Raw genomic sequence first — 225562 nt, forward strand, 5'->3', positions numbered from 1 at the left:
CGCCATGTGACGGATGTCGGTCTGTTCGACACTGACCGGGGTCAGCACTCGAAAGAAGGCCAGGGAGAAGGATACGTTCGGGAAGAGGTTGAGGTTGAACCCCGCCCCGCCGACCGCGCGCACGATGCGCTTGACCTGATCCTCGGGATAGCCTTCGTCGCGCAGCCCCTGCGCCAGCTCTTCGAAGCGGGCTGGGATCGGATCGTCCAGGTTGGCTTCCAGGTCTTCCAGTTCGGGGATCATCATCATCACCGAATGGCCGTTGCCCAGATCTTCGACCCAGCCCTTGCCCTTGTCGAGGAAGTCGAACATCTCGTTCGTGGCCCCGTCGAGAGATTGCAGGAAGCTCTTGTGCACGACCGGGAAGTGATAGGCGTCGGTGGTGTTTTCCAGCTGCACCTTCCAGTTCATCGGCACAGTGAACTGATGTTCGCCCAGCACCTTCACCGGGAAGCCGCCGCCCTGTTTCATGAACAGGTCGATGTAGCGGCAGACCTCGGAGCCGAGGAAATCCACCAGCGGCTCGATATCCTCGTTGAAGGTCGCAAAGACCATGCCGTTGTAGGATTCGGTCCGCAGTTTCAGCAGGCCGTGCTGGTCCTTGTTGAAGTCGTCGCCATATTGTTCCGGATAGGGCAGCCCACGCAGCGATCCATCAAGGCCGTAACCCCAGCCGTGATAGGGACACTGGAAGGACGCGGTCTTGCCCTTCTTGACCTCGCAGACGGTTGCGGCGCGGTGACGGCAGCGGTTGACCATCACGTGGATGACGCCCTTGCGGTCGCGGACCACGATCACCGGCTCAAGCCCGACATTCGACAGTTTGAACGACCCCTTGTCGGGGAATTCGCTTTCGTGGACCACGAAGACCCAGGTACGTTTGAAGATCCGCTCCATCTCTTCTGCGAAGAGTTCAGGGTCTTCGTACATTTCAGTCGCGACCTTGGCGTTCTCTTCGTCGTAGAGCGCATCCAGATCGCTGAATTTCGGCATATCGAGAGACATGGTTCAGCTCCTGTGCTGTGCGGGAATTTCCAAGGCCCGGCCCATGCGCGCCTCGACGGTCATGTATTTCCAAAGCCGGTCGTTACCCTCGCCCACCTGAATGGTGCGCAGCAGGTTGCAGGCGGCCTGGACCGTGGCGCGATCCGGGAAATCGGCCATGATGTACCAGGTGAAGGGGAAGCCCTGCGTCGCCCCCACCATGGTCTGGTCGTCATCGAAGGTTCCGACGATCTCGACCCCTTCAAGATCGGCAATGCCGCGCATCAGCGCCTGGGTTGCCGTCCAGACCGGTCCGATCTGGTCGAAGGGCAGCGAAAAGAACGTCGGGTGATTGTTGAAGCACAAAAGCGTGCGGATCGGTTGAGTCTCAGACATCGGGGCCTCCTTACGGGTAGCCGGGCATGGTGGGTTCGTCGAACATCGCAGCGCCCGCTGCGGTGATCGTGCCCTCGGACAGAAAGGCGTGCTGCGCGACCGAGGCCGCGTCGATCATGTTGCGGATCAGCGGATGGCCCTTTTCGATCGCGGTGGACCCGCCAAGCGCAAAGGCCATGCGTGCGGCTTCGGCGCCGTCCTTGGCCGCTTTGGATGCAACCATACGCAAGCGAATGTGAAGGTCGCGGCTGACGGCCTCGTCATGCTCAAGCGCGTCCCAGGCCTCTTCCAGCGTGTCGTAGAACAGTGCCTGCGCGCCCAGATAGACGCCGCGCGCCTTGGCATATTCGGTCTGCAGATAGGGGCGTGCGCCCGGCTTGGGCGCCCCGGTGACCGAGGCACGGCTGCCGCCCTCGTGGATATAGTCCAGCGCCGCGCGGGCCGCGCCCAGGGCAACCACGGCCAGAACCTGGCTGGCCAGCGCCATCGACGGATAGCGGAACTGCCGGTCGTCCATCGTCGGCTTCGACCCGCGGATGAAGGTCCATTCGGGGGGCACCACGACACCATCGACCTTGATGTCATGGCTGCCGGTGGCGGCCAGGCCCACGGTGTTCCAGGTATCGACCACCTCGACCTTGTCGCGCGGCATGATCGCGATCAGCGGCAACTTGGTGTCGTTGCCTTCGACCTTAATCCCGGCGCCGGCAAGGTCGGCCCCCATGATCCCCGATCCCCAGGGCCACTGGCCACGGACCTCGTAGCCGCCCGGAACGGTCTTGGCGGGCTGCGGCGGGAACATGGCACCGGCAAAGACGGCGTCGGGATTTTCGCTGAAGATCTTGGTGTAGGTCTCTTGCGGCAGGGTCGCCAGATAGGTGGCCGAGACGCCGAAACTGGCGACCCAGCCGGCCGAGGCATCCGCCGCCGAGATATCCTCGATCAGGCGGCAGAACTGCGCCGGGGACTTTGCATCGCCGCCGAAGCGTTCGGGCACGAAGGCCCGGTAGACGCCCAGGCTTTTGAACTGGTCCACGACGTCTTGCGGAATATGGCGCAGCGCCTGGAATTCGGTGGCACGCGCGCGGATGTCGGACAGGATCCGATCCTTTGCATCCGGGGTTTGCGCCACTTTGGCTGGGGCGTTCATAGGACTTCCTCCTTTCGGAATAGCGGACAGGTGTCGACCATCCATTCGGCGACCGCACAAAGCTGCGCGTCTTCGCCCTTGCGGCCGATAATCTGAAGACCAAGCGGCAGATCACCCAGCACGGGCAGGGCAATCGCCGGATGACCGGTGAGGTTGAAGGGACGCAGGAACCGCGTCAGCGGAAGAACCCGGCTGGGATCTTCGGCCTCGGCCAGCGTCGGGGGAATCGTCGGAAGGGCTGGCGTGATCAGCACATCGACATCCGCCAGCGCGGCGTCGACTTCGGCGGTGAAACGGGTGCGTACCTCTTCGGCCTGCGCGACCTGTTCGGGCGTGATGGCTCCCGCGGCGGCGATGCGCGCGCGCACATCCTTGCCCAGCCGGGGATCGTCCAGAAGGGTCCGGCAGGCGGCATGGGTTTCAGCGCCAATGATCACCATGGCGGCGTCGAAGGCCTCGGCCATTCCGGGCAACGCGACATAGCCGGCTTCGGGCAGGCCCTCCATCAGGCCATAGACCAGCGGCTCGCCCACGCCGGGTTCCAGGTTCTCGGCCTTGACGCGCGCGATGCGCGGCGCGTACTCAAGCTTCATCGGCGTGAAGCCGGGGTCGATCATCGCCATGGCCTGCGTCATCGTCGCGGCCGACCGGGCAAAGACACCGACGCAATCCAGCGAACTTTGCGCCGGATGGCATCCCTTGCGGCTGATCCGGCCAAAGGTCGGCTTGATCCCGTAAACGCCGCAGCAGATCGCGGGCTGGCGGACCGATCCGCCGGTGTCGGTGCCAAGCGCCGCATCGCATAGCACCGACGCAACCGCCGAGGCCGAACCTGAGGAGGACCCGCCGGGGATCCGGTCGGGCCAGCGGGGATTGACCGGCGTGCCATAGACGGCGTTGACCCCGGTCATGCCGAAGGCCAATTCGTGCATCTTCGCCTTGCCGATGATGTGCCCGCCTGCGGCGAGAAGATCCTCGATCACCTGCGCATGGGATTTGGCCCGCGGACGATCCGCCAGGGCCGCCGACCCCGAGGCCGTCACCTCGCCCTCAATGTCGATGCAGTCCTTTACCGCAAAGCTCAGCCCGCCTTGAGATCCAAGGTCAAGGGGTTGAACGAGCGCAGCAGAGTGGTCCGTCGTGACGGTCATTAAATCATCCCCGTTGAAGAACCCCGTCTTGTTATGCGGGAATTACAGTAAAATTACCGTTCCTTTAATCGACGTCAAGAATATTCATGTGAATTTTGAATTTTCCTGTCCCTTTGACCACTTATCGGCTATTTTACATGAATATTACCATAAAGGAGACGCCGATGTCAGAGAATCAGATCGAACAGCTGCAACAGCGCATCGCCATACTGGAGGCCGAAGCCGAGGTGCGCCGCGTGCAGGCGCGCTACATGTTCCTGTGCGACACGCCGAACCCGGAGTTCGGATCCAACGACGACGCCGACCGGATCGACCGGATCATGGAGCTCTTCGCCCCTGAGGCGGTCTGGGAAGGCGTGGGCGAATATTACGACAACCAGTTCGGCCGAGCCGAAGGTTGGGATGCCGTGAAAAAGCACTTTCAGGGTTTCTGGGGCGGCAAGACCGATCCCGCCCTGATCCTGAACTGTCACTACCTGACGTCCGAACAGATCCGCGTGTCCGACGATGCGGTGACAGCCGAAGGCAACTGGGTGCATATGCAGCCCTGGCTCTTTTCCGACGGCAAGGCGCTGCTGCGGTCGTCGCGTCTGTGGAACAGCTATCGCAAATGCGAGGACGGCAAATGGCGCTACACGCGCAACCGGACGGAAAACGTCTTTGTCGCGCCGCTGCCCGCGACCTGGGCCTCCGACTACCCCTCGGCCTCGGTTCTGATGCGGCCCTAAGCGGAAGCCCGACCCGTTGACCCGACGACAGCTGTCCGGCCCCGTGCCGGGCGGCTTTTTCGTCGCTTGCATCCCGACCCCAAAAAACCCGGCCAAGCGTGAACCTGGCCGGGTCAGACGTCCAACGTCGGGAAAACGTCAGGAGTAGGCCACGCAGACCGATTTGGTTTCGAGGAAATTATCGAGAGCCCCGGACCCATGTTCACGTCCGATGCCCGATTGCTTGAACCCGCCGAACGGCATGTTTTGGTCGGGGATATTGTGGCTGTTCACCCAGACGGTGCCCGCATCGATCCTGGGAACAAGCCGCATCACGCGGTTGATGTCACGGCTCCAGATCGACGCGCCAAGGCCGTAGCGGACATCGTTCGCCATCGCCATGACCTGGTCTTCCGTATCGAAGGGCGTGATCGTGGCGACCGGGCCAAAGACCTCGTCCTGCATCAGGGCTGACTGTGCCCCTGCCCCTTCGAACAGCTGCGGCGCCACGAAATAGCCTGCGTCCGGCGCGGCCCCGTCCAGCAGCGGCGTCGCGCCCTCGGAGATCCCCCTCTCGATCGCGCCCAGCACATGGGCCTGATGTTTCGCGCTGACCAGCGGGTTGATCTGGTTGGCGGGGTCCATGCCGCTGCCCAGGGGCAGCGAGGACACGATGCCTTTCAGCGTCGCGACGGCCTCGTCATAGATGCTGCGCTGGATGAACAACCGCGCGCCCGCGCAGCAGGTCTGCCCTGTGTTGAGGAAGATGCCGATGCCCGCTGCCGGCCCCAGAAGCGACAAGTCCATGTCGTCGAACATGACCATCGGGGCCTTGCCGCCCAGTTCCAGCGTGACGGGTTTGACATCGCTCATCGCCTGGATGCCGATCTTCTTGCCGGTCTCGGTCGACCCGGTGAAGGTGATCTTGTTCACGCCCGGATGACGGACCAGCGCCGCCCCGACCGCGCCGCTACCCGTGACGACGTTGACCACGCCATCGGGGAAGCCCGCCTCGCGCACCAGTTCGGCAAGACGCAGCGAGGTGAGCGGCGTTTCCTCGGCCGGTTTCAGAACCACGGTACAGCCCGCCGCCAGCGCCGGGGCGATTTTCCACACCGCCATGTTCAGCGGAAAGTTCCACGGCGTGATCGCGGCGACGACACCGACCGGCTCCTTGCGGGTGAAGGCGGTGTATTTCGTGCCCGGCGGGATCGCGATGGACACGTCCAGCGTCTCGCCCCGGATCTTGGTCGCCCAGCCCGCCATGTAGCGGAGGTATTCGGCAGACGAGGCGACCTCGATCAGCCGGCTCATCATGATGGACTTGCCGTTTTCCAGCGTTTCCAGCTGCGCCAGTTCCTCGCCATTCTCTTCGATCAGGTCGGCGAGCTTCAGCATCAGCGCGGTACGCGCGGCACCGGGCATCTGTCCCCAGGTCCCTTCCATCGCCGCGCGGGCGGCGGCGACAGCGCGGTCGACATCGGCCTCACTGGCCTCGGGGACCGTTGCCAGGCGGGTGCCGTCAGCGGGGTTGAAAACCTCGAAACTGCCGTCCTCACCGTCGAGGCTCGCCCCGCCGATCACCATCTTCGGGGCCTTAAGAAAATCGGTCACCGCGGCGGCGATGCCGTCGGGGGCCTGATCGGGTGCGCCAATACGCATGGGGGTCTCCTTCGTGGTTCAGCGGCCCGGTTGGTCCGCAGGTGTAGGATCGGCGGTGTCCCAGTCACGGATCGTGCTGCGGACCGCCTGGATGATGATGAAGAGGATGGCGATGGCGATGATCGCCGCGATCGGCCGGTTCACCATGTCGAAAGGGCTGTCGATCCGGGCCGCCGCCGCGCGCAGCTTCACCTCCATGATATTGCCCAGCACCATGCCAAGGATAATCGGCACCACCGGCAGGTTTAGCCGTTTTAGGATGACGCCGAACACCCCGAAACCCGCCGCGATCAGGCAGTCCACCGGCGAATTGCGCAGCGAATAGATGCCTACGAAGCTCATGATCAGGATCGTCATGCCCAGAAAGCGGGTGGGCACGCGGATCAGGTGGATCAGCAGGTTGGACGAGACCAGCATCCACAGGATGACGATCACGTTCAGCACAATCAGCGCGAGGTAGAGCGCATAGACGAAATCCAGCTGGTTCTGGAACAGCCCTGGCCCGGGCACGACGTTGTGCACGTAAAAAACCGACAGCATCATGGCGGTCAGTGCCTCTCCGGGGATGCCAAGCGCTAGAAGCGGGATCATCGCGGCGGCGGGCACCGCATTGTTGGCGCTTTCCGAGGCGACGAGACCTTCGGGGCTGCCCTCGCCAAACTCTTCGGGCATTTTCGAGGTGCGGCGCGCGGTCGTATAGCTGAGGAACTGCGCGGTGAATTCCCCGACACCGGGGATCATCCCCATCAGCACGCCATAGCTGGACCCGGTCAGCGCCACGCGCTTGAAGCCCAGAACCTCGCGGATGGCCTTGAACATCGACCCGCGCACCGGTGCGGTATCGGGGGCGCTTTCAGGTTCGACCATCAGCACGAAAGCCTGGCTGATCGCAAAAAGCCCCAGCACGACGACGATCAGATCCAGCCCCGAGGTCAGCCAGCCCATCTCGAAGGTGAAGCGCATGGTGTAATTGACGGGCTCCATCCCCACGGATTGCAGCAGGATGCCCAGACCCGCCATCATGCCCGCGGCGGCCATCTGGCCCTTGTGCGCCACGATGACCAGAACGATCCCCAGAAGCGCGGCCAGAAAGATCTCTCGCGATCCGAACATCGGCGCGATCTTGGCCAGAACCGGCGACAGCAGGATCAGCACCAGGATGGAAAAGATCGCCGAAAAGAAGCTGGCCCCATAGGCCAGGCCCAGGGCGCGCAGCCCCTGCCCCTTCTGCGTCATCGGATAGCCGTCATAGGTCGTCAGCGCGTTGACCGCCGTGCCCGGCGTGTTGATCAGGATCGCCGGCAGCGACCCGCCGTACATGCTCGATCCGTAGACGCCCAAAAGCAGGGTCAAACCGACCAGTGGATCCATGGAAAAGGTCGCGGGCAGTAGGATCGCGATGGCGACGGCGGGGCCGACACCGGGGATGGCCCCGATCATCACGCCCCCGATCGATCCGATCAGAAGGGCGACGATGACCTGCCATTCCAGCAGGTGATCTACGGCAAGAAGGAATGTATCGACCATGATCACAGTTCAGAGGTTGATGATGGCAAAGGAACGGATCGGCGCGGGAAGATAGTCGTAGAGCGCCCCCGCAGGGATGCGCACGCCCAGACCCGTGCGGAAGACAAGCACGACAACCACCGCAAACAACGCTGCCGCCACAAGCGACCTTGGGCTGCGATAGCCCAGCCGCATCCCCAGCCCTAGCGCCAGGATCAGCGTGGCGGGCAGGTAGCCCACGACCGGCACGATCAGTACATAGGCCACGAACCACGCCACGAATTCCAGCGCGCGGGCCCAGACAAGCACCTCGCGCAGCCGGCCCGGCAGGCGCGGCGCGTTCCAGGTCGACAGAAGATGCGCCGCCCCGAAGGTGACCATCATGCCAACGCCGATGGCGGGCCAGAAGCCAGGCTGGCTGACCAGCGCTTTTCCCGGCAGGAACTTGGCCTGCTGCGGCAGCACGACTGCGGCCGCCACGGCGATCAGAAAGAACCCGATCGCAAAGACCATATCCCCCGGCCGCCGTTCCCGACGGAACAGGGCAAGAAAGTTGAAGACGCGGTTCATGCGTTCACCTGTTTGCAAGACGGGGGTCACGGTTCCGCGACCCCACCCGGATCACTCGCCCAGGAAGGTCGAGATGCGGGCCATCGTATCCGCATCCTTGGCCATCTGAGCATCGGATTGCGTGGCATCCAGCCAGTAGACCTCGGCGCCGGTGTCCTTGGACAGCTGCATCGCCGCGTCCGAAGCCATGACCTCCTGCGCGACCTTTGCAATAGCGTCGCGCGCCTCCTGCGGGGTGTCCTTGTGCACGAACAGCCCGTTCCAGGTCGAGAAATCCAACTCGGGCACGATTTCACCGGCGGTCGGCACATCGGGCAGCACCGGGATGCGGTTGTTGGTGTCGGCCATCAGGATCGTCAGATCGTCCAGGCACGGGCGGATCAGCTGCAGCGTCGTGTTGATGACATCCGCATCGCCCGAGGCCAGCGTGTTGCAGTCCAGCGCGTCAAAGGCTGCGTCCGAGGAGAATTCGAACTCCAGCGCCTTGGCCATGGCCAGCGAATGCCGCGCCGGGCTTGTGACCTCGCCGAAATGGCCAAGCGTCACCGGGTTTTCCCGGGCATAGGCGGCCAGCTCTTCCATGGTCTTGTAGGGCGCGTCGCCCGCAGCGGCCAGGATGAAGGGATAGGTCACGAAGATGCCGATCGGATCGAACGGGTTCCCTTCCAGCGGCGGGATGCCGATATAGGGACCGACCATCGGCACGTCGATCACGAAGGACCCGATGGTATAGCCATCGGCGGGGGCCATCGCGACCTCGACCGCACCGGGGAAGGGCCCGCCGCCGCCGCCGGGCTTGTTCACGACAGCCGCGGGCACGCCATAGGTTTCCTGAAAGCGGTCGGCGATCATCCGGGTCAGGATGTCTTCCAGATCGCCGGGAGGCCACGGCACGACGAATTCGACGGGTTTCTCGGGATACTCCGCCCGTGCGGCCAGCGGCAGGGCCGCCAGCAGGGCAATGACACTGGTCGTCAGTAGGTTCTTCATGGTTTTGCTCCCTGTTCGTGTTCTGAGCTTATGTGATTTGCGTGATTATTCACGTCATTCTTCAGATTTTTAACGCCGTTCCGAATCTCTGCCCGTTTATTGGCGTTTTGGTTGCACCCGGTTCGGCGCAGTCTCGTCACGTGCTTGGTGGCAGGACGAAATCATAGGCGGCCCGCCAGCGCGGCCCGTCCTGGGTTGTATCGAGCGCTTCGAAATCGACGATCAGTGGGGCCTTCACCCCAAAGACAGCGTCGCTTTCCAGATAGCTGTCGCCCGCGACGAAGGTATGTGTGATCAGACGATGATAGCCTGGCGCGCTGACCAGGAAATGCATATGCGCGGGCCGGAAGGGATGGCGGCCCAGATGGCACAGCATCTGCCCGACCGGGCCATCGTCGGGGATCGGATAGCTGACCGGCTTGATCCCGGTGAACCAGTAGCGACCATCCGCACCCGTCCGGAAGATGCCGCGATTGTTGTGCTGCGGCTGGATGTCAGGCTGCTGCACGTCATAAAAGCCGTCTGCATTGTCGCTCCAGACATCGACAATGGCATCCTTGATCGGATGTCCGTCCATATCGACCACCTGGCCCTCGAAGAGGCAGGCCTCGCCGACACCATCGAGCGAAATGTTGCTCCCCATCTCGCGTTCTGGCACGCCATCGACATGGAACGGTCCGAACACCGTCGAGGGGGTAGACCCCGCAGGTTTGCGGTTGTTCACCGCGTCCACCAGCATCGACACACCCAGCACGTCCGACAGCAGGATAAACTCCTGCCGCGTGTCCGAACAGATCTGGCCGGTGTGGGTCAGGAAATCGATGGCGATCCCCCATTCCGCCTCGGTCAGGGTCACATCCTTGACGAAGGCATGCAGATGCCGGACGAGCGAGGACATTACCTGCGCCAGCCGGGGATCGGCATCGGGCGCGACGCGCGCGTTCACTGTCTCGACCGAATCCGCTTCCGAGAAATACCGGGTCATGTCTTGTCCTTTCTGATGGGGGCTTCGCCGACCCAGGCGCGGGCCAAGGTGGCGCGGATCGCGTCTCGCTCCAGCGGCCGGGGATTGGGATAGCGGGCCTGCAGGGCCAGATCGGTTGCGTGGTCGATACTCTCTGCGGGCAGGCCCAGCGCGTTCAGGCTGATCGGCGCACCCAGTTCGCGGGCCAGATCATGAAGACCAAGCGCCGGATCCTGCCCCAGGATCGGGGTCAGCGCCGCGACCACGTCGGGAACGGCGGGGGCGTTGTAGGCCAGCGCATGGGGCAGGACGACCGTGTGGGTTTCCGCATGCGGCAGCCCGAAGGTGCCGCCAAGCGTGTGGCACAGCTTGTGATGCAGGGCCATTCCGACATTGCCCAAGCAGGTCCCGCACAGCCACGCCCCGTAAAGCGCCGACTGCCGGGCCGGGGCATTGCCCGGGTCCGCCACGATTTCGGGCAGCGCGCCCACAAGCGCCCGGATGCCTTCCAGCGCCAGCGCATCCATGACCGGGTTGCCGTTCGGGGCATAAAGCGCCTCGATCGCATGGGCGATGGCGTTGATCCCCGAAGTGACGCTCATCCCGACCGGCAGGCTGCGGGTCAGATCGACATCGTAAATCACCACTTCGGGCTGAATTTCCGGTCCGGACCGCGTGGTCTTCAGCCCGTTTTCTGTCTCGCCCAGGATCGGGGTCATCTCAGACCCGGCATAGGTCGTGGGCAGAACCACCTGCGTCAGATCCGTCCGTGCGGCCAGCGCCTTGCCCAGCCCGATGGTCGATCCGCCACCGACCGAAACCAGTCCGTCCGCGCCCAAGGTCTTCAGCGCCGAAAGCGCCGTCTCGGTCACATCCGTAGGTGTATGCATGGCCGCCCCGTCGAACAGCCCGGCCGCCAGATCGCCCAGCCCGGCGGCGACCTCTTTGCCCAGCTCGCGCTGATGCGGTGTCGTCAGCACCAGGGCACGAGTGATCCCGGCCCCGCGCACCTCGTCGCCAAGTGAGGCCCGAGTGCCGGCGCCGAACAGCACCCGCGTCGGCAGCGGCTTGAACAGGAATGTCTCGCGCGGCAGGGTTCCGATCACCTTATTGCTCCGCCTCAAACCGCGCGCAGGCTTTGGTCAGCGCGTTCACGATGATGTCGATCTCGGCCTCCTGGATCACCAGCGGCGGCGATAGAATGATGACCGACCCGGCGGGACGCACGATGGCCCCTTCTTCGCGGGCATAGGCCGCGAGGCGTTCCACGATGCCATTGCCGGGATCCATCTGCTCTCGGGTTTCCTTGTCCGACACGAAGTCGAGGCCGACCATCAGGCCCTTGCCGCGCACCTCGCCGACGATGGAACAACTTTCGGCCAGCGGCTTCAGCCCGTCCAGCAGGCGCTGACCCATGCGGGCCGCGTTGTCGGGCAGGTCCTCGCTTTCGACAATGTCGAGGCAGACCAGCGCAGCCGCACACCCAACCGGATGCCCGGTCGAGGTATAGCCATGCATGATGATGCCTTCGGGGCTGAACCCCTGATACCAGGCATCCGCCACACGCTTGTTCAGCGCGGTCGCGCCAAGCGGGATGTAGCCCGAGGAAATGCCCTTGGCGAAGCACATGATGTCGGGCTTCACGCCCCAGCCCCGCGCACCGAACATCGAGCCCGAGCGGCCAAAGCCGGTCACGACTTCGTCCGAGATCAGCAGCACCTCGTACTTGTCGAGCACCGCGCGCAGTTTCGGCCAGAAGCTGGCCGGCGGCACGATGACCCCGCCCGCACCCTGCACCGGCTCGGCGATGAAGGCCGCGACGGTCTGCGGGCCCTGCGCCAGAATCGTGCGTTCTATCTGGGTGATGACCGCATCGGCCAACTCCTCAGGATCTTCGGAATAGGGGTTACGATAGGTCCAGGGGCTGTCGATCTGGAAGCAGCCGCCCAGCAGCGGTTCGTAGACATTGCGGTAGTAGGGCGCGCCGTTCACCGACAGTCCGCCGAAATGCACGCCGTGATAGCCCTGCTTCAGCGACAGAAACTTGGTCCGCGTCGGCTGGCCCACCAGGTGCCAGTACTGGCGTGACAATTTCAACGCGGTCTCCACAGCGTCCGACCCGTTGGCCGAGAACATCACCTTGCTGATCTCTTCCTCGGCCGCCATCTCGCAAATCTTGGCCGACAGTTCGATCGAAGGTGCGGTGGCAGTCCCGGCGAAGGACGAATAATAGCTGATGCGGTCCATCTGCTCGATGATCGCCTTCTTCACCTCGGGACGGTTGTGCCCGACATTGACGTTCCACAGACCGCCCAAGCCGTCGACCAGCCGGTTGCCGTCGATATCCATCACATAACAGCCATCCGATCCGGTTATGATCTGCGGCGGATGGTCCGAACTGATGACCGGGTGGATCATCGGGTGAAACTGATGGAGCGCGTTATGAGCGCGCAGAAAGTTGTCGCGGTCGAGCATTCGGATCTCCCTGTGTTGGCGCGAGGGGTGCCGTCGCCCCCTTTCTGAGCCTTTTGATGAGAGTGCGGCCCATTGCCCTGTGATTTCCATTGCGCAATGCGTCATAAATCCGATAAATGACGACGTAATGGTAAAGTTACCGCAAAAATACACCGCAAGGGGCGCCCCGCGAGAGGCGGCACTCACCTCGGTCCGGGCCTCTTTCCTCATGGCCCTGATCGAGCGATTCGAGGCCCAGGGCCGGTCTGCGCAGCCGCTTCTGAACCGGATCGGCATCAGTGCCGCGCAGCTGACCGACCCCTATGGCGCGATCCCCCTGCCCCTGTTCGTCGCCTTCCTCGAAGCGGCCTCGGACATGGCGCGCGATCCCTTCCTAGGCGCGCGGTTCGGGTCCGGGCTGACGGCGCCGGATATGGGGCCCGTGGGGATCGTCCTGTCCCTGTCGGCCAACATCGACCGCGGCATGACCCGGATCGCCCGCTATGCCGACGCGCTTCAGGGCGGCACGCAAAGCCAGTGGGTCGAGGATCAGGACCAGTTCGTCTTTTCCTACCGGATTTCCGACGGGTCCATCTGGCCGCGCAGACAGGATGCGGAATTTTCGCTGGCCTCGGTCACAAGCGTGATCCGCGACAATTTCTGGGCCCGCTTTGCGCCGCTTGAAGTCCATCTGGAGCATCCCGCCCCCTCAGATCCGCAACCGATGAAACGGCTGTTTCGCGCGCCTGTACTCTATTCCCAGCCGATCAATCGCATGATCATTGCTCGAGCCGATGCCACCCGTGTCATGCGGCAAGAAGATCAGGGCCTGCTCGCGACGCTCGAACGCCATGTTCGCGACCTGATCGGAGAGGTGACGCCGATTCAGGACACAAGCTCTGCCGCCCGCGCGGTAATCGAAACCAATCTCGGGATCTCGGCCATAACGCTCAATCGCGTCGCCGCCGCGCTTCATCTCGGCGCCCGCACACTGCAACGCCGTCTTGTCGCCGAAGGCACTAGCCTGCGTAAGCTTCTTCAAGAGGTGCGCTATGATCGCGCCGCTCGCCTTCTGGCGCAGCCCGGTGCCCGCGTTGGTCAGGTTGCGCAGGCGCTCGGCTATGCGGATCCCACAGCATTCTGGCGGGCCTGGCGTGACTGGACAGGGGAATCGCCCTCGGTCCGGCGCGTCGCCAGATCATAAACATTCAAATTCACGTTCCATCCCCGCCGACTTGGCGTTACCCTTCCCTGAAATAAATCAGACCGGCCTTATGAAATTGATCATAGACGACCCCAAACACCTCAAGGCCGACTGGCCTTTCTACTGGATCAGCCAGATCAACGCCGCTTATGCCGATGCGCTCGACCGGCGCATCCGCCTGATCGGGCTGGACATCCCGCGCTGGCGCGCGCTCGTAAGCCTTTACGAAGATCAGCACCTCTCCGTGTCTGAAATCGCCGACTATTCCGCACAGAAACTGAACACGACGACCAAGGTCATTCAGCGGATGATCAAGGATGAACTGGTCGCCACTCGCGTCCGGCCCACCGATGGCCGCGTCACCGAAGTCTGCCTGACCGACAAGGGCGACCGCCTGCGCAAGGTGGCGCTGGTCGAGGCCCGCGCGATCTACGACCAGGCCTTTGCCGGGATCGACCCGGCCCGCGTACGGGAAATGAACAAGCTGATGTCCGAACTGCTTGAGACGTTGAAGAAACTCTAAGCGCGGCCCGCCTTCAGCTCAGGACACGCGCCAACCCGGCCTGTGTCCGCCGCAGCGGTTCCAGAAACCTGTCTTCCATTGTCTCCAGCGGCTCCTGCCCCGCAGACACGCCGGTATTCAGCGCCGCAACTACCTGCCCGCGGCTGTTCTCCAGCGGCACCGCAAGCGATCGCAACCCGATCTCCACCTCCTGGTCGATGACAGCATGGCCCCGGGCGCGCACCTTCGCAATCTCGGACATGATCTCTGCGGGGTTCGTCAGGCTGCGGGCAGTGCGCGGCGTCAGGTCGGACCGCTCCACAAGTGCCCGTGCCTCTGCCTCGGGCAGCGCGGCCAGCAACACGCGCCCCATCGACGTGCAATGCGCCGGAAGGCGCGATCCGGGCATCAGGCCGATGGACATGACCCGCCTTTGCGCCGCGCGGGCGATATAGACGATCTCCGTCTCGTCAAGGATAGCGACAGAGCAGCTCTGCCCGATCTGGTCCGACAGCTGGTCCAGCCACGGCTGCACGATCTGCGGCAAGGGCAGCGCGGCCAGCGCCGCAAGACCCAACCGCAGCACGCGCGGCGTCAGGCTGAAATACTTGCCGTCGTAAGACGCATAGGCAAGGTGATACAGCGTCAGAAGGCTGCGTCGTGCCGAGGCCCGATCATAGCCCGTCCGGTCCGCGACGTCGGCGACTGCCAGCCGCGATGATTCGGCGCCGAAGCATTCCAGCACCCGCAACCCCTTGGCAAAAGCACCGACGATATCTTTTTCGTTCGCCATGCGAACCAAAATCGGCGCTATGCGAACAAATGTCAAGATGCGCACAAAATGCCTTGATCGAGTGCGGCCCGATGCCCGAAGCACGGTCAAAAGGAGAATGACATGCCCAACGTTAAGATCCAAGTGGAAGAGGCGACCTTGGCCGAGCAAAGACACAAGGTGTTGGAGGTGCTTGACCCCCTGCGCCAGTTGATCTGCGAGAAGATGGGCGTGCCCGCTTCGGCCTGTCAGATCGTGGTGATCCCGGTGATGGGTCTGCCCGATCAGCCGGTCGCGAATATGGATATGTTCTATATCTCGCGCGAAGGACGGACGCGCGACATGGTGGAAGGTGCCTGCGTGGCTTTTCGGGCGCTCCTTGAATCAGCTCTCGACAACAAGGTGGCGGTCCGGGCCATCGGGTTCGACCAACAGACATACCTTTCACTCAAGGACTGACCATGGACAAGACCATCGCAACCCTGTCTAAAGCCGTCAGCGCCATTCCCGATGGGGCCACCGTCATGATCGGCGGGTTCGGTGGATCGGGCGCCCCGATCGAGATGATCCACGCGCTGATCGACCATGGCGCCAAGAACCTGACCGTCATCAACAATAATGCGGGCAACGGCCATGTGGGTCTAGCCGCACTGATCGAGCAGGGGCAGGTGGCCAGGTTGATCTGCTCTTTCCCGCGCTCGGCGGACCCGAAGGTGTTCACAGACCTCTACTTGGCGGGCGGGATCGAACTGGAGATCGTGCCGCAGGGAACGCTGGCCGAACGCATGCGTGCGGGCGGGGCAGGCATTCCTGCCTTCTACACGCCGACAACCTACGGAACTGACCTAGCCAAGGGCAAACCCGTCGAAGAATTCGATGGCAAGATGTATGTGCAGGAGCGTTGGTTGAAGGCCGATTTCGCGCTGATCAAAGCCGAGCTGGGTGACCGGCTGGGAAATCTGAGCTACCGGATGGCGGCGCGCAACTTCAACCCGCTGATGGCCATGGCGGCGAGCACGACAATCGCGCAGGTGTCCAGGGTCGTTGCCCCGGGCGAGATCGACCCGGAGGGGGTCGTGACACCCGGCATCTTTGTCGACGGGCTGGTCGAGGTTAAGACGCCCGCCCAAGAGGAAACTCTCAACCGGCAGGAGGCCGTTTACCCATGAGCCTGAACCTGACTAACATCAAGTTGAGCAATGCTCAGATCGCCTGGCGCGCGGCTCAGGACATCGAGGATGGTGCCTATGTGAATCTTGGCATCGGCTTTCCGGAGATGATCGCCAAGTTCCAGCCCGAGGGCCGCGATGTAACCTATCACACGGAAAACGGTGTGCTGGGCTTCGGCCGGGCACCGGAGCCGGGCGAAGAAGATTGGGACCTTATCAATGCGGGCAAGAAGGCGATCACGCTGAAGCCCGGCGCGTCCTTCTTTCACCATGCGGACAGCTTTGCCATGGTGCGCGGCGGACATCTGGACCTGGCCGTCCTGGGGGCCTACGAGGTTGCACAAAATGGCGATCTTGCAAACTGGTCGACGGGCAAGGGTAGCGTTCCGGCCGTGGGCGGGGCGATGGACCTTGTTCATGGGGCCAAGCGCGTCGCCGTTGTCACCGACCACGTCACCAAGACAGGCGTACCAAAGCTGCTGGAACGCTGCACCCTGCCGTTAACCGGCGTTGGCTGCGTGACGCGGGTCTACACGTCGCTTGCGGTCGTGGATGTCAAAGACGGGCGCTTTGTCTTGCGGGAAAAACTGGCGGCAATCTCAATGAGTGACTTGCAAGCGGTTACGGGCGCGGAGTTGGCAACCGAGGGTGCCGTTGCCGACCTGATTGTGCCGGAGGTGTGAAAATGACCGACGTATATATCTGCGACTACATCCGTACGCCGATTGGGCGTTATGGCGGTGCGCTATCAGCGGTTCGGGTTGATGACCTTGGCGCGGTGCCCTTGAGGGCGCTGTTGGAACGCAATCCGGGGCTGGACCCCGCAGCGATTGACGAGGTTATCTTTGGCTGTGCCAACCAGGCGGGCGAAGACAACCGCAACGTCGCACGTATGTCCCTGCTGCTGGCGGGCTATCCCGACAGCGTTCCTGGAACGACGATCAACCGGCTGTGCGGGTCGGGGATGGATGCCATCCTGACCGCAGCGAGGGCGATCAAGGCGGGTGAGATTGGCCTTGCCATCGCGGGCGGTGTCGAAAGCATGTCACGCGCGCCTTTCGTCATGCCCAAGGCGGCAACGGCCTTTTCCCGCGCAAACGAGGTCCATGACACGACTATCGGCTGGCGCTTCGTCAATCCGCTGATGGAGGCACAATATGGCGTCGACTCCATGCCGGAAACGGCCGAGAACGTGGCCAACGACTTTGCTATCAGCCGCGCCGATCAGGACGCCTTTGCCCTGCGCTCGCAGGACAAGGCAGCAGCGGCCCAGGCTTCGGGGCGGTTCGCCCGCGAAACCACCCCGGTGACGATCAGGACCCGCAAGGGCGACACCGTGGTCGAGACCGACGAACACCCCCGCGCCACCTCCGCCGGCAAGCTCGCGGCGCTCAAACCCATCGTGCGCGCCGACGGCACGATCACGGCGGGCAATGCCTCGGGCGTGAACGACGGCGCGGCGGCACTGATCCTCGCCTCCGAAGCGGCGGTGAAACAACACGGCCTGACCCCCCTCGCCCGCGTGCTGGGCGGCGCGACCGCCGGGGTCCCGCCGCGCATCATGGGTTTCGGCCCCGCGCCCGCCTCGCGAAAGCTGATGGAACGGCTCGGGCTGACCCCGGACGACTTTGCCGTGATCGAGTTGAACGAGGCCTTCGCCTCTCAGGGCCTGGCCACCCTGCGCGATCTCGGCATCCCCGACGACGACCCCCGCGTGAACCCTAACGGCGGCGCGATCGCCCTGGGTCATCCGCTGGGCATGTCCGGCGCACGGATCACCGGCTCGGCGATGCTCGACCTGAAACCGGGCGAGAAAAGCCTGTCCACCATGTGTATCGGGGTCGGTCAGGGGATCGCCGTCGCGCTGGAAAAACTCTGACGGGCCACCGCGCCTAGTGCCGGTCCGGCAGGGTCTGCGACGGATATTCGCCAAAGACCTGCCGATAGGCCTGAGAAAACCGCCCGACGTTGCCAAAGGCATAGCGCAGCGCAACCTCGGTCACGCTGGTGTCTCCGCGCTCCAGATCCCGCCGCGCCTCGGCCAGCCGCTGATCCAACAGCCAGCGCCCCGGCGATGTGCCGCAGGCCTCGGCGAAATGCGCCCGCAGGGTCCGCTGCGACACCCCCGCCGCCTGCGCCACGGCCTCGGTCGCGATGGGTTCCTTGAGATGGGCGCGCATATGGCGCTGCGCGATGCGCACCGATCGGGGCACCACCCGCTGCGGCTCGGCCCCCGGCTCCAGCGTGGCTTGCAGGAACAGGTGCAGGAACGATGCCTCAAGCGCTCCGGCCAACTGCGCCGCCATGCCCCCGGTCTGCATCTGCTCCAGCTCGCCGCACAGGAAATCCGTGAACCGCATCAACACCGCGCCCGCGCCGTCAATCGCCTGCGCGCCATGCGAAAACGCCAGCCGCCCCGGACTGCCGATGCCCAGCCCCCCGTCCCCGCGCGCCGCCAGGGCACGCTTCAGCGTCTCGGTAGGGATCGCCACGGTCAGGTTGCTCTGCCCGGCATCCAGATGCAGGTCGAACTGCTCGCGCGGGTCGATGATCACGAAATCGCCAAGCGACACCTCGCTGCGCCGGCCGCCCTGGAAGATCTCGGCCTGACCCGCCAGCGGTACCATCATCAGGAAATAGGGCCGCCCGGTCCAATCCACCTGCGCATCCACATCCGCGCCATAGGTCAGGGTGTTGAACGACACATCCCCAAGCCGCGCATGGCGATGCGCAAACCGCAGATCCGCACTCCGCGTGGACTTGGAAATCTGGTGCTGACCGAAATGCTGCGTGACATGACCATGCGCCGCGGCCAGATCGCGGGCACGCACCTGCGGAAACCCGGCAAGCAGTGTGCTGCCGGCGGGACGTCCCGGCGCTCCATGCAACATGTCTGACTGTCCTGGCAGCATCCTTGCAGCTCCAATTCTCGCGGAAACGATAGGCGCATCGCCCTGAAACTCGGCAGGTCACCCGTTCGCGCAGGCGTCAATTTGTGTGAATATTACCTTTTCTGCCGGATATGTCCATCCATTGCCGAATCCGGCTTTCGGGCACCGGGACCGCTGCCAAGATCGTCATCGAACACAACAGGACAAATCCGGCAAAGGCCCCACCAGACGGACCGCCGGTAGGATGAACGATGACACAAGCTACGGCTCAGGCTCCGTCCGTGGACGGGGCAACCTTCGACTACGTCATATGCGGCGCGGGCAGCGCGGGCTGCGTGCTCGCCGCGCGGCTGAGCGAGGATCCGAATGTCTCGGTCCTCCTGCTCGAAGCCGGTCACGGCGACACCTCGGGCATGGTCGAAACCCCGCTCCGCACGATCGAGATCTGGCATTCCGACTACGATTGGCAATATGAAACCACGCCCCAGACCCACGCCGCCGGGCGCCGGATCTACTGGCCGCGCGGCAAGGTTCTGGGCGGCTCCTCGGCCATGAACGGCATGATCTATGTGCGCGGCGTGCGGCAGGATTACGATGGCTGGGCGATGGCAGGATGCCACGGCTGGGACTGGGACAGCTTGCGCCCCTTCTTCCTCATGTCCGAGGATTTCGATGGCGGCGCGGATGAGCACCACGCCACCGGCGGGCCGCTGCATGTGACCACCGATCACGACCGCCACCCGCTTCATCCCGCGCTGATAAATGCGGCGGGTCAGGCCGGTATCCCCTTCAACCCCGACTACAACGGCGATGCCCCCGATGGCATCAGCTACATCCAGTTCAACACGCGGTGTGACGTAGCAGTTAATTGTAAGAATGCGGCGGTTTTCGCAAAGTGTAGCATTCTTACAATTAACTGCTACGTCACAACGTCTGCGCTTGTCACGGTCTTGGTGGATTGCCTCGGTCGAATGGCGGTTCTGACCAGCACATAGAGGACGGGCGTGAACAGCAACCCGAAGACGGTGACGCCGATCATGCCGGTGAACACGGCGCTGCCCATCGCCTGACGCATTTCCGCGCCGGCGCCGGTCGCCAGTACCAGCGGCAGGACGCCGGCGATGAAGGAGATCGAGGTCATTAGGATCGGCCGCAGCCGCAGCCGGCAGGCTTCGAGCGCCGCTTCGACCGGCGACTGTCCTTCATCCTCCCGAGCCCGCGCGAACTCGACGATCAGGATCGCGTTCTTGGCCGCGAGGCCGACCAGAACGACCAATCCGATCTGGGTAAAGATGTTGTTGTCGCCGCCCGTCAGCCATGCGGGCAGGATCGCGCCGAGCAGACTGAGCGGAACCGTGAGAATGACCGCCGCCGGCAGGCCCCAACTGTTGTAAAGCGCGGCCAGGATCAGGAACGCCAGCAGCACGGCCAAGGGAAAGACCATCCACCCGGTATCGCCCGCCAATTGCTGTTGATAGGCGAGTTCCGTCCACTCGAAGGTCATGCCGGGCGGCAGGACCTCGCCGGCCAGACGCTGCATCGCCGCCAGCGCCTCGCCGGAACTGTATCCCGGCGCGGCGGCGCCGGTGATGTCGGCGGCGAGGAACCCGTTATAGCGCATGATCCGGTCCGGCCCGACCGTATCGGAAACCGCGACCAGCGAGGCGAGCGGCGTCATCTCGCCGTCGGCGTTGCGGGTTCGAAGCCGGTCGATGGCGCTCGCGTCCATGCGGAACGGCGCGTCGGCCTGGGCGATGACGCGGTAGCTGCGCCCGAACAGGTTGAAGTCGTTCACATAGAGCGAGCCGAGATAGACTTGCAGGGTTTCGTTGAGATCGCTCAGCGCGACGCCGCGCGAACGAACCATGGCGTGATCGATCTCAACGCCGATCTGCGGCGCGCCGACCTGAAAGCTCGTCAAGAGCCCCGTCACCTCGGGCGCTTGCGCGGCGCGTGCGATCAGGGCGCCGGTCGCCTCGTGCAGAGCTTCCGGCCCGAGCCCGGCGCGGTCCTGCACCATCAGCTTGAACCCGCCCATCGAACCGAGGCCGGTCACCGGCGGCGGCGGAAACACCGCGGCGAAACCATCATCGAGCGCCGCATAGTGCTGATTGAGCCGCATGGCCACGGCGCCCGCCGCGAGATCCGGCGTGCGGCGATCCTCGAACGGCGCGAGCACGGCAAAGACGACGGCGGCGTTGCTGCTGTTGACGAGCCCGTTGATGGAGACGCCGGGAAACGCCACCACATTGGCGACGCCCGGATCGGCGAGCGCAATGTCGGTCATGCGCTGAACCATTCCTTCGGTGCGGTCGAGCGAGGCGGCGTCGGGAAGCTGGGCGATGCCGACCAGATAGGACTTGTCCTGGGCCGGGACGAAGCCGAGGGGCACGCGGCCGAGGCCGACCGCTGTCAGCGCCAGCAACCCGGCATAGAGGACGAGAACGACGCCGCGAAAGCGGATTGCTTCTGCGACGCCACGGACATAACCGACTGCGCTCCAGGAAAAGACGCCGGAAAGCGCGCCGGCGAGCCGTCCAAATCCGCGTCGCGGGCGTGTCTCCGCAGCGCCTTTATCAGGACGTAGCAACGCCGCCGCCAGCGCCGGGCTAAGGATCAGCGAGTTCACCATTGACAGAACGGTCGAGATCGCGATCACCAACGCGAATTGCCGGTAAAACTGTCCGGTCAACTCACCCAGAAAAACCGTCGGCGCCAAGACCGCCACGAGGACCGCCGTGCTCGCCACGATCGGACTGGTGACCTCCGTCATAGCGGTGCGCGCGGCGTCCTTCGGGCCGAGGCCGCGGGCGATGTGACGTTGGACGTTTTCGACCACGACGATGGCGTTATCGACCACGATGCCAATGGACAGGACCAGTCCGAACAGCGACAGCGTGTTCAGCGTGAAGCCGAGCAGATGCATCACCGCGAGCGCGCCGATGATCGACACGGGCACGTCGGCGAGCGGAATGATGGCCGCGCGCCAGTTCCTCAGAAACAGGACCACCACAAGCGCGACCAGCGCCATGGCCTGAAACAAGGTGACGACGACGCCGTTGATCGAGGCGCGCACGAACACGGTCGGATCGTAGGCGATCTCGTAGTCGACGCCTTCGGGAAAGCTTGCCGAGAGGTCGGCCATGGCGCGGCGCACGTCGGCGGAGACTTCGAGGGCGCTGCTGCCCGGCGTCTGGATGATCTGCATGGCGACGGCCGCCCGGTTGTCGAGCAGGCTGCCGCGCGCATAGCCGTCGGCGGCGAGTTCGATGCGGGCGATGTCGCGCAGCCGCGTCGTCTGCCCTGCGTCGCCGACCCGCACGATGATGTCGCCGAACGCCTCGGCGTCAGCCAGACGTCCCGGCGCATTGACCGTCATCTGAAAGGCGCTGTCGGATTGCGGTCGCTGGCCGAGCGCACCCGCCGCCACCTGGACATTCTGCACCCGGATCACCGCGACGATGTCTCCGGCGGTCAGTCCGCGCGCCGCCGCCCGATCCGGATCGAGCCAGATGCGCATGGCGTATTCCCCGGCGCCCCAGGCGTTGACTTGGCCGACGCCGTCGAGGCGAAGCAAGGCGTCGCGCACCTGCAACAGCGCAAAGTTCGAGACGAACAATGGATCGTAGGCGCCGCTTTCGGAAAGCATGTGCACGACCATGAGGACGTCGGGCGAGGTCTTTTCCGTCACGACGCCCAGCGCCTGCGTTTCCGGCGGCAACCGCGGCAGCGCGCGGGCGACCCGGTTCTGCACCTGCACTTCAGCCCGGTCCGGATCGATCCCTTGCGCGAATGTCAGCGTCAGCGTCATGCGACCGTCGGCGGTCGATTGCGAGGACATGTAGATAAGACCCTCGACGCCGGTGATTTCCTGTTCCAGCGGCGCGGCGACGGTTTCGGCGATGATCTCGGGGCTGGCGCCGGGATAGCTCGCGGTCACCACCACGGTCGGCGGCGCGACCTGCGGATACTCCGTCAGAGGCAGCCGCAGGAGGCTCAGCGCACCGGCGACGACGATCAGCACCGCGATCACGATGGCAAAGATCGGGCGGTCGATAAAGTACTGAGGAATACCCACCGGTCAGCCTCCCACATCGTCGTCGGGGGTGGCGCCGGTCACGCCTACGTCGACGCTCACCGGGGCCACCGCTTGGCCCGGCCGGATGCGGTGCAACGCGCCGACGACGACGCGGTCGTCCGCCGCCAGCCCTTCTCGGACAGTCCGAAGTCCCTTGATACGCGGGCCGAGGATGACGGGTCGGTATTCGACGATGTTGTCGCCGTTCAGCACCAGGACGAAGTGTCGGCCCTGATCGGCGCCGATGGCGCGCTCGGCCACCAGCAAGGTCTCGCGCGGCGCGCTCAGATCGAGCCGCACGCGGGCGAACAGGCCCGGTGTCAGGCGGCCGTCGGGATTGGGCAGCACGGCGCGCACTCGCACCGTGCCAGTGCCCGACTGGACCTGATTGTCGATGAAATCCAGGCGCCCGCGATGGGGGAAGCCATCTTCGCCCATGAGCTGCACCGAAACACTGACGCCGTCCGGCGCTGTTGCGGTCCCGCGCGCGGTGTTGAGCGCGCGCAGATAGACCCGTTCGTCCACATCGAACAACACATGCATCGGATCGACAGAGACGAGCGTCGTCAGGAGCGACGCGCCGCCGGTCTCTCTCGTGACGAGGTTGCCTTTCGTGATGAGGGCGCGGCCGACGCGCCCCGCGACCGGCGCGGTAACCTGCGTATAGGCGAGGTCAAGTTCGGCGGCGCGCACCGCGGCCTGCCTGTTCCGGGCTTCCGCCTCCAGCGTGCGGCGACGCGATGCGGCTTCGTCGTAGCTGCGGCGTGAAACGGCGTTGCGCGCCACCAGTGTCCGCGCCCGCTCATATTGAATTTCGGCCAGGGCGAGCTGTTCGCGCGTCTGCGCCAGATCGGCGCGGGCCTGCGCGGCGGCGATTTCATAGGGGCGCGGATCGATCTGAAACAACAGCGCGCCCGCCTCGACAATGGCGCCCTCGGTGAAATGGATGGAGTCGATATGGCCGCTGATCCGGGGACGGATCTCCACATGTTCCACGGCTTGCAGGTAGCCGATGAACTCGGCGGTCTCGGCCATACGGCGGACGACGACCGTCGCAATGGGCGCTTCCATCGCAGCGGGCGGCGCACCGTCTTGAGCAGTCGTTACGTTCGGAACGATCATCGACCAAAGCATCGCCGCGCCGGCGAGCAGCGCCAGATGACCGGTCACGACCCCTTGCCATTGCGCCCGCTCCATAAAAAACCTCGTCAATCTCGCCATCCTCTATGGCGGTTTACCCGCAGACTGCGGCTTCCCATCGTGACAAGGTCAAGGGGGTTGGAAGGCGCGTCTCCGTCAGAAAACGTCCATCTCCGGCGATCGCTGCTGTCACATTTTGACCGGCAGTTAGGGGCGGTCCGTGTTCCGTTGCCTGGCGGCGTCGCCAATGGCCTGCGCTTAACGGCGGCGCGTGCGGTTGATGCAGGCTTGGCGGTCCGGGCAAGATCGTCGAGGATCGGGCAGTCGGGCCGGTCGTCGCCGTGGCAGTGTTTCGCCAGATGCTTTAGCGTCTCGGCCATGGCTTCCAGTTCGACGATCTTCGCATAAAGCGCGTCGACATGCGCGAGCGCGAGCGCCTTTACATCGGCGCTGGCGCGGTCTTGATCCTGCCACAAAGCAAGAAGCTGAGCGATGGTCTTGACCGAGAAGCCGAGATCGCGCGATCGCCTGATGAACTGCAGCGTATGAACCTCGCTGTCGCGATAGACGCGGTAGCCGGCTTCCGTTCGTATGGCCTTTGATATGAGACCAATGCTCTCATAATATCGAATCATTTTCGCCGAGACGCCCGAAGATTTCGCGGCCTCTCCGATGTTCATTTTATGTCTCCAGTCTTTATTTACATCCTATGTTCCTCAACCTCATGCGAGCTCAGGCACCTCCGGGTGATTTCCTCACATGACCTAAACAGCGCGCGCCGTTTCCCTGTCCACCGGCCAGCGCGTGTGCAAATCATCGATCACGTAAGCGTGGCTGTGGCGAGACCCCTCGGCGATGTGCGGATGATCAGTTGGCAGATCATCATGGTGGTGAGCGATTTCGACTGCGTCATGACGCGGCCAGAGCAGCATACCGGCCACCAGTCCGACGGCGCTGAGTGCGGCAAGCGTCAGCATCGCCGTCACGCTGCCATGGGCCGCTTGAAGCCAGCCGGCCAGCGGATAGGTGATCAGGAAACAGGCATGGGACAGGGCGAACTGTGCGGCGAACAGCGCGGGGCGATCCTCTGCATGGCCCGAGCGGCGCAAGAGCCGTCCGGATGGCGTGATCGCCGCCGAATAGCCCACGCCGGCGAGGAACCAGGCTGCCAAGAGCCAGCCCCACCGCAACCCATAGAGCGCGCCTGCTGCGCCCATGGCGGCCATCGCCAGCGTCATGCCTGCCGTGCCGATCACCATGACGCGCCGGTCGCTCTGCTTCTCCAGAAGGCGCGGCAGACCGAGCGCTGCGACCATCGAGCCCGCGCCGAAGGCGGCAAGCGTTAGCGCCAGCGCCTCATCGGTCAGCCCAAGGTCCTGGCGCACCAGAACCACCGTGTTGACGATCACCATGGCGCCAGCCGCGGCGGCGGAGAAGGACAGCGCAAGCAGCGCCCTCAGCCGCGGCGTCGCCAAATAGATGCGGGTGCCGCGGGTGATGCGTGTCCAAAAATCGTGCTCCTTGTCGGGCTTTGGCCAGGGCAGCGCCACCGACAGCACCAGCAGCGCCGAGGCGACAAAACCGATCACGGTGCCGCCGAACAGCACGGGAAAGCTCACCACCGTCAAAAGCGCTGCCGCCAACATGGGAGACAGGAGGCTTTCCAGATCATAGGCGAGCCGCGACAGCGACAGCGCCTTGGTGTAGTCTTCCTCGTCCGGCAGCACGTCCGGAATGGTCGCCTGAAAGGCCGGGGTGAAGCCCGCCGATGCCGCCTGAAGCAGAAAGATCAGCCCGTAAATCTGCCAGATTTCGGTGACGAAGGGCAGCGCCGCAGCGACGCCCGCCCGGATCAGGTTGAGCGTCACGAGCAGGATGCGCCGGGGAACCCGGTCGGCGAAGGCCTGCGCCACCGGCGACAGCGTCACATAAGCGATCATTTTGATCGCCAGCGCCGTGCCCAGCACCTGACCGGCGTCGCCGCCGGCCAGTTCCCAGGCCAAAAGCCCCAGCGCCACGGTCGCGAGGCCGGTGCCGACAAGCGCGACAACCTGCGCGGCAAACAGATGGCGATAAGTGCGGTTTTTCAGAACACTGAGCATGGCGACTATAGCAATTTGGCCAGCGCCTTCATGTCGGCGAGATCGGCCTCGCCGTCGGCGTTGATGCAATGGTCGATGTGGTCGTGAATGAGCGTGCGCTTGGCGGCGGTCACCGCTTTCTCCACGGCCTGAAGCTGCACCGCAATGTCGGTGCAAGCTTCGTCTTCCTCAATCATGGCGATGACATGCCGCAGATGGCCGTCCGCGCGTTTTAATCGCTTGACGACACCGGGATGTGTTGCGTGCAGAGGTGATTTTGTCATAGATACTACATATCCCCCCTAGGGGGATATGGCAAGATGAATAGAAGACAGCGGAGTACCAATTGACTTTTTCGCCGGCCGCGCCAAGCGGACGAACGTTGGACGTGCAACGTGTCGAGATCAGACTTGTGATGCGGGAGCTGACCGGAGCTCTCAAGGTCGTTCTCAACAGCAACCACGGTCGGTTCTGGCACAAGCGCGACGATACTTTTGTGCCCTTTAACCTGAGACCCTGCGGAAACTACTCACGGATCACCGAACCTTAAGAGACCTTACAGCTTCGATTTTGCTGAGAATCAATGCCCACGACAGCAAAGACCCAAGCATTTCTCATACAAGGCCGCCGAGCCGCGCGGGCTCTGCTAATAATCATACTGTGTTTGGCGACACTCATTTCGACGCCGGTTCACGAGTTGGTGACGACTTCGACCGCGGACGCGCGGGCAGCGACGACCGTGACTTCGCAGCATCGCACGTTGACGCACCATCATGAACGCGGCGGCGCACACGCCCAAGATCACGTCCATCACGCGCTTTTGCTGAAGCAATTTGTACTAAGCCAACAAGAAGGCCAAAGCACCAAGTTCATTTCAAACGCTGATCAACTATCCGACCGCATTCCACCTGCACCTTTTCGCCCTCCCATAGCGAGCTGAAGTCCAAGGCCGCTCCGCGGCATCTCGACTGACGCGCTTCGCCGCGCTGTCTGACTCATCGCTTTGGAGATATCCATCATGTTCAAAAAAGCTGCCCATGCGCGGCGCGAAATCGCGCGCACCTTCGAATCCCTTTCCATTGTTCCGGGGCCGGAAACAAAGCGGGCTATCCGACTTTCCGTCAAACGCGATCTTCAGGCCCAAAAACTCCGCCCCAACGTCCCGGTTCCACCACGCCGAAAGCTGTTTGCCTATCTCCGGACAATGCATCTGGAGACAGGCTCCTGGTATCGCGCCCTAACTTCCCTTCTCCATAGCGGCTCATGGACTTCGAGCGGTGGATCATTTCGCCTAGCGGATTTGCTCGGTGTCAGCATGATAGAATTGACTGAGGAAGTACTTCGACAGCAGGGGCATTTGGTTTTTCTGGAGATTGGCGCTGGTTGGGCGGGTTTTGGCAATGATACCGCTGCAGCCAAACCGCAGGGCTTAGCGGCACTGGCTAATCACTACAGCGAACATCTCGCCAAGAGCGTCACACTTCACTTCACCAATGTGACCCGCTGGCATGACCCGCATTGCCTTCCCGAAGGTGTGCGCGAACACCCCTACATTACGGCTGCAACGCTTGTGGCATTGGAACCGAGAGAACTATCCGCGAGAAGCGTCGACGTCATCTATTCGCAAGCGGCCGCATATTTCGAACCGGATCAAAAACGCTTCCTTGAGGGGGCAGCACAGCTGCTCAAGAGCGAGGGCATACTTATCTACAACTACGACGAAGCATTGAATGAGGCTGTGGCACAAGCCGCGCGAACCCTGAACATGGCGATCGAGAAACGCAGGCATCTCGGCGGAATGAATGGTACCATTGTGGCCTTCCGCAAGATGGACGTCGCCGGTGGTTGAGAAGACTTGCGGAAAACCATGGCCTGAAAATCGTGGGATAGCCGACGGCCACCAGTAAGTCGGTGGTTGGGATATCGGGCTGCAAAGCTCGAACTCTGCTTTATTTTCGGGCTTTAGGAGCTATCGAAATGAACAGACGTCAATTTCTTGGGGCGGGGTGTGCAATGGTTATCGGCTCCGTTGCACGGCCGTCCAACGCGCAAAATGGCACGCGCGCCATTGTCCAGCGGATCGCTTCCGGCATGGCGGGCCGCCGTTCGGCAAATCTGCCCGTCCCGGTTGACTGGGTTGTATCACAGCTTGCCGACCTTGATCCTGAGGTACAACGGATTATAGCCTTTCATCTCGTCCAAAGTGCTCCATACCGGCTTCTCCCCTGGACGGGAGATCCGGACAGTTTATTCACAGTCGGACGGGGTGACTGTCGGCACAAGACCTACGCACAGATGCGGCTCTTTGCCGGGATCGGCATCCGCGTGCGGCATGTGAAGATCGGTTTCGACTGGGCTGACTTACCGATTCCACTGGAAATCCTCAACATCCTGGCAGAAACCAGAGGGGTCCACGATACCGTCGAGCTCATACTGGAGGATCGCGCCGCTATCGTTGATGCGACCTGGGACTCTGCTCTTTCGGCAGCTGGGTTTCCCGTTTCCGCAAGGTGGGACGGGTTCTCACCAACGCAACCAGTTACACGCGGGAACATTAGAATTGTGTACAAAGAAGCACTGCCATCAGGGATAAGTGCTTATGACCTACTTGGAGTTCCTTGGCCTGACCGGGCTCGCACGCGAGCATTCAACCTCGCCCTCAATGCTTGGCTCGATGATCTGCGAACATGAACCAGGCGGCATTTCACGGATCTTGCCGCCAACGAGCGTCGCAAGAAACAAGCCTGCATAGACCAATAAGTCAATCATGCTACGCGCGCACTGTCACTGAAGAACTCTTTTTCAACGCAACGCCTGCTGCCACTGGAAGTAATGCTCAATCGACCGTGCAATGGCACTCGTTAGGAGGCGACGGTGCGGTTTCGAGCGCAGGCGCTTTTCATCGTCGGGGTTGGAGAGAAACCCGATTTCGACAAGCACCGAAGGGACATCGTGCGCCTTGAGGACAACAAAGCCCGCGGATCGGTGTGGATTCCTTAGCAACTTTGTTTCCTTGCCCAGACTCTCGACCAACATCGATGCATAGCGAACGGAGAGGTTTTGGGTCTCTCGCCTTGTGAGGTCCAACAGGATATTCGAGACGTCGTCGCTGTGCTGCGATAGATCCACACCAGCAACCAGATCCGCTTTGTTCGCACTTTCGGCCAATGCGGCGGCGACTTCGTCCGATGCCTCGCTTGACAAGGTGAAAACAGACGCCCCGCGAATGTTGCGACTGTGATGGGAGTCGGCATGCAAGGACAGAAAGAGACCGGCGCCAGCCTCCCGTGCGAAGCGCCAGCGGTCATCTAGCTTGACGAAGACATCGCTGTCACGCGTCAGGAGGACTCGATACCTTCCCGTTGCCTCGAGCCGATGTTTCAACGCCTGAGCGTAAGTCAGCGTGATTTTCTTCTCATAGACCCGTGAGGCTCCGATCGCTCCAGGGTCAATCCCGCCGTGACCCGCATCGACAACTACGGTAATGCGCTCGTCCGTCTTGGTCGGAGCCCGCTTAGCGGTGCTCGCTTTCGGAAGAGGGCGTTTCGACTCCATGACCTGGCGGCCGACGTTTGCATAGGCTTGTCGGGAAACTTCTTTGATGTCGACGACCAACCGATACGCGTGGCCATCGACCGGCGGCAGCACGAAGACCCCAGAAAGACGAACCGGCGCATCTGCGTCGAGGACGACTCTGCTCCTGCCCGGTGCAAAGAGACCGAACCGTAAGTCTCTGATGACGCCTGTTGGCACCTTCGGCGCTGCTGAAGGCCGCCAGTCGAGGTCCGGGAGATCGATCACCACGCGGTAAGGGTCCGGCAGTGTGAACACGCGATAGGTCGGCTCCTCGGATAACTCAAGGACAAGGCGCATTTTATCAGGATGCTGGCCGATCCGCAGTTCCGAGACAATCGGCGTCGCCGCTGCGGAACCGGCGATAAGAACCAGGAAGATAGTTGGCACAAGAACTTGCAACAACGTGCATACCAAGTTCAGGTGATCCCGGTCTAAGTAATAGAAGCTATCAAGTGCTCGGTCTGCTCTCTCTACCCTGACAAGTGTCTCGGCTTCTGGTTGCGCTGCGGGCGTGCCTGACATTGAGTTCCGATTCACCGGGACAAGCGCTCTACCCCAAGAAATCCCATTCACCTTTGGCCAACTCCTTGGTGAAGACATCGCACTCCCGTGCATAATCCTCCCGGTCTGTCTCATGTATCTCAAAGAAAGCTTCTTCGGCCCTGAAATGCATACGCTCGAATATGTCGCGGGCCTTGATGGCTTGATCCGTGTAAGGTCCAGACTTCAGCCATTGAAGAGTCTCTCGGATCGCCGTGTTGCGCTCCCACCATTCGTCGTAAGCCTGGATCAGATGGCCAGATATCTCCGGTGCATCGTCCCGGCATGCAACCGTGACCGCCTGAACCCATGCACCATGTACCAATATGGCGTAGAATCCAGACTCATCTGGGTAGTCCCATTCGCCTTCCGCCAGTTCCACGGCGAACATACCGCATTCCCACGCAAACTCTTCCGGATAGTTCTCGCGTATTTCAAAAAAGCTCACTTCAGTTCTGGATTTCAGGCGTTCGAAGATACCGCGGGCTTTGGCAACTTGTTCCGTGTCAGGACCAGACTCCAACCGTTGTACGGTCTCCCGGATCGCTTTGTTGCGCTCCCACCAGTCATCGTAAGCCTGAATTAGATCGTCAGACTCTGACGCATCGCCCCGACATGCTGCCATAACCGCCTGCACCCATGCCCCGTTTGCGATGGTAACAGAGAGACGAGGGTCACCAGGAAGACGGGCGCCGTCCTCGCCCCGCGCAGGTGCCAGGGACACCGACAACAAAACCACGATCAGGGGCGCTATGCGAACTGCTAGTTTTGACATATGCCTCGCGGTCATGACTCGATCCGATCCCTTACGGCTACGCTGGATCGTGTAAGTCGATAAAGTAAGCGTGTCTGTGTTTATCCGGCGCATGCCAGTGCCTATGCCGATGCAGCTCCGACCCCTCCCAGTCCTCGCGCTCATGTCGATGGCGCTCATCGTGGACAAGACGATGCCCGCAAGAGCGATAACTTGACCAAGAAACCAGGCGCCATAGGTCCGGTTTGTGAGTACGGAGAGCATGTCCGTCTCCTTGAACGATTCAAAGATATTTGGCGATAGCTTTGAACTCCTTGAGCGAGCGTCGCCGCTCTCGCGAAAGGCCATCAGCGGCATCTTCCAGGCAGTTGACGATATGGTCCTGAATCAGCGTCCTTTTCGCCTGTACCAGCGCCTTTTCAACCGCATGAATCTGCTGGGCAATGTCCATGCACGGCCGTTCGTCCTCGATCATCTCGATTATGCGGCGCAGATGACCCCCGGCACGTCTGAGCCGCTTAACGATATCCAGGTGCCTTGGGTGAACACGGGTGTCCAGCATCATGTAAGGCTCCCATCCCCTAGGGGGGATATTAAATACCACTGAATGATAAGACTCAAGCTTTTCGCGTTTTCGCTGCCAGCGCGATGACAATTGCGATGACGCTCACCTACCGGCCGGCTAGGCTGCGCGCGCTCTTCTCGTTCGGTGCATGCGCCCGCCGCGACGAAAAACCACCGACTGTGCGATATGAACACACTATTGTTGCGACCAGACGTGCCCCTTTGATGGTGACGCTTTTGGCCTGACAAGAGAACTGCCTAGACTATCACATCGTTTCAGCACGCCTTTACACCATGCCCCATAAAAGCCGATCATGTCGGCAAGTCGTTAAACAGTTGCGGCGCCATTTGCGCAGCGAACTCCTTAAAGACACGTACGACCCGCGGCACATGTCGGTTACCCATGTGAACGAGATTGAGGTCCATCGTCTGGAACCGCCATTTGGGCATCACTTCGACGAGCTGTCCGTCTCTCACCAGATGAGGCAGGACGATTGGCGGCAAGTCCCCAATCCCTGAACCAGCGACAAGCGCCGCCGCCAACCCTGCAAAATCGTTCATCGACAAGGACGGCTCGAACGTGATTGTCTCGTTCTTGCCGCCATTCACAAACGTCCAAGAGTGTTGTGGTCGCCAAAACGAAAACGCGAACAGCTTATGTTCCAACAGGTCTTTCGGCTTCCTGATCGGGTTGCAATTGGCGATATAGTCGGGGCTGGCGACAAGTCGGTGGCGGTATTGCAGAACGCGCCGTGAGATCAACGCCGAATCCTTTTGCTCACCGATTCGGAAGACGACATCCACGCCTTCCGACAGATGGTCGACCCGCCTGTCTGTAACCAGAATCTGCGCTCGTACATTCGGATAGGACGCCTGGAAGGCGGTGACGATCGGCGTCAAAACGGAGTCGGAAATGCTTGGCGGCGCCGACAGGCGTAATAATCCGTAGACGTCTGAAAGTTGGTTGGAAACGATGCTCTTCACGGCATCGCTGACCTCTACGCTACGCTGCGCCTGTTCGAGCACTTCCGAACCGACATCGGTCAGGCGAAGACTGCGCGTCGACCGTTCCAAAAGCCGGACGCCGAGCTGATCCTCCAACTCCGCGATGCGCCGACTGACGGTTGAAATCGGCATGGCAATCCGGCGCGCCGCCTCAGAGAAACTGCCCGCCTCGACGACTTTGGCGAAGATCACCAGGGCGTTGAGATCGGACATTGCAGTACCTTCCCATATTTGGAAATTAAATTTCCGACTTTATCACCTAATCAAGAAATGCACGACTCGATATCAAGATCAAATTGGATTGAGAGGGAGGAAAGGCAGGCTGATGACATTGAGTTTAATACGGAAAACCGCCGCGCTGGCGGGATTTGGCGTTGCGCTCGTCGCGTGCGCGAGCGGACCGGCCCCTGATGCACGCGCCGCAATCGAGCAGGTGTTGTCAAACTACGAAACAGCCCTGAACGCTTCCGATGTCGATGGTGTCATGAGGCTTTACGCTCAGGACGGCGTATTCATGCCTCAACACAGCCCCTCCAGCATCGGCGCCGGAGAAGTGCGAGCGGCTTACCAAGCCGTTTTCGAAGCGATCACGCTCAGCATCACATTTGACATCGCCGAGATCGAGCCGATCGCTTCGAATTGGGCGTTCGCCCGGACGAACTCAGCCGGCACGGTCAGAATTGCAGCCACCGGCGCCGAGAGCCCGGAGGCTAACCAGAAGCTCTTCATATTCCAGAAGATCGATGGCGACTGGAAAATCGCCCGCTATAGCTTCTCCACCACAAATCCGACGCGTCAGTAGGGTCGCCCGCAAATGTTCGACACTCTCCTCAAATATGCGGATGCGCCGGCGCGTGCGCTAATGGCGCTGATTTTTATACTGTCGGGATATAGCAAGATCGGCGCCTTCGAAGCGACGCAAGGCTACATGACAGCATTTGGCTTACCCGCCGCGCTCCTTATACCAACAATTGCGTTCGAAATCGGTGCGGGCCTTCTGCTGCTCATCGGTTTTGGCGCCCGCTATGTCGCGCTTGCCCTTTCCGGGTTTTGTCTGCTGACCGCCCTAATCTTCCATCGCGCCTTCGATGATCAAATCCAGATGGTGATGTTTCTGAAGAACCTCGCAATGACGGGCGGCTTCCTGCTGCTCGCCAAAACGGGCGCGCCCGGCCTCAGCCTTGACGGCTGGCGTGCTGCCTGCAAGGGAGTCTGACGGAAATGACGAATACAATGCAGGCGGCGGTGATTTACGAAGCGGGGGGTCCGGAGGTTCTCAAGATCGAGGAACGTCCGATACCCGAAGCGAAGAGCGGAGAGGTTCTCATTCGCGTCAAAGCGTTCGGCCTGAACCGGTCCGAACTCTTCACCCGGCAAGGACATTCGCCAAATGTCAGCTTTCCGCGAATCCTTGGGATCGAAGCCGTCGGACGTGTCGAAAGCGCTCCCGGCGGCGAATTCGAAGTGGGCGCCACGGTAGCCACCGCCATGGGCGGCATGGGCCGCACCTTCGACGGCGGCTATGCCGAGTTTACATGCGTTCCGGCCTGTCAGGTTCAGGCGCTTCAAACCGATCTCGATTGGAAGACGCTCGGCGCCATTCCCGAAATGCTGCAAACGGCGTGGGGGTCCCTTTTCAAGTCTCTAAGACTTGAAGCCGGCGAACGCCTCCTAATCCGCGGTGGGACGACATCTGTGGGACTCGCGGCGGCGGCCATCGCCAAGAAGCACGGCGCCACAGTCGCGTCGACGACTCGAAAGCCGGCGCGCGAGAAGCTCCTACGCGAGGCCGGCGCCGATCAAGTCTTCATTGATGTCGGCGAGATAGCCGATCAGGTGCGCAAAGTCTGTCCAGGCGGCGCTGACAAGGTTCTGGAACTGATTGGCGCAATGACGTTCAAGGATTCGCTGAGATGCGCGAAGCCAAAAGGTATCGTCTGCATGACCGGTATGGTTGGCGACAAATGGTCGTTCGACAGTTTCAGCCCCATGGAAGCCATCCCGACCGCGGTGTCGCTCACCACCTATGCCGGCGAGTCGGAAGATTTCATAGCCACCCCGCTGCAAGAACTCGCCGATCAGATAACCGACGGCGCGCTCCATATACAGATTGGAGAGGTCTTCACCCTTGAGGACATCGCTCTCGCCCATCGCTGCATGGAAGAGAACCGCGCCGGGGGAAAAATCGTGGTTCTGACTTAGGACAAGCAGCTTCTGCGTCGGTGACTTCAATCCTCAATAGGCCGAATAAAGTCACACATTCACATCAAGGACAGCGCAAGCAGCGCCGGTGCAGGTATGAGCGACAAAAGACTGTCCAGATCATAGACGAGTCGCAACAGCGTCACATAGGCGGCCATCTTGATTGCCAGCGCCGTCCCCAAGCACTTGGCTGCCGTCAGCGCCAGCCAGTTCCCAGGCCAGCAGCCCCAGCGCCCATAAGACGGCAGATCAAGACGACGGTCTTTAAATCAGGCTATTCGCGCGTTTCGGCCGCTCAAAAACACCGTGATGGGTTGCGTGCCGCTGTGATTCTGTCATAAAGACTAATGATCCCCCTAGGGTATATGGCAACCGGAAGAGAAGGCAGCATGGGCGAGACGTCGCGCCATCGCAGGATCTGGCATGCGGCGCGCAATCTCATCGTGCTGACGACCACCTTTGCGCTGATCGTTGCGCCGCTTATCGTCATCCTAGCCCATGGTCCCGGTGCGCATGCGGCCGCCGCCGCGATATCAATGGAGATCGCCAAGCACGGTCATGACCACGGACACACCGACGAAGATACCGAGCGCGACGTCCACGACGATCCGTTTGACGGACACAACCCGGCGGACCACGACCACCCGCTTCACGCATTGGTCTACCAACCGGAGAATCCGTCCAAACCGCCTCCCGAAAAAAGCGAATACGCATTGAGCGACGTCTTCCGACATCTCACGCTCGAAGGGCTGATGCGCCCGCCGCGATTCGTCTGAACAGGCATCGAAAACGCGCCTGACAGGCGCATCATCAGACTGTTCAGACAAGGACTATCACATGATACTTCTACCGACCGCGCCGCGCGGTCAAAGGTCCGGCGCGCGCCGGGCATCCATACTTCTGCTCGCTGTCGCCCTTTCTCTCGTTTGGGTCGAGACAGCCTTCGCCCATGCCGTCACGCTTGGCGACAAAGGCTATATACAAGAGGTTTCGGGCGTTCATTTCATCGCGTTCCTCTACCTCGGCGCCAAGCACATGGTGACGGGATACGATCACCTTTTGTTTCTCTTCGGCGTGATCTTCTTCCTCTATGGATACAAGCAGATCGCCACTTACGTCTCGTTGTTCGCCATCGGCCATTCGACCACGATGCTGCTCGGCGTCGCGTTCGACTTCGGCATTTCGAGCTACATCATCGACGCCATCATCGGATTTTCCGTCGTCTACAAGGCGTTGGATAATCTAGGCGCGTTCCGCCTCTGGTTCGGCTTTCAGCCCTCGACCAAGGCCGCCACACTGGTCTTCGGCTTCCTGCACGGCTTCGGGCTCGCCTCCAGGATCATCAACTACAACATCTCGCCAGACGGACTTTGGCCAAACCTTATCGCCTTCAATGTGGGGGTCGAGGTGGGCCAGCTTGTCGCGCTCGCGGCGATCCTCGTCGTGATGACCTACTGGCGCGCCACCGCTTCCTTCGTTCGTCAGGCCTACGCCGTGAACGTCCTCATGATGACCGCCGGGTTCGCCCTCATGGGCCTTCAGATCACCGGCTATTTTGTAGCTGCGTGAGCGGCGGGAGATTCAATACATGACCAACCAAACTTTTGAAAACAGAGATGCGGCCGGCCACATCCTTGGCGTCAAAGCGACATCTCGCGGACTCATACGCGCAACGCTTGGCTCCATAGCCGCCGCCTTGGCGATCCTGGTGCTGTTCTGGCTGCCGTCAGAGTATGGCGTGGACTCGACGGGGCTAGGCCGTGTGATGGGGCTGACCCAGATGGGGGAGATCAAGCAACAACTGTATACCGAAGCCGCCGATGAAGACGCCGTTCTCGCGGCCCAGGCGGCTGCCGAACGGGTCTCCGCCGACCCGGCGCTTCTTGCACGCCTCGATGCGCTGCAAGGTCAGGTCGCCGCCATCGCTGCGGCGCTCGGCGCGGCGCCTCAAACCTCCGCACCCGAAGCGCTGACGCCGCCTGCCGCGGCTGCCATCGCGTCCCCAACGCCGGAACAGACGACGCCGGTGTGGCGCGACGAGGTCAGCTACACATTGGCGCCTACCGAGGGCATCGAGGTCAAACTGGTGATGAGCGAAGGCGGACGCGCCGCGTTCGAATGGACGGCCAACGGCGCGGTCCTCAACTTCGACACCCATGGAGACGGCGGCGGACAAAGCGTCACTTACGAACAGGGACGCGGCGTGCCGGATCAATCAGGAGAGCTTGTCGCGGCTTTCGACGGCAATCACGGCTGGTTCTGGCGCAACCGCACGGATGCACCGGTGACCTTCACCTTGCGCACGCGCGGCGCCTATGACCGCATGATCGCACCCTAGCAAACGGCGCCGCGCCAGCCGATAATCGGCTGGCGCGGCGTACGTGAGGAAATCTTGTGTGGGCTTGCCTCAAGCCGCTCACCCAGTAAAGCTGGAAACACCACCTTCTCGCGCGAACAGAACCTCTCCAACTTCTTCCAGCACCAGCGGGAAAGCACTATCTGGAGCCTGACATAGGGTTCGATAGGTGTTCACGAAGGGGAGCCGCCGTGGACGCATATCGAACTTGAATGTGTCAATTTGCATGACCATTCGGACTACAGGTACATCCGAGTGCGGCCACCTTTGTCTCCTTTCAGCAAAGTCCACAGCTCACAGTTGGCTATAGTTGGAAGGCGGAGAATTTTATTTTCGCCACACGAGGCGCAGTCTTGAGGCGATTGACGCCGAAAGAAAGCGTTCGCGATGCCACAACCTCCTCGTCACCCGAATCGAGCGTCGAAATCGGAGCCAGCCGGAAAAAGCGCAATACGCCGGACGATCCGGCGAGCCCAACTTCGCCAAATTGTTCCGCTCTCGGATACGACAATTTACGAGCTGGAGCAGCGCGGCGAGTTTCCACGACGATTTTACCTGACGCCGCGATACGTTGTTTGGGATTTAGCCGAGGTAGAAGCCTGGATCGCGGCGCGCCGTAAAGCGTCGGACGCTGACTTATTGAAGCGCGCCCCCTCACCCGACGTTCGTCTTCGCAAAAGCCGTCCTGTCAAAGACGGGCGTCAGGCGCGATGAGCTGCATCGAAGACGGGAACAGCGTCGGCGCGCGACTGCGACCATCGACCCAAGCGTCAATCATGTCGGCCCACTCTTGCAGCATATGGCGGCGTTGCACTTCGTATTCCGCCTTGTTGTAGACGCCGCGCGAGGAGCGGCTGTCCTCATGCGCAAGGCACTTCTCAATCCAGTCGCGATTGAAGCCAAGCTCGTTGAGCAAGGTTGACCCGGTCCGCCGCAGGTCATGAACCGTAAACGGCTCCAGAGGAAGCTCCTCCTTCCGCGCCCGCTCTACGACGGCGTAGGTGATCCTATTGAATGTGGCTCGCGACATGGGCGCATCGGAATCGTAACGGGACGGCAGCAGATAGCGAGAGTCGCCGGAGCAGGTTTTCAAGGCGATCAGGATGTCGAGCGCCTGTTGGGAGAGATAGACATTGTGAGCCTTGGAACGCTTCATCCGTTCTTTCGGAATGGTCCAGACGGCATTTTCGAAATCGACCTCGTCCCAGATCGCATCCTGCAACTCGCTTTTGCGCACCATGGTCAGGAGAAACAGCCGCATGCCCAGGCGGATGGTCGGCAGTGTCGGTACATGCTCCAGCATCTTCAGCATGACCCGTATCTCGGTCGGCGACAGGGATCGGTCCTTGGGCTTGAATATGGCGATCGAAGATGGTCCGACTTCATCGGCCGGGTTCGCGATTTTCTCACCGTGCAGGATCGCAAACCCATAGATCTGTTTGATGATGTCCCGGACATGGATGGCCGTCGCCGGCGCACCGCGATCCTTCACCGTCTTGCAGAGCTGACGCAGATCGTCCGGCCCCACCTCGACTAACAATCGCTTTCCAAGCGCCGGCAGAATGTCGCGGTCAAAAATAGACTTCCGCATCGCCCGCGTGCTGTCGGCCATTGGGGCTCCATCGAGCCACCGCTTGCCGAACTCGCCAATGCTTTGGGCCTCCCGGATCCGCTGCTTCCGCCGCTGTTTCTCTTGCGCTGGTGAAATACCGTCAGCGACGAGGCGGCGCGCTTCGAGGCACTTCTCCCGCGCGCCGGCGAGCGTAAGCCCGGAACGCCCGTATTTTCCTATGACCAGCGTTTCACGCCGCTTGTTGAGACGGTAATCATACCGGAAGGTGACCGTCCCTGATTTGGCGACATGCACATACATTCCATCTCGGTCAGCGACTTTGTACGCTTTTTCTTTTGGCTTCAGTTGTTTAAGCGCAGTGTCCGTCAGCATGGCGGCGTCTCCGGTAGACAAAAATACCGTCACCCCGGTTTTGAACTCTGCTGCAGCATTTTTCCATTTTAACTCAGTGCCTTATTCAAAGAAAAATACCGTCACCGGGGTGATTTCCCATGACGGTACTCACGATCAGCTTCAGGAACAAGCTCTAATGATACCGACAAACATACCGTCAGAACGAACCGCTAGCCCGCGATGGATTACGATACATGATGAGGGAAAAGTATTTTTTATCAGAGAGTTATATGGATTTACCGATAGCTCGCGATAGGCTTGGAAACAATGTGGATCATTCCCACTCAATCGTCCCTGGCGGCTTCGAGGTGACGTCGTAGACCACCCGGTTGATGCCGCGCACCTCGTTGATGATGCGGGTCGCAACGGCGGCCAGGAACTCGTGGTCGAAGGGATAACTCTCCGCCGTCATGCCGTCGGTCGAGGTGACGGCGCGGAGGGCGCAGACGTAGTCGTAGGAGCGGGCGTCGCCCATCACCCCCACGGTTTTCACCGGCAGCAGCACGGCGAAGGCCTGCCAGATGGCGTCGTAGAGGCCGGCCTTGCGGATGGCGTCCAGGTAGACCGCATCGGCCTTGCGCAGGATATCCGCCTGCGCGCTGGTGACCGCGCCTGGAATGCGGATCGCGAGGCCCGGCCCGGGAAACGGGTGGCGGCCGACCAGGGTCTCGGGCAGGCCCAGTTCTCGGCCCAGGTCACGCACCTCGTCCTTGAAGAGTTCGCGCAGGGGCTCCACCAGTTGCATGTCCATGCGCTCCGGCAGGCCGCCGACGTTGTGGTGCGACTTGATGGTCACGCTGGGCCCGCCGGTGAAGGAGACGGACTCGATGACGTCGGGATAGAGCGTGCCCTGGGCCAGGAAGTCGGCGCCGCCGATCTTGGCCGCCTCCTCCTCGAAGACGTCGATGAAGGTGCCGCCGATGATCTTGCGCTTCTGCTCCGGATCCTCGACCCCGGCCAGTTTGCCGAGGAAGAGGTCGCTGGCGTCACGGTGCACCAGGGGAATGTTGTAGTGGTTGCGGAAGACCTCGACCACCTGTTCGGCCTCGTTCAGCCGCAGCAGGCCGTGATCGACGAAGATGCAGGTGAGCTGGGCGCCGATGGCCTCGTGGATCAGTACCGCGGCGACGGAGGAATCGACGCCGCCGGAAAGGCCGCAGATCACCCGGGCATCGCCGACCTGCTGGCGGATCGCCTCGATCGCCTGCTGGCGGAAAGCCGCCATGGTCCAGTCGCCGCTGCAGCCCGCCACCTTGTGGGTGAAGTTCGCCAGCAGCTTGGCGCCGTCGGGCGTATGCATGACCTCGGGATGGAACTGAACCGCGTAGATCTTGCGTGCTTCGTCTGCGACCACCGCAAAGGGCGCCCCCTCGGAGGTGCCATAGACCTCGAAACCCTCGGGCAGGCGGACAACCCGGTCGCCGTGGCTCATCCAGACCTGATGGCGCTCGCCCGTCGCCCAAATGCCCTCGGTCAGGCTGCAGTCGGCCCGCATCTCGACAAAGGCCTTGCCGAATTCCTGATGGTCGGAGCTTTCGACCTCGCCGCCCAACTGGGCGCAGAGAGTCTGCTGACCATAGCAGATACCGAGGATCGGCACGCCGAGATCGAAGACCTGCTGCGGCGCGCGCGGCGTGTCGCTGCCGGTGACCGAGGCCGGGCCGCCGGAGAGGATGATCGCCCGGGGTGCGAAGTCGGTGACCCGCTGCGGGTCGGTGTTGAAGGGAAAGATTTCGCAGTAGACCCCGCTCTCCCGCACCCGGCGGGCGATGAGCTGGGTCACCTGGGATCCGAAATCGAGAATAAGGATACGGTCGGTCATGCGGTCGCTTCCAATCTATGCGGGCGCTTCCCGGCCCGCGAAAGTAAAGACGTCAACAAGCCAGCGGGTGCGGACTAGGAGCCACTCTGCGCCAGCCAGGATTCCAGGTCGGGCCATCCATAGGCCCGTTCTTCCAAATCGACACCGGCGAACTTCTCCATCCGCTCACCGGCCGGTTCGCCGCCCATGGCCTGATAGAAAAAACGCGAGGGGTTTTCCGCCAGCACCCAGACGAAGGCGCCGCGGTGTTTCTCGTTCGCCAGGGCTTCGAAAGCCGTCGCCAGAAGACGGCGGCCGAGGCCCTGGCCCTGCCAATCCACGGTGATGTAGAGGGCAAAGACCTCGCCGCTGTAGGGCAGGTGCTTGCTGCGCGACGGCCCGAAGGAGACGAAGCCGACGACCTCCTCGTCGATCTCGGCCACCACCAGGTCGCTGCCCTTGGTCGCCTGGGCGGCAGCGCGGTGCCACTGGGCAGAGGAACGGCCGACGGTCATGCGCGCCAGATAGTCGTTCGGCACCAGGCCGGCATAGGCGCTCTGCCAGGTCTCGACATGCACCCGGGCGATCCCGTCGGCGTCGCGGGTCAAGGCGGGGCGGATAACGGCGATCTCGGTCATGCGGCCTCCCTGCGGTCGAGGACGGCGACGAAGAACCCGTCGGTCCCGTGCCGGGCCGGTGTAAGGGCCAAAAACGGCGAAGCAACCGGGCAGCTCTGACCGATCACCGATGCCCAAACCTCCGCCACGGGATGCGCGGTAAAGTCTGGCCGCTGTTGAAGGAACATCTGCACCTGGTCCTCATTTTCTTCCGGCAGCAGGGAGCAGGTAACGTAGACCAAGCGGCCGCCGGGCCGAACCAGGGCCGCCGCTGCCGACAAGGCCTCCTGCTGGGCAGCCCGATAGCGCGCCAGGTCCGCCTCGGTCAAGCGCCAGCGCGCATCGGGCTGGCGCCGCCAGGCCCCGCTGCCCGAACAGGGGGCGTCCACCAGCACCCGGTCGCAGCCTTTGGTCAGGTCTTCCGCCTGCAGCAGATCGGCCAGCGGCAGACGCTCCACGAAGTCAGCGCCGGCCCGCCGCAACCGTCCTGCGGCGCGGTCGAGGCGGCGCGGGTCGACGTCGGCAGCCAGCAACCTGCCCTTGCCCTCCATGGCCGCCGCCAGCGCCAGGGTCTTGCCGCCGCCGCCGGCACAGACATCGGCCACGATCATGCCGGGCCGGGCATCGCAAAGCAGGGCGGCGAGCTGGGAGCCCTCGTCCTGAATCTCCACCAGCCCATTGGTGTAGCTTCGGGTCGCGCGGACCGCCCGCCTCTCGGCAAGGCGCAGGCCGAGCGGCGAAAGGTCCGTGGGCTCCGCCGCAATCCCCTCCCCCGCCAGGGCGACCTGAGCCTCGGCACGGTTGGTCTTCAGCGTGTTGCAACGCAAATCCAGCGGCGCCTCCAGGAGAAGCGCATCCAGCTCGTCGGTCAGATCGGCCCCAAAGGCCCGCTCGAAACTCGGCAGTAGCCAGGCGGGCATTTCCCGGCGCACCGCCGTGGGTTGGCTTTCCTCCGACAGTTCTCGGCCCTCAAGGTTTCGAAGAACCGACACCTCAGCCGCCGCCAACTCGCCGGGGCCGTAGCTGCCTTCAGCACAAAGGCCTTCGAGGGACGGCAAGGACTCGCGCCCGGAAAGCAGCAGGAAAGCCAGAGTCTCCAGACGGCCCCAGGGTGGCGTGAGGCCGGCGTGTTCGAGGTGCCAGCAGAGCCGTGCGCGATGACGGATGACATCGTAGGTCAAGGCGCTGACGGCCCGGCGGTCCTTGGACCCGATATAGCGGCGCTTGCGGTAGTGGTCCGCAAGCATCTGCTCGGCCAGCCGTGCGGAGGTATACACATCAGCCAGAATTTCGATGACCGCCTGGATGCGTGCCGCCGGCGTCATCGGGCGTCTGCCTTCACCGTCTCAGGGCGCAATCCGGGTCTTGCGGAGGGGCGGAATGAAGAGCGGCCGGCGATCACATCTCGTTGCGGTAGTTGGGTGCCTCACGCGTGACGGTCACGTCATGCACATGGCTTTCCCGCAAGCCCGCATTGGTAATGCGCAGGAAGCGCGCGTTGCGTCGGAGGTCGGCGAGCGTGGCGCTGCCGGTGTAGCCCATGGCAGCCCGCAAGCCGCCGACCAATTGGTGGATCACGGCGCCGACCGGACCCTTGTAAGGGACGCGCCCCTCCACACCCTCGGGCACCAGCTTCAGGTTGTCGGCCACTTCCTGCTGGAAGTAGCGATCCGCCGAGCCGCGTGCCATGGCGCCGACCGAGCCCATGCCGCGATAGGATTTGTAGGAACGCCCCTGATAAAGGAAGACTTCCCCCGGGCTTTCCTCGGTGCCGGCGAAGAGCGAACCGATCATCGCGGCGGAGGCGCCCGCCGCCATGGCCTTGGCCAGATCGCCGGAGAACTTGATGCCGCCGTCGGCAATTACCGGAACGTCCTTCTTCTGGCAGGCCTCGACCGTATCGATCAGCGCCGTCAACTGCGGCACCCCGACGCCGGCGACCATGCGGGTGGTGCAGATCGACCCCGGGCCGATCCCGACCTTGATCGCATCGGCACCGGCATCCACCAACGCGCGGGCGCCTTCGGCAGTTGCAACATTGCCGGCAATCACCTGGGCCGAATTCGACAGCCGCTTGATCTCGCTGATCGCGCCCATCACCCCCTGGGAGTGTCCATGGGCGGTATCGACCACGATCACATCGACCCCGGCATCCAGCAGCGCCTCGGCCCGCGCCAAACCGTCCGTTCCGACACCGGTGGCGGCGGCGGCCCGCAGGCGGCCCTGGTCATCCTTGCAGGCGTTGGGATAGGCCTGGGCCTTTTCCATATCCTTCACGGTGATGAGGCCGATACAGCGGTAACTTTCGTCGACGACCAGAAGCTTCTCGATCCGGTGCTGATGCAGCAGACGCTGCGCCTCTTCCTTGCTGACCCCCTCCTTGACGGTGATCAGGTTTTCCTTGGTCATCAGGGCAGAAACCGGCTCATTCGGGTTCTCGGCAAAGCGCACGTCGCGGTTGGTCAGCACACCGACCAGCTTCTTGCTCTTGCGCTCGACCACCGGGATTCCCGAGATGCGGTAGCTCTGCATCAGCGCCAGGGCGTTTGCGAGGGGCTCATCGGGATGAATGGTCACCGGATTGACCACCATGCCGCTCTCGAACTTTTTCACCCGGCGGACCTCGTCGGCCTGCTCGGCAACCTCCAGGTTCTTGTGGATGACCCCGATGCCGCCAGCCTGGGCCAGGGCAATTGCCAGGCGGCCCTCGGTGACCGTATCCATGGCCGAAGACAACAGCGGGATGCCCAGCTCGATGGAGCGGGTCAGTCTCGTGCGCGTGTCTGTCTGGCTGGGAAGAACTGCGGATTCCGCCGGCTCTAGAAGAACATCATCGAAAGTAAGAGCCTGACGAATTTCCATGCCGATCCCCTTGGCGGTGATTGGCGCCGCATCATACACAGGCGCCCGGCATTGCCAAGCGGTTTGCACCGCAACACTGGCGCGCGCTGAGGTCATACCTGCGCCCAAAAGCCGCGGCAGCTTGACCTGCATCATCGCCGCGGCGCGGCCAATCCGTCAGGCTGAGCAGTCCCATCAAGGAATTCCGGGAAGATTCACCATGAAATCTGTCCGTAGCTGGATTGTCGTTGCCGATGGCGCCCATGCCCGCATTCTTGAAAACAATGGGCCCGGCAAGGGTTTGACGCCTCTAACGGCGGAAGAGGCGAATCGGAAGCCCAAGCCGAATCGCGAAATCGATGCCGACCGGCCGGGACGATCTCACGACCGTATGGGCCCCGGGCGTCATGCCATGGAGCCGCCCAGCGACGCCCATCGAACCGAGAAGCGACGCTTTGCCGAGAACCTGGCGCAGCGCCTCAACACCGCAGTCCTGCAAAAGCGCTACGATCGCCTGATTCTGGTGGCTCCGGCCAAAACCCTGGGGGATCTGCGCCAGGCCCTCAGTAAGGAAGCGGCAGCCTGTGTCCAGGGTGAACTGGCGAAGGACCTGACCCCCATCGCCGACCGGGATCTGGCGGCCCACCTCAACGACGTGATCGCTCTCTAAGGCTGCGCCGGATCCTCGGGTCGACGGCGAAAACCGGTCGCCACGAGATACATCTCCGACGAGTCGGCGCGGCTGGCCGCCGGCTTCACATGGTGCACCTTGGCGAAGTCCCGCTTCAGGGCGGCCAGCAGTTCCCGCTCAGTGCCGCCCTGCAGCACCTTGGCGACGAAAGCGCCGCCGGGTGCCAGGACCTCCTGGGCAAAGAGATGAGCAGCTTCAACCAGCGCCATGACCTTCAGGTGATCGGTCTTTGCATGGCCGGTGGAAGAAGCGGCCATATCCGAGAGCACGACATCCGCCGGCCCGCCCAAGGCGGTCTTCAGGCGGTCCGGGGCGTCGTCATCCAAAAAATCCCCAATCAGAAGATCGGCGCCGGTGACGGGCTCCACCTCCAGCAGGTCGATGCCGACGATGCGTGCGGCACGTCCGCAACGCTCCGCCACCACCTGCACCCATCCCCCGGGCGCACAACCCAAATCGACAACCCGGGCGCCGGTTTTCAGGAAATGCAGCCGATCATCCAGCTGCGCCAACTTGAAGGCCGCACGAGAACGGTAGCCGCGCTTGCGCGCCTCGGCGACATAGGGGTCGTTCAACTGTCGCTCCAACCAGCGCGCCGAAGAAGCCGAGCGCCGCTTGGCCGTCTTGACCCGGACCTTCAGGTTGCGGCCGGAGAGATCACGCCCGCCGCCGCCGGGGTTGCCGGAGCGCGAACCGCCTCTCCCACGCCCGCCTGACCGCCCGCCCGAGCGTCCGCCTGGTGATCGTGCCAACTTGCCGTTCCCTTGATTTTAAGTGTCGCCCGCGGCCGGGGCAGCCAGTGCGGCGCCCGAGCGGACGCCTTGCGGATCAGCCGCCGCCTGAATAGGCGCGCCCTGAATCATCGTGTAGAGCATGCCCTCGCGCAAGCCCCGGTCGGCAACCCGCAGACGCTCGGCCGGCCAGAGCCTGCAGAGCGCCGTCAGAATCGCGCAACCGGCCACGACGAGATCGGCCCGTTCCTCGCCGATACAGGCGTGTCCCGCCCGTTCGCCATAGCTCATCCCCGCGATCCGACCGCAAATCTTATGAACCGTATCCATTTCCAGATAGCGCCCGTCGACGCGCGACCGGTCGTAGCGAGGCAGGTTCAGGTGCACCCCCGCCAGCGTGGTTACAGTGCCGGAAGTCCCCAGCATCTGGACTTTGCTGTCCGCCACCGCGGCGCGTACATCGTGGTTCTGCGCGAATTCGGCAATGGAGTCCTCCATCAGGGCGATCATCGCCTCATAGTCCGCCGGCGAAAGGTCGACTCCGCCGAAGCGCTCGGCCATGGAAATCACGCCGATGGGCACCGAAGCCCAGGCAAAAAGGGAAAGGTCCTGTGCCTCCAGGCGCCGGTCCCCGCTGCTGCCGGTGGCCTTCAGCCAGCAGACCTCCGTGCTGCCCCCGCCGATGTCGAAAAGCAGGATGTCCGGAACCCCCGGATCAATCAGCGGCGCGCAGCCGCAAATGGCCAGCCTCGCCTCCTCATCCTGCGAGATGATCTCCAACTCGATTCCGGTTTCCTGCCGCACCCGCGAGAGGAAGGAATCGCAATTCTCGGCCTGGCGGCAGGCCTCGGTCGCGACCGCCCGCACCTGGGTGACGCCGCGGCGGCGGATCTTCGTCGCGCAAACCTTCAGCGCTTCAAGGGTCCGCGCCATCGCCGGGTCCGACAGCCGTCCGGAGACGGACAGGCCCTCGCCGAGGCGCACAATACGCGAAAAGGCATCGACCACACGAAACCCCTCGCGGGTCGGCCGGGCCACGAGCAGCCTGCAGTTATTGGTCCCCAGGTCCAGGGCCGCGTAAACGCCGCCGGTTCCGCCAGCCTGGTCCCGGCGCCCGGAACCACCGGCCCGCCTGGCCCGGCGCCGCCCATTTCCGAAGGCTGCCACGTGAAACACAACTCCTGTTCTTGCCGGCCGGGCATTGGTCGCCGGCCGTTGACCCTTCAGCATAACGTGAAGGCCCCCGGCGGCGCCAGCCTGCCCATCCGGGCAACGGCAGAAGGCCTCGGGGCCCCCCCGGCCGGGCCTTCCGAGCCGCGTCCGAGAAAGCCGAGGAAATCGGTTGAAAAGCTCCCCTCGGTAGGACTATGTAAAGCACTCTCTTGCTATCGAGAGCCGCAACCGACCTCTTGGGGGATAGTTTAGCGGTAGAACTCACGGCTCTGACCCGTGCAGCCCTGGTTCGAATCCAGGTCCCCCAGCCAAATCCGGCAAAACCTTCGAAAACCCAGAATTTCTCGCCCGGGCTCTAGCTTTGCGGCAGGTCCAGACCGGCCAGCTTGGCGTAGACCCGCACCACCGAAGAATCGTTGTCCCCAGCCATCCCGGCGGCCTCGGCCATGAGATAGGCCTGCAGGGCGTTACCGGCGAGGGGTGCCGGGAAACCCTCTGCCCGGGCCGTGTCCAACACGATCCCAAGGTCTTTGGTAAAGATGCTGACCGCCGACTTGGGGCTGTAGTCGCCGCTCAGGATGCTCGGCACCCGGTCGCAGAAAGCCCAGGACGCACCGGCGGAGTTGCTGATCACCTCGTAGACTTCCTCCAGGTCCAAGCCCAGCTTGGCGGCCATGGCCATCGCCTCCCCCGCTGCGGCGATATGGACGCCCACCAGGAGCTGATTGATCAGCTTCATCGACGATCCCCGACCGGCGGCATCGCCAAGGCGGTAGATTTTTTCGCCCATTGCCTGGAGGGCCGGCTCGGCCCGCTCGAAAGCGTCGGGGCTGCCGGACGCCATGAACGTCAGGGCGCCGGCATTCGCCCCCGTTGTGCCGCCGCTCATCGGCGCATCGAGGTAATGCCGCCCGCCAGCTTCCAAGCGCGCCGCCATTTCGGCGGCGCGCTTTGGTGCCATGGTGGCGCAGGAGATGAAAACTGCACCCTCCGGCATGGTCTCGGCCACGCCCTGGTCACCGAAAAGCACGGCCTCGGTTTGTGCGGCGTTGACGACGACGGAAACAACGATGTCGGCCTCTTCGACCAGTAGGGGTAGCGACTCGGCCACTTGGCCTCCCGCACCGGCCAAAGCTTTCCGGCGCTCCGCCGAGAGGTCAAAGCCGGTTACCGCCAGCCCCGCCTTCAAAGCCGAGACCGCCATGCCGAGCCCCATTGAACCAAGACCGATCACGCCGACACGGATTACCGTCATATGAGATCCCCTGAAACTGATTGTCCTGCCATGTGATTGAACAGGCTAGCACGCCCGTCTGCCGCCGGGCGGCAGTTTCGAACAAAGAGACTCAGGAAAAATAGACTCAGGCGAGACGCGTTTGCCCGACGATGTCTTCAAGTTCGGTCAAGGCGGTATCGATCTGACCGCCATCGAGACCAACCTGGGCCAGATAGCGGGACATCTCCTCCCGACGGCTGGCCATCAATGTCTTGAATGCCAACTGCTCATCTGCATCAGGCTGCTCATTCAGGCAGCCGAAGACCTCAGCCTCGTGATCGCGCCGGTTCTGAAGACCGGGATGCCGCTTGCGGTTTGACCCGAAGCGGATCTCGTACCAGACCTTCTGTCGCTCGCCGGCCTTCATGGCCGCGGTCAGCCCCGGACCGATCAAAGCGGGGCTGTTGTAGGCCAGGGAAAACAGCGCCATCAATTCCTGCGATCCGGCAAGCCGCTCAATCAACACGCTTCCGAGATTCTTGGCGAGAACAGCCTCGAAGTCCGGCCGGACGCGTTGAAAGAGTACCCGCGCCTGTTCCTTGTGGATCAGAAAGCTGAAAGCGTTGCGCACCGCGGGCGCCTCCCCAGGTCGCCAGGGGGCCACCAGGTTGATCGCCTCCCCGGTCCTGCCAAGCACAAGAGCACGGCTGACGGAGTTCAGAAGAGTTTCGTCCTGATCACTGAGCGTGACACCGATTGCGGCGAAATCATCCCTCAGGCCTTCTCGTCGCGGCCAGCCCGCTGCGTCCACCAGCAGGGCGTAACCGAGGCCGAGCGTGGGAATGCCCCGATGATCGCTGTAGACCCGCGGCACGAAGCCTTCGCTGCCCAGGATGAAGTCGAAAAGCGCGCTGTCGTAGGACCCCTCAACCGGGCGCGGCACAATCGCCATGGCTCTCTCCCTTCACCACCTGCGAAGGCAAGCCTCGGTCAACGCCCCTCTTCGGTCAACGGCGCATTGGGAGCAAAGGCAGAGAGCTGGGCGGTTTAGAGGCGCTAGAAGAGACGAGTCATGCGAAAACAGCAGAGGAACCAAACAAAGAAGCCCGAGGCAACCAGATCGATCACAAGGGCGAGCTGCCAACCGAAAGGTCCGGTAACTTCAGCCTGCCTGACATGGGCTCCCCAAGCCGAAGCGAGCAACCAGCCACACCAGAGCAAGACCACTAAAGAGGTCCAGTCCGCGTCAAGACTCCCCATACGCCCGTTGGCCAAACCCACGAGCATGAGGCAAAGCACCACAACCGGTGCCAGACGCAGCAGAAAGGAACGATGGCTCTGAGCTATTGATGAGGTCTCTGTGGCGGATGGAACAGCCAAAATGAAGCCCAGGAGAACCGCAACGGAAGAACAGACAAGGACAGATCCCGACAAGCGCCCCAAAGTCTGATGAAGGCTTTGCCAAAGCTCACCTGGGACGGCCGCATCAGCTTTCCGGTACATCAGCCAGTGGGCCAGGGACAGCGACCAACTTGCGGCTGCTCCGAAAAAACCGACAGCGTAAGCCGAGTAGGACAGCTTGGTCAGGGTGAGGGAAAACACGCGTCAACGGCCCTTTGGGTTCAAACGGGCTTTCAGGGCTTCCATTGCATGCGCGGACGGCCAACACTTTACGGCAACGACCAGATCCGTCTCCGCCCAGAAGCCCGAGTTCCGGAACGCCGTTGCCACCAGACCGTAGCCGCCCAGGTCGGCACTCAGCGGCATCGCGAGGGCGCCGTCACCATCCCGGCTGCTTGCTTCAACCGCTTCGTTGGCCGCCATACAGGCCCTTTCCACACGATTGTGAAAGTCTCCGTAGAATCCGACCCAGGTGAGATCCAGCGGCATGACCAGGGTGAAGGCGCGCCGGAAATAGGCTTCGCCCTTCGCTGTTACTGCCTTCTGTGGCGCTTCAAACTCAATGAGGTTACTGCTTCCGGCAGCCGAAAAACCAGCAGGGCAAAAAGCATCACCGCCGCAATCCTCGGTCAGGGGGCTGCCTTTCGGCCGCACGGTGAAATAACCATCTTCCAGCCCCGCCGCCTGACCGCCCCCCACTTCGACCGCAAGGCGCCACTGCATGGCTTCGGTGACGTAGCCAGCGAGAGAGCCGTCGTCCTTCATCAGTACATGCAACAGTCCGTCAACCTGCTCACTGCTGAACTCTTCGACTTCTTCATCAACACTGGCCGGATAAAGGGTGAAGTTGGCCTCGGCGTCCGGCTGCGACCCATCGGCCCAGACATCGCTGATCAGCGTGGCGAGGAGCAGCACGGTCGCCGTCAGGGTCACGAGCGCACGCAGTGCGACGATGCGGACGATCAGAAATTCGGCCATCTTGGGGTCTCCGGCGACAGAACCGGCACGGTGAGCAGTGTCTCACCGCACGAGGCGCATCCATCATTTCCGCTGTTGGTCGTGAAAGCGGCTCCGAAGGTTCAAAGACGAACGGCAGCAGACGGCGGTTAACGCACGGTGACCTCGACCCGCCGGTTGCGGGGCTCCGGCACCTCATCCTCGGTCGCGACCAAAGGATTGTTCTCGCCGTGAGAATCGACCGTGATCAACCCAGCATCCAATCCCTCCGCAATCAGCAGGTCGCGAATGGCTTCAGCGCGTTGCAGCGCAAGCCGTGCGTTGCGTTGTTCCGAACCGACGCGGTCGGTGTGGCCGACGACGGAGACCTCGGCCGCCGGATATTCTCTTATGGCCCCCAGAATCGCCGGTAGTTGTGCCTCTGAGTCTGCCGTCAGCCGGTTGGATCCGACGACGAAATTCAGGATGAAGGTCCTGGGTTTAAGGGGGCTGGCGTCGAGCGTTGCTCCCCAGGTCTCCTCGATTTCCGCCTGGCTGATCACCTCTGGCGCAGAAGGCGCCGAAGTCGCGCTGCCGACCCGGGTTGCTTCTCTCGGCTTATCCACGATCTGGGAGCCACCCTCGTTCGCGATCACGATGGTGCCGACGCTGCCGTCTTCCTCCTCTAAGAGAACAAAGCGGTTTCCCCCGGCACAAGCGGCGAGGCCAACAACGAGCAGCAGGCTGAACAGATGACGTAGCATGGCTCTAGTCTCCCTCGATCTCGGCCAGGAACCGCGTGCCGCGGACGGCCACCGTCGCCACAGGTGTCTTCACCTTCACCGCATCCGGCGAAAGCTTTGCGATGACGCCCGAAACATAAAGCATGGTTCCGCGGAAGAACTCGATCAGGAAGGAGAGCTTTCCTTCTGCCGGTGCAAACTGAAACTCCGTGAACTGAACACGGGAATTCGGGCCGATCGAAATGCGCGACCCGTCTGTGAAGGTCAACCCGATCGAACCTTCGGCGGTCTCGACGATGTCCTTGGCGAAAATCGCCTCGCCAACGCCGAGTTCAGCGCGCTGGTCCGCCCGTAACGCATAAGCCTCCCCCGCCACAACCTTGACCAGGGCGACCTGCTCTTGCTGGGCCTCTGCCGGAGCCGCCAGCAGGAGAGAGAGACCAAACGTAAAAAGCATCCCTCTCAAAACGGGACAGATCTCACGCAGACTCTTCATAGCGCTTCTCCCTTTCGTGCTTTTTGTCACCCAAGCCGCGGACTCGGTCCGCCGGAAAAACCAGGGTCGCAGTGGTCCCGTGGTTCGTAACACTGGAAACCTCCAGTCTGCCGCCATGCATCTCGATCATCGCCTTGGTCAAGGGAAGCCCCAGACCGATACCTTCAAGATTCGATGCCAGCGCATGATCGACCCGCCGGAAAGGCTCAAAGGCTTCGACAATCTCCTGATCCGACATTCCGATCCCGGTGTCGGAAATGGAAAGACGATAGCTGCCATTATCCCCCAGCACAGCGGTCACCCGGACTTCGCCGCCGCTGGGCGTATACTTCACGGCATTGGAAAGCAGGTTCAGCACCATCTGCGTGAACATCCGCTGGTCCCCGAAAAGGACGGGTACAACAGACTTGTAGTTTGCAATGATTTTCGTCGCCCGATAACGATATGCGGTGCTCACGGTGCGGACACACTCATCGAGGATATCACGAACAGGGAACTCCGACTCAGAGAGCTGACTCTCACCCGCCTCGACCTTCGACATCTCCAGGATGTCATTCACCAGGGACAGCAGATGCCCGCCCATATGGTGTATGTCGTTTACATACTCGCGATAGCGCGGTGGAGAAACGGGGCCCAGAATCTCGCGCTTCATCATCTCAGAGAACCCCAGAATGGCATTCAGGGGCGTTCTCAGTTCATGACTCATATTGGCCAGGAAACTGGTCTTCGATCGATTTGCCGCCTCGGCCAGGACGAGGGCCATTTCTCTCTCTTCCTCACTGCGCCGGCGCTGACGCTGCGCCTCCACCATGCCGAGGCCGAGCATCACGGCGCAACCGAGGACGAGCACCAGTGACGCGTAGCTGGGATCCAGCAGCACTGCATGCTGATCGAAGCCATAGAGAGCACCGCCAAACAGCAACAGCAATCCGCCGAGCACGGCGGCCAGACTGAGATAGCCGGAGAGCCGTGCCGCGAATGCGGCGATCAGCGCAAAGACTACGCCGGCGGCGACACCCTCCCAGATCGCGGCAAAATGCGGCCGCATCAGATAGCTGCCGGTCATGAGGTTCTCGATCATCAAGGCTTGAACTTCCAGGTTTGCGCGCAGATCACCGTTCGGTGTGACAAACTGCTTGCCGAAGCCGACGGCGCTTGACCCCAGCAGCACAACCCGACCCGCCAACTGGGAGAGAGGCACCTCACCCGACAGCAGGGAGGAGGCAGAGAGGTGCAGTAGCGACTCTGTGTCCCGGTCACGCAGCCAGACATGACCGGGATAGGCCGTTTCGATCACCTTGTCCGCCAAGGTCACACTGGTTACGCCGGGACCGTCTATCTCCACGGAAATGGCCTCAGCGCCCCTTGCAATGCGAAGCACCTCGACCGCGAAGCTCGGCAGGATGGCGTCGCCAACAAGCATCACCACCGGCAGCTTTCGCACAACGCCGTCACCTGAGAGCTCCAGGCTGGCAACGCCGATACCGCTGCTTGCCTCCTCAAGCGATTTCAGGTTTCGAAGAAGGGCCGGATGGCGCCGCAGATCAGAGCCCGTCTGCCGGCCCAGACGCAGCAAGACCGGTGGCTGCACACCGGCCTCTATCCCCTCCTCCATGGGTTTTTCGATAACGGCGCTGGCCAGGACACTTGGAAGCTGCCGTAGTTTCGCCGCCAGCATGGCGTCGTTGGACGGCAAAGCCGCCAGGCTTTCGCGCAGCGGCGCATCCAGCGGAAACCGCCGCAAGAGATTCTCCGGCGAGTGGCGGTCGCTTTCGGCAAAGATGATATCCACGCCCAGAACTGATGGCCTGCCCGCGGCGATCTGGCCGATCAAATCAGCCAGGAGATCCCGAGGCCACGGCCATTGACCGTGGTCTGCAAGGCTTCTCTCGTCGATGTCCACCAAAACCACACCGGCACGCTGCGCCTCACTCCCCGGGGGCAAGAGCCTTTGCGCAAAGTCGAAGAAAGCATTGCGAAAGGTCGGCAGCGGTTCAGGGTCGGCAAAGCGCAGTCCGGCAATCAGAACAATCGACAACCAGAACAGAGCCGTTCTGGCCCAGCCGCCAAGGCTGTTGAGGAAACCGCCCGGCTTCACAGCCACCTGCTCATGGTCAAGTCAACACTGCCGGTCGATCCGGCAGGCCTTTTGCTTGCATTGGCTTAAGACACTCAACCATTGCGCCATCCCACTGGTCGGAATGGCGCCGTGCAAGTTTCCCTCCCGACACGGTCACCCCGGCTCGGTCTTTCAGCCTGTCTCCTTGGACCATCAGTTGATTCGCCGCCCCACGATTCCTCCCGGAATGGAGGATAGCACGGAGACCCGGCAATCAATCAACAAGTTGATTAGTCATAATGTTGGGGGATTTGGGGTGACCGCAGAAGCCCCACACGCAGGCCGCGCAACCTGAAAGGCTCCCAGAGAAGACTCCGGGCTCCGTTTACCATTGTGGTCGCTTCTCGGCCTGCGCTAGTCAGCCAGCGCGCGGACCTCTGCTGCAATCGCCGGTGGAAGCAGCAAGCCGTCTCTTGCGGCGGCCTCTCGGGCCGCCAAACCGCGATTGCCGGCAGCCGCGCGCCGGGTTGAACTTCCAGAGCGTCGATCAAGACCTCAAGACGGTCGGAGAAACTGCCACCCGACAGCGGGGCCGGGTCAATGGCCATCAGCAGTTGACCAACACCGGGCGGTGGCCCCTCGGCGGCAAAGAACGAAGAGGCCTCAAAACCATGGTTGGCACCGACCAGCGTCGCTGAGAGCACCTCCACGAGCAGAGCCAGGGCGGCGCCCTTGGCTTCCCCCATGGGGATCATAGTGCCGGCAAGGGCCGCTTCCGGATCGCGGGTCGGCCGCCCCTCGGCATCCAGGGCCCAACCCTCCGGGATTTCCTCCCCCGACTTTGCCGCGGCCATTACCTTGCCGCGCGCCACCTTGGCCAGGGAGAGGTCGATGACCAGAGGGGCCCCGCTCCGCCGCGGTGCCGCCAAGGCGATGGGATTGGTTCCGAAGAGCCCTTGCTTCCCGCCCCAGGGGGCGATGGCCTGGGGCGAATTGCCGAGCATCAACCCGATCAGGCCCTGTTCGGCGAGGCGTTCCACATGATATCCGCCCTGACCGAAGTGATGGGAATTGTAGACCGCCGCCAGGGCAACGACCTGACTGCCGGCCATGGAGACCAAGGCCTCTCGCGCCCGCTCCAGGGCCGGAAAGGCAAAGCCCGCCGCGGCATCGATGCGCACCGCGGAACCCGAGAGCTTTTCCACCCGCGGTTCGGCATCGCCCCTTACCTTGCCGGTGCGAACCTGGCCCGCGTAGCTGGAAAGCCTCGACAGACCATGCCCCTTCTGACCGTCAGCCTCGGCAGCGACCAGGGCGGTGGCGACCGACAGGGCATTAGCCTCTGTCGTGCCCGCCGCCACCAGGGCCCTGACCGCCAAGTCACGCGCTTCGGCCAGCGTAAAGCGTTCACCTTCGCTCACGCTGTCTCCCCCTTCGGCTTCTTTGCGCCTCTGTCGTCGCCTGAAGCAATCAGGCGCTACGATAGAGCTTGGTCATGACGAACTCACGATGCTTCAGCGCTTCTGCGGCGGTGAGACGCCCATTGCAGGTGCGCAGGGTGATGTCGATCAGCGCATCGCCCGCTTCGTCCATGTTCATCTCGCCGCGCAGGATACCCGACACATCCAGATCGACGTGCTCGCCCATCTCGCGCGCCGTCTTCGGGTTGGCGGTGAGCTTGATGACCGGCTCGATCGGGTTGCCGATGATGTTGCCCTGACCAGTGGGGAAGAGGTGGACCACGAAGCCGGCCGCAGCCTGCAGCGTCACGCATTCCGCCGCGGCGGAGCTGGTGTCCATGAAGTAAAGACCCGGTCCGCTGGCGGGCTGTTCCGCCGGTTGAAGGACGTCGATGAACTTCGTCTTCTTGCCGATCTTCTGAAGGTTGCCGAAGGCCTTTTCCTCGATGGTCGTCAGGCCGCCGGCGATGTTGCCCTTGGTCGGCTGGCTGTCGGAAAGGTCACTGGTCTTATGCGGCTCGATGACCTCGTCCATATAGGCCTGCCAGGTCTTCAGGAACTTCTCAGCCGCTTCGGGGGTCGCCGCGCGGGTCGCACAGACCTGCTCGGCGCCGGTCAGCTCGGAGGTTTCGCCGAAACAGGTCGTCGCACCCAACTCGTCGAACTTATCGATGAAGTTACCGACGGTCGGATTGGATGCCAGACCGGATGTGGTGTCTGACTCGCCGCACTTGGTGGAAACCCAGAGCTCACCCAGGTCGCAGGGCTCACGCTGCAGTTCCGTCGCCCATTGCACGAATTCCTTGGCCTTGCGCGATGCATCGGCGACGACTTTGATCTCGCCATGGCCCTCGATGGCGAAACCTTCGACCCGCTTGCCGGTCTTGGCAATGCCATCGACCACGCGGCCGGTCCAGCCGGGCTCGATGCCGATCACGATAACCGCCGCCACATTGGGGTTGCTGCCGGTGCCAATCAGGGTGCGGAAGTGCAGCTCCAGGTCTTCGCCGAACTGCAGCCGGCCATAATGGTGCGGCAGAGCCAGACAGCCGTCGATGTTGTTGGCCACCTTCTCGCAGGCGGCGTTGGAAAGGTCGTCCAGCGGCAGAATGACGACGTGGTTGCGGACGCCGACGCGCCCGTTTTCCCGGCGATAGCCGTGGATTTTCTGTGCGCTCATCTTACCACCTCTTGGTCTTGACGTTCTGGGTATGGACATGACCGCCCTTGGCGATACCCGCCACGGCTTTACCGATGTCATGGCCGTATTTGAGGATCGTATCCCCCTCGGCAATTTCTCCCAGGGCGATTTTGTGTCCCAGCGGAATGTCGTCGATACACGCCATTTCAAAGCGCGAATCGTCTTCCAGAACCCAGCCGGTGAGCGTGGAGTTGGCGCTGATGCCTTCTTTCACGATCACCCCGACCGTGTCCGCAGCATCATGAACGATGAAATCTGGCGCAGACATCTTCGGATGTTCTCCCTCATGTAATTGCATTGAAATGCAGGATGCGACCCTTTGCCTGAACCCGCAGGGCTTCAGGAGGGGCGATCTCTTGTTCGACAAAAGAAATTATATGTTATATCTTATATAAGACAAGGGATTTTCGAAGATACATATTCACCGCTAAGGAATTTCCGATCTTGGCAAGCCAGGCACCTGCGATTCCAGGGTTCCGCCCGCTCTACAAACAAGTGAAGCAGCTGCTCCTAGAGCGGCTGATTGGCGGCTTCTGGAAACCCGGCGATCTTCTGCCCAGTGAATTCCAGCTGGCGGCGGAGCTTGGCGTTAGTCAGGGCACGGTCCGCAAAGCCCTGGATGAGATGACCGCGGAAAATATGCTGGTCAGGCGCCAGGGGCGCGGCACTTTCGTTGCCGAACACGATCAGGAACATGCCCTGTTCCACTTTTTCAAGATGACGGACCGTCAGGGACAACCGCTGGTGCCCGAAAGCCGGGTCCTGCGCCGCAGCCTGGGCACGGCCCGCAAAGAGGAAGCCACCAGGCTTCAGATCGAGGCGGAGGCCGCGGTGATCCGCATCACCCGTATCCGCTCGATCGCCGGCAAGCCGGTGATCTTCGAGCGCCTGACCCTGCCGCACCAGATCTTTCCCGGGCTCAACGACGGCCGCGAGTTGCCCAATACCCTTTATACGCTGTTCGCCCGCGACTACGGCATTACGGTGGGAAAGGCGGTGGAGAAGCTGCGCGCGGTTCCGGCCAGCGCGGAAGTGGCCCGCCATCTCGATCTCGAACGGCATCATCCGCTGCTGGAGATCGACCGGGTGGCGCTGGCGCTGGACGGCCAACCGGTCGAGTGGCGGATCTCGTTGTGCAATACCGCCGACACCGCCTACAGCGTGACGCTGGCCTAGCGAAGCTCACTCAAGCTGCCGGAGCCAGTTTGCCGGCAATGAAGCGAAACTCCTGCGTTTTCCCGCCAAAGCCCCAGGACGCCGCGGCCACTTCGTGGACGACGACGTAGCTCTCCTCGCGAACACCGTCGAGCAAGCCGGCCATGGCGGCGAAGACGGCGTCCACATAAGCGGCGATCTGCGGTTTGGTATTCGTGCCTTCCGTGACCTTGATGTCGAGGGAGAAGCTGTCGGCGTTCCGCCGGCTCATGGCCTCACCCCCGATAAACCAATGATCAGGATCGAGGTAGCGGATTGCGACCGCGGTGAGCGCCGGGTCTTTGCCGAGATGCTTCTGCGTAAGCTCGGTTAAAATCGCGGCCGTGGCCGCCGAACGGCGGGCGTCGACACTGCCGGTGAGGGTGACGGTCAGGAGGGGCATGAACATTCCTTTCTGCTGGATCGGTCATGTCCAAGACTGAGCTCAAAATTAAGTTCACAAAATCGAATTGTTTTTGATATTTAGTTCGATATTATTGAATTAATAAGATCCTTCGATCCGGACCTTTTGCAGACACTGGTGGCCTTCGCCGAAACCGGCACGCTGGCGCGTACGGCTGAGGTCGTCGGACGCACGCCTTCGGCGGTCACGGCACAGATGCAGCGCCTCGAAGCGCTGGCCGGCATTTCTTTGCTTGAAGCTGCCGGCCGCCGCCGGGTGCTGACCGAAGCCGGAGAGAGACTCGTCGGCCACGCACGGCGCATCCTGGCCGCCAACCGCGAGGCCTGGCTCAGCCTTGCCGGCACCGCCGCCGACGGCCGGATCGGCCTTGGCTTGACCCAGGACTTCGCCGGCGGGGCTCTGCCGCCGCTTCTCAACGCCTTTGCCCGCACCCATCCGCGGGTACGCCTCGACCTGCGGGTCGGTCGCTCCCTGGAACTCTCGAAGGATTTCGCGGCGGGACGCATCACCGTTCTGCTCGCTGCCAGAAGCAAGGTCGAGAGCGACGAAGCCGCTGTGCTGCAGGAACCGATGCGCTGGCTTTGCGCCAAGGACGGCCTCGCCGGCAAGCCTGACGGTACGTTGCCGCTGGCGGTCCTCGATGCCCCCTGCAGCTTCCGTGAGGCCGCGTTGGGGGCGCTCGAAGCCGAGGCGATCCCTTACCGGATCGCTTCTACCGGCCCCAGCCTCGCGGGCCTTTATGCGGCGGTCTGCGCGGGCATCGCCGTTACCGTCCGCACCGCCCGCTCGATCGACGGCAATGTCGTCGCGGCGCCCAGGAAACTGTCGCTGCCCAGGCTACCCCGCGCCGAATTCTCCCTCCGCGTTCGCCGGGATGCGGAAGAACCGGCGCATCGCCTTGCCGAGCTTCTCAGCAGCGGACTGAGACTTGACGCCACATCGCCGGCGCGGGGAACCGGCATTCACCGGTAAAGCCAACAGGCTAACCCGCCCCCGGGCTCACGGCGTCACCGCACGTTGGCGGTGCCGACAACCTGGTCGAGCGCGTTTTTCAGATTGGCCACCGAGCGGTCGACATTGTGCAGCTTGTCGAGGCCGAAAAGACCGATGCGAAAGGTCTGGAAATCGTCGCCCTCGTCGCACATGAGCGGCACCCCGGCGGCGATCTGCAGGCCCTGGGCGGCAAACTTCTTGCCGGTCTTGATCTCCGGATCGTCGGTGTAGCAGACCACCACGCCGGGCGCGCCGAAACCTTCCGCCGCGACGGACTTGAAGCCCTTGGCAGCCAGCAGCGCGCGCACCTTGTCGCCCAGTTCCTGCTGTTCGGCCTTCACCTTGTCGAAACCGTAGGCTTCGGTCTCCTTCATGGTGTCGCGGAAGCCGGCCAGAGCGTCTGTCGGCATGGTGGCGTGATAGGCGTGACCGCCGGCCTCGTAGGCCTCCATGATCTCCAGCCACTTCTTCAGATCGCAGGCGAAGCTGGAAGACGCGGTGCCATGGATGCGTTTCTGCGCCTCGGCGCTCAGCATCACCAGGCCGCTGCAGGGCGAGGCGCTCCAGCCCTTCTGCGGCGCGGAGATCAACAGATCGACCCCGATGGCCTGCATATCCACCCAGATGGTGCCGGAGGCGATGCAGTCCAGCACGAAGAGGCCACCGACGGCGTGCACGGTCTCGGCCAGGGTCTTCATGTAGTCGTCCGGCAGGATCATGCCCGCGGAGGTCTCCACATGCGGCGCGAAGACCACGTCCGGCCGCTCGGCCAGGATCGCCGCCACGGCTTCCTCGATGGGCACCGGGGTAAACGGCGCCTGAGACCCCTCGCCGTTCCGCCAGGCCTTCAGCACCCGGCTCTCGGCGGGGATGTTTCCGGCCTCGAAGATCTGGGTCCAGCGGTAGGAGAACCAGCCGTTGCGGATCACCATCACCTTCTTGTCCCCGGCGAACTGGCGGGCCACCGCCTCCATGGCATAGGTGCCGCCGCCCGGCACCACCGCCACCGCCTCGGCGTTGTAGACCTGCTTCAGGGTTGCGGAGATGTCGCGCATCACCCCCTGAAAGCTCTGGGACATGTGGTTCAGGGCGCGGTCGGTGAAGACCACGGAGTATTCGAGCAGCCCGTCGGGATCGACGTTCTTCAGCAGGCCGGACATAACTTTCTCCAGATGGCAAAACCTGCGGACCGCAGGCAACAAACCGCAGGCCGGGGGGCCGAGAGGTGTTGAGTCTCAACATACCCCAAAATCGCCGGGACGGAAGGGTCCTCAAGCAGGACCGGCTTTGACGATTTCGCGCAGGCCATCCCGCAAAACCAGCAGGGCTCTCTAATCATTCAACGTGGAGCGGATTGACCCCGGGACCTGTAAAGCGCAAGCTAATGGACAGAAGAAGGGGGCCTCCACAGAAAGTCGGGAAGGTGGAAAGCCTCCACAGCGCAGACAAGGCCAAACCCGGGGGGGAAGCGCCATGGGGGAGCGGGTTACGCATGTCACCATTGTCGGGGGCGGTACGGCGGGCTGGCTGACGGCCCTTTTGCTGGGCACCTTCTGGAAAGATCAGGGGAAGGAGCGCGACGGCAAGCGCATCACCCTGATCGAGTCGCCGAACGTGTCCACCGTCGGCGTCGGCGAGGCAACGGTGCCGGCCATGCCCCGGCTGCTGAAGCAGGCCGGCATTTCGGAGCGGGTTTTCTTCAAAAACTGTAATGCCTCCTTCAAGCTGGGGGTGCTGTTCGGCGACTGGAACCGCGACGCGAACGGCCGGCGCATCGACTACATCAACTCCTTCAACGAGGGGCCGGTCATCGGCGGCGTGGAGACGGCGCAGCAGTTCCTGCAGTTCGGTGCCGGCGGGCGCGACTTCTCCGACGTCATCACCCCGGCGCTCGATCTGGGGCGCGCCTGCAAGGGCCCCCGGCCACTGAACGCCAAACCCTTCGAACAGGGTGTCGGCTTCGCCTATCACCTGGATGCCGGGCGCTTCGCCGGCATGCTGCGAGATGTCTGCCTCGCCCGCGGGGTCGAGCATGTGCGCGACGACGTGGTCGACGTGGAAAAGGACGAGCGCGGCTTTATCACCGCCCTCACCCTGAAGGAAAAAGACCGCCTGCCGGTGGAGCTGGTCATCGATTGCACCGGCTTTCGCGGCGTGCTGATCAACGGCGCACTGGACGAACCCTTCATCGACTATTCAAAGTATCTCGCCAACGACCGCGCGGCGGCAGTGCAGATCCCCCACCCGGACCCGGACAGGATCGAGCCCATGACCCGCTCCACCGCGCTGGGGGCCGGCTGGGTCTGGCGGGTGCCGCTCTACAACCGCGTCGGCACCGGCTATGTCTTCTCCAGCGCCTACCGCAGCGATGAAGAGGCCTGCGACGAACTGCGCGCCCATCTCTGCGCGACGGCGGGCCCGGAACACAAAGATGCCGAGCCGCGGGTCATCCCCATGCGGGTCGGGCGCACGCGCAACCCCTGGGCCAAAAACTGCGTTGCCATCGGCCTGTCGAGCGGCTTCATCGAACCGCTGGAATCCACCGCCATCTTCATGATCGAGATGAGCATCCGCTGGCTGCTGGCCTATTTCCCCGACAAGGACTTCGCCGAGCCGCAGCGCGCCCGCTACAACAAGGTCGCCACCGAACTCTATGACGAGGTGCGCGACTTCATCTGCCTGCACTACGCGCTGGGCAACCGAACCGACAGCCAGTACTGGATCGACGCGCGGGAGGAACTGGCGGTGCCGGACTCCCTGGCCGCCAACCTGGAGCTCTGGAAGAACAAGCTGCCGACCCGCTACGACCTGGAGTCAGCGCAACTGTTCTCGCACCAGGTCTATCACGCCGTGCTGCTGGGCAAGAAGGTCTATGAAACCGGTTTCGCCGCCCCGCCCGAGAGCAGCGTGACCCTGAAACGCAACCAGTGGCGCGACTACGTGAAACAGGTCCGCCGCGGCATCGACCAAGCCGTCCGAAGCCTGCCCGACCACAAGACCCTGCTCACCAACATCCGCGGCGAGGACCAGACTGCACCCGCCGCAGCGGGACCGAAGCTCCCGGCCAAACCCAAGCTCGGCAAACCCATCATCCCCCCGGCGACGGTGCCCCTCCCCGGACAAGCGGCACCGATGAAGCCGGTGATCGTGAACAAGCGGGAGCGGGGGTGAGTGTGCGATCATGAATCCGCACTGAAAAACGGGCTTAAACACCAAGCAAAAACAAGAGAATGACCGCCGTTCCCGCGGCCGCCAGGACAGCGCCCGCAAAGGCCTGCGGTCTCGGCGCCTGTCCTTCCTTCACCCAGAGTATCGGGAGGACCAGCACCGGTGAAAGCGAGCCCAGCACCGCCGCAATGCCCGCATCGATGTTGGCGAAAGCATAGAGCAGCAAGGAGGAGGCGATCCCGTATCCGATAAAGCCCGGCAGGATGGTTCGGCCCAACAGAGCCGGTGTCATCTGCGCCTGCGACCGGAAAACCCGCGCGGGCCAGAGCGCAACCAGCGAGATTACAAAGGCAGCCCCAAGCAGACGGATGGCCGAGGCCGCCAACGGCTCGGTCCCGGCGAGCATGGCGGGCTTCATGATCAGAAAGCCGAAGCCCTGAAACCCGGTCGCCGCGACCCCAAGCAGTACAATGCTTGTCATCGACCCCCTCACTTCATCGCTCTCCGAGGCCGCATTTCCGCCGAAGACGATCGCGAGACCAACGCCGAAGAGCGCAACCCCTGCCCCGATCAGATCCAGGACCGACGGCGCCTCGCCAAGCCAGACAAACGCCAGGACCGCGACAATCGGCGCCTTTAATGACAGCAACAGTTCCGTGCGTCGGGGGCCACCGCGGCGCAGGCATTCGATCATCGCCAAATTGCCGAGAAGGATGCCAAAACAGATACTGAGACCGAAGGCAGGCCAGTGGCTCCAGGCCACCGTCTGCCAGTATCCAAAGAACGAGCAGATCACGACCAGAATGGCGGCGCAGGCGATCAACTGAATGCGGGTGAACTCGAAAGCACCGATCATCCGCGCGGGCCGCTGGGCCAGCACGATACCCGTCGCCCAGCCGAGCGAGGCTGCGAGGGCTGCAAAGGCAGGCAGAATGAGCATGACAGCTTCCCAAAAAAACGCTACGTAAAGAGTAGCAGTAATATGCTACGTAAAAAGTAGCAACAGGAGATCTCTGGTGCCGTCCTCTATTCCCCGTCCCGGCGCGCCCGTACGCGGTTCCGCTAGCGGAAAACCCATCATGGCCCTGTTCGACCTGCTCGGCCGCAGCTGGGCGCTCGGCGTCATCTGGCAGTTGTCGAACGGCCCTATGACCTTTCGCCAGCTTCAGGAAAGCTGTGAAAGCGTGTCGCCAACAGTGCTGAACAATCGGCTGAAGGAACTGAGAGAAACCGGCGTCGTCGCACGCGGTGACGGAGGCTACGCGCTTACGCCAACAGGCAGGGAACTCTTCATCCTGCTCGAACCTTTCGGCGCCTGGTCGGTCCGCTGGGCCGAGAGGTTTTCAGGAGACGAACCGAGCGCGTAATCTACCGCCACCGGCTGAAAAGCTGACCTATGCCTTATCGTCGGATGATGTCTGCTGATGACCGATTCTGTTGAAAAAGTCTGATGTTGCGGCGGGCCGGTATCGTTGATTCATTGCAGCATTCGAAGCTGGAGTGAATGCGATGATGGGTTCGCGGCAAATTGACCAGGGTGCATTGTTCTACGAGTTCTCGCTCGAGGATCACGTGCCGGCGGACCACATGTTGCGATCGATCGACCGCTTCGTGGATCTCAGCATGGTGCGGCAGCATCTGGCCCCCTTCTACAGCCCGACCGGTCGGATCCCGAGCTGCTGATCCGAATGCTGATCGTTGGCTATTGCCAGGGCATCCGCTCGGAACGCCGGCTGTGCGAGGAGGTTCATCTGAACCTGGCTTACCGGTGGTTCTGTCGGCTCGGTCTTGAGGGCGAGGTACCCGATCATTCGACCTTCTCAAAGAACCGTCATGGCCGGTTCCGCGACAGCGACCTCCTGCGTCACGTCTTTGAGACGGTGGTGCAGCGCTGCCTCGACGAGGGGCTGGTGGGCGGCGAGGGTTTCGCGGTCGATGCCAGTCTGATCAAGGCCGATGCCAGTCGCCAGGAGGGCATCGAAGGCGCCAAGGGCCTGCCGCCGAAGAAATCGAGCCGGGCAATCGATGAATATCTGGCCGTGCTGGACGACGCGGCGTTCGGGGCCGCGACCAAGGTGACGCCAAAGTTCCTCTCGCCGGCCGATCCAGCCGCGCGCTGGACCGGCGCACACGGCGGCCAAGCCTTCTTTGCCTACTGCAGCAACTACCTGATCGATCTCGATCACGGTGTCATCGTCGATGTGGAGGCCTCGACCGCGGTTCGTCAGGCCGAGGTCAAGGCAGCCAAGACCATGATCGAGCGGACCGAAGCGCGTTTCGATCTCTACCCGCAAAGGCTCGCCGGCGATACGGGCTATGGCTCCGCCGAGATGCTCGGCTGGCTGGTGCATGAGCGCGGCATCGAGCCGCACGTGCCGGTGTTCGACAAGTCCAAACGCCGCGACGGAAGCTTCTCACGCGAGGACTTCACCTACGATCACCAGGGTGATGTCTATTTCTGCCCGACCGGCAAGATGCTGACCAGCAAGGGCACGATCGTGAACGACAACCAGCTCATGTACCGCGCCAGCAAATACGACTGCGAGGTCTGCAGCCTCAAGCCGCGCTGCTGCCCTAAGGAACCGGCACGAAAAGTGCCACGCTCCATCCACGAAGGCGCTCGCGACATGGCCCGAGACATCGCCTTAACCGACGCCTATCGAACCTCGCGGCGGCAGCGCAAGAAAGTCGAGATGTTGTTTGCCCACCTCAAGCGCATCTTGGGTCTCGGCCGCCTGCGATTACGGGGCCCCTGTGGGGCTCACGATGAATTCCTCCTCGCAGCCACCGCTCAGAACCTCAGGAAGCTAGCAAAGCTGATCCAAATGCCGCAGCCAGACCCAGCCGCTTAACAGGCAAACCCGGCAGAAAGATCAAACGGTCTCAGCTCGACAGGCACGCCCACCAGTTTTTCAACAGAATCGACCCAAAGCGGAATTGCTCTCGGCGTCGGCGACGGTCAAGCGCATTCGTAGTCACTCCAAGCGGCAGCCGCCCGTAGGCTGTGAGAAACCCGACGTTTTCGTGTCGATCTTGACCATCGGCGGGGCCTTTCTTTAGGAAAGTAGTTCGCGTGCGGCATGGTTTGCACCGCTTGGCTCATCGACTTTCTGGGTGGGCAAGAATCAATTCTGAAGACGCCTCGTGTCTGAGGCATATGCCTCAAGCCAGCAGAGTTCGGGGCGCGAACATCGTTCTGATCAAAAGCTCGGCGATCAGCAGGTTCAGCCCCCAGGAAAAAACCATCATGCCATCTCGGAGGAGGCCCAGTGGTTCTGTCCCGACAACAACCACCCACCCGATCCCAAGGACAGTTTGCGTGGATGCGCCCTGGCCAATTGCGTAGGCGCGGAGCATTGCAGCGCTGTGTCCCAAGACGTTTCGCGACCTGATTGCAATTACGGCCCACGCGATCAGGCCAACCATCCACAGGCTCAGCACAATCCGCGTCCAGTACAGCAGAAAACCCTGAAGCTCATCCGAAAACGCGAAGAAATGGGTCATCCAGAAACCTGTCAAAGCGCTTACGCACCCAGCCGCGGCGATCATGCGGCCGGCCGCGCGATGCATCGCCGGGTAATGGCGCCTCACGCTCGGCAGGAATTGCAGTGCACCGACGGTACAGAACAAGAAACTGCTCAGTATGTGCAATACGATAGGCAGGGGATCGGCTAAGGCGCGCGGGTTTTCAGGCACGATCGCCGGGCCACCCCCCAGTTCGATGACGCGGAGCAAGCCACCAAAGGTCGGCAGAAAGGAATAGACCAGAATGATCGCGAGCAGTGCCCACTCGCGCCTGCCAACCGTTTTCATGGGAGCTCCCTCGCTTGATTGCATCTCTCCAAGTCAGGGGCGGTATATCCATACGCTGGCAAGCAGTGGATTGCCGAAATTCGTCCAGCTGCTATACGTCAATGTATGAACTGGCAGGCGATTTCCTTTGACTGGAATCAGGTGCGGGCGTTCCTTGCGGCCACCGAGGAGGGGTCGTTTAGCGGCGCGGCGCGAGCGCTGAAATCTACTCAGCCGACGATTGGCCGTCAGATTTCGGCGCTGGAAGGCTCACTTGGGGTCACGCTTCTCGAGCGCAGTATTAGGGGCCTGACCCTCACTCAGGAGGGCCGCGAGCTTCTGGATCACGTTCGGGCCATGGGCGAGGCAGCGACACTGATCTCGATGGTTGCCGACGGGCAGTCGCAGGACGTGACGGGCGAGGTCACAGTCACGGCGACGGACCTGATGTCTGCCGCGATGCTACCCGCCATCCTCGCGCCGCTGCGGCAGACCGCCCCGGGGATCAGGGTGCGCATTGTCGCCACGGGCGACATCCAGAATCTGATGCAGCGTGAGGCTGACATTGCGATCCGGCATGCCCGTCCCGACCAGCCGGAGCTGATTGCGCGCCATGTCGGTGACTTCCGGGCAAGCCTGTATGCTGCAAGTGTCTATCTCGACCGGGTCGGCCGGCCGTGCAAGCCACGCGACGTGGCCGATCACGCCTTTGTCGGCACCCCGGACCCGGAGCGCCTGATTGCCCCACTTCACGATCAGGGCATTCCCGTCCGGGCCGAGAGCTTCGTCATGTCCAGCGACAGCAACGTGGTGGAGTGGGAGATGGTGAAAGCCGGCTACGGCGTGTCGATGCAACCCGAGGCGCTGGGCGAGGCCGAGCCGCGTATGGAGAAAGTGCTTCCAAGCCTGCCCTCGCTGGAGTTTCCGATCTGGCTTGTCACCCATCGCGAGCTCCGGACCAATCGGCGGATCAGGGTAGTCTTCGACACGCTCGCGCGAGGGCTGGCGGAGGTGACCGCAAGGGCGTCATGAAGCATCTCATTGTCGAGAGTAAGTTGGGTCGCAGCGCCACGAGCTAGGACAAATGACCGCCTATGGCACCTCGCGGAAGTCCATAACCTGTCATAGGCGGGTCGGCGTCTGGATGAGGGTCGGCCAAGGGGGCTTAACGTTTCGGTCTTGTCCCCTACCCCCGCACCCTCTCACTCTTCGGATCGTACATCGGCTTCAAACTGGCCAGCGCCGGGAACCTTTCGCCGGCCACTTCGATCTCGTAGGTCGAGCCCAAGACGTCGTCGGGTTTCTCTGAGACATCGCAGTCGACGTAGCCGAGGCCGATGGCGGCGCCGAGGTGGTGGCCGTAGTTGCCTGACGTGAGATAGCCGGCGATGGTGCCGTCGCGCCAGATCGGTTCGTTGTGGTAGAGCAGCGGTTCGGCGTCCTGCAGCTTGAACTGCAGCAGACGCTTCGAGAGACCGAGCTGCTTCTTGCGCAGCACCGCCTCGCGGCCGAGGAAGTCGCCGAAGCGGCCCGCCGCCTTGTCGGGCTTCACGGCGAAGCCCAGGCCTGCCTCAAGCACATGGTCCTCGTCGGTGATGTCGTGGCCGAAGTGGCGGAAGGCCTTTTCCATGCGGCAGGAGTCCAGCACGTGCATGCCGCAGAGTCTGAGACCGTGGGCGTCGCCAGCCTCGGCGATGCGGTCGAAGACGTGGCGGGCCATGTCGGCGGAGACGTAGAGCTCCCAGCCCAGTTCCCCGACATAGGTGATGCGGTGGGCGCGGGCAAGCGCCGAGCCGATCTCGATCTGCTGCATGGTGGCGAAGGGAAAGGCCGGGCCGGAGAGGTCCGCCGAGGTCAAAGGCTGCAGCAGCTCGCGGGACTTCGGCCCCATGACGCAGAGCACGGCTTCGGAGGGCGTCACGTCGGTGGCGACGCAGTGAGCCTCCTCGGGGATGTGGCGCTTCAGCCAGGTGAGATCGCGCACGCCGACCGCCGCGCCGGTGATCACCAGAAAGGCGGTCTCCGACAAGCGCGTGACGGTGAGGTCGGCCTCGATCCCGCCGCGCCCGTTCAGCCACTGGGTATAGACGATCTTGCCGACGGGCACCGAGACATCGTTGGCGCAGACCCGCTGCAGCACCGCCTCGGCATCGCGGCCCTCGACCCGGATCTTGGCGAAGGAGGACATGTCGAAGAGGCCGACACCCTCCCGCACCGCCTTGTGTTCCTCAGCGGCGTAGTCGAACCAGTTCTGGCGCTTCCAGGTATAGCGGTAGTCCGCCGCCTCCCCTGCTTGTTGAGCTTCCTTGGGTAGGAACCAATTGGCGCGCTCCCAGCCCGCGACCTCGCCGAAGCAGGCGCCGCGCTCGGCCAGGCGCTCGTGCAGCGGCGACTGGCGCACGCCGCGCGCCGTGGCGAACTGCCGGTAGGGAAAGTGGTCGGCATAGAGCAGGCCGAGGCTCTCCGTCGCCCGCTGATAGAGATAACTGCGGTTGTTCTGAAAGGGCTGCATGCGGCGGATATCGACGTCCCAGAGATCGAAGGGCGGTTCGCCGCCCTCCATCCACTCGGCCAGCGCCTTGCCGGCGCCGCCGGCGGACTGGATGCCGACGGAGTTGAACCCGGCGGCGACGTAGAAGTTCTTCAGCTCCGGCGCCTCGCCCAGCAGATAGCGGTCGTCGGGGGTGAAGCTCTCCGGCCCGTTGAAGAAGGTGTGAATGCCCGCGGTCTCCAGGATCGGCAGGCGCGCCACCGCGGCCTCCAGGATCGGCGCGAAGTGGTCGAAGTCCTCCGGCAACTGGTCGAAGCAGAAGTCCTCGGCGATGCCGTCCATGCCCCAGGGCTTGGCCACCGGCTCAAAAGCGCCGAGCAGGATCTTGCCGGCGTCTTCCTTGTAATAGGCGCATTCGTCGGGAATACGCAGCACTGGCATGTCGCGCGGCAGGTCGGGAATGTTCTCGGTGACGATGTAGAAATGCTCGCAGGCGTGCAGCGGTACCTTCACACCGGCCATCAGGCCCACTTCCCGCCCCCACATGCCGGCGCAGTTCACCACATAGTCGGCGGTGATGGTGCCCTTGTCGGTCTCGACGCCGGTCACCCGGCCGCCTTCCTGAAGGATGCCCGTCACCTTGGTCTGCTCGAAGATCTTCGCGCCCTTCTGGCGCGCGCCCTTGGCCAGGGCATGGGCGATGTTGGCGGGGTCGGCCTGGCCGTCCTTGGGCAGGAAGACGCCGCCGGTGACGTCCTGCATGGCCAGTTGCGGATAGGCCTCGGCGACCTCCGAAGGAGTCAGCACCTCGACCTCCAGGCCGAAGGTCTTGGCCATGGAGGCACCGCGCTTCAGCTCTTCCAAGCGTTCCTCGGTAATGGCGACGGAGAGCGAGCCGTTCTGCTTGAAGCCGGTGGCCACACCGGTCTCGGCTTCCAGGGTGCCGTAGAGCTCGGCGGAATACTTGGCGAGCTTGGTCATGTTGGAGGTGGCGCGGAGCTGGCCGATCAGCCCCGCGGCGTGCCAGGTGGTGCCGCAGGTGAGCTGCTTGCGCTCCAGCAGCACCACGTCGCTCCAGCCCAGCTTGGCCAGATGATAGGCCAGGGAACAGCCGATCACCCCGCCGCCGATGATGACCGCGCGGGCCTGTGTCGGAAAATCACTCATCGCATTGGCCCTCCCTCAGGCCCCCAGATCAAACCTCTCGGTCAAGCCCGCAGACGCTCGTTCTTCGGATCGAAAAGCGGCGAAACCGCAACCTTCGCCGGGCAGCGTTCGCCCAGGATCTCCACCTCCAGGTCCTCGCCATCCTGGGCCAGGTCGGTCTCGACATAGGCCAGTGCGATGGACTTGTTGATGCGGTGGCCGTAGCCGCCGGAGGTCACCAGCCCGACCTGGCGGTCACCCTTCCAGACGATGGAACAGAAGGGCGCGTCCGCCGTCTTCGCCTCCACCACCAGGGGCACGAAACGCTCGACGGAGCCGGCCTGCTTTTCCTTCAACAGCGCCTCCCGCCCGATGAAAGCTTCCTTGTCGAGGCGGATGAAGCGGTCGAGGGAGGAACGCAGCGGCGAGTACTCGCTGGCCAGATCCTGTTTCCAGGCCATGTAGCCCTTTTCCAGGCGCAGCGAATCCATGGCGTACATGCCGAAGTCGCGGATGCCGTGTTCTTCGCCGGCCTGCCACAGCAGGTCATAGACCGGCGCGACGGCCTCGACCGGCAGGTGCAGTTCCCAGCCCAGTTCGCCAACATAGTTCACGCGGATGGCATAACCGCGGGCCTGGGCAACCTCGATGGGCTGCACCGACAGCCAGGGGAAAGCCGCATTGGAAAGGTCGCTTTCAGTGACCTGACTCAGCACCTCGCGGGACTTGGGACCCGCCAGCACCAGCGTCGACCAGCGCGGCGTGACGTTGGTCAGGGTGAAGGCCGCATCGGCAGGCAGATGGGCCCGCAGCCAGTCTTCGTCATGCCACTCCCCGGCCGCGGCGGAAATCAGCCAGAAGCGGTCCTCGCCGAAACGGGTCAGGGTCATCTCCGTCACCACGCCGCCGCGCTCCGAACAGAAGTAGCCGAGCGAAACCCGCCCGACCTTCGGCAGCGGACCGGCGATGAGGCCGTTCAGCCAATCGGCGGCGCCGGGGCCGGTCACCTCGAACTTGGTGAAGCCGGGCATGTCGAGAATGCCGACGGCTTCCGACACCGCCTTGCATTCGGCGGCGACGGCGGGATACCAGGCTCCCTCGCGGTGATAGGTCAACGCCACCTCCGGCTGCGTGCCGGCGTCGGCGAACCAGACCGCCCGCTCCCAGCCGCCGCGGCCGCCGAACTGCGCGCCCTTGGCCGCCAGCTTTTCATAGAGCGGCGAGACCTTGGCGGGGCGCCCGGCAGGCCGCTCTTCGTGCGGAAAGCCGATGGCGTATTCGTTCTGGTAAAGCTCCACCGCCTTGTCGACGACATAGCGCTTGGTGGCGAAGTCCGTGTAGCGGCGCGGATCGATGACCCAGAGATCCCACTCCGGCTCGCCCTCGACGATCCACTCCGCCATGGTCTTGCCGGCGCCACCGGACTGCGCGATGCCGAAGGAGAACACGCAGGCTTCATAGAAGTTCGTCAGACCCGGCGCCGGCCCGACCAGCGGATTGCCGTCGGGCGTATAGGGGATCGGTCCGTTGATCACCTTCTGCACGCCGACGGAGCCGAGGATCGGCACCCGGGCGCAGGATTGCTCAATGTACCATTCCAGGCGGTCGAGATCGTCGGGATAGAGCTGGAAGGAGAAATCATCCGGCATCTTGTCGAGCCAATGGGGCGTCGCCTGCCACTCATAGGGGCCGAGGATCAGGCCGTTGCCCTCCTGACGCAGGTAGTAGCTGTCGTCGGGATCGCGCAGCAGCGGGATCTTGTCGCCCAGCGCCGCCAACTCCGGAATCTCCTCGGTCACCAGATACTGGTGGGACATGGCGACGGAGGGCACGTCGCGGCCAACCATGCGGCCGATCTCCGCCGCGCGGTAGCCACCGGCGTTCACCACCTTTTCGGCGATGATCGTGCCCTTCTCGCTTTCCACCTTCCATTCGCCCGAGGGAAGCTGCGAGATCGCCGTGACAGCGCAGAAGCGCACGATCTTCGCGCCCATGTCGCGGGCGCCCTTTGCATAGGCCTGGGTCAGCTGCGAGGGATCGATGTCGCCATCGTCCGGGTCCCAGAGGCCGCCCTCCAGGCCATGCAGTTCCAGGAAGGGATAGCGGTCCTTCAACTCGTTCGGCCCCAGCATCTCGTAATCGAGGCCCTGGTAGCGCGCCATTGCCGAGACGTGGCGGAACTCCTCCATCCGCGCCGTGTTCTGGGCCAGGCGGACGGAACCGGTGCGGTGATAGTTCATCGGATAGTCGACCTCTTCGGCCAGACGCCCGAAAAGCTCCGACGAATACTTCTGCAGCTTCATCATGTTCCAGCTGCCGGAAAAGGTCGGGCAGTTGCCCGCCGCATGCCAGGTAGAGCCGGAGGTCAGTTCGTTCTTTTCCAGCAGCACCGTATCGGTGCAGCCCATCTTGGCGAGATGGTAGAGGGTCGAGGCGCCGACCGCGCCGCCGCCGATGATGACAACTCTTGCATGGCTCGGAAGATCTGCCATGACGCACTCCCCTGTTCCTTGGCCCTTGGCCTTTGTTCGGCGGCCTTCAGGCCGTATCGGTTCTTAGTAGATCGGTGGTGCAACCACCCAGATGACTTCAGCGCGGACCCGGCCCGGATTACGCCAACGGTAAGGTTCGTGATCGATCCGGAAACTGTCACCGGCGGCAACGCGGACCCATTGCTCTCCGATCCAGAGATCCAGCTCACCAGCGACGACATAGCCGGTTTCCTCGGTGTCCCGTTCCTCCGCCTCGGCCATTTCGGCGCCGGCCTCAAAGAGGCTGCGGATCACCTCAAAGGCGCCGCCGAGATCCGGCGACAGCAGTTCCTCGGTCAGGCCGTCGGCCACGGAGCCCAAGGTGCGCCGGGAGGCGGCGCGCACCACAACACCGCGCTCCTCCGGCGGCACGCCCTCGTGGACGAAGAACCACGACAGCGGTGCATCCAGCGCCTCCGCCAGCTTGCGCAGGTCGGCGATGGACAGCTCGGAGAGGCCGCGTTCGATCTGGCTCAAATAGCCGACCGAACGGCCGACCTTCAGGGCCAGTTCGCTGAGGGTCAGCCCCTTGGACTTGCGCAGGGCGCGCAGATCACCGCCCAAGCTGGCGGAACTCGGCGGGACCGCCTGCTGGCTCAGACCCGGCTGGACGGCCCCATTTCTGCTGTTGCTGGTCCTGCTACTGCTTGTCGCCACCCTCTGCGCCTCTTGTATCCCGTTCAGCCTGGAAACCTGACTCCTTCGTCATGAAATTTCTAGTCATTTTTTCACAAGAACCTGAATATCCGTTTTCTTGAGGGCATTCCCTCAAATCACCGGTGGGCCACCATGACGGTTCAAACTGAGGGCGCTTGGCTTTAAAGTGCCCGCCTTCCCTCAAGCTTTCCAACGCGCCACCTGCCAAGAGCGCCATCAGAGAGACCTGTCCAAGATGAACCTTTCCCCCGACGTCATCCTTCCTGACGATCAAACCGCTGGGCTGCTGATCGGCCGCGCCTGGCTGCCCGATACCCCGGCGGGACCGAGCCCGGTGGTGCTGGCGGATGACGCCGTCTACGACCTTTCCACGCTTGCCCCCACCGTCTCCGCGCTGCTCGATCTGGAGGAGTTGTCGGAACGTATCCGCGCCACACTTCAGGGTGGCAAGCTGCCGGCGGTCGGCATGCTCGACGCCATCCTGGCGAATTCTGCCTGGGATGCGCAGCACGAGGGGACGGCCTTCTTTCTCGCGCCCTGCGATCTGCAAGCACTGCGGGCCAGCGGCGTCACCTTCGTCGATTCGATGCTGGAGCGCGTGATCGAGGAACAGGCCAAGGGCGACCCGGCCCAGGCCGAGGCGATCCGCGACGGCCTGGCGGCAGAGGTCGGCGCCAAGCTGGCCGACCTCAGGCCCGGATCGCCGGAGGCCGCCAAGCTGAAGGAAAGCCTGATCGAACGGGGGCTCTGGTCGCAGTATCTGGAGGTCGGGATCGGCCCGGACGCGGAGATCTTCACCAAGTCCCAGCCGATGTCTGCCGTCGGCTGCGGTGCGGAAATCGGCATTCTGGCATCCTCGGTCTGGAACAACCCGGAGCCGGAAGTCGCCCTGGTCCTGAACAGCCGCGGCAAGATCGTCGGCGCCACCCTGGGCAACGACGTGAACCTGCGCGATGTCGAGGGACGCTCCGCCCTGCTGCTGGGCCGCGCCAAAGACAACAACGCCTCCTGCGCCCTCGGTCCTTTCATCCGCCTGCTCGACGAAACCTTCGACATGGAACGGCTGCGCAACACCGTGATCGAGGTGGAGATCGCCGGCAAGGATGGTTTCAGTATCTCCGACACCTATCCCCTCTCCGCCATCAGCCGCAGCCTGGAGGATCTGGCCGGTCAGGCCCACAACGCCGATCACCAATACCCCGACGGCCTGGTACTCTTCCTCGGCACCATGTTCGCGCCGATCCAGGACCGCGGCGTAGCCGGCGAGGGTTTCACCCACAAACTGGGCGACACCGTCACCATCCGTTCGAAAGAGCTGGGCGCACTGATCAACCGGGTTAATCACTGCGACAAGGTCGCGCCCTGGACCTTCGGCAGCACCGCCCTGATGCAGAACCTTGCAGCCCGCGGGCTGCTCTAAAATCTATCTGCCGCCTTGACCGGGCGGCCCGCCAAACGCTACAGCAGTCACGCAATCAACCCCCACTTCCGTCAGGAGACGTCACCCGTGCAGAAGAATCTGATCGCCGGCGCCTGGGTCGAAGGCCCCGATGCCGTTGAAAACATCAATCCCTCCGACACCAACGACGTCATCGCCAGCTTCGCCCGCGCCGATGTGGCCCAGGTGAACGAAGCCGTGGCCGCCGCCAAGGCCGCCTTCCCGGCATGGTCCACCGGCTCGATCCAGGCCCGCGCCACCATGCTGGCTGCCATCGCGGCCGAGATCATGGCCCGCAAGGAAGAGCTGGGCGAGTTGCTGGCCCGCGAAGAGGGCAAGACACGACCCGAAGGCATCGGCGAGGTCATGCGCGCCGGTCAGATTTTCGAGTTCTTCGCCGGCGAGGTTGTGCGCCAGAGCGGCGAGAAGATCGCCTCGGTCCGGCCGGGCATCGATGTGGAAATGACCCGGGAACCCATGGGCATCGTCGGCCTGATCACGCCCTGGAACTTCCCGATCGCGATCCCCGCCTGGAAGATCGCCCCGGCGCTGGCCTACGGCAACTGCGTGGTGATCAAACCGGCGGAACTGGTACCCGGCTCGACCCACGCCCTGGCCGAGATCATCCAGCGCGCCGGCGTCCCCGAGGGCGTCTTCAATCTCGTCATGGGCAAAGGCTCGGTCGTCGGTGAGACCCTGGTGAACCATCCCGACGTGGCCGCCATTTCCTTCACCGGCTCCGTCGATACCGGCAAGCGTATCGCCGCCGGCTGCGCCGCGCGTCTCGCCAAGGTGCAGTTGGAAATGGGCGGCAAGAATCCACTGGTGGTCCTCGACGACGCCGACCTCGACACCGCCGTCGACTGTGCCCTCAACGGCGCTTTCTTTTCGACGGGGCAGCGCTGCACGGCTTCTTCGCGCCTTGTGGTGCAGAAGGGCATTCACGACAGCTTCGTCGATGCCCTGACACAGAAGATGCAGGCGCTGAAGGTCGACAACGCCCTGGCCGAAGGCAGCCAGATGGGCCCGGTGGTCGATCAAAGCCAGCTCGACCAGGACCAAAAGTACATCGAGATCGGCCGCGACGAAGGGGCCAAGCTGGCCTGGGGCGGCGAGCTGCTGAACCGGGCGACCCCGGGCTTTTATCTGCAGCCCGCGCTCTTCACCGAGACCGACAACAAGATGCGCATCAATCAGGAAGAGATCTTCGGCCCCGTCGCTTCGGTCATCGCCGTGGACGACTACGACCAGGCCCTTGAAGTTGCCAACGACACGGTCTTCGGCCTGTCGTCGGGCATTTGTACCGCCAGCCTGAAACACGCCAGCCACTTCAAGCGTCACGCCCAGGCCGGCATGGTGATGGTCAACCTGCCAACCGCCGGCGTCGACTATCATGTCCCCTTCGGCGGCCGCAAAGGGTCTTCTTACGGCTCGCGCGAACAGGGCCGCTACGCCGCCGAGTTCTATACCACGGTGAAGACTGGCTACACTCTGCCCGTGTAGGCGCCAGCCCGTTACGACCTGGGGCAAAGGAGGTTGAGGCCATTCACTTGGCGCGGCGGGTCGATCTGACCTATGCTGGCTGATCCTGTGCAAGCCGCGCTTGAGACGTGATCTATGACCTTGGATCCACGGCAGAAAGAGATCTACGATGCCTGGTGCCGCGAACAGGCGGCAGAGGGGGAGGTCCCGCCGCGTGCGGCCTTCGATCCGGTCGCCTTTCCCCGCGCGCTTTCCACGCTCGTGCTGGTCGAGCGGATCGAGAACGACGAGCTGTGTTTCCGGTTGGTGGGCACCGATATGGTGGAGGCCTGGGGCGGTGACTTCACCGGCCGGCGCCTGCATGAAATCATGAAGGGCGAATACCACGACTTTATCCGTGGGCTGTTCGACGAGTGCATCGCGCGCCGTGGCCCGATCTTCTCGCACAGTCGTTTTCAATGGGACAAAGGGCGCGCCCTCGATACCCGGCGCCTGATGCTGCCGTTTCGCCGGGATACGGGGTCGGATGACATTGCATTCATCCTTGTCAGTCAGGTTTTCGACCATGGCAAGCAGGGCCCATCAAAACCTATCGTACAGGCCGGCGACACCTTCGAGATCGTAGAGCTGGAACGCCAGCACCTTTTGGCAACGCCGCCCAACTGATCATTGACTCATCCAACGCCGAGGCCGGATGCCTCGATCCCAATGAGGAGGCATGCCATGTCCGAAGCCGTTCACAGGGCCACCCTCTCCCCGGCATCAAGAACGCAGATCGCAAAGATCGGCGATACCGTGTTGGCGCAGAGCGAGCGGGCCCTGATCCTGCAGGAGGTCTCGCCGCGAAAAACCTATCCGCCGGTGGTTTACTTTCCCTTGGAGGACGTGGACCAGGACCGCCTCCTTCCCAGCGACCACAGCAGCTTCTGCCCGATCAAGGGGGAAGCCGGCTACTATTCAGTCAAGAACGGAGAAGAGGTCGTGGAGAACGCGGCCTGGTTCTACCGCGACCCGCTGGCCGGCGTCGCCGCTGTCAAAGGCCATGTCGCCTTCTATGGTAACAAAGTGACGGTGGAAGAGGTCTGAAAGTCGTTTCTGCAGTCCATCCTTCGAGACGGCGCCCCCTTTAAACACGAGGGACGCCTCCTCAGGATGAGGAAGCACAAACCTCATCCTGAGGAGCTTGCGGAGCAAGCGTCTCGAAGGATGGGAAGCCTCCACCTAAATCAGCCGCTTGCGCAGTTGGGCGGAGAGGATGTCGATGATGGAAACGACAACCACCACGACGATGATCACCGCCGAAGCGCGGTCGTATTGGAACGAGCGGAAGGACTCGTAAAAGGTGAAGCCGATCCCGCCGGCGCCGACGATACCCAGGACCGTGGCGGAACGCACCAGCGTTTCGAAGCGGTAGAGCGAGTAGCTGCTCCACAGCGGCATGACCTGGGGAATGACACCGTAAATCACCTGCTGCAGGCGGCTGGCGCCGGTGGCGCGGATGCCTTCCACAGGGCGCGGGTCGATGGCTTCGACCGCCTCCGAGAACAGCTTGGAAATGACACCCAGGTTGTGAATGAACAGCGCCATAACCCCGGCAAAGGGTCCAAGGCCGACGGCGGCAACGAAGAGAATGGCGAAGACCAGTTCGTTGATCGCCCGGGCCGCATCCATCAAACGGCGCATAGGCTGCACGATCCACGGCGGCGCGATATTGTTGGACGACAGCAGTGCGCAGGGAATGCCAACAAGGATCGAGAGCACCGTGCCCCAGAGGGCGATCTGAACCGTCTCGATCATCTTGATGACGAAAAAACCAAGATCGGTGAAATCCGGCTTTAGGAAATCGGCTATGAAGATCGCCATATTGCCGGCGTCGGTGATAAGATAGGTCCAGCGGTCGACCTCCGCCGGATAGTATGAAAGGCCGAGCAGCACCGCGATGACTAACGCAATACCGGCCTTGTTCATAAAGCCGGACCAGCGCGGCGCCAGAGCATCACGCACCTCCGGCGAAAGTCTTGCCGGATCGCTTGAAGACAGGTTGGCGCTGGCGATAGTCATTTTGGTTTTCTCGAAAAGGCCGTAGAGGTCCGGATAGGCAGGGAATGAAGGGGATGGACGCAACGCCCACCCCCGTCACCCGCGGCTAAGTCTTAGTAACCGGCCGTGCCGATGGCGCCGGAAAACTCCTGCAGCTTCGCAAGCTCTGCTTCAGCGGCCTTGACGGCCTCTTCATCGCCGGCGTTTTGTGCCTTCACCTTGTCCTTGAAAGCCTCGATCTGACGAACCTCCAGCAGCTGCGCGTTGGAAGACGCCAGGAAGGGCCCCCAGCCGTCGGAAACACTGGCGAGAATGGCACGCTCAGTCTTCACCTTCTCCATGTCACCGAAACGGCCGTACTGCATGAAGAAATAGTAGATCTTCTGCTTGGCTTCGTCCGACAGCTCCTTGCGCCACACCATCGGGTCCGAGGGGATCATCGGCGAACGCCAGATCTCCTTGATGTTTGCAGCCGCTTCCGGGTTGGTCTTGGCAAGGCGGGCATAGATGGACTCGGTGTTGTTGGTTGCGACATCGACCTTGCCGTTGGCGACAGCCATGGCGTTGCCTTCATGATTGGAGTTGGTGACCCGCGCGAAGCAGTCTTCCGGCTCCTTGTTGTTCAATGCCCAGACGTAGTAACCGGGAATCGCGAAGCCAGAGGTCGAATTCGGATCGCCGTTGCCGAAGCTCAGGGTCTGATCGCAAGCCAGAACGTCCTCAAGGGAATTCAGCTTTGAATCCTTGTGGGTGATGAGCAGGGAGTAGTAGCCTTTGGAGCCATCGTCCTTGATCGTCTGGGCGAAGACCTCACCGCCGGCGCGGTCAACCGCCTCGATCGCCGACTTGTTGCCGAACCAGGCAACGTCAACCTTGCCGAAGCGCATGCCCTCAATAACACCGGCATAGTCGGAAGCGAAGAAGGTATTCACCTTCACGCCCAAGGACTCGCTCATGTCGTTGAGGAAAGGCCCGAAGGAGGATTCCAGGGCCGAGGTGGATTCAGTAGAGATGATGCCGAAGTTGATCTCATCGGGCATGTCCGCATGCGCCAGCGTGGCGCTCAGCGCCAAAACGGCAGCGGCGCCCGTCGCGGCTGTTGTAAGTGTCTTGAACATTGGATGCTCCTGTTTCCCTGATACGAAAGCGAAGTGAAATTCAGACGCCGACCGCGACTCGCGCGGCAAGGTCGTCCTGGTGATCAAGGCCGTTGCCGGGACGCAGCGGAACGGCTTCCGGCCTGGCCGGCTTGGCCTTGATGAGGTCGAGGCTCCCCGCCTCGACGCCATAGAGGTCGGCAATGTCGTCGGGCGTGATCCCCCCGGTCGGGCCATTGTGGATAACCCGCCCCGCCTTCAGCGCAATGATGCGGTCGCAGTGTTCGAAGGCATGGTCAATCTGGTGCAGGGAGACGATTACCGTCGTCCTGTCCTGTCGGTTGATCTGGCGCAGCGTCGACATGACGAGCTTGGCCGAAGCCGGGTCGAGCGAGGCAATCGGCTCATCGGCGAGAATGAGCCGGGCTTCCTGTGTCAGCACCCGCGCGATGGCGCCGCGTTGCTGTTGGCCGCCGGAAAGCGTGGAAGCGCGCTGATGCGCCTGCTCAATCAGGCCGACGCGCTCCAAAGCCTGCAACGCCTTCACTCTGTCCGTTTTCGGGAACAGGCCCGCGGTCCCGCGCCAGCGTGGAATGCGGCCAAGTCGCCCAGCCAGCACGTTGGTCAACAACGAGAGGCGGGAAATCAAGTTGAACTGCTGAAAGATCACGCCCACGTCGCGGCGCAGCGCTTCGCTGTGAGAAGTGAAGCGGCCGTCTTTTTGGGTCTCTCTGCCGAAGAGCGCGATGCGGCCGTCTTTCCCGCGGTCCATGTTCTCCAGCCCGCAGATCAGGCGGATCAAGGTCGACTTCCCGGAGCCGGAAGCACCGATGAGGCCGACCATCTCCCCTTCGCCGACCTCAAGGTCGACATCATGCAAGACCGTCTTCTCGCCGAAAGACTTGTTGGTACGCGACAACGCGATGATGGACATAAGAAGGGCCCCCTGAGCCGAACGACGTCAGTCGTAACGGCCCAAGCTCTACAGCCCGCCCATGACGGTATGATGACAGGAATGCTTCGGTTTGTTTGCGCGGCCGCGACAAGAGGTCAGATCGGAGCCCACCTCTCCTTAAGCTTGTAGCCCGGCGCGATAATCGCCTTGTCGGAGGGCTCGAGAACCGGCCCCTAAAGGCATTCAGGTACGGATTCGCCGGAACAGACTACCGCCTCAGCGTTTCAACTCGGCGCCGACGATATCCTCCATCACCCGGGTGACGATCCAGTTGTCGCCGTCCGGGTGCTTGGTCTTTCCGGCCTGGAAAAGCTGCATCGCCGCACTGGCGGTGAACAGCGGCACCCCCAGGTCACGTGCCAGATCCAGGCTGATGGTCAGGTCCTTGTACATTGTCGCGATATGGCTGCCCGTGCCGACGAATTCGCGGTCGATGATTTTCTCCAGCGCCGTATTGGCCGCCGTGCAGCCGGCGCTGGAGGTGGAGACCACGTCGTAAAGCACTTGTCCGCTGACCCCGGCCTTGGCCGCCAGCGCCGCCGCTTCGAAAGTCGCCGAGAAAATACCGCCGATCAACGACTGAAGGCAGGCCTTTACGGTCTGTCCCATGCCCGGTGCATCGCCGACCCGGTGAATGGTCTTGCTGACCGCCTCCATCGCCGGGCGCGCCTTTTCCATGGCGGCATCGCTGCCGGCCGCCATCATCGTCAGCGTGCCACCCTGCGCGCCGGGGAAACCGCCGCTGACGGGCGAGTCGATCAGATCGATCTCGCTCCCGGCAAGACCCTCGCCGATCTCCCGCGCCTCGGCGGCATGAATGGTCGCGCTGAGGACGATCACCGAACCGGCGCTCATGGCCGCGGCAAGTCCGTCGTCGCCCAGGATCACCGCCTTGGCCTGGGCACCGGTCATGACCATCACGAAAACGACATCCGCCGCACGTCCGACGTCGGCCAGGCCTGACGCTGCCGTTCCGCCCAAAGCCACGAAGGCGTCCGTACGTTCTTTCGAGAGGTCGAAGCCGCTGGTCGCAAAGCCCTGGGCAATCAAATTCTTCGCCAAGCCGCTTCCCATATCGCCAAGCCCGACAACGCCGCAATTCAGCATCTCGCTTCCCCACTTCTGTTTTTGAATTGGCGGCGTTTTGCCACCTCAAGAAACTCAGGTTTCTTAAGAGTGCCATATCTCGTCAAAGGCTGGGAGTGTTAGCGCCCGCCGGTCTGTAACAATTTGCCAACCACCCTGCCTGGCGATCTATAGGCGCAGGCCAGAAGGCCGTCGGCGCGCTTGAGGCTCCGCTGCAGGAAGGCCTTGGTCCGAACCTGTCCTTCCGAGCGGTCGCGGCACCATCGCGCAAGGGTGGAGAGAAAGATCAACGTCATGCCGATCTCTTCGACCGAACGGCGTTGTCCCTCACCGTCGAGCAGCGCAGCCTCGCGCCACCACTGCACCGTGCGCGACGTCCAGGTAACGAGTTTGAGGTTATGGTGCACATGCACCGGCCAGAGCTTGGCCCCAAACATTTCCGCCGTCACCTTGCGATGCGGCGCCAGAGCATCCAGCCAGGCCTCCAGGCTGATCTGCAGGCGCTCTTCCGCTGGCAGCGCGGCGAACCCCCTCGCAGGCTGGGCGAGCATCGCGTCATCGGCCCGTGCGATCCAAGCATCGGCAATGGCATCGCCATCGCGAAACTCCGAACGGATGACCGTCAGCGGCACCTTTAACCGTTCGGCCACGTGGTGCAGGCGGATGTCGTACCAGCCCCAGTCCTCGGCGATGTCCAGCGCTGTCTCGATGATCCGGAGCCGTAGCGCGGTCCGCTCCTGGTCCGCGGCGGCCTTGGGAGCTTGCGTCCTACGCGGCGCGCCCTTGCCGGCGCCAGCGTGCTTCTTTTCAGACCCTGGCTTTGCAGCGGCCAAAAGGTGTCTCCTGTGGACGTTGCATCTCAGTTGGATGCTACGACCTGAGGAGGGAGGCTGTCCACAGCTTCCGGGGATACCCCTGGACGCTATGCCCAGGCTCAGCCGAGCAACCTGCTTGCCATCCACTGGTGGAAGCAATGGGTCGGGCCGTCCATAACAGGCGAAAAAACGCCGCCTTCAAAAGCCGGCGAGGCGCGCCCGGCCTGCATACCCTCGACCACGCCGCGATCCTCTTCGAAGATACCGCGCCATTGATGGGTGTTGGCGACACGCAGGTCTGCGAGGTCGTCACCCAAGGCTGCTTTGTCGAAGTAATAGATCTCGAAGTGTTCCCGCGTACGGTCCGGCCCCAAGGGTTCCAGCACGACGGCGTAAAAGTGGTCAGCATGAACACCGAACAGCACATTGGGAAACAGCGCCAGGTATTCGGCCGCGCCCTGCCACTGTTCCGGCAGATCCGGGTGCTCGGGAAAGGCACGGCCATCGTCGCTGAGGGTTGGGCGATAGGCCGTGGAGCCCTGCCCCGCCATGTGACTGTCGACCGCCACGTTGTAATGGTCTTCCAGGCGGGAATACTGATTGAGGCCCGGGTGTATCCACGGCAGGTGGTAAGCCTCGCAGTAGTTCTCGACCGCCAGTTTCCAGTTGCAGTTCAGCTCGATAGTGAAGCGCGAGTCCGGACCGCCGTGATGCAGGCGCGCAGCGTCAAAGGCGCGCCAGCGTTCGGCAAGCGGCGCGATGAAGCTTTCGAAGTCCTCAGCCTCGCCGGAAAGGTCGACGAAGACGGAATCGCACCAGACGGCTGCACGCACCGGCTTCAGGCCGTGCTTCGCCTTGTCGAAGCCCGCACAGTCGCGGGTGCCGGGACCGCCGATGAAGGGCGTCGCCTTCAAGGTCCCGTCCAGGCCGTAGCTCCAGGAATGATAGGGACAGCGGATCAGCCCCTTGGAGCGGCAGGGTTGAGACACCAGTTCCAACCCCCGGTGACTGCAGACGTTGTGGAAGACCTTCACCGCGCCGGCGCGGTCACGCAGCATCAGCAGGGGCAGGCCGAGCAGCTTCACCGGCCGGAGGTCGCCGGGCTCCGGCACCCAGGCGCCGACCCCGATACAGGCCCAGCCGCGAGCGAGAACCAGATCCCGTTCCAGGGCCGCGAATCCATCGGCGGTATAGGCCTCGTTCGGCAGGCCGCTGGCCTCTTCTATAGGCTTTAAAACCCGCTGCAGGGCGTCACGTCGTGCCTCGATCTCCCGCGGCAACCAGGTGCTCATGCCAGCCTCCTCGGTTCAGAGGCAACAGTCTGGCGCGCGAAGCGCGGGCTTCGCGTCCCTGTAAACGACAGTCCTATTTCAGCAGCGACGCTTGCCAGGCTGCCGGCACATTCAACACATATGCTTGATATGGCCCTCAGCACGCCGCGTCAAAAAAGACTCTATTTCAAAGAGTTGAGGCCGAAGGTATTGCCTTCAGTGTCCCGACAAAGGGTGACCCAGCCAAATTCTCCGATTGAGAACTTTGATCTGACAACTTTGCCGCCTGCGTCGGCGACGCGGCCTTCCTCAACCGCACAGTCTTCAGCCATAAAGTACACAACGGTGCCACCCGGTCCGGCGGCGGCATGAGGTGACTTCGTCAAAGCGCCCCCTGCCCCGTATACGCCCATGTCGGCAGGAAAGCTCATCATCTGGGATTCACCAGTGGGGTCGCCCATTGGCTCAAGCTTGGTACCCAGCACGGTTTCATAGAAGGCCACTGCCCGGCTCAAGTCACCCACATAGATGTCAAACCACCCGACTACGTTCATCCTGGTCATGGTCGACTCCGTTTGTTGTCTCCATGCCAGTCACCTAACAAGGCGCAGTTGCTGTGTATTGTAGATTTCAGACATCGAACTTTCGAGAATACCTGCCGGGTGTGTAGCCTGTCGCCTTGCGAAAGGAATGGATGAAATGCGACTGGTCGGCGTAGGACCATGTGTCCTTGCCGTTCAAGGCCTCTTGCAGGCGCAGCACCTTAAGGAAATCGTGGGGCGCGAAACCCGTCGTTCGTTTGAGCCTGCGCTGTAGCTGGCGTGGCGACAGATCTGAAACAGCCGCCATGTCTGCAACGGAATGAATCTCGTCAAGGCTCTGAAGTATCTTCTCGGTCATTGGATTCGCGGCGACCAACCCGCTCTCCATCAGCTCTTCCACGAGTCCTGACAGAATTGGCTGCTGCTCCGCAAAGCTGCGACCGGAAAGGTCGTGGTTTATATCGACCAGCGGTAGATCACCCGCATAGGGCATGTCCACCATGCCATGGGAAACCGGCTCGCGGCTCAGCTGCCAGACGCCCGGCAAGAATCGGATGTTCACATAGTGGAACGACCTGCCCAGGTTGAACTCCACAGACTCGGCCCGCAGCTTGGAGACGCCTGTAACGTTTCTACTGCGCTGGTCAAAAACGATGTAGACGCAGGCGTCCGGCAAGGCGTGAAACCGATAGTCCTCTGACAGCGCGCCGTCTGTCCTAAGCTCCAGAAAGCGATGTACGATGCCGCGTAAATGACTTGGCGGCTCTGCCTCGACAAACTGCACAGCCTGAACTGCTCTCTGTCTGCCGTTTCCTTTTGGGTCGTACATGCCCGAACTGCTTCACATGTTCAAAGTTTCCGCGCCGCCGGCATACTTTAACTGCGCCAAATGCAACGGCAAAGCGCCTAGGATCGCGCCGATTGTCGGGCGCGCCCCAGTGACATCTGACATGCGCGGCTTCGCCGGACTTCAGTAAGTAAAGCTCGCAACAGAGGCCGACGTCAGGACCAGGCGCCAGGGACGGACGTCACGACGCATGCCGCGCGAAGGCTTCAACGATTGTCGTAGCCATCGCTCTGCCGGCAGCGGAGCGGGCCCCGGGCCCTTTCTCCAAAACCAATAGGGATTCCGGCATGCGCGGGAAACCCTCCGCCGGTGACAAGGGCTGCAAGCCGTCGCGCAAAGAACTCTCTCCCAGTAAGCCCACGGCGACACCGGCCTCGATTGCGGCCACAACCCCAGTCACGCTTTCGCTTGTATAGACTACACAGTAGCGGCGGCCGGCTGCTTCCAGCGTTTGCAAGGCCCTGTCGCGCCACCAGCACGCCCGATCGAAAAGCGCGACGGGAAGCGGGTCCTGCTCGTGCACCGAATGAAGCCGCGATCCGACCCAATAGGTCTTCTCTCTTGCGAGGATCTGCGAAGCAGGTGGCGTTGTCTCAACGGCATGCACCGCCAAATCGAGTTCACCTTGCGAAAGTGCGGAGGGGAAGTCAGCGCTGAAGGCACAGCGTACGACCAATTCCACACGTGGATGATGGCGGGCAAAGCGGGCGACGATCCTGGGCAGGACAGCCTCACCAAATTCGTCCGGAACGCCGATACGCAGAGATCCTTCGAGGCCGTCTGACCTCAGATCGCCGATTGCAGTATCCAGCAGGTCGGCGACCTGCTGCGCCAGGGGCTGCAGTTTCTCGCCGGTTGCGGTGAGTGAAACACCGCGCGCATGCCGCTCGAAGACCGGCGTGCCCAAGAGACCCTCCAGCCGCTTGATCTGCAGGCTGGCCGCTGACTGCGACCGCAGTATCCGTTCGGCCCCGCCGGAGACGCTACCGGCCTCCGCAACGGCCAGAAAGGTGCGCAACAATTCGCTGTCCAGTCTCTCGGGGGACATCGACCTATCGTTTGGACTCATAGCTCCTGCCTATATTATTCATTTTTCAGAAGCATAGGCGCAGGCTAGCGTTTGGCGCAATTGGGTTTCCTGACGGAAAATGACAATGAGCGAGATCACGCGGGAGTCGAAACCAGCGACCAGCAAAGCAAAGGTCTGGGGCCTGCTCGCTCTGGCTTTTGTTTTAGGTCTCTACCTTTGGAGCCCGCAACAGGCCACAGCGACCCTGTCATTCGTGATCGGCGGTATGCTGGACATCGCCCCGCTCGTCATTCCCGGCGTCCTCGCATCGGCCTGGGTGAATGCCAGCGGCGCCGGCGGACAAATCGCACGGGTGTTCGAAGGCAACCGCGCCCTCGCAATCCTGGCCGCGGCGGCGGTCGGCGCCATCACACCGGTCTGCGGCGTCGCCATCCTTCCCCTGATGGCAGGCCTGCTGGCCTCCGGTGTGCCTCTGGCCCCGATCATGGCATTCTGGCTTTCGTCGCCCGTCACCGACCCGGCGATGTTCGCGGTCACAGCAGCGACGCTTGGTTTCGACTTCGCCATCGGTAAAACCCTGGCGGCTTTCGGCATTGGACTGCTCGGCGGCGCGGTCACCGCCGCGTTGTCCGCCTTCGCCTGGACCCGGGCGCCGTTGCGGCAGAGCGGCCTTGCCGCGGCCCTCGGCGGCGGATGCTGTGCGGACGCTCCTTTCCGGCTTGCCATCTGGAAGGAACAAGAACGGCGTGCCCAATTCAGCAGAGAGATATGGGCGATGACGAAGCTGCTTCTGGTTTGCCTCGGCTTCGCCTTTGCAGCGGAACACCTGATGCACGAACTGCTGGCACCCCAGGCGCTGGCTGCTTATGTCGGCAGCCAATCCAAATGGGCTGTCCCGCTGGCCGTATTCGTCGGTGCGCCGGCCTACCTCGACGGCTACGCCGCCCTGCCGCTCACCCGGGGCCTGATCGACCACGGCATGTCGCCGGGCGCGGCAATGGCTTTCCTGGTGTCTGGTGGCGTGGTCAGCATCTGGGGCGCTCTGGCCATCGTTCCGGTTCTCAGGACAAAGCCCTTCCTGCTGTACCTGACTCTCGCAGTTGCCGGCTCGCTCGCGGCGGGCTGGCTTTTCGATCTCGCCGCCTGAGCGTCTTCAGGGCACGGCCCTGAGATAGCGAATCGGGCGGCCGGCGGTTGCGGCGTTTGCGGCGGCGACAACGGCATCGGTGTCGATCCGGTGATGGCCGTAGAGATCCTGAACCGTACCGGTCTGGCCGAAGTGTTCGACACCCAGGGCCTGCACCCGGTGACCCTGCACGCCGCCGAGCCAGGACAGTGTCGTCGGGTGCCCGTCGAGGAGCGTGACCAGACCGGCGTCGCGGTCGATGGGCGCCAGCAGCTCCTCGATGTGCGAGCGGGCCTGGTGCCGGCCTTCCTGGCGCGCCCGCTCCGCCGCATGCCAACCGGCGGAGAGGCGGTCGGCGGAGGTCACGGCCAACACGCCGACGTCGCGGCGGTCTTCGGCGATCAGCCCGGCAGCGGCGACGGCTTCCGCCGCCACCACACCCTGATAGGCGATAACCACTTGGCAATTCGGCCCCGGCGCGCGCAGCCAATAGGCGCCTTTGATGATGTCTTCGGCCAGGGTTTCTGTCATGGCACGTTTCGGCTGTTCCAGCGGCCGGGTCGAAAGGCGCAGATAGACCGAACCACCCTTCTCGTCGCGCAGCCAGGGACCGGCGGGCGCGCCCTCGCCGTCGCGTTGCATGTAATCGAAGGACCAAGCCATGATGATGGAGAGCTCATCGACGAAGGCCGGTTCGAAAGACGCCAGGCCGTCCTGCGCCAGGCCGATCAGCGGCGTAGAGACTGACTGATGGGCACCACCCTCCGGCGCCAGCGTGATGCCAGAGGGCGTCGCCACCAGCATGAAGCGCGCGTCCTGATAACAGGCATAGTTCAGCGCATCGAGACCGCGCTGGATGAAGGGATCATAAAGCGTGCCAATGGGCAGCAGGCGCTCGCCGAACAAGTGATGGGACAGGCCCAGGGCGGAGAGCAACAGGAAGAGGTTCATCTCGGCGATACCCAGTTCCATGTGCTGGCCTTCCGGACCCATGATCCATTTCTGCGCCGAGGGCACCTTCTCGTCGCGGAAGGTGTCGCCCAGCGGCGTCCGGCTGAAGAGGCCGCGGCGGTTCACCCAGGCGCCCAGATTGGTCGACACCGTCACGTCCGGTGAGGTGGTGACGATGCGCTGGGCAAGGGGCGAGTCTTCCCGCGCCACTTCGTTCAGGATCTTGCCGAAGCCCTCCTGCGTCGACATCACTTCACCCGAGGGTGTCGGCAGTGCGGTGGGCAGCGGCACCCGCGCCGCCTCATAGCGGCGGCGGCCTCTACTGTTAAAGGGCGCGGCTTTCAGAAAACGCTCGATCTCGGCCGGCGGCGCTTCCATCGCTTCAAAAGGTTCCCACTCGTACCCGGGGCGGATGCCCAGTCCGGCGCGGTAGGTTTCCATCTGATCCGGTGTCATCAGGCCGGCATGGTTGTCCTTATGGCCGGCCAACGGCAGGCCGTAACCCTTCACCGTGTAGGCGATGAAGCAGACCGGGCGGTCGTGGTCGATGGCGGCAAAGGCCTCCAGGATCGCCGGCAGGTCATGGCCGCCCAGGTTGGTCATCAGACGCGCAAGCTCTTCATCGCTTCGGGCCTCAATCAACGCCGTTACTGGGCCTTGGTCTCCGAGATCGTCGAGCAACCGCTTTCGCCAGGCGGCCCCGCCCTGAAAGGTCAGTGCCGAATAAAGCTGATTGGGACAATTGTCGATCCAATCGCGGATCGCTTCGCCCCCCGGTTCCTTGAAAGCGGCTTGCAGCAGGTGACCGTATTTGATGGTCACCACCTCCCAGCCCATCGAACTGAACAGCTTGTCGAACTGGCCGTAAAGTCCTTCCCGCGCCACCGCATCCAGGCTCTGGCGGTTATAGTCGATCACCCACCAGGCATTGCGCAGGTCGTGTTTCCAGCCCTCCATCAGCGCTTCATAAATGTTGCCTTCATCCAGCTCCGCATCGCCGACCAGGGCAATCATGCGGCCCTCGGGCACCGTCTGCGACCAGCCCTTCAGGCGGACATAGTCCTGCACCAGACTGGCGAAGGACGTGATCGCGACGCCCAGGCCGACGGAGCCAGTGGAGAAGTCCACGTCGTCCACGTCCTTGGTGCGCGAGGGATAGGACTGAGCGCCGCCGAAGCCGCGGAAGTTCTCCAGCTTCTCCCGGCTCTGATTGCCGAAGAGGTATTGGATGGCATGGAACACCGGGCTGGCATGGGGCTTCACCGCGACCCGGTCGTCGGGCCTCAGCACGTGGAAATAGAGCGCCGTCATCAGGGTCGCGAGAGAGGCGCTGGAGGCCTGATGCCCGCCGACCTTTACCCCATCGACCTTGGGGCGCAGATGGTTGGCGTTGTGGATCATCCAGGACGACAGCCAGAGAATTTTCTTCTCCAGCGCCTCCAGCATTTTCAGGTCTTGGGTCTCGATCATCGCTTCTATCGGAACTCTCTGCTGAAAGGATGCGGCGCCAGGGCCGCAGATTACGCCAATCAGCCCTGGCAGGACATGCCAAAGACACCAGGAATTTTCTCAATATTGGCACATAGCGATAGAAAATCACTTCTGAGCAGCATAACCATGCCAGGCATGGAGCTTGATGGGATCGACCGGAAGATTCTGGCGGCGCTTCAGGCCGACGGCCGCCTTAGCAACGTCGAGCTGGCCGATCGGGTTGGCCTCTCGCCTTCACCCTGCCTGCGCCGCGTACGGCTGCTGGAGGAAGCCGGCATCATCGACCGCTATGTGGCGCTGGTCGACCAGCGCAGCGTGGGCCTGCCGGTCTCGGTCTTCATCTCGATCAAGCTGGAGCGCCAGCAGGAAGAGGACCTGGACCGCTTCGAGGCAGAGGTCAGCGCCTATCCTGAGGTGCTGGAGTGCTATTTGATGACCGGCACCCAGGACTACCTGTTGCGGGTCGTGGTGGCCGATCTTGCGGCTTACGAGCGTTTCCTCAAAACCAAACTGACCCGGGTCGGCAATGTCGCCGACATTGAGTCCAGCTTCGCCCTGAAGCAGGTGAAGTATACCAACGTGCTGCCGCTCTCGGTCACAGATCCCTGAGGCGAAACGGTGGCGCCCAGAAACCGCTAACCCTCGTGGCCCGACCATTGACGCTCCAGCGACTGCCGGATAGCGTGCCCGCCGAACACGATTCCCAAGAAAACAAAGACTCTGCGCTTCCGGGGAGGAATTTCGACTATGCAAAAGTCTCGGCGCCGCTGCCTCTCAGCCACCTTACTGACTCTCGGTCTCTCTTTGGGCCTCTGGGCCACGGCCCTGCCCGTCCAGGCGGCGGAGAAGATCACCATCTCCGCCCTCACCTTCGTCTCTTCCTCGCCGCTCTTTATCGCCCAGGACAGGGGCTACTACGCCGACGAAGGCCTGGAGGTCGAGTTCAAGTTCTTCCGTGCCGCACAGCCGGTCGCCGTCTCCATTGCCTCCGGCGATGCCGACTTCGGCGTTACCGCCTTCACCGGCGGTTTCTACAATCTGGCCGGCAAGGGCGCCCTCAAGGTCATCGGCGCCCAGAGCCGGGAGGAGCCGGGTTACAACTTCTCTGCCTACATCGCCTCCAACCAGGCCTATGACGCCGGTTTCGACAGCCCGGAGAAGTTCCCCGGCAAATCCCTCGGCATGACGCAGAAAGGTTCCTCCTTCCACCTGATGATCGGCATGCTGGCGGAGAAGCTGGGCATCGACCTGGATGAGATTCAGCTTAAGTCGCTGGAGAAGGTGCCGAACATGATCGGCGCGATCAAATCCGGCCAGGTCGACTCGATCATCCTGCCGGCCCATATCGCAACGAAGCTGGAACGCGACGGCTCCGCCCGGATCATCGGCTGGGTGCAGCAGTACACGCCTTATCAATTGGGCGGGCTCTTTACGTCGACCCGAAACGTCGAAGAACGCCGCGATGTGGTGGAACGCTTCGTGCGCGCCTACCAACGCGCCGCGGCCGACTATGCCGCGGCTTTCATGCAGGTCGATGCCAGCGGCGAACGGGTTTTCGGGGAAAAAGCCGAAGCGCTGATTCCCATAATCGAGAAGTACACCAAAACCAAGCCCGCCTCGATCAAAGCCGGAGCGCCGTTCATCGATCCCCAGGGCCGCCTGAAGGTTCAGTCGATCCATGATCAGGTGGCCTGGATGCAGGCGCAGGGCCTCGTTGCCAAAGACGTCGATCCGGCAGGCTTTGTGGACCTCAGCTTCATCGAGGGACACCTGGACGTTCCGACGAACTAGGCGCCGCCGCGGGCCGCGACCATGGAACTGCGTCTCGAAGGGATCAGCCATCGCTACGATGCGCTGACGGTGCTGGAAGACATTTCGCTGACCGTGGAGGAAGGCGAGACCCTCGCCCTCATCGGCCCCTCGGGCTGTGGCAAGTCGACTCTGCTCGGTATCCTCGGCGGCCTGTTGCAGCCCAGCGCCGGCAGGGTGGTCGCAGAGGGCGCGGTGCCGGCGAGTTGCCTCAACCCCCTCACCTATGTGTTTCAGGACTTCGCCCTGCTGCCCTGGCGCAGCGTGGCGGACAATGTTTCCCTCGCCCTGGAGCATCACCAGCTTTCGGCCAATGAACGAAGAGAGCGCATTGCCGAGGTGCTGCAACGCACGGGCCTGAGCGACTTTGCCGCCGCCTTCCCCGGCCAGCTCTCCGGCGGCATGCGCCAGCGTGTGGGCATCGCGCGCGCCCTGGCGGTGATGCCCGCGGTTCTGCTGATGGACGAACCGCTCTCCGCGCTGGACGCCCAGACCCGCGATCTGCTGATGGAGGATTTCCTCGACCTCTGGGTCCGCGAGCGCACCACGGCGGTCTACGTCACCCACAACCTGAACGAGGCGCTGCGCCTGGCGGACAAGGTCGCCGTCCTTTCCCGCCGCCCAGGGCGCTTGCGCGAGATCGTGCCGCTCACCATTCCTCAGTCCGAACGCGGCAGCAGCGCAGCCCTGGCCGAACTGGCCCGGTTGCACGACCACCTTTGGGGCCTGATCAAGGACGAAGCCCGCACGGCGGAGCGGGAGGTGGCCGATGTCTGAGACGGGACAAAGAGGCGGCGCTATCCGCTTTCGCGGCGGCGGCTTCGCACCGGGTCAACGGCGTGGTCCGGCCATCGTCGTCTTCGCCGCCCTGATCGCGGTCTGGCAGGGCGGCAGCAGCCTGGGCTGGATCAACCCGCTTTTCCTGCCCAGCCCGATGAACATTGGCGAGGCGCTCTATGCCGTCGCCGTGAGCGGCGAGCTCTGGCGCCACGTTACCGCCTCGTTGGGCCGTATCCTCGGCGGCTGGGCGCTGGGAACCTTCGCCGGTCTGGCGCTGGGCACCGCCATGGGGCTCTTCACCCTGGCCCGCTCCATCGGCCTGCCGCTGGTCTCGGCGATCTTCCCGGTCCCCAAAATCGCGCTGCTGCCGCTCTTCATTCTCTGGTTCGGGATCGGGGAGCCGTCGAAACTTGCGACCATCGCGCTCGGCGTTTTTTTCCCCACCGCCATCAACTGTTACAGCGGGATCGACGGAGTCGCCCGCAACCTGATCCGCATGGCCCAGTCCTTCGACCTGCCGCCGCGGGATATCGTCCGCAAGGTGGTGCTGCCGGGCGCCATGCCGACGATCATCGCGGGCTTTCGCATCTCCTCCTCTGTCGCGCTGATCCTGGTGGTTGCTGCGGAGATGATCGGCGCCGAGTACGGCCTCGGCGCCTTCGTATTGCAGGCCGGGCATCTCATGGCCACCGACCAGTTGCTGGCCGGCGTGGTTTGCCTTTCCATTCTGGGGCTGTTGTTCGGCGCGGCGATCAGCGCGGTGGAGAAAAGCCTCCTGCGCTGGCGCTGAATTTTCTCGCCGCTCCGGGAAACGTTTTCCCGAATCTCATCGTAACTCCTCTTGAACACCGGGGGCCAAGAAACGGAATTGCTCAACGAGTGAACCGCGCCTTGGCTTTCCGCGACCCAGTCAGGATGATCTGTTTACCAAGAGGAGGCGCAAAGATGTGGCGCAGGCTTTTCAGCGGTTCGACGCGCAGGGGCACAAAAGGACTCGATAAAGGGGATCTACTGCGCCTGGCGATGGCTGTTGCGGTGGTTTTTGCCGGCGGGATCACCTGGCGCTACAGCCAGACCGAGACGGTGGTACAGGTGGAAACGACCCTGTGGTCGCAGCAGGCTCTTCAGATCCTAGGCCCGCTCGCCCTTTAAACCCGACCTCTCGCACAGTTGGGAAATTGCAGGGAATCGATTTGGCGAGGTGGTCTAAAACCCCTCGCAGTGCTTGGGGCCGATCAGGCTAGAAGTTGATCAGACCGAAAAGATAGGTCACGCCGACCACAACGACGACGGCGACCACGATCCCTTCGATCCAGCGCCAAACCCGACGGCGTTCACTTCCCTCTTGTTCGCTTTCGATGACAGACCGATACATCACGCCTCTCCCCTCTGCCTTCTGCTGGCAGTTGCCTTGACCCGGCAACCTTTTTTGCGAGACCCGGGGCTCCAAAAGAAACCTCCACGGCACCACCGCAGACTATTAGAGTATCAGACTACGGCCTCAGCGCCAAACCGCTGCAAACCTGAAACAGTCAGCTCTCGGCCCTGCATGGTTATGGCCCCTGGGGATGCAGGTTTTTTATCCTATACCGAGAATTCCCAGCTCACCGGCCCGCCGTCTCGCAGCCCGGCCAGCGAGCGCTCCGGCCCCACTTCGGCACCGAAAACATGAGCGACATGCCGGCCCTTCCCGGCACATCAACCAAGGCGGCAGTATCTAGCCAAAACGATTAATTTAAGAAATCCAGGCTATGCGGGACCTGCAGGTCAGTCTTGCGCAAATCTGCCGCCGCACTGCAACATTTTTGTTGCATTAGAAACAGGGTAACGGTATCAACCCGCGCATGAGCAATTCTACAAAAAATTCGAAGCCTAAGTCCGACCGCTCATACGAGAAGAAGCGCCGTCCCTGCCTCATGTGCCGGACCGACTTCGTGAGCACTTGGCCGGGCGAGCGCATCTGCCAGTCCTGCAAGTCGACCAGCGCTTGGCGCGAAGGGATCGCCGCCTAGCGAGCCTCTGGCCTTTCGGCCAACAGCACGCTCAGGGGAAAAACGAAGCCCGCCTCCCTGGAAGAGGTGAAGGTCTCGCCGTTTTCTTGGCTGTTTCCTCCCGTCCACGTCTGCGCTGACCGATTGTATTGTTCGGCCTAAATGGCGGCAAACTGGCGCGCGCCTTTGGCACCTCGTCCCGGTCGGCGACTACCGCAAAGACTCTTCGGAACTGCCGTAGGTTACGCGACCGGCCTTCACCCGGTGCGCAGTTGCTGGAGAAACTCGTCCAGTTTGGAGCGAAGGACCTGGGACCCTTTCGAAAGCTGGTCCGAAGCCTCCAGCACATCGCCGGCTGATTTGCCGGAATTCGATGCTGCCTCGGCAATACCGGAGACATTGCTGGTTACCTCCTGGGTACCCCGCGCCACCTCTTGGGCGTTTCGCGAGATTTCCCGTGTCGCGGCATCCTGTTCCTCGACCGCAGCGGCGATGGCCGCCGTCGTGCTGCCAATATCCTCAATGATGCCGCGCACCGCCTCGATAGCCGACACGGTGTTACCGGTAGCCGACTGCATGTCGCCGATCTGGGTCCCGATCTCCTCGGTCGCCTTAGCGGTCTGATTGGCAAGCGACTTCACCTCGTTGGCGACCACGGCGAAGCCCTTGCCCGCTTCGCCGGCCCTTGCGGCCTCGATGGTCGCATTGAGCGCCAGCAGATTGGTCTGCTCGGCGATATCCTGGATCAGGTTCACCACGTCACCAATCTTCTGGGCGGCTTCGGCCAGGCTGTTCACCGTCGCGCCGGCTGTTTCCGCCTCCGTCATCGCCTTGCCGGAGATCTCCCGGGACTGGGAAACCTGGCGCGAGATTTCACCGATGGAACTGGAAAGTTCTTCCGAGGCCGAGGCGACGGTCTGCACATTGCCGGCCGCGTTGTCCACCGCAGAACTGGCGTTGCCGGCACGCTCGCTGGCCTGACCGGCCGCTTCGGAGAGACCTTCGGCTGTCGACCGCAACCGCCCGGAAGCGGCGGAGACCTCGTTCACCACCGGATCAAGGCTCGTTTCGACGTCTGCCGCAAGGGCGATCAGTGCTTCGCGCTTCTCGCGCTCGCCGCGCTCCCGCTCCCCTTTCTGCGCTTCATCAAGGCGGCGGGCCTCCTTGCCCTGATCCTTGAAGACCAGGACAGCGCGCGCCATCTCGCCGAGTTCGTCGCCACGGTCGGTCCCGTCAATCTCGACGGAAAGATCTCCGGAAGCCAGAACACTCATCTGATCGGTTATCGAGGCGACCGGGCCGGTGACGCTACGCACGGCAACGAAGACGACGCCCGCTGTGGCAATCATCAAAACGACAAAGCCGATCACCGCGGCCATAAACATCTGCCAGGCCTGCCCTTCCAACGCGAACACCTGCGCCTGCAGGTCGCTGGCGAGCCGGTCTTCGACCTGCTTCAGGAGATTGATCTTCTGGGTGATGGCATCGAACCAGTGGGCGCCTGTAACGCCACCGAGCGAACCGCCGTAGGCGCTCTCGCGTGCCACGTTGCGAAGGCCCGCCACTTCATCGACAACAGGACCCTTTAACGTCTCCTCGTAATACGCCTTCTGTGCCGGTGAGGCGTAGGCGAAGAAGTTACTGAGGAACGCCTGTTGCTGGGCAATCAGCGAGACGAAGCGCTGATGTATCGCGGGGGCGAAGTCCCCTTTGCCAAAACCGTTCGCGCCCATGGCACGCTCGATGCCGGTGCGCTCCTTGGCTTGCAAGAGGTTGATGTAGGCAACAATGGAGTTGGTGACCTCCACATTGCTGCTGAGCACCGCCATCTCTCCCACAGTATCCAGCAGTAAGGAGATGGTCTTGGTGTAGTATTTCGCCATCTCGCCAACGGTCAGGGAAAGGCCGCTGACAGCGGTCCGCTGCTCATTCAACTGGGCAACCATATCCAAGGCAGCCTGGAACTTGCCCTCGAAAACAGTGCCGAAACTATCGATGTGGGACACTTCAGCGACTTCATAAAAGTGTTTGAGCTGCTGATCCGTCAGTTCGCGCTGCTTGGTCAGCTTTTCCGCGAAAGCCCCCTCGCCCTTCTTGCCGATGAAGCCGGCGGAAATGCCCCGCTCCTTCTGCAGTTCATGGACCAGCGCAGAGACGTCCGGCGCCAGGACCGAAAGATCGTGAAGGCGCTGCATGTCGCGCGAGATCTGTACCTGCTCGCTGATCAAGATACCCGACGTCACCAATACCCCAAACAACGGCAAAGCCAGTGCAATGCCGATCCGGGTGCGAATTTTGAGACTGCTGAGAAGAGTTTTCATAATCTGAATGCCTACACACAGAGCGCCGGGTGAACGCCAACATGTAGACAAAAAATGATTACTTCATCGTTTACACTCTCTCTTTCCAGCTGCGAAGACCAAGCGGAAGCGTCATCTCCTCGGCCGTAGATTTGCCGGCAAGTAGAAAGCCTGTATTAAAGCGCCCGCTACTATGCCGGCGGCTCGCGCCCGCTGAGTCTCAGTTTTTCAAACTTGAGAAAGACAAGTCCGCGGTCGCCAAACCAGCGCCCGTCGAGAAAGAACGCGGAGAGGGGATTCTGCGGCGGCTTAGGACTTTATATCCAGCAGGGTGTCAGTCACTTCGTCCTGCGTCCGGATGGCGGCCGCATTAGCTTCATAGGCGCGCTGCGCCTGAATCTGGGTCACCAGTTCCTCGGCCAGATTGACGTTCGGCCGATTGACCAGCCCCTCTGAATCGGCATCAGGGCTGCCCGGCTCATAGGTTTCGACAGAGGCGGGCGACACCGGCCGCACCTCACCCCTGACTCCGCCGCCGCTGGTGGTCACATCCTGAACCCTTTTGGGCTGGAAGGCGCCGGGCTGCTGCTGAGGGCCATCGGGATCGACGCCTCGGCTGCGCATATCTGCCACATTGTCAGCCGAAACGGCCAAGCGCTTACTCTGCGCCATAAGCCCGGAAACCGAAATCGCGAAACCCTGAATCATCCTGGCACCGATCGCCATTATCGAATCACCTTAGCCTACACGAATCGGAATTCTTATTCAAATATTTGATATTATTGGATTTTTTCATAAAACTTTAGACAAAGCCGAGCCTTGCAATCCCTGCATAGGCGCCATACCTATACTTTCCAGATATATCTCGACCCGATATATGATGATATACCTGAGGTCGATTGTTGTCGGACCCTGATTTTTGCATTCACCGGAGACCTAGCGGCCATGGACGTCAAAATTCTTTGCCTGGGCGTGCTCTCACGCGGCGAAGCCAGCGGCTACGAGATCAAAAAGGCTTTCGAGGAAGGGCCCTTCAGCCACTTCCATCAAGCCAGCTTCGGTTCGATCTATCCGGCACTGAATGCTTTGAGTTCGGAAGGCCTGGTTGAATGCCGGGCCCAGGCCCAGGAGAAACGGCCGGACAAGAAGATCTATTCCCTCACCGCCAAGGGCCAACAGACCTTGACCAACGCCCTGCTCACCGAACCGGACCATGACCGTGTGCGCTCGGATTTCCTCTTTATTCTGTCCTTCGCACAGTTTTTGCCGCCGGCGCGTGTCGCAGCGCTGATTGACCAGCGCATCGCCTGGTATCGAGAATCCCTGGAGCGGATGGAGGGCTGCGCCGCAGCCAACACAGCGCCGCCCGGTGCGGCCTTCGTGCGCAACATGGGCATCGCCGTTTACCGCACCGCCGCCGAGTACCTTGAAAACAACCGCGACGCCTTGATCGCAGAAGTATCAGCGCCCGAGGTGCTGGTCGCAGAGTAATTCGCCCGAGGAGGTAAACGCATTGCCGCATTGCTGCGTACAACTCCTTGAAATCGCAAACACAGGAAAAATGAGCGCCCCCCCAAGATGAAACGCTCCTTTATCTTCGCAGTTCTTCTGGCCATCGCGGCAACGGCCTGGATTGTCTCGGGCCAGTTCGGCGACAGCGACGCCCAACCCGAGGCACAGAAACCGCCGGCGGACCTGACCGCCCTCGATAATCCGCCGGAGGTGCGTGTACGCCTGTCCAAGGCGCAGAACCACGCCGTGGTCGATTTGCTGCGCGGAAGGACAGAGGCCAACCGCTTGGTTGAGATCAAGACGGAAACCTCCGGCCGGGTAGCGAAGCTGATCGTGGAAAACGGTACCAGGGTTGCCGCCGGCGAAGTCATCGCGGAACTCGACCCCGGCGACCGGCAGGCCCGGCTCGCAGAGGCCAAGGCGCTGCGCGCCCAGCGCAAGATCGAATATGAAGCCGACCGGAAACTCTCCCAGAAAGGTTTCCGCGCGGAAACCCAGATGGCCGCAACGAAAGCATCTCTCGAGGCTGCCGAAGCCGCCGTGAAGATTGCCGAGGTTGAGCTCTCCTACACCGTCATCCGCGCGCCCTTCGACGGCGTGGTGGACGACCATATGGTTGAGATCGGCGACTTCACCGACAAGGGCGACTCCTTGGCGCGGTTGGTCGAGCTTGATCCGATGCTGATCGTCGCTCAGGTCAATGAGCGCGAAGTCCAGCGTCTCTCCGTCGGCAACCCGGGTCAGGCCCGTCTGATGACCGGTGCGGTGGTCGACGGCACCATCCGTCATATCTCTTCGGTGGCCGATCCGGCGACAAGAACCTTCCGTGTCGAGCTTGAAGTGCCCAATCCCGACGGCACTATTGCAGACGGCATGACGGCGGAGATTGCCCTTCCGCTTGAGGAAGGCGAAGCGCATCTGGTTTCTCCGGCGATCCTTACCCTGGCGGACACAGGCGTGATCGGCGTGAAGTCCGTCGACGCAAACGACACCGTCATCTTTCACCCCATCCGCATCGTCGACACCAACCAGGAAGGGGTTTGGATCGTCGGGCCACCGGCTGAGACGACGCTGATCACCGTCGGCCAGGAGTACGTTAACGCCGGTGACGTCGTCCGCCCGGTCGAGGAACAGGCGATCAGCGCGCGCATGCGGGAGCTTGGCTCTTGAACGCGATCATCGACGCAGCCATCGGTCATGCCCGGACCGTCATCCTCGCCCTGCTGCTGATCCTGGTGGCCGGCAGCTTCGCCTATGTGTCCATCCCCAAGGAAGACTCGCCGGACATCAACATCCCGACGCTTTACATCGTGCTGGCCCACGAAGGCATTTCGCCGGAGGATTCCGAGCGCCTGTTGATCAGGCCGATGGAAAAAGAGCTGCGCAGCATCGAAGGGGTGAAGGAGATGACTTCCACCGCCTACCTCGGCGGCGGCAATGTCATTCTTGAGTTCGACGCCGGATTCGATCCGGACATCGCCATGGCCGACGTCCGCGAAAAGGTCGACCTCGCCAAACCGGAACTGCCCCAGGACGCCGAAGAACCGACGGTTCACGAGATCAACCTCAGCCTTTTCCCGGTTCTGACCGTTACCCTTTCGGGCAGCGCGCCGGAACGCACCCTGCTGCGTATGGCCCGCGACCTGCAGGACAAGATCGAAGAAGTCTCCTCCGTCTTGGAAGCCGATATCGGCGGCGACCGCGACGAGCTTCTGGAGATCATCGTCGATCCCCTGGCGTTGGAGAGTTACAACCTCAACGCGGCCGACATCCTGGACATCGTCGCCAAGTCCAACATCGTCGTGGCCGCCGGTTCCCTCGACACCGGCCTCGGCCGGTTCCCGGTAAAGGTTCCAGGCCTCTTCGAAACCGTAGACGACATTTTCAACACACCGGTGAAGGTGAATGGGGACGCGGTGGTGCGCTTCCGCGACATCGCCAGCCTGCGCCGGACCTTCAAGGACTCCAGCGGCTTTGCCCGCATCACCGGTCAGCCGGCAATTGTCTTGGAGGTCTCGAAGCGGACCGGTGAGAACATCATCGAAACCATCGAGCAGGTGCGTGCCGTCGTCGAGGCAGAGCGTGAGAACTGGCCGGAAAGCATTGTCGTCTCCTACAGCCAGGATAAGTCGACGGACATCCGCAACAACCTGCTGGACCTCCAAAACAATGTGTTGAGCGCCATCCTGCTGGTCATGGTGGTGGTGGTAGCCGCGCTCGGCCTGCGCTCCGCCGGGCTCGTCGGTATCGCCATCCCCGGATCCTTCCTGACCGGCATTCTGGTGCTTTCCATCGCCGGGCTGACCGTCAACATCGTGGTGCTCTTCGCCCTGATCCTGGCGGTGGGCATGCTGGTCGACGGCGCGATCGTGGTGACCGAGTACGCCGACCGCAAGATGAGCGAGGGCCAGGACAAGAAAGCCGCCTACGGCCTTGCGGCAAAGCGCATGGCCTGGCCGATCATCGCCGCCACCGCGACGACCCTGGCCGCCTTCCTGCCGCTGATGTTCTGGCCGGGGGTGGTCGGTGAGTTCATGAAGTACCTGCCGCTGACCCTCATCGCCACTCTCAGCGCCTCCCTGCTGATGGCCCTGATCTTCGTACCGACACTGGGTTCGGTCTTCGGCAAGCCCGGCGGGGCCGTGGATGCCAAGACCATGAAGACCCTGGCCGCCGGCGAATCCGGCGACCTGAACGCGGTGGGGGGATTCACCGGTTTCTATCTGAAGACGCTGGGCGCCGCTCTTCGTCATCCGGCAAAGGTCCTTTCCGTTGCATTTCTTTTGTTGGTCGGCGTCTGGGTCGGCTATGGCACTTTCGGCAAGGGGGTCGAGTTCTTCCCCGATGTGGAGCCGCAGAACGCCATCATTCAGGTTCATGCCCGCGGCAACCTCTCCATCGAGGAACGCGACACGCTGCTGCGCGAGGTGGAACAGGAAATCCTGGACCTGCAGCGCGAAAAGGGCGAGTTCCACGCCATCTATGCCCGTTCCATGGCGTCTTCCGGCACCCAGGGCGGCGATGAGGCCGAAGACGTCGTTGGGATAGTCACGCTGGAGTTCACCGACTGGTTCCTGCGCCGGCCGGCGGACGAGATCCTGAGCGAAATCCGCGAGCGCAGTGCACTTCTGGCCGGTATCTTCATCGAGCCGCGCAAGGAGGAATCCGGACCGCCGGTCGGCAAGCCAGTACAGATCGAAGTCTCGTCAGCCAACCCGGCGCTGATTGAGCCGGTGGTTCGACAGATCGGCGCGGCAATGAGCGAGATCGGCGGCTTCGTGGACGTAGAAGACGGCACCCAGATCCCGGGCATCGAGTGGGAACTGGTCGTCGACCGTGCCCAGGCCGCCAAGTTCGGTGCTGACATCAGCCTGATCGGCAGCTATGTGCGGATGATCACCAACGGCATGAAGCTGGGCGACTACCGGCCCGACGACAGCAAGGAAGAGATCGATATCGTCGTGCGCCTGCCTGAGCAGTACCGCACGATCGAGCAACTCGACCTCATACGGATGCAGACCGAGTCGGGCCTGATCCCGATATCGAACTTCGTCACCCGGGTCCCCAAGCAGAAGGTCGGCCTGCTGCGCCGCACCGACAGCCGCCGCGCCATGACCATCAAAGCCGACGTTGCGCCCGGTTTGCTTGTCGACGACAGGGTGCAGGAAGTGCGCGGCTGGCTCGCGAACCAGCGTTTCGACCCGCGGGTGATCATCAACTTCAAAGGCGAGGATGAAGAGCAGAAGGCAGCCCAGGATTTCCTCGGCAAAGCCTTTGCCGTCGCCCTCTTCCTGATGGCGATCATCCTGGTGACCCAGTTCAACAGCTTTTACAGCGCCTTCCTGATCCTCTCCGCCGTCATCATGTCGACGGTCGGCGTGATGATCGGCTTGCTGGTGACCAATCAGCCCTTTGGCATTGTCATGTCGGGTATCGGCGTCATCGCCTTGGCCGGCATCGTGGTGAACAACAATATTGTGCTGATCGACACTTTCGACAGGCTGCGGGAGACCACCTCTTCCACCCGCGAGGCGATCCTGCGGACAGGTGCCCAGCGCCTGCGCCCGGTTTTGCTGACCACGATCACCACCATCCTCGGCCTCATGCCGATGGTGCTGGCGATGAACATCGACTTCTTCTCTCGGACGGTACAGATCGGCGCCCCCTCCACCCAGTGGTGGCGTCAGCTTTCCACCGCCATTGTCTTCGGGCTTTCCTTCGCCACTCTGCTTACGCTGGTGGTGACGCCGAGCGCCCTGATGCTGCGTCACAACATCGCGGAGGCCTTCGCACGGCGGCGCAGAAAGAAGACGTTGCCCGAAGGCTGGCCGTCGGGTGACGACAGCGGCAAGGAACGTCCCTCTACCGGCGGACCCGGCGTGCCGGAGGCAGCGGAGTAGACGCGGGAAAACCGGGTCAGTCGTCGTCCCTGCGGTCAGCGTCCGCCAACGACTCGTCTGGCGGCTCCTCTGACGGCTCAAGGCCACCTGCCTTAACCTCGCGCCGATACTGCATGAGCGCTGCGGGAATGCTCAGCAGGTAAGCGAGCCCCGCCACCGTCAGGGTGATCCAGGGCTCCGATATCAGAAACGCGGCAAAGATCACCAAGCCAACCATGGCCATGCGGCGATGGGGCACCCGCAGCTTGATCCGCTTGGCGGAGAAGGTCGGCACCTTGCTGACCATGAGGACCGCCACCCCCAACAGAACCAGCAGGTTGATGACGTCGCTGCGCAGCACCATATCGCCGAACACGAAACTCATGGTCAGCGGCAGCAGCGCCAGCCCGGCCGCCGCCGGCGCCGGCACCCCGACGAAATAGCGCGAAGCAAGCGGTGCCGGATTTTCCTCGCCCAGGGCGGTATTGAAGCGGGCGAGCCGGAGCGCACAGCAGGCGGCATAGACCAGGCAGATCGCCCAGCCGAGACCGCCGGCATCCGAGAGGGTCCAGAGGAAGATCACCAGCGCCGGCGTCACACCGAAGGAGATGACATCGGAAAGCGAGTCCAGCTGGGCGCCGAATTCGCTTGTCGCCCCCATGAGGCGGGCAATACGGCCGTCCAGCCCGTCCAGCAGCATGGCGACGACGACCGCGGTGACGGCCAGCTCCCAACGCTCCTGCATCGCCATGCGCACAGCGGTCAGCCCTGCGCAGAGCGCCAGAAGCGTCAGCGCATTAGGAATCATCCGGTTGATCGAGAGGACCGAAACCCTGCGTCGTCGCAAACGGGCCACGCTAGCGTTCCTCGCCCTGGCGGGCCGGTTCCTGCGACAGCAAGTCGGCAATCACGGTTTCGCCTGCAATGGTCGTCTGGTAGGGCACCACCAGCGGCGAGACGCCCTCTGGAAGATAGACATCCATGCGGCTGCCGAAACGGATCAGGCCGAAGACCTGCCCCGCTTTGACAGGCTGGCCAAGCGACACATCGCAGATGATCCGTCGCGCCACCAAGCCGGCGATCTGAATGAAGGCAAGATCCACACCGTCATAGCTGGTGACCTTCAGGGACATGCGTTCGTTGTCGACCGACGCCTTATCCAGGGCGGCGTTCAGGAACTTGCCGGGCCGGTAGGAAAGCCCAGAGATCTTGCCGTCCAGCGGCACCCGATTCACATGAACGTTGAAGACATTGAGAAAGATCGAAATCCGCGTCAGCGGGGCGTCGCCCATCTCCAACTCGGGCGGCGGCGGCGCGCGTTCGATCATCTGCACCATGCCGTCTGCGGGGGCGATGACCAGCCCGGGGCGGCTCGGAGTCACCCGCGGCGGATCTCTGAAGAAATAGGTACAAAATCCGGCCAGCAACAGTCCAAGCCAGAAAAGCGGCGACCACAGCAGGCCGAGCAGAACTGCCAGGGCCAGGGCCGCTGCAATGAAGGGCCACCCGGCCCGGTTGATTGGCACTAGAACAGATCTAAACACGCGATGGTCTCGCCCTGTGGCTTGCTTGTGATCTGCAGTAATAGACCAGGGACCCCCCTTTCAAACAGCCGAAAATCAAGGCCGGCAACGCTTTACCGATCCTTAAAGGCTCCCATGCTACTCAAAAAGGCTGATGCAATGGGAGTATGTGCCTTGGACGCCTCGGGGAACGAGCCAAGCGAATCCGGAGCTGGAAAGAGCGCGGGACCGTCGACGGTCAAGAAGGTTGCGGAGGCCGCTCTGCCTCTGGAAGTGGGAAGTCTCGCCTTGGGGGAGGACGGCCACATCCAGCATGGCCGCGAAGACAGCCCTCTGCATTTTCGCTTTACCGCCTGTGGGTTGGATTTTGAGGCAGATCTGGCCGGCAAGGACGCGCCCCTGCGTCTGACCGCCCATCTCGGCAAGCTCCCCTACACCGCCCAGTCGCCTGACGGACGCCGGCTGGCACGGAGCGTCCTGGCAGCAACCGATCGTCTGCGCCGCGGCCAGATCCTGCTCACCGAAAATCAGGACATGATTTTGCAGGGCGAACTGACTCCGCCGAGCCCGAGAACCGCGGTGAACGTTATCGCCACGGCGACTGCGCTGATCCTCGACTTCAAGCCCTACATCGACCTTATGGCTGAAGCGCTCAACCTGCACCCGCCACGGCCAAGCGAACCCAAAAACGCCGAAGGGGAAGAGGCTGAGAGTGAAGATGTCGCTGCAACAGTTTCCTCTGACGAAGGCGCCACGATAGCCGAGACGGCGGATGACGAAGTAGCCGGTGACGAAGCAGCCGATGACGAAGCGGCCGATAACGAGGCAGCCAGCAAAGAGACGGGCGAAGATGGTGACGCAGCCGCCAAGGCCGCAGCCGTCGGCGAGACCTGAACCGCCCCATCCTTCAACGCGGACCTACCGACAAGGCACCATCAAGCGGAGCCTCTTCAGTCAACGCGCTTCAGTTCACTCTGGGTAAGGTGAAGACCTGACCGGGATAAATCAGATCCGGATCGCGAATCTGTTCTGCGTTGGCCTGATAGATCACCGTGTACTGCAGGCCTTCGCCATAAGACCGCCGGGCGATACGCCAGAGCGAATTGCCGGGTTGAACGATGACATAGCCCTCGTCGTCCTGAGCCAGCTTTGGAGCCTCCCGCGAGAACGGTGTCTCAACCCGCGCGACCACCGTGCCGTCGGCATTCACCTGATCGACCCGCAGGCTATGCAAGCCTTCGAGAATCGGAGAGGCCGGTGTCAGCTGCCAGCGGCCGTCGGCGCCTGCCACAGCTTCGCCGATCGGGCGGTTGTTCAGATAGACCAGCATCTCTGCGCCCGGCGCCGCCCGGCCACCTAAAATGGCGCGGCCTTCCTCGTTGTAATCAACAGAGTCCAGAACGAGACCGCCCTCCGCGATGCCTTCCGCCGGCCCCTGTGGCAGCACCTTGCTGGCGCCGCCTTCACGCGGCGTCAGGACCGCCAGCACAGGCGTGTCGTCCGCAACCCTCGCAGCACCTTGCTGATCCGACGATTGGCCAGCCGCCCCGCTTGGCGTTACCGCGTTTGACGGTCCGGCGGCAGGGGCTTTTGGTTCCGGGACCATGACAACCACAAGGTTCTCAGAAAGCTGTTTCTGCCCGTCCGGCGTCTTTGCCTCGATACCGATCTCGTGGCTGCCGGGCGCCAAAGGCTGTTCACTGACAATAGCCCAGGCCCCGCTGCCATCGGCCTTTGCCGTGCCGACGGTCGCACCCCCGGCCGATGTCACCTTGACCTCGCTGTCCGGCGCCGCACGGCCGGCGATTACCGTGTCGCCGCTCGGCTCGACTCTTACGACGTCGAAGGTCGGCCCACCGGCGGATGCAGCGGAATCCTGTCCTGCCGCTTCATCCTGCCCGCTGCGCAAAACCACCTGCGGCGCGGCGCTTTGCCCGGCTGAGGGTTGTTCAGTTGATGATTGCCCGGTTGAAGAGTTTGCATTGCCGTCGGCAACGGCGAGATCGCCGGACTGGGGCGGTTGCGGAGGCGGTGCATCGGCAGCTACGGCTGTTTCCCCGCCGCCGGACTGCGATGTTGCCGGCTGACTGGCAATGACCGGGGCCTCCTCTTCACCAGTGAAAAGCAGGTAACCCGCGACGACCGCCGCGACAAAGGCGGCGACGCCCAGACCAGCAACAAGCCTATTCAACTACCTAGCCTCCATACCCCACCTTACACCCTAGTACGCGGGCGGCGGAGGCGCAATGCCGTCCAGGTTGGGATCATGGTCCGCTAAGTGGCGGTAAACTCTTGAGATATATGGCAATTGCGGAAAGGTCATCGGCAGTCAGATGGCTGGTGCCATGCTCGATCACCTCCCCCATGGAGTCGCTGAGGTAGTCCCCCTCCGGCGTGAGCCCGTCGCGGATCGCCCAAACGATGTCCGATTCGCTCCACCCGGCGAGCGCCCCTTCAGCCGGTGTCAGATTGGGCACCTTGCCACCATCGGGTCCAAGCGGATTCCCAGCCAGTTCGCGATCCGGGTCGACGGCCCCCAGGGAGCCCCGAGGACTATGGCATTCGCCACAGTGGCTGAGATGGCGGACGAGATAGGCGCCCCGGTTCCAGGCAGCCTCGCGCGCCGGATCCGGCTCAAAGGCGCCGGCCTCGAAATACAGCGTCTTCCAGATGCCCAGGGTGAACCGCATGCTGTAGGGAAAGTCCAATTCGTGCGGTTTGTTGACCGTCTCAACCGGGTCCTGCGCGAAGAGATAGGCCTTCAGGTCCCTGATATCCGCATCCGTCATACCGGTGTAGGACGTGTAGGGAAACGCCGGATAATAGGGATCGCCCGCCGGCGTAACGCCATGGCGCAGGGCATCGTGAAACTCCGCGTCGCTCCAGGCGCCAATGCCGTGTTCAGGGTGCGGGGTGATGTTGGGGCTGTAGAAGGTGCCGAAGGGCGTTTTCAGCGCACGTCCGCCGGCCAGAGGCGCACCGCCACCCTTCTCGTCCGTGTGGCAGCCATAGCAGCCGGCGGCGCGCAGGACATAGGCGCCGCGCTGTACGGCTTCACTCGTGCCGGGGTCATCCCCGTTCGCCTGGCTCTCCTGGCCAAAGGCGATCGAGGCGACGCTGAAGGCGCACAACAGCGCGAGGAAAATGGTCGCAAGCAGTCCGCGTAGCTGAGTACCGGGCATGGGATCCCCCACGTCTAAGTCAGGCGCTCCAGTTTTTCACAGGACGCGGACAAGAAAAAGGTGGCGGGCGCAATAGCCGCACCCGCCACCGGTTCATCCGCGATCCGGAAGTCGGTCGCGTTTATCCGTCGACCTTCGGGCCGCGGTAGGTTTTGTGGCAACCGCCGCAGCCTTCTTTGCCGAAGTTGGCGAACTGCGCCTGGATCGCACCGGCGTCACCGCTGTTAAGGACAGCGGACAGCTTTGCCGCCTCCTCTTCCAGCACCTTGCCGCGCGCCAGGAACCCGTCCCAGTCCGACCAGATGTTCGCCTTTGAGCGGTTCTTACCGACTTTGTCCATCTCCTCCAAAGTCGCCTCGACCTTGAAGACATCGGGGATTGCAGTGGCAATCTCGCCGATCTTGGTCGCAGCGGCCGAAGCTTCAGCGGCTGTTCCTTTGGAGTCTTTTACGAATTCGGCGATGATCTTCATGTTGCCACCGACCGCCTTCATCGCCTCTTGGCGTTCTTTCACGGCTGCCACCTGCGCTCCGTGGCCATCCGCCTGCGCGGGCTGAACCAGATTGTCAGAAACCAGCAAGCCCCCTGCGGCAATCGCCAGACTGCCGGCTGCTGCAAAGATCGTCTTTCTCAGCATTTGATCTGCTCCTTAGCTTGTTTGTGCCCTGTTCCCAGAACTGACGGGTTCCCAGAACTGACGGGCATTCTTAAAGCGTCTTGCGAGCGGCGCAGACGATCCCCCAAGCGACCTTCTATGGCGACTGACCGCCGGACTTGTGCTAAAGGTGACCGCGTTAAGATGACGCCGAATTACAGTAGCCTATCGCCAATCAATTTCAATCGCGCCCTGCCTCGCCCCCTCACAGTAACGAGTTTGTGATGACGAATCTGAATGCGCTCTGCGTGTACTGCGGCTCTTCCGGCCAGGTCCGCGAAAGCCATCTCGCCGCGGCCCGGAAGCTTGGTCAGCTCGCTGCACAGAATGCCGTGGACATTGTCTTCGGCGGCGGCCGTGTCGGCCTGATGGGCGCAGTAGCGGAGGGCGCACTTGAGGCCGGCGGCAAGGTCATCGGTATCATTCCTGAGCACCTGGAGGTGCTGGAAGTCGGCCTGCGCAGCGCCAGCGAGTACATCGTCGTCGACTCCATGCACAGCCGGAAACAGATGATGGCGGAGCGCTCAGATGCCTTCTGCGCCCTGCCGGGCGGTCTCGGCACCCTGGACGAGACCTTCGAGATCATCACCTGGCGCCAGTTGAAGCTGCATGACAAGCCGATCCTGCTGGCCAACATCGACGGCTTCTGGGACCCGCTGCTACGCCTGATTGATCACCAGATCGCCGAAGGCTACCTGCGCGGTCCGACCGCGGGGCTTTATCAGGTCGTCGACCGGGTGGAGGATGTGTTGACGGCAGCCGCAAGCGCGCCCCGGCCGGCGATCCCCGACAAGATCGAGCAGATGTAAGCTGCAGCGGGCGCAAGAGCCCGGGACCGGCCGCGCCGCAGACCGGCTCCCCCTCTCTTGCACCGCCCGGCTGGCCTGCTATGTTGCGGCGCAAATCGACGGCCCGGCCGATCAGCGGCGCCTCCCGGGCCAGAAAATCCCAGATCAGTACTTCCGGAGAATTCAGATGGGCAAAATCAAGGTCAAAAACCCGATTGTCGAACTCGACGGCGACGAGATGACACGGATCATCTGGGAGAAGATCAAGGAAAAGCTGATCCTTCCCTATCTCGACGTCGATTTGAAATACTACGACCTCTCGGTCGAGAAGCGCGACGAGACGAACGACCAGATCACCATCGATTCGGCCAATGCCATCAAAGAGCACCGTGTCGGTGTGAAATGCGCCACCATCACGCCGGACGAGGCCCGCGTGGAAGAGTTCGGCCTCAAGAAAATGTGGCGCTCGCCCAACGGCACGATCCGCAACATCGTCGGCGGCACGATCTTTCGTCAGCCCATCATCATGAAGAACGTGCCGCGGCTGGTGCCCGGATGGACCCAGCCGGTCGTCATCGGCCGCCATGCCTTCGGCGACCAGTACCGGGCGACCGACTTCAAGGTTCCCGGACCGGGCAAGCTGACCATGACGTTCCAGCCCGAAGGCGGCGGCGAGGCCACCACCTATGACATCTTCGACTTCCCCGAGTCCGGCGTCGCCATGGGCATGTACAACCTGGATGAGTCGATCCGCGGTTTCGCCCGTGCCTGCCTGAACTACGGCCTGAACCTCGGCTGGCCGGTCTATCTCTCCACCAAGAACACCATCCTCAAGGTCTATGACGGGCGCTTCAAGGACATCTTTCAGGAGACCTTCGACAAGGAGTTCAAGGAGGCCTTCGACGCCAAGGGCATCCACTATGAGCACCGCCTGATCGACGATATGGTGGCCGCCGCCATGAAATGGTCCGGCGGCTACGTTTGGGCCTGCAAGAACTACGACGGCGACGTGCAGTCGGACACCGTGGCTCAGGGCTTCGGATCACTCGGCCTCATGACCTCTGTGCTGATGACCCCGGACGGCAAGACCATCGAGGCCGAGGCCGCCCACGGCACGGTGACCCGTCACTATCGCCTGCATCAGCAAGGCAAGCCGACCTCGACCAATCCCATCGCCTCGATCTTTGCCTGGACCCGCGGCCTGCATTTCCGCGGCGTCTTCGACGAGACGCCGGATGTGGTGAAATTCGCCGGCGATCTGGAAAAGGTCTGCATCGACACGGTCGAATCCGGCTTCATGACAAAGGACCTGGCCTTGCTGATCGCCCCGGATCAGAAGTGGCTGACCACCGACGAATTCATGGACAAGCTGGACGAAAACCTGCAAAAGGCCATGGGTTAAGCCCACCCGCCCCGCAGAATTCTGGGCCCGGTAAACTTCTGGAGCGCTCCCCGTGAAGACACTCCTCTCACTTCTCGCAATCGGATTTCTCGTTATGACCACTTCCATCGATGAGGCAGCAGCCGCCCCGGACCCGGAGAACGTCCTGGTCATGGAGTTGAAGGACGGTATCGTCCGCATTGAGATGCTGCCCGACCTCGCCCCCCAGCACGTCGAGCAGATCAAGAAGCTGACCCGCGACGGCTTCTACGACGGCATCGTCTTCCACCGGGTGATGGAGGGCTTCATGGCGCAGACCGGTGATCCCACAGGCACCGGGCGCGGCGGCTCCGACCTGCCCGACCTGCCCGCCGAGTTCTCCGCCGAGCCCTTCGAGCGCGGTGTCGTCGGCATGGCCCGCTCGCAGAGCCCCAACAGCGCCAACAGCCAGTTCTTCATCACCTTTGCCCCCGCCCGTTTTCTGGACAAGCAGTACACGGTCTGGGGCCGCGTGATCGAGGGGATGGAGTTCGTCGACATGATCAAAAAGGCGCCGCGCAGCGACCAGAGCGGCACCGTGCGTGATCCCGACAAGATCATCACGCTGCGGATCGCCGCCGACGTCGACTAGCCGACCGGCAAGGCTGCGGGCTCTGTTCATCGCAACAGCGGCCCGGCCTTGTCCCAAGACATCGACGTTCCCGGCTATGGAACTGAGCGGTACACAGTTGGAGCAGTTGGAGAGGCTGGGCGACCTGCTGATCGGCTATGGCGTGGACCTGGTCGCCGGCATCGTCATCCTCAGCCTCGGCTGGCTGTTTGCGGGCTGGGCCCGGCGCGCCGTGCTGCGGCTGCTCGACCGCACCCCGAGGATGGATCGCACCCTGCGCCCGGTGATTGCCAGCATCGTGCGCTACGTCATCCTGATCCTGGTGGTCGTCGCGGTACTGGCGCAGTTCGGCGTACAGACGACCAGCATCATCGCCATTCTGGGCGCCGCCGGCATTGCGGTGGGCCTGGCCCTGCAGGGAACGCTCCAGAACATCGCCGCCGGCATGATGCTCCTGTTCCTGCGGCCGTTCCAGGTCGGCGACTACATCGATGCCGAGGGTCTGGCCGGAACCGTCGAGGAGATCGGCCTTTTCGTCACCCAGTTGACCACTTTCGACGGCCTATACCGTTCGGTGCCGAACGCCCGGCTTTGGAATGCGGCCATCGTAAACTACAGCCGCCTGCCCACCCGGCGTCTGGATCTGCAGGTCGGCATCAGCTACGACGACGATGTGGCCAAAGCGCAGGCGCTGCTGCTCGGCATCTTGCAGCGCGACATCAGGATCAAAGACGATCCGGCCCCACAGGTGCTGGTAACGGACCTGGCCGACAGTGCGGTCGTTTTGAACCTGCGCTGCTGGTGCGGCAAGGACGACTATTGGGATCTGCTGTTCGACCTCACCAAGACAGTGAAGCTCGAACTCGATGAAAACGGATTCAGCATTCCCTTCCCGCAGCGGGAAGTTCATGTCGTCAGCAATGCTGCCGATGCGCCCGAGACGGGCAAAGCACGCGACTAACCAGCCGCTTCGCCCTGACCCCTAACCGGCGGCGAGCGCCGCCTCAATGGCCGACACGGCCTTTGCCGCCGAAGCGCCGTCCGGGCCGCCGGCCTGGGCCATGTCAGGCCGCCCGCCGCCACCCTTGCCGCCCAGCGCCTGCGAGCCGACCTTTACCAGATCGAGCGCCGAAGCCTTGCCGGTTGCGTCTTCGGTGACGCCCACCACCAAGGAGGCCTTGCCCTCGTTGACCGCCACCAGGACGACCACGCCGCTGCCGATCTGCTTTTTCAGATCATCCGCCATCGGTTTCAGCTCGCGCGGCGGAATGTCCTCCAGAACCCGGGCCGCGAACTTCAGGCCCGCAACTTCGCGGGTATCGTCGGAGGCCGCGCCGCTGCCGCCGGTCGCCAGTTTGCGCCGCAGATCGCCGACTTCGCGGTCAAGACGTTTGCGCTCTTCCAGCAGGGCGGCGATACGGTCGGGCAGATCCTCCGGCGTCGTTTTCATCAACGCGGCAGCCTCGGTCAGGGCGCTGCCCTGCTGAGCCACATGACCGCCCGCCGCCTCGCCGGCCACCGCCTCGATACGGCGCACGCCGGAGGCCAGCGCAGCCTCCCCGGTGATCTTGAAGAAACCGATGTCGCCGGTACGCCTGACGTGGGTGCCGCCGCAGAGCTCGGTCGAGAACTGCCGTCCGCCCTTCACCGGATCTTCGCCGCCCATGGAAAGCACCCGCACCTCGTCGCCGTACTTTTCGCCGAAGAGCGCCAGCGCGCCCTCTTCAATGGCCTCATCGGGCGTCATGAAGCGGGTCTCCACTGCCGCGTTGGCGCGGATCCGGCGGTTCACCTCGGCCTCGACCACCGCTATGTCTTCCGCCGTCAGCGGCTTGGGATGGCTGATATCGAAACGCAGGCGATCCTCCGCGACCAGGGAGCCTTTCTGGGTCACATGCTCGCCCAGACGCCGCCGCAGAGCCTCGTTCAAAAGATGAGTGGCGGAGTGATGGGCGCGCAGCGCCGTGCGGCGGCGGCCGTCGACCCTCAGTTCGACCGCATCGCCGACCTTAAGGGTGCCGTGCGCCATCTTGCCTTGGTGAACGTAGAGGTCGCCGAGCTTCTTCTGCGTATCCCCAACCTGAAGTTCGCCGCCCTCGGCACTGAAGATCGCGCCTTTGTCCCCTTCCTGACCGCCGGATTCGCCGTAGAACGGCGTCTGGTTCACCAGCAGTTGGACGTCCTGACCGGCCGAAACCTCGGATACCTCCGCGCCGTCGACCAGCAGAGCGGTGATCTGCCCTTCCGCCGTCTCGGTGCCGTAGCCCAGAAACTCCGTCGCCCCCAGGCGGTCACGCAGCTCGAACCACAGGGTTTCGGTGGCCGCGTCGCCGGAACCGGCCCAGGCCTTGCGGGCCGCGGCGCGCTGACGCTCCATCGCTACATCGAAACCCTCGGTATCGACGCTACGGCCCTGGCCGCGCAGGATGTCCTGGGTCAAGTCCAGCGGAAAACCGTAGGTGTCGTAGAGTTTGAAGGCGACCTCTCCGGCAAGAGCCTCGCTGCCGCCCAGTTTGTCGGTCTCTTCCTCCAGCAACTTCAGGCCGCGGTCCAGGGTGTCCTTGAAGCGGGTTTCCTCCAGCTTCAGGGTCTCGGTGATCAGCGCGTCGGCCCGGGTGAGTTCCGGAAAGGCCACCCCCATCATCGATACCAAGGAGGGCACGAGACGCCAGACCAAGGGGTCCTTGCAGCCCAGCTTGTGGGCATGGCGCATCCCGCGGCGCATGATACGCCGCAGAACATAGCCGCGCCCCTCGTTCGACGGCAGCACGCCGTCGGCGATCAGGAAGGCGCTGGCCCGCAGGTGGTCGGCGATCACCCGATGCGAGACGGCATGCTCGCCATCGGCGGCCTGGCCGGAATGCTCCGCCGAAGCCTCGATGATCGCGCGCAGCAAGTCTGTGTCGTAGTTGTCGTGCTTGCCCTGCAGGACGGCGGCAATTCGCTCCAGCCCCATGCCGGTGTCGATGGAGGGCTTCGGCAGATCGTTGCGGGTCGCCGCATCGATCTGCTCGTACTGCATGAAGACGAGGTTCCAGATCTCGACGAAGCGGTCGCCGTCTTCGTCGGGACTGCCCGGCGGCCCGCCGGGGATATGATCGCCGTGATCGAAAAAGATCTCGGAACAGGGGCCGCAGGGACCGGTATCGCCCATGGCCCAGAAATTGTCGGAGGTCGAAATGCGGATGATGCGTTCGTCCGGCAGCCCGGCGATCTTCTTCCAAAGCGCTGCCGCATCGTCGTCTTCGGAATAGACCGTGACCAGCAGCTTCCCCGGCGGCAGACCGAACTCCTTCGTCACCAGGTTCCAGGCCAGTTCAATAGCCAGATCCTTGAAATAGTCGCCGAAGGAAAAGTTCCCCAACATCTCGAAGAAGGTGTGGTGACGCGAGGTGTACCCGACGTTTTCAAGGTCGTTGTGCTTACCGCCGGCCCGCAGGCACTTCTGGGAGGTGACCGCCCGGTTGTAGGGACGGGTCTCGTTACCGGTGAAAACGTTCTTGAACTGCACCATCCCTGCCGCGGTGAAAAGCAGCGTCGGATCGTTGTGGGGAACCAGCGAGGACGAGTCGACGATCTCGTGCCCATTGCGCCCGAAGTAGTCCAGAAACGCGGTCCGAATTTCGTTGCCAGTTGTCATGATCTATATTTATTGGCCAGCGGCTTGCGCCTCAAGTTGGAATTGTTCCAGAAAGCGTCGGGCGCAAGCCTTGCCGCCGTTCCGAAGCAGGGGGTTGTAGCGCGCCCCTCCGGGCCTGTCCACCGAAAGCCAGGGCGTCGAATCGGGTCCGGAGGCCTGGGCCCGGAGCCTCGACCCAGGCTTTGCCCTGGCATTTTCCCCCCCTTCCGACTATGTGAAGGGGAACTTTGCCGGCCAAAGACCGCGTCGGCGCATTCGATCTGCAGGAGACAGGCTCCCCTTATGGCATTGCAAGCAGCAGCTTCAAACGACAGCACCAAAGGCCGCGACATGGGCGACCGTAGCGAGACCACCCACCAGACCCCGCCCGCGCGCGGGGGAAATCTCGGCTTTCTTTTCGCCCTCGGCATTCTGGCGGCTCTGGCGGGCAGCCCGACGGAGAGCCTGGCCCAGAACCAGGCACCCAACCAGGCTCCGGTCGTCAATCCCCGGCCGACGCTGCAGCCGACCGGCGAGAAGATCGGCGATTGGGACCTGGTCTGCACCGTCCCCAACGCCGCAACCGCCGGGACCCAACCGGAGGCCTGCTTCATCACCCAGCAGTTCCTGGAGCCGAACTCCGGCCAGCCGATCCTGAAAATCACCATCGGCTACTTCGGCAACAACCGGAGTACGGCAGGGGCCGTGATCGCCATGCCCCTCGGTATCCCTTTGTCTCGTGGTGTACAGATCGGCGTTGACGGACGGCCGGTATCGACGGTGCCGTTTCAGTTTTGCCGGCGCGACGGTTGCCAGGCGTTTGTGGAGATGAACGACACCATCGTGAACGCCTTCAAGGCAGGAAACCAGGGCGCCACCACGGTCCGGTCGGGTGAGAACGAAACCATCAACATGCCCTTCTCGCTCAGCGGCTTTACCGCAGGCTTTGCCCGGATCAAATAGCAGAACCGGTCAAACAAAGGACGAAACGCGAAAGCGGGCCCCTCAAGAAGGGCCCGCTTTTTGTTTGTCTGGGTCCGCGTACTCTCTTGGGCCCGGGCTTCAGGAAGAGGCTGCGCCCTCCTCGCCGGCTTCCCCATCGCCACTCTCCGGAACGCCTTCCAGCATCGCGGCGGAAACGAGACCGGCATTCTCGCGAACCTTGTGCTCAATCTGGGCCGCAATCTCCGGATTCTCTTTCAGGAAGGTCTTGGCGTTCTCCCGGCCCTGGCCGATACGCTGTCCCTGACAGGAAAACCAGGCGCCGGCCTTATCGACGATACCGGCCTGGACGCCAAGGTCGAGAAGCTCCCCGGTCTTGGAGATTCCCTCACCGTAGGTAATGTCGAACTCCACGACCCGAAACGGCGGCGCCATCTTGTTCTTCACCACCTTGACCCTCGTCTGGTTGCCGACCACCAGATCCTTGTCCTTGATCGCCCCAATGCGCCGGATATCAAGACGCACGGAGGAATAGAACTTCAGCGCATGGCCGCCGGTGGTGGTCTCCGGGTTGCCGAACATAACGCCGATCTTCATACGGATCTGGTTGATGAAGATTACCAGGGTCTGAGACTTGGAAATCGAGCTGGTCAGTTTGCGCAAAGCCTGGCTCATCAGCCGCGCCTGCAGCCCTGGGAGCGAATCGCCCATGTCGCCTTCCAACTCGGCCCGGGGCACCAAAGCCGCCACCGAGTCGACGACGAGAACGTCGACCGCGCCGGAACGCACGAGGGTGTCGGCAATCTCCAGCGCCTGCTCGCCGGCGTCCGGCTGAGACACCAGCAGTTCCTCGACGTTCACACCGAGTTTCGCGGCGTAGACCGGATCCATCGCATGCTCTGCATCGATAAAAGCGCAGGTCCCGCCGGTTTTCTGCGCTTCGGCCACCACATGCAGCGCTAGGGTGGTTTTGCCGGAGCTCTCCGGCCCATAAATCTCGACAACCCGGCCGCGCGGCAGGCCGCCGATGCCCAAACCGATATCGAGGCCCAGCGATCCCGTCGAAACCACCTCGGTTTCCACGACATCGTTCTCGCCCAGCCGCATGATCGAACCCTTACCGAAGGCCCGCTCAATCTGGCCGAGCGCTGAATCCAAGGCTTTTTTCTTATCCACCGAGCCTGTCTCCACCACCCGCAAAGCGCTGTTCACCATGATTTTGATCCTTATCACATAGGGTTCGGGCAACTGCAATGCGCCATTGTGTACCAACTTTGTTCTTTTTTGCCAAGCGGAAACAGGATCAAAATGAGAACATTCCGAAAATCTTAGGACAAATATGCCTAAATTTCTAGATATCGGTATCGCCCTGGAACAGGCGCCTTAGCGACGAAGGCAAAGCGCTCGGTGCGTCCCCAGCCAGCGCTTTCGCGCGGGCACTATTCGCCGAGAACTTCCTTCACCTTGCCGGCGAGCTGCTTGAGGCTGAAGGGTTTGGGCAGGAAGTGAATGCCGGCGTCCTCGTCCAGACGCTTGCGGAAGCTGTCTTCGGCATAGCCTGATATGAAGATCACCTTCAGATCCGGACGCTGCGCGCGCACCTCTTTCACCAGGCTGGGCCCGTCCAGGCGCGGCATCACCACGTCGGTGACCAGCAGGTCGATCGGCTCCTGCTCGCCGTTGAGCATCTCCAACGCCGTCTCGCCGGAGTTCGCTTCCAGGACATTGTAGCCCTTGTTGCGCAGCGCCCGGGCGCTGAAGGCGCGGACTGCGTCCTCGTCCTCGACCAGCATCAGCGTGCCGGCGCCGGTGAGGTCACGCCGGTCCTGGGCCTCGGCATCGGCGATGCTCTCGACCACGTCCTCTTCGGCCGCCTGCGGCAGAAAGATGGAAAACACCGTGCCGTGATCCAGGTTGCTCTCAACGAAAACATAGCCGCCGGTCTGCTTGACGATGCCATAGACCGTCGAAAGCCCCAGCCCGGTGCCCGCCCCCACCTCTTTGGTGGAAAAGAAGGGATCGAAGATCCGGTCCAGAATGTCCGCGGGGATGCCACTGCCGTTGTCTTCCACCTCGATCAAGGCGTAGCTGCCCGGCGGCATCGTCTCGTCCTTGGACTTGCGTTCCTTTTCCACCTGCACACTGGCGGTGCGGATGGTCAGCACGCCACCGCCCTGCATTGCGTCGCGGGCGTTCACGGCCAGGTTGATGATCACCTGCTCCAGTTGGCCCTGATCGGCTTTGATCATGCCCAGATCGCGGCCGTGATTCATCTTCAGCTCGATGTTCTCACCGATCAGGCGGCGCAGAAGATGTGAAAGTTCGGCCAGAATATCGGTGATGTTGAGCAGGCGCGGCTGCAGTGTCTGCTGTCGCGAGAAGGCCAGGAGCTGGCGCACCAGGTTGGCGGCCCGGTTGGCGTTCTGCTTGACCTGCATGATATCCGCAAAAGACTGGTCGCCGGGCCGGTGGCGCAGCAGCAGCAGGTCGGAAAAGCCGATCATCGCGGTCAGCAGGTTGTTGAAGTCATGGGCAATGCCGCCCGCCAGTTGGCCCACCGCCTGCATCTTCTGGGACTGGGCGAATTGCTGCTCCAGGTTCTTCTGCTCGGTACTGTCGATGAAATGCACCACAAAGCCGGCAAGGGATCCGTCCGCCCCCTGGGTGCGATTGACGTAGAGCGTGCAGACCTGCCCCTCCCCGCCCGCCAGTTTGGCTTCAAGCGGGGCGGCGGGGCCGGCCTCGACGCCGCTGTCACCGGGCTGCAGAACCTGACGCAGCGGCGCGACATCGTCTTGCGACAAAAGGTCGAAGACCGAAACCGCGCGAACCTCTTGCGCGGGCTTGCCGATCAGCCGGCTGAATGCCTCGTTACACTCCTGAACCATCCCCTTCGGGTCGATCAGCAGAATGCCCGCCGGCGCCTTGGCAAAGAGCTGTTCGAAACGCTGTTCCGACTCCTCCAAGGCCGTTGCCATAGCGGCCTCGCGGGATAGGTCACGAACCACGGAGCGGGTGCGCGCCACCGCGCCAATCTCATCCAGGACGACGTCCTGGCGGATCGACGCCCGAAAACCCTCACCCTTGGCGCCCTTCAAGCGCACCTCGCCCTGAGACCTTTCCTGATCGCCGAAGGGGTCGAAAGCGCAGGTCCCCTCGGGCAGGGCATCCTGCACAACGTCATGCAGTCTGGTCCGGCCCTGCTCGAGATCGTTCTGGGCCAGCCCGAGCCACTCGCAGAGCGTATGGTTGGCAAAGAGAAAGCGTCCTTCCGCGTCGCAGGAGTAAAAGCCGACGGGCGCGTTCTCCAACAGATCGACGAAGCGCTCCTGCTCCTCGCGCATGATCTGCTCCATCTGGCGGCGCGGAGTAATGTCGTCGACCACCCAATAGACACAGCCGGGATGATCGGCCAGGGGATAGGCGGCAACAAAGCGCCAGTCATATCCCTCAGCCGGCGCACGGCCGCCAGCGGTGGCGATGGCGCTGCCCGAAGGCACGCGGATCTCAACCGAACCGGCAACTCCCTCGCGAGCCTGCTCGGCGAGTTGGCGGAGCTGTCCGGAAGCCTCCACATCTCCCTGAACCTGTTCCGCCAACATCTCGGGGATCGACCGTGCATCACCGGCGAAGAAAGCCTCCAGGGCCGGGTTGGCGAGCAGGATGCGGCCCTTTCCGGAGACCACCTGCCAGGGCTTCGGGACCGCGGCAAAGACCGCCCGGCAGAGGCTGTGGCGCTGAAACCAGTAGCGGGCCGCGGCGGCACCCGCCAGCGCCCCTGCGAGCCCCCCCAGGGCAAAGCACAGCAGTTCCAGCACTAGCGAGGCTCCCAAGGCGGGCAACGACGGCCCGAAGCGGCCGGGGCGGGCATAGACAGGTATCCTTGGATCATCCGGGCGATCCTAACGTCGAATGGTTAACCAAGATTAACCAAAGCAAGGAGATTGACAACAGAGCTGGGATTTCAGGCGAACTGGGGTCGGTACCCTAGCGCCGTTTGCGGCCCGGCATGTTGCGTCGCAGGTTCATCACGAAGCTGATGATCTCCGCCACCGCCTTGTAGTGCTCCGGCGGTATTTCCTGATCGATCTCCACAGCGGCATGGAGTGCCCGGGCAACCGGCGGGTTCTCCACCACGGTGATGTCGTACTCCTCCGCGATTTCACGAATCCGGAAGGCGATGTTGTCGACACCCTTGGCCAGCAGCTTCGGCGCCGCCATGGTGGCCTGATCGTATTTCAGGGCGACGGCATAGTGGGTCGGGTTGGTGATCACGACGTCGGCTTCGGGCACCGCCGCCATCATCCGCTTGCGGGCCCGCTCCGCGCGGATCTGGCGCAGGCGGCCCTTGATCATCGGATCGCCTTCGGTCTGCTTGTTCTCGTCCTTGATCTGCTGCTTGGTCATGCGCAGCTCTTTGTGGTGCTGGTAGCGCTGATAGAGAATGTCGATCAGGGTGATGATGCTCATCACCGAGAGAACCCCGATGATGACCTTCACCGCTTCCCAGCGGACCAAAGCCAGCACCGCCTCGACGCTCATGCTGGGCATGTCGAGAACCATGTAGCGGTCCGGCCAGATTATGACGGCGACGACGGTGGCCACGATCGCCAGTTTCAACAGACCCTTCGCAAAGTCGGCCAGGGCCCGGCTCGAAAACATCTTCTTGAAGCCGCGCTTGAACCCGATATTGGAGAGCTTCGGCTTGATCTGTTCGTTAGTGACGATGATGCCGTTCTGGATGGTGCCGGCAAGCAGACCGGCCAGCAGAATGATCGCCAGGGGAATGGCGGAGACTTTGAGAATATCCACCGCCGTCCCGATCAGCATCTGCTGGAGCATACCGTTGTCCAGCGAAAGCAGATGCGGCTGCTCGACGAAAGGCACCATCAGCCCGCCGAAGTCGGACATCAGGGATTCGGAAAAGATACCGACGAGAATGGCCAGTGCCAGGATCATGAACCAGTGGGAGACTTCCTGAGAGCGGGCGACCTGCCCCTTCTCGCGCGCATCCGAGAGGCGCTTTGATGTCGGTTCTTCTGTTTTTTGTGAGTCGTCGTCTTCACCCGCCATCGTCCAGGCTCCTCACAGAGGACCGACGAAGGGCAGCATGACGTCCTGAAAGCCCGAGATGAACCAGCCCATGATGGCCGGCAGTGCAATCATCAAAACCGCGAGGCCGATCAGGATCTGCAGCGGAATGGCAATAAAGAAGACCTGCATCTGCGGCATCAGCCGCGCCAGCAGGCCGAGCCCGAGGTTGAAGATCAGACCGATCGCAATGAAGGGCGAAGCAATCTGGAAACCGAGCAGAAAGGCCTTGGCCACCACCCGGGTGATCATCTGCGACAGATCCCCCGTCAACAGGGGCTGCCCGGGCACGAAAAGCTGATAGCTGTCGATCACGCCGCGCAAAAGCAGGTGGTGCAGATCGAGCACCAGAATGATCAGAAGCGCCAGGGTCGAGAGGAAAGAGCCGGCGATAGAGCCCTGCTGCGCGGCCGTCGGATCGCTGGTCAGGGCGTTGGCCAGGCCGGTCACCGTGGCGATCATCATGCCGCCGATGGAAAGCGCAGACATCAGGATGCGCGCCAGAGAACCCAGGAAAAGCCCGATGAAGGCCTCGCCAAAGATCAGCAGTATCAGAGCCATCGGGCTGGCCGGCAGAGCCGGCAGGGAGGGCGCAACCGCCGGGTGGATCACCAGGGAAACCATGAGGGCGAGCAGCAAGCGGACACGCGAGGAGATGTAGCTTTCGCCGAAACCCGGCATCAGCATGAGGGCCGTGCCCATGCGTACGAAAATCAGCAGCAGGGCGAAAATCTGAGCGGGAAGCAGCTCGGCAAGCATGACCCGCTACCCGAGGGCGATCATGCGGTCGAAAAGCGTCTGTGAGAAAGACGTCAGGCTGGTCAGCATGAACGGCAACAGCATCATCACCCCGACGAAAATGACGATGATCTTGGGAACAAAGGTCAGAGTCATTTCCTGGATCGAGGTCAGCGCCTGGAAAAGGGCGATCGCCAAGCCGACGGCCAGCGCCATCAGCATAACGGGAGCACCGACCTTGAGCATCACATAGATCGTCTCGCGGCCGATCTCAATGGCTTCCGTGCCGTTCAAGAGATCTGCTCCCAACTCTCAAAAAAACGTCCAACCCCCGTCATTGCGCGCCTCTAGATCGGCATGCGCAGGATTTCCTGGTAGGCCTGCACGACCCTGTCGCGCAGCGTTACCACCGTCTGCAGGGTCATCTCCGCGTTGGACACCGCCATCACTACTTCGGTCATATCGGCCGTACCGGCGGCAGCCTTCAGGGTCTGGCTCTCACCTTCCAGCATGGTGTCGGCGGCGCGCTCGGCGGCGTTGCGCAGCATGGTCGAGAAATCGGCGCCGCCCTGGTCGCGGGCTGCCAGACCGGGCGACCCGCCCTCACGCAGCATTTTATCATAGGCCTGAACGGCGCCGCTGGGATTGGTAATCATTGCACACTCCTTGAGGCTTCAACGATGCCTCTGGGAGCCGTCCTGGCGATCAACACCGCCATCCTGGCGATGTAAAAGGGGCTGCGCGGCTAGCGCAGGATATCGATGGTCTTCTGCAGCATGGAACGCGAGGACTCGATGACCTTAAGGTTGGCCTCGTAGCTACGCTGCGCCTCACGCATATCCGACATTTCCATCAGTGAATTCACATTCGGGGTCAGCACGTAACCGTTCTCGTCGGCGGCCGGATGGCCGGGCTCATAGCGCCGGCCGAAGGCGCCGCGGTCGGCGACGATGGAATCGACCCGGACGGTTTCAACGCCGTTTGCGTGGTCGAGCACGTTTTCGAAGGTGACCAGCTTGCGGCGATAGGGTTCGCCGCCGGGGGTCTGGGCGGTCGAATTGGCATTCGCAATGTTCTCGGCAATCACCCGCAGACGCGTCCCCTGGGAACGCATGCCGGCGGCCGAGATATTCAGTGACTTTTCAAGATCCATAGGTGATCAAGTCTCCTGCTCTTGCGCGACCGACGGGCCGCTACTGACGCCCACGCAGCGCCATCTTCATCATCGCAACCTGCTTGCGATAAAGGTTGGTGATGGCGTTGTAATCGTTCTGCGTCTGCGCGACCTTGACCAGCTGTTCCTCGATGATCACGGCATTTCCGGAAGGCGCCATCTCGTAACCGTTCTTCTGTTCGGCACTGCGAAGATCGACACCCCGGCTGGAGGACGTCTGGATATGCCCGGGTTGTGTCGTCTCCGGCCCCATCAGAGGCATCGCCTGGCGCTCCACCATGCGGCGGAATTGCTGAGGTTTCAGATCATGCGGAACGAAGTCCGGGGTATCGGCATTGGCGATGTTCTGCGCCAGAACCTTCTGGCGTTGGCCAAGCCAATCCATCCGTTTGGCAAGCAAATTGAAGATTCCCGGTTTCCCGTCCATGACGTTCCTGATCAAGCATCGACAAGTCTCAGGACCCCTGGAAACCCCCGGTTCCACAGGTCTGTAGGCTCTATGATCAAGCCTGCCTTGTTAAGAATCCGTAAAACGGGCTAAATTGTATCTATTAACCATGGTCGGGGGGCCGGGGAGCCGAAGAGGTCGATGCTTTATTTGACGCGTAAGATCGGCGAGTCCGTGATCATCAATGATGATATCGAGGTCACCGTGGTGGATATCCGCGGGAAATCGATAAAGCTTGGGTTTACCTTTCCAAGCGATGCCACGGTTCTGCGGCGTGAGATTTTCGAACGCATACAGGAAGAAAACCGGGCCGCCGCTGCTGTCGGCGACGAGGCTCTGGCCGATGCGATTCGCGATGCCGGAAGCGCCCCTGCGTCTCCGCCCGCGCCGGCCGCCCCTCCCAAGACCGAGACCGGCTCCTAACGCATTCTAGATCTTTGCTTTTTTTGGTCCTGCCCGGGGCAACTCTAACCATTCATTAAGCATGATGGGTCACCATCGGGAAACCAACGGAGGTCACTTCGTTGACCCGTCCTGCTGTCGCCGGAAAGGCACAGCGGTCGGCCGAGTGAATCTGCAGCCCGACGGAACCCGGTGTGACCAGGAAAGACACTCCAGCGCAGACAGTCCCTCAGGACAAGGGGTCCGGTGCGCCCGCCGGCGGGCGCGCGGCGGCCAGCCTGGCCATTGCCCTGGAAAATGTGAACGCCGAATCTCTCGAGCGAATCGCCGGCACCGATAGCACCGACAAAAGCGGATCACCTGAGGCGCGAAACCCGGGTGGTCCCAGGATCACCGCCTCGGGACGCGGCGCCGTTGCGGAACAGATTCTGCAGATCGCCTTTGAGCGCGGCATCAAGGTGCGCAAAGACCGTGACCTGGCGGAGATCCTTTCCGTCGTCGAGGTCGAAAGCGAAATCCCCCTGGCCGCTCTGGCCGGCGTAGCTGAGATTCTACGCTACCTCTACCAGACCGACGCCGGTGTGGCGGATGGTCCAGCACGCACCGCGGCCGGAGACACTGCCAGTACGGACGAATTCACGACCAGGATTGACGAGGAGAAAAGACCATGACGGCGCAAGACAACAGCCTGCGCGGCACCATCGAAGCGGAGATGGGCGCCCTGGCCAGCCGCCTGCGCGCCGCGCGCCAGACACTGGCCAGCGGAACCATCGTTGATCTGACGCCCATAGAGCAGGATGTGCGCTGGCTTTGCAGTTCCATCGACGCCCTGCCCGGCGGCGAAAAGCGTCAGTTGCATCCGCGTCTCATGGGGCTCCTGGAAGAGATCAACTATCTGGGTGAGAACCTGCGGGCCGGCTTGGGCGAGTTGGCGCAACTGCTGGGCGCCGCCGGCGAACGCAGGCGGGCGCTTTCCGCCTACGCCTCGCAAAAGCCCAACAAGCCCTAGACAGAGCAACCGGGGGCGCTTCGATGGATCTCGCAGAGTATCTTCGCTTCTTTCTGGCTCTGGGCTTCGTCCTGATCCTGATCGCGATTCTGGCCGCGCTGGTGCGCCGGTCCGGTCTTGGCGACCGGCTGGCCGTGGCCAAAACCACGGCGGGTCGGCGGCTCGACCTCATCGAAGTGCGGCCGCTGGATGCCAAACGCAAACTGGTCCTGCTGCGCCGCGACGACCGGGAACACCTGGTCCTGCTGGGCAGCAGCAGCGATCTGCTTATCGAAAGCGACATCCCTGCCGCACCGCGGCCGGCAGTCGAGGCCGCAACCATGGTCCAGAATGATGGCGAACCCACGACTTTTGCCAACCGGATGATGGCCAAACTGCGGGGAGCCCCTTCATGAGCAGACGCCCCCTTCCCCTGGCCTTCTGCCTGGCGGCCTTACCGGCAGCCCTGCTGCTGGTCGCCCCTGACACCGCCTGGGCACAGGCGCTGACCTTCGATCTCGGCGCCGAGACCGCCGGCACAACCACCGGGCGGATCATTCAGTTGATCGCCCTCATTACCGTGCTGTCCCTGGCGCCTTCGATCCTGGTGATGATGACCTCCTTCACCCGCATCGTGGTGGTGCTGTCGTTCCTGCGTACGGCCATGGGTCTTCAGCAGACACCGCCGAATTCGGTGATCGTCAGCCTTGCGCTCTTCCTCACCGCCTTCGTGATGATGCCGACCCTGGAGGCCGTCTACGACGAAGCCCTGGAGCCGCTGATCGCCGAGGACATCGACGAATTCGAGGCCCTGGACCGGGCCCAGGCCCCGGTGCGCGATTTCATGCTGAGCCATGTTCGCGAATCCGATCTCAGGCTGTTTCTCGACCTGACTGAAACAGAGGCCGTGGAAAACCCGGAGGAGACGCCGATGCGGGCGCTCATTCCCGCCTTCATGATCAGCGAACTGCGGCGGGCCTTCGAGATCGGCTTCCTGCTGTTCCTGCCGTTCCTGATCATCGACATGGTCGTGGCCTCGATCCTCATGTCCATGGGCATGATGATGCTGCCGCCGATCATGATCTCCCTGCCCTTCAAGCTGATCTTCTTCGTGCTGGTCGACGGCTGGTACATGGTCGCCGGCAGTCTGGTCCAGAGCTACGGCGGATAGGGTCCACCCGTCGTAGGGCTAGCGATGGCCGGGGCCTTCGCTTGAAACCAAAGCGCGAAAGTGAGAATCGCGCAAATTCTAACGATTCCCGTGGCTTGACAGGTGGGACAACCGAAACTTGGCCCTGGACGGGAAGGCGCAAAGCTTTACGCTGTTCAGCGAACCAGACCCCAGCCGTTGGCCGGGAATCACGGGTACGGAGCCTCGCCGTGTTCAAGTCCTGGACTGTTCTCTTTATGACCGCGACCCTGTCCCTTGCTCTTCCGGCCTCGGCGGCGGAGCCCGCGGATGCGGTCATCGACAAGGCGCAACAGGACTGCCGGTCGTTCGAAAACGGTGTCTTCGCGATGACCGACCGGGCGGTCTCTCTTGTCGACCTGACGGGCGACGGCAAAGCCGAGAAGATCATTGATGCACACCACTTCTCCTGCTCGTCCGCGGCCTCCCTCTTCTGCGGAACCGGCGGCTGCATGCTCACCATCATCGCCGGGGGAAAGCCGACCGAGTTTCTGGCGAAGGGATGGAAAGTCGTGCAGTGGAACGGTCAGGCAATCCTACTGCTCGCCGTTCACGGCAGCGCCTGCGGCGGCACCAATCTGCGACAGTGTTTCAAAGCAGTAGTGTGGAGCGAGGACGGGTTCCGGAGCCTGGACGGCGAGTAACCGCAGCGGATTCCGCGTCAGTTCACCTGGCTCAGTTCAGCTGGCTGAGCTCGCCGTCCTTGAGGCGTTCGCGATAGTTGGCCATGAAGTCCTGGGCTTCGGCCACCTTGCTGAGTTCCTCGGCAATTGACGAGATCGCACGTTTTTCGCCGTCCCCGACCAGAAGATTGAAGGTGTCGCTGTGCGGTCCCTTCGCCATGGCGGCGCCATAGCGGCGGTCAAGATCCTCCAGTTCGACGGTCTGGTTCGACAGCATCAGCGCAACCGCCAGATTCACCACCAGTTGGCTCTCCGACAGCATCATCTCGCGGCGCGGCGGCAACAGCGGAATCAGCTTGGAAAGAGACGCCACGGCCTGCGGCCATTGGCGCAGGCGCCAATGAATGTCGGCCCGCAGGGTTTCGGCATCCAGGCTGTCGTCGCCTTCCAGCATTTTCAGACCGTCTTCCGCCCGGTTGAGGTCGGAAAAGGCCCGTGCCCGCAACTGCCGGCGCTGTGCCGTCAGCTCGACGTCGTCGGTCTTCGCCTCACTGACGTCGAGTGCCGAAAGGCTGGCTTCCGGGTTGTAGTCCAGCAGGTGGATCAGCGCCAGACGCGCCCCGATCCGCGCCTTTTCTTCCCCTTCCAGGCGATAGCGCACCTGCCCCTCCAGCAACTCGGCCGCACGGTCCAGCAGATCCACCTCAACCAAGCGGTCCGCCAGACCGGTGATGAGACGGTCGCCCTCGGCCCCGGCCGGCGTCAGTTCCTTGAATTCCTGATAGAGCGCCAGCGCCCGCAGCGGCGGAACGTCAGGATCGCCGACACCGCGATAGATCTCCGCAAAGACATCCCGCATCTTCTGCGCCGAATCCTGGGCGCCCGCGCTGTCGGGGAAACTTGTCACCGCCTGCCGCAGAACGTAAAGCGCTTCGCGATGTCTGTTCTGTTCGACATAGCGGTCCGCCAGTCGGCGCAGCAGGGTGAACTCGAACTGGTCGCCGCGCCAGGCAAAGCGCAGCCGCTCCAATTCGGCGATCGCCTCATCCGACGACAGTGAACCGTCCTCGCGGCCCAGCTCCGTCAGCGCGAGACGGGCCCGGGCCTGAGAGGGGGGATGGCGGCTGTCGCGGGCCGATTCCCAAAGGCGGCGCGCCTCCTCCTTGTTGCCGCGGGCAAACTGCAATGCCCCTTGAATGACCTTGGCCTGGGCATCCTCCAAGGAGTTCAGGTTTTCCCGCCGCAGCGCGCCGAGCTGAAGGGTTGCAGCCGAGTCGTTGTTTGACTTCAGAAAGGCCTCCGCTGCCGCCAGCCGCAGCCGCAACCGCACCCGCCGCGGATAGGCGTCTATCAGATCATCCGTCGCGGCGAAGCCGTTGGCGGCCGCCAGCCAGTCTTCTGCCTGGGCTGCGAGGGCTGCCTGCCAAAGCATCGCTTCGCGCTCCGCGGCCAGGGAAGCATGGGCGAGCCCACCGGCAGCGGCGCGAAAATCCTGTATCAGGACCTGGCTGGCGGCCTGCATAAGACGCAGTTCCGGGTCCAGGGCCAGGCGCGGATGCTCTTCTTCAATGACCCTGAGCGAGCCCAGCGCCTCGCTGTCGAAGCCATGGGCAAAGTAGAAGCGCGCCAGTTCCACCCGCTCGACCCCGAGTTCCTCCGGACTGCTTCCCACCATCGCGGCCATCAGATCCCGGCGCTGATCCTGATAGTCATCAGCGCTGCCTCGGCGCCAGGCCTCAAGGTCGAACAGGCGCGGCTCGCTGGGATCTTCTCCGCCCAGGCGCCGCGACGCCTGGCGTTGCTCCGCCTTGGAGACAAGCAGACCGTTGGCGTCTCGCACCAGGACACCGTTGCGTATGACCGCAACCTGAAGACTGGAGGCAAGAGGTTGCAGGACCACGCCCTGCTGACTCTGCAGGCTGCGGAACTGCGGGTAGGCATGCGGCAGGGTCATACCCATTCCCGCGCCCCGGGTCGGCACGATGACCAGGCGGTCGCCGGCATCGGGGTCGGTTACCCAGACAAGGTCGCGGGCGCCGGACAAGGGGAAGCGCACTCTTTGATAGCCCTCAGACTCGATAACCGGATCGGCCAGCGCCCGCAGCGGCAGGGCGCTGCGCGGCCTGAGATCGACGATCCAGCGGCTCTCGTCCCGGGTCAGGCGCGGCGCAACTGTCGGTATCGCGTTGACGACCATGACCGTCGCACTGCCGGCAGGCACCAAGCGGACGCTGCCCAGATGCGGCGCAGCGGCTGCAATGCTCTTAATCAGGTCCCTCGGCGGCGGTCGATCGAAGGTGAGCCAGAGGTTCTCTCCCCGCCGAAAGGCAGCGGCGGCGGTCGGTCCGGCCCATTCGAAGGTCAGGATCACCGGTACGAAACGATCGGCGGTCGGTCCCTGGGCGGTCGAACTTTCGAAGGTAATGACGGGTTCAAGCTCGATCTGCAGCAGACCGCGGGCCGAATCCGGAAAGTCCAGGGCGCCCTGCGCCTGCGCGCCTTGGAAGGTTGTCGCTTCACCCTTTGCCGTCGCGGGCTCCGGTGCGGCAACCGGCCCAGCCTGGCCGCTGGGCAGCACCGCTTCCTTGGCCGCCGCTTTCTCGCCTTCCGTATTGTCACCGGCAAGGGGCGCGGGTTGCTGAGGTTGCCGCTCCGCCTTGCCGCCCATGATTTCCGGCACCAGGGGCGTCGGTGCCGCAGCGGAGGCGGTATCCTCCTTTGCCTTTGGCTCTTGCGCAGAAATGCCGGTCTCGACCGGGTCCGGCTGCGCGGCTGTGGCGGCAGTTTCCGAGTTGGGCTTCAGCGCTTCCGGCTGCTGCGGTGTTGCCGCTGCTTGCTGTGGCGCCGGCTTCTTCGCCGTTGCTTCGGCCCCGGCCAGGACATCCAGGATCACCTTGGAGCCGCTGCGCGTGACCCGCAGTTCAGACGACTGGGGCAGGCTGAGGCTCAATCCGTCCGGCTCGGCACTCACCGAAGCAATCTGCGGCAATCCCTGGGGACGCACGGCGGAAAGATCAAAACGTGCCGGACGGTCGAAAACGATCCTTGCCTTGCCGGGGCTTTCCTCAAGCCGGCTGCCGACCGTCGTCGGCCAATCGAAAACCAGGCGGGAGTATTCGGCGTGGCGTCCGCCGCGAACCCTGACAGTCGCCGGGTCGGCTGCCGCAGAGGGCGGTGTTTGCGCCACTACACTTTGCGCCACTGCACTTTGCGGCTTCTCCGCTTGCGGCGCTTCCGCCTTCGCCGCTGCCGGCTGCGCTTCCCGAACCCGGAGATCGAGAACCACCTTGGGCCCGCTCCGAAAGTGATTGAGATCGAATTCGCCGTTGAGAACGAAACTGAGGCTGCGGCCGTCTTCGGAAAGCTGTGGCGCCGATGCATAGCCGCGCAAACCGCTTTCAATCACTTCGCCGGCGAAGGAGGCCTCTTCATCGAAGTTGATGGTGAGACTGTTTCCCTCCATTGCCGCTTCGTAGGCGACTTCACGCGGCCAATCGAAAACGATACGGCCGTAGTCGGGATGCAATCCACCGCGCAGCGATACCGTTTCCGCCGCCTGCAGCGGCAAGGCCCAGCTCAAGATCAGAAAGGACAAAAAGAGAAGACGGCCGCACATTACCGCCGCTCCCCTGCGTGGGCGTGAATAATGATATCGACCCGCCGCGCCGCAGCCATGCTCGCCTCCCGGTCCTCGGCCAGCGCTGGCGCCTGATAGCGCGCATGACCGTAACCGCGGACCAGAATCTCGCCGCGGTAACCGGAATTGGCCAGCTCGCCGGACAAGGCCGCCGCCCGGGCCAGCGACAGCTCCCAGTTGTTGGCAAAGCGGGTGCGCGGCGGCGCCGGATCGGCAAAGCCGGCCACCTCGACTACGTTGCGAAGGTTCCGGAGCGTTCCCCCGAGAGAGAAAATCGCAGCCTTGGCTTTCTCATTCAGCACGATGGAACCGGAAGCAAAGAGAAGATCTCCGGGCAGCGACAAAACGATACGCTCGTCTTCACGCGTGATCTCGGCCCTGGTCAGGATCGGGTCTTCGATCACCAAGTCCCGCAACAGTTTGGAAAGATAGGTCAGGTCGGTGCCGGGGATGCGCACGACCGCCTCCGCATCCTGATCCAGCGTCGGCAGGGCAACGGTCACCTCCTGGACGCTTGTCAACTTGGGCGACAGCGCCTCGACCAGGTTCTGCCAATCGTCATCGTTGATGGTCGACATCGAATAGAGCAGAACGAAGAACGTGAGCAGCAGCGCCGTCAGGTCGGTGAAGGTCAGCAACCAGGCCTGCCCCCCATCATCGGGCCGGCCCTTATAGACCGGCACCCCCAATGGCAGGCCGGGCGTAGTGTCAGCCATATGCAGGCTGGGAGTGCCGTTCCTAGCCATCGGTCTGGCGCCCTTCGGCAGAGTCACCCGGCGCTTCAGCGGTGGCCGGAGGAAAGGTGAAATGAATACGCACAGAACCCGGGAACGACGGCATGAAGCCGGCCGACAGGCGTGCCGGGGGCAGCGCTTCGGCCTCCAGGGCGGTCACCAGCGCCGCAGCCCGCCGCATGGCCGGAAGCCGGCCTTCGATGCCACTGTCCGGGCCTTCGAGCCCATAAAGCAGGTCGACACGGTAGTCTTGGTTGGCGAAGCGCGAATCGGTCAGAACCGCCGCGATCGCGCCGAGCGTGTCGAGTGCCTGCCCGGTAATCACCGCGCTATCGCCGGAAAAAAAGTCGCTAGTCGGAATATCGATCTGCAGAAAGCGGCTGTTCGCCGCATCTTCGCTCTCGACAAGCGGCAGGCTGTTGTCGAAGAGGCGCCCCAAGGCCTCGACGACGTCCTCAGAACCTTCCATGACGTCAAGCGCCGCTTCGGCTGCAGACATGCTTTCCTGGGCTGGAACAACGCCGCGGAATGCCTCACGCACGCTGTCGATGACAGCCGTACTGCGCTCGACCTCGAAGCTGGAAAGCGCGTTCAGCAGAATGAAAAAGGCAAGCAGCAGCACCTTCAAGCTCAACAGCGCCATAATGTGGCTGTTGCTTTGCCGCGGGCCGGGTTGGTGCTGCACACCCGCCATGGCGGCGCTACCCGAAGAGCGCGTCGATATCGTCCTGGCTGATCGCCTCGTCCGGCATTTGCGGTCCGTTCAGGAGGTCCTCGTCGGGACGCGCGGGGGCACCGCTGGGGGTGGTGGTTCGCTTTTCCGGCTCTTTCTTCGGACGGTCGGAACGCTTGATGTCGTCGCCGAAAGCATTCAGCAGCGCCTCGACTTTCTCTTCCACCTTCTGCAAGGCGGTGACCACCTTGGTGATCCGCTGACCGGTGATGTCCTGGAAACCGCAGGCCTCAAAAATAGAGGTCACGGCCTGGGAAATCTGGTCGGCCACCTCGTCAGGCATCTTTTCCGTAAGCGCTTCGATGGTCTCCACGGCTTCGAAAATCGTATTCGTCGCCTGTTCCGTGGCACCGACGATCGCTGTCAGTTCATCGGTAGCCGCCGGCAGATGCTCATCGTTGATGTCGTCGGGGCGCAGGTCTGCGATCTCAGCACGCGCCGTGTTGATATAGAGGGCCAGCGCCTCTATATCGGCATAGACCTTTAGGCCATCCGCCGACATATCTCCTTCGATGCTGTCGACAATCGATTCCACGATCGCGACAATCTCCTCAGGGTCAATGGAGCCATCAGCCTTCTGCAGGTCCTGCAGTTGCGAAGCTATTTTCTCTTTGACCGCCGCGACAGCCATAATGCGGCTCCTTGCACTGATAAGGGGTACTGATAGAAGAGCTTAAAAATTACCGAGTACTGCGGAAAGCTTGGTTTTCAGCGTGGCAGCGTTGAACGGCTTGACGATGTAGTTGCTCACACCGGCTTCCTTCGCGGCGATCACGTTCTCGGTCTTGCTCTCCGCCGTGATCATGATGAAGGGCAGTTCCTTCAGCTTGGTGTCGGCGCGCACCTCGGTCAGAAGCTGCATGCCGCTCATCGGCTCCATGTTCCAGTCAGAGATGACCAGGTGGTATTCCTTGTCGCGCAGCTTCTGCAAAGCAGCACTACCGTCGGTCGCCTCGTCGACGTTGTTGAAGCCCAGCTGTTTCAGCAGGTTCCGAATGATCCTCAGCATGGTCTTGTAATCATCCACGATCAGGATCGGCATTCCCATGTCGACTGTCGACATCACTCACTCCCGTATAAAATCTGGCGCTGAGATCGCGCGTATCTGTCGATGGCAAAAGCTAGTCAATCGACGTTAATAGTCAGTAAAAAGCGCCGGAAAAGCCTATAAAGCGGCCTATTCGCGTGGCAGGGGAAGTTCTCGGCGCTGTGCCAGTTCAAGGGTCACCGTTTTCGCGCGCTGCGGGTTCATTTGAGCCAGGATCGGCGCTGACTTCCGCTCTTTCATGCGCTCGATCACCTCGAGCAGGACCTCCATGTCCAGCTCCTCGAAGATGCGGGCGGCCTGCTTGGGCTTCATGCTCTCGTAAATCTTAACCAGGCTCTTCATCTGGGCCTCGGTCTGCTCGTCGTGCTCGACCAAAAGGGCCTCGATGGAGCCCTGCAGCCCTTCCAACTCCCGAATCTTCTGCTCGATCCTCTGCTCGGCAGCCTTCAGAAGAACCTCGCGCTCGTCCACTTCGCGGGCGCGCTGCTCCAACTCCTCGCGTCGCTGCGAGAGGGCCTGCAGCAGACTCAGTTCCTCATCGGTCAAGTCGAAGAGGTCCGACGAGAGATCGGTGACCTGGCCTTCCGGAATCGGTGGCTCGGTGTTCGCAAGGAGGTCCTCGGCCCCTGCCGCCGGAGCCGCCGGATCTCCAGCCTCCTCAGCCGTCTCCGCGGCAAAGGCAAGCGTCGATCCGCCAAGCGTCTGCCATATGCCGGCGAGCTTGGCCGACATGCCGAGGCCGGCAACCAGGATAAGAACAGGTAACAACCTTAACCGCATCACAAAAACTCGCTTGCCTCGCCGGGACTATCGCATGGCCTGAAGGGTGCGCATCAACTCGCTGTCCGAACCCGAAAGCTTTCTCTTTGCGAGCTTGGCAAGGCCCACCGGCTTGGCCGACTTTGCGTCTGCGTCATGCTGACTTTGCGAGACCTTGCGCTCCATCTTGGAGATGTCCATCGGTGCGCGCGGCGCCGGCTGCTGACCCAGCCCACCGGGCATTTTGCCTTGCTGTTGGTCAAGCTTGCGCGAAGCCGCAACAGCGACCTCCAAGCGGTCGGCGATCTCGTTGCCTTTCTTCACCAGAAAGGCCATTTCATCCGCAAGTCGGCAGGCGTCATCCACCGTCTTGGCCAGGCCGTCACCCGCATCGGCACTGCGCGCCTTCAAGGCATCCAGGCCGCCCTGCGCCTTGCCGGCAGCAGCACTGAAATCCGCAACCACCTTTTCCATGTCGCTGCGCGCCGACCGCAGATCCGTCAGCTTGCGGTTCAGCACCATGGCATAGCCGATGGTCGTTACCAGCAGCACACAGATCGTCACATCAAAAACAAGACCGTAGTCCTGAAGCCAAGTCATCAGGATTCTCCCTCGCGCACGACTTTGTCGGCCACCTGGACGGCAATATGACCGCTGCGGCGCCCCATGCGTCCCTTGAACATCGAAACGTCACCGCAACGCAGCTCCACCTTGGAGTTCGGGTTGCAGTTCAATTCCAGTTTGCTGCCCTCGACCCATTCGAGGATTTCACCCAGCGGCATTTCCACCTGATCGAGCACCGCATCGATGCTGACATCGGTCTGCCAGAGCTCAGCCGTAAGATGCCCTTCCCAGATCGAATCGCGGCCGAACTTCTCACCCATGAACATCTGCAGCAGCAGCTCACGAACCGGCTCCAGCGTGGCATAGGGGATGAGCAGTTCGATCAGGCCGCCGCGGTCTTCCATGTCGACCCGCAGGGTCACCACGATCACCGCGTTGGCCGGTCGCGCGATGGTGGCAAAGCGCGGATTGGTCTCCAGCCGGTCGAAACGGAAGGTCACCGGTGACAATGGGTCGAAAGCCGCCGAAAGATCGGCCAGCACAACGTGGACCATACGCTCGACCAGATTACGCTCGATGGTCGTATAGGGCCGCCCCTCGATCCGCATGGCCGCGGTGCCGCGGCGTCCGCCGAGCAACACGTCGACGATGGAATAGATCAGCGCGCTGTCGACGGTCATCAGGCCGTAGTTGTCCCACTCCTCGGCCTTGAAAACGGAGAGCATCGCCGGCAGCGGAATGGAGTTCATGTGATCGCCGAAACGCGCCGAGGTGATGTTGTCCAGGCTGACTTCGACGTTGTCCGACGTGAAATTCCGCAGGGAAGTGGACATCATCCGGACAAGCCGGTCGAAGACGACCTCCAGCATCGGCAGGCGTTCGTACGAGACCAGAGCCGAATTGAGGATCGCCTGGATACCCGACTCGTCGCCCTCGTCGTCGCCGCCGCCGGCAACGCCGAGAAGGCTGTCGATCTCGTTCTGATCGAGGACCCGCGCCGAGCCGCCGCCGGTCGGCGCCGCGGCTGCGCCGCCGCCATCACCGTCGGCGTCGCCGTCGCTTTCGCCGTCGGCGCCGTCTTCATCGGCCATGGCCTCCCACTCGGCCATCATCGCTTCGTCGTCGGCCATCAACTCAGAAATCCTTGCTTTTCGCTAACAGCATCGGCGTGATCGATCCGGCAGTTACTGAACCAGCATCTCTTTGAAGAGCACGTCGCGCACCTCAATGGGCTGGGCGGCCGTGTTTACCCGGATCAGCAGTTCCTCGCGCAACCGCTGCAAACCGGCCGAACCTCTCAGGTCTTCGATCCTCAGTTCGCGGAGATAAACCTGAAAGTTGTCGACCACCCGGGGCAGCAGCGTGGCCAGCTCCGCACGGTCCTCCTCGCGCGCCAGCTCCAGGCTGATGGAGATCTTCAGGTAGGTGTTTTTGCGCCCACTGGAGTTCAGGTTGACCAGCATTTCCGGCAGGTCATAGAACACGGCCTTACTGGCGACAGGCGCAACCTCCTCCTCGACCACCGGTTCGGATTTGCCAAGCAGCGGGTCCAGCAGTCCCGCTATGAAGGCACCGGCGAGCCCGCCGACCAACAACAGGATCGGCAGAATGATGAAGAGAACCAGCTTCTTGCCATTCATCCCGGCTTTCGGGGTGGCTTCGATCTCGACATCGTCTGAAGCTACAGCCTGATCGGCCATCTCGGTCAACCTATTCAGTTATTTTGAGTTTTCGACTGCCAAGAGCCTACGGATGGTTGGTTAAGACTTGGTTGAAAGATACCGATTCCGGCGGCTTTCCCGGTTTCGGCAAGTTCTGCCGGGCAAGCTCTTCCCGATGACGGATTAGAACGGCGCCCGCGTCCAGAGAGAAAGGCTTAAAGCATTGAAAAATATAAATTCTCTGGCTGGCACGGTGCTTGCTTCTATCGCTGGGCCGGGCAAGTAGCCCGTCCACTGCCCAATTGAAACAGCCCAACGAGTGTCAGGTAAGCAAATGGAGAATGCCAGCTACATCGCGCTATCGCGCCAAATGGCCCTAAGGCGGGAGATGGATGTGATCGCCAACAACATGGCGAACCTCAATACCACCGCCTACAAGGGCGAAAGCATGCTCTTCGTCGAGTATCTGGAGACCACCGAGACCGGCGAAAAGATGAGCTTCGTGCAGGACATCTCGCTGGTCCGGAATCTGACCGCGGGAAACCTGAACAGCACCGAGAACCCCCTCGACACGGCGATTTCCGGTGACGGTTACTACGAGATCGAAACGCCCGTGGGCCCGCGCTACACGCGCAACGGGTCGTTCCACCTGAACGGGGCCGGCGAGCTGATCACGGCCAACGGCGACAAAGTGCTTGGTGAAGGCGGTAACCCCATCGCCCTGCCGCCCAACTCGTCCGACGTGACCATCACGCGCGACGGCTCGGTTTCGACCGACCAGGGACCGGCGGGAAAGATCCGCATGGTGCGCTTTGAGAACGAGCAGGCGCTGATCAAGATGCCCGGCGGCCTCTACGACGCCGACGGACAAGAGGCATTGCCGGCCGAAGGGTCCGAACTCATGCAGGGCATGGTCGAGAACTCCAACGTCTCCGGCATCATCGAGATGACCAAGATGATCAGCACGGTGCGCAGCTACAGCTCGACCGGCCGCATGGTCAACGAGGAACACGAACGCCAACGCCGCGCCATCCAGGCGCTTGGCAGCCCGGCCAAGGGCTAAGCCCCGGCCACGGCATAAGCGAGGACAAGATCATGAGATCATTGAACATTGGCGCGACCGGCATGCTGGCCCAGCAGCTGAATGTCGAGGTTATCTCGAACAACATCGCCAACATGAACACCACGGGCTACAAACGCCAGCGAGCGGAATTCCAGGACCTTCTGTATCAGAACGTCCGCCGCGTCGGCTCAGCCTCTTCCGACGCCGGCACGATTGTTCCGACGGGTATTCAACTTGGTCTGGGCGTCAAGTCCGCGGCGGTATACCGCCTCTCCGGCCAAGGCAATATTCTGCAAACCGAGAATCCGCTGGACCTGGCAATCAACGGCCGCGGTCTCCTGATGGTCGAACTGCCGAGCGGCGAGACCGCCTACACCCGGGCCGGATCTCTGCAACTGAGCCCGGATGGCGACATCGTCACCGCGGACGGCTACGTGGTGCAGCCGGGCATCACCGTACCGGCCGATGCCCAGGCCATCACCATCAACGAAAGCGGCGAGGTTTTCGCCGACATTGACGGCCAGGTCGCCCCACAGCTCGTGGGCCAGTTGGAATTGGCGAACTTCGCCAATGAGGCCGGCCTCGATGCCATCGGGAACAACCTGCTGCTGGAAACCAACGCCTCCGGTGCGGCCAGTGTTGCCACGCCCGGTTCCGCCGGCTTCGGCACCATGATCCAGGGCGCCCTCGAAACTTCGAACGTCAACACGGTTTCCGAGATCACCAACCTGATCACCGCACAGCGCGCCTACGAGATGAACTCGAAGGTCATCGAGTCTTCTGACGAGATGATGCGCAGCGTATCGCAGCTTCGCTAAGGATCGAGGACGTAATGCATAAGCTTCTTTCTGCAGCACTCTGCACCCTGCTTTTGATGACGGCGCCGGCAAGCGGCGGCGTCACCGGGGGCATCGACGGCGAAGACATGGTGAAAAGCCTGATCACCCTGAAGAGCAACGCCGTCATCGACGATCGCATCGTTCGGCTCGGTGACCTCTTCGATGGAATCGCGGAACCGACACTTTCCGACACGCCCATCGCCCAGGCCCCGCGCCTTGGCGACACGGTCGACATCGGCGCCCGCTGGCTCTATGCCGTGGCCAGAGCACATGGCATCGATTGGCAACCGCGCTCTCGCTATGACCGGATTTCCGTGCGCCGGGCAAGCAGCAAGATCAGAACCGAAGAAATCGAGTCCGCTCTGCGGCTGGCGCTGAGCGACCGCGGCCTGGATGGAGAGATGCAACTGGCGCTCGACAATCCGGGAATCGAGTTGCAGGTGCCGTCGTCCAGCGAGTCGAGTGTGGCTGTTACCGGCCTCACCCTCGATGACAGCAGCGGGCGCTTCGTTGCCCATGTAACCGCGCCCGCACAGGGTGAGCCGCTGGCACGCGTTTCGGTAACCGGCCGGGCGCTGCGGTTGATTGAGGTACCGGTGCTGAGCCGCAACCTGCGGCCCGGCGATGTGATCCGCTCCAGCGACATCGAGTGGATCAGCATGCCCGCCAACCGCATGACCCGTGGAACGGTCAGCGACCAGCAGACCTTGGTCGGCATGAGCCCGCGGCGGCCGATCCGCTCCCAGGAGGTAATCCGCACCTCCGACCTGGAAACCCCGGTGGTCGTCGCCAAGAACAGCCTGGTGACCATCCGTCTGCAGACTCAGCGCATGGAGCTGTCGGTCCGGGGCCGGGCCTTGGAGGATGGGGCCCAGGGAGACGTGGTCCGGGTCATGAATACCAAGTCGAACAGCGTCGTGAACGCAGTGGTCATTGACGCCGGCAACGTGGTGGTGACCCCGCTCACCGCCGCCGGCGCCAGCTAAGGGGACTGAAGACAATGACATCCATGGCAAGAACCCAGCATAGGCCGTTCCTGGCTCTGTTTCAGCGCGGCCTCGTCATCGCCGTTCTCGGCCTGTCGCTCAGCGCCTGCAATATGCTGACCCGGTTGTCCGAAGTTGGTGAGGCCCCCAAGCTCTCCAACATCGAAAGCCCCGCCCCGCTGGTCGGCGAGCAGGCCGCATCTCTGCCGATGCCGGCGCCGGTCGAGATCGAACGCCATCCGAATTCGCTCTGGCGTCCGGGATCACGAGCCTTCTTAAAGGACCAGCGTGCCAGCGACGTCGGCGATATCCTGACCGTGATCATTGAGATCCAGGACAACGCGGCCATCAACAACACGACGACACGCACCCGGACCAATGCCGAGGACGCCTCCGCCAGCGCCTTCCTGGGCTACGAGGCCAGTCTTGCCGAGCTGCTGCCGGAAGCCATCGATCCCACCGACCTTGTCGATCTCGACAGCACCTCGACCTCGGAAGGCAGCGGCGGGGTCAATCGCAACGAATCCATCAACCTGCGCGTCGCGGCCCTCGTTACCCAGGTCCTGCCCAACGGCAATCTGATCCTCGCCGGCCGGCAGGAAGTGCGGGTGAACTATGAAAAGCGCGAGCTGCAGGTGGCCGGGATCATCCGTCCGGAGGACATCACCTCGCAGAACACCATCGGCTACGACCAGATCGCCGAGGCCCGCATCGCCTATGGCGGCCGTGGTCAGATCTCCGACGTCCAGCAGCCGCGTTACGGTCAGCAGGTCTTCGATATCATCTGGCCGTTCTGATGAGCTTCTCCCCGCGCGGGAATCACAAAGGGCCGCGTCACCGACGCGGCCCTTTGCTTTTCAGTCGCGTGCTGCCAGTGGCAGCAAAAAAAACCTAGTCGTCGCGGTGGGTGCGCTCCATGCGCTCGTGACGCTCCTGCGATTCGATGGAAAGCGTGGCGATGGGCCTTGCTTCCAGGCGGCGCAGGGAAATCGGCTCGCCGGTTTCCTCGCAATATCCGTAGGAGTCTTCCTCGATCCGCCGCAGCGCGGCATCGATCTTGGAGATCAGCTTGCGCTCGCGATCACGGGTCCGCAGTTCCAAGGAACGGTCGGTTTCCAGCGAAGCACGGTCGGCGATGTCGGGTTCATGCAGTGATACCTCCTGCAGGTGCTGCAGCGTCTCACCCGATTCGCGTTGCAACTCGTCCTTCCACTGCAGAAGTTTCTGACGAAAATACTCACGCATCTTTGGGTTCATGAAGACCTCGCCCTCTTTCGGGCGATAATTCTTCGGTAGCTTTACAGTCATTCCCGGTCCCGTAAATGAGTACCAAAACGCGCCGGGAGTATATGGATTTTGCCTTGCCCGGCAAGCCTCTGAAGTCATCAAATCTTCTTGCGTCGCCGCCCTTTGGGGTCAAAGCCCGCGGGAAAGCTCGGCTTGCGGGTCCCGACGCCGCTCAGCGGCCTCTCTTCGCCAGCTCGACGGCTGCCCGTATCTCTATTTCATTAATGATTTCAGATAGTTTAGGATCATCAATCGATTCGTCGCGCTGCCTGAGCAAGTCACCGAGCTGCTCTAGTCGGGCGACTGAGACGTTGCCAAAAACAATCGAAAGGCGCAGTTCTTCGAGCTTGTCGAGAATGTCTTCCGCCCGCTGCCGCCCCTTTGACGGCCGCTCCGTGGCGTCCCCGACCTCCTGTATCGCCAGAAGAGCGTTGATTGTCTGAGACGGGGCGGCGGCGCCGCTGCCCTGGGCCTGGGGTGTGGATCCCGCCAGGGCTTTGGCAAAGCCGCCATCTCCCGTAGCCGCAGCCTCGCCGCTGCGCCGTTTGGAGGAGGTACGTGCCCCTGAGAGACGATCGATCTTCATGATCTGCCCGACATACGATTAGTCCTGGACGGAGACTGCGCTGCGGCGGTTAATATGCAGTTAACCATCTGAAAAACCGGCAGAAATTTCCCACAGGCCAATGGCGGTTTTTGCCTCGCCGGCATCGGCCGGCAACGGCGAGAAATCGGAGAAACGGCAGAAAACAGGGATTTTCCGCAGCTTGTTGCGCCGGCCCGACTTGGCACGCCTTTCGCATAAAGAGGGAGCGTAGAGACTCTCTTGGTTGGAAGACCCTGATGAAATTTGCCTTGCCCATGTCCGAGCCTGTCCAGATCCGGCGGCGCCTCACCAAAGGCAGCCAGCGGCTGATCCAGCTCTTTTGCGTTGCGGTCTGTCTTTCGCTGGGTATCGGAACGGCCATTGCCCAGACCCAGTCCCGGATCAAGGACGTGGCCGACTTTGAAGGTGTCCGCGACAACCAGTTGGTCGGTTACGGCCTGGTTGTCGGCCTTAATGGCACCGGCGACGATTTGGGCAGCGCCGTCTTCACCCGGGAGAGCCTGATCGGCATGCTGCAACGCATGGGCGTCAATGCCCGTGACGACGACCTCGACACCGATAACGTTGCCGCGGTGATGGTCACCGCCGATCTGCCTCCTTTTGCCCGTCAGGGTACCCGCATCGATATCCAGGTCTCGGCCATCGGCGATTCCGAAAGCCTGCTGGGCGGCACCCTGCTGGTGACCCCTCTGCTGGCCGCCGACGGAGAGGTTTACGCGGTGGCCCAGGGCGGTATTGCCGTCGCCGGCTTCAGCGCTGCTGGAAACGGGGAAACGGTTGTTCGCGGCGTCCCCACCGCCGGGCGGATCGCCAACGGCGCCATCATCGAGCGTGAGCTGGGTTTCGAGCTGGAGCAGATGCGGTCGATCAAACTGTCGCTGCGCAATCCGGACCTGACCACGGCGCGGCGCATTGCCGACGCCATCAACGGGTTTACCGGCGAGACGGCGGCCCGGTCACTGGACCCAGCCACCGTGCGCGTCTCGGTACCGGCAAGATACAACGGCGATACCGTGGCTTTGATGACCGACATCGAACAGCTCCGCATTCGCGCCGATCAGCAGGCCCGCGTGGTGATCGACGAAGCCTCGGGCATCATCGTGATGGGCGAGAACGTCCGGATTTCCACGGTTGCCATCGCCCAAGGCAACCTGACGATCCGCATTACGGAAACGCCGCAGGTCAGCCAGCCCAACGCCTTTTCCAACACCGGCGACACCGAAGTCGTCGATCGCACCGACATCCAGATCGATGAGGACGCCGACAACCGCCTGGCCGTGGTGCCCGCCGGGGTCAGCCTGCAGGAACTGGTGAACGGCCTCAACGCTCTGGGCATCGGCCCGCGGGACATGATCTCGATCCTCCAGGCGATCAAGGCCGCCGGTGCCCTGCAAGCTGAAATCGAGGTGCTGTAACCATGATCGACGCTGCGACCTACGTCCCCTTCACCAACCTGCAGCCGGCCGGCACGCAACGCGCATTGCCGCTTGCCGATAGACGGCAGATGGACGCCGCAGCGGCCGAACAGGCTGCCAGGAAAACCAGCGAAGACTTCGAGGCCCTGTTCATCGCCGAGATGCTTGGCCCGGTTTTCGAAGGATTGAAGACGGAAGGCATGTTCGGCGGCGGCTCCGGTGAGGAAATCTACCGTTCACTGATGGTTCAGGAGTACGGAAAAGCCATCGCGCGCGCCGGCGGTGTCGGGATCGCTGAGACGGTTCAACGCGAAATTCTGAGAATGCAGGAGATGCAGTGATGACCGAGCAAACAGTTGATCAGGCCCCGCCGTCGACGGCGGAGTTGCGCCAGATCATTCAACTGGTTGAGGACCTGACCGCGGTGATGAGCCGCGAGGTCGAACTGCTGCGCGCCATGCGGGTGCGCGACTTCGGCGAGCTTCAGGATCACAAGCTTTCCTTGGTGCAGAGCTACGAGAAACAGACATCGAGCCTGCGCAGCAACCCGGCTTTCGCCGAACTCATCGACCCCCGCCTGCGCGAGGAACTGACCGACGTTATGGAGCGCATGCACGAGGTGATGAGCGAAAACGAAATCGCGATCAATGCCGCCCGCAGCGCCAACCAGCGGATCGCCACGGCGATCGTAAATGCTGTTCAGGGTCAACAGAGCGAAAACGGTGGCTATTCCAAGAATGGCGGCATCAGCCAGTCGGGCAATCAGCCACCGGTGTCTCTACAGATCGACCAGCAGCTTTAAGCCGGCTGCCAAGCCAGCGCCTTAGACCAAAGCGAGACGTAAGACATGTCGCTCAGCATCGCCCTCTCAAACGCCCTCTCAGGGCTGCAGGTGAACCAGACCGCGCTGCAGGTCACCTCCGGCAATGTGGCCAACGTCAACACGCCCAATTACGCCCGCAAGATCCACAATCAGGAAAACCGGGTCCTCGGCGGCCAGGGCGTCGGCGTCGACACCGCCTCGATCATCCGCCGTATCGACCAGTTCCTGCGCCGCGATCTGATGAACGAGACCACGGTTCTGGGTAACAACAAGGTCACCTCGGACTACTACAACCGCATGCAGGCCATGTTCGGCTCCCTGGGCAACAACAATGCCCTCGGCAATTCGATCACCGACCTTTCCGTCGCCATCGAGAACGTTGCCAACAGCCCGGAGGTCGCCGCCCACCGTTTCGACGCCGTCAACGAAGCCGTTGAAATGGCGCAGTATTTCAACGACATGGCCACCAACGTCCAGTCGCTGCGGTCGCAGGCTGACGCCGAGATAAATGCCGCGGTCGATATCATCAATGCCGAGCTGGAAATCATCGCCGACCTCAATTCCCAGATCGCCAACAACGACACCAAGGGCCTGCCGGTGGGCGATCTGCAGGACCGCCGTGACGTCGCCATCAAGACCATCTCGGAGTACATGGAACTGCAGGAGTTCACCGATTCCTTCGGCCAGGTCCGGCTCTTCACGACCGCCGGCCGCTCGCTGGTCTCCGGAACCTCCTTCGGCACCCTCTCCTACACCAACACGCCCTTCATGACGGCCAACGAGACCTACCCGGCCACAATCAGCGGTATCTATCTGAATGGCGGGGCCGCGCCGCCGCCGACAAGCGATATCACCACCGAAATCAGAGGCGGCAAGCTCGAAGCGCTGATCGCGATGCGCGACGAGACCCTGCCGGCAATGACCAACCAGATAGATCAGCTCGCCGCTCAGATGCGCGACGAAGTGAACCGGGTTCATAACCGTGGCGCCAACACCCCCTTTGGCCTCGGCACCGCTGCCGGTGATCCGGCCGCCATGTACGGCACCCGCGTGATCAACACCCCGGGCGATCCGCTGACCTTGGGTTCGGACGTTACTTTCGCGATCCTCGATGCCAACGGCGATTCTGTCACTGCGCCGCTCACCATCGCGGCCGGCGCCACCACGCCCACGGCCATCATTACCGCCATCAACGGGCACCTGACCGCGGCGCCCGGTTACGGTACCGCGGCCTGGAACAACGACCGCATGGAAATCAAGCTGGAGCCTGGCTATCGGCTGGCGATTCTGGACAACGGTCCCGCGGCGGACTCCGGCGATGCGACGATCCAGTTCGATGCCGACGGCGATACGGTACAGGAGACCTATCTCGGTTTCTCGAGCTTCTTCGGTCTGAACGATATGTTCGAAACGCCGGACCTCGCCACCGGCACCCCTGCCCTGGCCAATCAGGGCGCCCAGCTCGGCATTTCCAGTAACATCCAAGTCCGCCAGTCAATCGTCGACGACCCTTCCTACCTCTCCCGCGGCATGCTGCGCGGAACCCCGCCGACCATGTCGCTGGGTGTCGGCGATAACGAGATCGCACAGCAGTTGGCGGACGCATTCGGCGAGAACTTCAACTATGCCAGCGTCGCAGACGGCCCTTCCGCCGTCAGCACGACCTTTTCCGGCTATGCCGGGGTCATTCTATCGTTCAATGCCTCCGCCACGGCGTCCTCAGACGAGGCGCTGGAATTCCAGACCTTCTTCTTTGAAGACCTGCAGGCGAAGTTCCTGTCGGAGGCCGGCGTAAACCTGGATGAAGAGCTGGCCAATATGACGATCTTTCAGAGTGCCTACAACGCATCCGCGCGCCTGGTTCAGGCCGTCGACGAAATGCTTGAAACCCTCTTGAACTTGGCCCGGTGATAGGAGGCTATAGATGTTCCGCGTTGCAAACTTCGCTCAGCACCAGCTGAACCTGTCCTACACCATGCGCACCCAGAGCTCGGTGGCCGAACGGCAGATCGAGATGGCCAGCGGCAAGCGTGCTCAGCAGTACTCGGCAATCTCCTCGGACTCCAGCGAGCTGGTGAACATCGAACGCTCCGTCGCTCGGACCGAGCAATTCACCCGTAACATCGATCAGGCGATGACCCGCCTCGGGATCATGGAGTCCTCCGTGGCCATCATGGTGCAGCGCTCAACCGAAGTGCTGGCGATCATGAGTTCGGCGATCTCCGGTGAAAACATCAACGATGTGCCGCTTCAGGAATTTTCGAACACCTTCCTGTCGGAAATGGAATCCCTTCTGAACACCCAACATGAAGACCGCTACCTGTTCAGCGGATCGCAGACCGACAGCCCGGCGATCGACCTCAATGACCCGGCCTACACCCCCCAGGCCGGCTTGCCGGGCGTCTTCACCGCCGACTTCGACTACTACCAGGGTGACAACCTGACCCTGTCGGTGCGGACCGATGAAACCTTCGAGACCGACTACGGAATCCGGGCCGACGAGCCGGCTTTTGAGGAGATGCTGCGTGCCCTCTCCTACATGGACTACGCCGGCGCCAACCTGGACGTCGCGGTGCTTGAACAGGCCTACACGATGATGAAGAGCGCCGTCGACGGACTCAGCGACATTCGCGGCCGCATCGGCGCCAGCTCAAAGGTTCTGGAAGCAGCCAACTCCGGCCACGACGACTACCTGACCTATGCGACCAACCTTGTGTCGACCCTGGAAGACGTGGACGTGGCCGAGACGACGACCCGCCTGGCCCAGGACGAGGTGCAGCTTCAGGGTTCCTATCTGTCGCTCTCCAGGATCAGCGAGCTAAGCTTGTTAAATTACCTGAGATAGCGATTTCGTAACCAGATTGCGGCGATAATAGAGCCGTCATGAGTAAGGAGTTAACCATGCCCCGCGAACACACGGCAGCCAAGATGGCAGCACCAGCAGCCCCTGGAGCGATCGCCTCGGCACCGCAGTCCGGAGGGAGCAACACGAAGACGATCGACACCCGGTTCGGGAAGATCGAGTTCGACCTTAACCAGGCCTTAACCTTCCCGAAGGCGATTCCCGGCTTTGTCGGTTATGACACCTTCGGACTGGCCATGGTGCCCAGCGAGACACAATCCAGCTTCATGCTGCTGCAGGCGCTGGAGCCGACCGATCTCTCTTTCATCGTTCTGCCCTATGACGCGGCGGCCAACCTGATCGAGCTCAAGGACGTGGAAGCCGCTCAGCAGGCCCTCAGCATCGCGCCCGCGGACTGCGCCATCATGCTGATCGCCACATTCCGCAAGCTCGGCAGCAGTTTCGAAACCTCGGTGAACATGCGGGCGCCGATCTTCATCGATACGAACAAGCGTCAGGCCTGGCAGTACATCATGCCAAATGACCGCTACGACGTTCGTCATAAACTCTAGAGAACGGCGGCCTGATCGATCTTGGTCAGGCGGTCGGACAGGCTTCTCGCTGGCGATGGACAATTGTCCCCGCCAGCAAGCCCCTCAGACTTCCGGAAAAATCAGATGCTTCCCGCGTCAAGACGTGCCTTGAAGGCACGGGCGACGCGGGCCAGCAGCACCGGCCATTCCTCGGTCCAGTGACGCTGCCAGACCATACGGTTTGGCAGCCCGAAATCACCGGAAACCGGCTGCTCCGTCTGACTGGCGCCGGCCATCATAAGCCAGATTTCGGTACCGACCGCGTCCGCTATGCGGTTCGGCGAGGATGATGTAGAGATCACCAGATCAAGCTGGGATGTCAGGGCGAAGGCGCCTTCCAGATCCATTCTAAGGTCGAGATCATCCCAGCGATGAATCTTGACCTTGAACTGGTCTTCAATCGCGCAGATCTCGTCTTCACGTGGATCGTACTGAACGTTGACGAAGTTGACCCCCGGGATCGTCAGGATGGGCTCCCACATCTCAAGATCGGTATAGTGGATGTCGCGATCGCGATGCGAAAACATACTGCGCCAGCAAATGCCGACCTTCGGCCCGTCCGGCAGGCCGGCAATCCGCTCCGCCATCTCGGCCACCCGCTCTGGATCAGGGGTCAGGTAACCCTCATAACCGATTCCGCGGCGCTGGCACGCAAAAGCAGCCTCGACGTCGTCGTCGGGATAGCTGGTGGCCAGCTCCAACTCTTCCTGAGAGAAGGGAAAGTACTGCATAAGGTTGCCGGCCGGCAGATAGAGATCGGTATCATCCCGATTCCAGTCGTTTTTGCCATCGAGCCGCTCGGGCAGCAGCTTCGCCTCTGGAAAGGTGCGCTGGAAGATCGGCACAAGGCGCCGGTCCGCTTCAATCAAAACGGTTCCGGCTGTATCGATCATTTGGCGGAAGCGGCGGGCAAAATCGATCTCGTCACCAACACCCTGCTCACGCCAGACCAGAATCCTCTTGTCATGAATGTCTTCACCGCGCCATCTCGGCACCTGGAACCGGCGGTTCGGCTTCCGCAGCTCGCCCGTCAGACCGGCATCGAAGTGCTCCCAGGATTCCTCATAGAACCCGTTGTTCCACAGTGACCGGGCCAGCGAAAACTCCAGGCCCAGATGCTCCGGCGTAAGCTCATGGGCCAGGCGGAACTGCGCCAAGGCGGCCGCGTGCTGGCCCTGCTCTTGATAGACAAGACCCTTGTTGTGCTGGAACTCACCGCGTTCTGGCTCCAGCTCCAAGGCCTTGTCATAGGCGGCATGCGCCTTTTCCAATACATGAAGCAGCCGCAGTGCATTTCCATAGTTGAAGTAACTGGTGGCAAAACTCGGCTGAAACTCCATCGCCCTCCGGAAAGCCACCACGGCTTCCTTGTAGCGATGGAGATCCATCAACACATTCCCGTAGTTACTCTGAGCGGCGCCGCTCTGGGGATCAAGTTCAGCGCCGCGCTTGGCGTATTCGTAGGCTTCCTCGAACTTCTTCTGTTCGCGCAATACCATGCCCATGTTGATATGGGCCTGCGCCAAAGTCGGATCAGCCTCGATCGCCCGCAGGCAGGACTTCTGGCCAAGTTCGTGCTTGCCGTGATCAATGGCGATCTTCGCCAGGTTCACATGGGCTTCGGCATAATCCGGTTTGATGCCGACGGCCACAGCGTAGGCGTCGATCGCCTCGGTTTCCTGCCCCTGCATCTTCTTGATCAGACCCAGGTGATAGTACGCAACCGCGTCCTGGGGATTGAGCTTGATCGCCATGATCATGGCCTCGGTCGCCTGATCAAGAATACCGGCATCAATCAAAAGAACGCCGAGCTCGCGATAGCCCTCCCCGAACTGCGGGTTCAGCTTCAAAGCATGCGTAAAGGCATTTGCTGCTGCATCCAACTCGCCGAAGCTGTGCAGGATCCTGCCATGGCAAACATGGACTTCAGGCTCCATGACATCGACTTCCAAGGCGCGCTCGATCATCTTGCGTGCTTCTTTGAACTTCCGCTGAAGATGATAGGCCTTGCCCAGGAGTGCCGTGGCTACGGCGTTGTTCCGCTGGATGGAAAGAGCGCGCTTTAGCAGGACTACCGCGTCTTTCGGCCGCTTGTTGTCGATCTTCTCGCGTGCCGCCGCAATCATTTTCTCAGGATTGCGTAAGGACTTGGTGCTCTGCTTGCCGCCGGACCGGCCCTTTTTGCCAGGCCGCTTGGTCTTGGAGGACGGCTTGGCACCGGCTTCGGAGGCTGCCTGCTCGTGACTCATACTGTCCTGCTCATCGGAGACATGAAACAAATTGCGATCGCGTGGGAATCCGGTCGCAACCGACACAGACCCGCAGAGGACAGGTTAAGCTCCCATTTACTAAGAGAACCTTTCCGCCTATTGACTTAACCGAAATAGGTTTGAGCGCCGGATCAGCATGGGTGCCGAAAGGGCTTTTTGCGCCCGCCTGCCGGCAGACCGAGAGCGTCCTAGATCGAAAGCGTCAGGGACGAGATTTCTGAGGGCTTCTCTGCTTCCGGGGCCGCCGTTGCCTGGCCTGTCTTGCCGTCCGGCGTGCCGGTACGCTGCTCATTCTTGGCCAGTTCCGCCCAGCTCGCCCTCACCTCGCCGAGCGCGGTAATGATTCCATCACAGACTTCGGTCGAGTTCTTCATGTTGACCTGCTGAAGGTCACGGAAGATCGTGTGATAGAACTGGTCCAGCATCAGGGAAACGTCGCCGCCCTTTTCAAAGTCCAGGTGGGACTGCAGCCCGACCAGGACCTTGCAGGCCTTCTGGGTGGCGTTGAAGCGATCCTCGATCCGGTTTTCCTCGATGGCCGTCTTGGCGTTGGCCACTTCCTTGATCATCGCATCATAGAGCAGCACGACGGCGCCGAGCGAACTGACCATCTTGGAGGCCGCCTGATAAGCGGAAAGGGCGTTGTAAGACTGCGTCACGTTCCCGGACCTCGAACAACAGAATTTTGGGAAAGCAGCGTCGCGACCACTTAGTCGTCACCGCCCTTGAGAAAGGCCTGAAGCTGACTGGATGCCGCTTCAGCGGCGGCTACTGCCCGCTCCATGGCGGCATACTTCTCGATCAGCTTGTTCTGGAAGATCAGCAGGCGGGCCTCGATGGTTTGGATCTCGTCGACAAAATCCTCATTCTGAGCCGACAGGCGGATCACCTCCTCGGTGATCAGACCGTCGCCAGCATTCACATAGTCGTCGAGACGCTGATAGAGGCGTTCGGCAATGCCGAGAGAGGTGGAGATATCGATGTTTACCGGCGGCGCGCCTGCATCGCTGGTATCCCGGTTATAGGCAAGGCTCATACCCTCGTAAATCGTACCGTCCAAGCCACGCAGGACGCCCCCGTCGACTTCGAAGGCGTCGACACCTCCGACCTGAAGGTTCGTTCCGTCGATGGCGCCGCCGGGATCCACGATGGTGAAGTCGCCGACATTCAGCAGCTCGTTGCGCGCAACCAGACGGACGTCCGGTGAGCTGGACTGGAAACCAAACTCGAAGACCCCGCGCACCTCATCCAGTTTGTCGACCAGGTTGGCATTCAAGGTGCCTTCGTCGACCGTCAGCAGGCCTTCGTCGTTCAATTCGATGCCCACATTGCGCAGGGTGGACAGTGCCGTAGAGTCGAGCCCGTCGACCAGTTCAGCGATGTCGGTGCCGAGGTCCCGCCCGAGAGAGCGCAGCAGGTTGTCACCGAACAGGATGGCGGCAGCATCAATCTCGCCGTCCTCAGAGACAACGCTCTGAGACTTCAGGAAGAGCTTGACGTCATTGTAGGCCGCGACAAAATCATCGATCTGCCCTCTGACCCCAGTGAGATCGGCTTCAATTTCCAGGGTAACAGTGGTGATCGGATCCCCCATGGCATCGACATCCGCCTTGAAGAGATCGATGGTCACGTTGTCGATCAGATCGTTGATCTCATTGGAATCGCGCTCAATTACGGTGGCAATACCATCGAGCCTCAGCCGAGCCGGCTGAGCCGCATCCAGCTCCGTCGGCGTGGTCGCGTTCAAGCCGGCCAGGGTAGCGGCGCCAGTGAGTTCAATGTTGCGATTGGTCTCTTCAGCCGTGAAAACAATACGGTAGTCACCGTCAGCAATCTTCAGAGCCGAAGCGCGAACGCCTGTGGTGCCGGTCACCGCATTGATCGCAAAGACCACATCGGTCGCGGTCATGCCGTCCGTAATGGCGATATCGACCGTTTCTCCAGCGGTGGCGCCGGCAAGGTTCACAGTCAAAGTCTCGGTGACACCTAGGTTCGTCGTCACATCGGCAAGGGTGCCGCCGGAAATCTTGTGTGCTTGGGCGATCTGCAGGACGTCAATCTCATAGGTCCCGGCGGTGGCGTTATTCGTAGCGGTCGCGCCCAGAATATCGGTTCCCGGCGTCGATGTATTGGACGTAACGAAGGCTGATTTCTGCTCGAAGACATTGTTGAGAATACCGACGGAGCCCGGCGGATTGCGCAGGCCGTTGACGGCCGACTGCATCGTCTCCAAGAGCGCCTTGAACTCGTTGAAGGCGGCGATCCGTGTATCGTTCTCGGAGATCCGGTTGTTCAGCCGGTCGATAGGAATGCGCTTGACCGCAAGCGAGGCCTCGATAATGGCAGCCGTGTCCAGACCGGAAAACGAACCGGTCAGAAGGGGGGAGTTTCCGATAAAGGAAACCGTACCTTGAGTACCTGCAACCATCAGACTTCTCCTATCCGCCCAATGCTACGTCCCCAATCGCTTAAATTCCGTTAAGAATTATTAGTTATCAATGGGTTAACCTTAAACCGAAAAACTGTTTCTGGCCTTGGCCTGCGGGCTCTTCAGCGGGCCGTCAACAGGCCGAAATGCGCGTTCTGGTGGAAATTCTATCAGAACATCACCATTTTCACGGTCGTACACTCTCACAATGAGCCGGCCGCTGTCCTGGTCACGATAGGTGGTAAGCGCTGAATTCGGCGCCCCCTGCCCCGTCGCCGCTGGCTGTTGTCCGTCAATAACGGCCGCGAGCGGCTCTCCAGCCTCCGTCTTTGCCCCCTTAGCGGACGCCGATACGGTCGCCGCCTCGGCCGGGCGCCGCAGTACGTTGCCCGCCTGAGGTGACGCTGCGCTCTGTGCCGGCACGCTGGCTTGCGAGGTAACCAGCGCGGTCGAAACCAACAATTTCGCATCCATGATACTAAGCCCTCCTTTTGCGGGCTCGGATCGTCGACTGGCTCAGCAGGGGCGGAGCGAAAATGCCCCGCCCCGACTGAGGACCCAAGCTTAATCCCGGCCTTACTGCAGCACGCGCAGCAGGGACTGAGGGATCTGGTTGGCTTGCGACACGGCCGACACCGCCGCCTGAACAAGCACCTGGTTGGAAACCAGCTTGCTCTGTTCAGCCGCCAGATCGACGTCCATGATCGCAGACTTGGCCGCATCGATGTTCTCGAGCGAGGTCGCGATCTGTTGACCGCGGAACTCGAAACGGGAAATCAACGCACCGGCCGTGGCCCTGGCTTCAGAAACCGCGTCGATGGCTGCATCGACAGCATCCATCGAAGCCGAGGCCGCACCGGACGTACCGACCGACAGGTTCACGCCCAGGGTTGCCGCACCGAAGGCAGAGAAGCCCGTGGCAAGAGCCTGAAAGTCAACTGTGATGGTATCGCTGACGTCGGTACCGACAAAGTAGTCGGCGGTCGCCGGCGTCCCATCCAGCAGAGACTGACCGTTGAAGCGGGTCGTATCGGCGATGGCGGTGATTTCACTCACCAACTCCTGGAACTCGGCGTCGATGAAGCCGCGCTCCGTATTGGTCGGAACACCCGACAGCGACTGGGCCGCCAGGGCCTTCATACGCTGCAGCACGTCGCCGATGCGGCCGAGACCGCCGTCGGCAACCTGCACAACAGACGCACCCTGGGAGGCGTTGATCCCCGCCTGGGTGAGCGCCGTCACGTCGGCCATCAGACGGGTGCCGATGGCAAGACCGGCGGCGTCGTCAGATGCTTTCACGATGCGCGAGCCGGAAGCCAGCTTGCCCACCGACGCCGAAGCATTGGCGGAGTTATTATTGAGATAACGAAGGGCGGAATTGGCCGCCGTATTCGTAGCAACAACAGGCATGGTTCTGTTCCTTCTACTTGAAGTCGTTCCGCCCGCCCCTTTGCGGGGCGGGCCAGACGAGTCGGCCTACATGGCCAACACCTTTTACTGCAGCACCCGCAGCAGGGACTGCGGGATCTGGTTGGCCTGCGACACGGCCGAGACCGCCGCCTGAACAAGCACCTGGCTGGAGACCAGCTTACTTTGTTCAGCCGCCAGATCGACGTCCATGATCGCAGACTTGGCCGCATCGATGTTCTCGAGCGAGGTCGCGATCTGCTGACCACGGAACTCGAAACGGGAAATCAACGCACCAGCCGTCGCACGCGCTTCGGAAACCGTATCGATGGCCGTGTCGATGGCAGCCATCGCCGCAGTCGCAGCGGCAGCCGAGCCAACGTTGCCGGTGATACCCAGCAAGGTCGAGGTGAACCCGGCAGCACCAGCCAAAGCCGTGAAGGTCACGGTAATCGTATCACTGACATCGGTACCCACAAAATAATCCGACGGTGTGGCAGCGGCTGCACCGCCATCAAGAAGGGAAGCACCATTGAACCGGGTCGTGGTCGCGATATCGGTGATTTCAGACTTCAATTGCTGGAACTCGGCATCGATGAAGCCACGTTCCGTATTGGTCGGAACACCCGACAGCGACTGGGCCGCCAGGGCCTTCATACGCTGCAGCACGTCACCGATACGGCCGAGACCGCCGTCGGCAACCTGCACCACCGAAGCACCCTGGGAGGCATTGATCCCCGCCTGGGTGAGCGCCGTCACGTCGGCCATCAGACGGGTACCGATGGCAAGACCGGCAGCGTCGTCGGAGGCCTTCACGATGCGCGAGCCGGAAGCCAGCTTACTCACCGAGGCAGAAGCCTCGGACGAGTTCATGTTTAGGTAACGAAGGGCGGAATTGGCCGCCGTATTCGTAGCAACAACAGGCATGGTTCTGTTCCTTCTACTTGAAGTCGTTCCACCCGCCTCTTCCTGGGGCGGGCCAGACGAGTCGGCCTACTTGGCCAACGATTACTGCAGCACCCGCAACAGCGACTGCGGGATCTGATTGGCCTGCGACACGGCCGAGACCGCCGCCTGAACAAGCACCTGGTTGGACACCAGCTTACTTTGTTCAGCCGCCAGATCGACATCCATGATCGCAGACTTGGCCGCGTCGATGTTCTCGAGCGAGGTCGCGATCTGCTGACCGCGGAACTCGAAACGAGAAATCAACGCACCAGCCGTCGCACGCGCTTCGGAGACCAGATCAATCGCCGCATCGATCGCCGTCATGGCTTCGATAGCAGCCGTGACCGTGGCAACGTCCGCCGTGGCCGAGAGGCTCAAGGCCGTCGCATGGAAGGCATCAACGCCAGCCAAGGCGGTGAAGGCCACCGTGATCGTGTCGCTGACATCGGTACCCACAAAGTAGTCCGCCGCGTCGGCAGCAGCCGTCGCTCCGTCGAGAAGCGACGCCCCGTTGAAACGGGTCGTCACGGCAATGGCGGTGATTTCCTCACGCAGCTCCTGGAACTCGGCATCGATGAAGCCGCGCTCCGTATTGGTCGGGACACCCGACAGCGACTGGGCTGCCAGGGCCTTCATACGCTGCAGCACGTCGCCGATGCGGCCGAGACCGCCGTCGGCAACCTGCACCACCGAAGCACCCTGGGAGGCATTGATCCCCGCCTGGGTGAGCGCCGTCACGTCGGCCATCAGACGGGTGCCGATGGCAAGACCGGCAGCGTCGTCAGAGGCCTTCACGATGCGCGAGCCGGAAGCCAGCTTGCCCACCGAGGCCGAAGCCTGGGACGAGTTATTGTTAAGAAAACGAAGGGCGGAATTGGCCGCCGTATTCGTAGCAACAACAGGCATGGTTCTGTTCCTTCTACTTGAAGTCGTTCCACCCGCCTCTTCCTGGGGCGGGCCAGACGAGTCGGCCTACTTGGCCAACGATTACTGCAGCACCCGCAACAGCGACTGCGGGATCTGATTGGCCTGCGACACGGCCGAGACCGCCGCCTGAACAAGCACCTGGTTGGACACCAGCTTACTTTGTTCAGCCGCCAGATCGACATCCATGATCGCAGACTTGGCCGCGTCGATGTTCTCGAGCGAGGTCGCGATCTGCTGACCGCGGAACTCGAAACGGGAAATCAACGCACCGGCCGTCGCCCGGGCTTCAGAGACCAGGTCGATGGCACGGTCGATCGCCGACATGGATGCGGACGCACCCGTGGCCGAGGCCACATTGCCGGTAATGGTGAGACCCGCAGCATCAAAGGCCGTTGCACTGTTGGCCAGATCCTGGAAGTCAACACCAATCGTATCCGCGACGTCGGTACCGACGAAGTAGTCAGCGGTCGCGGCGCCGCCGTCCAACAGCGACTGGCCATTGAAGCGGGTCGTATCGGCAATGTCGGTGATTTCACTCACCAGTTGCTGGAACTCGGCATCGATAAAGCCGCGTTCCGTATCGGTCGGAACACCCGACAGCGACTGGGCTGCAAGAGCCTTCATACGCTGCAGCACGTCGCCGATACGGCCGAGACCGCCGTCGGCAACCTGCACAACAGACGCACCCTGGGAGGCATTGATCCCCGCCTGGGTCAGCGACGTCACGTCGGCCATCAGACGGGTGCCGATGGCCAGACCGGCAGCGTCGTCGGAGGCCTTCACGATGCGCGAGCCGGAAGCCAGCTTACCCACCGAGGCGGCAGCCTGAGACGAGTTGTTATTGAGGAAACGAAGGGCGGAGTTCGCCGCCGTATTCGTAGCAACAACAGGCATGGTTCTATTCCTTCTACTTGAAGTTTATCAGCCCGCCTCTTCCTAAAACGGGCAAATTCAGCCGGCCTACTTGGCCGACACCTTCTACTGCAACACCCGCAGCAGAGACTGCGGGATCTGGTTGGCCTGCGACACGGCCGAGACCGCCGCCTGAACAAGCACCTGGTTGGAAACCAGCTTACTTTGTTCAGCCGCCAGATCGACATCCATGATCGCAGACTTGGCCGCATCGATGTTCTCGAGCGAGGTGGCGATCTGCTGACCGCGGAACTCAAAACGGGAAATCAGCGCACCAGACGTCGCCCGCGCTTCCGAGATCGTATCGATCGCAGTGTCGATCAACGACATAGCGCCGACGGCACTGGCCGCCGTATCGACACCGACCACAGATGTACTCAGGCCGAGAGCCCCGACCCTGAAGTCACTGGTGCCCGCGGCAAGGGTGCCAAAGTTGACGGTGATGGTATCGCTGACATCGGTACCGACGAAGTAGTCGGCCGCGGCAGCAGAACCGGTCAACAAGGACTGACCGTTGAAGCGCGTGGTCGTGGCGATGTCGGTTATCTCCGCCTGCAACTCGGCGAACTCGGCGTCGATGAAGCCACGTTCCGTATTGGTCGGAACACCCGACAGCGACTGGGCCGCCAGGGCCTTCATACGCTGCAGCACGTCGCCGATACGGCCGAGACCGCCGTCGGCAACCTGCACCACCGAAGCACCCTGAGAGGCGTTGATCCCCGCCTGGGTGAGCGACGTCACGTCGGCCATCAGACGGGTGCCGATGGCCAGACCGGCAGCGTCGTCAGAAGCCTTCACGATGCGCGAGCCGGAAGCCAGCTTGCCCACCGAGGCGGCAGCCTCAGCCGAGTTGTTATTGAGGAAACGAAGGGCGGAATTGGCCGCCGTGTTCGTAGCAACAACAGGCATGGTTCTGTTCCTTCTACTTGAAGCGTCCTCACCACATCCTGCGGTGGGGTACGAGAGGCGTCCTACTTGGCCGCCCCAAAACCTCGCGTCGGACAGAATCCGAGCGCAAAGATCCGGCAAGCACTAAGCAAAATGGATTCCACAATATCGATTATGACGATAGTGGCAGAAATTCTAGATGTTTAGCTTTATAGGTTGAGTAATCACATGGTCTTTCTATCTCATGAAAACGGCAATAATTGCCGGACTGCGCGGCAAAATTTGCCGGGCAACGGCCTGAATCGGCAAATCCTGCCGCCTGAAGCAGAGCCTCCGAAGGCGCCTTGCAGCGAGATTGCGGGTGTCATGCCGGACACCGGGCATGCGTCAGTTGCGGGACAGGCTCAAGGCCGTCCGGGACAGTTCATTTGTGCGGAGGGGATTGCCGGCAAACTGCGGATTCAGGTCTTTCGGACGTCGCAGGCCCGAGCGGATCGTCTTTTCGGTGAAGAACGCTGGGGACTGCAGTCTACAGCAGCGACAGGCCTTCCATACGAAAGCGTTTCGCCAAGAAAGCAAGGCGGGCGGGAAGCAGTCCGGTCAGAATCTGCTTCTGGCGTTGAGCGCGCTCAATAAAAAAAGAGGGCGCCGGCGAACCGGCGCCCCCTTCCAGAAAGGCGGTATGTACTTTGAGACTTACTGCAGCACCCGCAACAGAGACTGCGGTATCTGGTTGGCCTGCGACACAGCCGAGACCGCCGCCTGAACAAGGACCTGGTTAGAGACCAGCTTGCTCTGTTCAGCCGCCAGATCGACGTCCATGATCGCAGACTTGGCCGCATCGATGTTCTCGAGCGAGGTGGCGATCTGCTGACCGCGGAACTCGAAACGAGAAATCAACGCACCAGCCGTCGCCCGAGCCTCAGACACCAGGTCGATGGCACGGTCGATCGCCGACATGGATGCGGACGCACCCGTGGCCGAGGCCACATTGCCGGTAATGGTGAGACCCGCAGCATCAAAGGCCGTCGCACTGCCGGCCAGGTCCTGGAAGTCAACACCAATCGTATCCGCGACGTCGGTACCGACGAAGTAATCAGCCGTGGCAGCATTACCATCCAACAGCGATTGGCCGTTAAAACGGGTCGTACCGGCAATGTCGGTGATTTCACTTATCAGCTGCTGGAACTCGGCATCGATGAAGCCGCGTTCCGTATCGGTCGGGACACCCGACAGCGACTGGGCCGCCAGGGCCTTCATACGCTGCAGAACGTCGGCGATACGGCCAAGACCACCATCGGCAACCTGCACCACCGAGGCACCCTGGGAGGCATTGATCCCCGCCTGGGTCAGGGCGGTCACGTCAGCATTCAAACGCGTGCCGATGGCAAGGCCGGCGGCGTCGTCAGAAGCCTTCACGATGCGCGAGCCGGAAGCCAGCTTACTCACCGAACTCGCCGCCTGGGCAGAGTTGTTATTGAGATAACGAAGGGCGGAGTTGGCCGCCGTATTCGTAGCAACAACAGGCATAGTTCTGTTCCTTCTACTTGAAGTTTATCAGCCCGCCTCTTTCCGGGACGGGCCAAGCTAATCGGCCTACTTGGCCAACATATTCTACTGCAGCACGCGCAGCAGCGACTGCGGGATCTGGTTGGCCTGCGACACGGCCGAGACCGCCGCCTGAACAAGGACCTGGTTAGACACCAGCTTACTTTGTTCAGCCGCCAGATCGACGTCCATGATCGCAGACTTGGCCGCATCGATGTTCTCGAGCGAGGTCGCGATCTGCTGACCGCGGAACTCGAAACGAGAAATCAACGCACCAGCCGTCGCACGCGCTTCGGAGACACTATTGATCGCAACATCGATCGCCGCCATCGCAGCCGTTGCGGCTGTAACAGTGCCAACCGACTGAACCACACCGGCAAAGAGAGCCGTCGCGTGGAACGCGGAGGTGGCGCCCGCCAGGGCGGAGAAGGCCACCGTAATGGTGTCGGCCACATCCGTACCAACGAAGTAGTCGGATGCCACGGCCGAACCGTTCAGCAGCGACGCGCCGTTGAAGCGGGTCGTCACGGCAATGGCGGTGATTTCATCCACCAGTTCCTGGAACTCGGCGTCGATGAAGCCGCGCTCCGTATTGGTCGGAACACCCGACAGAGACTGGGCCGCCAGAGCCTTCATACGCTGCAGCACATCGCCGATACGGCCGAGACCGCCGTCGGCAACCTGCACCACCGAAGCACCCTGGGAGGCATTGATCCCCGCCTGGGTCAATGCGGTGACGTCAGCATTCAAACGCGTGCCGATGGCCAGACCCGCAGCATCGTCCGAAGCTTTAACGATGCGCGAGCCGGAAGCCAGCTTGCTCACCGAACTCGCCGCTTGGGCAGAGTTGTTATTGAGATAACGAAGAGCCGAGTTGGCCGCCGTATTCGTAGCAACAACAGGCATGGTTTTTTTCCTTCTACATGAAGTGCCCTCACTACGTCCTGCAGTGAGGTGCAATGTTCGTCCTACTTGGACAAACCCCTGTGATCCCACGCCGAACCTGACTCGACGCAGGATGCCTGTCGCCTATTCAGCAAACCGAATGCCAAGTCCATCGTCTGTGGATTGATAGGCTTTCAAGACAATGGATTAGGCGATTCCTTTTATGAAGAACCTCAACGCCAGTACCGACGATGCGGCAAGTTTTGCCTGGTTGCCTAGGCAAAACTTGCCGCATCTCGCGGAAAACGGGCGAAACTTACCGATCAAAAACACCTATAACGATAGACTAGTATTCTTAGCCAAATCGGATAGGAAAACTTGTTTATGCCGCCGACGCCAGGATGAAGACCCTCTGCTACTGCAGCAATCGCAGCAGCGCCTGCGGCAGTTCGTTGGCCTGGGACAATGCCGAGACCGAGGCCTGCACAAGGACCTGGGATGAGACCAATCGACTCTGTTCCGCTGCCAGGTCCACATCCATAATTGATGATTTCGCCGCCTCGATGTTCTCCAAGGAGGTTGCGATCTGCTGCCCTCGGAACTCAAAGCGGGAAATCAGACCACCCACTGTCGCACGGGCTTCGGAAATCATATCAATCGCCGCATCGACCGCCGTCATGGCATCGATAGCCGCAGTCGGCGTGACCACGCTGGCGGCCAACCCAATGGCAGTTGCATGGAAAGCGGACGCCGCTGTCGCAAGCGTCGAGTAAGAGACAGAAATATTGTCACCCGCTTCGGTGCCAACGAAAAAGTTCTGCGGCGACTGGCCGGAACCATCCAACAGCGAATCGCCGTTGAAGCGGGTCGTCTGGGCAATAGCCGTGACTTCCTGACGAAGCTGTTGAAACTCGGCGTCGATGAAACCGCGCTCGATGTTCGAGGGGACGCCGGAGAGCGACTGCGCCGCCAGCGCTTTCATGCGCTGCAGCACATCGGCGATCCGCGCCAGGCCACCGTCGGCCACCTGCAGCACCGATGCACCCTGAGATGCATTCACCGCTGACTGCCGAAGCACCGTCACATCGGCCAGAAGCCGTGTGCCGATCGCCAGACCGGCGGCATCATCAGAAGCCTTCACAATGCGTGAGCCCGAAGCCAGCTTGGAGACCGAGTTCCCTGACATCATAGAGTTGAAGTTCAGGAACCTTAGAGCCGAGTTGGCGGCTGTATTCGTCGTTACTGTAGGCATCGTCTACTCCAATAACCTGCTAGGGCAAATGCCCAGGAACCGGCTGCCTGCCGGACCCCCCGATGCAGGGATAAGCTGTGCAGCAAGGGACACAGGATAGACAGCACAGATCGTGCCAACTTCGATTCCATTTTTTACCCAACAAAATCAAACACATATAAGAAATCTCCGGTCCATGATCAGCGGCATCAAAGGAACAGCGGGAAGTTCTTTCTGCCCAAAGGGAAAACTTTGCCTGCCGGAACGAATAAGGGCGAAGCGTTCTTTGTGGTACCAAACGGCCGCCTTAAATGACGGCCTGCAGCACGCCCCCAACAGGCAAAAAAATGGGGCGAGGAACCGAACCTGGTTCCCCGCCCCGTCCACCTCTGCCCAACGAGGTTTTACTGGAGTAATCTGAGGAGTGCCTGCGGCAACTCGTTCGCCTGCGAAAGGGCCGATACCGAAGCCTGAACCAGAACCTGGGACGATACCAGCCTACTCTGTTCCGCCGCCAAATCGACATCCATAATGGAAGACTTTGCAGCCTCTATGTTTTCCAAGGACGTGGCTATCTGTTGGCCGCGGAACTCGAAACGGGAGACAAGACCACCAACCGTTGCCCGGGATTCGGAGATCAGATCGATTGCCCGATCGACCACCGACATCGCAGCCGAGGCGGCGCCGGCACTGGCAACGTTGGTCGTTGCCGTTATGCCGATCCCGGCGGCCGAATAGAAGTCGGCGCTGGCGGCCAGAGCGGAATAGGTCACGGTGATGTTGTCACCGGCTTCCGTGCCAACGAAGAAGTTCTGTGTCGTCGCACCGGTACCATCCAACAGGGAAGCGCCGTTGAACCGCGTCGTCTGGGCGATGGCCGTGATTTCCGAGCGTAGCTCCTGAAACTCGGCGTCGATGAAGCCGCGCTCCGTGTTGGAAGGAACACCCGAGAGGGATTGCGCCGCCAGGGCCTTCATTCGCTGAAGCACGTCGGCAATACGCGCCAATCCGCCATCGGCCACCTGGAGCACCGAGGCCCCCTGGGAGGCGTTCACGGACGACTGGCGAAGCACCGTCACATCGGCCAGGAGCCGCGTGCCGATGGCAAGGCCGGCCGCGTCGTCGGACGCTTTCACAATGCGCGAGCCTGACGCCAGTTTGGAAACCGAGTTCCCAGACATCATCGAATTGAAGTTCAGAAACCTGAGGGCCGAGTTGGCCGCGGTGTTCGTTGTTACTGTAGGCATGGTCCACTCCAGTTACCTGCTAGGGCAGAGGCCCGGTGATCACCTGTCTCTTCCAAGTTCTGGATTGAGCAGACTCCCAATCACAGCCGGGCAAACCCTAAGAAGCACAGACTGTGCCAACTCTCGATTTTTCTATTTTCTCTTTTATTTACATATTCTTATCGCCGAGTACGCAACGGTACGAGGTCGGCATCGGCGACAGTTCGGGGAAAAAGCTGCAGCATTTCCGAGGAAAAGAATGCCGGGCTCAGGGGCGCCATTGCCAGGCCTCGTCACGCCACGGCAATCGAAACACACCTTATGAATCACCCGGATGATCACCCGGATGAAACACCCGAGCAGGAACATCCCGAACCTGCTGCCAAGGTTCTCATCCCTGCTCCGACAAGCCAGACGGCAAGCCGATCAATCGACGAAAACCCAATTCTGGCACACACGCAGGATCTGCTCGAACGATCCGGCCCGCGGCCTTCCCTCCAGCGCCGCCTCTGACCCGGCAAACTCGGCAAGCTTGTCCAGCGGGCAGCAAGAACTGCAGGGCAAGAACCGCCACGGTTTTGATCGAGAGCCATGACCGTCGTTTTTTATTCATATATTTCAGAAGCTTATTCTACTTCACAAAACTGGCCCGCCGTTTGCTTCCTCTCATCCGGAATTGGATTGACCAGAACTTTATCGCTGGCCGGTCCGGCGGCGCGACAAGGCGATGACGCCTCGGTGGCCTGCTGTTCTGGTGAGCTGTTCTGGAAAACAACCTGGAGAAAGATCATGCCGCTTGAAGCAACCGAAGCATTTCGCAGCGAGGTCGCCCGCGCGCGTCCGACCCGCCTGGTGGTCATGCTTTATGATGAGGCCATCACCGGCCTGGTCGCCGCCATCAATGCGATCAGGGACAATGACATCGAGGCGCGATGCAATCGCATCAACGTGGTCACGGAACTCGTCGCCACGCTGCACCTCAGCCTCGACATGGAAAAGGGTGGCGATGTGGCCGAACAGCTCGGCAGCATCTATCGCTTCATCCTGGGCCAGCTGATCCGCATCAACATCAGCAGCGACGCCGAGAAAGCCGCTCAGATCATCGATGTCCTAAAGCCTCTGCGCGACGCCTGGGATGAAGTCGACCGGCGCGTCGAGAAGGGCGAAGACATCACGCTGGCCGAGGCTGCGATGCTGCAGCGCGTTGAAGCCGCCGGCAATCGTCTCTCAATTCACGCCGCCTAGAGCAAGAACAGAGAAACGTTAAGACCCGTAGATGGAAAGCGCGCAGGTTCAGCGATGCAAGTAAACAATTCTGAGTTCTTCAACCCGGCAGGCGTAGCGGCCCCGCCGGCTCAGGAACGGCCCGACGATGGTCTCTTCGACGCTCTCTTGCGCGAGGAAGAAGCACGTTATGAGAATCCGCCGCCCGTGGACGAGCGCCGTGACGACCATGCTCGTGACGACTATGTTGCGGAGAATGATCGCCGGGAAGCAGAGGACCCTTATCGGGAACCTCCCCGGGCGGAGCGGAATGACTCTGCCAGCCGTGAAGACTCCGAGCGTCGGGAAGCTGAACCCCGGGCCGAGTCCGATGAGCGGCCGGAAGACCCCAACACCGATCGTGAAGACAGCGATCAACAGCCTCAAGGCGATGATCCGGATACCGGCACGGCCGCCGATGACGATTGGGCTGATGCTTCACCTGCTGTAAGCCCCGGCAACCCCCAGGCGACGGCTGCCGAGAAAAACGGAACCTCCCCGGCTCAGGGCGCGACAACCGCCGCTGCCCAGGGCGCCTCTGCTGCTGCTAACGCTGGTACGGTCGGCAACAACGGAATGACCGGCGGCAATGGCGACACCTCCGGCAACGGCCAGAAGGGCGCCAACGCCGCTCAATCCGCTGGCAGCCAGGGGGCGGATGAAACCGCTTCCCCAGCGGCAACATCGTCAAACGGTCAGGCCGCCGCCTCGACGGCTTCACCTGGTAATACCTCAGCCACGGACAAACCGGTGAAGGCAGCCGGCGATGCCGGAAAGCCGGCGCCGAGCGCCGCTGCCGCTCAGACCACCTCGGGCCAGGCCGCAGCTTCGGCCCGCCCAGAGAACGGGAAGCCGACCGGCCAGCAGAACAATACCGCGCTGCCTGAAGACGTAAGGGTTACGACCGTCAGGGCGGAGAACGGGGCGGTAACATCCCGGCCCTCGGCCGCCTTGGGCGGCGGCGCCGCTACCGCTGCCTTGGCTGAGGAAGCCAAGCCAGCCGCCAGCCGCCCTGCTGCCGATGACAAGAAAACGGCCAAGACCACTGTCGGCGTGAACGCCGGTCCGGATGGGCTGAAAGGACAGAACGACACCGCCGCCAAGACAAACCGTCCCATAGATGCCGGCACCATGGCCGCCAATAGCGGCAGCGCCAAGACGGCCGGCGAGGCAGCCACCGGTGGAACAGGTGGCGCTTCGGGCAATGGGCCGACGACGCCCGGTCTGCAGACAGCCGGCACAGGCGCGCCCGCCGGCGGCCTGAGTGGCGGTTCAGTTCAGAACACCTCCTTTGCGGAAGCGATGAACAGCGCGCGTGGCGGAAACGCCCAGGCACCGGCCGAACAGATTGCCGTACAGGTTCAGAAGGCGGCTGCAGCCGGCAAAGAGCAGATCAACATCAAGCTGCACCCCGCCGAGTTGGGTCGGATCGAGGTTAAGCTGGAAACCGGCAACGACGGCGTTATCAGAGCCGTCATCTCGGCGGAGCGCTCTGAAACGCTTGATATGCTGCAACGCGATGCCCGCGGCCTTGAACGCGCGCTGCAGGACGCCGGTGTAAAGACCGACTCGGGAAGCCTCAACTTCAATCTGAAAGGCCAGCAGTTCGCCGATCAGGAGCGCCCCGAGGGACAGGCACAGGGCCAGTTGGCCGGTGAAACCGACGGCTTGAGCGATGATCCGCAGAACCTGGCCGCCAACCAGCAGCCGGCTCCGTCTTATCACGACGGCGCGCTGGACATCCGGGTCTAGGGCGGAAGGAGAGCAAAAATGGAAACCAGCCAAACACGCGCTCCCATAAACGGTGTGCCCTTTGTCGACGGCAACAGCAACGGCAGCCTGACAAACAACACCTCGCTTGCCGAGACCTTCGATACCTTCCTGACGCTGCTGACCACCCAGTTGCAGTACCAGGACCCCTTGGACCCCATGGATACCAACGAGTTTACTTCGCAGTTGGTGGAATTCACGGGCGTCGAGCAGGCGATCGCCACCAACGACAAGCTGCAGGAGCTTATCGCCCTGCAGAGCACCACCCAGTTGAACGATGCGGTCGGCTATATCGGCAAGACCGTCTCGGCGGACAGCATCATCCTGATGCTTCAGGACGGCAGTTCGACCATCAACTATGAGCTGGGCGCCAATGCATCGGAGGTCAACATTCTGATCATCGATGAGCTTGGCGAGACCGTACGAACCCTTGAGGGCGACACCGAGTTTGGTCCCCATGAAATCAACTGGGATGGCCTGGACGACGACGGCAAGCCCTTGGAAGACGGGCTTTACGGTTTCCTGGTGACCGCTGTCGACGCAGACGATAACCCGGTTCCCCTGATTCAGGGGACAGCGGGTCAAGTTACCGGCGTGAAATCGGTGAACGGCCAAGTGATTGTCGAGATCGGGGAACTGGAACTCGAGCTCCGGAAGATCCTGTCGATCAAGGAGACCGATACCGCAGGCGGTGACACAGACCCACCCGCCAGCGAAGACCCTGATCCCCCCGCCGAGGGCGACAGCGATACGCCTGCCAGCAGCTAGCTGACAGGGCCAAGAAGAGAAGAAGACGAACGAGAGATTGAGAGTTGATTTCAGGTCCGGAGCGTGTGGCGCAATAACACGGCACCGGCTGTAACCAAGGAGACGAAGTCATGAGTATCTACGGCGCTATGTTTGCCGGTGTGTCCGGACTGGCAGCCCAGAGTAATGCCCTCAGCATGATCTCTGACAACATCGCCAACGTGAACACCGTCGGCTACAAGGGCGTGACTGCGCGCTTTTCGACCCTGGTCACGCAGGCGGCTACACAGACGACGCATACGCCCGGCGGCGTGAACTCCTCGCCCTTTTCCTACATCGACCGTCAGGGGCTGCTTCAGGGCTCGGCCTCCGGCACCGATCTGGCGGTGGCCGGCCAAGGCTTCTTCGTGGTCAACGAAGCCGCGAACCCTGGCTTCGGTGACGACTTCTTCTTCACCCGGGCCGGGTCTTTCAATCCGGATCAGAACGGTAATCTGGTGAATACCGCCGGCTACTACCTGCAGGGCTACGACTTGCGCAACACGACGCCGCAGCCAAGCTCCAGTACCTTTACCGGCCTAACCACCGTCAACATTGCCAATCTCTCGGGTAGTGCCTCGGCCTCCACGAACATTGCCCTCGGCGTCAACCTGCCCTCGACAGCGCCCACTACTGCGCCGGGCAACACCTTCTCGGTCACGTCTCAGGTGTTCGACTCCCTCGGCAACGCCCACGACATGGATATCGTCTTCACCAAGACGGCTGCGAACACCTGGACCTGGGCCGCCAGCAACCCAACACTGGACGGTGGTGCGACGTCATCGGCAACAGCCGCCGGTACGGGTACGATAACCTTTGCCACCGACGGTACGCCCTCGGCCTTCTCGCCGGCGGCCCCCAGCATCACCCTGACCGGCTTCACCACCGGTGCCGGCAACTCCACCATCACGCTGGATCTGGGTACGGTCGGCGCCACCGATGGCCTCACCCAGTTCGCCGGCGACTTCACGATCTCCAATATCGATCAGGACGGTGTGCGCTTCGGCAACTACACAGGCATAACCATCAGTGAAGAAGGCATCGTCACAGCCCTGTTCGATAACGGGCAGAGACTGGACATCTATCAGCTACCGCTCGGCATGTTCCGCAATCCCAACGGCCTGGAAGCGCGGACCGGCAACGTCTACCTGGAGACCAACCGCTCCGGTAACTTCCAGCTCAATCTTGCCGGCAACGGCGGTGCAGGCGATGTGGCACCCGCGGCACTGGAAGCCTCCACAGTCGACCTGGCTGAGGAATTCACCAAGATGATCATCACCCAGCGCGCCTACTCCGCGAACACCAAGGTGATCACAACCGCGGATGACATGCTCGAAGAGCTGATCCGCGTGAAGCGATAAGTTAACAGCCTGAGGCCCGGTGTGCCGTAACCCTATGATTTTCGGCTGCCGGGCCATTAAGGAACGCTTCAAGTTTTCTAAATCAAGCCTTAACTACCTGATTTAGCGAATTTTAAACAGCGCGAGCCTATCCTTGGAAGCAATGAGAGTTTGTGATGAACCACGGGAACTGTTTGATGTACTCCGACAGCTCAGGTAGGCCGAGCAACATCATAGGTCCGGCAGGCAAGCCGCTGACCCTTGACGACCTCCCCCCGCCCTCGACGAGGCGCTGGGTGATCCGTCGCAAGGCAGAGGTCGTGACCGCCGTGCGGGCTGGTCTCCTGACCTTGGAAGAGGCCTGCGAACGCTACAATCTCTCCGTCGAGGAGTTCCTTTCCTGGCAGAGCCTGATCGACAAGCACGGGATGCGCGGCCTGCGGACGACGCGCCTGCAGCAGTACCGGCGCGTGACCGGCCGCATGACCGGTCCGGAGAAGGGCGACGATAGTCACTCCGGTTCCTGACGCGACCGCCGGACAGTTCTGCCGGCAGGTTAACGAGACCTTACACTCTTGATCGAAACCCCGCCGGCATGATCCCGCGGGGTTTTCTTTTTAGGCATAGCCTTGGATACCGCACAAATGTGCGGAAAAAAATTCCCAGCAAGTAGGCAATATTTGCCCCGCTGTTAACGACGCATTTACCGGAACTGCCTAGGCTAAAAAACATAAGCCAGCCAATACGATGAACTGAGTTTGCTGGCTGCCCGAAGTCTTTTTGGTCGAGGACTTCGCCCCAGGGTCGGTAATGTTCAGGACGGTACATTTTGAACTCTCTTCTAGAGACGCTGAAGAACCTCGGGCCCGCGCGGCTCGGCACCATGGCTGCGGTTGCAGCCGGCGTGATTGCATTCTTTATCTATCTGACAAGCCGGCTGGCTTCGCCGGACATGTCCTTGCTTTACGCCGATCTTGACGCGCAGGACAGCGGACAGATCATCGCGCGCCTGGAACAGATGAATGTGCCCTACCGAATCACCGAAGATGGGGCGAGAATCCTTGTGCCCCAGGATCAGGTCGGCCGCACACGTCTGGTTATCGCCGAAGAGGGTCTGCCGAGCGGCGGCTCGATCGGCTACGAAATCTTCGACCGCTCCGAGGGTCTTGGCACCACCGACTTTGTACAGAACATCAATCATGTCCGGGCGCTGGAAGGCGAGCTGGCGCGGACCATTCGGTCGGTCTCCAATGTCAAGCAGGCCAGGGTCCACCTGGTTCTGCCGCGCCGCGAGCTTTTCAGCCGCGAGCGTCAGGAACCAAGCGCCTCCATCGTGCTGATGATCGGCGGCTCGCGCGGTATCGACCGTCAGCAGGTTTCTGCAATCCAGCATCTTGTTGCCGCGGCCGTACCCGGCCTGAAGCCCTCGATGGTCTCCATCATCGACGACAGCGGTGCGCTCCTGGCCCGCGGCGCCGCTGAGGGCGCGGTCGAGCAGTCGGCTTCACGCGCTGAAGAGATGCGCGTCGGCTACGAGGCCCGCATGGTGCGGACGATCGAAGAACTTCTGGGGCGCTCTCTCGGGGCGGGAAATGTCCGGGCTCAGGTCTCTGCCGAAATGGACTTCGACCGGATCACCGAGAACGCGGAGATCTTCGACCCCGACGGCCAGGTCGTGCGCTCAACCCAGGTCGTCGAAGAGCAGGCCAACAATCAGGACGGGGCACCCGCCGGCGTCACCGTCGGCAACAACCTGCCAGACGCCCTGCCTGACCTCGATGACGGCAGCGGCAGCCAGAGCCAGACCTCGCGCACCGAAGAAACGGTGAACTACGAGATCACAAAAACCGTGAAGACCCATATACGGGAGGCAGGCATGGTGCGCCGCCTCTCGGTCGCGGTCATGGTGAACGGCAAGAGCAGCCTGGACGAAGAGGGCCAGCAGGTCTACGAAGCCCGCACCGTTGAGGAAATCGACAAGATCAAGGCTTTGGTACGCTCTGCCGTCGGTTTCGACGAGGAGCGCGGTGACGTCATTGACGTGGTCGAGATGCCCTTTGTCGTCTACGACGATGTCGAAGGTATTGCCGACTCGCAATTCCTTGGCCTTACCAAGGCCGATCTGATGCGTGCGGCCGAGCTGCTGGTCCTGGGTGTCGTCGCCGTGCTGGTTCTGCTGTTGGTGGTGCGTCCCCTGCTGGGCCGCCTCCTCGAGGTGGATGAGACCGAAGTTGGCGAAGCGGGCGTGGCCCAGTTGCCGGACGGTACGACCCAGCCTGTTTTGACCGGCCCCGATGGACAACCTGTCCCGCGCCTGCCAGGCGATCCGGCAACCGCGATCGCCACCAGAGTGGACAGCAATGGCATCCCAACGGAAAACAGCATCGCTAACGAAATCGACCAGATGATCGACCTCAATCAGGTGGAAGGCCGGGTCCGCGCCTCTTCCGTACGCAAGATCGGCGAGATCATCGAGAAACACCCGGAAGAGGCAGTCGGTATCATCCGCGGCTGGCTCTACGCCGACGCCTAGGCTGGAGAACGAACGACGATGGCGCGCGAAGATCTTCAAAGTATGAGCGGTCCCGACAAGGCCGCCCTCCTCATGCTGGCGGTCGGCGAGGACAATGCCGCCCGGCTGTTCGGCATGATGGAGGACGACGAGATTCGCGAACTGTCCCAGGCCATGGCGAATCTGGGCACCGTCACCTCCGAATTGATCGAGCAGATGCTGGTCGAGTTCGCCGACCGCATCTCCACGACGGGCTCGGTCACCGGCAACTACAGCAGCACCGAACGGTTGCTCGCCAAGGTTCTGGACAAGGACAAGGTCGATGGAATCATGGAGGAAATCCGTGGTCCCGCCGGCCGGACCATGTGGGACAAGCTGGCGAACGTGAACGAGATGGTGCTCGCCAACTATCTGAAGAACGAGTATCCGCAAACGGTTGCCGTGGTGCTCTCCAAGATCAAGCCGGAACACGCCGCAAAGGTCCTGGGCGTCCTTCCGGAACCCTTTGCCATGGAAGTGGTCATGCGCATGCTGCGTATGGAGGCCGTTCAGAAGGAGGTTCTGGACGACGTGGAGCGCACGCTGCGCAACGAGTTCATGTCGAACCTCGCCAAAACGAACCGCCGCGACTCCCATGAACTGATGGCGGATATCTTCAACTATCTCGACCGCACTCTGGAATCGCGCTTCCTCACAGCCTTGGAGGAGCGCAACCGTGATTCGGCGGAGCGCATCAAAGCCCTGATGTTCACCTTTGAGGATCTCGGGAATCTCGACACCGGCGGCGTGCAGACGCTGCTCTCCGCGGCCGACAAGGACAAGTTGTCAATTGCCCTGAAGGGCTGCTCGGAATCGCTGCGCGACTTCTTCTTTTCCAACATGTCGGAGCGCGCCGCGAAGATCATGAAAGAGGATATGCAGTCCATGGGCCCGGTCCGTCTGAAGGACGTTGACGAGGCCCAGATGTACATGGTCACCACCGCCAAGGATCTCGCCGAGAAGGGTGAGATCGTGATCAGCGAAAGCAAAGGAGAGGACGAGCTCGTCTACTAGACGGGCCCGGGCCAAGCTATGGATTCTCAAGAGAAATTCCTCTTCCAGACTTCGTTCGACACGGACGCCCTGGCGCGCGCCGCCGAGGCGCAGGCGGCCGCCGAGCAGGAGGTCGAGGAACCCCCTGCCCCGACCTTCAGCGAAGAGGAACTGGCGGCGGAGAAGGAAGCCGCCTTCGCCGCAGGAAGGGCCGAAGGCATCACCGAAACGGAGCACGGTATTGCCCGCCGGACGGAAGAACAGCTGGCGGCTTTGACGGCCCGATTCGAGAGCCTCTCGGAGGCTTTTGCCACGCAGCTTGCCGATCAGCATCAGGATACACTGCTGGCGGCCATGACCGTTGTGCGCAAGCTGTTCCCGAAGCTGAATCGCGAAGGACGCCTCGACGAAGCCCAGGCTGTGGTCGAGGACTGCCTGGAGCGTCTGCGCGACGAGCCGCGCATCGTTGTTCGGGCCACCGATCAAGAACTGGACAGCTTGAAAGCGCATGTCGACGCCTGCATCAAGCGTAGCGGCTTCAGCGGCAAGGTCGTCTTTCTCGCTGACGACCGGCTGTCGACGGGGGACGTCAGGGTGGAGTGGGCCGACGGCGGCGCCGAACGGGACCAGACTGCGCTGTGGCAGGAAATCGATGCGATTGTCGACCGCATGCTGTCGCCCAAAACGCAAAAAACGACCGCGGACACAGCGGGCAAAGCTGCGCCAGAGAAACCGCAAAGCGCGGAGCAGAAGGCGCCCGCTGCCCCAAAGAAGGCTGCCCCAACGAAAGTTACTGCAAAGAAAGCACCTGCAAAGCCGGCGTCGCCGGCTGATATCGAGCCGCTGCGGCGGGCAAAGACCGCCTAGCGGCGATAGGTTTGAAGGAGGTCTCAATGACCGACGAAGACAATTTGGATCTGGCTGACCTGGACTTGGACGGCATCACCCCCGACCAGGCAGACGAAGACGAAGACAGTCAACTGCCTGACGGCGGCAAGCCGCCGACCAATGCGAAGGAGCTGGAGGCTGTCTACGACATTCCGGTTCAGGTCTCCGCCGTTCTCGGTAAGGCCAACATGCAGGTCAGTCAGCTATTGAAACTCGGCCGCGGCGCCGTTGTGGAGCTTGACCGAAAAGTCGGCGAAGCGATCGACATCTATGTCAACAACCGTCTCGTCGCCCGCGGTGAGGTGGTCGTCGTCGAAGAACATCTCGGTGTGACCATGACTGAAATCATCAAGGTAGACCGAAGCTAGGCAACCTATTCAGCGGAAACGAAGCAAGATGGCAAACACAGAAACGACAAGCGGTGGCGGCGAGTTCGCCGTGGTGCCAGAGGCACCGCGGCTGCGCCCCAGTGTCGATTTCGCCACCTTGCTGGGTGTCAGCGGCGCTTTTGCCATGATCGTAGGGGCGATGATGCTGGGCGGCCAGCCGGAGGCCTTTCTGGACATACCCGCGGTCCTGATCGTCATCGGCGGCACCTTCCTGGTGACCACCGTGTCCTTCAGCCTCGGCGAGGTGGGACAGGCTCAGGGCGTTATGTTCCGGGCCGCCGTCTATCACAGCGAAACGCCGGAGAACGCCGTTGTACAAGCGCTATATCTGGCCGATCTGGCCCGCAAAAAAGGACGCCTGAAGCTCCAGAACGTTATGGAAGACCTGTATCAAGCGCCGTTTCTGTACAAGGCGATCACCCTGGTGGTCGACGGCCTGCCTGCTGAAGAGGTTGAGCGCATCCTTGCTCAGGAATCGCAAACCACCTACGCGCGCCACCTGCGGTCAGCCGGTGTCCTGCGGCGCGCCGGTGAAGTCGCCCCGGCCATGGGGTTGATCGGCACGCTCATCGGTCTGGTGCAGATGCTGGGCAATCTCGACGACCCCTCGGCCATCGGTCCCGCCATGGCGGTTGCCCTGCTGACAACTTTCTACGGCGCGGTGCTCGCCAACATGGTGTTTACGCCGCTCGCCAGCAAGCTCGAACGCAATGCGCAGATCGAAGCGGTCGTGCGGCAGGTCTACACCATCGGCGCGGCGTCGATCAGCCGACAAGAGAACCCGCGCCGCCTTGAGCTGATGTTGAACACTATCTTGGCGCCCCGTCAGCGGGTCGACTACTTCCATTCGTAATGCAGTACCGGAATCAACAGTTAGGACGTGGAGAGAAGGCATGCGGCTTCTCATTGTAGGAACACTGGACGGACATATCTCGACAGCCGGCAAGCTGGCGCTGCAAAGCGGCGCAAAGGTTGCCCATGTCGACGATGTAGAAAGCGCCATGAATGCGCTGAGGTCGGGCCAAGGGGCCGACCTGGTAATGGTCGAGGTCAACCTGGATATCCAGGCCCTCTGCCGCAGCCTGGAGACGGAGCGCATTGCCGTTCCTGTCGTGGCCTGCGGTATCGATCCCGAACCGAGCGCCGCAGCGGACGCCATCCGGGCCGGCGCGCAGGAATACATCCCCCTGCCACCGGACGCGGAATTGATCGCAGCCGTTCTTTCGGCCGTGGCAGAGGAAACCAGTACCGTGGTGTTCCGCGACCCGGTCATGAGTAACGTCCTGCGCTTGGCCGAACAGTTTGCGCCCTCGGATGCGAGCGTCCTCATCACCGGTGAATCCGGCACCGGTAAAGAGGTCATGGCCCGCTTCCTGCACAGCAAATCAAAGCGCGCCAGCGAACAGTTCATTTCGGTCAACTGCGCTGCAATCCCCGAAAACTTGCTGGAGTCCGAGCTTTTCGGTCACGAGAAGGGCGCGTTCACCGGTGCCGTAACGCGCCGGATCGGCAAGTTCGAAGAGGCCAACGGCGGCACCCTGCTTCTCGATGAAATCACCGAGATGCATCCGCGCCTGCAGGCCAAGCTTCTTCGCGCGATCCAGGAACGTGAGATCGACCGTGTCGGCGGCGGTAAGCCGATCAAGGTCGACATCCGCTTGATCGCCACCTCCAACCGCGACCTGGAGGAAGCGGTCCGGGAGGGCAATTTCCGGGAAGACCTTTACTACCGGCTGAACGTTGTCAATGTGCCGCTGCCGCCGCTGCGCGAGCGCCCTCAGGACATCGCGGTCCTGGCCGAACACTTCGCGGCAAAGTACGCGGAGGCCAATGCGCTTCCGGCGTTGAAACTCACTGCAGAGGCCCATGCCGTGCTCTCCCGCCATCACTGGCGCGGCAACGTGCGCGAACTCGAAAACACCATGCATCGCGCCGTCCTGCTGGCCCGCGACGGGATTATCGACCCCAACGCGATCATCCTGACGGGGCAGAGCCTGGCGCCCGAAACCGGTGAAACCGGCGCTGCCGGCGCAGCTTCGGAGGATGGTGAGCTCCCCGGCGACGTCAAGGCGCTGGTTGGCCGCACCGTTGCCGACGTCGAGAAGGACCTGATTCTCGACACCCTGCAGCATTGCCTGGGGAATCGCACCCATGCGGCCAACATCCTCGGCATCTCGATCCGCACTCTGCGCAACAAGCTGAAGCTCTACAGTCAGGACGGCGCTGCCGTACCCCTGCCCGGCGAGCAAGAGCGTGCACCCGCCTGATCTAGGCCGCGGAGGTCGATAAGAGAGCCAAGATGGCGGAAACCAATGCAGAAGAAGGCGGCTCCAACGGCAACTCGCTGACCAGCATCGTGAACATGCTGAAGCGCGGCGATGTCGCCCTTGCGCTTGGCGTGACCGCAATCCTGGTGGTCCTGATCCTGCCGATGCCCAGCTGGATGCTGGACGTCTCTCTAGCCGTCTCCATGACCTTCTCGGTGCTGATTCTGATGACGGTGCTGTTCATCGGCAAGCCGCTGGAATTCAGCTCCTTCCCTACGGTGCTGCTCATTGCGACGATGATGCGCCTGGCACTGAACATGGCCTCGACAAGGCTCATTCTGTCGGAAGGCCATGACGGAACCGATGCCGCCGGCAAGGTGATCGAAGCCTTCGGCAACTTCGTGATGAGCGGCAGCTTCGTCATCGGCATTATCATCTTCGGCATCCTGGTAATCGTGAATTTTATCGTGATTACAAAGGGTTCCGGGCGAATTGCCGAGGTGTCGGCTCGCTTCAGCCTGGATGCCATGCCGGGTAAGCAGATGGCAATCGACGCCGATCTTTCCGCCGGTCTTATCGACGAGGCGACGGCGCGCGCCCGCCGCAAGGAACTGGAAGACGAGAGCAACTTTTTCGGCTCCATGGACGGTGCCGCCAAGTTCGTGCGCGGCGACGCCATCGCCGGTCTGATGATCACCTTCATCAACGTCATCGGCGGCATGATCATCGGCGTCGCTCAAAAAGACCTCAGCTTTGGCGAAGCCGCCGAAACCTACACACTGCTGACGGTCGGCGACGGCTTGGTCAGCCAGATCCCGGCGCTGATCGTTTCCACCGCCGCCGGCCTGCTGATTACCAAGTCGGCCGGCACGGGCTCGATGGACAAGGCCCTGATCGGACAGCTCAGCGGCTATCCCCTGGCCCTTGGTCTCTCCGCCTTTCTGATGCTGGCGCTGGCCTTGCTGCCCGGCATTCCGGCGCTGCCGTTCCTCACGCTTTCGGCGATCGCCGGCGGTCTGGCCTGGATGGCCAGCAAGCGCAACGCCAAGATCTCCGCCGAGACGGCTCTTCTGGCCAAGTCCGAGGCCGCGGCAGCCCCGGTCGCCGAAGAGCCGATTGCCAATGCGCTGCAGATCGATCACGTCCGCCTCGAGCTCGGCTACGGGCTGCTGCCCATGATCAACGGCCAGGGCGGACAACGCCTGACGGATCAGATCAAATCCCTGCGCCGACAGCTGGCCCAGGAGATCGGCTTTGTCATGCCCTCGGTCCGTATTCAGGACAATCTGCAGCTGCCGGCCAACACCTATGTGATCCGGGTGAAGGAGATCGAGGCCGGCCGCGGCGAGCTGCGGCCGAACATGCTGCTGGTCATGGACCCGCGCGGCGAGAAGATTCCGCTGCCCGGCGAAGAGACGGTTGAGCCGACTTTCGGACTGCCGGCCCTCTGGTGCGAGGAAGGCAGCCGCGAAGAGGCCCTCTTCCGCGGCTATACCGTGGTCGATCCGCCGACCGTGGTCACGACGCATCTGACCGAGATGATCAAGGACAACATGTCTGAGCTGTTGTCCTATGCCGAGACCCAAAAACTGTTGGATGAGCAGGACAGCGAACAGCAGAAACTGATCGCCGACCTGATCCCCAGCCAGATCACCGTCGGCGGCCTGCAGCGCGTTCTTCAGAACCTCTTGGCCGAACGGGTCTCGATCCGCGACCTGCCGACCATTCTGGAGGGGGTTTCCGAGGCCTGCGGCTATACCCGCAACGTGACGGCCATTACCGAGCACGTGCGGGCGCGCCTGGCGCGGCAGATCTCCAACGATCAGGTGAATCCGCAGGGTTTCATCCCCATGATCACCCTTTCCCCGCAGTGGGAACAATCCTTCGCCGAGGCCATCGTCGGCGAAGGCGAGGAGCGGCAGCTCTCCATGGCGCCCACGCGGCTGCAGGAGTTCATCGCCGCGGTCCGCCAGACCTTCGAGCGCCACGCCATGCTCGGCGAAAGCCCTGTTCTGCTGACCAGCCCGCCGGTCCGCCCCTTCGTACGTTCGATCATCGAACGCTTCCGTCCGGCAACCGTGGTGCTGTCGCAGAATGAGGTCCACGCCAAGGCCAAGATCAAGACACTGGGTCAGATCTGATGCTGCTGCGCAGCTTTTCCGCAAAGACCCTGCCGGAGGCAATGGAGCAGGTGCGCCTCGCCCTTGGCGACGAGGCCATCATACTCTCAACTCAGGAAGAGGGCTTTGCCGGTGTCAAGGTCACGGCAGCGCTGGAGGCCGACGACGACAACGACTTTCGGCCGGGTCCGCCGACCAGTGAGTTGGCTGTCGCCGACCGCATCGCCTCCGTGCTGGACCATCACCGGGTTCCCCGCGGCCTCGCCGACCGCCTGCTGAACGCCGCCGCCAGTCTACAGGCCGACGACTGGGTCATGGCCCTGGCCGCCGCGCTGGATTACGAGCTTGGTTTTCTGCCTCTGTCTGAAATCGGTCCCGGCCGGCCGATTATGCTGATAGGCCCCTCGGGTGCCGGCAAATCCGTGACCAGCGCCAAGCTTTGCGCCTGCGCCCGCCTGGCCGGCGCCAGAAGCCTGCTGATCACCATGGATTCCGACAAGGCCGGCGGCCGCGCCCAGGCCGAAACCTTTGCCGATGTTCTGGGTGCGCGGCTTGTCTGTGCAAGCGACCCCGAGGCTGTTGCCAAGGCGGTAAGCCAGCGCGAAGCCGATGAGATGGCTGTCATCGATACCATCGGCAGCAACCCCTTCGACGGCCAGGAGCTGCGCTATCTCAGCGAAACCGCCGAAGCGGCGGCAGCCACTCTGGCCCTGGTTCTGCCGGCCGGCGGGGATCCGGCGGAGGTCGCCGACGCCGCCTTGGCTTACAGCCAGGCAGGTGCGCAGGCCATGATCCCGACGCGCCTCGATGCGGCACGCCGTTTCGGTGGCCTGCTCGCCGCCGCCCATGTCGGCGGCATGCAGTTTCTTGCCGCCGGGGTTTCCCGGCATATCGGCGCAGGCCTCACGGCCCTCAATCCGGTTTCCCTCGCACGGCTTCTGAGCACCTGCGAACCCTTCGAACCCTCTTCCCTTGCCGCTGCGGACTGACAGTATGATTGGATCTCCCTTGATAGACTCCGAGCAGAGGCCGCAGACCTGCGCAAACATGTTTGCCGTCGCTTCCGGCAAAGGCGGGGTCGGCAAGACCTGGCTGTCTGTGACTCTGTCCCAGGCCCTGGTGCGGCAAAACAAGTCCGTCCTGCTGTTCGACGGCGATCTGGGGCTTGCCAATGTCGATATCCAGCTCGGCCTGCAGCCGGGCCGAGACCTCGGCGGGGCCCTGGCCGGCAAGTACACCCTGGCGGAAGCCGCCTGTGGTCATCCCGATGCCGGATTCGATGTAATCGCCGGACGCTCCGGCTCGGGCGGGCTCGCAAGCCTGCCAGCGCCGCGCCTGAAGGGCTTGCTGAAAGACCTCGCCGCGCTGTCGCACGACTATGACCAGGTCGTCCTCGATCTCGGCGCCGGTCTGGAGCAGACCGTCCGGCAGCTCGCGGGACTCGCCCGGACCAACCTGATCGTCGTCACCGATGAGCCGACCTCGTTGACCGACGCCTATGCCTTCATCAAGCTGGCACATCTCCAGGATCCCGGCAGCGATATTCGCGTGGTGGTGAACATGGCCGCATCGCCGGCCGAGGGCGAGCGCACCTACGCCACTCTGCTGAAGGCCTGCGAGTCGTTTTTGAAAATCTCACCCCCCCTGGCCGGAGTCGTCAGGCGCGATTCCAAGGTAAAGGACACCATCCGCCACCAAATGCCGATCCTCACCCGGCACCCGACCAGCGATGCCGCCGCCGATGTCGAAAAACTGGCCGCCCGGCTGATCCGGCGGCAGTGATCGGAGTTGGCCCATGCGTGACCTCTTCGCCAGCTTCACGGCAGGCACCCCAAGAACCGCCGGGGTCACGGTCACGGAAACGACCGGACGGCTGATCGATCCGGCGCCGGAAATAGCCCGGCTTGCCGCCGGCCAATATCTGCGCGGCCAGGTGATCGGACAGGATGAAGCCGGGTTGCTCATCCTTCAAATCAGACTGGCCGTCGTAAAGCTCGCTGCGGCAAGAAACCTGGCGGTCGGCAGTGAGGTGGTGCTGCAGATCCGCAGTGGGGGTCCCCAGCCTACGGTGGCGCTGCTGCCCGTAGACGGCCCTGCCCTTCCGGCCCCAGCAGGTGGCGATCCACTGCCCACAAGGGGTTTGGGGGCACTCACCCCGACGGCGCCCGGCGCACAACCAGTCGCCCCCCCGGATCCGATTTCGCGAGCGGCCTTTATCCGCGCCATCCTGCAATCGGCTCCGCCGCTGCCCTTGCTGGCCGGGCTGCCAAGTGCGGAACCGGGAACCGAGCTGCTGCTTCGCATTCTTTCCATCGGCGCCCCCGGCCCCCAAAACCAAGGCACCGCGGCCCTTCCCAGCGGCCAAGCCGGGCCAGCGATTCCCGGGCCGGGCGGCGCTGCGGCACCCGCCATCGGAGCAGGAACCGCGGGCGGGAGCGGGATAACAGCCGGCCCGGGACAGGGCACCCCAGGCTCAACGCCCGGCGCCCTCCCCGGCGCGGGAACCCCACCCACATCCGGGGCCGCAACGCCGCCCACCCAAGGCCCAGCGAGCAATGGCGCGGCGACGCAAACGCCGGCAGGCAGCGGCGCCGCTGTGACCACCGGCCTTCCTCCCCAGGGGCCAAGCGGCACAGCGCCGGACGCCGGCCTGCGGCTGGCGCCGCAGACGACGGTCATCAACGCGGGCCGAAGCGTCGCCGCCGCTCTTCAGGGCGTCACCGCCGAGGGCGCCTCCCGGGCCGCCGGAACCACGGCGGGCAGCGCCGCTGCCGATGGCCCGGAGGCGATGCTCGGCGACGGCAAGGCCCTGCGGCTGACCGGCCTTGTCACGGCCAGGAGCGGCAGCGGCCCGGCCATCCTTCACACAGCCATGGGCGCGATCACCTTGAAGGCACCGGTCGATCTTCCGACCGGCGCCAGCCTGGCCCTCGAGGTGCTGGTGCCGGGCAGCGGCAAGACAGCCCTGCCGCCGATCAGCTTCGCCACCCCCTGGCCCTCTGCAGATGCCGTTGAGGAGGCCTTGCTCGGCGGCCTTCCAAGTGCCCAGGCCGAGGTTCTGCAACGCGCCCTGCCTCAGGTTGGGCCCCGCCTCAGCTCCGGCATCCTGTTTTTCCTTTCAGCCATCAACCAGGGCAGCCCTCTGGCGTGGCTGGCCGGGCCGGCCGCCGCCCTGGAGCGCGGCGAGCGTGGCGAGTTCCTGGATCGCCTCGGGCGCGAGCTGGCGGGCTTGAGCCGCAGTGTAGAGACCGCCAGCGGGGAATGGCGCCTGCTGCAACTGCCGGTCTGGAGTGACGAAGGCCTGCGTGAGCTGCGCCTGTTCCTGCGCCAGCAAGCAGGCGGTGGCGGACAGCAGGATGACGAGGCCGGCGACAAGGCAACGCGCTTCGTTCTGGAGCTGGAACTGAAGCATCACGGAGAGCTGCAGCTCGACGGCCTCGTGCGCGCGCAGCAGTTCGATCTGATCCTGCGCAGCCGCCGGCGCCTGTCGGCGGTCATGCGCGGCGATCTCCTGGCTCTTTTCGAAGAAGCCAATGCGATCGCCGGTTATCGTGGACGGCTGGTGTTCCAGGCATCCCCCGACTGGACACAGCTTCTCGCCGCTCAGGCTGCCAAGACCGAAAACGCAACACTTCAGATTTGATTGTTGGCTGCTCTCACCGAGAGCCGGTCAGGAAAGCCGTCTTCCCCAAAGAGTCTTCAGTTGCCGCCCGCTGCATGACGGCGATGGAGTTCGAGGCCGACCTCGTCCGCCACGGCCTGCTCACGCTTAGAGTGCTTCTGGGCTTCCCGGCGTTGGTGATTGCCGTGGGCAGTCTCGTACTTCTTCAGTTCCTGAAAGGCTTCCGTGATCTCGTCGCGCGCCGCGGCCACGGAGCGATCCACCTCGGCAATCGACTCCTCGATCTTTTGCCGCCGCTCAAGACTTGCCCGGATGAAAGCCGGTAGCGCAATACTGGTTACATCGGAGCGGGCAGCAACTTCCTTTTCGTGCTGAAGTTCCGCATCAAGCGTCGCGATGTTGCCGGAGAGCCGCTCTCGCAGTTGCTCAAGGGCCACCAACTTCTGGCGCTTTTCGTCCAGATTCCAGCGATGCACGCGCACCAATTGATCAAGAGCCGTCACAGCCATTTATCTCCTGAGAAACCGTTTACCCATTCGCTTCCAGCCCCGCCACCGGCGGTTCGGCTGGAACGTCTGACAGCTTATCCGCCGCCGCTTCTGATTGCCTTAAGTTGAGCGCCTCGGCCATGCGCCGGCGCCTCTTTTCAAAGTCTTCCGATGGTTGGCGCACCCGTAGAACGCCACTTTCATCGGCTGACTGTTCTTCAGAATGCAACGCTTGGGCGCTTGCACCCTCTTCCGCGACCTGTCCATCGGCGACCGCTTCTGTCTCGGTTGCCGGGTCCTGTAGCGGCTGGCTCGCACCGGCATCCACCACCGGCGCGGGCAGGCCGAGCAGCTCTGCCAGGCGCTCATAACCCTCACTCAGACCGCTGCGCTCTTCCTTCCTCTGGCAGAGAAAAGCTTCGATATCCTGATAGTAATGGATCGCTTCGTCGATCGCCGGGTCGCTGCCCTGCTTGTAGGCGCCGATGCGAATCAACTCAGCCATGTTCTCATAGGTGGACATCAGGCCCCGCGCCCGGTCTACCAGGGTGTTTTCGGTCTCGGAATTGCAGGCCGGCAAGGTCCGCGAAACGCTGCGCAGGACGTTGATGGCGGGGTAGCGGTTGCGCTCCGCGACCGCGCGCTCCAGAACGATATGGCCGTCGAGGATGCCGCGCACGGCGTCCGCCACCGGTTCGTTATGGTCATCGCCTTCCACCAGAACCGTGAAGAGGCCGGTGATGGCGCCCTCGTCCACGCCGGGCCCGGCGCGTTCGAGCAGCCGCGGCAGTTCGGCGAACACCGAGGGAGTGTAGCCCTTGCTGGCGGGCGGCTCTCCGGCGGAGAGCCCGATCTCGCGCAGTGCCATGGCAAAGCGGGTGACGGAGTCCATCAGGCAAAGGACGTCCCGTCCCTGGTCGCGGAAGTACTCGCTCAGCGTCGCTGTAAGATGGGCGGCCTGACGACGCATCAGCGGCGGTTCATCCGAGGTGGCGACGACGACGACTGAGCGGGCCAGCCCTTCCGGCCCCAGATCGTCCTCCAGCCACTCCTGAACCTCGCGGCCGCGCTCGCCGATCAGGCCGATCACGTTGACATCGGCCTCGGCATAGCGCGCCAGCATCGACAGCAGCACCGACTTGCCGACACCCGAACCGGCGAAGATGCCCATGCGCTGCCCGTTGCAGCAGGAAAGAAAGGTGTTGATGGCCCGCACGCCGAGATCGATCTTGCCGCCGACCCGATTGCGGCTATGGGCCGGGGGCGGCGCCGCGCGCAACGCATAGGCCAGGGGCCCACTGGGCAAGGGGCCTTTGCCGTCAATCGGCTCGCCCATGGCATTGACGACCCGGCCCAGCCAGGCCGACGACGGACGGATGACAGGGTCGCTCTCCAGAACCTCCGCCTTGCAGCCCAGGCCGACGCCCTCCAGCGACCCGAAGGGCATCAGCAGGGCGCGCTTGTTCCGGAACCCGATAACTTCACAGGTTACCTTGCGGTCACCCTGAGCCAGGATGACGCAGCGCGATCCGATGGAGAGGGCCTGGTCGAGGCCCGCGACCTCCACAAGCATCCCCAGAACGCCGGCGACGCGGCCATAGAGACGGTAATCCGCCACCTGGCCAATTTCCTTAATAAATGCGGAAACCACCATCCCTCAATCGACCCCGAGAGGCTTTAAAGCCTATTGATATTGACCTCGACAAGCAGTGTCGGTCATCGGGCTTAAGGTTGAGTAAAGTCGGTTCCAGTGTCATGCGGACGATGAATTGAGCGATAAAAGCACAATCGTTTCGCGGCAATTGGAGCCGGTAAGAATTTATTAACAAACACTTGGCAAAATGGTTAATAATCAAATCCCAGGCGAAATATACAGGCATTAGGTCAAACATCATGCGAGTTCTGCTTGTCGAGGACGATACCGCTACCGCTCAAGGCATCGAGATGATGCTCCGGTCAGAGGGTTATGTTTGTGACACGACCGATATGGGCGAAGACGGCCTCGAAATCGGCAAACTATACGACTACGACATCATCATTCTTGATTTGATGCTGCCGGACATGGACGGCTATGAAGTCCTGCGCCGTTTGCGAGCAGCGCGGGTGAAAACGCCGATCCTGATCCTGTCGGGCCTTTCCGGTCTGGATGACAAGATCAAGGGATTGGGCGTCGGAGCCGACGACTACCTGACCAAGCCGTTCGACAAACGGGAGCTGGTTGCACGCATCCAGGCAATCGTCAGGCGCTCCAAGGGGCACTCGGACTCGGTCATCTCGACCGGCAAGCTGACGGTCAATCTGGACACCCGCACCGTCGAGGTCGACAGCCAGCCGCTGCATCTGACAGGCAAGGAATACGGGATCCTGGAGCTGCTGTCGCTGCGTAAGGGGACGACCCTTACCAAGGAGATGTTCCTGAACCATCTCTATGGCGGTATGGATGAGCCGGAGCTGAAGATCATCGACGTTTTTGTGTGCAAGCTGCGCAAGAAGCTGGCCAACGCGACGGGCGGCGACAACTACATCGAGACCGTTTGGGGCCGTGGCTATGTGCTGCGCGATCCGGTCAACATGGAAGGCGCCGAACCGACCAAGCAGGCCGCGTCAGCCTAAGGGCCCGCCCTCTGTAAGGAAACGGGACCACCAAGCCAAACATCAGGCAGGTTGCCGCCAGGCATACCCGCCCCCAGAGATGAAAAAGGCCGACTTCCTCAATGGAAGTCGGCCTTTGTCTGTCCGCCAGGCACTGAAGCAATGTGAAAGCGGGAAGAAGCCCCAGGATCGGCGCAACCCGGATTGTCGACTGAGTGCTAGCCTGCTTTGCGGTCTTCGGTGGCGTCACTGCCGGTCAGGCGATAAACACCGCGCTGTCCCGGGATAACCTCGAAGCTGTCGGAGATACCAAGCACCGTCTCGGCGCCGCCCAGGTAGAGGTAACCATCGCCGGGCATAATCTTCGCCATTCGGTCCAGGACCTGGCCCTTGGTTTCCTGGTCGAAATAGATCAGGACGTTGCGGCAGAAGATGACGTCAAAGGTGCCCAGGCCGCTCGGGCTGTCCAACAGATTGAACGGCCGATAAGTCACCATCTTCTTGATGTCGTCGTTGATGCGCCACTTCTCTCCATCCTGGGTGAAGTACTTCATCAAGAGGGTGATCGGCAGCCCCCGCTGCACCTCGAACTGCGAATAGAGTCCCTCTTGCGCTTTGCTCAGAATCTCTTTTGAGAGGTCCGTCGCCAAAATCTCGACGTTCCATCCGGCCAGCTTTGCGGCCTCTTCCTTCAAAATCATCGCAATCGTATAAGGCTCCTGACCGCTCGAGGAAGCGGCACTCCAAATACGGAGCTTCTTCGCCGTCTTCCTGGCTTCCAGGAGATAGGGAAGAACAATATCCTTGAACTGCTCGAAGGGCCTGTTGTCACGAAAGAAGAAGGACTCGTTGGTCGTCATCGCCTCGGTGACATCAACGATCATGCCTTCGTCCTGCTTGGAGCGCATCGCGGAAATCAGCGCTTCAAAGCCGTCGAGGTCCCACTTGCGCGCGACCGGGTTCAAACGGCTCTCCAGCAAATAGGCCTTTTCCTGCGTAATCACCAAGCCGGAGCGTTGGTAGAGCAGTTGGGCAATGTATTCAAAATCTTTCACATTCATGCCGCTGACCTCATGACCATCTTGCGGACGCTGGGTCCGATTTCCTTGAGCGGAAGAACTGCAGAGCAGAGCCCGCTCGTAGCGACCGCCCCCGGCATACCCCAGACCACACTGGTGGCCTCATCCTGTGCGATAACCGCACCGCCGGCTTCGACAACTTTCTCGGCGCCCTTTTTGCCGTCGCTTCCCATACCCGTAAGGATGATGGTAAGCAAGCCGGCCCCATAGATCGGCGCCATAGACCGTAGCATCGGGTCAACCGCTGGCCGGCAGAAGTTCTCCTGCGGGCCCTGGTTAAGAACGATTTGCTGTCCGGCCCCCTTCGATTCCACCACCATGTGATAGTCGCCCGGGGCCATGTAGATCCGGCCGGGCTCAATCATCTCTCCGTGGACCGCTTCCTTCGCCGGGACGCCTGTCGCGCGGGCAATGTGCTCGGCAAGCAACGTGGTGAAAGTCGCCGGCATGTGCTGGGTAATGAGTATCGGCAGCTTCACCGTGGAGGTCATGTCAGCAAGCACCTCCAGAAGTGCCTGAGGGCCGCCAGTCGAACTGCCGATTGCGATGATACGCGGATTCACGATCGGCTGCTTCCGGAGCACGATCTCACGGCCACCGTACAGCTTGCCGGTAGAGCGCGGCGACTCCTTGACGACGCCCGCGGCCGGCTTGCTCGGGCGCGCACCCGGCGAACTGCGGGTCGCGGCGGCGAGCGCCTTGACCTTCTCGGTGAGTTCGCGCTGAAAATTGTCGGCGGATGTCAGTTCGCTGGTCGAACTCGGTTTGGTCACATAATCCGCGGCACCAGCCTGCAGGGCCCGCAGGCTGACCTCCGCGTTCTTGCGAGTCAGCGCCGAGGCCATCACGACCTTGACGTTCGGCTGTGCTGCGAGCAGCTTCGGCAGAGCCGTCAGCCCGTCCATAACCGGCATCTCGATATCGAGGATAATGACCTCGATATCGTAGCGCTCCAGAGATTTCAGAGCGATTTCACCGTTCCCGACCGAGGCCACGACCTTGATGCTGCGATCCGCTTCAAGCGAGCGCGTCAGCAGACCGCGGATGACAGCGGAGTCATCGACCACCATCACACGGTATGGATCGTCGGTTCCATTCTCATCAAGGGACGAAGCACCACTGTCTTCTTGCATCAGATAAGGCCTACCTGGACGAATTTCGATTCGATAATGTCGCTGTCAAAGGGCTTCATAATGTACTCGTTGGCGCCGGCTTCCATGGCCTTGCGGATATGTTCCATGTCGTTTTCCGTCGTGCAGAACACCACGACCGGCTGCGAATCGCCGCCGAGCGCGCGAAGTTCGGTGAGGAACTCCAGCCCGTTTTTGACCGGCATATTCCAGTCGAGCAGAACGGCATCAGGCATCTCGCGTTGGCATGCTTCGATGGCCTTTTGGCCGTCTTCGGCTTCCTCAGTGCTGAAGCTGAGGCCCTCAAGAATCTTGCGCGCAACCATGCGCACGACCTTCGAGTCATCTACGATCAGGCAGGATTTCATTTCTTAGCTCCAACATCCTCTCCGGTTGTGGATCACCTCAGGCGGCGACCTGCCACATACCGGAACTCCGTTTGACCACTAGGGGCTGTGTCAGGCAGCCTGATCGCGGTCGTAGTCCAGCAAGCGGTTTACATCCAGAACGACAAGAAGCTTGCCATCCAGGCGATAGATTCCGTCGGAATAGTCACGGAACTTCGGGTCCAGCGTGGGCGGGTTCCGCTCATAGTCGTCCGCCTTGAGCGCCAGAACTTCACCGACGGAGTCGACCATCAGGCTGTAGAGTTCGCCATCGTGCTCGGCGACAATGCTCATGGAGCCTTTCTCTTCCTTGGGCGGCAACCCAAGACGCAGACGGACATCCATTGCAGTCACGATCCGGCCGCGCAGGTTGAGCGATCCGGCGATCTCAGGCGGCGCCAGAGGAATCCGCGTGATGTTATAGGCGGCAAGTACGTCCTGCACCTTCAACACAGGTATCCCGAACAACTGGCCGGCGATGGTGAAGGTAACGAAATCCTCGGCATCGGAGAACGCATTCCCCGCCGTACTGGACTCAGCGCTGCTCTCGTTTTCGCTGCTCATGCCGCACCTCTCAGTTCGGAAAGCGTATCATGCAAGGTTGTCAGTAGGGCATCGCGGTCAGTCTTCGCGACGTAATCGGAGAAGCCCGCAGCGCGTCCGCGCTCAAGATCCGCCGGATTCGAGAAAGCGGAGAGCGCGACGATCGGCGTCTCGGACCAGCGCGAATCTGTCGTAACCTTCTTGGCAAACTCGAAGCCGTTCATGCCAGGCATCTCGATGTCGGAGATGATGACGTCAAACTCCTCGCCGGCATCGCAGAGCTCCATGGCGGCATCAGCCGACTCGGCGCAAACCACGTCATAGCCCGATGCCGACAGCAGCGGCTGCAACATGTTGCGGAAGAACGGGCTATCGTCCACCAGCAGCAGGCGTCTTGCGCCGCTTTCATCGGCTGTCGTTGCCCGGTCGGCCGCGAACCAATCGTGGAATGCCTGGGTCAGATAGTAGCTGGCGTCGATAATGTCCGTGGCCCGCTCGCCGATGACGGCGGTACCGATGTAGCCGGGGCGGTCCGTCGACAGCTCGACATTCATCTTGTCTTCTACGATGTCGACGATTTCCTTGACCACGAGACCCATGGTCCGATTGCGGTCGGAGAAAACGAGGACCGGCTGGCGGCCTTCCGTGGCAAGGTCTTGTCCATTGTCCATCAACACCAGCGGCATCAGTTGGCCACGGTACTGGACCACGTACTGGCCGTTGGAAGACTCGACCCGCGCGAGATCGATTTCCTCCAAGCGCGCCACCAGACCCAACGGCACCGATTTGGGCGTATCGTCAACGGCACGGAACACCAGCATGGCCACAGTATCGGAACTGCTGACGTGATGGCGGTCCTTAACGGCGTCCTCTCCACCTTCGGCAACGGAAATCTCGCCGGTCGTAGCGGCAATACCATTGGGATCGAGGATCATGACGACCGAGCCGTCACCCAGGATCGTGTTGCCCGAGAAGAGCTGAATATCGCGCAGGATCGGCGCCACGGGCTTGACCACGATTTCTTCGGTATCGAAAACCCGGTCGACGATGATACCCATGGAGTAGTTGCCGATCTGAGCAACGACGATGAAGACTTCCTCCTCATCCTTCGACTCGACCGCCGGCGGCTCCTCTTCATCGACGGCAGCGGGTTTCGCCTCGGCGGCTTCGGCAGCCGGAGCTTCCTCTTCGCTCGCAGCCGTCTCGTCGTGCTCGATGAGACCCTCGACGACCGCCTCTTCTTCACCGGTGCCAAGCTTCAGCAGATCGCGAAGATTGACCAGCGGCAACAGGCGGTTGCGCAGCCGCAGAACCGGCGTGTCGTTGATCCGCTCAATGGTGTGCTCGGTGTGGGCTGAAGCCCGAACAAGCTCGACGACAGAAAGCTGCGGAATGGCGAAGCGTTCGCTGGCACACTCGACGATAAGGGCCGAGACGATTGCCAGGGTCAGTGGGATCTTGATGACAAACTTCGTGCCGCGGCCTTCGACCGATGTCAGCTCGATGGTGCCGCCGATCTTTTCGATGTTGGTGCGCACCACGTCCATGCCGACGCCACGACCAGAAACCGAGGTCACAGCGGCAGCGGTCGAGAAGCCGGCCTTGAAGATGAACTGCTGGATCTGCTGCTCGGTCATCGTTTCAAGGTCGGCTTCGCTTGCCAGGCCGTTTTCTATGCACTTCTGCTTGAGTTTCTCGCAGGAAAGCCCCTTACCGTCATCGGAGATCTCGATGATGATATGTCCGCCTTCATGGAAGGCGTTGAGGATCACGCTACCAACCTCGGGCTTGCCGGCGGCAAGCCGGTCCGCAGGGGTCTCAAGTCCGTGGTCGGCCGAGTTGCGCACCATATGGGTGAGCGGGTCCTTGATCAGCTCCAGAACCTGCCGGTCGAGCTCGGTCTCGGCACCCTTCATCACCAGGTCGATTTTCTTGTCAAGCTCGTGCGCCAGGTCGCGGATAATACGCGGCAGCTTCGCCCAGGCGTTGCCGATCGGCTGCATCCGGGTCGCCATCACGCCTTCCTGCAGTTCCGAAACCACATGGTTCAGGCGCTGCAACGGTGCGGCGAACTCGCTTTCGCTTTGGCTTCTGAGAATCTGGAGCAACTGGTTGCGCGTCAGCACCAGTTCGGAAACCATTGTCATGAGGTTCTCAAGCACGTCAACATTGACGCGCAGAGACTGATTGGCGACAGAGCCTTCTTTCTTGGGTTCCGCGGCTTTCTTTTCCTGAGCGGCCTTCGGCTTCGCCGGAGCGGGCGCCGCGGCCTTCTCAGCTTTCGGCTCCGCCGGAGCCGGTTCGGCGTCAGGCTCAGCAGCAGCCTCGGCTTCCTCAGCGGGGGCAGCTTCCGCTGCGGCCTCTGTTTCTTCGGCCGCCGCTTCGGCCGCCAGCTCTTCGGGCCCCTTGGCGTTGGCGAAGGCCGCTTCGAGCTCGTCCAAGGAGACGTCGCCGCTCGCAGCTTCCGCAGGGGCTTCAGCCGGGGTTTCTGCAGGGGCCTCTGCTGCGGGTGCCGCTTCTTCAGCCGCGGCCGGAGCGCCGCCACCATCGGCAAAAGCGTTCAGCCGGGCAATCAGATCCGAGTCATCGCCCTCCGGCTCGGCCTCGGTCGCTTCAAGCTGTTCCAGCAGCGAGCGAATCTGGTCGATGGACTCCAGAATGACCGTGACGGTCTCCGGGGTTACCTCCATCTCGCCGTCACGGACCTTGCCGAGCACGTTTTCACCGGCGTGCGCGACGCTCTCAAGTCGCGGCAGACCAAGGAAGCCGCAAGTGCCCTTGATGGTGTGCATCAGCCGGAAGATGTTGCCCAGCAGTTCCTGGTCGTTGGGGTTCTGCTCAAGCTGCACCAGCTCGACGTCCAGCTCCGCCAGGCTCTCATTGGTCTCGGTCAGGAATTCACTAAGAAGATCGTCCATCGCCTCTGTCCTACACCTGCCCCGGTCAGGGGGCCCGAAAGGGGGCGATCTCGGCTATTAACCTTTGCCCCCAGAATGACGCCGAACAGTGGCAAACAGAAATTAATATCCTCTTACCTGAATGCAGCTCTAACCGGCAGGAACCGCAGGGAAATCCTCAGATAGCCAGCATTTGCGCCAAGAGCGAGCGATTATCCAAGTTGCGTTATCTGGACGTTTTGATGACTGGAAGCCCACCAAATTGCTCAAGAGTTATGATTATTCGTGAGACTGCTTCTCATTGGCAGCCTTGTCCGCTAATCTCCCGCTGCCCTGTTTCACTGCGGCGGATCCCCGGGCCAGACGACCGGGAGGCGCGCTGCGAAAGCTCACGCTAATTACCGGCTCGTTTGGCAGAGCCATCGGATCAAACCTGCTGGCACCGTGACCAAGACCTCCCCCTCATCCGCCCCAAGTGGCCTGCCCCAACCAGGCCTATCCCAACCCGGCTTACCTCAACTGGGCCGGGTCCAGGCCAGCCTGGCCCACGCCGGCCTGCCCGACCCCCGGGCAACCCGATCATGGCCTTCCTTGCGCCGCAGCTGGTCGGCCCGGGCCCTGCTGCGTGGCGGGCCCTTGAGCTGGCTTTCCGTCATCATCGCCGGACTGTTCCTGATCCCCATCCTGGGCGTCCTTCTCAGCCTCACCCAGCCGAGCAGCGAAACCTGGACCCACCTGGCCACGACGGTGATGCCGCGCTACCTGTTCAACACCGCGGTTCTGGTCGTCGGTGTCGGCCTGGCGGTCCCCATCATCGGTGCTGGAACAGCCTGGCTGGTAACAATGTGCCGCTTCCCCGGCCGGAGCGTTTTCGTTTGGGCGCTGATCCTGCCTCTGGCGATGCCGGCCTATGTGATTGCCTATGCCTATACGGACTTTCTGCAGCCGGCCGGGCCGGTTCAGACAATGCTGCGTGACATCACCGGCCTCTCCTTCCGGGAGTACTGGTTTCCCGAAGTGCGCTCCCTCGGTGGTGCGGTGGTCATGCTGGTCTTGGTGCTCTACCCCTACACCTACATGCTGTCGCGCACCGCTTTTCTCGATCAATCGGTCTGCGCGCTCGACGTCAGCCGCACTCTCGGCTGCGGTCCCTGGAAAAGCTTCTTCCGGGTGGCTCTGCCCCTCGCGCGGCCTGCGATCGTCGCGGGCACGGCCCTGGCCCTGATGGAGACCCTGGCGGACTTCGGCACGGTTTCCTTCTTCGGCGTTCCGAACTTCACCACCGGCATCGTCCGGGCCTGGATAGCCTTCGGCGACCGCACAACGGCCGGCCAGTTGGCCTCGGTCCTGCTGATTTTCGTCTTTCTCGTCCTCTTTCTGGAGGCTCAGAGCCGCGGCAAAGCCCGGTTCCATCAGGCGACCAACCGCTATCAATCGCTGCCGGGGCGCCCGCTGCGCGGCCTGGCGGCGGTGGCGGCTTTCACGGCTTGTTTCCTGCCCTTGTTCCTCGGCTTCCTGTTGCCGGCGGGGGTGCTCTTTTCGATGGCCCTCGAAGCCGGTGACCAGCAGTTCGGCCGCCGCTACTTCGAACTGGTCGGCAACAGCGTCACCCTGGCGCTGGTCTCCGCCATCTTTGCGGTCCTGCTGGCCACCCTTATGGCCTACGGCCTGCGGTTGCACGGCGGCTGGCTGGTGCGGATGTCGAACCGCCTCGCCTCCATGGGCTATGCGCTGCCCGGCACGATCATAGCGGTCGGCGTGCTGATTCCTTTCGCCGCGCTCGACAATGCCATCGACGCCTGGCTGCGCACCACCTGGGGTGTCTCCAGCGGCCTTCTGCTGACCGGCGGTCTCGCGGCACTGATTTTTGCCTATCTCGTGCGCTTTCTGGCGGTATCCCTCAACACGATCGAGAGCGGCCTCTCGAAAATACGCCCCTCAATGGACGATGCGGCCCGGTCGCTCGGCGCGCGGCCTTTGGCGGCCCTCCTGCGCGTTCACGCGCCGATCATGTGGCCGAGCCTGCTGACCGCCGGTTTGGTGGTTTTTGTCGATGTCATGAAAGAGCTTCCGGCGACCCTGGTCATGCGCCCCTTCAATTTCGATACCCTGGCCGTCCAGGCGCACAACTTCGCAGCCGATGAACGCCTGACGGAGGCGGCAACCCCGGCTCTGACGATCGTCGCCGTCGGCATCCCACCGGTCATCCTATTGAGCCGCGCCATTGCCCGCGGCCGGCCGGGACAGGCCGGCAACCGCTCCCGGGAAGCCCCTTAGACAAAGAATGCCCAGGCAAGGAAAACGCCAACCAAAAAGGGCCCCTTCAGCGAAGGGGCCCTTTGAGTCGGCCAGCCAGCTAGCCGCAGTTTTTAGAACTCAGGGCCAGCCGACCGTATCGAAGACTTTCTGCGCCTTGGGCTGGTTTTCGCCGTAGATGGCGACATTCAATTCATCGGCCTTGAAGTCACCAAGCGACTTCAGCGCCGGGTTTGGCTCGATACCCGTGATCACCGGATACTCGTTGTTACCGTCAGCGAAGTAGCGCTGCGCGGCGGGGCTTGCCAGATACTCCAGGAACTTGACCGCCGCTTCCTTGTGCGGGGCGTTCTTCAGGACCCCGGCGCCGGAGACGTTCACATGGGTGCCGCGGTCGCCCTGGTTCGGGAAAACCCAGCCGATTTTCTCGGCCAGTCCCTTATCCTTGTCACTGGGCTTCGTCATCAGGCGCACGAAGTAATAGGTGTTGCCGACAGCCACATCGCACTCGCCCGCGCCGATGGCGCGAATCTGGTCGGTGTCACCACCCACCGGGTTGCGCGCGAAATTCTCGACCATTGCTTTGCCCCACTCTTGGGCAGCGGCCTCGCCATGGGCAGCGATAATCGAGCTCATCAGCGACTGATTGTAGATGTTGGAACTGCTGCGGATGCAGATGCGGCCTTTCCACTTCGGGTCGGCCAGATCTTCGTATGAAGTGATCTCGCCTTCCTTCACCGTAGCCTTGTCGAAGTAGATCACCCGCGCCCGCGTGGAGAAGCCGAACCAGTGTCCATCCGGATGGCGCAGACTTTCCGGCACCGCGGCATCCAGGGCGGCACTCTCGACCGGCTGGAAAAGACCCGCTTGATCGGCCCGCCAGAGCCGGCCCGCATCAACCGTCAGAAAAACGTCGGCCGGGCTGTTGGCCCCTTCACTCTTTATCCGTTCGATCAGGGCATCGCCCTTGCCCTCAATCCGATTGATCTCGATACCGGTTTCCTTGGTGAAGTTCTCATAGAGCGCTTCATCGGTCTGATAGTGACGCGAGGAATAGAGGTTCAGGACATCCTGTGCCTGAACCGAAAGGCCGGTTCCCAAAACGGCAAAGCAGACTGCGGCCCCAAGGACCGTCCGCCGACGAGTGTTCATTGTAGTCCTCCGTTGCATCCGCCCCAGTATCCGACATGGCTGGGTGCGTGATGAAATTAATTCTCAATAGCGAAGTAAATGCAAATCACTCGCACCTGTCAAGCACCCTGCTTGCCGCGGAAATACGCGCTTTGCGGGATCTCTCGCCTGCTATTTATCGATAATAGTTATTATGATTATAATTATTTCATATAGTTATCCGATCACTTTAACTATAATGCGAGTGATACCGGCCGTGCTCCACGCTAACGCAAATTTAAGCCAATGCTTTTAAGGCTGACGACGGTTAAGGCGAAGCCGCGTGGAGCGGACGCCAGTTTTGGGGAATTCAATTGGAGCCATGATGATGTCTAAGACCAACCTTAAGGGTCTCGTTGGCGGCGTTGCTTTGTCGCTGTTTGCCACCGCCGCCCTGGCCAGCGACGCCCATGTCGCACCGATGACCGAGTATGCCAACAGCACGGTCAAACAGTGGATCAGCAACGATGTCGTGATCCAGGCCGTGAAGGCGCAGAACGCCAAGCATGCCGGCCTCAGCCAGGCCGATATCGACAAAATGGACCAGGACTGGCGCGCCCAGACCGATGCCGGCAGCAAGCCGATGATCGATGCCGTGCTGGGCAACGCCCTCTCCGCCTATCTGGTTGACCAGAAGAACAGCGCCCAGGGCCTGGTGACGGAGGTCTTCGTCATGGACAACCGCGGCCTGAACGTCGGGCAGAGCGACGTCACCTCCGACTACTGGCAGGGCGATGAAGCCAAGTGGCAGAAGACCTACTCCGCCGGCGCCGGCGCTGTGTTCATTGACGAGGTGGAGATGGACGAGTCGACCCAGACCTTCCAGTCGCAGCTCTCCATGTCGATTGTCGACCCGGCCAGCGGCGACGTGATCGGTGCCATCACCATCGGCATCAATGTCGACGCGCTGTAAGGCGAAAGAAAACCAGTATCAACCCCTACCCGGTCAAGCATCCGGTGCCGCAAAGGAACGGTTCCTATGAGCAAGAATGAAGCGCCCACTGCGACAACGCCCAAGAAGAAGATGGGCGGGATCAACTTGGCCGGGACTTCAAGGTTATCCGTGGTCCGTAAGGTTATCCTGACGGCCGCGGGGATGGCTTCGCTGATCCTGGTCACCCTTGTGGTGATCGGGATCAACGAGACCAAGCAGGTTCTTCTACAGACCGGTGAAACCGGGTTCAGCACCATGACCCGGCTGATCAGCAACAATGCCGCCGGCGGCATTCGCTGGAAAAAGCCGGAAGCGATCGAGGTCGCCTACATCGACTTCGCCAAGGCCGAAGACACCGCCATCGCCAATGTTATCGCGCTCGACAAAGACGGCAACGAGTTGATCCGCTTTGACTCGAAAACGCTGCCGCAAGCCGAACTGGGCAGCTTTGTTGAAAAGGCCAAGGGCGCCGAGACACGGATGATCGAGCGGTCCGACAGCCATATCCTGATCTCGGGTCCGGCACTCTCGCCCAAGGACGGCTCCTTCATCGGCTCGGTCATCATTGCCTGGTCGATCGAACAGTTGAACGCCGAGATTCGCGCAGCCATGCTGCAGCAGTCGGCGATTGCCCTGGTGGCCCTGGCGTTGCTGGTCGTGCTGCTTAGCTTTGTCACCTCGCGGCTGATCGGCAAGCCGTTGAAAATGATGACCGACACCATGGGCCGCCTGGCGGACGGCGACACCACCGTCGCGGTTCCGGCCATGGAGCGCAAAGACGACATCGGTGACATCGCGCGCATGGTTCAGACCTTCAAGACCAATGCCGTCGAGCTGGACCGCTCGACCGCTGCGCGGGAAGCCGAAAAGGCGAAGGCCGAAGAAGAAAAGCGTCAAGCCATGCATAAGCTGGCCGGCGATTTCGAATCCAGTGTGAAGGCCGTCGTGAACGGTGTGACTGCCGCCTCCGACGAAGTACAGAACACCGCACAGTCGATGTCCGAAACCGCGGAGCGGTCGAGCAGCCTGACGACGGCTGCAGCCGAAGCGACCGAACAGGCCGCCAGCAACGTGCGCACCGTCGCCTCGGCAGCGGAGGAACTGACCGCCTCGATCCAGGAGATCAGCCGGCAGGTCACCCAGTCCACCGATATTTCGAAGGCGGCTGCAGAGCAGGCCCGCAAGACCAATGGCGAGGTCGAAACCCTCGCCGAGGCCGCACAGAAGATCGGCGACGTTGTGACGATGATCCAGGACATTGCCGAGCAGACCAATCTGCTGGCCCTGAATGCCACGATCGAGGCCGCCCGTGCCGGCGAGGCCGGTAAGGGCTTTGCCGTGGTCGCCTCCGAAGTCAAGCAGTTGGCCACCCAGACGGCCAAGGCCACCGAGCAGATCCGTCAGCAGATCAACGACATCCAGGGTGCCACCGGTGGTGCGGTCGACTCGATTGCCCTGATCACCGAAACCATCGAACAGGTCAACGGCATCGCCTCCAGCATCGCCTCGGCGGTGGAAGAGCAGAGTGCGGCAACGGAGGAAATCTCCCGCAACGTGCAGCTTGCCTCGGCCAGCACCAACGAGGTCTCAAACAACATCGGCGAGGTCACGACGGCGGCGAAGGAGTCCGGGCAGTCGGCCTCCACCATGCTGGGCGCGGCAAACGATCTGGCCGGGCAGTCATCGAGCCTGAGCAATCAGGTCGACAGCTTCCTGGCCAGCATCCGCGCCGGCTAAAGCCCACTTGGCGCAACTGAAGATCTGCTGCCCCGGGCGAATGGTCCGGGGCGAACAGCCTCAGCCGTTCACGACCACCTTGAAGCGAATGCTGTCCTCGCCCGGGGTTTCGATATCAAGATCGCTGCCCAGGCGCTTGGCCACGATGCGGGTGAAGTAGCTGTGCACACCGCGTGGTGAGAGTTCGCCGATGTCCACTTCGTTGCTCAGGCCGGCCAGGCTTTCCGGACGCAGGTGGGCGTCCTGGCCAACGGCCGTCACCGTCAGCTCGCAGCGGCCTGCCTCACCGGAAATCTCGACGGCCAGCTTACCGCCGCGCGGCAGCGCCTCGTGGGCCAGGGCAACCATGTTCAGAACCACCTTGCCGGCGCCGTCGGGAAGGCCTTCCGGGGCCTGTACGGTCGGCCAGTCGAGTTCCGACTTGGAGGCCTCCAAAAGCGCCGCCGAGAGATCGCGAAGCGGGGTAAGGTCGGTTCCGACCCGCGCCCCGGCCATCCCATAGGCAAGGCGGAAGAACTGGAGAATTGCCGAGGCCTGACGCGCCGAATTACTGGTCAGCTGCATGGCATCGTCGGCCATGCCGAACTCGTCGTCCGCCAGCAGCTCCAATCCGTTGCCGACGGCCCCGATGGGGCCGACAAGGTCATGACAAAGGCGCGATGTAAGCAGCTCGGCAACGCGCAGATCGATCGATACGTCCATACTTATCCCACCCTCAACAGCTGGCCCCGGATTCCTCACCGTTATACACTATCGACGGAGGGAAAACAGAGAGGCTGATCATGACCTTACATCTTAGCCCCGGCATGCGGGTGCGCCATCCCGGTCAACCCGACTGGGGCGTCGGGCAGATCCAGTCCGTGGTGTCGGAGCGGGTAACCGTGAACTTTGAAAACGCCGGAAAACTGCTGATCATCGCGACAGAGGTTGACCTCGAGATTGTCGGCGAAGACCGTGGCTAGGATTTCAGCCGTGGCAAGGCCGCTTTGGCTGCTGCTGGCGGCCTGCCTGCTGCTGGCCGTTCTCCCCTCCGCGCTGGCGCAGACGGTCGCCGACCAGGCGCTTCACCAGGCGGCCCGTAACGACGACACGGAGCTGGCCGCCTTTGCCCTGGAGCGGGGCGCCGATCCGGAAGTCACCGATCAAGTGGGCAACACGCCCCTGCATGTGGCCGCCATCTATGCCAGCGCCCGGGTGGCCGCCCTGCTGCTTGAAGAGGGAGCCAACCCCGCCGGCGCGACGCCGGACGACGGCTGGACCGCCCTGCACTACGCCGCTTACGAAGGCCATGACCGGGTGGCAAAGGTGCTGATCGCAGCGGAGGCGCCGTTGGAGGCCCGCGAAGGCGACTACGGCAACACGCCGCTGCTGCTCGCCGCGAGACGCAACAAGCGCGCCGTTGTCGCCGCCTTGCTCTCCGCCGGGGCGGATCTCGGCGCGCGCGACCGACGCGACGGTAACACCGCCCTGATCAATGCCGCCTTCGATCCTCTGGCGACGGCGGTCGTCGCGGAACTGCTGGCGGCCGGCGCCCAACCGGATGCCGCCGCCGAAGACGGCACCACCGCCCTTATCGCAGCTGCCCGCGCCGGGGCAGCGGGCAGCCTGCAACTGCTGCTGTCCGAAAACGCCGATGTGGCCGCTGCAAGGCAGGACGGCTGGACGGCGCTGCATCTCGCCGCCGCCCATGGCCGGACCCCGCTGTTTGAGCCTTTGCTGGCCAGCGGCGCCATGGTCGATCAGGCGGCCGCAGAGGGCGAGACCGCATTGGGGCTGGCGATCGAGGCCGGCCAGGTCGACTCCGTGATCGCTCTCATGACAGCCGGCGCCGATTTGAATCGGCCGGGCCACAGGGGCCGCCCGCCCGTCGTCGTCGCTGCCATGAGCGGCCAGCCTGGTGCGCTCTATGTTCTCTTGAACGCCGGCGCCGATGCCGACGCCCGCGAAGCCGACAGCGGAAACACCGCCCTGATGTTGGCCGCCAATCGGGCCCGTCTGGAAGAAGTCCGCCTGCTGCTTCGCGCCGGCGCCAAGGTCGACCTCAAGGCCAAGGACGGCTGGACCGCCCTGCAGGCGGCCAGCATGATCGGCGATGACGAAATAGCCGCCTTGCTGCGCGCGGCCGGGGCAAAGGAATGAATGGGCCGCGAGACTGTTAGAGCCGCACGTTGGGCCCGGAGAACACCGCCGCTGAATCCAGGCCCGTCATGCTGAAGATGACGGCGCTCAAAACGGCGATCAGCACGGCGGCAACACCACCAATGACAACGGATCTCATGGCTTCACTGTCCTCTCCAAAAGCGACCGGAACATGCCTTATCCGGCCGGGCTTCAGTTCATGATTTTAGGTTTTCAGGGCCTCTCTGTACAGCCCCGGCTTACTGCTCAACTTGAGGCGTTTCACCTTCGATTGGGGCATCCTGGCGCGCGCCGGTGACCTCCCTCAGGTAGGCGATGAGCGCCGCACGATCCTCCGCCAGGGGAATGCGCTGCAGCGGCATCTTGCTGCCGGGCGTGTATTCATGAGGGCCTTCGTCGAACAGCAGGTCGATGGTCTCGGCATTCCAGACCAAGGCGCTGCCCCGAAGTGCGTCGGAGTAGTTGTAGCCCTCCACAGTTCCCGCCTGGCGGCCGAAGATGCGATACAGGGTCGGCCCTGCCCGGTTGCCGCCGTCGGCGGTAACGGTATGGCAGGCAACACAGGTGCGAAACAGCTTGGCGCCCCGGCTTTCGGCTTCCTCGCCTAGAGCGGCCTCCTGTGTCGACGCCTCACCGGCCGCGCTGCCGGCGACTTCACTGCGGGCCTGAAGGTCCCAGAGCCGCGTCACCGAATCCGAGCCGCCGGAGAGGAGCTGCTGTCCATCAGGCGTAAAGGCCAGGGCCCAGACCGGTTTCTCATGCCCCCTGAGCGAGGTGACGATGCGGCGGCCTTCGATATCCCAGAGATTGACGGTGCCGTCGATACCGGCCGAAGCGGCGAAACGTCCGTCCGGCGAGACCGTAACGGCGAAGACCGGGCCGTCGTGACCGCGCATGACCGCCATCTCCTCGCCTGTCGTCAGGTCCCAGAGGCGCACGGTCTCATCGACCGACGCGGAAACCGCGAACTCACCATCGGGCAGGAAGGACAAGGCATTGACCCCGAAGTCATGCCCCTCCATGGTCCGAAGCAACCGCGGCCGGCTGCCGTCGGACGCCAGCGCCCAGAGCCGGATAGCCGAATCATAGCTGCCGGTCAGCAGATGGCGGCCGTCTTGCGAGAAGGCCACCGAGTTCACGTTGCTGCGGTACTCGTCCAGGACATGAGAGGCCTGACGCGCCTCCAGGTCCCAGAGCCGCACCGTCTGGTCCCAGCCCGCCGAAGCCGCAAGCTTTCCGTCCGGCGACACGGTTACGGCCGCCACTTTGCCCTCGTGGCCTTCAAAGACATGTTCAAGCCTGCCGGAGCGTAGATCCCAGAGCCGCAGGGTACCGTCATCGCTGGCCGAAAGCGCCTGGCGTCCACCGGCCACCAGCGCCACCGCGTTCACCGCACCTTCATGCTCGTTGAGAACCTGAAGCGCTTTCTGGCCCTCCAGATCCCAGACGATGAGGCTATAGTCGAAGCTGGCGGTCACCGCCTGGCTGCCGTCGGGGGTCACCGCCACGCCCTTCACGAAACCACCATGACCGCGGAGTTCGGCGGCGGCCTCCACGGCGGGAAACAGCAGCGGCAGGCTGCAGATAAGCACCCGCAGGCAACGGCCGGACTGCGTCAATAACGCCACCACCATGCTCCGCCTAACGCGCTTCAAAAGGCTCATTGGCGGTCGTGCTTCCCAGTTTATCGACCAGCGGCGGCACCATGGCGCGGGCCACCCGTTCGGTATCCGGGCTCATCAGTTCATAGTAGGCATCGCCCTGCCACAGCACCTCGCCGTTTGCCTGGTTGCGCAACACGGCGTTGATATGGAACACACTGGCGCCCAGGTCTTGCGCCTCCTGGCGTCCGCCGAGGACAGAATCCTGGGTGTTGGACCAGACATTCACATTGGCCTCAACCTCGACGCTGTCCTCGTTTTCCCGCGCCAGATCCCGTTCCTGGCCGGCGCTCGCCCTCACCGAGCCCAGGCTGGGCCGGCGCGGCGCCTGCTCCGCCGGCACCACCTTCGCTTCGAACAGCAGCAGCAAACCGGTCTTGGCCTCGGCAACGATCCTCTCATCGGCAGCCAATTCGGTTTCGAACTCGGTCTTCAGTTGCAGGTTAAAATCGTTGTCGTCGTAGGGCGTAACCGTGATGGTTTCCCCCTCGGGGATTTTCTTGAAAGCCTGGGTGGTCAGCATGCCCGGCGCCACACCGTCGTCACCGGCCTGGGCCAGCTGCTGAGACGCCTCCGCCTGGGATCCGGCAACCGATGACGCGTCAGCAAGAGCTGCGGGCAGGCCGGCGCCGAACCCGATCAATCCGCTTGCGATAATGGCCAAGGCCGTCTTCATCAATATCGCCCTGTCTTCTCCGTCCAGCCGAAAAACCTCTGCGCGTGTCGGGGGTAAGTGTCAAAGAGCCTTTTTGGCCCGGAGCGGCATCACTATGAACCGGGAAGCCCTAAGGGCGTCCACCGCCGGCGGGCGGTGGCGGCTTGATGTAGCCGCTCTCACGGTGCCGGAAGGAGGGCAGCAACTCACCGCTCTCCTGATCGACGGCCAGAATATGGACCTGGAAGGTCGCGTTGCTGGAACCCTCCGGCTGCATGACGGTCACATACCAAACCGGGCGGTCATCCAAGGCGCCCGCCCTGATCCGCAGGACTTCGACGCCGAACTGTTCCGTGATGAGCTCGGCCGCCTTTTCCTGGCTGATCGCAGCCTGCGACGGGGCCGCGGCAAGCATCATCGTCGCGGCAAAGAGCCCGAGCAGACAGGCCCCGAGCAAACAGGTTAGGCGAAACCGCTTGGGTTGCGGCATGGTCGGCTTCCTTTCCCGGCGGTTATTCGGCCGCCTGCGACGAGGTACCGCCGCCGGTAACCTTGGCGGCCCAGACCGAGTGATGCTCCCGCGCCCAGTTGGTATCGACCTGACCGGACCCCATGGCATCGAAAGCGCCCTCCATACCGATAGAACCGATATAGATGTGGCCGACGATGATGGCGATCAGCACCAAGGCGACGATGGTGTGCCAGAGCACCGAAAGCTGGGTTTCCTGCAGCATGGTCAGTTCGGTCGGAAGATTGAAGCCCACCAGGTTCAGCGCTGCGAAGGTTTTTCCGAAGAATGCGAATTCAAAGGGAAACAGCATCGCCAAGCCGGAGAGGCTGACCGAGACGCCGCCGAGAATCACCGACCAGAAAATGAGCTTCTGACCCGCATTGAACTTGGCCGCCTCCGGATGCACGTTCTTGGAAAACAGCCCGCCGCCCTTGGCCAGCCACTTGAGGTCCATGGCATTCGGGATGTTGTCCTTCACCCAGAGGACAAACATCATCACCACGCCGACCATAAAGGCAAAGGCGAGGAAGTTGTGCGCGTACTTGCCGGCGATGGTGATCGCCGTGAAGATCTCGGGCCCGAGGATGGGCAGCAGCACATGACGGCCGTAAAGAATGTTGAGACCGGTCACCGCCAGCACGATGAAGGATACCGCGGTAATCCAATGCGCCACCCGCTCCACCAGATTGAAGCGCTCGACGGTGTTGCCGCTGGGCCCGGCATCGATCTTGATGCGTCCGCGCACCGCGAAGAACAAAGCGACGATGGCGACGATCCCCAGCATTGCCCAGGCGCCGTAAACGGTTATCGGCCCGTTGCGCCAGGCGCGCCAGTTGTCGCCCTCCGATTGGATAAGCTGTGCGGCACGCGGATCGGGAATCGTTACCCGGCCCTGCACGCCCTGGCGCACGGCGCGCCACATCTCACTGTCCGCCTCGCTGCCCAGAACGTTCCCCGGGACCTGCCCGCCGGTCGGGCTTTCGCTGACGACGGGATCGCTGGACTGGCCCCAGGCCGTGCCGGCCAGGCCGCCACTGGCGACCAAGGCCGCGGCGAGCAGAAGAACCGCCAGCAGAAGACTGGACATGTAGGGAAAACGCGAAACAGTGGCTCGCATCGTGGTTCCTTTGAAAGCTGGGTCTCGCATTACAAAATGCTCGCTTCTATCGGTTCGCGAAGAGTTCGAAAACGATCGGCTCAGCCACCGCCCTGCAGTCTTGTCCGGGCGCGCAGCACTTCGCGTGTTTCTTCTGAAATCTGCGTGTCGGTCGGGCCGAGGTAGACCCCCTTCTCGTAGCGCAGGATACGGCCCTGCTCGGCTTCGTCGCAGGCCGCCAGGCCAAGCAGGAGCGCAGCCCCTGCCGTCACGTAAATGAACTTCTGCAGCACCATGGGATTTCTCTAACCTCCAATTGAGGCATCAGTACAACCAAGCGCGGTTGCCTCCGGCTAAGCGCCAAACGCAAAGCCCGCCACCCTGAGCAGATCGGACGGGGGGCGGCGCCACAAAGCACCGCCCCCTACCCTAGTCAGGATCACCGTGGAGAAAACCACACCCCTCTACCAAAGCCGGATCAGGATCCGGACTTCTGGTCGTAGGCGGTTCCCCAACCCCAGGCACCGGACCCGAAACCGCGGGCGACAACGCGCTCGCGATAGATGTCCGACACCATGTCGCCGTCACCGGCGAGCAGGGCCTTGGTCGAGCACATCTCCGCACAAAGCGGCAATTTGCCTTCGGCCAGACGGTTGCGTCCGTACTTGGAGAACTCGTCGGAGGACATGTCCTCCTCCGGTCCGCCAGCACAGAAGGTGCACTTGTCCATCTTGCCGCGGCTGCCGAAGTTGCCGGCCTGCGGATACTGCGGCGCGCCGAAGGGGCAGGCATAGAAGCAGTAACCGCAGCCGATGCAGAGGTCCTTGGAATGCAGCACGACACCGTCTTCGGTCTCGTAGAAGCAGTCCACCGGACAAACCGCCATGCAGGGTGCATCCGAGCAATGCATGCAGGCTACGGAGATCGACCGCTCACCGGGCTTGCCATCATTGATGGTCACAACCCGGCGCCGATTGACGCCCCAGGGAACCTCATGCTCGTTCTTACAAGCGGTGACGCAGGCGTTGCACTCGATGCAGCGCTCAGCGTCGCAGAGGAATTTCATACGTGCCATGTTTCAACTCCTCCCTTAAGCCGGCTCGATACGGCAGAGCGTGGCTTTGGTTTCCTGCATATTGGTCACCGAATCGTAGCCATACGTCTGAGCCGTATTGCTCGCTTCACCAAGGACGTAGGGATCAGCACCCTTAGGATACTTGTCACGCTGATCCTCACCTTGCCAATGGCCGCCGAAGTGGAAGGGCATGAAGGCGACGCCCTGCCCCACACGCTCGGTAACCAGGGCTTTCACTTTCACCTTGGCGCCCTCCGGGCCATGCAGCCAGACCATCGCCCCATCGCGCACGCCGGTGTTGTTGGCGTCCACGGGGTTGATCTCAACGAACATGTCCTGCTGCAGTTCGGCCAGCCAGGGGTTGGACCGGGTCTCGTCGCCACCACCCTCGTATTCGACCAGACGGCCGGAGGTGAGGATGATCGGGAAGTCGGCCGAGAAGTCCTTTTCCTGGATCGACTTATAGAGGATCGGCAAGCGATACATCTTGCGGTCCTCATAGGTCGGATAGTCGGCGACAAGATCGCGCCTGGAGGTGTAGAGCGGCTCGCGGTGCGTCGGCACCGGATCCGGGAAGTTCCACACCACCGTGCGGGCCTTGGCATTGCCGAAGGGCGCACAGCCATGCTTGATCGCGACCCGCTGGATACCGCCGGAAAGGTCGGTCTTCCAGTTGGTCTTGTCGCCGGCGATCTTCTCGATCGTCGCCTTCTCGTCGGCGGTCAGGTCCTTGTCCCAGCCAAGCTTCTTCAGCATGGCCATGGTGAACTCGGGGTAACCGTCCTTGATTTCCGAGTCGACGGGATAGGAGCCTTCGGCCAGCAGGTTGTCCCCGTCCCGCTCAACGCCGAAACGTGCACGGAAGCAGAGGCCGCCTTCGGCCACCGGCTTGGAGGTGTCGTAGAGCACCGGGGTGCCCGGATGCCCCATCTCGGCCGTTCCCCAGGATGGCCAGGGCAGACCGTAGTAGTCACCGTCGGCCGGCCCGCCGCGTGCCTGCAGCGTGGTCTTGTCGAAGGTGTGCTGGTTTTCCATGTGGGACCGCAGCCGTTCCGGCGACTGGCCGGTGTAGCCGATGGTCCACATGCCGCGATTGAATTCGCGGGTAACATCCTCGATCAGCGGAATGTTGTTCTCGACCTTGATGTTCTTGAACATCTCATCCGCGAAACCGAGCTTCTTGGCCAGGAGATACATGATCTCGTGGTCGGTCTTGGACTCCCAGAGCGGCTCCATGATCTGCTCGCGCCACTGGATCGAGCGGTTGGAGGCCGTCACCGATCCATAGGTCTCGAACTGTGTCGCAGCCGGCAGCAGGTAAGTGCCGTCCTTGCGATCGTTCATCACCGCCGCCATCGTCGGATAGGGGTCGACGATGACCAGCATGTCGAGCTTTTCCATCGCCTTCTTCATGTCGGGCAGACGGGTCTGCGAGTTCGCCGCATGCCCCCAGAAGACCATGGCCCGGAGATTATCGTTCTGATCGATATTCTCCTTGGCTTCCAGCGCCAGGTCGAACCAACGGGAGACCGGCACGCCGCTCTTCTCCATGAAGTCCTTACTGGCGAAGCGGCCCTTCAGGTACTCGTAGTCGACGTCCCAGACACGGGCCCAGTGCTTCCAGGAACCGGTCTTGAGACCGTAGTAGCCCGGCAGCGTATGACAGAGCACGCCCAGATCGGTCGCGCCCTGCACGTTGTCGTGGCCGCGGAAGATGTTGGTGCCGCCACCCTGGGTGCCGACCACGCCGAGGGCGAGGCCCAGAACGCAGTAAGCACGGGTGTTGTTGTTGCCGTTGGTATGCTGGGTACCGCCCATGCACCAGATGATGGTGAAGGGACGGTTGTTGGCCAGCGTCCGCGCCACACGCTTCAACTGCGACCCCGGCACGCCGGTGACCCGCTCGGTTTCCTCCGGCGTCCACTTGGCGACTTCGGCCTTGATCTGATCCATGCCCCAGACACGCTGGCGAATGAATTCCTTGTCTTCCCAGCCGTTCTCGAAAACGTGCCAGAGAATGCCCCAGATCAGCCCGACGTCGGTGCCCGGACGGAACCGCACGAACTCATCGGCATGGGCGGCGGTACGCGTGAAACGCGGATCGCAGACGATGAAGGGGGCGTTGTTCTGCTCCTTGGCCTTCAGCATGTGCTGCATGGCCACGGGGTGGGCCTCCGCCGGGTTACCGCCGATCTGGAAGATGGCCCGGGAGTTGTGGATGTCGTTGTAGCTGTTCGTCATCGCACCATAGCCCCAGGTGTTGGCAACACCTGCGACCGTGGTCGAGTGACAGATACGCGCCTGGTGATCTCCGTTGTTGGAGCCCCAGAAGGCGTAGAACTTGCGGAAGAGATAGGCCTGCTCGTTGTTGTGCTTCGCAGAGCCCAGCCAATAAGTGGAGTCGGGGCCGGAGGTGTCGTAGATCTCCTGCAGCTTGTCGCCGATCTCGTTGATCGCCTGCTCCCAGGAAATCTGGGTCCACTTGCCGTCGACCATCTTGGTGGGATGCTTCAGGCGGCGTTCGCCGTGAGCATGCTCGCGCACCGAGGCACCCTTGGCGCAATGGGCGCCGAGATTGAAGGGGCTGTCCCAGCCGGGCTCCTGCCCGGTCCAGACCCCGTTCTGCACCTCGGCCACCACGGTGCAGCCGACAGAGCAGTGTGTGCATACGGATTTAACGAGCGTGATGTCGCCTGTCGCCGCTGAGGCCGCTTCGGCCTTTTTCACCATCCCGAAAGGAACCGTAGCCGCGGCGGCGCCGCCGGCTGCAAGTCCGGATCGTTTCAGGAAAGTACGGCGGTCAATAGCGCTTCCGGTGGTTCCGGCGAACGCCTTTGACAAACGGGGGCCATTCGCAACCCCATTCGTCCTTTTGGTAAGCATTGACCTCTCCCTAATCTAACAGTCAGTACGGAGGGAAATTGGTTTTCGTGTTGGCCGCGGCTTTAGAACCGGGCCAGATCGTAGAACTTCCGTACATGGTCGGTTTCGCTGTATCCCGCAGACTTCTTCTGTTGCGGCGCCACAGCCTCAACAGCGCCCGCTTGCGAGGCTGTCACGGCAACGGCGGTCGCACCGGCACCCAGGCCGGCCTTCTTGAAGAAGTCACGACGACCAACGTTGATCTCTTCCTTCTTGCTCAACGGTTCACCCTCCCTTCAGCGTGGTGACCTTGATTTCAACAAAGGCACAATAAGCAAACGTGCCTTCGACGAAGACGGAACTGCCTAGAGGGGCCGTCATCTTCCCCTTGTGGCGGCCATTGGGGTTTGTCCCCCGCAGCCGCCGGCGCTAGGCCGCCATCTCAAAGGCCTGGCTCTCGATCTCCATGAACAGGCGACCGATGGTACCGACCGGCATGTAAAGCACCGCCGACTGCGCAGCCTGCAGGTCCTCAAAGAACCGCGGCGCCCAGCAGCCGATGTGTGCGTCGAAAAATCTGCGTTGCTCTTCAAGGGTCGCCGGCTCGCCGAAACTGCCGGTGATCAGCCCCGCCATCATCTCGCAGAGTGCGGCGATGTGATCCTCCGGCTCGACGATGTCGTCAGCGCGCGCGATCTGCAGGCGCGCCATGTCGCCGCGCAAACGCGCCAGTGGCTTCTCGTTCAAGAACCCGGTCAGGTAGTAGGAGGCATAGGGCAGCAGCTCGCCCTGACCCAACCCGATGAAAAGATCGAAATGCTCCTGCTTGGCCGTATCGACGGTGGTGCCGCGCGCGGCCGCCGCCAGCGCCTTGATCGCCTGGCCAAGTTCGGAATCGTCACCGCTCAGCCCACGCATCATCCGCAGCGTAGCCTCGCCCGGCTCACGCGAAAGCAGTTGCGCCAGCAACGCGTACCATCCGGCACGAAGCTGGTCTTCTTCTGCAATGGATACCTGCGCTGCCATACTGCCCAAGCGCGCGACTCTCCCAACCTCAAGTAGAACCTACCGACCGCCGAAACCAAAGACCTGCGGTTCACTGCCGCTTTGCGGTCTTCCAGCTCGGTAGACTACCGATGTTATATCCCTGATTTTACCAGGGTTTTTACCAATTACCTCGAATTAGACCGCCTTTACCGTTGGCCTGTCAACTAAATCAGATGTTGCAGTGCACAAGTTAGAAAAGGCGAATTTCTATTGTTTTACACGAGGTTTGTCAGCCTTCAGGCGACGGCTGATCGATCCGAATAAACAACCAGCAGGTGCATCTAGCCGCTTTGATCACCCCAGCGCCGCCGAAGAGCGCTCCCGGACGGCTTCGAGACCGGCTTCGCCGCCGGCGCAGCGAGGGCCGATTCGGCCTCTTCCGAGGCCTGCGGCAGCGGTTGATCCAAGGCTGGGGCATCGGTCTGCGGCTTATCTTCAAGCGCCTGCTGCGGTTGTTCTTCAACATCAGACCCCTCTTCCGGCTTGCCCGCACCCTCTGCCTCAGCCGCTGTGGGATCTTCCGCGTCTTCGTCTTTTTCTTTGGGCGTCCCGGCTTCGTCCGCCGTCTCTTTTTCCGCTTCGTCCTTCTCAAGTTTGTCTTTTTCCGGTTCATCCGGGCTGATCATGCCTTTGCCGACCTGATAGGCGGTCTTCAGGCCCTCAACCACCATGGCAGCATCGGTGTAGTCCTCGTCGTAGTCGTTCATGCCGTCGAGAAAGGCGAAAGTCGGATCGACCCGCCAAAGCCGCCGCAGCGCGCGCCGCCGCAGCGCTTCCGGTACCTTGGTATGCATGAACACCGAGAAATCCGAATCCTTATCCAGGGTTTCGATATCCGGCAGGTCATCGGGATTGAAGGCTTCTGTCTCGGCGCCGGTTTCAGCAGTCGCATCGGCCGGCGCGCCGCTTTCTACGGCAGCTTGTTCGGCGACATCGCTCTGCGCATCGTCCTGGGTCTGCCTGGCCTCGCGTTTGCGCTCCGACCATCGTGACAGAAACCCGCCATCATCGCGTTCGCGACCGGCCATGGCGCGCTACTCCGACGAACCGCGGGCAGCCCGCGCACGTTTTACCGGCGGCTGGCGGCTGAAGGCGTCGTCGCCACTGCGCGCCTTCTGCCGGCGGCGTTTGTGAAAGACCTCGTCGACATGGTGGGTATCGACGAAGGCCTGCACGAAGGCGATCAGATCGGCCGGCATGGCGACGCCTTCGACGATCTCCTCGCCGCTGTCGAGGTAGTCCTGCGCTTCATAGGGACTCGCCGTCACCAGAAAAGGCAGGAAATCATATCGGCTGTCGGGATCGTCTTCACTGCGCAGCAACACATAGATCAGCGGCGGATCCTGGGTCAGGTTGACCTTGTAGCCCTCGGTCTCGCGACGGAACAGCTCGAGCGGCAGGGTGCCGCAGTGATACTGCGTCCAATCCGATCCTTCGCGCAGCACCTTCCATTCCGCATCCGGTTCCAAAGCCGCCGCACCGGGAATGACCGCGACCGGGCGCCAGGAAAAATCCTTCCAGGGATGATTGATGCGCCGCCGCTCGACCACCACGCCCAAAGGCAGAACCTCACTCTTGTCCATAGGGCTTCCGTCCCGGCTGCACCGGCCCGGCAACATGCCGGCCCGAAGAACCGGAATCTAGGCGCTGCCCGGCGGCTTGGCGAGTCCCACACCGGGAAAAGGGTCCACGATCTGGGCTTTTTCTCCCATTCAAGGCCCCGCAGCCCAACAAGCGGTCTCACAGGCATACCAACAGGAGCTGTCAGCCCGCAAAATCGCCCAGCAGAATCGCCTTGCGGCGGCGCACCCTCAAACTACTTCGCCAGATCGATCCGCCGGATCAGTCCGCCTGATCAGTCCAGGGCCGCATCGAAGATCCGCCCAAAGGTCTCCGACGAGTTCGCCCGCGCCAGGCGGATGTAGTATGCGACCTCATCGGTCTTCGCCTCGCAGTCTTCCATGGTGTTGAAGACGGCAATCTGAAGCAAGCCGGTGATCGCCTCGCCATCGATATGGCGCCGCCCGGCTTCCTGTACCGGCGCACAGGCTTCGTTGAGCTGCTCCTCGATCACATAAAGCGCATCGACGATCGAGACATCAGCCGCCTCGGCCTCAACGATACTCTGCGCCAGGGCCGCAGAGACCTGGTTCTGATAGGTGAAGACCGTCGCCACACGATCTTCGATCTTGCCGTCGATGAGCATCGGCCAGACCAGCGAATTCGCACCGCTGATCGTCGTGCCGACAACCGCAAGTCCCACCACCCCTGCCAATATCCGTTTTTTCATTTTACCAAACATCGCATCCTCGCCTGACTGCTTCGCATCGCCATCGGCGGACACCGGGCCCGGTTATGAAACGTTTTTTGGCCCGGCGGTCTGTGCCGCCGACGAATCTCGAACTCGAACTGTTGTGCAGGGGGAGTCTGGCCGATTTACGGTTGCTCAAACCTTACCGGGCGCCAGAGGCTCCGGCTTTGTCACAAATGACGGGGATTTGAGGCAAAGCCTGACAGCAAATCCAGGGAATCGCTGCGTGGCAGGACCGCGGCATTTGTCTGAAATACCGCCGCGGAAGCCCAAACCGGCAAGCTGGCGCCATGCCCCTTTGAGGACCGTTCTCAGGAAGTCTGGTGACCTTGGCGCAGCTTCAACTTGAGGCCGACGACCTGGTAGATATTGAGCCCGGTTATGCTCGCGATCTCACGAAAGGAAAGCGAGGTTTCCCGCAACAGGGTCGCGGCATGGCGGTTGGGGTTCATGCGGCGCGCCTTGGCGCGCCACCTGACGGTGTTGCTGGCAACCGAGCGGCGCAGTTCGTCGCCATCCAGACCGCGGGCCTGGGCCGCCCGCAACGCCTCCTCACGGCGCACCTTGTCGTCGTAGATGAAAGTGTCCATAAGGTGGGCCGCGCGGGCGAAGCGATCGAGTGTTTCCGGACGAAAGCCGATGTCATCGGCCATGTGGGCGTCGCCACGCTCCAAGTCCGGCGGCGGCTCGTGCTGAGAGCCACCCGCCGCCGCCTCATCCAGGGTCAGCCCGAAGCGTTCCGCCAGACGGGTCGCCGCCGCCAGCGCATTGGCGCGCTCACCCTCGAAAGGGCTCTCCGCAGCAAGCTGCAGCAGGTTGTGGAAGCGTTGCCGCTCCGCTTCTGAAAACCCGGCTGAAATCGCCAGACTCCTTCAAGATCGGGCACCGCGGGAGGGCGAAAGAACGCCATCACCGACGAAACCAAGTCAAACGCCGAGTATACCATCAAGGGTTAGCAAAACCCAAAGAGATGCAGAGACAACTTCGTGAAATCTGTGGCAGGGAGAACCGGGGCAGGGATCCGTCGCTAATGCGGTAAGGCCCTTCTTACTTCTGGCGATTGACCTCGCGCACGCGCTCCTTCAGGCGCCGGGCAAAGCCGCCCGGATCGTCCAAGGGATTCACTTCTCCCGTCAGTTCGCGCAGTTCGTCGCGTGCCGCAGACAGCCGGGGTTTCACCCCGCGCTCATAGACGTCGGCTGCCTTGGCCTGAACCTCCGGGTCCTGGGCCACGCGCCGCGCCGCGGAAAACAGCAAGCGTCGCAGGAACATAACCTTAAAACCTCCTCTGGCGTCGCCCGGGCTCTCTAACTTGCCGCCCGGCTGCGCTCGTAGCGCCGGATCGCCCGGCTGACGCTGCTGTAGTGTATACCATAATAAGCCGCTATGGCCGCTTGGCTATAGGCGCCGGAGAGATAGGCCTGCGCCATGGCCTCGTCACGGCTGTCCGCCGATGCGGCAAAACTCTCCAATGCCGGCGGCGGCGCCTTCCACTGCGCCCGCGGAATCTCCGACAGGTCGCCGCGCCCGGCCGCCGCCCGGCGGGCGGCTTCGCGCATGGTCTCGACAAAGGCTTCAGAACCCAGGAACACCTGATGGCGCAGGTCTTCCCAGACTGCAGCGTCGGGGGCCTGGGCAAGTGCGTCGGAAAGCCGGCCTTTCGCGGCGGCCGGATCACCGCCGAAGGCGGCCAGCAGCGGACCGTTGTCCAGCCAGTCTCCCGCCGCGACCGGCGAGGGACGCCCCAGCGCCGCCCGATAGCTGGACCAGCGCCAGGCGCCGGCTTCCGGCGCAATACCCCTGACCACAGGCTGACGCAGGACATCGCAACAGACCGGCGCCAGATAGCCGTCCTCCTCCACCATGACCGCTTTGTAGCGCCCCTGGAATAGGTGCCCGGCCGTAGCGTGGCGGCGGTGAAAAGCCTGGGTGTAGCGCCCGTTGAGCTGGCGCATGCCGCGCGACAGGGACGCGGCCTCGGTCTTCACCACCAGAAGGTAGCGGTCCGGCAGCAGGCAGAACGTCAGGCAGCGCCAGCGGAAGCGCCCACAGACCTCTCCCAGGATCTCCAGAAACCGTTGGGAATCATCGGGACCGCGAAACACCGGCAAACCGGCGTTGCCAAGGGTCGCAATGTGATAGACGGCACCGGGCCGTTCCAGTCTGAGAGGGCGCGCCATCCGAAGACAGTGGCTTAAAGGCATCGATAATGCAAGACCTGACCCCAAAAGACGCTTTGTGATCAATATGAGAGTTGTGCACGAGCCATCGCCGGTCCCATTGACCTGGAGCGGATTTCGCCTCAGACCTTTCGGCTCGCGCCGTTCTCAACGAATCATGGCGGGCTCAACGAATCATGGCGGGACTTTGAATACGGCGGGCACGACTTGCCTGCTCAAGCCGAAGCCGGCGGGAAGACCCTCCGTATTAGCCGACCATTCAGCAATCACGGAATTCACCCAGAGGACCCAGTTCAATGAAAAAGCTCATTCTCGTCGCTTTCGTTGCCGGCGCGATCGGATTCGTCGCCGGGAACGCCTTCTGGTATCTCGCCAGCCCTTTGTGGATCGATCAGGTCGTGGCCGAGGGCATCGGCGAATCCCAAGCCGCCAAGGTTCTTGCGAGCGGCACCTTCACCGATGCCGATGCCGCCCATAGCGGCAGCGGCAGTGCCACCATCTTCGAAGGAAGCGACGGGCGGCGAACGCTGCGCCTTGCCGATTTCGAGGTTACCAACGGCCCGGACCTCGAAGTCTGGCTCGTGGCGGCAGCGGACATAACGCAGTCTTCGGATGTCGCCAAAAGCGAGTGGCTGGCGCTTGGTCAGTTGAAGGGCAACATCGGCGATCAGAATTACGACATTCCGGCCGACGCGGATCTCTCGAAGTACAACTCCGTGGTGATCTGGTGTGAACAGTTCGGCGTTCTGTTTTCACCGGCCCGCCTCAGCCGGTAACCGCCGCCCTAACAGAAAAAGCCTCCTCTATTAATGGAGGAGGCTGCGATTCTCTGAATATGGTGATCTTCTGAATACGGCGCTTTTATATAAAGCACTTCGAAAAAGTGCGGTGGGGTGCCGCGGTAAGGCGACACCCCACCAACCCAGGGACTGGGTTATCCCTGGTATCCCGAAGCGCTGGGAGATGGGGTTAGCTCTCCGGGATGGGGCAGGTCAATGACCAGGAACCTAGGGTTTGGTTGTTTCTGCACTGTGTCACCGCTTCGGTTTTTTTGTTTCTTTCGCTTCAGTTTCCTTCGAGGGCCAGACCTTCGATCTGCATCGCCAGCAATTCGCGAAAATGCCCGTCATCCCGGGCCAGCAACTCTTGCTGCGTTCCCTGTTCGACAATGCAGCCGTCGCGGAAAACCAGGATCCGGTCGACACTGCGCACGGTCGACAGGCGATGGGCGATGACTATCGTGGTGCGTCCCTCCATCAGCTCTTCGATGGCTTCCTGAATCTGGGCCTCGGTGATCGAGTCCAGGCTGCTTGTCGCCTCGTCGAGAATCAGGATGGGTGCATCGGCCAGGAAAGCGCGCGCCAGGGCAACCCTCTGACGCTCACCGCCGGAGAGCTTCACCCCGCGTTCGCCGACCAGGGTTTCGTAGCCCTGCGGCAGACGCTGGATGAAGTCGTGGGCATGGGCGCGCCGCGCAGCCTGTTCGATCTCTTCACGACTGGCTTCCGGACGGGTATAGGCAATGTTTTCGGCCAGGCTGCGGTGGAACAGGGCCGGGTCCTGCGGCACCAGGGCAATCGCTCGCCGCAGGCTTTCCTGAGTCGCCCCGGCGATGTCCTGACCGTCGATCCGGATTTCTCCGTGATCGACGTCGTAGAGCCGCTGCACCAGCTTTACGAAAGTCGACTTGCCGCTGCCCGAAGGACCAACCAGGGCGACCCGTTCACCGGCCCCGATCCGCAACGAGAAATCGGCATAGATCGGTGTCCGCTGATTGCCGTAACGGAATGTCACGCCGTCGAAGGCGATCGCTCCGCCATCAGCCCGCAGATCCGAAGCGGTTTCACGATCGGCAACGTCGATCACCTGCTTTTGGAAACCGACAAGATCCTCGATTTCATTGATCGCCTTTTGCATGTTGCGCACATGCTGCCCGATCTCCCGCAGGTAGCCGTGGATGACGAAGTAGCTGGTCATCACGAAGGTCACATCGCCGGCCGTCGCCTGCCCGCGCGACCAATACCACAAGGCCAGCGACAGCAGCCCGGCCTGCAACAGCAGCGACATGACCGACAGCACGGTGCCGCCGTTGATCTCCCGCGACCAGGCCTTGCGCGCGCGCCGGCGCCAGAGATCGGCCACGTCGAAGAACCGCTTGTCTTCGCGTTTCTCAGCACCGAAGGACTTCACTGTCGCATTGCACGACACGGCATCGGCCATGGCCGCGCCGACAGCGGAATCCGACTCGTTCATGATCTCGTTGGCCGGTGCGACGTAGAGCGAGACCAACAAGATACTGACAACCAGATAGATGCTCACTGCCACCAGGACGAAAACACCCATCAGCAGCCAATTGACCATCAGGTTGGCGGTAATGCCGACGAGCACGATGGCCGCCGGCAGATAGCCGATGTAGATAGTGTCGGCGAACTCGTCGTATGCCCACATGCCGCGCGAGATCTTGCGCACCGTCGCCCCGGCGAAGCTGTTCGCCTGCCAGTCGGCCGAGAATCGCTGCACCCGATAGAAGGCATCGCCGATGATGCGCCGCATGGAGATCGTCGCCAGCGGAATCCAGAAGCGGTAGGACACTTCGCGAAAAAGATGGAAAGCCACCGAGATGCCAACGAAGGCCGTCAGAGCCCAATAGGCATCGCCGACCCTGGCCGCCGGTTCGGCAAAAGCCACATCGGCCAGGGAATCAATCAGCCGCCCGGCAAAAACAGGCAGAAAAACATCGCAAAGCGTCGCCAGGGCCATGGTGACGAAGGCGCCGCTGAGCAGCCAGGGGACCTGCCGCCAATAACGCCAGACGAAGACGGAGGCTTCGCGGAATCCGAACTTTTGCTTCATGGTTCTTTCGGGCCGCCGCAGTGCAATGAATTCCGCGGCGCTACCCTCCTCTTATACAAGTGACTTCAGGCGGTGCGCAGGCACCGCATCGACAAGCGAGCGACCGAAGGCTCAAGCGGAGGGAACAGGGAGGCGCGCGTGCAGTGTAGCGATGCCACGCAAGCCAACGACAATCCGATTTTTGAGATCCGCAGGCCCGGTCTGTGTCCCGGGCCCTACAACCGCCCTTCTAGCAGGGAGGCGCAAAGACGCGGGACTGGAAGATGTCAAACATGATGCTGTGCATCAGCTGTCCCTCATTGGGTGTCTTTGCATGCGGCGCCCGGATGGCGCCCTGCGGTGGCTGTTCTTGTGCCACAGAGCGCCGAAAGAAAAAAGTGAAAAAAATGTTTAGTCCACGCGCTTGCCGACGACTTAGAACACATCATGTCACAACTGCCTTGAGGCCGCCTGGGGTATCGCATAGCGTCGCAACGGCTGCTCAGCAATGGGAGACGCAACATGGCCTTGGCAGAAACAAGATCCGACGAAACGGTTTTTCTTCCTCTCAATCCTTCCTCGGAGTCGATCCTCCACGTTCGCTGTGGCAGCGACATTTATGAAGGCCTGCGCCAGGCGAGCATCCCTGGGGTCTTTCTGGAAGCTTCCGACCCTGTCTGTCAGGGACCACTGGACCCCAAACTACCGGCCGAGGCCCTGCGCCGAGCCCGTGCCGATTTCATCGCTACGACCTATCAGGGGTTCGAGGACGGGGCGATGGTCTTATCCAAAATGGAGGCCGAGGCCCGGGGCCTGGAACAGCTCGATCATTTCGCCAAAATCGTCCTCTGGTTCGAGCACGATCTTTACGACCAGACGATCCTGATGCGGTTGCTGGCGCAGCTGCAAGACGCCGCAAAAAAGCCGGACAGAGTGTTCCTTATAAACATCGACCGTTTTCCCGGCATCGCCCGCTTCAATGGTCTCGGGCAGTTGTCGCCGGAGCAGTTGGGCAGCCTCTGGGGTACGGAAAAACCAGTAACCCCGGCACTCTGCAGGGAAGCCGGGCGCCTCTGGCAAGCCTACAGCAGCGGCGATCCCCTGCGGCTGCAAACGGCGCTTGACGAAACCGCCGACGCGCTTCCCTTCGTTGCGGCAGCGATGCAAAGACACCTTCAGGAACTGCCCTGGCAAAGCAACGGCCTTAGCCTGACGGAAGCACTGTCACTGCGGGCCATCAGCGAAGGCGCCGGAACGCCCGGCCAGGTCTTCGCGCGTCTTGTCGAAGACTTGGAGCCCCTGCCCTATCTCGGCGATGCCATGTTCTTGCCGATACTGAAAGGTCTGGCGACGGCGCCGCGCCCGGCAGTAACGGATTTTTCGGACTGGAAGGACGAGATCTCGCTGACCGATTTCGGCACGGCTCTGCTCCATGACCAAGCGCGCTGGACGGATCACAATCCCCTCGACCGCTGGGTCGGCGGCCTTCATCTTCAGGGCGACCGCCCGCCCTTTTTGTGGAACCCGGCAAGCGGCCGGGCGATCGCCGCTCCCTGAGACCGTTGCGCGGCCTGCCTTGTTCTTTGCCCGGCTTCGCGGCACCTTGACGCCTGAGGTTCAGCAGCGATCAAAGGACGTGAAAGCGCCATGGGCAAGAAACCCCGCTCCTACAAGCCGGTCTCCGGTTTTGTGCTGCCGCGTTATGCCGGCATCCCAACCTTCATGCGCCTGCCCCATGTGCCGCTGGACGAGGTTGAGGACGTCCACATCGGCCTGATCGGGGTGCCCTGGGACGGCGGCACCACCAACCGGGCAGGTGCGCGTCACGGCCCGCGGCAGATACGCGATCTCTCGACCCTGATGCGCAACGTCCACCACGTCACCGGCGTAAAGCCGTTCGATCTCGCCAACTGCGCGGACCTGGGCGACACGCCGGTCAACCCCATCGACCTGCACGACACCATCGGCCGCATCGAGACTTTCTTCGGGGAAGTCCATGCCGCCGGAATTATCCCATTATCGGCAGGCGGCGATCATCTGGTTACCCTGCCGATCATGCGCGCCATCGCCAAGGAGCAGCCCGTCGGGATGGTGCACTTCGACGCCCACACCGACACCAACGACCGCTATTTCGGCGAACACAAACTGACCCACGGCACCCCCTTCCGCCGTGCCATCGAGGAAGGCTTGCTGGATCCCAAGCGCACGATACAGATCGGCATCCGCGGATCGCTCTACACCAGCCACGACATGGACTGGGGCTACGAACAGGGTATCCGCGTCGTCGGCATCGAAGAGTTCTTCGATATCGGCGTCGAAGCGGTGATCGCCGAAGCGCGGCGTGTGGTCGGTGACGGCCCCACCTACCTCTCCTTCGATGTCGACGGGCTCGACCCGGTCTATGCCCCCGGAACCGGCACACCGGAGATCGGCGGCTTTTCCACCCACGACGCCCAGCGCATGATCCGTGGCCTGCGCGGCGTTAACCTTGTTGGCGGTGATGTGGTGGAAGTGGCGCCCCCCTTTGATCCCAGCGGCTCCACGGCCCTGGTCGGGGCGACCATGATGTATGAGATTCTCTGCCTGCTCTCCGAAGTCGTCGCCAAACGGTAAAAATTCGATTAAAATATCCTGCAAATTCAACCTCATGGTTAACGGCCAAGACGGCCGTTGCAAAACTGCAGGAGGCGAGAATGAACAGGTACGCAAGGAACGACTACGCAAGTAAGAAGCAGTTGAGAAGCCAGAAGCGCGCACAGGCAAGAGCGGAAGCCGCGGATGCCCGAAAGCAGGGACTCCTGCTCGGCGTGGTCATCACCATCCTGGCACTCCTGGCGCTCTTTATCTGGTCACAGCCGGTCCACGCGGCGGTGAACGGTACGGCCACCACGGGCGTCACCGGCACCACCCTGTCGCAGTCGGCCGAAGAAACCCGTTCCCCCCGTGACGGCTTTGTCGGCCGCTGGTACGGCGAACAAAAACGCGCCGGCGGCAAAGTGAAGCGCTGGACGGTCGACGCCTTTCCCGACGGCGTGTTTCGCATCACCTTTCGTTTCTATGAAGCGGACGGCGCCTATCGCGAGCAGATCGAGGTCGGCGAGTGGGCGATCTCCGGCCCCGTCTACTTTCTCTCGACCAAGGGCTGGGTCGATGGCGATACCTTCCTGAAGGCAGACAGTTCCAGCCCGGAGCTCTACGACGCCTACCGCATCATCAGCCTGGAACCGAAGCTCTTCGAATACGAGCACTTCGTCAGCGGCAACCGCTATCAGGTGCGTCGGGTGAACAGCAGTTTCGTCCTGCCGGAGTAACCGCCGCCGCCCAACTCGTAAAAGCGATCTAGGTTGCGTAATCGACGGGCAGTGCGGTCGTGTACTTGATCGCCTCCATGGCGAAAGACGAAGAGACGTCGAACAAGGGGACAGCGGCGATCAGACGTTTGTAGACCGCGTCATAGGCCTTGATGTCCGGCACGACGATGCGCAGCATGTAGTCGATCTCGCCGGACATGCGGTAAAGCTCCACGACCTCCGGAATGCGGGTCACCTTGCTGGCGAAATCGCTCAGCCAGTCCTCGTCGTGGCGAGAGGTGCGGATCGCCACGAAGACCGTCACCCCCACATTCATCTTTTCCGGGTTGAGCAGCGCCACCCGCCGCTCGATAACGCCCTCGGCTTCCAGCTTCTGAATACGCCGCCAGCAGGGCGAAGCGGAAAGCCCGACCTGCTCGGCGATTTCCGCCACGGGCAGGTCTGCGTTCTTCTGCAGAACCTTAAGGATTCTTCGATCTATGTCATCCAAGGAATAAAATTCCACGAATCAGGAATATTGGGATAGATGTTTCCCTAATTACCCTGATTCTCCAGAAATTTGCAAGTTTCTGCCCCCGAATCCTCCTTAGACTTGCCGTCATCGCCAGCACAACGACTGCCGGGCCCGGAAATGGGCGGCAGCCTGCGGATTTGGAGCTTATCGTGAGCATGCGTTCTCTTTTCGAAGATCATCCGGCTTCCGTCGGAGAGACCTATTGGCAGCATCTTTGCTCGGCCTGGGGCTTCTCCTGGCGTATGGCTTTGGCCAGCCTCGCCTGCCTGGTCCATGCACTGTTGCCCTTTCTCTTCGAAAAGACCGGCAGCAAGGCCATCACACAGCTCCACGACCGGATGGTCGTCAATCGCCACCGCAACGCAGGGAGCCAAGCCGCAACGCCCGAGAGCAGCCTGCAGCGCGAAAGTTCAGCCGCTTAAAGACCCACGAATCTGCCGAAGAGGCGATACCGGCGCGAACCTGCACCTGACCAAGTAGCGTTCATCCAGGAATCTGATCGTTTTCCACTACCCACAGCGGACTGCCGCCGAACAAAGGCGAGCGGACATCCGGTCGCAGTGGAAAACGTTCTTTGCAGCGCTAATGTATAGGCGATGCAACAAACCACCCCTATGCAGTCGGCCGGACCCTTCCCAACAGCGTGGCGGATTGCCTCGGTATGGCTGGGAATCGCAGCGCTCTGTTTCCTTTCAACACCGTTGCGGGCCGAAACCACGCCCTTGCTCTTGCAGAATCATCCGCTGGTGGGCAGCCTCTGGGAAACCGAAAGCGGCCGCCGGGTTGATGAATCCGAACTGACCGCCGCAGCCCGGGCCGCGCACTGGGTCCTCCTGGGCGAGAAGCACGACAATCCTGAACACCATCGCCTGCAGGCCCGCATGGTCGCCGCCGTTGCCGGCGGCGGGCGCAAGCCGGCGATCGTCTGGGAAATGGCGGGCCCCGATCAAGCCGAAGCCCTCGCCGCGGCGCGGCTCGAAACAGTCGACAGGCTTGGGGCCGCTTTGGAATGGGAGGCACGGGGCTGGTCCACCTGGGCGATCTATCAGCCCATCGCCGAAGCGGCACTGAGCCACGGGCTGAAGATGTATCCCGGCAATCCGTCGCCGGAGACCGCCCGCAGGGTCGGCCGGGGGGAAACGCTTTCCGCATCCCTTGTAGAGCAGTTGGACTGGGACCGCGGGTATGACGCGGACCAGTTGGCGGCCTTGACCGATTTGCTGGCGGTATCGCATTGCGGGGCTTTGCCCGAAAGCGCCCTCGCCCCCATGGCCGATGTGCAGCGTCTGCGCGACGCCTGGATGGCCTCCAGCCTGCGCCGGGCGGATTCCGGCGGCGGCGCGATCCTGATCGCCGGCGCCGAGCACGTCCGCGAAGACCGCGGCGTGCCCTGGCGCCTTAAGGAAACGGTTTTCAGCCTGGCTTTTGTCGAAGTCTCCGAGGGGGAGGAGCAGGCCCGGAACTACCGCGCCTTCGATCCCCGGCTCTTCGATTTCGTCTGGTTCACCGCCAAGGTCGAAGAGCGGGACTGGTGCGCCCAGTTCCGCAAGACCTCGCAGGACTAGCAGCGGCCCATGATGCTGTCGCTAGACGGCTTCGCCCGGAATAAACCGCAGGACCATGTTGCCGGCCCCGTCCAGCAACACCAGATCCCGCTGTTCCAGACGGTAGCCGCGCGTGCTGTCCAACGCCCGCAGCATGCGGTCTTCCTGGCCCATCGCCGGTTCCGGACAAGCCCTGCGCGTTGAACCCAGATTGCCGAACGACATGGCGGAATCATCGACGATCACCGAACCGAAGTATCCGTTGCAGCCGGCATTGCCGCTGACCTTGCCGTCGCCGGCTATTGTCAGGGTCGAGGTAACACCCGGCGCCACTGGCACACCCTCGATCTGGCTGACCACCCAGTTGCGGTCATAGACCTGCTCGGCCATTTCGTCGCGTTCTTCCATGGTCAGGGAGCAAGCTCCGAGGCCGGCAACGACAGTCACGACTGCAAAACTCTTTCCGATTGTCCTGCCCATCACCCAGTCCCTCACGCTTCCGCCCGGTATCCGGTGGCGCCCCTTCCTGCTCCGACAACCCAAGGCTAACGCCAAATGTAGTGCTCTTTCCAGCCTGCTGAGCAGGAGCCAGGCATAATTCATCAAATTCGGGCCGATAAGGAATCCTATTGAGCGCCTGCCTTCCCTCGCTTTGGGTTATTTCGGTGTGAGTGCGCGCTCCAGGATTTTGCGGCAGTCGGCAGCGGCGGGCCCTGCACCATAGGTGTGCCGGAACTCACCCCGCAACCGACTTCCAACAAAGGTATCAGCGACAGCGGGGGAGGCATGGCGGCGCAGCAAAGCCGCTGCCGCTGTCCGAGCGAGGCCCTCGACAAACTGCCGCCCCCTTGTTTCCAGCCCCCCCGGCGCTCGCAGCATCTCCTTGAGATCGTTCAGCAAAGCCTCGATCCGTCTATCGCCCCCGGCCAGGTCTTCGAGACTTGCCATCACGCTCTCCGCGGCGGCGGGATCCTGGGACAAGACGCGGAGCACGTCGAGGCACATGACGTTGCCCGATCCCTCCCAGATCGCGTTCAATGGCAGCTCGCGGTACAGCCGGGCGGCCAACCCCTCCTCGACGTAACCGTTTCCACCGAGACACTCCATCGCTTCATAGCCCAGTGCGGGCGCCATTTTGCAAACCCAGTACTTGGTGACCGGCGTCATCAGCCGGCGCCAGGCCGCCGCTTCTTCGTCGTGCCCTGCCCTCTCGAAGGAACCCGCGAGGCGAAAGGCCAGGGCCGTTGCGGCCTCGACATCCACGGCCATGTCGGCCAGCACCTGCGCCATCAAAGGTTGATCGGCAAGGCGCTTTTGGAACACGCTGCGATGACGGCAATGATGAATGGCAAGAGCCAAAGCCAGGCGCATCTGACCGGCTGAAGCAACCGCGCAATCAAGCCGCGTGAGCGTCACCATTTCGATGATATTGGCGATACCGCGACCCTCTTCGCCGATGAGGCGTCCTTCGACCCCTTCAAGCTCGACCTCCGAAGAAGCGTTGGAACGGTTGCCCAGCTTCTCCTTCAGGCGCTGCAGGCGGAGCGGATTGACCGAACCGTCCGGCAAGAGACGCGGTACGAGAAAGCAGGAAAGCCCGCCCGGCGCCTGCGCCAACATCAAAAAGGCATCGCACATCGGCGCCGAAAGAAACCACTTATGTCCGACAAGGCGGTAAGCCGCACCCGGGCCGCCGCCGTCGATCGGTGCGGCCCGCGTTGTATTGGCGCGCACGTCGGTACCGCCCTGCTTTTCCGTCATCCCCATGCCTACGGTGATCGCTGTTTTCTCGTGCAGCGGCCTGAAGGAGCGGTCGTAAGCCCGCGACAGAATCTTCGGCAACAGGGTTTCGGCGATCTCCGGCTGCTTTGCCAGCGTCGGCACCGCCGCGTTGGTCATGGTAACCGGGCAGAGGTGGCCGGGTTCTGCCTGGGTTGTCATGTAGAGCCGCGCCAGCCGGGCCACCTGGGCACCCCGCGCCGGCGGTCTGCCAGGCGTCTTCAGGTGATCCCAGGCGCTGCAGTGAAGGCCGGCCTCGAAGCTTCTGGTCATGGCCTGGTGATAGGCCGGATGAAATTCAACGATGTCGGCTGGAAAACCCTTCTGGTCGTAACGGCGCAGCCGTGGTGGATGTTCATTCGCCAGGCGGCCGGTCTCGAAGCTCTCGGCACCGCCCATCAAGGCACCGAACTCGGTCAAGTCCGGCACGGCGTCAGCCGCCCCTTCGCGCGCGACCGCCTCGCCAAGAGCAGCATCCGTCATGAAAAGGTTCAGCCCTTCGAATGGCGGCGACTGGTTGGTCACTTCATGGGTCACGAAGGATGGCTCGGACATCACAGCCCCCTTTCCCTGGCCGGCCCCGTCCTTGGCTCAGTCTAGCATGGATCTTCCGGCCCGGGTTGGGGCCGGCTGGCACCTTTGCGGCCACGAGGTGATACGCTTTGCCCGCTATTGCGTATAGAGGAGGTTGTCACACAGTCATGATCTCATGCCCACGCGAAACCTAATCCTCATCTTGGGCGATCAACTCTCGCCCGGCCTGGCGTCGATCGTCACGGCCGACCCAAAGCGCGACCGTATTCTCATGGCGGAAATTCGCGAAGAGGCGACTTACGTCAAGCACCACAAAAAGAAGATCGCCTTCCTTTTCGCGGCCATGCGCCACTTTGCAGGGAACCTGGTCGAGGCCGGCTGGCAGGTCGACTATGTGCAGCTGGACGAAAAGGAAAACACCCACAGTTTTAGCGGCGAGGTTGAACGAGCCATCCGGCGCCATAAACCACAGGGTCTCGTCGTGACGGAACCCGGGGAATGGCGATTGCGTACAGCTATGGAAAGTTGGTCGAAAGACCTCGGTCTACCGGTCGATATCCTGGACGACGACCGCTTCCTCTGCGCGCGCGAGGCCTTCGCGGATTGGGCCGAAGGCCGCAAGCAGTTGCGCATGGAGTACTTCTACCGCGAGATGCGCCGCAAGACCGGTCTGCTGATGGACGGCGATGCGCCGGAAGGCGGCAAGTGGAACTTCGATGCGGAGAACCGCAAGCCCGCCAAGGCCGATCTCTTTATGCCCCGCCCCGCCCGCTTCGACCCGGATGACATCACCGCGGAGGTTCTGGACCTGGTCGGCAACCACTTCGCCGATCACTTCGGCGATCTGGCACCGTTCTGGTTTGCGGTCACCGCCGAACAGGCCGCGGCGGCCCTTGACCATTTCGTCGAAAAGGCCCTGCCCTTCTTCGGCGACTACCAGGACGCGATGCTGAAGGACGAGCGCTTCCTCTACCACTCCGTTCTCTCGATCTACATCAATGCCGGGTTGCTGGACCCGCTCGCCGTCTGTCGCCGGATTGAAACCGAGTACCGCAAGGGCCGCGTTCCTCTGAACGCAGCAGAGGGTTTCATCCGGCAGATTATCGGCTGGCGCGAATACGTACGCGGGATCTATTGGTTGAAGATGCCCGACTACGTAGAAGCGAACTTTTTCGACGCCCAACGGCCACTGCCGGACTTCTATTGGACGGCCGAAACCGAAATGGCCTGCCTGAAGGCCGCGGTGACACAAACCAGGGAAGAGGCCTACGCCCATCACATTCAGCGCCTGATGGTCACCGGGAACTTCGCCATGCTGGCCGGCGTTGATCCCAGGCAGGTGCACGAGTGGTATCTGATGGTCTATGCCGATGCCTACGAGTGGGTTGAGCTGCCGAACACCCTGGGCATGAGCCAGTTCGCTGACGGCGGCCTGCTCGGCTCAAAGCCCTACGCGGCCAGCGGCAACTACATCAACAAGATGTCCGACTACTGCGCGGACTGCCGCTACGACGTGAAACAGAAGACCGGCGACGACGCCTGCCCCTTCAACCCGCTCTACTGGGATTTCCTGATCCGCAACGAAGACAGGCTGCGCGGCAATCCGCGCCTCGCCCAGGTTTACCGGACTTGGCAGCGTATGAGCGACGACAAGAAAACTGACTACCTGAAGAGCGCCGAGAGAATTCTCTCGAACCTCAGCTAGCGCCACGCCCCGGCCGCTTGGACTCGCGGCGACAACGCTCCGAGCAATAACGAACCTGCTCCCAATCCCGCGCCCACTTCTTGCGCCAGACGAAAGGGCGCCCGCAGGCTGCGCAGACTTTCGTCGGCAGATCGGCTTTCTTGCGCATCACCGAGCCTACCACGGGTCACAATCCAAGAGTCCGATTCGGCTCTCCTCAACTGCGGCAGCTCTCGCAATGGCAGCGCCGTAGGGAGGCCTCCATGGCCGACCTAACAGCGCTGGAAAGCCCGCAAACTCCATAAGAAATCGCGAGAGTCAGACACGCACTAAACGTGTCAATTAATCAAAACCATGGCGATACTAAGCGCCAAGTTCACTCAACCAAATGTTAACTGGGCGGGCGCAGTCTTCCCCTCTGTGCGTTGCCAATTCCGGGAGCCCCCGCCCCTGACGCCTGATGGTGCAGCCGGCGGAATTCGGTCACTGCCAAGCATGATCTATCACCTCTACGACAACCACCGCCAACACCTGGGCATGTCGACCTCGCTGGAGGAACTGCAGAGTTCGGCACTGCAGGCCTTTCAGCAGAACGACATACCCCATGCTTACATTCGCTGGACTGACCCGGCCGGCGAAGCCAAAGAGCTGCGCGTCACCTCAGAAAGCATCGCCGCTGCGCGGCGCCCGGTCCCAACAACCCCGCCGCCGCCGCGCAACTATCAGGTCCAAAGCCCGCCCAGCGGCAAGCCGCAACTCACGGGCCAACAGCGCGCGAACCTGATGACCAACGTGGCGATCTTCTTTTTTCTGCTTTACCTAGCCAGCGAAATTGCCGCGATCATCCTGAAAGAACCAGTCTCCCAGGCGGTCTTCGGACTCTGAAGCCGCTCTCCCTGAAACCGACCTAAGTCAGGTACCCCGCCGCCTCTTCCAGGTCTTCGGGGCGGTTGGTGTTGAAGAAGGGGTCAAGGGGGCCGGCAGGCGTTTGGATGTCGGGAAAGTCCACCTCCACCAGTTTGTGGCGGGCGGTCCAGCGGTCGACCTTGCGGATTTCTTCCTCGATCATAGCGCGGCGCAGGTCTTCGCGCAGGCTGACGCGCCAGAGCCCGAAGACCGGGTGGGTGCGGCCATGGGTGATCGCACAGGCGAGATCAGCCCCCTCTGCCTCAACGGCTTCAGCCATCCGCGCGACCATGTCTTCGGGGAAAAACGGCGCATCACTGGCAAAACTTGCCAACCATTGGGCGTCCGGCGCCGACTGCGCCGCCCAGTCCAGACCAGTGAGGATACCGGCCAGGGGGCCGGCGTAACCTTCCACCACGTCGGCGGCGACCGGCAGGCCGAAGGCCTCGAAGCGCGCCGCATCGCCGTTGGCGTTCAGCACCAGAGCCCCGACCTGGGGCCGGGCCCGTTCGACGATGCGGGCCAGGATCGGCCTTCCGCCGAGATCGCGCAGGCACTTGTCGCCGCCGCCCATGCGCCGTGACAGGCCGCCGGCCAGCAGCACCCCGGCGATCCCCTCCCCGGCCACGTTTTCCACCGCAACCGTCATTCAGGCTGCATCATCGCTGCGGCCGGACTTGCGCTGGTGGCGCGGATCTTCGTCCTCCAGTCCGTCGGGATCGTGATCGAAGACCAGGCGGTCCTGCCCGGCCAGGGCGACGAAGCGCTTGCCCTTGGCCCGGCCCACCAGGGTGAGGCCGGCCTGGCGCGCCAGTTCCACCCCCCAGGCGGTGAAGCCGGAGCGCGACACCAGGATGGGAATACCCATCTGCACCGTCTTGATCACCATCTCAGAGGTCAGGCGTCCGGTGGTATAGAAGATCTTGTCGTCCGGCGCGATGCCGTGGCGCAGCATATAGCCGGCGATCTTGTCGACCGCATTGTGACGCCCAACGTCTTCCATGTAGAGCAGCGGCCGGTCGCCCTGGCAAAGCACGCAGCCGTGGATCGCGCCGGCTTCCAGATAGAGGCTGGGGACGGCATTGATCTTCTTCGACAGGCTCACCAGCCAGGAAGTCTTCAGCATCGCGTCCTGCGGCAGGGCAACGGTCTCGAACTTCTCCATCAGATCGCCGAAGACGGTACCCTGGGCGCAGCCGGAGGTGCGCACCTTCTTCTTCAGTTTTTCCTCGTAGTTCGTCTCGCGCTCGGTGCGCACCACGACGACATCGAGTTCCTCGTCGAAGTCGACGCCCTCGATCACGTCGTCCGGGCGCAGCATGTTCTGGTTCAGCAGATAGCCCAGCGCCAGATAGTCCGGATAGTCGCCGATGGTCATCATGGTGACGATCTCCTGCCCGTTCAGGAACAGGGTCAGGGGCCGCTCGACCACAACCGCGGTTTCGATGGCCGTGCCATCCTGATCGACGCCGGCGATGCGTTCGGTCAGGCGCGGGTCCGCCGGGTCCGGGCGCAGCGCGAACTCGCCGAGCAGCGCCGGGTCCACCGCCTTTGCCTTTCCTTTGCGCAGTTGTTTCACCGCCATCCCTTTCATCGGCGCCTCGCCGTCTTCCGCCACTGCCTTTTCGGCCATGGACAATCCTCCCAACGATCTGCTCTCGAATATGGAGCCCACAGCCGCCGACCACAAGCCGACGACCGAGAAATCGCTTTAAGAGTTCCGTTTCATTAATGAATATCAAATGATTATAGGGGATTCTTCGAGCCATGAAATTGACGTTTTCGAGTGACGCCTGCGCGGACCTTGGTGGCCTTCGACGGCCCCGCTATAAGGTTGTCATGAATCGGATTCCCGCCCGCCTCGCCGCCACCCTGATTCTCCTGGCCACCACGATCTTGGGGGAACTGACCGCTTCGGCTCAGGAAGCGGGATCGGAAACACCGCTCCCACAGGAGCCACCTTCGCTGCGCTTCGAACTGGCAACCGGCAGCCTGCCGCCCCTGGCCGAACGCCTGCCGCAGACACCGCGGGCGGATCTGCCAACGCGCGAAGACTGGCGGGAGGGACGCTACGGCGGCAGCCTGCGTCTGCTCAGCCGTTCCGGCCGCGACGCCCGCGATCTGGTGCTGCTGGGCTACGCAAGACTGGTGGTCTGGGACGAGTCCTTCGAGTTGGAGCCGGACATCCTGCAGTCGGTCGCCGTAGAAGACGGCCGCATCTTCACCCTCACCCTGCGGGCCGGCCACCGCTGGTCCGACGGCAGGCCTTTCACCAGCGACGACTTTCGCTTCTGGTGGGAGGACGTTGCCAACAACGAGACGCTTTCGCCGCGCGGACTGCCGCCGGAGATGCTGGCCGGGGGCAAGCCCCCGCGCTTTGAAGTGTTGGATGAAGTCACGCTGCGTTTCACCTGGGAAACCGCCAATCCGCTGTTCCTGCCGGCACTGGCGGGCACCGCACCGCTGTTCATCTACAGGCCCCGCCACTACCTGCAGCAATTTCACGCCGCCTATGTCGACGAGAAGGTGCTGAACGAACAGGCCGAGGCCATGGGCCTGCAGTCCTGGAGCGAGCTGTTCAGACGCCGCGACCGGCTGTTCCGTTTCGACAATCCGGAGATGCCGACCCTGCAGCCCTGGGTGAACACCGTAGCGCCCCCGGCCGAGCGTTTCGTCGCCCGGCGCAATCCCTACTTCCACCGGGTCGACGGTCAAGGCCGCCAACTGCCTTACATCGACGAAGTGGTTCTGACCCCAACCCAGCCGCGCCTCATGGCAACCAAGGCCGCGGCGGGGGAAGGCGATCTCATGGCCCGCGGTCTCTCCTTCAGCGATGCGCCGGTCCTGAAGGCCGCCGAGGAACGCGGTGAGATCACGCTGCGGCTCTGGCCCATCGGACGCGGCGCCCAGTTGGCGCTCTATCCCAACCTCAACGTCGTTTCCCCGGGCTGGCGCTCGGCGTTGCGCGATGTCCGGTTCCGCCGCGCGCTGTCCCTGGCGACCGATCGCGACGAGTTGAACCAGGTGCTCTACCAGGGCACGGCGCTGCCCGGCGCCAATACCCTGCTGCCCAGCTCGCCGCTCTATGCCGAAGCCGCGCGGCAGGCCTGGGCCGCTTACGACCCCGACCAGGCCAATGCGCTGCTCGACGACATGGGGATGCTGTGGCGTGATCAGGACGGCATCCGCCACCTGCCCGACGGCCGCCGCGCCGATCTGATCATCGAAACCGCCGACACCGACCCGGCGGAGGTCGACGCCCTGGAGGTGATCACCGAACAGTGGCGCAAGATCGGCATCGCCGTGCTGGTGCGCAGCCAGGGGCGCCAGGCGGCACGTCAACGGGTGCGCAGCGGCGCCACCACCATGAGCATCTTCTACGGTCTCACCAACGGCCTGGCGACGGCCTCCATGAGCCCGGCGGAACTGGCCCCGACCAGCGACCGCCAGAACAACTGGCCGCTCTGGGGCCTTCACTTCGAAAGCAACGGCGCCGCCGGCGAGGCCCCGGAATCGCCCGAGGCACAGGAACTTCTGGCGCTCTATCAGGCCTGGGTCAGCGGACCGGACGAAGCGGCAAAGGCGAAGATCTGGCAGCGGATGCTGCAGATCCACGCCGACCAGGTCTTCACCGTCGGCCTCTTGGGCGCCGTCCGCCAGCCGGTGGTCGCGAACGTCGACCTGCGCAACCTGCCTGACGAGGCCGTCTACCTCTACGACCCCGGCGCCTATTTCGGCCGCTACCGCCCGGATACCTTCTGGTTCGCAAAGAGGCTGAGATAGGCGGCAAATCCCGCAGGAAAATTAGGGTCGTCTTTGTCGGGGCCGAAACGGTAGTATGCAGTTGAGTGGTCATACCAATTGGTCCGAAGATCAGGCCAAAAGGACGACACGCCGAAAAACAACGAAAAGCGGTCCGAAGGGGTAGCCGGCGCGTCGGGGCGCGGCGCTCGCAGTCAGCGGAACCGCCTGGTGGAGAGACAGTCTATGGAGATGGGCGGCAAGCGCGTCCTCGTCTGCAATTGCGAAGCTTCCATGCCGCTGGACGAAAAGGCGCTGACCAAAGCC

Annotated in this window: 216 protein-coding genes, 1 tRNA gene and 4 pseudogenes (2 of these 221 only partly in view); 91 read left to right on the forward strand and 130 right to left on the reverse strand. The window is 62.3% G+C overall.

All coding sequences use genetic code 11. From position 1 onward, the window contains the following. The 4 genes in view from ACP146_RS14510 to ACP146_RS14525 are tightly spaced (at most 10 nt apart) and all read right to left on the reverse strand, a layout consistent with a single transcriptional unit that may run on beyond the window. Positions 1-1005, reverse strand: partial view of an aromatic ring-hydroxylating oxygenase subunit alpha gene (locus tag ACP146_RS14510; RefSeq protein WP_422367464.1) — the 5' portion only. It extends 270 nt beyond the left edge of the window; 1005 of the gene's 1275 nt are visible here — the first part of the coding sequence; it begins with the start codon at positions 1003-1005; its stop codon lies beyond the left edge, outside the window. Positions 1006-1008: 3 nt separating this feature from the next. After that, positions 1009-1380 (reverse strand): hypothetical protein, encoded by a 372-nt coding sequence (locus tag ACP146_RS14515; RefSeq protein ID WP_422367465.1) that lies wholly within the window; start codon positions 1378-1380, stop codon positions 1009-1011. Between the two features lie 10 nt (positions 1381-1390). Further along, positions 1391-2530 (reverse strand): acyl-CoA dehydrogenase family protein, encoded by a 1140-nt coding sequence (locus ACP146_RS14520; protein WP_422367466.1) that lies wholly within the window; start codon positions 2528-2530, stop codon positions 1391-1393. Beyond that, positions 2527-3681, reverse strand: coding sequence for an amidase (locus ACP146_RS14525; RefSeq protein ID WP_422367467.1), 1155 nt, complete (start codon positions 3679-3681; stop codon positions 2527-2529). Before ACP146_RS14525 ends, ACP146_RS14520 begins: the two co-directional genes overlap by 4 nt. 164 nt (positions 3682-3845) lie before the next feature. Here ACP146_RS14525 and ACP146_RS14530 point away from each other — a divergent pair, with 164 nt between their 5' ends. Then, on the forward strand, positions 3846-4409 hold the full coding sequence (locus ACP146_RS14530) for a nuclear transport factor 2 family protein (protein WP_422367468.1): 564 nt from the start codon (positions 3846-3848) through the stop codon (positions 4407-4409). A 138-nt stretch (positions 4410-4547) separates the two neighbouring features. Here the strand turns inward: ACP146_RS14530 and ACP146_RS14535 are convergent, their stop codons facing one another. From ACP146_RS14535 to ACP146_RS14565, 7 genes are all read right to left on the reverse strand, one after another. Further along, a complete protein-coding gene (locus tag ACP146_RS14535; RefSeq protein ID WP_422367469.1) occupies positions 4548-6050 on the reverse strand; it encodes an aldehyde dehydrogenase family protein in 1503 nt (500 codons plus the stop codon). An 18-nt stretch (positions 6051-6068) separates the two neighbouring features. Further along, complete coding sequence (locus tag ACP146_RS14540; protein WP_422367470.1) at positions 6069-7577, reverse strand: tripartite tricarboxylate transporter permease; 1509 nt, start codon at positions 7575-7577, stop codon at positions 6069-6071. Positions 7578-7586: 9 nt separating this feature from the next. Continuing rightward, positions 7587-8126 carry a tripartite tricarboxylate transporter TctB family protein gene (locus tag ACP146_RS14545; protein WP_422367471.1) on the reverse strand — a complete coding sequence of 180 codons (540 nt, stop codon included), beginning with the start codon at positions 8124-8126 and terminating at the stop codon, positions 7587-7589. A 51-nt stretch (positions 8127-8177) separates the two neighbouring features. Then, positions 8178-9116: a tripartite tricarboxylate transporter substrate binding protein gene (locus ACP146_RS14550; protein ID WP_422367472.1), complete on the reverse strand. Its 939-nt coding sequence runs from the start codon at positions 9114-9116 to the stop codon at positions 8178-8180. A gap of 136 nt (positions 9117-9252) precedes the next feature. Further along, positions 9253-10101, reverse strand: coding sequence for an intradiol ring-cleavage dioxygenase (locus ACP146_RS14555; protein ID WP_422367473.1), 849 nt, complete (start codon positions 10099-10101; stop codon positions 9253-9255). Continuing rightward, positions 10098-11186, reverse strand: coding sequence for a maleylacetate reductase (locus tag ACP146_RS14560; RefSeq protein WP_422367474.1), 1089 nt, complete (start codon positions 11184-11186; stop codon positions 10098-10100). Before ACP146_RS14560 ends, ACP146_RS14555 begins: the two co-directional genes overlap by 4 nt. Position 11187: 1 nt before the next feature. Beyond that, on the reverse strand, positions 11188-12555 hold the full coding sequence (locus tag ACP146_RS14565) for an aminotransferase class III-fold pyridoxal phosphate-dependent enzyme (protein WP_422367475.1): 1368 nt from the start codon (positions 12553-12555) through the stop codon (positions 11188-11190). Positions 12556-12763: 208 nt separating this feature from the next. Between ACP146_RS14565 and ACP146_RS14570 the strand changes: the two genes are divergently transcribed. Continuing rightward, positions 12764-13738, forward strand: a complete 975-nt coding sequence (locus tag ACP146_RS14570; RefSeq protein ID WP_422367476.1) for an AraC family transcriptional regulator — start codon at positions 12764-12766, stop codon at positions 13736-13738. Between the two features lie 70 nt (positions 13739-13808). Then, the gene (locus ACP146_RS14575; RefSeq protein ID WP_422367477.1) at positions 13809-14261 is read left to right on the forward strand and encodes a MarR family winged helix-turn-helix transcriptional regulator; all 453 of its coding nucleotides are present in this window, start codon (positions 13809-13811) and stop codon (positions 14259-14261) included. Between the two features lie 13 nt (positions 14262-14274). Here the strand turns inward: ACP146_RS14575 and ACP146_RS14580 are convergent, their stop codons facing one another. Then, positions 14275-15033 (reverse strand): IclR family transcriptional regulator domain-containing protein, encoded by a 759-nt coding sequence (locus tag ACP146_RS14580; RefSeq protein ID WP_422367478.1) that lies wholly within the window; start codon positions 15031-15033, stop codon positions 14275-14277. Between the two features lie 102 nt (positions 15034-15135). On the opposite strand from ACP146_RS14580, the gene ACP146_RS14585 reads away from it, so the two are divergent. From ACP146_RS14585 to pcaF, 4 genes are read left to right on the forward strand one after another with little or no spacing between them, the layout of a single operon-like run. Continuing rightward, the gene (locus ACP146_RS14585) at positions 15136-15471 is read left to right on the forward strand and encodes a hypothetical protein (RefSeq protein ID WP_422367479.1); all 336 of its coding nucleotides are present in this window, start codon (positions 15136-15138) and stop codon (positions 15469-15471) included. Between the two features lie 2 nt (positions 15472-15473). Then, positions 15474-16181 carry a 3-oxoacid CoA-transferase subunit A gene (locus ACP146_RS14590; RefSeq protein ID WP_422367480.1) on the forward strand — a complete coding sequence of 236 codons (708 nt, stop codon included), beginning with the start codon at positions 15474-15476 and terminating at the stop codon, positions 16179-16181. Further along, positions 16178-16864 (forward strand): 3-oxoacid CoA-transferase subunit B, encoded by a 687-nt coding sequence (locus ACP146_RS14595; protein ID WP_422367481.1) that lies wholly within the window; start codon positions 16178-16180, stop codon positions 16862-16864. The genes ACP146_RS14590 and ACP146_RS14595 overlap by 4 nt, the downstream gene beginning before the upstream one ends. Positions 16865-16866: 2 nt before the next feature. After that, positions 16867-18060 (forward strand): 3-oxoadipyl-CoA thiolase, encoded by a 1194-nt coding sequence (gene pcaF / locus ACP146_RS14600; protein WP_422367482.1) that lies wholly within the window; start codon positions 16867-16869, stop codon positions 18058-18060. Positions 18061-18073: 13 nt separating this feature from the next. On the opposite strand, the gene ACP146_RS14605 is transcribed toward pcaF, so the two are convergent. Beyond that, complete coding sequence (locus ACP146_RS14605; protein WP_422367483.1) at positions 18074-19072, reverse strand: helix-turn-helix domain-containing protein; 999 nt, start codon at positions 19070-19072, stop codon at positions 18074-18076. A gap of 251 nt (positions 19073-19323) precedes the next feature. Between ACP146_RS14605 and ACP146_RS14610 the strand changes: the two genes are divergently transcribed. Next, the gene (locus ACP146_RS14610) at positions 19324-20067 is read left to right on the forward strand and encodes a GMC family oxidoreductase (protein ID WP_422367484.1); all 744 of its coding nucleotides are present in this window, start codon (positions 19324-19326) and stop codon (positions 20065-20067) included. Here the strand turns inward: ACP146_RS14610 and ACP146_RS14615 are convergent. The 5 genes and pseudogenes from ACP146_RS14615 to ACP146_RS14635 form a co-directional block, all read right to left on the reverse strand. Then, complete coding sequence (locus ACP146_RS14615; RefSeq protein ID WP_422367485.1) at positions 19992-23150, reverse strand: efflux RND transporter permease subunit; 3159 nt, start codon at positions 23148-23150, stop codon at positions 19992-19994. The two genes, ACP146_RS14610 and ACP146_RS14615, sit on opposite strands and share 76 nt — an antisense overlap. 3 nt (positions 23151-23153) lie before the next feature. Further along, the gene (locus ACP146_RS14620; protein ID WP_425032775.1) at positions 23154-24347 is read right to left on the reverse strand and encodes an efflux RND transporter periplasmic adaptor subunit; all 1194 of its coding nucleotides are present in this window, start codon (positions 24345-24347) and stop codon (positions 23154-23156) included. Between the two features lie 218 nt (positions 24348-24565). Beyond that, positions 24566-24970 (reverse strand): annotated as a pseudogene (cueR, locus tag ACP146_RS14625) (Cu(I)-responsive transcriptional regulator); the annotation flags it as partial. A gap of 84 nt (positions 24971-25054) precedes the next feature. After that, positions 25055-26392, reverse strand: coding sequence for an MFS transporter (locus tag ACP146_RS14630; protein WP_422367487.1), 1338 nt, complete (start codon positions 26390-26392; stop codon positions 25055-25057). A 5-nt stretch (positions 26393-26397) separates the two neighbouring features. Next, entirely contained in the window at positions 26398-26655 is a 258-nt protein-coding gene (locus ACP146_RS14635; RefSeq protein WP_422367488.1) for a metal-sensing transcriptional repressor, read from the reverse strand. A gap of 734 nt (positions 26656-27389) precedes the next feature. Here ACP146_RS14635 and ACP146_RS14640 point away from each other — a divergent pair. Further along, on the forward strand, positions 27390-28220 hold the full coding sequence (locus tag ACP146_RS14640; RefSeq protein WP_422367489.1) for a hypothetical protein: 831 nt from the start codon (positions 27390-27392) through the stop codon (positions 28218-28220). Between the two features lie 128 nt (positions 28221-28348). Further along, positions 28349-29062: a hypothetical protein gene (locus tag ACP146_RS14645; protein WP_422367490.1), complete on the forward strand. Its 714-nt coding sequence runs from the start codon at positions 28349-28351 to the stop codon at positions 29060-29062. Positions 29063-29173: 111 nt separating this feature from the next. Here ACP146_RS14645 and ACP146_RS14650 read toward each other — a convergent pair whose 3' ends face one another. From ACP146_RS14650 to ACP146_RS14665, 4 genes are all read right to left on the reverse strand, one after another. Next, entirely contained in the window at positions 29174-30469 is a 1296-nt protein-coding gene (locus tag ACP146_RS14650) for an N-acetylmuramoyl-L-alanine amidase (RefSeq protein WP_422367491.1), read from the reverse strand. A gap of 28 nt (positions 30470-30497) precedes the next feature. After that, on the reverse strand, positions 30498-31277 hold the full coding sequence (locus tag ACP146_RS14655) for a hypothetical protein (RefSeq protein ID WP_422367492.1): 780 nt from the start codon (positions 31275-31277) through the stop codon (positions 30498-30500). A gap of 247 nt (positions 31278-31524) precedes the next feature. Next, a complete protein-coding gene (locus tag ACP146_RS14660) occupies positions 31525-31803 on the reverse strand; it encodes a metal-sensing transcriptional repressor (protein WP_422369656.1) in 279 nt (92 codons plus the stop codon). Between the two features lie 314 nt (positions 31804-32117). Further along, entirely contained in the window at positions 32118-33023 is a 906-nt protein-coding gene (locus ACP146_RS14665) for a LysR family transcriptional regulator (protein WP_422367493.1), read from the reverse strand. 112 nt (positions 33024-33135) lie between these two features. On the opposite strand from ACP146_RS14665, the gene ACP146_RS14670 reads away from it, so the two are divergent. From ACP146_RS14670 to ACP146_RS14700, 7 genes are all read left to right on the forward strand, one after another. Further along, a complete protein-coding gene (locus tag ACP146_RS14670) occupies positions 33136-33612 on the forward strand; it encodes a YybH family protein (protein ID WP_422367494.1) in 477 nt (158 codons plus the stop codon). 12 nt (positions 33613-33624) lie between these two features. After that, on the forward strand, positions 33625-34026 hold the full coding sequence (locus ACP146_RS14675; protein WP_422367495.1) for a DoxX family protein: 402 nt from the start codon (positions 33625-33627) through the stop codon (positions 34024-34026). A gap of 5 nt (positions 34027-34031) precedes the next feature. Continuing rightward, positions 34032-35012 (forward strand): zinc-binding alcohol dehydrogenase family protein, encoded by a 981-nt coding sequence (locus ACP146_RS14680; protein ID WP_422367496.1) that lies wholly within the window; start codon positions 34032-34034, stop codon positions 35010-35012. 389 nt (positions 35013-35401) lie between these two features. Beyond that, positions 35402-35788 carry a hypothetical protein gene (locus ACP146_RS14685; RefSeq protein ID WP_422367497.1) on the forward strand — a complete coding sequence of 129 codons (387 nt, stop codon included), beginning with the start codon at positions 35402-35404 and terminating at the stop codon, positions 35786-35788. A gap of 61 nt (positions 35789-35849) precedes the next feature. Then, positions 35850-36581, forward strand: a complete 732-nt coding sequence (locus ACP146_RS14690) for a HupE/UreJ family protein (RefSeq protein ID WP_422367498.1) — start codon at positions 35850-35852, stop codon at positions 36579-36581. 19 nt (positions 36582-36600) lie between these two features. Further along, positions 36601-37350, forward strand: coding sequence for a transmembrane anchor protein (locus ACP146_RS14695; protein WP_422367499.1), 750 nt, complete (start codon positions 36601-36603; stop codon positions 37348-37350). 405 nt (positions 37351-37755) lie between these two features. Further along, positions 37756-38082 (forward strand): helix-turn-helix transcriptional regulator, encoded by a 327-nt coding sequence (locus tag ACP146_RS14700; protein WP_422367500.1) that lies wholly within the window; start codon positions 37756-37758, stop codon positions 38080-38082. On the opposite strand, the gene ACP146_RS14705 is transcribed toward ACP146_RS14700, so the two are convergent. From ACP146_RS14705 to guaB, 5 genes are all read right to left on the reverse strand, one after another. Beyond that, complete coding sequence (locus ACP146_RS14705; protein WP_422367501.1) at positions 38057-39313, reverse strand: tyrosine-type recombinase/integrase; 1257 nt, start codon at positions 39311-39313, stop codon at positions 38057-38059. The two genes, ACP146_RS14700 and ACP146_RS14705, sit on opposite strands and share 26 nt — an antisense overlap. Before the next feature lie 295 nt (positions 39314-39608). Next, on the reverse strand, positions 39609-41156 hold the full coding sequence (guaA, locus tag ACP146_RS14710) for a glutamine-hydrolyzing GMP synthase (protein WP_422367502.1): 1548 nt from the start codon (positions 41154-41156) through the stop codon (positions 39609-39611). 74 nt (positions 41157-41230) lie between these two features. Continuing rightward, positions 41231-41773 (reverse strand): GNAT family N-acetyltransferase, encoded by a 543-nt coding sequence (locus ACP146_RS14715; protein WP_422367503.1) that lies wholly within the window; start codon positions 41771-41773, stop codon positions 41231-41233. After that, complete coding sequence (locus ACP146_RS14720) at positions 41770-43077, reverse strand: RsmB/NOP family class I SAM-dependent RNA methyltransferase (RefSeq protein WP_422367504.1); 1308 nt, start codon at positions 43075-43077, stop codon at positions 41770-41772. The genes ACP146_RS14715 and ACP146_RS14720 overlap by 4 nt, the downstream gene beginning before the upstream one ends. 73 nt (positions 43078-43150) lie before the next feature. Then, the gene (guaB, locus tag ACP146_RS14725; protein ID WP_422367505.1) at positions 43151-44614 is read right to left on the reverse strand and encodes an IMP dehydrogenase; all 1464 of its coding nucleotides are present in this window, start codon (positions 44612-44614) and stop codon (positions 43151-43153) included. A 199-nt stretch (positions 44615-44813) separates the two neighbouring features. On the opposite strand from guaB, the gene ACP146_RS14730 reads away from it, so the two are divergent. Further along, positions 44814-45263, forward strand: coding sequence for a host attachment protein (locus tag ACP146_RS14730; RefSeq protein ID WP_422367506.1), 450 nt, complete (start codon positions 44814-44816; stop codon positions 45261-45263). Here ACP146_RS14730 and ACP146_RS14735 read toward each other — a convergent pair. Both ACP146_RS14735 and ACP146_RS14740 read right to left on the reverse strand, forming a co-directional pair. Further along, a complete protein-coding gene (locus tag ACP146_RS14735; RefSeq protein ID WP_422367507.1) occupies positions 45260-46036 on the reverse strand; it encodes an RlmE family RNA methyltransferase in 777 nt (258 codons plus the stop codon). The two genes, ACP146_RS14730 and ACP146_RS14735, sit on opposite strands and share 4 nt — an antisense overlap. A gap of 18 nt (positions 46037-46054) precedes the next feature. Then, positions 46055-47182, reverse strand: coding sequence for a Ppx/GppA phosphatase family protein (locus ACP146_RS14740; protein WP_422367508.1), 1128 nt, complete (start codon positions 47180-47182; stop codon positions 46055-46057). 243 nt (positions 47183-47425) lie between these two features. Here ACP146_RS14740 and ACP146_RS14745 point away from each other — a divergent pair. After that, positions 47426-47499: transfer RNA gene (locus tag ACP146_RS14745), tRNA-Gln, on the forward strand. A gap of 44 nt (positions 47500-47543) precedes the next feature. On the opposite strand, the gene ltnD is transcribed toward ACP146_RS14745, so the two are convergent. The 10 genes from ltnD to ACP146_RS14795 all read right to left on the reverse strand — a co-directional run bounded on the left by ltnD (position 47544) and on the right by ACP146_RS14795 (position 56968). Beyond that, a complete protein-coding gene (gene ltnD / locus ACP146_RS14750; RefSeq protein ID WP_422369657.1) occupies positions 47544-48464 on the reverse strand; it encodes an L-threonate dehydrogenase in 921 nt (306 codons plus the stop codon). A gap of 85 nt (positions 48465-48549) precedes the next feature. Beyond that, positions 48550-49356, reverse strand: coding sequence for a hypothetical protein (locus ACP146_RS14755; protein WP_422367509.1), 807 nt, complete (start codon positions 49354-49356; stop codon positions 48550-48552). A gap of 104 nt (positions 49357-49460) precedes the next feature. Next, entirely contained in the window at positions 49461-50006 is a 546-nt protein-coding gene (locus ACP146_RS14760) for a hypothetical protein (protein WP_422367510.1), read from the reverse strand. Positions 50007-50009: 3 nt separating this feature from the next. After that, complete coding sequence (locus ACP146_RS14765) at positions 50010-50783, reverse strand: hypothetical protein (RefSeq protein ID WP_422367511.1); 774 nt, start codon at positions 50781-50783, stop codon at positions 50010-50012. A 128-nt stretch (positions 50784-50911) separates the two neighbouring features. Next, positions 50912-51505: an OmpA family protein gene (locus ACP146_RS14770; protein ID WP_422367512.1), complete on the reverse strand. Its 594-nt coding sequence runs from the start codon at positions 51503-51505 to the stop codon at positions 50912-50914. A gap of 4 nt (positions 51506-51509) precedes the next feature. Then, positions 51510-51980, reverse strand: a complete 471-nt coding sequence (locus ACP146_RS14775) for a FecR family protein (protein WP_422367513.1) — start codon at positions 51978-51980, stop codon at positions 51510-51512. After that, positions 51964-54084 carry a CHASE2 domain-containing protein gene (locus ACP146_RS14780; protein ID WP_422367514.1) on the reverse strand — a complete coding sequence of 707 codons (2121 nt, stop codon included), beginning with the start codon at positions 54082-54084 and terminating at the stop codon, positions 51964-51966. Before ACP146_RS14780 ends, ACP146_RS14775 begins: the two co-directional genes overlap by 17 nt. A gap of 245 nt (positions 54085-54329) precedes the next feature. Then, a complete protein-coding gene (locus ACP146_RS14785) occupies positions 54330-55460 on the reverse strand; it encodes an Ldh family oxidoreductase (protein ID WP_425032785.1) in 1131 nt (376 codons plus the stop codon). A gap of 49 nt (positions 55461-55509) precedes the next feature. After that, positions 55510-56679 carry a UxaA family hydrolase gene (locus ACP146_RS14790; RefSeq protein WP_422367516.1) on the reverse strand — a complete coding sequence of 390 codons (1170 nt, stop codon included), beginning with the start codon at positions 56677-56679 and terminating at the stop codon, positions 55510-55512. Between the two features lies 1 nt (position 56680). Then, complete coding sequence (locus ACP146_RS14795) at positions 56681-56968, reverse strand: UxaA family hydrolase (protein ID WP_422367517.1); 288 nt, start codon at positions 56966-56968, stop codon at positions 56681-56683. Between the two features lie 176 nt (positions 56969-57144). Between ACP146_RS14795 and ACP146_RS14800 the strand changes: the two genes are divergently transcribed. Beyond that, a complete protein-coding gene (locus tag ACP146_RS14800; protein ID WP_422367518.1) occupies positions 57145-57876 on the forward strand; it encodes a GntR family transcriptional regulator in 732 nt (243 codons plus the stop codon). Between the two features lie 10 nt (positions 57877-57886). Here the strand turns inward: ACP146_RS14800 and ACP146_RS14805 are convergent, their stop codons facing one another. Then, positions 57887-58297: a tautomerase family protein gene (locus ACP146_RS14805; protein ID WP_422367519.1), complete on the reverse strand. Its 411-nt coding sequence runs from the start codon at positions 58295-58297 to the stop codon at positions 57887-57889. A 126-nt stretch (positions 58298-58423) separates the two neighbouring features. On the opposite strand from ACP146_RS14805, the gene ACP146_RS14810 reads away from it, so the two are divergent. Beyond that, positions 58424-59290, forward strand: coding sequence for a LysR substrate-binding domain-containing protein (locus tag ACP146_RS14810; protein ID WP_422367520.1), 867 nt, complete (start codon positions 58424-58426; stop codon positions 59288-59290). A gap of 35 nt (positions 59291-59325) precedes the next feature. Here ACP146_RS14810 and ACP146_RS14815 read toward each other — a convergent pair whose 3' ends face one another. Continuing rightward, complete coding sequence (locus ACP146_RS14815) at positions 59326-60471, reverse strand: aminotransferase class V-fold PLP-dependent enzyme (protein WP_422367521.1); 1146 nt, start codon at positions 60469-60471, stop codon at positions 59326-59328. 313 nt (positions 60472-60784) lie between these two features. Here ACP146_RS14815 and ACP146_RS14820 point away from each other — a divergent pair, with 313 nt between their 5' ends. Beyond that, the gene (locus tag ACP146_RS14820; RefSeq protein ID WP_422367522.1) at positions 60785-62482 is read left to right on the forward strand and encodes a tryptophan halogenase family protein; all 1698 of its coding nucleotides are present in this window, start codon (positions 60785-60787) and stop codon (positions 62480-62482) included. Positions 62483-62516: 34 nt separating this feature from the next. On the opposite strand, the gene ACP146_RS14825 is transcribed toward ACP146_RS14820, so the two are convergent. Continuing rightward, entirely contained in the window at positions 62517-63419 is a 903-nt protein-coding gene (locus ACP146_RS14825; protein WP_422367523.1) for an EamA family transporter, read from the reverse strand. A gap of 139 nt (positions 63420-63558) precedes the next feature. On the opposite strand from ACP146_RS14825, the gene ACP146_RS14830 reads away from it, so the two are divergent. Continuing rightward, complete coding sequence (locus tag ACP146_RS14830) at positions 63559-63846, forward strand: winged helix-turn-helix transcriptional regulator (protein ID WP_422367524.1); 288 nt, start codon at positions 63559-63561, stop codon at positions 63844-63846. Between the two features lie 142 nt (positions 63847-63988). Beyond that, a pseudogene (locus ACP146_RS14835) lies at positions 63989-65331 on the forward strand (transposase). A gap of 310 nt (positions 65332-65641) precedes the next feature. Here ACP146_RS14835 and ACP146_RS14840 read toward each other — a convergent pair. Continuing rightward, entirely contained in the window at positions 65642-66292 is a 651-nt protein-coding gene (locus ACP146_RS14840; protein ID WP_422367525.1) for a DUF2306 domain-containing protein, read from the reverse strand. A 105-nt stretch (positions 66293-66397) separates the two neighbouring features. Here ACP146_RS14840 and ACP146_RS14845 point away from each other — a divergent pair, with 105 nt between their 5' ends. Continuing rightward, positions 66398-67303, forward strand: coding sequence for a LysR family transcriptional regulator (locus ACP146_RS14845; protein ID WP_422367526.1), 906 nt, complete (start codon positions 66398-66400; stop codon positions 67301-67303). A 154-nt stretch (positions 67304-67457) separates the two neighbouring features. On the opposite strand, the gene ACP146_RS14850 is transcribed toward ACP146_RS14845, so the two are convergent. The 3 genes from ACP146_RS14850 to ACP146_RS14860 all read right to left on the reverse strand — a co-directional run bounded on the left by ACP146_RS14850 (position 67458) and on the right by ACP146_RS14860 (position 73096). Then, positions 67458-69929 (reverse strand): GcvT family protein, encoded by a 2472-nt coding sequence (locus ACP146_RS14850; protein ID WP_422367527.1) that lies wholly within the window; start codon positions 69927-69929, stop codon positions 67458-67460. A 41-nt stretch (positions 69930-69970) separates the two neighbouring features. Further along, positions 69971-72400, reverse strand: a complete 2430-nt coding sequence (locus ACP146_RS14855; RefSeq protein WP_422367528.1) for a GcvT family protein — start codon at positions 72398-72400, stop codon at positions 69971-69973. Positions 72401-72463: 63 nt separating this feature from the next. Further along, the gene (locus ACP146_RS14860; protein ID WP_422367529.1) at positions 72464-73096 is read right to left on the reverse strand and encodes a helix-turn-helix domain-containing protein; all 633 of its coding nucleotides are present in this window, start codon (positions 73094-73096) and stop codon (positions 72464-72466) included. A 235-nt stretch (positions 73097-73331) separates the two neighbouring features. Between ACP146_RS14860 and ACP146_RS14865 the strand changes: the two genes are divergently transcribed. From ACP146_RS14865 to ACP146_RS14880, 4 genes are all read left to right on the forward strand, one after another. Then, positions 73332-74516, forward strand: coding sequence for a fumarylacetoacetate hydrolase family protein (locus ACP146_RS14865; RefSeq protein WP_422367530.1), 1185 nt, complete (start codon positions 73332-73334; stop codon positions 74514-74516). A gap of 87 nt (positions 74517-74603) precedes the next feature. Continuing rightward, positions 74604-76037, forward strand: a complete 1434-nt coding sequence (locus ACP146_RS14870; RefSeq protein WP_422367531.1) for an aldehyde dehydrogenase family protein — start codon at positions 74604-74606, stop codon at positions 76035-76037. Between the two features lie 114 nt (positions 76038-76151). Further along, positions 76152-76682 carry a PAS domain-containing protein gene (locus ACP146_RS14875; protein WP_422367532.1) on the forward strand — a complete coding sequence of 177 codons (531 nt, stop codon included), beginning with the start codon at positions 76152-76154 and terminating at the stop codon, positions 76680-76682. A 57-nt stretch (positions 76683-76739) separates the two neighbouring features. Then, positions 76740-77102: a DUF427 domain-containing protein gene (locus ACP146_RS14880; protein WP_422367533.1), complete on the forward strand. Its 363-nt coding sequence runs from the start codon at positions 76740-76742 to the stop codon at positions 77100-77102. 135 nt (positions 77103-77237) lie between these two features. Here the strand turns inward: ACP146_RS14880 and phnE are convergent, their stop codons facing one another. The 9 genes from phnE to ACP146_RS14925 form a co-directional block, all read right to left on the reverse strand. Then, entirely contained in the window at positions 77238-78077 is an 840-nt protein-coding gene (gene phnE, locus ACP146_RS14885) for a phosphonate ABC transporter, permease protein PhnE (RefSeq protein ID WP_422367534.1), read from the reverse strand. A gap of 92 nt (positions 78078-78169) precedes the next feature. Beyond that, positions 78170-79174 carry a phosphonate ABC transporter substrate-binding protein gene (phnD, locus tag ACP146_RS14890; RefSeq protein WP_422367535.1) on the reverse strand — a complete coding sequence of 335 codons (1005 nt, stop codon included), beginning with the start codon at positions 79172-79174 and terminating at the stop codon, positions 78170-78172. Between the two features lie 40 nt (positions 79175-79214). Continuing rightward, entirely contained in the window at positions 79215-80087 is an 873-nt protein-coding gene (gene phnC, locus ACP146_RS14895) for a phosphonate ABC transporter ATP-binding protein (protein WP_422367536.1), read from the reverse strand. A 237-nt stretch (positions 80088-80324) separates the two neighbouring features. Next, positions 80325-81215, reverse strand: a complete 891-nt coding sequence (locus ACP146_RS14900; protein ID WP_422367537.1) for an NAD(P)-dependent oxidoreductase — start codon at positions 81213-81215, stop codon at positions 80325-80327. 98 nt (positions 81216-81313) lie between these two features. Next, complete coding sequence (locus ACP146_RS14905) at positions 81314-82027, reverse strand: TetR/AcrR family transcriptional regulator (RefSeq protein ID WP_422367538.1); 714 nt, start codon at positions 82025-82027, stop codon at positions 81314-81316. A gap of 101 nt (positions 82028-82128) precedes the next feature. Further along, positions 82129-83301: an aromatic ring-hydroxylating oxygenase subunit alpha gene (locus tag ACP146_RS14910; RefSeq protein WP_422367539.1), complete on the reverse strand. Its 1173-nt coding sequence runs from the start codon at positions 83299-83301 to the stop codon at positions 82129-82131. Between the two features lie 161 nt (positions 83302-83462). Then, the gene (locus ACP146_RS14915; protein ID WP_422367540.1) at positions 83463-83843 is read right to left on the reverse strand and encodes a VOC family protein; all 381 of its coding nucleotides are present in this window, start codon (positions 83841-83843) and stop codon (positions 83463-83465) included. 67 nt (positions 83844-83910) lie between these two features. Continuing rightward, a complete protein-coding gene (locus ACP146_RS14920; protein ID WP_422367541.1) occupies positions 83911-84651 on the reverse strand; it encodes a helix-turn-helix domain-containing protein in 741 nt (246 codons plus the stop codon). Between the two features lie 199 nt (positions 84652-84850). After that, a complete protein-coding gene (locus ACP146_RS14925; protein WP_422367542.1) occupies positions 84851-85717 on the reverse strand; it encodes a LysR substrate-binding domain-containing protein in 867 nt (288 codons plus the stop codon). Positions 85718-85823: 106 nt separating this feature from the next. Here ACP146_RS14925 and ACP146_RS14930 point away from each other — a divergent pair, with 106 nt between their 5' ends. After that, positions 85824-86846: a permease gene (locus ACP146_RS14930; protein WP_422367543.1), complete on the forward strand. Its 1023-nt coding sequence runs from the start codon at positions 85824-85826 to the stop codon at positions 86844-86846. 6 nt (positions 86847-86852) lie between these two features. On the opposite strand, the gene ACP146_RS14935 is transcribed toward ACP146_RS14930, so the two are convergent. Next, the gene (locus ACP146_RS14935; RefSeq protein ID WP_422367544.1) at positions 86853-89246 is read right to left on the reverse strand and encodes a transketolase; all 2394 of its coding nucleotides are present in this window, start codon (positions 89244-89246) and stop codon (positions 86853-86855) included. A 147-nt stretch (positions 89247-89393) separates the two neighbouring features. Between ACP146_RS14935 and ACP146_RS14940 the strand changes: the two genes are divergently transcribed. The 5 genes from ACP146_RS14940 to ACP146_RS14960 all read left to right on the forward strand — a co-directional run bounded on the left by ACP146_RS14940 (position 89394) and on the right by ACP146_RS14960 (position 93008). After that, on the forward strand, positions 89394-89876 hold the full coding sequence (locus ACP146_RS14940; protein ID WP_422367545.1) for an Lrp/AsnC family transcriptional regulator: 483 nt from the start codon (positions 89394-89396) through the stop codon (positions 89874-89876). Positions 89877-90014: 138 nt separating this feature from the next. After that, positions 90015-91058, forward strand: coding sequence for an ABC transporter substrate-binding protein (locus ACP146_RS14945; protein ID WP_422367546.1), 1044 nt, complete (start codon positions 90015-90017; stop codon positions 91056-91058). 21 nt (positions 91059-91079) lie between these two features. Next, complete coding sequence (locus ACP146_RS14950; RefSeq protein ID WP_422367547.1) at positions 91080-91853, forward strand: ABC transporter ATP-binding protein; 774 nt, start codon at positions 91080-91082, stop codon at positions 91851-91853. After that, positions 91846-92646 (forward strand): ABC transporter permease, encoded by an 801-nt coding sequence (locus ACP146_RS14955; RefSeq protein WP_422367548.1) that lies wholly within the window; start codon positions 91846-91848, stop codon positions 92644-92646. The genes ACP146_RS14950 and ACP146_RS14955 overlap by 8 nt, the downstream gene beginning before the upstream one ends. A 155-nt stretch (positions 92647-92801) precedes the next feature. Further along, on the forward strand, positions 92802-93008 hold the full coding sequence (locus tag ACP146_RS14960) for a hypothetical protein (protein ID WP_422367549.1): 207 nt from the start codon (positions 92802-92804) through the stop codon (positions 93006-93008). Between the two features lie 88 nt (positions 93009-93096). On the opposite strand, the gene ACP146_RS14965 is transcribed toward ACP146_RS14960, so the two are convergent. From ACP146_RS14965 to ACP146_RS14975, 3 genes are all read right to left on the reverse strand, one after another. Beyond that, positions 93097-93231, reverse strand: coding sequence for a hypothetical protein (locus tag ACP146_RS14965; protein WP_422367550.1), 135 nt, complete (start codon positions 93229-93231; stop codon positions 93097-93099). Between the two features lie 873 nt (positions 93232-94104). Next, positions 94105-96168, reverse strand: coding sequence for a methyl-accepting chemotaxis protein (locus ACP146_RS14970; protein WP_422367551.1), 2064 nt, complete (start codon positions 96166-96168; stop codon positions 94105-94107). 288 nt (positions 96169-96456) lie between these two features. Then, complete coding sequence (locus ACP146_RS14975; RefSeq protein ID WP_422367552.1) at positions 96457-96873, reverse strand: flagellar basal body rod protein FlgC; 417 nt, start codon at positions 96871-96873, stop codon at positions 96457-96459. Positions 96874-97092: 219 nt separating this feature from the next. Between ACP146_RS14975 and ACP146_RS14980 the strand changes: the two genes are divergently transcribed. The 3 genes from ACP146_RS14980 (at position 97093) to ACP146_RS14990 (ending at position 102059) form a co-directional block, all read left to right on the forward strand. Then, positions 97093-97638, forward strand: a complete 546-nt coding sequence (locus ACP146_RS14980; protein WP_422367553.1) for a helix-turn-helix transcriptional regulator — start codon at positions 97093-97095, stop codon at positions 97636-97638. A gap of 87 nt (positions 97639-97725) precedes the next feature. After that, positions 97726-98829, forward strand: coding sequence for an efflux RND transporter periplasmic adaptor subunit (locus ACP146_RS14985; RefSeq protein ID WP_422367554.1), 1104 nt, complete (start codon positions 97726-97728; stop codon positions 98827-98829). After that, complete coding sequence (locus tag ACP146_RS14990) at positions 98826-102059, forward strand: efflux RND transporter permease subunit (protein WP_422367555.1); 3234 nt, start codon at positions 98826-98828, stop codon at positions 102057-102059. The genes ACP146_RS14985 and ACP146_RS14990 overlap by 4 nt, the downstream gene beginning before the upstream one ends. A 16-nt stretch (positions 102060-102075) precedes the next feature. Here ACP146_RS14990 and pssA read toward each other — a convergent pair whose 3' ends face one another. Next, positions 102076-102894: a CDP-diacylglycerol--serine O-phosphatidyltransferase gene (pssA, locus tag ACP146_RS14995; RefSeq protein WP_422367556.1), complete on the reverse strand. Its 819-nt coding sequence runs from the start codon at positions 102892-102894 to the stop codon at positions 102076-102078. A 1-nt stretch (position 102895) separates the two neighbouring features. Then, complete coding sequence (locus ACP146_RS15000) at positions 102896-103582, reverse strand: phosphatidylserine decarboxylase (RefSeq protein WP_422367557.1); 687 nt, start codon at positions 103580-103582, stop codon at positions 102896-102898. 153 nt (positions 103583-103735) lie between these two features. On the opposite strand from ACP146_RS15000, the gene ACP146_RS15005 reads away from it, so the two are divergent. Continuing rightward, a complete protein-coding gene (locus ACP146_RS15005; RefSeq protein WP_422367558.1) occupies positions 103736-104455 on the forward strand; it encodes a hypothetical protein in 720 nt (239 codons plus the stop codon). Between the two features lie 70 nt (positions 104456-104525). On the opposite strand, the gene ACP146_RS15010 is transcribed toward ACP146_RS15005, so the two are convergent. The 3 genes from ACP146_RS15010 to ACP146_RS15020 all read right to left on the reverse strand — a co-directional run bounded on the left by ACP146_RS15010 (position 104526) and on the right by ACP146_RS15020 (position 107380). After that, the gene (locus ACP146_RS15010; protein WP_422367559.1) at positions 104526-105752 is read right to left on the reverse strand and encodes an Ig-like domain-containing protein; all 1227 of its coding nucleotides are present in this window, start codon (positions 105750-105752) and stop codon (positions 104526-104528) included. A gap of 73 nt (positions 105753-105825) precedes the next feature. Then, the gene (locus tag ACP146_RS15015; RefSeq protein WP_422367560.1) at positions 105826-106743 is read right to left on the reverse strand and encodes a c-type cytochrome; all 918 of its coding nucleotides are present in this window, start codon (positions 106741-106743) and stop codon (positions 105826-105828) included. 121 nt (positions 106744-106864) lie between these two features. Continuing rightward, on the reverse strand, positions 106865-107380 hold the full coding sequence (locus tag ACP146_RS15020) for a c-type cytochrome (RefSeq protein WP_422367561.1): 516 nt from the start codon (positions 107378-107380) through the stop codon (positions 106865-106867). A 242-nt stretch (positions 107381-107622) separates the two neighbouring features. Here ACP146_RS15020 and ACP146_RS15025 point away from each other — a divergent pair, with 242 nt between their 5' ends. The 4 genes from ACP146_RS15025 (at position 107623) to ACP146_RS15040 (ending at position 111138) form a co-directional block, all read left to right on the forward strand. Continuing rightward, entirely contained in the window at positions 107623-108207 is a 585-nt protein-coding gene (locus ACP146_RS15025) for a TIGR00730 family Rossman fold protein (protein ID WP_422367562.1), read from the forward strand. A gap of 166 nt (positions 108208-108373) precedes the next feature. Next, entirely contained in the window at positions 108374-109588 is a 1215-nt protein-coding gene (locus ACP146_RS15030) for an NADP-dependent isocitrate dehydrogenase (protein ID WP_422367563.1), read from the forward strand. 94 nt (positions 109589-109682) lie between these two features. Then, positions 109683-110198, forward strand: a complete 516-nt coding sequence (locus ACP146_RS15035) for a peptidylprolyl isomerase (protein WP_422367564.1) — start codon at positions 109683-109685, stop codon at positions 110196-110198. 76 nt (positions 110199-110274) lie between these two features. Further along, positions 110275-111138: a mechanosensitive ion channel family protein gene (locus ACP146_RS15040; RefSeq protein WP_422367565.1), complete on the forward strand. Its 864-nt coding sequence runs from the start codon at positions 110275-110277 to the stop codon at positions 111136-111138. A gap of 21 nt (positions 111139-111159) precedes the next feature. Here the strand turns inward: ACP146_RS15040 and alaS are convergent, their stop codons facing one another. Further along, positions 111160-113817, reverse strand: coding sequence for an alanine--tRNA ligase (gene alaS / locus ACP146_RS15045; protein ID WP_422367566.1), 2658 nt, complete (start codon positions 113815-113817; stop codon positions 111160-111162). A gap of 282 nt (positions 113818-114099) precedes the next feature. Between alaS and ACP146_RS15050 the strand changes: the two genes are divergently transcribed. Beyond that, positions 114100-114759, forward strand: a complete 660-nt coding sequence (locus tag ACP146_RS15050; protein ID WP_422367567.1) for an invasion associated locus B family protein — start codon at positions 114100-114102, stop codon at positions 114757-114759. Between the two features lie 99 nt (positions 114760-114858). Here the strand turns inward: ACP146_RS15050 and recA are convergent, their stop codons facing one another. From recA to flgB, 8 genes are all read right to left on the reverse strand, one after another. Continuing rightward, positions 114859-115953, reverse strand: coding sequence for a recombinase RecA (recA, locus tag ACP146_RS15055; RefSeq protein WP_422367568.1), 1095 nt, complete (start codon positions 115951-115953; stop codon positions 114859-114861). A gap of 224 nt (positions 115954-116177) precedes the next feature. Then, positions 116178-118556, reverse strand: a complete 2379-nt coding sequence (locus tag ACP146_RS15060; RefSeq protein ID WP_422367569.1) for a PAS domain S-box protein — start codon at positions 118554-118556, stop codon at positions 116178-116180. A gap of 169 nt (positions 118557-118725) precedes the next feature. Beyond that, the gene (gene flhB, locus ACP146_RS15065) at positions 118726-119811 is read right to left on the reverse strand and encodes a flagellar biosynthesis protein FlhB (RefSeq protein ID WP_422367570.1); all 1086 of its coding nucleotides are present in this window, start codon (positions 119809-119811) and stop codon (positions 118726-118728) included. Between the two features lie 12 nt (positions 119812-119823). After that, the gene (gene fliR, locus ACP146_RS15070; RefSeq protein ID WP_422367571.1) at positions 119824-120588 is read right to left on the reverse strand and encodes a flagellar biosynthetic protein FliR; all 765 of its coding nucleotides are present in this window, start codon (positions 120586-120588) and stop codon (positions 119824-119826) included. Positions 120589-120594: 6 nt separating this feature from the next. Next, on the reverse strand, positions 120595-120861 hold the full coding sequence (fliQ, locus tag ACP146_RS15075) for a flagellar biosynthesis protein FliQ (protein ID WP_422367572.1): 267 nt from the start codon (positions 120859-120861) through the stop codon (positions 120595-120597). Positions 120862-120914: 53 nt separating this feature from the next. Continuing rightward, complete coding sequence (gene fliE / locus ACP146_RS15080; RefSeq protein WP_422367573.1) at positions 120915-121223, reverse strand: flagellar hook-basal body complex protein FliE; 309 nt, start codon at positions 121221-121223, stop codon at positions 120915-120917. An 89-nt stretch (positions 121224-121312) separates the two neighbouring features. After that, complete coding sequence (gene flgC / locus ACP146_RS15085; RefSeq protein WP_422367574.1) at positions 121313-121720, reverse strand: flagellar basal body rod protein FlgC; 408 nt, start codon at positions 121718-121720, stop codon at positions 121313-121315. Positions 121721-121760: 40 nt separating this feature from the next. Continuing rightward, a complete protein-coding gene (gene flgB, locus ACP146_RS15090) occupies positions 121761-122141 on the reverse strand; it encodes a flagellar basal body rod protein FlgB (protein WP_422367575.1) in 381 nt (126 codons plus the stop codon). A gap of 189 nt (positions 122142-122330) precedes the next feature. On the opposite strand from flgB, the gene csrA reads away from it, so the two are divergent. From csrA to ACP146_RS15120, 6 genes are all read left to right on the forward strand, one after another. Beyond that, positions 122331-122612, forward strand: a complete 282-nt coding sequence (csrA, locus tag ACP146_RS15095) for a carbon storage regulator CsrA (RefSeq protein ID WP_422367576.1) — start codon at positions 122331-122333, stop codon at positions 122610-122612. 173 nt (positions 122613-122785) lie between these two features. Beyond that, on the forward strand, positions 122786-123262 hold the full coding sequence (locus tag ACP146_RS15100) for an EscU/YscU/HrcU family type III secretion system export apparatus switch protein (protein ID WP_422367577.1): 477 nt from the start codon (positions 122786-122788) through the stop codon (positions 123260-123262). Continuing rightward, positions 123259-123600, forward strand: coding sequence for a hypothetical protein (locus ACP146_RS15105; protein WP_422367578.1), 342 nt, complete (start codon positions 123259-123261; stop codon positions 123598-123600). The genes ACP146_RS15100 and ACP146_RS15105 overlap by 4 nt, the downstream gene beginning before the upstream one ends. A 23-nt stretch (positions 123601-123623) precedes the next feature. Continuing rightward, a complete protein-coding gene (locus ACP146_RS15110) occupies positions 123624-123995 on the forward strand; it encodes a hypothetical protein (protein WP_422367579.1) in 372 nt (123 codons plus the stop codon). After that, complete coding sequence (gene fliP / locus ACP146_RS15115) at positions 123992-124750, forward strand: flagellar type III secretion system pore protein FliP (RefSeq protein WP_422367580.1); 759 nt, start codon at positions 123992-123994, stop codon at positions 124748-124750. Before ACP146_RS15110 ends, fliP begins: the two co-directional genes overlap by 4 nt. A 236-nt stretch (positions 124751-124986) precedes the next feature. Then, entirely contained in the window at positions 124987-125412 is a 426-nt protein-coding gene (locus ACP146_RS15120) for a hypothetical protein (RefSeq protein WP_422367581.1), read from the forward strand. A gap of 31 nt (positions 125413-125443) precedes the next feature. On the opposite strand, the gene ACP146_RS15125 is transcribed toward ACP146_RS15120, so the two are convergent. The 9 genes from ACP146_RS15125 to ACP146_RS15165 form a co-directional block, all read right to left on the reverse strand. Then, the gene (locus ACP146_RS15125) at positions 125444-129007 is read right to left on the reverse strand and encodes a hypothetical protein (protein WP_422367582.1); all 3564 of its coding nucleotides are present in this window, start codon (positions 129005-129007) and stop codon (positions 125444-125446) included. Further along, positions 129007-129744 carry an OmpA/MotB family protein gene (locus ACP146_RS15130; protein WP_422367583.1) on the reverse strand — a complete coding sequence of 246 codons (738 nt, stop codon included), beginning with the start codon at positions 129742-129744 and terminating at the stop codon, positions 129007-129009. Before ACP146_RS15130 ends, ACP146_RS15125 begins: the two co-directional genes overlap by 1 nt. Before the next feature lie 22 nt (positions 129745-129766). Continuing rightward, positions 129767-130456 (reverse strand): hypothetical protein, encoded by a 690-nt coding sequence (locus ACP146_RS15135; protein WP_422367584.1) that lies wholly within the window; start codon positions 130454-130456, stop codon positions 129767-129769. Positions 130457-130463: 7 nt separating this feature from the next. Next, positions 130464-131126 (reverse strand): protein phosphatase CheZ, encoded by a 663-nt coding sequence (locus ACP146_RS15140; RefSeq protein WP_422367585.1) that lies wholly within the window; start codon positions 131124-131126, stop codon positions 130464-130466. Between the two features lie 42 nt (positions 131127-131168). After that, positions 131169-131558, reverse strand: coding sequence for a response regulator (locus tag ACP146_RS15145; RefSeq protein ID WP_422367586.1), 390 nt, complete (start codon positions 131556-131558; stop codon positions 131169-131171). A 114-nt stretch (positions 131559-131672) separates the two neighbouring features. Continuing rightward, a complete protein-coding gene (locus tag ACP146_RS15150) occupies positions 131673-132311 on the reverse strand; it encodes a MotE family protein (protein WP_422367587.1) in 639 nt (212 codons plus the stop codon). 39 nt (positions 132312-132350) lie between these two features. Next, positions 132351-132902, reverse strand: a complete 552-nt coding sequence (locus ACP146_RS15155; protein ID WP_422367588.1) for a DUF6468 domain-containing protein — start codon at positions 132900-132902, stop codon at positions 132351-132353. Continuing rightward, on the reverse strand, positions 132902-133996 hold the full coding sequence (fliM, locus tag ACP146_RS15160) for a flagellar motor switch protein FliM (protein WP_422367589.1): 1095 nt from the start codon (positions 133994-133996) through the stop codon (positions 132902-132904). The genes ACP146_RS15155 and fliM overlap by 1 nt, the downstream gene beginning before the upstream one ends. 54 nt (positions 133997-134050) lie before the next feature. Next, complete coding sequence (locus tag ACP146_RS15165; RefSeq protein WP_422367590.1) at positions 134051-134566, reverse strand: flagellar basal body-associated FliL family protein; 516 nt, start codon at positions 134564-134566, stop codon at positions 134051-134053. Between the two features lie 280 nt (positions 134567-134846). On the opposite strand from ACP146_RS15165, the gene flgF reads away from it, so the two are divergent. From flgF to flgH, 4 genes are read left to right on the forward strand one after another with little or no spacing between them, the layout of a single operon-like run. Further along, positions 134847-135590 carry a flagellar basal-body rod protein FlgF gene (gene flgF / locus ACP146_RS15170; protein ID WP_422367591.1) on the forward strand — a complete coding sequence of 248 codons (744 nt, stop codon included), beginning with the start codon at positions 134847-134849 and terminating at the stop codon, positions 135588-135590. A gap of 32 nt (positions 135591-135622) precedes the next feature. Further along, positions 135623-136408 carry a flagellar basal-body rod protein FlgG gene (gene flgG, locus ACP146_RS15175; protein WP_422367592.1) on the forward strand — a complete coding sequence of 262 codons (786 nt, stop codon included), beginning with the start codon at positions 135623-135625 and terminating at the stop codon, positions 136406-136408. A 14-nt stretch (positions 136409-136422) separates the two neighbouring features. Beyond that, positions 136423-137415 carry a flagellar basal body P-ring formation chaperone FlgA gene (gene flgA, locus ACP146_RS15180; protein ID WP_422367593.1) on the forward strand — a complete coding sequence of 331 codons (993 nt, stop codon included), beginning with the start codon at positions 136423-136425 and terminating at the stop codon, positions 137413-137415. 23 nt (positions 137416-137438) lie between these two features. Next, complete coding sequence (gene flgH / locus ACP146_RS15185) at positions 137439-138212, forward strand: flagellar basal body L-ring protein FlgH (RefSeq protein ID WP_422367594.1); 774 nt, start codon at positions 137439-137441, stop codon at positions 138210-138212. A gap of 94 nt (positions 138213-138306) precedes the next feature. On the opposite strand, the gene dksA is transcribed toward flgH, so the two are convergent. Next, positions 138307-138723 (reverse strand): RNA polymerase-binding protein DksA, encoded by a 417-nt coding sequence (gene dksA, locus ACP146_RS15190; protein ID WP_422367595.1) that lies wholly within the window; start codon positions 138721-138723, stop codon positions 138307-138309. A gap of 151 nt (positions 138724-138874) precedes the next feature. After that, positions 138875-139288 carry a flagellar assembly protein FliX gene (locus ACP146_RS15195; protein WP_422367596.1) on the reverse strand — a complete coding sequence of 138 codons (414 nt, stop codon included), beginning with the start codon at positions 139286-139288 and terminating at the stop codon, positions 138875-138877. Between the two features lie 257 nt (positions 139289-139545). On the opposite strand from ACP146_RS15195, the gene ACP146_RS15200 reads away from it, so the two are divergent. Genes ACP146_RS15200 through fliW form a run of 6 tightly spaced genes read left to right on the forward strand, consistent with a single transcriptional unit; the run spans position 139546 to position 144961 of the window. Continuing rightward, a complete protein-coding gene (locus ACP146_RS15200) occupies positions 139546-140724 on the forward strand; it encodes a flagellar basal body P-ring protein FlgI (RefSeq protein WP_422367597.1) in 1179 nt (392 codons plus the stop codon). A 2-nt stretch (positions 140725-140726) separates the two neighbouring features. Then, positions 140727-141065 carry a rod-binding protein gene (locus tag ACP146_RS15205; protein ID WP_422367598.1) on the forward strand — a complete coding sequence of 113 codons (339 nt, stop codon included), beginning with the start codon at positions 140727-140729 and terminating at the stop codon, positions 141063-141065. Further along, positions 141065-141526, forward strand: coding sequence for a hypothetical protein (locus tag ACP146_RS15210; RefSeq protein ID WP_422367599.1), 462 nt, complete (start codon positions 141065-141067; stop codon positions 141524-141526). Before ACP146_RS15205 ends, ACP146_RS15210 begins: the two co-directional genes overlap by 1 nt. Before the next feature lie 45 nt (positions 141527-141571). Continuing rightward, positions 141572-143458 carry a flagellar hook-associated protein FlgK gene (flgK, locus tag ACP146_RS15215; RefSeq protein WP_422367600.1) on the forward strand — a complete coding sequence of 629 codons (1887 nt, stop codon included), beginning with the start codon at positions 141572-141574 and terminating at the stop codon, positions 143456-143458. Between the two features lie 13 nt (positions 143459-143471). Further along, a complete protein-coding gene (locus ACP146_RS15220; protein WP_422367601.1) occupies positions 143472-144392 on the forward strand; it encodes a flagellin in 921 nt (306 codons plus the stop codon). Between the two features lie 56 nt (positions 144393-144448). Next, positions 144449-144961, forward strand: coding sequence for a flagellar assembly protein FliW (fliW, locus tag ACP146_RS15225; protein ID WP_422367602.1), 513 nt, complete (start codon positions 144449-144451; stop codon positions 144959-144961). Between the two features lie 101 nt (positions 144962-145062). On the opposite strand, the gene ACP146_RS15230 is transcribed toward fliW, so the two are convergent. The 13 genes from ACP146_RS15230 to ACP146_RS15290 all read right to left on the reverse strand — a co-directional run bounded on the left by ACP146_RS15230 (position 145063) and on the right by ACP146_RS15290 (position 159673). Further along, the gene (locus ACP146_RS15230) at positions 145063-147231 is read right to left on the reverse strand and encodes a tetratricopeptide repeat protein (RefSeq protein ID WP_422367603.1); all 2169 of its coding nucleotides are present in this window, start codon (positions 147229-147231) and stop codon (positions 145063-145065) included. A gap of 209 nt (positions 147232-147440) precedes the next feature. Then, positions 147441-147911: a flagellar export chaperone FliS gene (gene fliS, locus ACP146_RS15235; protein WP_422367604.1), complete on the reverse strand. Its 471-nt coding sequence runs from the start codon at positions 147909-147911 to the stop codon at positions 147441-147443. A 50-nt stretch (positions 147912-147961) separates the two neighbouring features. Beyond that, positions 147962-149680, reverse strand: a complete 1719-nt coding sequence (gene fliD, locus ACP146_RS15240) for a flagellar filament capping protein FliD (protein WP_422367605.1) — start codon at positions 149678-149680, stop codon at positions 147962-147964. An 81-nt stretch (positions 149681-149761) separates the two neighbouring features. Continuing rightward, on the reverse strand, positions 149762-150154 hold the full coding sequence (locus ACP146_RS15245) for a hypothetical protein (RefSeq protein ID WP_422367606.1): 393 nt from the start codon (positions 150152-150154) through the stop codon (positions 149762-149764). A gap of 102 nt (positions 150155-150256) precedes the next feature. After that, positions 150257-151090 carry a flagellin gene (locus ACP146_RS15250; protein WP_422367607.1) on the reverse strand — a complete coding sequence of 278 codons (834 nt, stop codon included), beginning with the start codon at positions 151088-151090 and terminating at the stop codon, positions 150257-150259. Positions 151091-151174: 84 nt separating this feature from the next. After that, positions 151175-152014, reverse strand: a complete 840-nt coding sequence (locus ACP146_RS15255; RefSeq protein WP_422367608.1) for a flagellin — start codon at positions 152012-152014, stop codon at positions 151175-151177. Between the two features lie 81 nt (positions 152015-152095). Continuing rightward, positions 152096-152941, reverse strand: a complete 846-nt coding sequence (locus tag ACP146_RS15260) for a flagellin (protein ID WP_422367609.1) — start codon at positions 152939-152941, stop codon at positions 152096-152098. Between the two features lie 81 nt (positions 152942-153022). Next, on the reverse strand, positions 153023-153856 hold the full coding sequence (locus ACP146_RS15265) for a flagellin (RefSeq protein ID WP_422367610.1): 834 nt from the start codon (positions 153854-153856) through the stop codon (positions 153023-153025). Between the two features lie 84 nt (positions 153857-153940). Further along, complete coding sequence (locus tag ACP146_RS15270; protein ID WP_422367611.1) at positions 153941-154783, reverse strand: flagellin; 843 nt, start codon at positions 154781-154783, stop codon at positions 153941-153943. A gap of 675 nt (positions 154784-155458) precedes the next feature. Then, complete coding sequence (locus tag ACP146_RS15275; protein ID WP_422367612.1) at positions 155459-156292, reverse strand: flagellin; 834 nt, start codon at positions 156290-156292, stop codon at positions 155459-155461. 84 nt (positions 156293-156376) lie between these two features. Next, positions 156377-157216, reverse strand: coding sequence for a flagellin (locus ACP146_RS15280; RefSeq protein WP_422367613.1), 840 nt, complete (start codon positions 157214-157216; stop codon positions 156377-156379). Positions 157217-157610: 394 nt separating this feature from the next. Continuing rightward, positions 157611-158447, reverse strand: coding sequence for a flagellin (locus tag ACP146_RS15285; RefSeq protein ID WP_422367614.1), 837 nt, complete (start codon positions 158445-158447; stop codon positions 157611-157613). Between the two features lie 383 nt (positions 158448-158830). Beyond that, positions 158831-159673: a flagellin gene (locus ACP146_RS15290; protein WP_422367615.1), complete on the reverse strand. Its 843-nt coding sequence runs from the start codon at positions 159671-159673 to the stop codon at positions 158831-158833. Between the two features lie 768 nt (positions 159674-160441). Here ACP146_RS15290 and fliS (ACP146_RS15295) point away from each other — a divergent pair. From fliS (ACP146_RS15295) to ACP146_RS15365, 15 genes are all read left to right on the forward strand, one after another. Continuing rightward, positions 160442-160897 (forward strand): flagellar export chaperone FliS, encoded by a 456-nt coding sequence (gene fliS / locus ACP146_RS15295; RefSeq protein WP_422367616.1) that lies wholly within the window; start codon positions 160442-160444, stop codon positions 160895-160897. Between the two features lie 54 nt (positions 160898-160951). Beyond that, complete coding sequence (locus tag ACP146_RS15300) at positions 160952-162667, forward strand: flagellar hook-length control protein FliK (protein WP_422367617.1); 1716 nt, start codon at positions 160952-160954, stop codon at positions 162665-162667. Between the two features lie 18 nt (positions 162668-162685). Continuing rightward, complete coding sequence (locus tag ACP146_RS15305; protein ID WP_422367618.1) at positions 162686-163453, forward strand: flagellar hook assembly protein FlgD; 768 nt, start codon at positions 162686-162688, stop codon at positions 163451-163453. Positions 163454-163563: 110 nt separating this feature from the next. Next, positions 163564-164832 (forward strand): flagellar hook protein FlgE, encoded by a 1269-nt coding sequence (flgE, locus tag ACP146_RS15310; RefSeq protein WP_422367619.1) that lies wholly within the window; start codon positions 163564-163566, stop codon positions 164830-164832. A gap of 176 nt (positions 164833-165008) precedes the next feature. After that, positions 165009-165338, forward strand: a complete 330-nt coding sequence (locus tag ACP146_RS15315) for a DUF1153 domain-containing protein (RefSeq protein ID WP_422367620.1) — start codon at positions 165009-165011, stop codon at positions 165336-165338. Between the two features lie 302 nt (positions 165339-165640). Continuing rightward, positions 165641-167344 carry a flagellar basal-body MS-ring/collar protein FliF gene (gene fliF, locus ACP146_RS15320; protein ID WP_422367621.1) on the forward strand — a complete coding sequence of 568 codons (1704 nt, stop codon included), beginning with the start codon at positions 165641-165643 and terminating at the stop codon, positions 167342-167344. Between the two features lie 18 nt (positions 167345-167362). After that, positions 167363-168376 carry a flagellar motor switch protein FliG gene (gene fliG / locus ACP146_RS15325; RefSeq protein WP_422367622.1) on the forward strand — a complete coding sequence of 338 codons (1014 nt, stop codon included), beginning with the start codon at positions 167363-167365 and terminating at the stop codon, positions 168374-168376. Between the two features lie 18 nt (positions 168377-168394). Then, a complete protein-coding gene (locus ACP146_RS15330) occupies positions 168395-169222 on the forward strand; it encodes a hypothetical protein (protein ID WP_422367623.1) in 828 nt (275 codons plus the stop codon). A gap of 26 nt (positions 169223-169248) precedes the next feature. Continuing rightward, on the forward strand, positions 169249-169611 hold the full coding sequence (gene fliN / locus ACP146_RS15335; RefSeq protein ID WP_422367624.1) for a flagellar motor switch protein FliN: 363 nt from the start codon (positions 169249-169251) through the stop codon (positions 169609-169611). Between the two features lie 28 nt (positions 169612-169639). Next, positions 169640-170485: a motility protein A gene (locus tag ACP146_RS15340; RefSeq protein WP_422367625.1), complete on the forward strand. Its 846-nt coding sequence runs from the start codon at positions 169640-169642 to the stop codon at positions 170483-170485. Positions 170486-170525: 40 nt separating this feature from the next. Further along, positions 170526-171899: a sigma-54 interaction domain-containing protein gene (locus ACP146_RS15345; protein ID WP_422367626.1), complete on the forward strand. Its 1374-nt coding sequence runs from the start codon at positions 170526-170528 to the stop codon at positions 171897-171899. A 32-nt stretch (positions 171900-171931) separates the two neighbouring features. Then, positions 171932-174040, forward strand: coding sequence for a flagellar biosynthesis protein FlhA (flhA, locus tag ACP146_RS15350; RefSeq protein ID WP_422367627.1), 2109 nt, complete (start codon positions 171932-171934; stop codon positions 174038-174040). Beyond that, complete coding sequence (locus ACP146_RS15355) at positions 174040-175008, forward strand: GTPase (protein ID WP_422367628.1); 969 nt, start codon at positions 174040-174042, stop codon at positions 175006-175008. Before flhA ends, ACP146_RS15355 begins: the two co-directional genes overlap by 1 nt. Before the next feature lie 58 nt (positions 175009-175066). After that, the gene (locus ACP146_RS15360) at positions 175067-175801 is read left to right on the forward strand and encodes a MinD/ParA family protein (RefSeq protein ID WP_422367629.1); all 735 of its coding nucleotides are present in this window, start codon (positions 175067-175069) and stop codon (positions 175799-175801) included. A gap of 13 nt (positions 175802-175814) precedes the next feature. Continuing rightward, positions 175815-177662, forward strand: a complete 1848-nt coding sequence (locus ACP146_RS15365) for a hypothetical protein (RefSeq protein ID WP_422367630.1) — start codon at positions 175815-175817, stop codon at positions 177660-177662. A gap of 56 nt (positions 177663-177718) precedes the next feature. On the opposite strand, the gene ACP146_RS15370 is transcribed toward ACP146_RS15365, so the two are convergent. Together ACP146_RS15370 and fliI are read right to left on the reverse strand one after the other, a co-directional pair. Beyond that, positions 177719-178144 carry a flagellar export protein FliJ gene (locus ACP146_RS15370; protein WP_422367631.1) on the reverse strand — a complete coding sequence of 142 codons (426 nt, stop codon included), beginning with the start codon at positions 178142-178144 and terminating at the stop codon, positions 177719-177721. Positions 178145-178466: 322 nt separating this feature from the next. Continuing rightward, positions 178467-179783, reverse strand: a pseudogene (gene fliI / locus ACP146_RS15375) (flagellar protein export ATPase FliI); the annotation flags it as partial. 239 nt (positions 179784-180022) lie between these two features. Between fliI and ctrA the strand changes: the two are divergent. Next, a complete protein-coding gene (ctrA, locus tag ACP146_RS15380; protein WP_422367632.1) occupies positions 180023-180742 on the forward strand; it encodes a response regulator transcription factor CtrA in 720 nt (239 codons plus the stop codon). A gap of 197 nt (positions 180743-180939) precedes the next feature. Here ctrA and ACP146_RS15385 read toward each other — a convergent pair whose 3' ends face one another. The 5 genes from ACP146_RS15385 to ACP146_RS15405 all read right to left on the reverse strand — a co-directional run bounded on the left by ACP146_RS15385 (position 180940) and on the right by ACP146_RS15405 (position 186777). After that, positions 180940-181782: a CheR family methyltransferase gene (locus tag ACP146_RS15385; RefSeq protein ID WP_422367633.1), complete on the reverse strand. Its 843-nt coding sequence runs from the start codon at positions 181780-181782 to the stop codon at positions 180940-180942. Then, positions 181779-182933 carry a protein-glutamate methylesterase/protein-glutamine glutaminase gene (locus ACP146_RS15390; RefSeq protein WP_422367634.1) on the reverse strand — a complete coding sequence of 385 codons (1155 nt, stop codon included), beginning with the start codon at positions 182931-182933 and terminating at the stop codon, positions 181779-181781. The genes ACP146_RS15385 and ACP146_RS15390 overlap by 4 nt, the downstream gene beginning before the upstream one ends. Beyond that, on the reverse strand, positions 182933-183298 hold the full coding sequence (locus ACP146_RS15395) for a response regulator (RefSeq protein ID WP_422367635.1): 366 nt from the start codon (positions 183296-183298) through the stop codon (positions 182933-182935). Before ACP146_RS15395 ends, ACP146_RS15390 begins: the two co-directional genes overlap by 1 nt. 90 nt (positions 183299-183388) lie before the next feature. Continuing rightward, entirely contained in the window at positions 183389-183880 is a 492-nt protein-coding gene (locus ACP146_RS15400; protein WP_422367636.1) for a chemotaxis protein CheW, read from the reverse strand. Beyond that, the gene (locus tag ACP146_RS15405) at positions 183877-186777 is read right to left on the reverse strand and encodes a hybrid sensor histidine kinase/response regulator (protein ID WP_422367637.1); all 2901 of its coding nucleotides are present in this window, start codon (positions 186775-186777) and stop codon (positions 183877-183879) included. Before ACP146_RS15405 ends, ACP146_RS15400 begins: the two co-directional genes overlap by 4 nt. A gap of 570 nt (positions 186778-187347) precedes the next feature. Between ACP146_RS15405 and ACP146_RS15410 the strand changes: the two genes are divergently transcribed. Further along, complete coding sequence (locus ACP146_RS15410) at positions 187348-189033, forward strand: ABC transporter permease (protein WP_422367638.1); 1686 nt, start codon at positions 187348-187350, stop codon at positions 189031-189033. Between the two features lie 99 nt (positions 189034-189132). On the opposite strand, the gene ACP146_RS15415 is transcribed toward ACP146_RS15410, so the two are convergent. Beyond that, positions 189133-190164 carry a Fe(3+) ABC transporter substrate-binding protein gene (locus tag ACP146_RS15415; protein ID WP_422367639.1) on the reverse strand — a complete coding sequence of 344 codons (1032 nt, stop codon included), beginning with the start codon at positions 190162-190164 and terminating at the stop codon, positions 189133-189135. A gap of 346 nt (positions 190165-190510) precedes the next feature. Here ACP146_RS15415 and ACP146_RS15420 point away from each other — a divergent pair, with 346 nt between their 5' ends. Continuing rightward, positions 190511-191095, forward strand: a complete 585-nt coding sequence (locus ACP146_RS15420) for a hypothetical protein (RefSeq protein ID WP_422367640.1) — start codon at positions 190511-190513, stop codon at positions 191093-191095. Between the two features lie 66 nt (positions 191096-191161). After that, the gene (locus ACP146_RS15425) at positions 191162-192853 is read left to right on the forward strand and encodes a methyl-accepting chemotaxis protein (protein WP_422367641.1); all 1692 of its coding nucleotides are present in this window, start codon (positions 191162-191164) and stop codon (positions 192851-192853) included. A gap of 60 nt (positions 192854-192913) precedes the next feature. Here ACP146_RS15425 and ACP146_RS15430 read toward each other — a convergent pair whose 3' ends face one another. Continuing rightward, the gene (locus ACP146_RS15430; RefSeq protein WP_422367642.1) at positions 192914-193555 is read right to left on the reverse strand and encodes a histidine phosphotransferase family protein; all 642 of its coding nucleotides are present in this window, start codon (positions 193553-193555) and stop codon (positions 192914-192916) included. Positions 193556-193635: 80 nt separating this feature from the next. Between ACP146_RS15430 and ACP146_RS15435 the strand changes: the two genes are divergently transcribed. Further along, positions 193636-193815, forward strand: coding sequence for a DUF3553 domain-containing protein (locus ACP146_RS15435; protein WP_422367643.1), 180 nt, complete (start codon positions 193636-193638; stop codon positions 193813-193815). Positions 193816-193825: 10 nt separating this feature from the next. Continuing rightward, entirely contained in the window at positions 193826-194992 is a 1167-nt protein-coding gene (locus tag ACP146_RS15440; RefSeq protein ID WP_422367644.1) for an ankyrin repeat domain-containing protein, read from the forward strand. A 16-nt stretch (positions 194993-195008) separates the two neighbouring features. Here the strand turns inward: ACP146_RS15440 and ACP146_RS15445 are convergent, their stop codons facing one another. The 17 genes and pseudogenes from ACP146_RS15445 to ACP146_RS15525 all read right to left on the reverse strand — a co-directional run bounded on the left by ACP146_RS15445 (position 195009) and on the right by ACP146_RS15525 (position 208390). Next, the gene (locus ACP146_RS15445) at positions 195009-195131 is read right to left on the reverse strand and encodes a hypothetical protein (RefSeq protein ID WP_422367645.1); all 123 of its coding nucleotides are present in this window, start codon (positions 195129-195131) and stop codon (positions 195009-195011) included. 100 nt (positions 195132-195231) lie between these two features. Beyond that, complete coding sequence (locus tag ACP146_RS15450; protein ID WP_422367646.1) at positions 195232-196620, reverse strand: c-type cytochrome; 1389 nt, start codon at positions 196618-196620, stop codon at positions 195232-195234. Between the two features lie 13 nt (positions 196621-196633). After that, positions 196634-197329, reverse strand: a complete 696-nt coding sequence (locus ACP146_RS15455) for a hypothetical protein (RefSeq protein WP_422367647.1) — start codon at positions 197327-197329, stop codon at positions 196634-196636. 109 nt (positions 197330-197438) lie between these two features. Beyond that, positions 197439-197798: a hypothetical protein gene (locus tag ACP146_RS15460; RefSeq protein ID WP_422367648.1), complete on the reverse strand. Its 360-nt coding sequence runs from the start codon at positions 197796-197798 to the stop codon at positions 197439-197441. A gap of 22 nt (positions 197799-197820) precedes the next feature. Further along, positions 197821-198936: a formate dehydrogenase subunit gamma gene (locus ACP146_RS15465; protein WP_422367649.1), complete on the reverse strand. Its 1116-nt coding sequence runs from the start codon at positions 198934-198936 to the stop codon at positions 197821-197823. A gap of 80 nt (positions 198937-199016) precedes the next feature. Further along, the gene (locus ACP146_RS15470) at positions 199017-199211 is read right to left on the reverse strand and encodes a hypothetical protein (protein WP_422367650.1); all 195 of its coding nucleotides are present in this window, start codon (positions 199209-199211) and stop codon (positions 199017-199019) included. Between the two features lie 182 nt (positions 199212-199393). After that, positions 199394-199990: a formate dehydrogenase FDH3 subunit beta gene (gene fdh3B / locus ACP146_RS15475; RefSeq protein ID WP_422367651.1), complete on the reverse strand. Its 597-nt coding sequence runs from the start codon at positions 199988-199990 to the stop codon at positions 199394-199396. A 15-nt stretch (positions 199991-200005) separates the two neighbouring features. After that, positions 200006-202873 (reverse strand): formate dehydrogenase subunit alpha, encoded by a 2868-nt coding sequence (locus ACP146_RS15480; RefSeq protein ID WP_422367652.1) that lies wholly within the window; start codon positions 202871-202873, stop codon positions 200006-200008. Between the two features lie 62 nt (positions 202874-202935). Beyond that, the gene (locus ACP146_RS15485) at positions 202936-203133 is read right to left on the reverse strand and encodes a formate dehydrogenase (RefSeq protein WP_422367653.1); all 198 of its coding nucleotides are present in this window, start codon (positions 203131-203133) and stop codon (positions 202936-202938) included. 148 nt (positions 203134-203281) lie between these two features. After that, entirely contained in the window at positions 203282-203878 is a 597-nt protein-coding gene (locus ACP146_RS15490) for a TorD/DmsD family molecular chaperone (RefSeq protein WP_422369658.1), read from the reverse strand. 302 nt (positions 203879-204180) lie between these two features. Continuing rightward, positions 204181-204927, reverse strand: a complete 747-nt coding sequence (locus ACP146_RS15495; RefSeq protein WP_422367654.1) for a DUF3306 domain-containing protein — start codon at positions 204925-204927, stop codon at positions 204181-204183. Positions 204928-204933: 6 nt separating this feature from the next. Then, positions 204934-205482 carry a DUF3305 domain-containing protein gene (locus ACP146_RS15500; RefSeq protein ID WP_422367655.1) on the reverse strand — a complete coding sequence of 183 codons (549 nt, stop codon included), beginning with the start codon at positions 205480-205482 and terminating at the stop codon, positions 204934-204936. A gap of 272 nt (positions 205483-205754) precedes the next feature. Next, a complete protein-coding gene (locus tag ACP146_RS15505; protein ID WP_422367656.1) occupies positions 205755-206189 on the reverse strand; it encodes a hypothetical protein in 435 nt (144 codons plus the stop codon). A 332-nt stretch (positions 206190-206521) separates the two neighbouring features. Further along, positions 206522-206863, reverse strand: coding sequence for a hypothetical protein (locus ACP146_RS15510; protein WP_422367657.1), 342 nt, complete (start codon positions 206861-206863; stop codon positions 206522-206524). Positions 206864-206944: 81 nt separating this feature from the next. Then, positions 206945-207076, reverse strand: a pseudogene (locus ACP146_RS15515) (hypothetical protein); the annotation flags it as partial. A 181-nt stretch (positions 207077-207257) separates the two neighbouring features. Beyond that, a complete protein-coding gene (locus tag ACP146_RS15520) occupies positions 207258-207482 on the reverse strand; it encodes a hypothetical protein (RefSeq protein WP_422367658.1) in 225 nt (74 codons plus the stop codon). Between the two features lie 35 nt (positions 207483-207517). Continuing rightward, entirely contained in the window at positions 207518-208390 is an 873-nt protein-coding gene (locus tag ACP146_RS15525; RefSeq protein ID WP_422367659.1) for a transposase, read from the reverse strand. Between the two features lie 296 nt (positions 208391-208686). Between ACP146_RS15525 and ACP146_RS15530 the strand changes: the two genes are divergently transcribed. Continuing rightward, positions 208687-209166 carry a DM13 domain-containing protein gene (locus tag ACP146_RS15530; RefSeq protein WP_422367660.1) on the forward strand — a complete coding sequence of 160 codons (480 nt, stop codon included), beginning with the start codon at positions 208687-208689 and terminating at the stop codon, positions 209164-209166. Between the two features lie 289 nt (positions 209167-209455). On the opposite strand, the gene ACP146_RS15535 is transcribed toward ACP146_RS15530, so the two are convergent. Next, entirely contained in the window at positions 209456-211243 is a 1788-nt protein-coding gene (locus ACP146_RS15535) for an ABC transporter ATP-binding protein (RefSeq protein ID WP_422367661.1), read from the reverse strand. Positions 211244-211744: 501 nt separating this feature from the next. Here ACP146_RS15535 and ACP146_RS15540 point away from each other — a divergent pair. The 3 genes from ACP146_RS15540 (at position 211745) to ACP146_RS15550 (ending at position 214533) form a co-directional block, all read left to right on the forward strand. Further along, complete coding sequence (locus tag ACP146_RS15540) at positions 211745-212779, forward strand: DUF1835 domain-containing protein (protein ID WP_422367662.1); 1035 nt, start codon at positions 211745-211747, stop codon at positions 212777-212779. Positions 212780-212869: 90 nt separating this feature from the next. Further along, the gene (speB, locus tag ACP146_RS15545; RefSeq protein ID WP_422367663.1) at positions 212870-213835 is read left to right on the forward strand and encodes an agmatinase; all 966 of its coding nucleotides are present in this window, start codon (positions 212870-212872) and stop codon (positions 213833-213835) included. Between the two features lie 80 nt (positions 213836-213915). Further along, positions 213916-214533 (forward strand): hypothetical protein, encoded by a 618-nt coding sequence (locus ACP146_RS15550; RefSeq protein WP_422367664.1) that lies wholly within the window; start codon positions 213916-213918, stop codon positions 214531-214533. Positions 214534-214561: 28 nt separating this feature from the next. On the opposite strand, the gene ACP146_RS15555 is transcribed toward ACP146_RS15550, so the two are convergent. Beyond that, positions 214562-215023, reverse strand: coding sequence for an Lrp/AsnC family transcriptional regulator (locus tag ACP146_RS15555; RefSeq protein ID WP_422367665.1), 462 nt, complete (start codon positions 215021-215023; stop codon positions 214562-214564). Between the two features lie 179 nt (positions 215024-215202). Between ACP146_RS15555 and ACP146_RS15560 the strand changes: the two genes are divergently transcribed. Beyond that, the gene (locus tag ACP146_RS15560) at positions 215203-215469 is read left to right on the forward strand and encodes a DUF6356 family protein (protein ID WP_422369659.1); all 267 of its coding nucleotides are present in this window, start codon (positions 215203-215205) and stop codon (positions 215467-215469) included. Between the two features lie 300 nt (positions 215470-215769). After that, entirely contained in the window at positions 215770-216612 is an 843-nt protein-coding gene (locus ACP146_RS15565) for a ChaN family lipoprotein (protein ID WP_422367666.1), read from the forward strand. Positions 216613-216633: 21 nt separating this feature from the next. On the opposite strand, the gene ACP146_RS15570 is transcribed toward ACP146_RS15565, so the two are convergent. Continuing rightward, entirely contained in the window at positions 216634-217038 is a 405-nt protein-coding gene (locus ACP146_RS15570) for an META domain-containing protein (protein ID WP_422367667.1), read from the reverse strand. A gap of 210 nt (positions 217039-217248) precedes the next feature. Next, positions 217249-218925: an isovaleryl-CoA dehydrogenase gene (locus ACP146_RS15575; RefSeq protein WP_422367668.1), complete on the reverse strand. Its 1677-nt coding sequence runs from the start codon at positions 218923-218925 to the stop codon at positions 217249-217251. A gap of 181 nt (positions 218926-219106) precedes the next feature. Between ACP146_RS15575 and ACP146_RS15580 the strand changes: the two genes are divergently transcribed. Next, positions 219107-220609, forward strand: coding sequence for a cryptochrome/photolyase family protein (locus ACP146_RS15580; RefSeq protein ID WP_425032826.1), 1503 nt, complete (start codon positions 219107-219109; stop codon positions 220607-220609). Here the strand turns inward: ACP146_RS15580 and ACP146_RS15585 are convergent. After that, on the reverse strand, positions 220602-220757 hold the full coding sequence (locus ACP146_RS15585; protein WP_422367670.1) for a DUF2256 domain-containing protein: 156 nt from the start codon (positions 220755-220757) through the stop codon (positions 220602-220604). The two genes, ACP146_RS15580 and ACP146_RS15585, sit on opposite strands and share 8 nt — an antisense overlap. 326 nt (positions 220758-221083) lie before the next feature. On the opposite strand from ACP146_RS15585, the gene ACP146_RS15590 reads away from it, so the two are divergent. Then, positions 221084-221473, forward strand: coding sequence for a hypothetical protein (locus tag ACP146_RS15590; RefSeq protein WP_422367671.1), 390 nt, complete (start codon positions 221084-221086; stop codon positions 221471-221473). Between the two features lie 22 nt (positions 221474-221495). Here the strand turns inward: ACP146_RS15590 and mobA are convergent, their stop codons facing one another. Then, complete coding sequence (gene mobA, locus ACP146_RS15595) at positions 221496-222143, reverse strand: molybdenum cofactor guanylyltransferase MobA (protein ID WP_422367672.1); 648 nt, start codon at positions 222141-222143, stop codon at positions 221496-221498. Continuing rightward, positions 222144-223079: a formate dehydrogenase accessory sulfurtransferase FdhD gene (fdhD, locus tag ACP146_RS15600; protein WP_422369660.1), complete on the reverse strand. Its 936-nt coding sequence runs from the start codon at positions 223077-223079 to the stop codon at positions 222144-222146. A gap of 254 nt (positions 223080-223333) precedes the next feature. Here fdhD and ACP146_RS15605 point away from each other — a divergent pair, with 254 nt between their 5' ends. After that, positions 223334-225277 (forward strand): ABC transporter substrate-binding protein, encoded by a 1944-nt coding sequence (locus ACP146_RS15605; protein WP_422367673.1) that lies wholly within the window; start codon positions 223334-223336, stop codon positions 225275-225277. 189 nt (positions 225278-225466) lie between these two features. Beyond that, positions 225467-225562, forward strand: partial view of a 4Fe-4S binding protein gene (locus ACP146_RS15610; RefSeq protein ID WP_422367674.1) — the beginning only. 2013 nt of this gene lie beyond the right edge of the window; only the first 96 of its 2109 coding nucleotides appear in the window; the start codon lies at positions 225467-225469; its stop codon lies beyond the right edge, outside the window.

This window comes from Pelagibius sp. (assembly GCF_965249265.1).
Classification (GTDB): domain Bacteria; phylum Pseudomonadota; class Alphaproteobacteria; order Kiloniellales; family Kiloniellaceae; genus Pelagibius.

What these genes read in the sequence shown, in the direction of transcription:
- ACP146_RS15405 (WP_422367637.1), bottom strand. Translation starts at nt 186,777, where the DNA reads ATGGACGATCTTCTTAGTGAATTCCTGACCGAGACCAATGAGAGCCTG.
- ACP146_RS15245 (WP_422367606.1), bottom strand. Translation starts at nt 150,154, where the DNA reads ATGGATGCGAAATTGTTGGTTTCGACCGCGCTGGTTACCTCGCAAGCC.
- fliS (WP_422367616.1), top strand. Translation starts at nt 160,442, where the DNA reads ATGCCGCTTGAAGCAACCGAAGCATTTCGCAGCGAGGTCGCCCGCGCG.
- ACP146_RS14540 (WP_422367470.1), bottom strand. Translation starts at nt 7,577, where the DNA reads ATGGTCGATACATTCCTTCTTGCCGTAGATCACCTGCTGGAATGGCAG.
- ACP146_RS14975 (WP_422367552.1), bottom strand. Translation starts at nt 96,873, where the DNA reads ATGGCGATCGGTGCCAGGATGATTCAGGGTTTCGCGATTTCGGTTTCC.
- ACP146_RS14555 (WP_422367473.1), bottom strand. Translation starts at nt 10,101, where the DNA reads ATGACCCGGTATTTCTCGGAAGCGGATTCGGTCGAGACAGTGAACGCG.
- ACP146_RS14720 (WP_422367504.1), bottom strand. Translation starts at nt 43,077, where the DNA reads ATGACGCCGGCGGCACGCATCCAGGCGGTCATCGAAATTCTGGCTGAT.
- ACP146_RS14535 (WP_422367469.1), bottom strand. Translation starts at nt 6,050, where the DNA reads ATGCGTATTGGCGCACCCGATCAGGCCCCCGACGGCATCGCCGCCGCG.
- ACP146_RS15040 (WP_422367565.1), top strand. Translation starts at nt 110,275, where the DNA reads ATGGAACTGAGCGGTACACAGTTGGAGCAGTTGGAGAGGCTGGGCGAC.
- fliD (WP_422367605.1), bottom strand. Translation starts at nt 149,680, where the DNA reads ATGGTTGCAGGTACTCAAGGTACGGTTTCCTTTATCGGAAACTCCCCC.
- ACP146_RS14985 (WP_422367554.1), top strand. Translation starts at nt 97,726, where the DNA reads ATGAAACGCTCCTTTATCTTCGCAGTTCTTCTGGCCATCGCGGCAACG.
- dksA (WP_422367595.1), bottom strand. Translation starts at nt 138,723, where the DNA reads ATGACTGTAAAGCTACCGAAGAATTATCGCCCGAAAGAGGGCGAGGTC.
- ACP146_RS14685 (WP_422367497.1), top strand. Translation starts at nt 35,402, where the DNA reads ATGGGCGAGACGTCGCGCCATCGCAGGATCTGGCATGCGGCGCGCAAT.
- ACP146_RS15035 (WP_422367564.1), top strand. Translation starts at nt 109,683, where the DNA reads ATGACCACTTCCATCGATGAGGCAGCAGCCGCCCCGGACCCGGAGAAC.
- ACP146_RS14755 (WP_422367509.1), bottom strand. Translation starts at nt 49,356, where the DNA reads ATGGCGATTGTGCCGCGCCCGGTTGAGGGGTCCTACGACAGCGCGCTT.
- ACP146_RS14820 (WP_422367522.1), top strand. Translation starts at nt 60,785, where the DNA reads ATGGGGGAGCGGGTTACGCATGTCACCATTGTCGGGGGCGGTACGGCG.
- ACP146_RS15315 (WP_422367620.1), top strand. Translation starts at nt 165,009, where the DNA reads ATGTACTCCGACAGCTCAGGTAGGCCGAGCAACATCATAGGTCCGGCA.
- ACP146_RS15395 (WP_422367635.1), bottom strand. Translation starts at nt 183,298, where the DNA reads ATGAAATCCTGCCTGATCGTAGATGACTCGAAGGTCGTGCGCATGGTT.
- fliP (WP_422367580.1), top strand. Translation starts at nt 123,992, where the DNA reads ATGAGCAGACGCCCCCTTCCCCTGGCCTTCTGCCTGGCGGCCTTACCG.
- ACP146_RS14770 (WP_422367512.1), bottom strand. Translation starts at nt 51,505, where the DNA reads ATGCTACGTCATCTGTTCAGCCTGCTGCTCGTTGTTGGCCTCGCCGCT.
- flhB (WP_422367570.1), bottom strand. Translation starts at nt 119,811, where the DNA reads ATGGCGGGTGAAGACGACGACTCACAAAAAACAGAAGAACCGACATCA.
- ACP146_RS14700 (WP_422367500.1), top strand. Translation starts at nt 37,756, where the DNA reads ATGCCACAACCTCCTCGTCACCCGAATCGAGCGTCGAAATCGGAGCCA.
- ACP146_RS15025 (WP_422367562.1), top strand. Translation starts at nt 107,623, where the DNA reads ATGACGAATCTGAATGCGCTCTGCGTGTACTGCGGCTCTTCCGGCCAG.
- ACP146_RS14775 (WP_422367513.1), bottom strand. Translation starts at nt 51,980, where the DNA reads ATGAAGAGTCTGCGTGAGATCTGTCCCGTTTTGAGAGGGATGCTTTTT.
- mobA (WP_422367672.1), bottom strand. Translation starts at nt 222,143, where the DNA reads ATGACGGTTGCGGTGGAAAACGTGGCCGGGGAGGGGATCGCCGGGGTG.
- ACP146_RS15135 (WP_422367584.1), bottom strand. Translation starts at nt 130,456, where the DNA reads ATGGCGGGTGTGCAGCACCAACCCGGCCCGCGGCAAAGCAACAGCCAC.
- fliE (WP_422367573.1), bottom strand. Translation starts at nt 121,223, where the DNA reads ATGATTACCAATCCCAGCGGCGCCGTTCAGGCCTATGATAAAATGCTG.
- ACP146_RS15260 (WP_422367609.1), bottom strand. Translation starts at nt 152,941, where the DNA reads ATGCCTGTTGTTGCTACGAATACGGCGGCCAATTCCGCCCTTCGTTTT.
- ACP146_RS14715 (WP_422367503.1), bottom strand. Translation starts at nt 41,773, where the DNA reads ATGACCGAGATCGCCGTTATCCGCCCCGCCTTGACCCGCGACGCCGAC.
- guaA (WP_422367502.1), bottom strand. Translation starts at nt 41,156, where the DNA reads ATGACCGACCGTATCCTTATTCTCGATTTCGGATCCCAGGTGACCCAG.
- ACP146_RS14790 (WP_422367516.1), bottom strand. Translation starts at nt 56,679, where the DNA reads ATGAGCGCACAGAAAATCCACGGCTATCGCCGGGAAAACGGGCGCGTC.
- speB (WP_422367663.1), top strand. Translation starts at nt 212,870, where the DNA reads ATGGGCAAGAAACCCCGCTCCTACAAGCCGGTCTCCGGTTTTGTGCTG.
- ACP146_RS15460 (WP_422367648.1), bottom strand. Translation starts at nt 197,798, where the DNA reads ATGCCGCAACCCAAGCGGTTTCGCCTAACCTGTTTGCTCGGGGCCTGT.
- ACP146_RS15420 (WP_422367640.1), top strand. Translation starts at nt 190,511, where the DNA reads ATGTCTAAGACCAACCTTAAGGGTCTCGTTGGCGGCGTTGCTTTGTCG.
- ACP146_RS15490 (WP_422369658.1), bottom strand. Translation starts at nt 203,878, where the DNA reads ATGGCAGCGCAGGTATCCATTGCAGAAGAAGACCAGCTTCGTGCCGGA.
- flgG (WP_422367592.1), top strand. Translation starts at nt 135,623, where the DNA reads ATGAGATCATTGAACATTGGCGCGACCGGCATGCTGGCCCAGCAGCTG.
- ACP146_RS14940 (WP_422367545.1), top strand. Translation starts at nt 89,394, where the DNA reads ATGCCAGGCATGGAGCTTGATGGGATCGACCGGAAGATTCTGGCGGCG.
- ACP146_RS15275 (WP_422367612.1), bottom strand. Translation starts at nt 156,292, where the DNA reads ATGCCTGTTGTTGCTACGAATACGGCGGCCAACTCCGCCCTTCGTTAT.
- ACP146_RS14635 (WP_422367488.1), bottom strand. Translation starts at nt 26,655, where the DNA reads ATGACAAAATCACCTCTGCACGCAACACATCCCGGTGTCGTCAAGCGA.
- ACP146_RS15500 (WP_422367655.1), bottom strand. Translation starts at nt 205,482, where the DNA reads ATGGACAAGAGTGAGGTTCTGCCTTTGGGCGTGGTGGTCGAGCGGCGG.
- ACP146_RS14515 (WP_422367465.1), bottom strand. Translation starts at nt 1,380, where the DNA reads ATGTCTGAGACTCAACCGATCCGCACGCTTTTGTGCTTCAACAATCAC.
- ACP146_RS15145 (WP_422367586.1), bottom strand. Translation starts at nt 131,558, where the DNA reads ATGTCGACAGTCGACATGGGAATGCCGATCCTGATCGTGGATGATTAC.
- ACP146_RS15230 (WP_422367603.1), bottom strand. Translation starts at nt 147,231, where the DNA reads ATGAGTCACGAGCAGGCAGCCTCCGAAGCCGGTGCCAAGCCGTCCTCC.
- ACP146_RS15195 (WP_422367596.1), bottom strand. Translation starts at nt 139,288, where the DNA reads ATGAAGATCGATCGTCTCTCAGGGGCACGTACCTCCTCCAAACGGCGC.
- ACP146_RS15425 (WP_422367641.1), top strand. Translation starts at nt 191,162, where the DNA reads ATGAGCAAGAATGAAGCGCCCACTGCGACAACGCCCAAGAAGAAGATG.
- ACP146_RS14520 (WP_422367466.1), bottom strand. Translation starts at nt 2,530, where the DNA reads ATGAACGCCCCAGCCAAAGTGGCGCAAACCCCGGATGCAAAGGATCGG.
- ACP146_RS14590 (WP_422367480.1), top strand. Translation starts at nt 15,474, where the DNA reads ATGGACAAGACCATCGCAACCCTGTCTAAAGCCGTCAGCGCCATTCCC.
- ACP146_RS15360 (WP_422367629.1), top strand. Translation starts at nt 175,067, where the DNA reads ATGTTTGCCGTCGCTTCCGGCAAAGGCGGGGTCGGCAAGACCTGGCTG.
- ACP146_RS15300 (WP_422367617.1), top strand. Translation starts at nt 160,952, where the DNA reads ATGCAAGTAAACAATTCTGAGTTCTTCAACCCGGCAGGCGTAGCGGCC.
- ACP146_RS15590 (WP_422367671.1), top strand. Translation starts at nt 221,084, where the DNA reads ATGATCTATCACCTCTACGACAACCACCGCCAACACCTGGGCATGTCG.
- ACP146_RS14825 (WP_422367523.1), bottom strand. Translation starts at nt 63,419, where the DNA reads ATGCTCATTCTGCCTGCCTTTGCAGCCCTCGCAGCCTCGCTCGGCTGG.
- ACP146_RS14565 (WP_422367475.1), bottom strand. Translation starts at nt 12,555, where the DNA reads ATGCTCGACCGCGACAACTTTCTGCGCGCTCATAACGCGCTCCATCAG.
- ACP146_RS15585 (WP_422367670.1), bottom strand. Translation starts at nt 220,757, where the DNA reads ATGCGCAAGAAAGCCGATCTGCCGACGAAAGTCTGCGCAGCCTGCGGG.
- ACP146_RS15465 (WP_422367649.1), bottom strand. Translation starts at nt 198,936, where the DNA reads ATGCGAGCCACTGTTTCGCGTTTTCCCTACATGTCCAGTCTTCTGCTG.
- ACP146_RS14680 (WP_422367496.1), top strand. Translation starts at nt 34,032, where the DNA reads ATGACGAATACAATGCAGGCGGCGGTGATTTACGAAGCGGGGGGTCCG.
- ACP146_RS15430 (WP_422367642.1), bottom strand. Translation starts at nt 193,555, where the DNA reads ATGGACGTATCGATCGATCTGCGCGTTGCCGAGCTGCTTACATCGCGC.
- ACP146_RS15525 (WP_422367659.1), bottom strand. Translation starts at nt 208,390, where the DNA reads ATGGCGCGCCCTCTCAGACTGGAACGGCCCGGTGCCGTCTATCACATT.
- ACP146_RS15540 (WP_422367662.1), top strand. Translation starts at nt 211,745, where the DNA reads ATGGCCTTGGCAGAAACAAGATCCGACGAAACGGTTTTTCTTCCTCTC.
- fliW (WP_422367602.1), top strand. Translation starts at nt 144,449, where the DNA reads ATGCCCCGCGAACACACGGCAGCCAAGATGGCAGCACCAGCAGCCCCT.
- ACP146_RS15560 (WP_422369659.1), top strand. Translation starts at nt 215,203, where the DNA reads ATGCGTTCTCTTTTCGAAGATCATCCGGCTTCCGTCGGAGAGACCTAT.
- ACP146_RS15220 (WP_422367601.1), top strand. Translation starts at nt 143,472, where the DNA reads ATGTTCCGCGTTGCAAACTTCGCTCAGCACCAGCTGAACCTGTCCTAC.
- fliN (WP_422367624.1), top strand. Translation starts at nt 169,249, where the DNA reads ATGACCGACGAAGACAATTTGGATCTGGCTGACCTGGACTTGGACGGC.
- ACP146_RS14730 (WP_422367506.1), top strand. Translation starts at nt 44,814, where the DNA reads ATGAAATCTGTCCGTAGCTGGATTGTCGTTGCCGATGGCGCCCATGCC.
- ACP146_RS15550 (WP_422367664.1), top strand. Translation starts at nt 213,916, where the DNA reads ATGAACAGGTACGCAAGGAACGACTACGCAAGTAAGAAGCAGTTGAGA.
- ACP146_RS15265 (WP_422367610.1), bottom strand. Translation starts at nt 153,856, where the DNA reads ATGCCTGTTGTTGCTACGAATACGGCGGCGAACTCCGCCCTTCGTTTC.
- ACP146_RS14575 (WP_422367477.1), top strand. Translation starts at nt 13,809, where the DNA reads ATGAAATTGATCATAGACGACCCCAAACACCTCAAGGCCGACTGGCCT.
- ACP146_RS15530 (WP_422367660.1), top strand. Translation starts at nt 208,687, where the DNA reads ATGAAAAAGCTCATTCTCGTCGCTTTCGTTGCCGGCGCGATCGGATTC.
- ACP146_RS15470 (WP_422367650.1), bottom strand. Translation starts at nt 199,211, where the DNA reads ATGGTGCTGCAGAAGTTCATTTACGTGACGGCAGGGGCTGCGCTCCTG.
- ACP146_RS15110 (WP_422367579.1), top strand. Translation starts at nt 123,624, where the DNA reads ATGGATCTCGCAGAGTATCTTCGCTTCTTTCTGGCTCTGGGCTTCGTC.
- fliG (WP_422367622.1), top strand. Translation starts at nt 167,363, where the DNA reads ATGGCGCGCGAAGATCTTCAAAGTATGAGCGGTCCCGACAAGGCCGCC.
- phnE (WP_422367534.1), bottom strand. Translation starts at nt 78,077, where the DNA reads ATGACTATCGCCAGCGCCAACCTGTCTTCAAGCGATCCGGCAAGACTT.
- phnD (WP_422367535.1), bottom strand. Translation starts at nt 79,174, where the DNA reads ATGTTCAAGACACTTACAACAGCCGCGACGGGCGCCGCTGCCGTTTTG.
- ACP146_RS14765 (WP_422367511.1), bottom strand. Translation starts at nt 50,783, where the DNA reads ATGGCCGAATTTCTGATCGTCCGCATCGTCGCACTGCGTGCGCTCGTG.
- ACP146_RS15020 (WP_422367561.1), bottom strand. Translation starts at nt 107,380, where the DNA reads ATGCTGAGAAAGACGATCTTTGCAGCAGCCGGCAGTCTGGCGATTGCC.
- ACP146_RS15520 (WP_422367658.1), bottom strand. Translation starts at nt 207,482, where the DNA reads ATGTTCCTGCGACGCTTGCTGTTTTCCGCGGCGCGGCGCGTGGCCCAG.
- flgA (WP_422367593.1), top strand. Translation starts at nt 136,423, where the DNA reads ATGCATAAGCTTCTTTCTGCAGCACTCTGCACCCTGCTTTTGATGACG.
- ACP146_RS14570 (WP_422367476.1), top strand. Translation starts at nt 12,764, where the DNA reads ATGGCCCTGATCGAGCGATTCGAGGCCCAGGGCCGGTCTGCGCAGCCG.
- ACP146_RS15605 (WP_422367673.1), top strand. Translation starts at nt 223,334, where the DNA reads ATGAATCGGATTCCCGCCCGCCTCGCCGCCACCCTGATTCTCCTGGCC.
- ACP146_RS14580 (WP_422367478.1), bottom strand. Translation starts at nt 15,033, where the DNA reads ATGGCGAACGAAAAAGATATCGTCGGTGCTTTTGCCAAGGGGTTGCGG.
- ACP146_RS15165 (WP_422367590.1), bottom strand. Translation starts at nt 134,566, where the DNA reads ATGGCCGATCAGGCTGTAGCTTCAGACGATGTCGAGATCGAAGCCACC.
- ACP146_RS15155 (WP_422367588.1), bottom strand. Translation starts at nt 132,902, where the DNA reads ATGACTTGGCTTCAGGACTACGGTCTTGTTTTTGATGTGACGATCTGT.
- ACP146_RS14610 (WP_422367484.1), top strand. Translation starts at nt 19,324, where the DNA reads ATGACACAAGCTACGGCTCAGGCTCCGTCCGTGGACGGGGCAACCTTC.
- ACP146_RS14845 (WP_422367526.1), top strand. Translation starts at nt 66,398, where the DNA reads ATGAACTGGCAGGCGATTTCCTTTGACTGGAATCAGGTGCGGGCGTTC.
- ACP146_RS14875 (WP_422367532.1), top strand. Translation starts at nt 76,152, where the DNA reads ATGACCTTGGATCCACGGCAGAAAGAGATCTACGATGCCTGGTGCCGC.
- ACP146_RS14695 (WP_422367499.1), top strand. Translation starts at nt 36,601, where the DNA reads ATGACCAACCAAACTTTTGAAAACAGAGATGCGGCCGGCCACATCCTT.
- ACP146_RS15535 (WP_422367661.1), bottom strand. Translation starts at nt 211,243, where the DNA reads ATGAAGCAAAAGTTCGGATTCCGCGAAGCCTCCGTCTTCGTCTGGCGT.
- ACP146_RS15445 (WP_422367645.1), bottom strand. Translation starts at nt 195,131, where the DNA reads ATGAGATCCGTTGTCATTGGTGGTGTTGCCGCCGTGCTGATCGCCGTT.
- ACP146_RS15120 (WP_422367581.1), top strand. Translation starts at nt 124,987, where the DNA reads ATGACCGCGACCCTGTCCCTTGCTCTTCCGGCCTCGGCGGCGGAGCCC.
- ACP146_RS14630 (WP_422367487.1), bottom strand. Translation starts at nt 26,392, where the DNA reads ATGCTCAGTGTTCTGAAAAACCGCACTTATCGCCATCTGTTTGCCGCG.
- ACP146_RS15480 (WP_422367652.1), bottom strand. Translation starts at nt 202,873, where the DNA reads ATGCTTACCAAAAGGACGAATGGGGTTGCGAATGGCCCCCGTTTGTCA.
- ACP146_RS14795 (WP_422367517.1), bottom strand. Translation starts at nt 56,968, where the DNA reads ATGTCTGCGCCAGATTTCATCGTTCATGATGCTGCGGACACGGTCGGG.
- ACP146_RS15125 (WP_422367582.1), bottom strand. Translation starts at nt 129,007, where the DNA reads ATGTGCGGCCGTCTTCTCTTTTTGTCCTTTCTGATCTTGAGCTGGGCC.
- ACP146_RS15205 (WP_422367598.1), top strand. Translation starts at nt 140,727, where the DNA reads ATGATCGACGCTGCGACCTACGTCCCCTTCACCAACCTGCAGCCGGCC.
- ACP146_RS15340 (WP_422367625.1), top strand. Translation starts at nt 169,640, where the DNA reads ATGGCAAACACAGAAACGACAAGCGGTGGCGGCGAGTTCGCCGTGGTG.
- ACP146_RS15270 (WP_422367611.1), bottom strand. Translation starts at nt 154,783, where the DNA reads ATGCCTGTTGTTGCTACGAACACGGCGGCCAATTCCGCCCTTCGTTTC.
- alaS (WP_422367566.1), bottom strand. Translation starts at nt 113,817, where the DNA reads ATGACAACTGGCAACGAAATTCGGACCGCGTTTCTGGACTACTTCGGG.
- ACP146_RS15400 (WP_422367636.1), bottom strand. Translation starts at nt 183,880, where the DNA reads ATGAGCAGCGAAAACGAGAGCAGCGCTGAGTCCAGTACGGCGGGGAAT.
- ACP146_RS14530 (WP_422367468.1), top strand. Translation starts at nt 3,846, where the DNA reads ATGTCAGAGAATCAGATCGAACAGCTGCAACAGCGCATCGCCATACTG.
- ACP146_RS14640 (WP_422367489.1), top strand. Translation starts at nt 27,390, where the DNA reads ATGTTCAAAAAAGCTGCCCATGCGCGGCGCGAAATCGCGCGCACCTTC.
- ACP146_RS14965 (WP_422367550.1), bottom strand. Translation starts at nt 93,231, where the DNA reads ATGTATCGGTCTGTCATCGAAAGCGAACAAGAGGGAAGTGAACGCCGT.
- ACP146_RS15280 (WP_422367613.1), bottom strand. Translation starts at nt 157,216, where the DNA reads ATGCCTGTTGTTGCTACGAATACGGCGGCCAACTCGGCTCTTCGTTAT.
- ACP146_RS14550 (WP_422367472.1), bottom strand. Translation starts at nt 9,116, where the DNA reads ATGAAGAACCTACTGACGACCAGTGTCATTGCCCTGCTGGCGGCCCTG.
- ACP146_RS14955 (WP_422367548.1), top strand. Translation starts at nt 91,846, where the DNA reads ATGTCTGAGACGGGACAAAGAGGCGGCGCTATCCGCTTTCGCGGCGGC.
- ACP146_RS14880 (WP_422367533.1), top strand. Translation starts at nt 76,740, where the DNA reads ATGTCCGAAGCCGTTCACAGGGCCACCCTCTCCCCGGCATCAAGAACG.
- ACP146_RS15290 (WP_422367615.1), bottom strand. Translation starts at nt 159,673, where the DNA reads ATGCCTACAGTAACAACGAACACCGCGGCCAACTCGGCCCTCAGGTTT.
- ACP146_RS15455 (WP_422367647.1), bottom strand. Translation starts at nt 197,329, where the DNA reads ATGAAGACGGCCTTGGCCATTATCGCAAGCGGATTGATCGGGTTCGGC.
- ACP146_RS15140 (WP_422367585.1), bottom strand. Translation starts at nt 131,126, where the DNA reads ATGGCTGTCGCGGCGGTCAAAGAGAAAATAGCTTCGCAACTGCAGGAC.
- ACP146_RS15200 (WP_422367597.1), top strand. Translation starts at nt 139,546, where the DNA reads ATGAAATTTGCCTTGCCCATGTCCGAGCCTGTCCAGATCCGGCGGCGC.
- fliR (WP_422367571.1), bottom strand. Translation starts at nt 120,588, where the DNA reads ATGCTTGCCGAGCTGCTTCCCGCTCAGATTTTCGCCCTGCTGCTGATT.
- flgE (WP_422367619.1), top strand. Translation starts at nt 163,564, where the DNA reads ATGAGTATCTACGGCGCTATGTTTGCCGGTGTGTCCGGACTGGCAGCC.
- ACP146_RS15210 (WP_422367599.1), top strand. Translation starts at nt 141,065, where the DNA reads ATGACCGAGCAAACAGTTGATCAGGCCCCGCCGTCGACGGCGGAGTTG.
- ACP146_RS15390 (WP_422367634.1), bottom strand. Translation starts at nt 182,933, where the DNA reads ATGCAAGAAGACAGTGGTGCTTCGTCCCTTGATGAGAATGGAACCGAC.
- ACP146_RS14840 (WP_422367525.1), bottom strand. Translation starts at nt 66,292, where the DNA reads ATGAAAACGGTTGGCAGGCGCGAGTGGGCACTGCTCGCGATCATTCTG.
- ACP146_RS15250 (WP_422367607.1), bottom strand. Translation starts at nt 151,090, where the DNA reads ATGCCTGTTGTTGCTACGAATACGGCGGCCAATTCCGCCCTTCGTTAT.
- ACP146_RS15255 (WP_422367608.1), bottom strand. Translation starts at nt 152,014, where the DNA reads ATGCCTGTTGTTGCTACGAATACGGCGGCCAATTCCGCCCTTCGTTAC.
- csrA (WP_422367576.1), top strand. Translation starts at nt 122,331, where the DNA reads ATGCTTTATTTGACGCGTAAGATCGGCGAGTCCGTGATCATCAATGAT.
- ACP146_RS15355 (WP_422367628.1), top strand. Translation starts at nt 174,040, where the DNA reads ATGCTGCTGCGCAGCTTTTCCGCAAAGACCCTGCCGGAGGCAATGGAG.
- ACP146_RS15365 (WP_422367630.1), top strand. Translation starts at nt 175,815, where the DNA reads ATGCGTGACCTCTTCGCCAGCTTCACGGCAGGCACCCCAAGAACCGCC.
- ACP146_RS15415 (WP_422367639.1), bottom strand. Translation starts at nt 190,164, where the DNA reads ATGAACACTCGTCGGCGGACGGTCCTTGGGGCCGCAGTCTGCTTTGCC.
- fliM (WP_422367589.1), bottom strand. Translation starts at nt 133,996, where the DNA reads ATGGCCGACGACGAAGCGATGATGGCCGAGTGGGAGGCCATGGCCGAT.
- ctrA (WP_422367632.1), top strand. Translation starts at nt 180,023, where the DNA reads ATGCGAGTTCTGCTTGTCGAGGACGATACCGCTACCGCTCAAGGCATC.
- ACP146_RS14620 (WP_425032775.1), bottom strand. Translation starts at nt 24,347, where the DNA reads ATGGAGCGGGCGCAATGGCAAGGGGTCGTGACCGGTCATCTGGCGCTG.
- pcaF (WP_422367482.1), top strand. Translation starts at nt 16,867, where the DNA reads ATGACCGACGTATATATCTGCGACTACATCCGTACGCCGATTGGGCGT.
- recA (WP_422367568.1), bottom strand. Translation starts at nt 115,953, where the DNA reads ATGGTGAACAGCGCTTTGCGGGTGGTGGAGACAGGCTCGGTGGATAAG.
- ACP146_RS14525 (WP_422367467.1), bottom strand. Translation starts at nt 3,681, where the DNA reads ATGACCGTCACGACGGACCACTCTGCTGCGCTCGTTCAACCCCTTGAC.
- ACP146_RS14950 (WP_422367547.1), top strand. Translation starts at nt 91,080, where the DNA reads ATGGAACTGCGTCTCGAAGGGATCAGCCATCGCTACGATGCGCTGACG.
- ACP146_RS14645 (WP_422367490.1), top strand. Translation starts at nt 28,349, where the DNA reads ATGAACAGACGTCAATTTCTTGGGGCGGGGTGTGCAATGGTTATCGGC.
- ACP146_RS15435 (WP_422367643.1), top strand. Translation starts at nt 193,636, where the DNA reads ATGACCTTACATCTTAGCCCCGGCATGCGGGTGCGCCATCCCGGTCAA.
- ACP146_RS15105 (WP_422367578.1), top strand. Translation starts at nt 123,259, where the DNA reads ATGACGGCGCAAGACAACAGCCTGCGCGGCACCATCGAAGCGGAGATG.
- ACP146_RS14605 (WP_422367483.1), bottom strand. Translation starts at nt 19,072, where the DNA reads ATGTTGCATGGAGCGCCGGGACGTCCCGCCGGCAGCACACTGCTTGCC.
- ACP146_RS15305 (WP_422367618.1), top strand. Translation starts at nt 162,686, where the DNA reads ATGGAAACCAGCCAAACACGCGCTCCCATAAACGGTGTGCCCTTTGTC.
- ACP146_RS14930 (WP_422367543.1), top strand. Translation starts at nt 85,824, where the DNA reads ATGAGCGAGATCACGCGGGAGTCGAAACCAGCGACCAGCAAAGCAAAG.
- ACP146_RS14585 (WP_422367479.1), top strand. Translation starts at nt 15,136, where the DNA reads ATGCCCAACGTTAAGATCCAAGTGGAAGAGGCGACCTTGGCCGAGCAA.
- ACP146_RS14690 (WP_422367498.1), top strand. Translation starts at nt 35,850, where the DNA reads ATGATACTTCTACCGACCGCGCCGCGCGGTCAAAGGTCCGGCGCGCGC.
- ACP146_RS14595 (WP_422367481.1), top strand. Translation starts at nt 16,178, where the DNA reads ATGAGCCTGAACCTGACTAACATCAAGTTGAGCAATGCTCAGATCGCC.
- ACP146_RS14935 (WP_422367544.1), bottom strand. Translation starts at nt 89,246, where the DNA reads ATGATCGAGACCCAAGACCTGAAAATGCTGGAGGCGCTGGAGAAGAAA.
- ACP146_RS14850 (WP_422367527.1), bottom strand. Translation starts at nt 69,929, where the DNA reads ATGAGTGATTTTCCGACACAGGCCCGCGCGGTCATCATCGGCGGCGGG.
- ACP146_RS14830 (WP_422367524.1), top strand. Translation starts at nt 63,559, where the DNA reads ATGGCCCTGTTCGACCTGCTCGGCCGCAGCTGGGCGCTCGGCGTCATC.
- fdhD (WP_422369660.1), bottom strand. Translation starts at nt 223,079, where the DNA reads ATGGCGGTGAAACAACTGCGCAAAGGAAAGGCAAAGGCGGTGGACCCG.
- fdh3B (WP_422367651.1), bottom strand. Translation starts at nt 199,990, where the DNA reads ATGGCACGTATGAAATTCCTCTGCGACGCTGAGCGCTGCATCGAGTGC.
- ACP146_RS15050 (WP_422367567.1), top strand. Translation starts at nt 114,100, where the DNA reads ATGGCATTGCAAGCAGCAGCTTCAAACGACAGCACCAAAGGCCGCGAC.
- ACP146_RS14545 (WP_422367471.1), bottom strand. Translation starts at nt 8,126, where the DNA reads ATGAACCGCGTCTTCAACTTTCTTGCCCTGTTCCGTCGGGAACGGCGG.
- ACP146_RS15330 (WP_422367623.1), top strand. Translation starts at nt 168,395, where the DNA reads ATGGATTCTCAAGAGAAATTCCTCTTCCAGACTTCGTTCGACACGGAC.
- flgK (WP_422367600.1), top strand. Translation starts at nt 141,572, where the DNA reads ATGTCGCTCAGCATCGCCCTCTCAAACGCCCTCTCAGGGCTGCAGGTG.
- ACP146_RS14815 (WP_422367521.1), bottom strand. Translation starts at nt 60,471, where the DNA reads ATGTCCGGCCTGCTGAAGAACGTCGATCCCGACGGGCTGCTCGAATAC.
- phnC (WP_422367536.1), bottom strand. Translation starts at nt 80,087, where the DNA reads ATGTCCATCATCGCGTTGTCGCGTACCAACAAGTCTTTCGGCGAGAAG.
- ACP146_RS14970 (WP_422367551.1), bottom strand. Translation starts at nt 96,168, where the DNA reads ATGAAAACTCTTCTCAGCAGTCTCAAAATTCGCACCCGGATCGGCATT.
- ACP146_RS15345 (WP_422367626.1), top strand. Translation starts at nt 170,526, where the DNA reads ATGCGGCTTCTCATTGTAGGAACACTGGACGGACATATCTCGACAGCC.
- ACP146_RS14675 (WP_422367495.1), top strand. Translation starts at nt 33,625, where the DNA reads ATGTTCGACACTCTCCTCAAATATGCGGATGCGCCGGCGCGTGCGCTA.
- flhA (WP_422367627.1), top strand. Translation starts at nt 171,932, where the DNA reads ATGGCGGAAACCAATGCAGAAGAAGGCGGCTCCAACGGCAACTCGCTG.
- ACP146_RS14945 (WP_422367546.1), top strand. Translation starts at nt 90,015, where the DNA reads ATGCAAAAGTCTCGGCGCCGCTGCCTCTCAGCCACCTTACTGACTCTC.
- ACP146_RS14960 (WP_422367549.1), top strand. Translation starts at nt 92,802, where the DNA reads ATGTGGCGCAGGCTTTTCAGCGGTTCGACGCGCAGGGGCACAAAAGGA.
- ACP146_RS15495 (WP_422367654.1), bottom strand. Translation starts at nt 204,927, where the DNA reads ATGGCCGGTCGCGAACGCGATGATGGCGGGTTTCTGTCACGATGGTCG.
- ACP146_RS15510 (WP_422367657.1), bottom strand. Translation starts at nt 206,863, where the DNA reads ATGGCCGATGACATCGGCTTTCGTCCGGAAACACTCGATCGCTTCGCC.
- ACP146_RS14910 (WP_422367539.1), bottom strand. Translation starts at nt 83,301, where the DNA reads ATGAGCACCTGGTTGCCGCGGGAGATCGAGGCACGACGTGACGCCCTG.
- ACP146_RS15030 (WP_422367563.1), top strand. Translation starts at nt 108,374, where the DNA reads ATGGGCAAAATCAAGGTCAAAAACCCGATTGTCGAACTCGACGGCGAC.
- flgH (WP_422367594.1), top strand. Translation starts at nt 137,439, where the DNA reads ATGGCAAGAACCCAGCATAGGCCGTTCCTGGCTCTGTTTCAGCGCGGC.
- ACP146_RS14915 (WP_422367540.1), bottom strand. Translation starts at nt 83,843, where the DNA reads ATGACCAGGATGAACGTAGTCGGGTGGTTTGACATCTATGTGGGTGAC.
- ACP146_RS14705 (WP_422367501.1), bottom strand. Translation starts at nt 39,313, where the DNA reads ATGCTGACGGACACTGCGCTTAAACAACTGAAGCCAAAAGAAAAAGCG.
- ACP146_RS14655 (WP_422367492.1), bottom strand. Translation starts at nt 31,277, where the DNA reads ATGACCGCGAGGCATATGTCAAAACTAGCAGTTCGCATAGCGCCCCTG.
- ACP146_RS15015 (WP_422367560.1), bottom strand. Translation starts at nt 106,743, where the DNA reads ATGCCCGGTACTCAGCTACGCGGACTGCTTGCGACCATTTTCCTCGCG.
- ACP146_RS14660 (WP_422369656.1), bottom strand. Translation starts at nt 31,803, where the DNA reads ATGCTGGACACCCGTGTTCACCCAAGGCACCTGGATATCGTTAAGCGG.
- ACP146_RS14980 (WP_422367553.1), top strand. Translation starts at nt 97,093, where the DNA reads ATGGACGTCAAAATTCTTTGCCTGGGCGTGCTCTCACGCGGCGAAGCC.
- ACP146_RS14670 (WP_422367494.1), top strand. Translation starts at nt 33,136, where the DNA reads ATGACATTGAGTTTAATACGGAAAACCGCCGCGCTGGCGGGATTTGGC.
- ACP146_RS15575 (WP_422367668.1), bottom strand. Translation starts at nt 218,925, where the DNA reads ATGTCCGAGCCATCCTTCGTGACCCATGAAGTGACCAACCAGTCGCCG.
- ACP146_RS15385 (WP_422367633.1), bottom strand. Translation starts at nt 181,782, where the DNA reads ATGAATGTGAAAGATTTTGAATACATTGCCCAACTGCTCTACCAACGC.
- ACP146_RS14925 (WP_422367542.1), bottom strand. Translation starts at nt 85,717, where the DNA reads ATGTCCCCCGAGAGACTGGACAGCGAATTGTTGCGCACCTTTCTGGCC.
- ACP146_RS14865 (WP_422367530.1), top strand. Translation starts at nt 73,332, where the DNA reads ATGAACCTTTCCCCCGACGTCATCCTTCCTGACGATCAAACCGCTGGG.
- ACP146_RS14920 (WP_422367541.1), bottom strand. Translation starts at nt 84,651, where the DNA reads ATGTACGACCCAAAAGGAAACGGCAGACAGAGAGCAGTTCAGGCTGTG.
- ACP146_RS15130 (WP_422367583.1), bottom strand. Translation starts at nt 129,744, where the DNA reads ATGGCTGACACTACGCCCGGCCTGCCATTGGGGGTGCCGGTCTATAAG.
- guaB (WP_422367505.1), bottom strand. Translation starts at nt 44,614, where the DNA reads ATGGAAATTCGTCAGGCTCTTACTTTCGATGATGTTCTTCTAGAGCCG.
- ACP146_RS15285 (WP_422367614.1), bottom strand. Translation starts at nt 158,447, where the DNA reads ATGCCTACAGTAACGACGAATACAGCCGCCAACTCGGCTCTAAGGTTC.
- ACP146_RS14805 (WP_422367519.1), bottom strand. Translation starts at nt 58,297, where the DNA reads ATGCCCCTCCTGACCGTCACCCTCACCGGCAGTGTCGACGCCCGCCGT.
- ACP146_RS14855 (WP_422367528.1), bottom strand. Translation starts at nt 72,400, where the DNA reads ATGGCAGATCTTCCGAGCCATGCAAGAGTTGTCATCATCGGCGGCGGC.
- flgC (WP_422367574.1), bottom strand. Translation starts at nt 121,720, where the DNA reads ATGGATCTTGAAAAGTCACTGAATATCTCGGCCGCCGGCATGCGTTCC.
- ACP146_RS14665 (WP_422367493.1), bottom strand. Translation starts at nt 33,023, where the DNA reads ATGTCCGATCTCAACGCCCTGGTGATCTTCGCCAAAGTCGTCGAGGCG.
- ACP146_RS14900 (WP_422367537.1), bottom strand. Translation starts at nt 81,215, where the DNA reads ATGCTGAATTGCGGCGTTGTCGGGCTTGGCGATATGGGAAGCGGCTTG.
- ACP146_RS14650 (WP_422367491.1), bottom strand. Translation starts at nt 30,469, where the DNA reads ATGTCAGGCACGCCCGCAGCGCAACCAGAAGCCGAGACACTTGTCAGG.
- ACP146_RS15505 (WP_422367656.1), bottom strand. Translation starts at nt 206,189, where the DNA reads ATGAAAAAACGGATATTGGCAGGGGTGGTGGGACTTGCGGTTGTCGGC.